Source organism: Bradyrhizobium sp. 6(2017), assembly GCF_011058295.2.
In the GTDB taxonomy this organism is placed as follows: Bacteria; Pseudomonadota; Alphaproteobacteria; order Rhizobiales; family Xanthobacteraceae; genus Bradyrhizobium; species Bradyrhizobium septentrionale.
Genome location: NZ_CP049289.2, coordinates 1,365,001 through 1,595,686 on the forward strand (window position 1 = coordinate 1,365,001; position 230,686 = coordinate 1,595,686).

The 230,686-nt window shown below is 61.6% G+C and carries 199 protein-coding genes, 2 tRNA genes and 5 pseudogenes (1 of these 206 cut by a window edge); 106 read left to right on the plus strand and 100 right to left on the minus strand.

Annotated elements, in window-relative coordinates; all coding sequences use genetic code 11:
• A protein-coding gene (locus tag G6P99_RS06380) for a TRAP transporter substrate-binding protein (RefSeq protein ID WP_029079696.1) crosses the window boundary here: on the minus strand, positions 1-874 show its 5' portion. The gene continues 215 nt to the left of window position 1, outside the view; only the first 874 of its 1,089 coding nucleotides appear in the window; its start codon is at positions 872-874; the stop codon falls past the left edge of the window.
• Positions 875-1,188: 314 nt separating this feature from the next.
• On the opposite strand from G6P99_RS06380, the gene G6P99_RS06385 reads away from it, so the two are divergent.
• Complete coding sequence (locus G6P99_RS06385) at positions 1,189-2,274, plus strand: NAD-dependent epimerase/dehydratase family protein (RefSeq protein WP_029079695.1); 1,086 nt, start codon at positions 1,189-1,191, stop codon at positions 2,272-2,274.
• A 214-nt stretch (positions 2,275-2,488) separates the two neighbouring features.
• Here the strand turns inward: G6P99_RS06385 and G6P99_RS06390 are convergent, their stop codons facing one another.
• The 5 genes from G6P99_RS06390 to G6P99_RS06410 all read right to left on the minus strand — a co-directional run bounded on the left by G6P99_RS06390 (position 2,489) and on the right by G6P99_RS06410 (position 8,014).
• Positions 2,489-3,796: an NAD(P)H-dependent oxidoreductase gene (locus tag G6P99_RS06390; RefSeq protein ID WP_165127548.1), complete on the minus strand. Its 1,308-nt coding sequence runs from the start codon at positions 3,794-3,796 to the stop codon at positions 2,489-2,491.
• Between the two features lie 158 nt (positions 3,797-3,954).
• On the minus strand, positions 3,955-4,755 hold the full coding sequence (locus G6P99_RS06395; RefSeq protein ID WP_029079693.1) for a phytanoyl-CoA dioxygenase family protein: 801 nt from the start codon (positions 4,753-4,755) through the stop codon (positions 3,955-3,957).
• A 57-nt stretch (positions 4,756-4,812) separates the two neighbouring features.
• Positions 4,813-5,487, minus strand: coding sequence for a GntR family transcriptional regulator (locus tag G6P99_RS06400; protein ID WP_029079692.1), 675 nt, complete (start codon positions 5,485-5,487; stop codon positions 4,813-4,815).
• A 340-nt stretch (positions 5,488-5,827) separates the two neighbouring features.
• Entirely contained in the window at positions 5,828-7,084 is a 1,257-nt protein-coding gene (locus G6P99_RS06405) for a M20/M25/M40 family metallo-hydrolase (protein WP_029079691.1), read from the minus strand.
• Between the two features lie 63 nt (positions 7,085-7,147).
• Complete coding sequence (locus tag G6P99_RS06410; RefSeq protein ID WP_165127550.1) at positions 7,148-8,014, minus strand: sigma-70 family RNA polymerase sigma factor; 867 nt, start codon at positions 8,012-8,014, stop codon at positions 7,148-7,150.
• Positions 8,015-8,123: 109 nt separating this feature from the next.
• Here G6P99_RS06410 and G6P99_RS06415 point away from each other — a divergent pair, with 109 nt between their 5' ends.
• Positions 8,124-8,579: a carboxymuconolactone decarboxylase family protein gene (locus tag G6P99_RS06415; protein ID WP_029079690.1), complete on the plus strand. Its 456-nt coding sequence runs from the start codon at positions 8,124-8,126 to the stop codon at positions 8,577-8,579.
• A gap of 233 nt (positions 8,580-8,812) precedes the next feature.
• Here G6P99_RS06415 and G6P99_RS06420 read toward each other — a convergent pair.
• Positions 8,813-9,624: pseudogene (locus G6P99_RS06420) on the minus strand (alpha/beta fold hydrolase).
• A gap of 155 nt (positions 9,625-9,779) precedes the next feature.
• Here G6P99_RS06420 and G6P99_RS06425 point away from each other — a divergent pair.
• Positions 9,780-10,322 carry a methylated-DNA--[protein]-cysteine S-methyltransferase gene (locus tag G6P99_RS06425; protein ID WP_029079688.1) on the plus strand — a complete coding sequence of 181 codons (543 nt, stop codon included), beginning with the start codon at positions 9,780-9,782 and terminating at the stop codon, positions 10,320-10,322.
• A 218-nt stretch (positions 10,323-10,540) separates the two neighbouring features.
• On the opposite strand, the gene G6P99_RS06430 is transcribed toward G6P99_RS06425, so the two are convergent.
• The 10 genes and pseudogenes from G6P99_RS06430 to G6P99_RS06475 form a co-directional block, all read right to left on the minus strand.
• Positions 10,541-11,410, minus strand: coding sequence for an MBL fold metallo-hydrolase (locus tag G6P99_RS06430; RefSeq protein ID WP_029079687.1), 870 nt, complete (start codon positions 11,408-11,410; stop codon positions 10,541-10,543).
• A 75-nt stretch (positions 11,411-11,485) separates the two neighbouring features.
• Entirely contained in the window at positions 11,486-12,676 is a 1,191-nt protein-coding gene (locus tag G6P99_RS06435) for a serine hydrolase domain-containing protein (protein ID WP_165127552.1), read from the minus strand.
• Positions 12,677-12,701: 25 nt separating this feature from the next.
• Positions 12,702-13,316, minus strand: a complete 615-nt coding sequence (locus G6P99_RS06440) for a glutathione S-transferase family protein (protein ID WP_165127554.1) — start codon at positions 13,314-13,316, stop codon at positions 12,702-12,704.
• Positions 13,317-13,484: 168 nt separating this feature from the next.
• Entirely contained in the window at positions 13,485-14,327 is an 843-nt protein-coding gene (locus G6P99_RS06445) for a fumarylacetoacetate hydrolase family protein (protein WP_029079684.1), read from the minus strand.
• A 141-nt stretch (positions 14,328-14,468) separates the two neighbouring features.
• Positions 14,469-15,317 carry an MBL fold metallo-hydrolase gene (locus tag G6P99_RS06450; protein WP_029079683.1) on the minus strand — a complete coding sequence of 283 codons (849 nt, stop codon included), beginning with the start codon at positions 15,315-15,317 and terminating at the stop codon, positions 14,469-14,471.
• A 21-nt stretch (positions 15,318-15,338) separates the two neighbouring features.
• Positions 15,339-16,286 carry an NADPH:quinone reductase gene (locus tag G6P99_RS06455; RefSeq protein ID WP_245284587.1) on the minus strand — a complete coding sequence of 316 codons (948 nt, stop codon included), beginning with the start codon at positions 16,284-16,286 and terminating at the stop codon, positions 15,339-15,341.
• A 38-nt stretch (positions 16,287-16,324) separates the two neighbouring features.
• On the minus strand, positions 16,325-17,107 hold the full coding sequence (locus G6P99_RS06460) for an SDR family oxidoreductase (RefSeq protein WP_029079681.1): 783 nt from the start codon (positions 17,105-17,107) through the stop codon (positions 16,325-16,327).
• 138 nt (positions 17,108-17,245) lie between these two features.
• Positions 17,246-17,761 carry a CvpA family protein gene (locus G6P99_RS06465; protein ID WP_029079680.1) on the minus strand — a complete coding sequence of 172 codons (516 nt, stop codon included), beginning with the start codon at positions 17,759-17,761 and terminating at the stop codon, positions 17,246-17,248.
• Positions 17,762-18,157: 396 nt separating this feature from the next.
• Positions 18,158-19,765 (minus strand): GMC family oxidoreductase, encoded by a 1,608-nt coding sequence (locus G6P99_RS06470; protein ID WP_029079679.1) that lies wholly within the window; start codon positions 19,763-19,765, stop codon positions 18,158-18,160.
• 116 nt (positions 19,766-19,881) lie between these two features.
• Positions 19,882-21,314 (minus strand): annotated as a pseudogene (locus G6P99_RS06475) (coniferyl aldehyde dehydrogenase).
• A gap of 327 nt (positions 21,315-21,641) precedes the next feature.
• On the opposite strand from G6P99_RS06475, the gene G6P99_RS06480 reads away from it, so the two are divergent.
• Positions 21,642-21,718 (plus strand) — tRNA-Met (locus tag G6P99_RS06480).
• A gap of 26 nt (positions 21,719-21,744) precedes the next feature.
• On the opposite strand, the gene G6P99_RS06485 is transcribed toward G6P99_RS06480, so the two are convergent.
• The 6 genes from G6P99_RS06485 to G6P99_RS06510 all read right to left on the minus strand — a co-directional run bounded on the left by G6P99_RS06485 (position 21,745) and on the right by G6P99_RS06510 (position 26,373).
• The gene (locus tag G6P99_RS06485) at positions 21,745-22,062 is read right to left on the minus strand and encodes a hypothetical protein (RefSeq protein WP_334261934.1); all 318 of its coding nucleotides are present in this window, start codon (positions 22,060-22,062) and stop codon (positions 21,745-21,747) included.
• Positions 22,063-22,230: 168 nt separating this feature from the next.
• A complete protein-coding gene (locus tag G6P99_RS06490; protein ID WP_165127556.1) occupies positions 22,231-23,094 on the minus strand; it encodes a hypothetical protein in 864 nt (287 codons plus the stop codon).
• A gap of 378 nt (positions 23,095-23,472) precedes the next feature.
• Entirely contained in the window at positions 23,473-23,796 is a 324-nt protein-coding gene (locus G6P99_RS06495; protein WP_165127558.1) for a DUF3768 domain-containing protein, read from the minus strand.
• Positions 23,797-23,905: 109 nt separating this feature from the next.
• Entirely contained in the window at positions 23,906-24,526 is a 621-nt protein-coding gene (locus tag G6P99_RS06500; protein WP_165127560.1) for a hypothetical protein, read from the minus strand.
• 216 nt (positions 24,527-24,742) lie between these two features.
• Complete coding sequence (locus G6P99_RS06505; protein WP_246709460.1) at positions 24,743-25,666, minus strand: hypothetical protein; 924 nt, start codon at positions 25,664-25,666, stop codon at positions 24,743-24,745.
• 131 nt (positions 25,667-25,797) lie between these two features.
• On the minus strand, positions 25,798-26,373 hold the full coding sequence (locus G6P99_RS06510; protein ID WP_165127562.1) for a tyrosine-type recombinase/integrase: 576 nt from the start codon (positions 26,371-26,373) through the stop codon (positions 25,798-25,800).
• Between the two features lie 160 nt (positions 26,374-26,533).
• Between G6P99_RS06510 and G6P99_RS06515 the strand changes: the two genes are divergently transcribed.
• Positions 26,534-27,520 (plus strand): hypothetical protein, encoded by a 987-nt coding sequence (locus G6P99_RS06515; RefSeq protein WP_165127564.1) that lies wholly within the window; start codon positions 26,534-26,536, stop codon positions 27,518-27,520.
• 10 nt (positions 27,521-27,530) lie between these two features.
• Positions 27,531-28,322, plus strand: coding sequence for a hypothetical protein (locus tag G6P99_RS06520; protein WP_165127566.1), 792 nt, complete (start codon positions 27,531-27,533; stop codon positions 28,320-28,322).
• Positions 28,323-29,925: 1,603 nt separating this feature from the next.
• Here G6P99_RS06520 and G6P99_RS06525 read toward each other — a convergent pair.
• The gene (locus G6P99_RS06525; RefSeq protein WP_165127568.1) at positions 29,926-30,906 is read right to left on the minus strand and encodes a hypothetical protein; all 981 of its coding nucleotides are present in this window, start codon (positions 30,904-30,906) and stop codon (positions 29,926-29,928) included.
• A gap of 79 nt (positions 30,907-30,985) precedes the next feature.
• Complete coding sequence (locus tag G6P99_RS06530; RefSeq protein ID WP_165127570.1) at positions 30,986-31,867, minus strand: hypothetical protein; 882 nt, start codon at positions 31,865-31,867, stop codon at positions 30,986-30,988.
• 101 nt (positions 31,868-31,968) lie between these two features.
• Between G6P99_RS06530 and G6P99_RS06535 the strand changes: the two genes are divergently transcribed.
• Complete coding sequence (locus G6P99_RS06535) at positions 31,969-32,370, plus strand: hypothetical protein (protein ID WP_334261935.1); 402 nt, start codon at positions 31,969-31,971, stop codon at positions 32,368-32,370.
• A gap of 7 nt (positions 32,371-32,377) precedes the next feature.
• On the opposite strand, the gene G6P99_RS06540 is transcribed toward G6P99_RS06535, so the two are convergent.
• The 4 genes from G6P99_RS06540 to G6P99_RS06550 all read right to left on the minus strand — a co-directional run bounded on the left by G6P99_RS06540 (position 32,378) and on the right by G6P99_RS06550 (position 38,190).
• The gene (locus G6P99_RS06540) at positions 32,378-33,601 is read right to left on the minus strand and encodes a S1 family peptidase (RefSeq protein ID WP_165127572.1); all 1,224 of its coding nucleotides are present in this window, start codon (positions 33,599-33,601) and stop codon (positions 32,378-32,380) included.
• Between the two features lie 93 nt (positions 33,602-33,694).
• On the minus strand, positions 33,695-34,525 hold the full coding sequence (locus G6P99_RS47445; RefSeq protein WP_414645544.1) for a CHAP domain-containing protein: 831 nt from the start codon (positions 34,523-34,525) through the stop codon (positions 33,695-33,697).
• A 249-nt stretch (positions 34,526-34,774) separates the two neighbouring features.
• Entirely contained in the window at positions 34,775-35,698 is a 924-nt protein-coding gene (locus G6P99_RS06545; protein ID WP_165127576.1) for a hypothetical protein, read from the minus strand.
• Positions 35,699-36,570: 872 nt separating this feature from the next.
• On the minus strand, positions 36,571-38,190 hold the full coding sequence (locus G6P99_RS06550; RefSeq protein WP_165127578.1) for a hypothetical protein: 1,620 nt from the start codon (positions 38,188-38,190) through the stop codon (positions 36,571-36,573).
• A 545-nt stretch (positions 38,191-38,735) separates the two neighbouring features.
• Between G6P99_RS06550 and G6P99_RS06555 the strand changes: the two genes are divergently transcribed.
• Entirely contained in the window at positions 38,736-39,431 is a 696-nt protein-coding gene (locus tag G6P99_RS06555; protein ID WP_165127580.1) for a L,D-transpeptidase family protein, read from the plus strand.
• Positions 39,432-39,761: 330 nt separating this feature from the next.
• Here G6P99_RS06555 and G6P99_RS06560 read toward each other — a convergent pair whose 3' ends face one another.
• Positions 39,762-40,490: a metallophosphoesterase family protein gene (locus tag G6P99_RS06560; protein WP_165127582.1), complete on the minus strand. Its 729-nt coding sequence runs from the start codon at positions 40,488-40,490 to the stop codon at positions 39,762-39,764.
• 149 nt (positions 40,491-40,639) lie between these two features.
• Here G6P99_RS06560 and G6P99_RS06565 point away from each other — a divergent pair, with 149 nt between their 5' ends.
• The 3 genes from G6P99_RS06565 to G6P99_RS06575 are packed head-to-tail and all read left to right on the plus strand — an operon-like array spanning position 40,640 to position 43,894.
• Complete coding sequence (locus tag G6P99_RS06565; RefSeq protein ID WP_165127584.1) at positions 40,640-41,893, plus strand: MBL fold metallo-hydrolase; 1,254 nt, start codon at positions 40,640-40,642, stop codon at positions 41,891-41,893.
• Positions 41,883-42,902, plus strand: a complete 1,020-nt coding sequence (locus tag G6P99_RS06570) for a hypothetical protein (RefSeq protein ID WP_165127586.1) — start codon at positions 41,883-41,885, stop codon at positions 42,900-42,902. Before G6P99_RS06565 ends, G6P99_RS06570 begins: the two co-directional genes overlap by 11 nt.
• Positions 42,881-43,894: a hypothetical protein gene (locus G6P99_RS06575; protein WP_165127588.1), complete on the plus strand. Its 1,014-nt coding sequence runs from the start codon at positions 42,881-42,883 to the stop codon at positions 43,892-43,894. The genes G6P99_RS06570 and G6P99_RS06575 overlap by 22 nt, the downstream gene beginning before the upstream one ends.
• Positions 43,895-44,226: 332 nt before the next feature.
• On the opposite strand, the gene G6P99_RS06580 is transcribed toward G6P99_RS06575, so the two are convergent.
• Both G6P99_RS06580 and G6P99_RS06585 read right to left on the minus strand, forming a co-directional pair.
• On the minus strand, positions 44,227-44,877 hold the full coding sequence (locus G6P99_RS06580; protein WP_165127590.1) for a hypothetical protein: 651 nt from the start codon (positions 44,875-44,877) through the stop codon (positions 44,227-44,229).
• Positions 44,849-45,796, minus strand: coding sequence for a DNA-processing protein DprA (locus tag G6P99_RS06585; protein WP_246709462.1), 948 nt, complete (start codon positions 45,794-45,796; stop codon positions 44,849-44,851). The genes G6P99_RS06580 and G6P99_RS06585 overlap by 29 nt, the downstream gene beginning before the upstream one ends.
• 1,104 nt (positions 45,797-46,900) lie before the next feature.
• Between G6P99_RS06585 and G6P99_RS06590 the strand changes: the two genes are divergently transcribed.
• Positions 46,901-47,695: a hypothetical protein gene (locus G6P99_RS06590; RefSeq protein ID WP_165127592.1), complete on the plus strand. Its 795-nt coding sequence runs from the start codon at positions 46,901-46,903 to the stop codon at positions 47,693-47,695.
• A gap of 152 nt (positions 47,696-47,847) precedes the next feature.
• On the opposite strand, the gene G6P99_RS06595 is transcribed toward G6P99_RS06590, so the two are convergent.
• The 6 genes from G6P99_RS06595 to G6P99_RS06620 all read right to left on the minus strand — a co-directional run bounded on the left by G6P99_RS06595 (position 47,848) and on the right by G6P99_RS06620 (position 61,790).
• Positions 47,848-50,100, minus strand: coding sequence for a GmrSD restriction endonuclease domain-containing protein (locus tag G6P99_RS06595; RefSeq protein WP_165127594.1), 2,253 nt, complete (start codon positions 50,098-50,100; stop codon positions 47,848-47,850).
• Between the two features lie 377 nt (positions 50,101-50,477).
• Positions 50,478-51,068 (minus strand): hypothetical protein, encoded by a 591-nt coding sequence (locus G6P99_RS06600; protein WP_165127596.1) that lies wholly within the window; start codon positions 51,066-51,068, stop codon positions 50,478-50,480.
• 17 nt (positions 51,069-51,085) lie between these two features.
• The gene (locus G6P99_RS06605; RefSeq protein WP_165127598.1) at positions 51,086-54,235 is read right to left on the minus strand and encodes a sacsin N-terminal ATP-binding-like domain-containing protein; all 3,150 of its coding nucleotides are present in this window, start codon (positions 54,233-54,235) and stop codon (positions 51,086-51,088) included.
• A gap of 11 nt (positions 54,236-54,246) precedes the next feature.
• Positions 54,247-56,964, minus strand: coding sequence for a DEAD/DEAH box helicase (locus tag G6P99_RS06610; protein WP_165127600.1), 2,718 nt, complete (start codon positions 56,962-56,964; stop codon positions 54,247-54,249).
• Positions 56,961-58,652 (minus strand): site-specific DNA-methyltransferase, encoded by a 1,692-nt coding sequence (locus G6P99_RS06615; RefSeq protein ID WP_165127602.1) that lies wholly within the window; start codon positions 58,650-58,652, stop codon positions 56,961-56,963. The genes G6P99_RS06610 and G6P99_RS06615 overlap by 4 nt, the downstream gene beginning before the upstream one ends.
• Positions 58,653-58,697: 45 nt before the next feature.
• A complete protein-coding gene (locus tag G6P99_RS06620; RefSeq protein WP_165127604.1) occupies positions 58,698-61,790 on the minus strand; it encodes an SNF2-related protein in 3,093 nt (1,030 codons plus the stop codon).
• A 155-nt stretch (positions 61,791-61,945) separates the two neighbouring features.
• Here G6P99_RS06620 and G6P99_RS06625 point away from each other — a divergent pair, with 155 nt between their 5' ends.
• The 3 genes from G6P99_RS06625 (at position 61,946) to G6P99_RS06635 (ending at position 64,736) form a co-directional block, all read left to right on the plus strand.
• Positions 61,946-63,298, plus strand: a complete 1,353-nt coding sequence (locus G6P99_RS06625) for a DUF2130 domain-containing protein (RefSeq protein ID WP_165127606.1) — start codon at positions 61,946-61,948, stop codon at positions 63,296-63,298.
• 74 nt (positions 63,299-63,372) lie between these two features.
• Positions 63,373-64,107, plus strand: coding sequence for a hypothetical protein (locus tag G6P99_RS06630; protein WP_165127608.1), 735 nt, complete (start codon positions 63,373-63,375; stop codon positions 64,105-64,107).
• A 122-nt stretch (positions 64,108-64,229) separates the two neighbouring features.
• Positions 64,230-64,736 (plus strand): hypothetical protein, encoded by a 507-nt coding sequence (locus G6P99_RS06635; protein ID WP_165127610.1) that lies wholly within the window; start codon positions 64,230-64,232, stop codon positions 64,734-64,736.
• A 500-nt stretch (positions 64,737-65,236) separates the two neighbouring features.
• Here G6P99_RS06635 and G6P99_RS06640 read toward each other — a convergent pair whose 3' ends face one another.
• From G6P99_RS06640 to G6P99_RS06675, 8 genes are all read right to left on the minus strand, one after another.
• Positions 65,237-65,914 (minus strand): hypothetical protein, encoded by a 678-nt coding sequence (locus tag G6P99_RS06640; RefSeq protein WP_334261939.1) that lies wholly within the window; start codon positions 65,912-65,914, stop codon positions 65,237-65,239.
• 71 nt (positions 65,915-65,985) lie between these two features.
• The gene (locus G6P99_RS06645; protein WP_334261941.1) at positions 65,986-66,975 is read right to left on the minus strand and encodes a DUF927 domain-containing protein; all 990 of its coding nucleotides are present in this window, start codon (positions 66,973-66,975) and stop codon (positions 65,986-65,988) included.
• Positions 66,976-67,181: 206 nt separating this feature from the next.
• Positions 67,182-68,045 (minus strand): hypothetical protein, encoded by an 864-nt coding sequence (locus tag G6P99_RS06650; protein WP_165127614.1) that lies wholly within the window; start codon positions 68,043-68,045, stop codon positions 67,182-67,184.
• A gap of 155 nt (positions 68,046-68,200) precedes the next feature.
• Positions 68,201-69,448, minus strand: coding sequence for a hypothetical protein (locus G6P99_RS06655; protein WP_165127616.1), 1,248 nt, complete (start codon positions 69,446-69,448; stop codon positions 68,201-68,203).
• Positions 69,448-69,690, minus strand: coding sequence for a helix-turn-helix transcriptional regulator (locus G6P99_RS06660; RefSeq protein ID WP_165127618.1), 243 nt, complete (start codon positions 69,688-69,690; stop codon positions 69,448-69,450). The genes G6P99_RS06655 and G6P99_RS06660 overlap by 1 nt, the downstream gene beginning before the upstream one ends.
• A gap of 137 nt (positions 69,691-69,827) precedes the next feature.
• The gene (locus tag G6P99_RS06665; protein WP_165127620.1) at positions 69,828-70,697 is read right to left on the minus strand and encodes a hypothetical protein; all 870 of its coding nucleotides are present in this window, start codon (positions 70,695-70,697) and stop codon (positions 69,828-69,830) included.
• A 5-nt stretch (positions 70,698-70,702) separates the two neighbouring features.
• On the minus strand, positions 70,703-71,953 hold the full coding sequence (locus tag G6P99_RS06670; RefSeq protein WP_165127622.1) for a site-specific integrase: 1,251 nt from the start codon (positions 71,951-71,953) through the stop codon (positions 70,703-70,705).
• Between the two features lie 481 nt (positions 71,954-72,434).
• The gene (locus G6P99_RS06675) at positions 72,435-74,072 is read right to left on the minus strand and encodes an aspartate-alanine antiporter (protein WP_245284596.1); all 1,638 of its coding nucleotides are present in this window, start codon (positions 74,070-74,072) and stop codon (positions 72,435-72,437) included.
• On the opposite strand from G6P99_RS06675, the gene G6P99_RS06680 reads away from it, so the two are divergent.
• On the plus strand, positions 73,965-74,219 hold the full coding sequence (locus tag G6P99_RS06680; RefSeq protein ID WP_245284597.1) for a hypothetical protein: 255 nt from the start codon (positions 73,965-73,967) through the stop codon (positions 74,217-74,219). The two genes, G6P99_RS06675 and G6P99_RS06680, sit on opposite strands and share 108 nt — an antisense overlap.
• Here the strand turns inward: G6P99_RS06680 and aspT are convergent.
• Positions 74,156-75,847: an aspartate-alanine antiporter gene (aspT, locus tag G6P99_RS06685; RefSeq protein WP_029079677.1), complete on the minus strand. Its 1,692-nt coding sequence runs from the start codon at positions 75,845-75,847 to the stop codon at positions 74,156-74,158. The genes G6P99_RS06680 and aspT overlap by 64 nt on opposite strands.
• A gap of 359 nt (positions 75,848-76,206) precedes the next feature.
• Between aspT and aspD the strand changes: the two genes are divergently transcribed.
• The 4 genes from aspD (at position 76,207) to G6P99_RS06705 (ending at position 80,234) form a co-directional block, all read left to right on the plus strand.
• Positions 76,207-77,838, plus strand: coding sequence for an aspartate 4-decarboxylase (aspD, locus tag G6P99_RS06690; RefSeq protein ID WP_029079676.1), 1,632 nt, complete (start codon positions 76,207-76,209; stop codon positions 77,836-77,838).
• Positions 77,839-78,295: 457 nt separating this feature from the next.
• Positions 78,296-78,613, plus strand: coding sequence for a hypothetical protein (locus tag G6P99_RS06695; RefSeq protein ID WP_051346106.1), 318 nt, complete (start codon positions 78,296-78,298; stop codon positions 78,611-78,613).
• A gap of 104 nt (positions 78,614-78,717) precedes the next feature.
• Positions 78,718-79,797, plus strand: coding sequence for an AI-2E family transporter (locus tag G6P99_RS06700; RefSeq protein WP_029079674.1), 1,080 nt, complete (start codon positions 78,718-78,720; stop codon positions 79,795-79,797).
• The gene (locus G6P99_RS06705; protein ID WP_035976512.1) at positions 79,794-80,234 is read left to right on the plus strand and encodes an ion channel; all 441 of its coding nucleotides are present in this window, start codon (positions 79,794-79,796) and stop codon (positions 80,232-80,234) included. The genes G6P99_RS06700 and G6P99_RS06705 overlap by 4 nt, the downstream gene beginning before the upstream one ends.
• A gap of 8 nt (positions 80,235-80,242) precedes the next feature.
• Here G6P99_RS06705 and G6P99_RS06710 read toward each other — a convergent pair whose 3' ends face one another.
• Entirely contained in the window at positions 80,243-80,911 is a 669-nt protein-coding gene (locus G6P99_RS06710) for a helix-turn-helix domain-containing protein (protein ID WP_029079672.1), read from the minus strand.
• Between the two features lie 330 nt (positions 80,912-81,241).
• On the opposite strand from G6P99_RS06710, the gene G6P99_RS06715 reads away from it, so the two are divergent.
• The 3 genes from G6P99_RS06715 (at position 81,242) to G6P99_RS06725 (ending at position 84,301) form a co-directional block, all read left to right on the plus strand.
• A complete protein-coding gene (locus G6P99_RS06715; RefSeq protein ID WP_245284586.1) occupies positions 81,242-83,005 on the plus strand; it encodes a sensor histidine kinase in 1,764 nt (587 codons plus the stop codon).
• Positions 83,006-83,089: 84 nt separating this feature from the next.
• Positions 83,090-83,722 (plus strand): response regulator transcription factor, encoded by a 633-nt coding sequence (locus G6P99_RS06720; RefSeq protein ID WP_084518372.1) that lies wholly within the window; start codon positions 83,090-83,092, stop codon positions 83,720-83,722.
• A 204-nt stretch (positions 83,723-83,926) separates the two neighbouring features.
• Complete coding sequence (locus G6P99_RS06725) at positions 83,927-84,301, plus strand: response regulator transcription factor (protein WP_035976508.1); 375 nt, start codon at positions 83,927-83,929, stop codon at positions 84,299-84,301.
• A 16-nt stretch (positions 84,302-84,317) separates the two neighbouring features.
• Here G6P99_RS06725 and G6P99_RS06730 read toward each other — a convergent pair whose 3' ends face one another.
• Together G6P99_RS06730 and G6P99_RS06735 are read right to left on the minus strand one after the other, a co-directional pair.
• Positions 84,318-84,872 carry an invasion associated locus B family protein gene (locus tag G6P99_RS06730; protein WP_245284585.1) on the minus strand — a complete coding sequence of 185 codons (555 nt, stop codon included), beginning with the start codon at positions 84,870-84,872 and terminating at the stop codon, positions 84,318-84,320.
• A gap of 60 nt (positions 84,873-84,932) precedes the next feature.
• Positions 84,933-85,820 (minus strand): alpha/beta hydrolase family protein, encoded by an 888-nt coding sequence (locus G6P99_RS06735; RefSeq protein WP_029079667.1) that lies wholly within the window; start codon positions 85,818-85,820, stop codon positions 84,933-84,935.
• Positions 85,821-85,968: 148 nt separating this feature from the next.
• On the opposite strand from G6P99_RS06735, the gene G6P99_RS06740 reads away from it, so the two are divergent.
• The 3 genes from G6P99_RS06740 to G6P99_RS06750 all read left to right on the plus strand — a co-directional run bounded on the left by G6P99_RS06740 (position 85,969) and on the right by G6P99_RS06750 (position 91,078).
• Positions 85,969-87,663: a SulP family inorganic anion transporter gene (locus G6P99_RS06740; protein WP_029079666.1), complete on the plus strand. Its 1,695-nt coding sequence runs from the start codon at positions 85,969-85,971 to the stop codon at positions 87,661-87,663.
• A gap of 195 nt (positions 87,664-87,858) precedes the next feature.
• Positions 87,859-90,609, plus strand: coding sequence for a decarboxylase (locus G6P99_RS06745; protein WP_165127624.1), 2,751 nt, complete (start codon positions 87,859-87,861; stop codon positions 90,607-90,609).
• Positions 90,610-90,643: 34 nt separating this feature from the next.
• Complete coding sequence (locus tag G6P99_RS06750; protein WP_029079664.1) at positions 90,644-91,078, plus strand: hypothetical protein; 435 nt, start codon at positions 90,644-90,646, stop codon at positions 91,076-91,078.
• Between the two features lie 42 nt (positions 91,079-91,120).
• Here G6P99_RS06750 and ppk2 read toward each other — a convergent pair whose 3' ends face one another.
• Positions 91,121-91,921 (minus strand): polyphosphate kinase 2, encoded by an 801-nt coding sequence (gene ppk2, locus G6P99_RS06755; protein WP_029079663.1) that lies wholly within the window; start codon positions 91,919-91,921, stop codon positions 91,121-91,123.
• 25 nt (positions 91,922-91,946) lie between these two features.
• The gene (locus tag G6P99_RS06760) at positions 91,947-92,399 is read right to left on the minus strand and encodes a hypothetical protein (RefSeq protein ID WP_029079662.1); all 453 of its coding nucleotides are present in this window, start codon (positions 92,397-92,399) and stop codon (positions 91,947-91,949) included.
• A gap of 154 nt (positions 92,400-92,553) precedes the next feature.
• Here G6P99_RS06760 and G6P99_RS06765 point away from each other — a divergent pair, with 154 nt between their 5' ends.
• The 7 genes from G6P99_RS06765 to G6P99_RS06795 all read left to right on the plus strand — a co-directional run bounded on the left by G6P99_RS06765 (position 92,554) and on the right by G6P99_RS06795 (position 99,305).
• On the plus strand, positions 92,554-92,997 hold the full coding sequence (locus G6P99_RS06765; RefSeq protein WP_165127626.1) for a hypothetical protein: 444 nt from the start codon (positions 92,554-92,556) through the stop codon (positions 92,995-92,997).
• Positions 92,990-94,222, plus strand: a complete 1,233-nt coding sequence (locus G6P99_RS06770) for an HlyD family secretion protein (RefSeq protein WP_165127628.1) — start codon at positions 92,990-92,992, stop codon at positions 94,220-94,222. Before G6P99_RS06765 ends, G6P99_RS06770 begins: the two co-directional genes overlap by 8 nt.
• 24 nt (positions 94,223-94,246) lie before the next feature.
• Positions 94,247-94,660: a hypothetical protein gene (locus G6P99_RS06775; protein WP_245284979.1), complete on the plus strand. Its 414-nt coding sequence runs from the start codon at positions 94,247-94,249 to the stop codon at positions 94,658-94,660.
• Positions 94,661-94,780: 120 nt separating this feature from the next.
• Complete coding sequence (locus G6P99_RS06780) at positions 94,781-96,079, plus strand: TAXI family TRAP transporter solute-binding subunit (protein ID WP_245284980.1); 1,299 nt, start codon at positions 94,781-94,783, stop codon at positions 96,077-96,079.
• An 82-nt stretch (positions 96,080-96,161) separates the two neighbouring features.
• On the plus strand, positions 96,162-97,925 hold the full coding sequence (locus G6P99_RS06785; RefSeq protein ID WP_165127630.1) for a DUF3300 domain-containing protein: 1,764 nt from the start codon (positions 96,162-96,164) through the stop codon (positions 97,923-97,925).
• On the plus strand, positions 97,922-98,854 hold the full coding sequence (locus G6P99_RS06790; RefSeq protein WP_029085468.1) for a DUF2950 domain-containing protein: 933 nt from the start codon (positions 97,922-97,924) through the stop codon (positions 98,852-98,854). Before G6P99_RS06785 ends, G6P99_RS06790 begins: the two co-directional genes overlap by 4 nt.
• Before the next feature lie 61 nt (positions 98,855-98,915).
• Positions 98,916-99,305 (plus strand): hypothetical protein, encoded by a 390-nt coding sequence (locus G6P99_RS06795; RefSeq protein WP_035978692.1) that lies wholly within the window; start codon positions 98,916-98,918, stop codon positions 99,303-99,305.
• Positions 99,306-99,489: 184 nt separating this feature from the next.
• Here G6P99_RS06795 and G6P99_RS06800 read toward each other — a convergent pair whose 3' ends face one another.
• From G6P99_RS06800 to G6P99_RS06815, 4 genes are all read right to left on the minus strand, one after another.
• Positions 99,490-101,004, minus strand: a complete 1,515-nt coding sequence (locus G6P99_RS06800; protein WP_029085470.1) for an ATP-binding protein — start codon at positions 101,002-101,004, stop codon at positions 99,490-99,492.
• A 190-nt stretch (positions 101,005-101,194) separates the two neighbouring features.
• Positions 101,195-102,349 (minus strand): OpgC domain-containing protein, encoded by a 1,155-nt coding sequence (locus G6P99_RS06805; RefSeq protein WP_029085471.1) that lies wholly within the window; start codon positions 102,347-102,349, stop codon positions 101,195-101,197.
• Positions 102,350-102,601: 252 nt separating this feature from the next.
• On the minus strand, positions 102,602-103,216 hold the full coding sequence (locus G6P99_RS06810; protein WP_051346880.1) for a TetR/AcrR family transcriptional regulator: 615 nt from the start codon (positions 103,214-103,216) through the stop codon (positions 102,602-102,604).
• A 172-nt stretch (positions 103,217-103,388) separates the two neighbouring features.
• Positions 103,389-104,783: an acyl-CoA dehydrogenase family protein gene (locus tag G6P99_RS06815; protein ID WP_246709463.1), complete on the minus strand. Its 1,395-nt coding sequence runs from the start codon at positions 104,781-104,783 to the stop codon at positions 103,389-103,391.
• Here G6P99_RS06815 and G6P99_RS06820 point away from each other — a divergent pair.
• Positions 104,762-105,856 carry an asparaginase gene (locus G6P99_RS06820; protein WP_334261944.1) on the plus strand — a complete coding sequence of 365 codons (1,095 nt, stop codon included), beginning with the start codon at positions 104,762-104,764 and terminating at the stop codon, positions 105,854-105,856. The genes G6P99_RS06815 and G6P99_RS06820 overlap by 22 nt on opposite strands.
• Here G6P99_RS06820 and G6P99_RS06825 read toward each other — a convergent pair.
• Positions 105,835-106,398, minus strand: a complete 564-nt coding sequence (locus G6P99_RS06825) for a sigma factor-like helix-turn-helix DNA-binding protein (RefSeq protein WP_165127634.1) — start codon at positions 106,396-106,398, stop codon at positions 105,835-105,837. The genes G6P99_RS06820 and G6P99_RS06825 overlap by 22 nt on opposite strands.
• Before the next feature lie 187 nt (positions 106,399-106,585).
• Between G6P99_RS06825 and G6P99_RS06830 the strand changes: the two genes are divergently transcribed.
• The 6 genes and pseudogenes from G6P99_RS06830 (at position 106,586) to G6P99_RS06855 (ending at position 114,747) form a co-directional block, all read left to right on the plus strand.
• Positions 106,586-107,566, plus strand: coding sequence for an AraC family transcriptional regulator (locus G6P99_RS06830; RefSeq protein ID WP_029085475.1), 981 nt, complete (start codon positions 106,586-106,588; stop codon positions 107,564-107,566).
• Between the two features lie 61 nt (positions 107,567-107,627).
• Positions 107,628-108,434, plus strand: coding sequence for an MBL fold metallo-hydrolase (locus tag G6P99_RS06835; RefSeq protein ID WP_029085476.1), 807 nt, complete (start codon positions 107,628-107,630; stop codon positions 108,432-108,434).
• Positions 108,435-108,518: 84 nt separating this feature from the next.
• Positions 108,519-110,381: a molecular chaperone HtpG gene (htpG, locus tag G6P99_RS06840; protein WP_029085477.1), complete on the plus strand. Its 1,863-nt coding sequence runs from the start codon at positions 108,519-108,521 to the stop codon at positions 110,379-110,381.
• Positions 110,382-110,720: 339 nt separating this feature from the next.
• Positions 110,721-111,925 (plus strand): annotated as a pseudogene (gene zigA / locus G6P99_RS06845) (zinc metallochaperone GTPase ZigA).
• A gap of 275 nt (positions 111,926-112,200) precedes the next feature.
• Positions 112,201-113,349: a DUF3095 domain-containing protein gene (locus G6P99_RS06850; RefSeq protein ID WP_165127636.1), complete on the plus strand. Its 1,149-nt coding sequence runs from the start codon at positions 112,201-112,203 to the stop codon at positions 113,347-113,349.
• A gap of 234 nt (positions 113,350-113,583) precedes the next feature.
• Positions 113,584-114,747 (plus strand): IS4 family transposase, encoded by a 1,164-nt coding sequence (locus G6P99_RS06855; protein WP_165125720.1) that lies wholly within the window; start codon positions 113,584-113,586, stop codon positions 114,745-114,747.
• Positions 114,748-114,818: 71 nt separating this feature from the next.
• Here the strand turns inward: G6P99_RS06855 and G6P99_RS06860 are convergent, their stop codons facing one another.
• The 3 genes from G6P99_RS06860 to G6P99_RS06870 form a co-directional block, all read right to left on the minus strand.
• Positions 114,819-115,262: a DUF2147 domain-containing protein gene (locus G6P99_RS06860; RefSeq protein WP_029085480.1), complete on the minus strand. Its 444-nt coding sequence runs from the start codon at positions 115,260-115,262 to the stop codon at positions 114,819-114,821.
• 148 nt (positions 115,263-115,410) lie between these two features.
• Positions 115,411-116,796, minus strand: coding sequence for an MATE family efflux transporter (locus tag G6P99_RS06865; RefSeq protein WP_165127638.1), 1,386 nt, complete (start codon positions 116,794-116,796; stop codon positions 115,411-115,413).
• A 255-nt stretch (positions 116,797-117,051) separates the two neighbouring features.
• Complete coding sequence (locus tag G6P99_RS06870; RefSeq protein WP_029085482.1) at positions 117,052-117,582, minus strand: GNAT family N-acetyltransferase; 531 nt, start codon at positions 117,580-117,582, stop codon at positions 117,052-117,054.
• A 142-nt stretch (positions 117,583-117,724) separates the two neighbouring features.
• On the opposite strand from G6P99_RS06870, the gene G6P99_RS06875 reads away from it, so the two are divergent.
• The 14 genes from G6P99_RS06875 to G6P99_RS06940 all read left to right on the plus strand — a co-directional run bounded on the left by G6P99_RS06875 (position 117,725) and on the right by G6P99_RS06940 (position 134,223).
• Positions 117,725-118,324: a superoxide dismutase gene (locus tag G6P99_RS06875; protein WP_021078629.1), complete on the plus strand. Its 600-nt coding sequence runs from the start codon at positions 117,725-117,727 to the stop codon at positions 118,322-118,324.
• 230 nt (positions 118,325-118,554) lie between these two features.
• Positions 118,555-118,941, plus strand: a complete 387-nt coding sequence (gene crcB / locus G6P99_RS06880) for a fluoride efflux transporter CrcB (RefSeq protein ID WP_029085483.1) — start codon at positions 118,555-118,557, stop codon at positions 118,939-118,941.
• 1,141 nt (positions 118,942-120,082) lie between these two features.
• Positions 120,083-120,796, plus strand: a complete 714-nt coding sequence (gene tolQ / locus G6P99_RS06885; RefSeq protein ID WP_029085484.1) for a protein TolQ — start codon at positions 120,083-120,085, stop codon at positions 120,794-120,796.
• A 34-nt stretch (positions 120,797-120,830) separates the two neighbouring features.
• Positions 120,831-121,301, plus strand: a complete 471-nt coding sequence (locus G6P99_RS06890; RefSeq protein WP_029085485.1) for a biopolymer transporter ExbD — start codon at positions 120,831-120,833, stop codon at positions 121,299-121,301.
• A gap of 56 nt (positions 121,302-121,357) precedes the next feature.
• Complete coding sequence (locus G6P99_RS06895) at positions 121,358-122,329, plus strand: cell envelope integrity protein TolA (protein ID WP_051346882.1); 972 nt, start codon at positions 121,358-121,360, stop codon at positions 122,327-122,329.
• A 72-nt stretch (positions 122,330-122,401) separates the two neighbouring features.
• Complete coding sequence (gene tolB, locus G6P99_RS06900; protein WP_029085487.1) at positions 122,402-123,745, plus strand: Tol-Pal system beta propeller repeat protein TolB; 1,344 nt, start codon at positions 122,402-122,404, stop codon at positions 123,743-123,745.
• Positions 123,746-123,929: 184 nt separating this feature from the next.
• Complete coding sequence (locus tag G6P99_RS06905) at positions 123,930-126,254, plus strand: EAL domain-containing protein (RefSeq protein ID WP_029085488.1); 2,325 nt, start codon at positions 123,930-123,932, stop codon at positions 126,252-126,254.
• 173 nt (positions 126,255-126,427) lie between these two features.
• A complete protein-coding gene (locus G6P99_RS06910; protein ID WP_029085489.1) occupies positions 126,428-127,162 on the plus strand; it encodes an N-acyl amino acid synthase FeeM domain-containing protein in 735 nt (244 codons plus the stop codon).
• Positions 127,163-127,433: 271 nt separating this feature from the next.
• The gene (pal, locus tag G6P99_RS06915; RefSeq protein ID WP_029085490.1) at positions 127,434-127,928 is read left to right on the plus strand and encodes a peptidoglycan-associated lipoprotein Pal; all 495 of its coding nucleotides are present in this window, start codon (positions 127,434-127,436) and stop codon (positions 127,926-127,928) included.
• 249 nt (positions 127,929-128,177) lie between these two features.
• A complete protein-coding gene (gene ybgF / locus G6P99_RS06920) occupies positions 128,178-129,221 on the plus strand; it encodes a tol-pal system protein YbgF (RefSeq protein ID WP_029085491.1) in 1,044 nt (347 codons plus the stop codon).
• Between the two features lie 51 nt (positions 129,222-129,272).
• Positions 129,273-130,295 carry a tRNA lysidine(34) synthetase TilS gene (tilS, locus tag G6P99_RS06925; protein ID WP_029085492.1) on the plus strand — a complete coding sequence of 341 codons (1,023 nt, stop codon included), beginning with the start codon at positions 129,273-129,275 and terminating at the stop codon, positions 130,293-130,295.
• Between the two features lie 258 nt (positions 130,296-130,553).
• Entirely contained in the window at positions 130,554-132,476 is a 1,923-nt protein-coding gene (gene ftsH / locus G6P99_RS06930) for an ATP-dependent zinc metalloprotease FtsH (RefSeq protein WP_029085493.1), read from the plus strand.
• A 12-nt stretch (positions 132,477-132,488) separates the two neighbouring features.
• Positions 132,489-132,902 carry a DUF3052 family protein gene (locus G6P99_RS06935; protein ID WP_029085494.1) on the plus strand — a complete coding sequence of 138 codons (414 nt, stop codon included), beginning with the start codon at positions 132,489-132,491 and terminating at the stop codon, positions 132,900-132,902.
• Between the two features lie 121 nt (positions 132,903-133,023).
• Positions 133,024-134,223: an ABC transporter substrate-binding protein gene (locus G6P99_RS06940; RefSeq protein WP_165127640.1), complete on the plus strand. Its 1,200-nt coding sequence runs from the start codon at positions 133,024-133,026 to the stop codon at positions 134,221-134,223.
• A 180-nt stretch (positions 134,224-134,403) separates the two neighbouring features.
• On the opposite strand, the gene G6P99_RS06945 is transcribed toward G6P99_RS06940, so the two are convergent.
• The gene (locus G6P99_RS06945; protein WP_029085496.1) at positions 134,404-135,906 is read right to left on the minus strand and encodes a hypothetical protein; all 1,503 of its coding nucleotides are present in this window, start codon (positions 135,904-135,906) and stop codon (positions 134,404-134,406) included.
• A 446-nt stretch (positions 135,907-136,352) separates the two neighbouring features.
• Between G6P99_RS06945 and G6P99_RS06950 the strand changes: the two genes are divergently transcribed.
• The gene (locus G6P99_RS06950) at positions 136,353-137,027 is read left to right on the plus strand and encodes a TetR/AcrR family transcriptional regulator (RefSeq protein WP_029085497.1); all 675 of its coding nucleotides are present in this window, start codon (positions 136,353-136,355) and stop codon (positions 137,025-137,027) included.
• A 173-nt stretch (positions 137,028-137,200) separates the two neighbouring features.
• Positions 137,201-137,629 (plus strand): OsmC family protein, encoded by a 429-nt coding sequence (locus G6P99_RS06955; RefSeq protein WP_029085498.1) that lies wholly within the window; start codon positions 137,201-137,203, stop codon positions 137,627-137,629.
• A 31-nt stretch (positions 137,630-137,660) separates the two neighbouring features.
• On the opposite strand, the gene pyk is transcribed toward G6P99_RS06955, so the two are convergent.
• On the minus strand, positions 137,661-139,097 hold the full coding sequence (gene pyk, locus G6P99_RS06960; protein WP_029085499.1) for a pyruvate kinase: 1,437 nt from the start codon (positions 139,095-139,097) through the stop codon (positions 137,661-137,663).
• Entirely contained in the window at positions 139,094-139,702 is a 609-nt protein-coding gene (locus G6P99_RS06965; protein WP_035978686.1) for a DUF1036 domain-containing protein, read from the minus strand. Before G6P99_RS06965 ends, pyk begins: the two co-directional genes overlap by 4 nt.
• Positions 139,703-139,901: 199 nt before the next feature.
• Between G6P99_RS06965 and G6P99_RS06970 the strand changes: the two genes are divergently transcribed.
• The 3 genes from G6P99_RS06970 (at position 139,902) to G6P99_RS06980 (ending at position 142,552) form a co-directional block, all read left to right on the plus strand.
• The gene (locus tag G6P99_RS06970; RefSeq protein ID WP_029085501.1) at positions 139,902-140,204 is read left to right on the plus strand and encodes a DUF1244 domain-containing protein; all 303 of its coding nucleotides are present in this window, start codon (positions 139,902-139,904) and stop codon (positions 140,202-140,204) included.
• A 174-nt stretch (positions 140,205-140,378) separates the two neighbouring features.
• Complete coding sequence (locus G6P99_RS06975) at positions 140,379-140,651, plus strand: DUF2312 domain-containing protein (RefSeq protein WP_029085502.1); 273 nt, start codon at positions 140,379-140,381, stop codon at positions 140,649-140,651.
• Between the two features lie 134 nt (positions 140,652-140,785).
• Positions 140,786-142,552 (plus strand): adenylate/guanylate cyclase domain-containing protein, encoded by a 1,767-nt coding sequence (locus G6P99_RS06980; protein WP_165127642.1) that lies wholly within the window; start codon positions 140,786-140,788, stop codon positions 142,550-142,552.
• Between the two features lie 37 nt (positions 142,553-142,589).
• On the opposite strand, the gene G6P99_RS06985 is transcribed toward G6P99_RS06980, so the two are convergent.
• From G6P99_RS06985 to G6P99_RS06995, 3 genes are all read right to left on the minus strand, one after another.
• A complete protein-coding gene (locus G6P99_RS06985) occupies positions 142,590-144,185 on the minus strand; it encodes a DUF882 domain-containing protein (RefSeq protein ID WP_084518883.1) in 1,596 nt (531 codons plus the stop codon).
• A 268-nt stretch (positions 144,186-144,453) separates the two neighbouring features.
• Positions 144,454-146,730, minus strand: a complete 2,277-nt coding sequence (locus G6P99_RS06990; RefSeq protein WP_165127644.1) for a L,D-transpeptidase family protein — start codon at positions 146,728-146,730, stop codon at positions 144,454-144,456.
• A 307-nt stretch (positions 146,731-147,037) separates the two neighbouring features.
• Positions 147,038-148,528, minus strand: coding sequence for a sigma-54-dependent transcriptional regulator (locus G6P99_RS06995; protein ID WP_029085506.1), 1,491 nt, complete (start codon positions 148,526-148,528; stop codon positions 147,038-147,040).
• A 142-nt stretch (positions 148,529-148,670) separates the two neighbouring features.
• Here G6P99_RS06995 and G6P99_RS07000 point away from each other — a divergent pair, with 142 nt between their 5' ends.
• The 10 genes from G6P99_RS07000 (at position 148,671) to G6P99_RS07045 (ending at position 157,696) form a co-directional block, all read left to right on the plus strand.
• On the plus strand, positions 148,671-150,587 hold the full coding sequence (locus tag G6P99_RS07000; protein ID WP_029085507.1) for a M3 family oligoendopeptidase: 1,917 nt from the start codon (positions 148,671-148,673) through the stop codon (positions 150,585-150,587).
• Between the two features lie 266 nt (positions 150,588-150,853).
• Positions 150,854-151,006: an aa3-type cytochrome c oxidase subunit IV gene (locus G6P99_RS07005; RefSeq protein WP_029085508.1), complete on the plus strand. Its 153-nt coding sequence runs from the start codon at positions 150,854-150,856 to the stop codon at positions 151,004-151,006.
• Positions 151,007-151,148: 142 nt separating this feature from the next.
• Positions 151,149-152,273: a Re/Si-specific NAD(P)(+) transhydrogenase subunit alpha gene (locus tag G6P99_RS07010; protein WP_029085509.1), complete on the plus strand. Its 1,125-nt coding sequence runs from the start codon at positions 151,149-151,151 to the stop codon at positions 152,271-152,273.
• Positions 152,274-152,284: 11 nt separating this feature from the next.
• Positions 152,285-152,602 carry a proton-translocating transhydrogenase family protein gene (locus tag G6P99_RS07015; protein ID WP_016841609.1) on the plus strand — a complete coding sequence of 106 codons (318 nt, stop codon included), beginning with the start codon at positions 152,285-152,287 and terminating at the stop codon, positions 152,600-152,602.
• Between the two features lie 43 nt (positions 152,603-152,645).
• Entirely contained in the window at positions 152,646-154,043 is a 1,398-nt protein-coding gene (locus G6P99_RS07020; RefSeq protein ID WP_165127646.1) for an NAD(P)(+) transhydrogenase (Re/Si-specific) subunit beta, read from the plus strand.
• Between the two features lie 47 nt (positions 154,044-154,090).
• Complete coding sequence (locus G6P99_RS07025) at positions 154,091-154,225, plus strand: hypothetical protein (RefSeq protein WP_334261948.1); 135 nt, start codon at positions 154,091-154,093, stop codon at positions 154,223-154,225.
• Positions 154,226-154,240: 15 nt separating this feature from the next.
• Positions 154,241-155,059, plus strand: a complete 819-nt coding sequence (locus G6P99_RS07030; protein ID WP_029085511.1) for an alpha/beta hydrolase — start codon at positions 154,241-154,243, stop codon at positions 155,057-155,059.
• Between the two features lie 55 nt (positions 155,060-155,114).
• A complete protein-coding gene (locus G6P99_RS07035) occupies positions 155,115-156,212 on the plus strand; it encodes a calcium:proton antiporter (protein WP_029085512.1) in 1,098 nt (365 codons plus the stop codon).
• Positions 156,213-156,226: 14 nt separating this feature from the next.
• The gene (locus tag G6P99_RS07040; RefSeq protein WP_029085513.1) at positions 156,227-156,511 is read left to right on the plus strand and encodes a cupin domain-containing protein; all 285 of its coding nucleotides are present in this window, start codon (positions 156,227-156,229) and stop codon (positions 156,509-156,511) included.
• A gap of 252 nt (positions 156,512-156,763) precedes the next feature.
• Positions 156,764-157,696 (plus strand): hypothetical protein, encoded by a 933-nt coding sequence (locus G6P99_RS07045; protein WP_029085514.1) that lies wholly within the window; start codon positions 156,764-156,766, stop codon positions 157,694-157,696.
• 28 nt (positions 157,697-157,724) lie between these two features.
• On the opposite strand, the gene G6P99_RS07050 is transcribed toward G6P99_RS07045, so the two are convergent.
• Entirely contained in the window at positions 157,725-158,303 is a 579-nt protein-coding gene (locus G6P99_RS07050) for a tetratricopeptide repeat protein (RefSeq protein ID WP_245284982.1), read from the minus strand.
• Between the two features lie 209 nt (positions 158,304-158,512).
• Positions 158,513-158,809: a 30S ribosomal protein S21 gene (gene rpsU, locus G6P99_RS07055; protein ID WP_029085516.1), complete on the minus strand. Its 297-nt coding sequence runs from the start codon at positions 158,807-158,809 to the stop codon at positions 158,513-158,515.
• Positions 158,810-159,073: 264 nt separating this feature from the next.
• On the opposite strand from rpsU, the gene aqpZ reads away from it, so the two are divergent.
• Positions 159,074-159,793, plus strand: a complete 720-nt coding sequence (aqpZ, locus tag G6P99_RS07060; protein WP_029085517.1) for an aquaporin Z — start codon at positions 159,074-159,076, stop codon at positions 159,791-159,793.
• Between the two features lie 77 nt (positions 159,794-159,870).
• On the opposite strand, the gene G6P99_RS07065 is transcribed toward aqpZ, so the two are convergent.
• Positions 159,871-160,974 (minus strand): 5-(carboxyamino)imidazole ribonucleotide synthase, encoded by a 1,104-nt coding sequence (locus G6P99_RS07065; protein ID WP_029085518.1) that lies wholly within the window; start codon positions 160,972-160,974, stop codon positions 159,871-159,873.
• Positions 160,971-161,459 (minus strand): 5-(carboxyamino)imidazole ribonucleotide mutase, encoded by a 489-nt coding sequence (gene purE / locus G6P99_RS07070; protein ID WP_029085519.1) that lies wholly within the window; start codon positions 161,457-161,459, stop codon positions 160,971-160,973. The genes G6P99_RS07065 and purE overlap by 4 nt, the downstream gene beginning before the upstream one ends.
• A 145-nt stretch (positions 161,460-161,604) precedes the next feature.
• On the opposite strand from purE, the gene G6P99_RS07075 reads away from it, so the two are divergent.
• Positions 161,605-162,336 (plus strand): GGDEF domain-containing protein, encoded by a 732-nt coding sequence (locus G6P99_RS07075; RefSeq protein WP_029085520.1) that lies wholly within the window; start codon positions 161,605-161,607, stop codon positions 162,334-162,336.
• Between the two features lie 23 nt (positions 162,337-162,359).
• Here the strand turns inward: G6P99_RS07075 and G6P99_RS07080 are convergent, their stop codons facing one another.
• The 3 genes from G6P99_RS07080 to G6P99_RS07090 form a co-directional block, all read right to left on the minus strand.
• Positions 162,360-162,611: a hypothetical protein gene (locus G6P99_RS07080; RefSeq protein ID WP_029085521.1), complete on the minus strand. Its 252-nt coding sequence runs from the start codon at positions 162,609-162,611 to the stop codon at positions 162,360-162,362.
• A gap of 17 nt (positions 162,612-162,628) precedes the next feature.
• Positions 162,629-162,838, minus strand: a complete 210-nt coding sequence (locus G6P99_RS07085) for a hypothetical protein (protein WP_029085522.1) — start codon at positions 162,836-162,838, stop codon at positions 162,629-162,631.
• Between the two features lie 485 nt (positions 162,839-163,323).
• Positions 163,324-163,530 carry a YdcH family protein gene (locus tag G6P99_RS07090; protein ID WP_029085523.1) on the minus strand — a complete coding sequence of 69 codons (207 nt, stop codon included), beginning with the start codon at positions 163,528-163,530 and terminating at the stop codon, positions 163,324-163,326.
• A 240-nt stretch (positions 163,531-163,770) separates the two neighbouring features.
• Between G6P99_RS07090 and G6P99_RS07095 the strand changes: the two genes are divergently transcribed.
• Positions 163,771-163,956 (plus strand): YdcH family protein, encoded by a 186-nt coding sequence (locus G6P99_RS07095; protein WP_029085524.1) that lies wholly within the window; start codon positions 163,771-163,773, stop codon positions 163,954-163,956.
• An 86-nt stretch (positions 163,957-164,042) separates the two neighbouring features.
• Here the strand turns inward: G6P99_RS07095 and G6P99_RS07100 are convergent, their stop codons facing one another.
• A complete protein-coding gene (locus G6P99_RS07100; protein WP_246709464.1) occupies positions 164,043-165,146 on the minus strand; it encodes an NAD(P)/FAD-dependent oxidoreductase in 1,104 nt (367 codons plus the stop codon).
• A gap of 258 nt (positions 165,147-165,404) precedes the next feature.
• On the opposite strand from G6P99_RS07100, the gene G6P99_RS07105 reads away from it, so the two are divergent.
• The 3 genes from G6P99_RS07105 to G6P99_RS07115 all read left to right on the plus strand — a co-directional run bounded on the left by G6P99_RS07105 (position 165,405) and on the right by G6P99_RS07115 (position 171,489).
• The gene (locus G6P99_RS07105; protein ID WP_029085526.1) at positions 165,405-168,092 is read left to right on the plus strand and encodes a sensor domain-containing protein; all 2,688 of its coding nucleotides are present in this window, start codon (positions 165,405-165,407) and stop codon (positions 168,090-168,092) included.
• A gap of 304 nt (positions 168,093-168,396) precedes the next feature.
• Entirely contained in the window at positions 168,397-169,965 is a 1,569-nt protein-coding gene (locus G6P99_RS07110) for an ABC-F family ATP-binding cassette domain-containing protein (RefSeq protein WP_051346877.1), read from the plus strand.
• A 57-nt stretch (positions 169,966-170,022) separates the two neighbouring features.
• On the plus strand, positions 170,023-171,489 hold the full coding sequence (locus tag G6P99_RS07115) for a glycerol-3-phosphate dehydrogenase (RefSeq protein ID WP_029085528.1): 1,467 nt from the start codon (positions 170,023-170,025) through the stop codon (positions 171,487-171,489).
• Positions 171,490-171,723: 234 nt separating this feature from the next.
• Here the strand turns inward: G6P99_RS07115 and G6P99_RS07120 are convergent, their stop codons facing one another.
• Positions 171,724-172,953, minus strand: coding sequence for a tetratricopeptide repeat protein (locus G6P99_RS07120; RefSeq protein WP_084518888.1), 1,230 nt, complete (start codon positions 172,951-172,953; stop codon positions 171,724-171,726).
• Between the two features lie 224 nt (positions 172,954-173,177).
• Between G6P99_RS07120 and G6P99_RS07125 the strand changes: the two genes are divergently transcribed.
• Genes G6P99_RS07125 through G6P99_RS07135 form a run of 3 tightly spaced genes read left to right on the plus strand, consistent with a single transcriptional unit; the run spans position 173,178 to position 176,076 of the window.
• Positions 173,178-174,350 carry an ABC transporter ATP-binding protein gene (locus tag G6P99_RS07125; protein WP_029085530.1) on the plus strand — a complete coding sequence of 391 codons (1,173 nt, stop codon included), beginning with the start codon at positions 173,178-173,180 and terminating at the stop codon, positions 174,348-174,350.
• A complete protein-coding gene (locus tag G6P99_RS07130) occupies positions 174,347-175,261 on the plus strand; it encodes an ABC transporter permease (RefSeq protein ID WP_029085531.1) in 915 nt (304 codons plus the stop codon). Before G6P99_RS07125 ends, G6P99_RS07130 begins: the two co-directional genes overlap by 4 nt.
• Complete coding sequence (locus G6P99_RS07135) at positions 175,261-176,076, plus strand: ABC transporter permease (protein ID WP_029085532.1); 816 nt, start codon at positions 175,261-175,263, stop codon at positions 176,074-176,076. Before G6P99_RS07130 ends, G6P99_RS07135 begins: the two co-directional genes overlap by 1 nt.
• Before the next feature lie 4 nt (positions 176,077-176,080).
• On the opposite strand, the gene G6P99_RS07140 is transcribed toward G6P99_RS07135, so the two are convergent.
• The 4 genes from G6P99_RS07140 to G6P99_RS07155 form a co-directional block, all read right to left on the minus strand.
• A complete protein-coding gene (locus G6P99_RS07140) occupies positions 176,081-176,932 on the minus strand; it encodes a carbohydrate ABC transporter permease (protein WP_029085533.1) in 852 nt (283 codons plus the stop codon).
• Positions 176,929-177,798, minus strand: coding sequence for a carbohydrate ABC transporter permease (locus G6P99_RS07145; RefSeq protein ID WP_029085534.1), 870 nt, complete (start codon positions 177,796-177,798; stop codon positions 176,929-176,931). Before G6P99_RS07145 ends, G6P99_RS07140 begins: the two co-directional genes overlap by 4 nt.
• 197 nt (positions 177,799-177,995) lie before the next feature.
• The gene (locus tag G6P99_RS07150) at positions 177,996-179,381 is read right to left on the minus strand and encodes an ABC transporter substrate-binding protein (protein WP_165127650.1); all 1,386 of its coding nucleotides are present in this window, start codon (positions 179,379-179,381) and stop codon (positions 177,996-177,998) included.
• 159 nt (positions 179,382-179,540) lie between these two features.
• Positions 179,541-181,502, minus strand: coding sequence for an AsmA family protein (locus tag G6P99_RS07155; protein ID WP_029085536.1), 1,962 nt, complete (start codon positions 181,500-181,502; stop codon positions 179,541-179,543).
• A gap of 243 nt (positions 181,503-181,745) precedes the next feature.
• On the opposite strand from G6P99_RS07155, the gene G6P99_RS07160 reads away from it, so the two are divergent.
• The 4 genes from G6P99_RS07160 (at position 181,746) to G6P99_RS07175 (ending at position 184,279) form a co-directional block, all read left to right on the plus strand.
• Positions 181,746-182,453 (plus strand): CoA transferase subunit A, encoded by a 708-nt coding sequence (locus G6P99_RS07160; RefSeq protein WP_029085537.1) that lies wholly within the window; start codon positions 181,746-181,748, stop codon positions 182,451-182,453.
• Positions 182,454-182,477: 24 nt separating this feature from the next.
• Entirely contained in the window at positions 182,478-183,128 is a 651-nt protein-coding gene (locus tag G6P99_RS07165) for a 3-oxoacid CoA-transferase subunit B (RefSeq protein ID WP_029085538.1), read from the plus strand.
• A 1-nt stretch (position 183,129) separates the two neighbouring features.
• Positions 183,130-183,774, plus strand: coding sequence for a GNAT family N-acetyltransferase (locus G6P99_RS07170; RefSeq protein ID WP_029085539.1), 645 nt, complete (start codon positions 183,130-183,132; stop codon positions 183,772-183,774).
• 298 nt (positions 183,775-184,072) lie between these two features.
• The gene (locus G6P99_RS07175) at positions 184,073-184,279 is read left to right on the plus strand and encodes a hypothetical protein (protein WP_029085540.1); all 207 of its coding nucleotides are present in this window, start codon (positions 184,073-184,075) and stop codon (positions 184,277-184,279) included.
• Positions 184,280-184,483: 204 nt separating this feature from the next.
• On the opposite strand, the gene G6P99_RS07180 is transcribed toward G6P99_RS07175, so the two are convergent.
• The 3 genes from G6P99_RS07180 to G6P99_RS07190 all read right to left on the minus strand — a co-directional run bounded on the left by G6P99_RS07180 (position 184,484) and on the right by G6P99_RS07190 (position 188,107).
• On the minus strand, positions 184,484-185,851 hold the full coding sequence (locus G6P99_RS07180; protein WP_029085541.1) for an MFS transporter: 1,368 nt from the start codon (positions 185,849-185,851) through the stop codon (positions 184,484-184,486).
• A gap of 76 nt (positions 185,852-185,927) precedes the next feature.
• Positions 185,928-187,457, minus strand: a complete 1,530-nt coding sequence (locus G6P99_RS07185) for an aldehyde dehydrogenase (RefSeq protein WP_029085542.1) — start codon at positions 187,455-187,457, stop codon at positions 185,928-185,930.
• Positions 187,454-188,107 (minus strand): GntR family transcriptional regulator, encoded by a 654-nt coding sequence (locus tag G6P99_RS07190; protein ID WP_084518884.1) that lies wholly within the window; start codon positions 188,105-188,107, stop codon positions 187,454-187,456. Before G6P99_RS07190 ends, G6P99_RS07185 begins: the two co-directional genes overlap by 4 nt.
• 142 nt (positions 188,108-188,249) lie before the next feature.
• Here G6P99_RS07190 and G6P99_RS07195 point away from each other — a divergent pair, with 142 nt between their 5' ends.
• Together G6P99_RS07195 and G6P99_RS07200 are read left to right on the plus strand one after the other, a co-directional pair.
• A complete protein-coding gene (locus tag G6P99_RS07195) occupies positions 188,250-189,047 on the plus strand; it encodes an alpha/beta fold hydrolase (protein WP_029085544.1) in 798 nt (265 codons plus the stop codon).
• 119 nt (positions 189,048-189,166) lie between these two features.
• Positions 189,167-189,652 carry a Crp/Fnr family transcriptional regulator gene (locus G6P99_RS07200; protein ID WP_029085545.1) on the plus strand — a complete coding sequence of 162 codons (486 nt, stop codon included), beginning with the start codon at positions 189,167-189,169 and terminating at the stop codon, positions 189,650-189,652.
• On the opposite strand, the gene G6P99_RS07205 is transcribed toward G6P99_RS07200, so the two are convergent.
• Positions 189,591-190,418 carry a metallophosphoesterase family protein gene (locus tag G6P99_RS07205; RefSeq protein WP_029085546.1) on the minus strand — a complete coding sequence of 276 codons (828 nt, stop codon included), beginning with the start codon at positions 190,416-190,418 and terminating at the stop codon, positions 189,591-189,593. The genes G6P99_RS07200 and G6P99_RS07205 overlap by 62 nt on opposite strands.
• Before the next feature lie 494 nt (positions 190,419-190,912).
• A complete protein-coding gene (locus G6P99_RS07210) occupies positions 190,913-194,977 on the minus strand; it encodes a PAS domain-containing protein (RefSeq protein WP_029085547.1) in 4,065 nt (1,354 codons plus the stop codon).
• 338 nt (positions 194,978-195,315) lie between these two features.
• Between G6P99_RS07210 and G6P99_RS07215 the strand changes: the two genes are divergently transcribed.
• The 3 genes from G6P99_RS07215 (at position 195,316) to G6P99_RS07225 (ending at position 196,709) form a co-directional block, all read left to right on the plus strand.
• Complete coding sequence (locus tag G6P99_RS07215) at positions 195,316-195,714, plus strand: phasin family protein (protein ID WP_029085549.1); 399 nt, start codon at positions 195,316-195,318, stop codon at positions 195,712-195,714.
• A gap of 292 nt (positions 195,715-196,006) precedes the next feature.
• Positions 196,007-196,441, plus strand: coding sequence for a phasin (locus G6P99_RS07220; RefSeq protein ID WP_029085550.1), 435 nt, complete (start codon positions 196,007-196,009; stop codon positions 196,439-196,441).
• 191 nt (positions 196,442-196,632) lie between these two features.
• Positions 196,633-196,709: transfer RNA gene (locus G6P99_RS07225), tRNA-His, on the plus strand.
• 545 nt (positions 196,710-197,254) lie between these two features.
• On the opposite strand, the gene G6P99_RS07230 is transcribed toward G6P99_RS07225, so the two are convergent.
• Genes G6P99_RS07230 through G6P99_RS07255 form a run of 6 tightly spaced genes read right to left on the minus strand, consistent with a single transcriptional unit; the run spans position 197,255 to position 204,841 of the window.
• Complete coding sequence (locus G6P99_RS07230; protein ID WP_198031307.1) at positions 197,255-197,569, minus strand: SDR family NAD(P)-dependent oxidoreductase; 315 nt, start codon at positions 197,567-197,569, stop codon at positions 197,255-197,257.
• Positions 197,570-197,611: 42 nt separating this feature from the next.
• A complete protein-coding gene (locus tag G6P99_RS07235; RefSeq protein WP_029085551.1) occupies positions 197,612-199,324 on the minus strand; it encodes a thiamine pyrophosphate-binding protein in 1,713 nt (570 codons plus the stop codon).
• Between the two features lie 31 nt (positions 199,325-199,355).
• Entirely contained in the window at positions 199,356-200,294 is a 939-nt protein-coding gene (locus tag G6P99_RS07240; RefSeq protein WP_165127652.1) for an AEC family transporter, read from the minus strand.
• A gap of 45 nt (positions 200,295-200,339) precedes the next feature.
• A complete protein-coding gene (locus G6P99_RS07245; protein ID WP_029085553.1) occupies positions 200,340-201,893 on the minus strand; it encodes an AMP-binding protein in 1,554 nt (517 codons plus the stop codon).
• Positions 201,894-201,936: 43 nt separating this feature from the next.
• Positions 201,937-203,796, minus strand: coding sequence for a TRAP transporter large permease subunit (locus tag G6P99_RS07250; protein WP_029085554.1), 1,860 nt, complete (start codon positions 203,794-203,796; stop codon positions 201,937-201,939).
• Between the two features lie 22 nt (positions 203,797-203,818).
• Entirely contained in the window at positions 203,819-204,841 is a 1,023-nt protein-coding gene (locus G6P99_RS07255; RefSeq protein WP_165127654.1) for a TRAP transporter substrate-binding protein, read from the minus strand.
• 143 nt (positions 204,842-204,984) lie between these two features.
• Between G6P99_RS07255 and G6P99_RS07260 the strand changes: the two genes are divergently transcribed.
• From G6P99_RS07260 to G6P99_RS07265, 4 genes are all read left to right on the plus strand, one after another.
• The gene (locus G6P99_RS07260) at positions 204,985-205,695 is read left to right on the plus strand and encodes a GntR family transcriptional regulator (RefSeq protein WP_029085556.1); all 711 of its coding nucleotides are present in this window, start codon (positions 204,985-204,987) and stop codon (positions 205,693-205,695) included.
• Between the two features lie 1,363 nt (positions 205,696-207,058).
• Positions 207,059-207,229, plus strand: coding sequence for a Myb-like DNA-binding domain-containing protein (locus G6P99_RS47450; protein WP_165127656.1), 171 nt, complete (start codon positions 207,059-207,061; stop codon positions 207,227-207,229).
• A gap of 278 nt (positions 207,230-207,507) precedes the next feature.
• Positions 207,508-207,717, plus strand: coding sequence for a hypothetical protein (locus tag G6P99_RS47455; RefSeq protein ID WP_414645584.1), 210 nt, complete (start codon positions 207,508-207,510; stop codon positions 207,715-207,717).
• Positions 207,718-207,857: 140 nt separating this feature from the next.
• Entirely contained in the window at positions 207,858-208,154 is a 297-nt protein-coding gene (locus G6P99_RS07265) for a DUF1330 domain-containing protein (protein WP_029085557.1), read from the plus strand.
• A 126-nt stretch (positions 208,155-208,280) separates the two neighbouring features.
• On the opposite strand, the gene G6P99_RS07270 is transcribed toward G6P99_RS07265, so the two are convergent.
• Positions 208,281-209,972: an MFS transporter gene (locus G6P99_RS07270; RefSeq protein WP_165127658.1), complete on the minus strand. Its 1,692-nt coding sequence runs from the start codon at positions 209,970-209,972 to the stop codon at positions 208,281-208,283.
• Positions 209,973-210,510: 538 nt separating this feature from the next.
• Between G6P99_RS07270 and G6P99_RS07275 the strand changes: the two genes are divergently transcribed.
• Entirely contained in the window at positions 210,511-212,427 is a 1,917-nt protein-coding gene (locus G6P99_RS07275) for a sensor histidine kinase (RefSeq protein ID WP_246709465.1), read from the plus strand.
• Between the two features lie 460 nt (positions 212,428-212,887).
• On the opposite strand, the gene G6P99_RS07280 is transcribed toward G6P99_RS07275, so the two are convergent.
• Together G6P99_RS07280 and G6P99_RS07285 are read right to left on the minus strand one after the other, a co-directional pair.
• Complete coding sequence (locus tag G6P99_RS07280) at positions 212,888-213,508, minus strand: hypothetical protein (RefSeq protein ID WP_246709466.1); 621 nt, start codon at positions 213,506-213,508, stop codon at positions 212,888-212,890.
• A 327-nt stretch (positions 213,509-213,835) separates the two neighbouring features.
• Positions 213,836-214,516, minus strand: a pseudogene (locus G6P99_RS07285) (alpha/beta fold hydrolase); the annotation flags it as partial.
• A gap of 413 nt (positions 214,517-214,929) precedes the next feature.
• Between G6P99_RS07285 and G6P99_RS07290 the strand changes: the two are divergent.
• The 4 genes from G6P99_RS07290 (at position 214,930) to G6P99_RS07305 (ending at position 217,367) form a co-directional block, all read left to right on the plus strand.
• Positions 214,930-215,142, plus strand: a complete 213-nt coding sequence (locus tag G6P99_RS07290) for a DUF3551 domain-containing protein (protein WP_084518854.1) — start codon at positions 214,930-214,932, stop codon at positions 215,140-215,142.
• A gap of 399 nt (positions 215,143-215,541) precedes the next feature.
• On the plus strand, positions 215,542-215,868 hold the full coding sequence (locus tag G6P99_RS07295) for a hypothetical protein (protein ID WP_165127662.1): 327 nt from the start codon (positions 215,542-215,544) through the stop codon (positions 215,866-215,868).
• Positions 215,869-215,889: 21 nt separating this feature from the next.
• Complete coding sequence (locus tag G6P99_RS07300) at positions 215,890-216,510, plus strand: general stress protein (protein WP_029084846.1); 621 nt, start codon at positions 215,890-215,892, stop codon at positions 216,508-216,510.
• Positions 216,511-217,199: 689 nt separating this feature from the next.
• Positions 217,200-217,367, plus strand: a complete 168-nt coding sequence (locus G6P99_RS07305; protein WP_165127664.1) for a hypothetical protein — start codon at positions 217,200-217,202, stop codon at positions 217,365-217,367.
• A gap of 145 nt (positions 217,368-217,512) precedes the next feature.
• Here the strand turns inward: G6P99_RS07305 and G6P99_RS07310 are convergent.
• The 3 genes and pseudogenes from G6P99_RS07310 to G6P99_RS07320 all read right to left on the minus strand — a co-directional run.
• Positions 217,513-217,662, minus strand: a pseudogene (locus tag G6P99_RS07310) (DNA ligase); the annotation flags it as partial.
• 1,031 nt (positions 217,663-218,693) lie between these two features.
• On the minus strand, positions 218,694-218,843 hold the full coding sequence (locus G6P99_RS07315; protein ID WP_165127666.1) for a hypothetical protein: 150 nt from the start codon (positions 218,841-218,843) through the stop codon (positions 218,694-218,696).
• A complete protein-coding gene (locus G6P99_RS07320; RefSeq protein ID WP_035978278.1) occupies positions 218,840-219,043 on the minus strand; it encodes a hypothetical protein in 204 nt (67 codons plus the stop codon). The genes G6P99_RS07315 and G6P99_RS07320 overlap by 4 nt, the downstream gene beginning before the upstream one ends.
• A 262-nt stretch (positions 219,044-219,305) precedes the next feature.
• On the opposite strand from G6P99_RS07320, the gene G6P99_RS07325 reads away from it, so the two are divergent.
• The gene (locus tag G6P99_RS07325) at positions 219,306-219,518 is read left to right on the plus strand and encodes a hypothetical protein (RefSeq protein ID WP_156929047.1); all 213 of its coding nucleotides are present in this window, start codon (positions 219,306-219,308) and stop codon (positions 219,516-219,518) included.
• Between the two features lie 457 nt (positions 219,519-219,975).
• On the opposite strand, the gene G6P99_RS07330 is transcribed toward G6P99_RS07325, so the two are convergent.
• Positions 219,976-220,248, minus strand: a complete 273-nt coding sequence (locus G6P99_RS07330) for a hypothetical protein (protein ID WP_029084844.1) — start codon at positions 220,246-220,248, stop codon at positions 219,976-219,978.
• Positions 220,249-220,854: 606 nt separating this feature from the next.
• Between G6P99_RS07330 and G6P99_RS07335 the strand changes: the two genes are divergently transcribed.
• The 4 genes from G6P99_RS07335 to G6P99_RS07350 all read left to right on the plus strand — a co-directional run bounded on the left by G6P99_RS07335 (position 220,855) and on the right by G6P99_RS07350 (position 222,808).
• On the plus strand, positions 220,855-221,043 hold the full coding sequence (locus G6P99_RS07335; protein WP_051346785.1) for a hypothetical protein: 189 nt from the start codon (positions 220,855-220,857) through the stop codon (positions 221,041-221,043).
• 794 nt (positions 221,044-221,837) lie between these two features.
• Complete coding sequence (locus tag G6P99_RS07340) at positions 221,838-221,966, plus strand: hypothetical protein (RefSeq protein ID WP_256375215.1); 129 nt, start codon at positions 221,838-221,840, stop codon at positions 221,964-221,966.
• 320 nt (positions 221,967-222,286) lie between these two features.
• Positions 222,287-222,487: a hypothetical protein gene (locus G6P99_RS07345; RefSeq protein WP_029084842.1), complete on the plus strand. Its 201-nt coding sequence runs from the start codon at positions 222,287-222,289 to the stop codon at positions 222,485-222,487.
• 30 nt (positions 222,488-222,517) lie between these two features.
• A complete protein-coding gene (locus G6P99_RS07350; protein WP_029084841.1) occupies positions 222,518-222,808 on the plus strand; it encodes a DUF2934 domain-containing protein in 291 nt (96 codons plus the stop codon).
• Positions 222,809-223,100: 292 nt separating this feature from the next.
• Here the strand turns inward: G6P99_RS07350 and G6P99_RS07355 are convergent, their stop codons facing one another.
• Together G6P99_RS07355 and G6P99_RS07360 are read right to left on the minus strand one after the other, a co-directional pair.
• The gene (locus G6P99_RS07355; RefSeq protein ID WP_156929046.1) at positions 223,101-223,394 is read right to left on the minus strand and encodes a hypothetical protein; all 294 of its coding nucleotides are present in this window, start codon (positions 223,392-223,394) and stop codon (positions 223,101-223,103) included.
• A 236-nt stretch (positions 223,395-223,630) separates the two neighbouring features.
• Entirely contained in the window at positions 223,631-224,167 is a 537-nt protein-coding gene (locus G6P99_RS07360; RefSeq protein ID WP_051346784.1) for a cupin domain-containing protein, read from the minus strand.
• A gap of 330 nt (positions 224,168-224,497) precedes the next feature.
• On the opposite strand from G6P99_RS07360, the gene G6P99_RS07365 reads away from it, so the two are divergent.
• The 4 genes from G6P99_RS07365 to G6P99_RS07380 all read left to right on the plus strand — a co-directional run bounded on the left by G6P99_RS07365 (position 224,498) and on the right by G6P99_RS07380 (position 227,119).
• Entirely contained in the window at positions 224,498-224,974 is a 477-nt protein-coding gene (locus tag G6P99_RS07365; protein WP_165127668.1) for a hypothetical protein, read from the plus strand.
• A gap of 5 nt (positions 224,975-224,979) precedes the next feature.
• Positions 224,980-225,447 (plus strand): hypothetical protein, encoded by a 468-nt coding sequence (locus G6P99_RS07370; RefSeq protein WP_165127670.1) that lies wholly within the window; start codon positions 224,980-224,982, stop codon positions 225,445-225,447.
• Between the two features lie 131 nt (positions 225,448-225,578).
• The gene (locus G6P99_RS07375) at positions 225,579-226,337 is read left to right on the plus strand and encodes a hypothetical protein (protein WP_165127672.1); all 759 of its coding nucleotides are present in this window, start codon (positions 225,579-225,581) and stop codon (positions 226,335-226,337) included.
• Positions 226,338-226,918: 581 nt separating this feature from the next.
• The gene (locus G6P99_RS07380; protein ID WP_029085073.1) at positions 226,919-227,119 is read left to right on the plus strand and encodes a hypothetical protein; all 201 of its coding nucleotides are present in this window, start codon (positions 226,919-226,921) and stop codon (positions 227,117-227,119) included.
• 25 nt (positions 227,120-227,144) lie between these two features.
• Here the strand turns inward: G6P99_RS07380 and G6P99_RS07385 are convergent, their stop codons facing one another.
• Complete coding sequence (locus G6P99_RS07385) at positions 227,145-227,336, minus strand: hypothetical protein (protein ID WP_029085072.1); 192 nt, start codon at positions 227,334-227,336, stop codon at positions 227,145-227,147.
• 1,639 nt (positions 227,337-228,975) lie between these two features.
• Between G6P99_RS07385 and G6P99_RS07390 the strand changes: the two genes are divergently transcribed.
• The gene (locus G6P99_RS07390) at positions 228,976-229,620 is read left to right on the plus strand and encodes a GDSL-type esterase/lipase family protein (protein ID WP_165127674.1); all 645 of its coding nucleotides are present in this window, start codon (positions 228,976-228,978) and stop codon (positions 229,618-229,620) included.
• Positions 229,621-230,686 lie beyond the last annotated feature (1,066 nt).

Sequence of the window (230,686 nt, forward strand, 5' to 3'; positions counted from 1 at the left end):
CGATCAGGCGTTTCAGCGCCGGCGGATTGACCGCGTCATACTTGCCGGTCACCCAGGTGAAGGTGTCCTCGGACGCGGCTTGCACCGCCGCCTGATAGTGCTTCGGCAGCGCGTTCCACTTGTCCTTGTTTATCACATTGTGGCCCTGGCCGGTGCCTTCCCACCAGCCGGGATAGTAGTAGAACTTGGCGACCTTGACGAAGCCGAGCTTCTCATCGTCATACGGCCCGACCCATTCGGCGGCGTCGATGGTGCCTTTTTCCAGCGCCGGATAGATATCGCCGCCGGCGATCTGCTGCGGCACGCCGCCGACCTTCGCGATGATGGTGCCGGCGAAGCCGCCGACCCGGAATTTCAGCCCCTGAAAATCCGCCATCGACTTGATCTCCTTCCGGAACCAGCCGCCCATCTGGGCGCCGGTCGAACCGGTCGGAATACCGAGGCAATTGTATTCCTTGAGCAGGTCGTTGAGCAGGTCGGTGCCGCCGCCCCACTGCAGCCAGGAAATATGCTGGCGGGTGTTGAGGCCGAACGGCAGCGACGTGCCGAACGTGAAGGCGGGATTCTTGCCCCAGTAATAATACAGGGCAGTGTTGCCCATCTCGACCGTGCCGTTGGAGACGGCGTCCAGGACCTGCAATCCGGGTACGATCTCGCCGGAGGCAAAGGACTGGATCTGGAAACGATTGTCGGTGATCTCGGCGACGCGCTTGCAGAAGAATTCACACCCGCCATAGAGCGTATCGAGCGCTTTCGGCCAGCTCGCCGCGAGCCGCCATCTGACTTCGGGCATCGATTGTGCGACCGCCGGTGCCGCGACCGCCGTCGCAGCCAGGCCGACGCCGCCTGCTTTCAAGAATTCACGACGCTTCATGCAATTCCCTCCTGTTTGCCGATAGCTCGACAAGGGAACGATCTTGGTGTCGTCTTTTCTTCGCCGGTCGATCGACGTTGCTGTGGTGAGTGTGTCCGGCGGCCCTCGACGGGCTCTTGTCCGTGGAAATCCGAGTCTCTGGTTCCACCGGTCAGGATGATCGTTTGCCGGAGGAAATCAAGCGCCTGCCTTCATCGCAGGTGCGAAGGAAATCGGGCGCAGACGGATTTCATCCGGCAGGCGCCGCGACGGACGCTGTCGCCCCTGCTGCGATCTGCTACGCAGGACAGGTGGATTGATGGGAGTTCGAAGACATGGCCGCCAAGAAAGTCGTGGTCGCCGGTGCGACCGGCCTCGTGGGCGGCGCCGCCTTGCGACACTTCGGCGCATCCGGAGATTGCGAGCGCATTGCGCTGTCGCGCCGCAAGCCGCGCGATCTCCACGGCGCGCGGCACGTGCCGATCGATCTCACCAGCGCGGAGGATTGCCGCCGCGCCGCGGCCGAGCTCCGCGGCGCGACCCACCTGATCTATGCCGCGCTTTATGAAGCCCCGAGCCTGGTCGATGGCTGGCGCGATCCGGAGCAGATCGCAACCAACGACCGGATGCTGCGCAATCTGATGGGCGTGCTCGAGCCCGTCGCGCCCGATCTCAAGCATGTCGCGCTGCTGCAGGGCACCAAGGCTTACGGCGTGCACGTCCGGCCGCTCACGGTGCCGGCGCGTGAGGGCCGTTCGGAGATGTACGAGCAGCCGAACTTCTATTGGGCGCAGGAGAATTTCTTGCGCGAGCTGCAGCGGGGCAAGAACTGGTACTGGAGCATCCTGCGCCCGGTCTTGATCATCGGCGAAGCCATTGGCGGCGCGATGGACCTGATCCCGCCGCTCGGCGTCTATGCCGCGGTGCTGCGCGAGCAGGGCAGGCCGCTGGATTATCCCGGCGGCGCGCCGCGGGTCGCGCAAGCGGTCGACGTCGATCTCTTGGCGCGCGCGACCGCCTGGTCGGGCGATGCGAAGGCTGCGCGCAACGAGGCCTTCAACGTCACCAATGGCGACGTCTTCACCTGGGAGAATATCTGGCCGGCGGTATCAGATGCGCTCGAGATGGCGCCGGGCCGGCACGTGCCGCTGTCGCTGGCGCAGGAATCTCCAAAATGGATCGCAGTGTGGGATGAACTGCGCAAGAAGCACGATCTGATCGCACCTGGTCTCGAAGAGTTCGTCGGCCTGTCGTTCCAATATGCCGATTACAGCATGCGCTACGGGCAGACCGAGTCCGGCCCGCCTTCGATCGTCTCGACGGTGAAGATCAACCAGGCCGGCTTCACCGAGATGATGGATACGGAAGCGATGTTCCGCAAATGGTTCAAGCTGGCGAAGGCGAGCCGGCTGCTGCCGTAGTCATCAGGGCAATGCTCTCTCGTCTCCCTCGCCCCGCTCTTGCGGGGAGAGGGCGGGGTGAGGGGCCTCCATCCGGCGGGCACTTCGCTGCTTGCTGAGCCGCGTGCCTCGCCCCTCACCCGGATCGCATCTCGCGATGCGATCCGACCTCTCCCCGAAAAGTGCGGGGAGAGGTGAAGAAGTCGCCCCGTTCGGGCAGACGGGAGAAAACACGTTAGCGCGAGAGCGCCTTCTCCATCGCCTTGCGCGTCTTGATCGTGTCGTTGGCCTCGTCGACCTCGACATCGCTCCAGCGCACCACGGCGCCGTGGGCGACGTCGTTCTTCAGCTTGACGCGATGCGCGAGCCCGATCGGCAGTGCGCCGGCGGCGAGGCTGGCGGCGGCGGGCATCAACTTGCCCCACACCGTGTAACCGCCTTCGCCGTCGAGCATCTCGCCGGCGCGCAAATTGCGCTTGGCCACCGCTGCGACGTCGCCGCGGAAGCCGCGCGGCTGTCCGGTCGGCTCGTTGCGCAGCGCCGCCGACAGCACGGAAATGTTCAGCTCGAGCCCGATCAGATGATACGGCTTGTACATCGCGGCATAGCGGCCGGACGAATCGGTCTTGAGGCCATACTGCCTGAAGCAGTCCGCGGCATAGTCGTTCGGCGCCTCCAGCACCACATAGACGCCCCAGCGCAGATCGCGGAACACCGGGCGGCCGTCGCGCTCCAGCGACGACACCACCTCGACGATGCCGGATTTCTCCAGCACGCCGCCGTTGTCGCGCGGTCGCATCACATGCGGCAGGTCGTCGACGCCGCAGGGCGGAAACAGCAATCCCTCCGAGGGCACGTCAAGCGTGCAGGCATTGGCGATCGCCGCCATCTCGATCGCGGATTTGGTGCCGTCGAGGAAGGAGTTGAACATCTGCGGGTTCATGCCGGCCGATTGCGCCTCGCTGGCGGTGAGCCCGTAATGCTGCCACACGCCTTCCGGCGTCACGTCATGATAGGCGGGCAGGTACTTCGTGCCCTTGCCGGCGGCGACGACGCGAAAGCCGGTGGCGCGCGCCCAATCGACCATCTCCGCCGTCAGCGCCGGCTGGTCGCCATAGGCAAGTGAGTAGACCACGCCGGCCTTGCGCGCTTCCTCGGCAAGCAGCGGTCCGGCCAGCACATCGGCCTCGACATTGACCATCACGACATGCTTGCCGGCGGCGATTGCCGCGCGGGCATGGCGGATGCCGACCGCGGGATTGCCGGTCGCTTCCACCACGACATCGAATGCGCCGGCGGCGATGGCGCGCGCGCCGTCGTCGGTGAAGGTGGTTGCGCCGATCCGCGCGTCGTCCCAGCCGACCGTGCGGCACGCCTCGCGCGCGCGCTCGCGGTCGAGGTCGACGATGACGGGCACCTCGAGCCCCGGCGTGTGCGGCACCTGCGACAGGAACATCGAGCCGAACTTTCCGGCGCCGATCAGGGCGACGCGAACCGGCTTGCCGGCGGCGGCACGGGTTTTGAGGAGGTGATGCAGGTTCATGATGGGTATCCGGGATCGTTGTCGTGTCCCGGACGCGGTGCGGCACGAAGTGCTGCTCCGCAGAGCCGGGACCCATGGAAGAAGTTGAACAGGAGTGTGGGCCCCGGCTCAGCAGCGCATCGCTGCGCGCTGCGCTGCGTCCGGGGCACGAACGTGTCTTACTCCGCCGCCTGCCGCGGCGCACGGGCGAGCCGCAGCAGCGCGTCGTCCGCCACGGTCTGGATCGGCGCGAAGTCGCGGTGCGCGATGTACTCCGGCCGCGTCGGGGTGCGGATGTAGTTCGAGACCGCGTTCAGCGTCAGGTAGACGATCTTGCGCGGGTAGGGCGTGATGTTGCCGCTCGAGCCGTGCACCAGATTGCCGTGGAACATCAGCATGCCGCCGGGCTTGCCGGTCGGCGCAACGATGCCGCCCTGCTTCACGAGGCGGGTCACCGTCTCTTCGTCCAGCGTCCACAGCGGGTAGGACGTGGTCTCGAGATCGTGCGACGCCTTCAGGTCGCCCGCGGTCTGGCTCTGCGGCACCAGCATCAAGGGGCCGTTGATCGGCATCACCTCGTCGAGGAAGATCGCGATGTTCATCGCGCGCGGCTCCGGCATGCCGTCGTCGCGCTTCCAGGTGCCGTAATCCTGGTGCCATTGCCAGACGTCGCCGGTGAAGGCCGCCTTCGCGTTGATCTTGAACTGGTGCATGTAGACCTTCTCGCCGAACAGCTGCTCGATCGGGTCGATCATGCGCGGATGCGCGCCGAGGAGGCCGAACGCCTCGTTGTAGAGATGCGCGGCGAAGGCGGTGCGCGGCGCGCCGCTCTTCTCGCGCCACACCTCGGGACGGTTGGCGTCATAGATCGAGACCGCCTCGCGCGCGAGGAAGTCGACCTCTTCCTGGCTGAACAGCTCGGGCAGGAACAGCCAGCCTTCGCGATGAAAAAATTCGACCTGCTCCGGGGTCAGTTTCATGGTGCTTTCCTCCTTTGATTATTGGTCTTCGTTCTTGCGACGGCGTGACAATCCTGTTCACGCCGCCACGTCGATCGCTCTCAGCTTCTCTTCCGTCATTCGTCCTGCAGTCTGCGCATGTGCCAGCGCAGCGGCTTCTGCGGCTGCAGCATTGCCGGAGAAAACATGCGCGGCGATGGTCTCGTGTTCGGTCCAGGCGCTGCCGCGGTAATCCAGCTCGGCGAGCACGGTCGCCATCGAGCGGCGCATATGCGGCCATTGCGGCGCGATCATTTCCTCGATCGCGGAATTGCCGGCGAGCCGATAGATCGCGCTGTGGAAGTCGACATCGAGCGCGATCAGGCGTGCCAGCGGCACGCTGTCGTCGATCGTGCGTCCGGCTTCGAGCGCGGCTTCGAGCTGGGTGCGCGCAACGCAATCCTCTTTCACGCGCCTCGCGGCGAGCCGCGCCGCCAGCGCATCGATGGCGCCGCGGACCTCATAGAGCTCGCGGATGCGCCGCGGATCGAGCTGCGTCACCTCGAAGCCGCGCTTGCCGCTGTCTGCGACGAGGCCCTGGCGATGCAATAGATGCAGCGCATGCGAGATCGGTTGGCGCGAGACGCCGAGCTTCTCGGCAAGCTCGTTCTGGGTGATGCGCTGGCCGGGCAGCAGCGTGCGGTCGATGATCGCTTCGAGCAACCGGCCGTAGACCTGGTCGATCAGGTTCGGGAGCGGGTCCAACGGGATCATGCCATCAGTCCAAATTGGAATACGGAATTCCGTGTTCGAAAATGAAACTACTGCGAGTGGCAGGAGCGGTCAAGGCTCCAGTTTGTGATGGCGCTAAGTGACTGAGAAAGGGATGATTTTGCGAAGCACGGGACCCGCAAGGCCGATGTTCGTCGCAGCAACGGTCGACCTCCGGACTCTCGACCACGGACCAGAAAGTGTCCACGATGTCTCCGAACACCCGTCCGCCATCTCCCCGGTCTGAACAGTGGGGGAGGGTGGGGTGGCCCCGGGCGCAGGCGCGAACGATGAACTGCCGGTGCGTCGATCGGCAGCAGAAACGTCCACTTGTTCGAGCCCGCTACTTCGCCTTGCCGAGATCCATCAGCATCCGCGTCATCAGATAGAGCCGCGGCACGATCGAGTTGGTGTCGATGTATTCGTCGCGGGCGTGATAGCCCCAGCCGGCGAGGCCGAAGCTTTCAACCACGATAGCCTTGCCGCTGCGCGCAGCGTAGCCGGCGTCGGTTGCGCCGCCGGTCATCTCGGCGATATCCAGCTTCCGGTCGAGCTCGGCGTAGATCGCCTGTCCGTCTTTCGCGAGCGCGCGGCCGCGATCGTTTGCCACGAAGGGCGGACGGCCTGCCGCGACCTTCACCGTCACTTCGGTGTCGGCGATCAGTTTGTTCTTTACCTTTTCGTCGAGCGCGGCCTGCAGCTTCTCGACGCCATCAGGAATGGTGAGGCGGATGTCGGCGCCTGCGCTGGCGTGGTCGGGGATCTGGTTGCGCACGGTGCCGGCCTTTGCGGTGGTCCAGTTCAGCTGCGTGCCCGGTATCGATTTCGCGACGTCCTGGGTCTGCAGCAATTGATGCGCGAGCTCGATCAGCGCGTTGCGGCCGAGCTGCGGCGCGGCGCCGGCATGCGAGGCCTTGCCCTTCACATCGATTGTGCCGGTGGCGGTGCCGCTGGCGCCGAGCAGCAGGCTTTCATTTTTGGCGACCGGCGGCGCAACCGTCGGCTCGCAGGACAGCACCACATCGTGCTGGTCGGCGAGCTCGGCGATGATCTCGCCGGAACCGATCGAGCCGACCTCTTCATCAGGATTGAACGACACGGTGAGCTTGGTGTAGTCGCGCCAGCCCGCATCATTCAGGATCTTGAGCGAATGCAGGATGACGGCGATGCCGCCCTTGTCGTCAGCAATGCCGGGCCCGTAGATCCTGTTGCCGTCGACCTTATAGGGCTGGGTGTCGAGGATGCCGTGCTCATAGACGGTGTCCATATGCGCGATCAGCATCAGCTTCTTGCTGCCGCTGCCTTCAAAGGTGCCGATCACCATGTCGGCGCCGGCGCCGCGCGTGGTCTTGCGCCGCTCGGTCCTGGCGCCGAGCGCCTTCAGCCGCGCTTCGGTGTAGTCGGCCATCTTCTTCAGGCCCTCGACATCGCTGGAGCCTGACTCGATCAGCACCATGTCGTGCAGGCTCTCGATCACGGCCGGCTGGGCCTGCTCGGCCGCCGCGCGCAGCTTTTCATCTGCGGCGGCAAAGGCGGGGGACGAGGCGAGGGCGAGCGAGAACACGCCGGCCGACGCGAGCAATTTGATGGTTAGTTTCATGATTGTCCTCCCTTGGTGGCGCGGGAGAACGATAGCATCGCGACCCTTCAGCCTCCAGCCGCGTCAGGTGCGGTCGAGCACCTCGACATCGAGTGTCTCGATCGCGGCAGCATCGGCGGTCGCATCGATCGCCGCGATCCTGTCGCCTGAAATCGTGACCCGCAGCACGACGCGCAGCGCGCCGCCGAAGATGACGGCAACGCCGATCGCGCCATCGACCAGCGCGGGCCGCGCCGCCTGTGCGCGTCCCTTGAAGCTTTCGGCGACCGCTGCAGCGCCGCGGATCACCGGCAGCGAGCCGAGCCTTTGCGCGGCCTGATCGGCGCGCACCACGACGTCGGGCGCGAGCACGGCGAGCAGCGCTTCGAAATCGCCGTTGCGCGATGCGGCGAGAAAGGCCTCGACGATGCCGCGCTGCCGGCCGAGATCGGCGTCCGGCGCGGGCGGCGCGCCCTGGACACGACGCCGGGCGCGGCTGGCGAGTTGCCGTGCGGCAGCCGGCGTGCGCCCGACGATCGGCGCGATCTCCTCGAACGGCACCGCGAACATGTCGTGCAGCACGAAGGCCAGCCGCTCCGCCGGCGCCAGCGTTTCCAGTACCACGAGCAGCGCCGCGCCGACGGAATCAGCCATCTCGGTCTCGCGCTCGGACGGATTGTCTGCGACCGGTTCCGGAACGTGCGGGCCGATCGGCTCCTCGCGGCGCGATTTGCGCGAGCGGAGCATGTCGAGGCAGATGCGCGCGATCACCGTGGTCAGCCATCCCCCGAGATTGTCGACCGCAGCAGTGTCGGTGCGGCCGAGCCGCAGCCAGGCCTCCTGCACGGCATCGTCGACCTCGGCGGTCGAGCCCAGCATGCGGTAGGCCACGGCCCGCAAGCGCGGCCGGTTGGCCTCGAACTGCTCGGTGAGAGAATTTTTCTCGTCCATCGGTCACATTCCCTTTGTCCGCTCCGTCATGGCGATGACGAACGAAAGTTGGCCGATGTGACAGCAGATCGGCGCGGCGACGTCAAAAGCAAATCAGGAGAGTGACATGATGAAAGCCCGCATGAACCATCCGGTGATGGTTGTTCCCGATGCCATGAAGGCGCTGCAGGCGCTCAGCGAGAGCACCAAACAGGCTTTGCCGGAAAAGCTGCTCGAATTGGTCCATCTGCGCGCCAGCCAGATCAATGGCTGCAGCGTTTGCGTCGATATGCACCCAAAACTCGCCCGCCGCGCCGGCGAGACCGACGAGCGGCTGTTCGCGGTCGGCGCCTGGCGCGACACGCCCTATTTCAGCGACGCCGAGCGCGCCGCGCTGGCACTGACGGAGGCGGTGACCCGGCTCAGCGACCGCGAGGATCCGGTAACGGATGCGGTGTGGGACGAGGCTGCGAAGCATTTCAACGAGCAGCAGCTGGCTTCCCTGGTGCTGGGGATCGCGGCGATCAACGTCTGGAACCGGGTGAACGTCGCCGTGCGCCAGCCGGTCGGTGTTTGGAAGGTGTGAGCAGATCTCTTGCCGCGCAGGCGGTGCACCCTCTCCCTTTGTGAGAGAGGGTGGCGCGATAAAGCGCAGCGTCATCGCGCCGGGTGAGGGGTTTTCTCCGCGGAGACAGGCCCCTCACCCGGATCGCATTTCGCTTTGCTGCATGCGACATAGCCGAAGCTGCGCTTCGGCGTTCTTGAGAACGGCCGCCGTGGGCGGCCTATGCCTCTCCCACAAGGGGAGAGGTGCATTGCCTATGCCGCCAGAAACTCCAGCACGATCTCGCAGTATCGTTGCGGCGCCTGCTCGAACATCGGGTGCGTGGTGCCCGGGATCATCTCGGTGCGCGCGCCCTTCACATTGGCGGCGAGGGCGTGCAGCACCTTCGGCAGCATGCCCTTGGTGTTGGCGCCGCCGATGAACAGCGTCGGCGTCTTGATCGCTTGCGCATCTGCTTTCGAGAACGGCGGGCGCTGGTCGCGGGTCTGGCCGATCAAGGTGGTCGCGTTGTCGCGCAAGAGCTGCTTGGAGGTTGCCGGAAGCCGCTTCCAGGCGCCGAGGCCTTCGAGCGCGTCCATGAAGATCTGCAAGCCGCCATCGATGTCGCCTCCGGCAATCACGTCGGCTGAGGCCGCGATCCGCGCCGCAAGCGGCGAGGGACCGGGCTGATAGTATCGAGGTCGAGCGTGCCGTCGAGCTCACCGCCGGGCTCGGCCAGGACGAGCTTGTGCAACAGATCCGGCCGCCGCTGCGCGACGCGGAAGCAGATGTGGCCGCCGCGGGAATGCCCCATAAGGTCGACGGGGCTGGTGTCGAATTGCTCGATGAAGGCGATCACGTCGTCGACATGCTGGGCGATCGAATAAGTGTCGCCGACGCCGTCCCAATGCGCCGGGAAGAAATGCCGCAGGCTGACCGCGATCACCCGATGCCGGCGTGTCAGCGGGCCGAGTACCGCCGACCAGATCCGGAAATCGCACAGCGAGCCGTGCACGCAGACCAGCGGCGGGCCCTCTCCGATATCGAGATAGGGCATGTCGAAACCCTTGACGGGAAGGCTGTGCATTTGGGGCTCGCGGGCGGGGCAGATGTTGTTGATTTAGCCCAAGTTCCCACGGAATTCGGGTGGATAGCAACATTCTCCAAGCCTAGATTTCAGGTCAGCAGCAGGCTCGCGCGCGTGAGCCCAAGGGATATATCAAGGAACATTCGGAGCGAGCCATGATCGGCCAGCATTTTGCAATCTTCGAGACCACGATCGGCGCCTGCGGCGTCGTCTGGGGCGAGCACGGCGTCACCGGCGTGCAGCTGCCGATGGGCACCGAGGAGAAGACCCGCAAGCGGATTTTTCAGCGCAATGGCGACGTCGCCGAGGCGGCGCCGCCGGCCGAGGTGCAACACGCGATCGACGGCATGATCGAACTGCTCGCCGGCAAGCCGAACGACCTCGCCGACATCGTGCTCGATCTCGACGACGTGCCGGAATTCAACCGCGGCGTCTACGACATCGCGCGGAAGATTCCGCCCGGCAAGACCGTGACCTATGGCGATATCGCCAAGCAGCTCGGCGGCGTGGAGCTGTCGCGCGACGTCGGCCAGGCGCTCGGCCGCAACCCGTGTCCGATCGTGGTGCCCTGCCACCGTGTGCTGGCGGCCGGCAACAAGCCGGGCGGCTTCTCGGCCAATGGCGGCGTGGTGACCAAGCTGAAGATGCTGCAGATCGAAGGCGCGGTCGTGAACCACACACCGAGTCTGTTTGATTGAGGCACCGGTCTTTCCGGGCTCCCTCTCCCCGTTCTTCACGGGGACAGGGTTGGGGTGAGGGGCTTTATCCGCGTGAATACTGAGAGCCGAATTCGCGGAGGGCCCCCTCACCCGGCTCGCATTTCATGCGACATTGCCGAAGCTTTGCTTCGGCGTCCTTGTGGACGGCCGCCGTAGGCGGCCTGTGCCTCTCCCAGCAGGCGGGGAGAGGCGAAGCACTACGCCGTCTCACACACAAACCCATTCCCCTTCCGCTTGATCTTGCCGACCGAGGGCGAGGGGAAATGCGCGGGGCAGCACAGCGTGTCGGTGTCGCAATAGCGCTCCAGGAAACTCCGCCGCGTCGTCGCGGCCTGCGCCTGGTCGACATCGAACTTCGCCGACAGTTCCGGATAAAGCGTCTGGATCGGCGAGTGCATCAAATCGCCGGCGAACACTGCATCGTCCTTGCCGCGGCCGAAGGTGAAGGCAACGTGGCCCGGCGTGTGGCCGGGCGTCGGCAGGATGCGCGCGTGGTCGCCGATCGCAAAATCATTGCCGACAATCTCGGCCCGCTTGGCCTCGACCACCGGCAGCACGCTGTCCACGAATGGCGGCACCTCGGCCTTCGCGTTGCTCTCGGTCCAGTAGTCGAACTCGGTCTTGTCGAACACGTAACGCGCGTTCGGGAAGGTCGGCACCCAGCGGCCGTTCTCCAGCCGCGTGTTCCAGCCGACATGATCGACGTGCAGATGCGTGCACATCACATAGTCGATGTCGCCGACCGAAAAGCCCGCCGCCGCGAGACCGCGCAGATAGCTGTCATCGGTCTTCATGTTCCATTTCGGCCGCGCCGGCCGCGGCTTGTCGTTGCCGATGCAGCTGTCGATCAGGATGGTGTGGTGCGGCGTCTTCACGATGTAGGACTGGAACGCCAGGATCAGCGTGTCGCTGTCGTCCAGCGCGCCTGCGGCTTTCATCCAGGCGCGGTTCTCGGCGAGGACTTCCGGCGTCAGCCCGGGCAGCATCTCATGCGCGGGCAGGAACGTGGTTTCCTGCTCGACGATGCGATGAATGGTGAGATCGCCGGCCGCATATTTCAGGCTCATGGGTGGTTCCTTCGGCGTTAGCGTTTTCAAGCGAAGTGGAGTCCGGTTTGCGTGAAGAAACGCGCAAAAGAATTTCTAGTGCGCGTCACGCACGGCGGGAATGATGATGTTGGCGAGGATATCCATTGCCGCAAGGCCTTCCTTCGGCTGGCCGTACTGGGCTGCCGTCGTCATCATCACAAGGTCGAGATCGGGCACGGCGACGATGCGCTGGCCGCCCCAACCGAAGGCGCCGGCCCACCTGACTTCTTTCCCCGCCGCAAATGATCGCCCCACCCACCATTGATGGCCATAGAACAGCGTGCCGCCGAAATAGCCGACCGCCTGGAAGTGCGGTGCGATCGACTGGTCCATCCATTCGGCCGGGACGATCTGCTGCTCCTTCCATCGCCCGTGGTCGAGCACGAGCTGGCCGATCTTTGCGGCGTCGCGCGGCCGCAGCCTGAGGCCGGACGCAGCAGCGATCTTGCCGTTCTTGTAGGTCTTCCATTCGAAATCGGTGATACCGAGCGGCTCGAACAACGTCTCGCGCGCGAACGCTTCGAGGGATTTGCCGGAGACTTGCTCGACGATGTTGCCGAGCAGATCGGTACCGCCGCCATTGTAGGTCCACAGCGTATCCGGCGGTGCTGCGATCGGCTTGCCCAGCACGTAGCCGATCGGATCGGTATCGAAGGCGAGATGCGGTTCGTCGTTATCGGGATCGGTCCAGGGCAGAGTCTCGTCCCATTTGATGCCTGATGACATCGTCAGCAAATGGTGCAGCGTGATTGCGTCCCAGCCGGCTGATTTCACCTGATGATGCTCGGGAAAGAACTTCACCACGGGCTCATTGGCGCTGGCGATCAGCTTGCGGTCGATGGCGATGCCGAGCAGCAGCGCCGTCACGCTCTTGGTTGCCGAACGCATGTCGTGCTTGGTCGTCGCGGTGAATTCGATGTGACCCTCGGGCTGGCCCCACGGCTGGTCGATGCCGGCAAAATACTGCTCGAACACCAGTCTGCCGTGTCGCGCCACGACAACTGAATGGATCTCTGTGCTGCGTAGCGCCAGCCGCGCGGCGATGCCGCACAGTCGTTCGCTATCCATGCCGACGCTTTCCGGCGAGGCAATCACCCAGCCGTCGTCGAGCGCGGCCGGCGATCCGCAAGGCTGGCGTTGTTGTCCAGGTGTCATATCGTCGGCCTTCAGATTGGTGATTGAGGCCGTCAACGCGAGCGCGAGGCTCGCGCCGAGACGTGAGAGGCGGGGGAAGCGTTCGCGCATCGTCATTCTCCCCGCCTTCGCTTTGCTACGCCACAGGCGGCGCCGAGATCTTCACCGACGGCCGTTCCAGCATTCGCTGGTAGATGGCGTCGAGCTTGGGATAGGCCTTGCGCCAGCCGCAATCGGCGAAGCGGAAATCCGCATAGCCGAGCACGCAAACAAGGCCGATCTGCGCGATGTCGAACGACGAACCGTTCAGCACGTCCGGCCGGTTCTCGAACCGTGCCATGCCGGCCCAGGCCCGGTTCCAGTGATCGTCATGCCAGGCTTGCCACAGCGAGCCCTGCGGCCGCACCATCTTCTCGTAGCGGCACAGCAGCATGGAATCGAGCATGCCGTTGATCAGCGAGTGATCGGTCTTCAGCTTCCAGCGCCGCGGGCCGTAACCCGGGATCAGCCGGCCGCCGCCGATCTCGTTGAGATATTCGACGATGACATAGGAATCCAAGATGGCATCGCCATGGTCGAGGATCAGCACCGGCAGTTTCTTCAGCGGCGAGATCTTTGAATATTCATCGTTGGCCTGTCCCGGCGCAACGCTGGCCGGCACCAGCTCGATCTTATCGATCAGGCCAAGCTCGATCGCCGCGATGCGCACCTTGCGGGCGAACGGGGAGGCGGGAGAGAAGGTGAGTTTCATGGAGAACTCCTTGCGAAGGTTCTTTCCTCTGTCATAGCCGTCTGAAGGACGGCGTCGCTTTCGCTCGCCTATGCCCGGCCATCCACGACTTTGCTTCCGTACACGACCCAAGACGTGGATGCCCGGGTCAAGCCCGGGCATGACGAATTCAGGAACAATGCGTGCCGCTCACGCCGCGACGATTTCCTGGCGCTGCTCGCCGAGACCTTCGATGCCGAGCGTCACAACGTCGCCGACGTTGAGGAAGGTTGGCGGCTTCATGCCGAGGCCGACGCCGGGCGGGGTGCCGGTGGTGATGATGTCACCGGGCAGCAGCGTCATGAACTGCGAGACGTAGGCGATGCACTTTGCCATCGAGAAGATCATGGTCTTGGTCGAGCCGGTCTGGCGGCGCTGGCCGTTGACGTCGAGCCACATCGACAGGTCTTGCACGTCCTTGATCTCGTCCTTGGTGACGAGCCAGGGGCCGACCGGGCCGAACGTATCGTGCGACTTGCCCTTGGTCCACTGTCCGAGCCGCTCGGTCTGGAAGTTGCGCTCGGAGACGTCGTTGCAGACACAATAGCCGGCGACGTGGTTCAGCGCGTCGGCTTCCGAGACATATTTGGCGCGGGTGCCGATGATCGCGGCGATCTCGACTTCCCAGTCGAGCTTGGTCGAGCCGCGCGGCTTTTCGACCGCGTCGTTCGGGCCGCTCAGGGAGGTGTTCGCCTTCATGAAGATGATCGGCTCAGTCGGGATCGCCGCGCCGGTCTCCTTGGCGTGGTCGGAATAGTTCAGGCCGATCGCGACGAATTTGGAGATGCCGGTGACCGGGGCGCCGAAGCGCGGCTTGCCGGAGACGGCGGGCAGGGAGGCGGCATCGAGGGCGGCAAGCTTCTTCAGCGAGTCCGGCGAATAGGCGTCGCCGGTCAGGTCCTTCAGATGGGCCGAGAGGTCGCGCAGCTGGCCGGATTTGTCGATCAGACCGGGCTTTTCCGCACCCTTTTCGCCATAACGAACAAGCTTCATGTTGATCACTCCCTACGATGTCCTGAGGATTATTACTGGTATACCTCGACACGCTTCATGGAACAGCGCGCCGGGAAATTCAACCGCCATGAGCGCGCTGCATTGCTGCCAAGCCTTATTTTCAAGGCCAGTTCGGGCCGATCATCCCAGCGCGATGAAGCGGAACGCGTCGCCGTCGCGCTTGATGTGGCCGGCACTGAAATGGCCGCCGATCACCAGCGTCGGCGTATCGGCAAAGCGCGAGAACAAGTCGCGCCGCGTCGCGGCCGATTGCTTCGGATCGGAGTCTACGGTCGCAGACCAGTCGAGGTGATACATCTGGCAGGGATGATGCGCGGCATCGCCGGTCAGCAGCGCTTGCTCGCCGCCGGACTTGATGTGGATGCTCATGTGCCCGGGGCTGTGACCCGGCGTCGGGATCAGCGTGATCTCCTCGGTCAGCCGGTGGTCGCTCGGCACCAGCTCGGCCTTGCCGGCATCCGCGATTGGTTTCACGGAGTCCGCGAACACGGCGGCGTGGGCGGGATCGTCGCTGTGGTCGCGCCAGTAATCGTATTCGGTCTTGCCGAACACGTAACGCGCCTTGGCGAAGGTCGGCACCCATTTGCCGCCGACGAGTTTGGTGTTCCAGCCGACATGATCGACATGCAGATGCGTGCACAGCACGGTGTCGATGCTGTTAGGGGCAAATCCGGCCGCGGTCAGCTTCTCCAGGAACGGATCGCTGCGGTTATTCCAGGTCGGCACGTTGCGGCCCTGCTTGTCGTTGCCGAGCCCGGTGTCGACGATGATGCGGTGCTCCGGCGTTTCCACCAGCAGCGAATGGATCGACATTTTCAGCCGGCCCTCCTCGTTGGCGAAATGCGGGATCAGCCAGGGCAGGCTCAGGATCTCTTCCCGGCCGGCCAGCGGCAGGATGAAGCGTGTGCTGCCGACGGTCTCGAGCTCGACGACTTTTGTGATCGTGACCTTGCCGATCGTCCATTGCATGCGGCGTGTCCCCTATTATCGCTATCGTGCGCAGTCGACGATCACGGTGCCGACCTTGTCGCCCTTCTCGACGGCGAGATGGGCTTCTGCCGTCTCGACCAGTGCGAATTGCGCGGCGATGTTGTGCACCCGGGTGCCCGACTCCAGCCATTTCGTGATATCGGCCTGCGCGGCCGCGAGCAGTGGCGGCGGCAGTGCGAACAGCACCAGCGCGCGCACCGTGATGCATTTCTCCATCAATTCGCGCACCGGCAGCGTCGGCGTGCGGTTGCCGTTGGTGGCGTAGACCGCGATCGTCGAGTTCATCGCCATGATTTTCAGCGTGGTCGCGAGGTTGCCGCCGAAATCGACGTCGATCACGCGGTCGACGCCGCGGTTCTCGGTGAACGCCATCACCTTCGAGACGACGTCCTCGGTCCGGTAGTTGACGACCGTGTCGGCGCCGGCGAGCCGCGCTTCGACGTCCTTGACCTGCGAGCTCACGGTCGCGATCACCCGCGCGCCGCCCCATTTCGCGAGCTGCACGGCATAGTGGCCGACCGCGCCGGCGCCGCCGGTGACCAGCACCGTCTGCCCGGCGATCGGACCGTCCGCATACAGCGCGCACCACGCGGTCATGCAGGGGATGCCGAGCGTAGCACCGGCCGCGAACGACACGTTCTGCGGCAGCGGCGTCACCAGATAATCGGCAAGCGTGATGTATTCGGCCGCGGTGCCGAAGGCGCGGCCATTGCGCTGGCCATTGAACAGCCAGACCCGGTCGCCGACCGCAAAGCGGGTGACGCCTTCACCGACCTGGTCGACGATCCCGGCGCCGTCGCTGTTAGGGATCACGCGCGGAAATTCCATCGCGCGATAGTTGCCGCTGCGGCGGCCGACATCGGCCGGATTGACGCCTGAAGCCTCGAGGCGAACGCGGACCTCCCCGGGGCCGGCCTCAGGTGTCGGCATCTCGCCGACGGTAAGCACCGTCGGCGCCGCGCCTGTCCGCTCGTACCAGACCGCTCTCACAGCGTACCGGGGAAGGCGCCGCCATCGAGCAGGATGTTCTGCCCGGTGATGAAGCCGGCCTTGTCGCCACACAGGAAGGCGCAGGCGTAGCCGAATTCATCGGGATGACCGAAGCGGCCGGCGGGGTTCAGCTTGGCACGCTCGGTCATGACAGCCTCGATCGAAAGGCCGCGCTTTTCGGCTTCCGCCTTGCCGGTGCCGCGCAGACGGTCGGTGTCGAACGGGCCCGGCAGCAGGCCGTTGATGGTGACGTTGTTGATCACGGTCTTGCGCGACAGGCCGGCGACGAAGCCGGTGAGGCCGGCGCGGGCGCCGTTGGAGAGGCCGAGAATCTCGATCGGCGCCTTCACCGCCGCCGAGGTGATGTTGACGATGCGGCCGAACTTGCGCGCCATCATGCCGTCGACGGTCGCCTTGATCAGCTCGATCGGCGTCAGCATGTTGGCGTCGATCGCCTTGATCCAGTCGTCGCGGGTCCAGTTGCGGAAGTCGCCGGGCGGCGGGCCACCCGCATTGTTGATCAGGATATCCGGATCGGGGCAGGCCTTGAGCACGGCTTCGCGTCCTGCCGGGGTCGTGATGTCGCCGACGATCTCGGTGACGGTGACGGCGGGATGGCCTTTACGGATCTCGTCGGCGGTCTGCTTCAGCGCCTCGGCGCCGCGCGCCGTCAGCGTGACATGCACGCCCTCATTGGCGAGCGCGATCGCGCAGGCGCGGCCCAGTCCCTTGCTCGATGCGCAGACGATGGCGCGGCGGCCTTTGATTCCAAGATCCACGAGTTTCACTCCCTGTGATGTTGGGTCGGTTTGTAAGGTTTTGATGGCGCCAGTCTAGCCAAGCCCGGCGGCGCAAGTAAGGGAGGTGCAATGCATAAGTGCATGCCGGACCGGAACAGGCGGGGCGAGCACCGTGGGTTAGATGTGTTGCTCCCGCCGCAACCGCTCGATCGCCATGGCGGCTTCGGGCGGCAATGAGCGGAATCCGGCCTGTCCGGCCGCGGAAAACAACGGCCGCAATTGCGATCCGTTGAGGAATTGCGGCTGCCTGGCAACCGGCACCAGCTGATCGAACACCAGCACCAGCGTGGTCACGACAAGGCCGACCCTGATCGCGCCGAGCAGCGCGCCGCCGAGCCGGTCGCCGATCCCGACCTCCGCACCGATGGTGTCGTCGAGCATCGTCCGCGCCATCTTTCCGAGGATGACGCCGATCAGCAGGAACAGGCCGAACAGCAGCACGCCGTTGGGCGGAAACGGCGACGACGGAAGCGTCGCGATGTGCGGCCCGATCATCGCCATCGCGGCGACCGCGAGCGGCATGGCGACGAGATAAGCCAGGATCGTGACCGCGCTGCGCAGCAGGCCCGTCGTGAAGCCAGTAACCACCGCGAACAGCAACCCAAGGGTCACGACAATGTCGAAGAGGTTCATGGATAAGGATTTCCTGCCCCGATCTCCTGCGGTCCCCCGGTTGATGAAACCGGCATACATCAAGGACAATTTTAGTGATCAATCGTCCGCTTCAATCCGGCAACCTGTAGATGTCCGGCCTATGCGATGTCGGTAAAGAAATCATCCTCATCGCAGGCCGCTTCGCAGGGGCTGGGGCGGCATCGGTGCGTAGCCCGGATGAAGCGCAGCGAAATCCGGGACCCGTACACGGTCGTGGCCCTGGATTGCGCTTCGCTCCATCCGGGCAACGCTCCCTGAACTGACGATCCTGTCATTGCCGGGCTTGACCCGGCAATCCATCCGCTTCGCAAGACTCTCGCGAAGATGATGGATGCGCGGGTCAAGCCCGCGCATGACGATCCTGCTTGGTGGCCGCTATCCCGCCCGCATCTCCGCCTTGATCATGTCGGCGGCCTTTTCTCCGATCATGATGGTCGGAGCATTGGTGTTGCCGCCGATCAATGTCGGCATGATAGAGGCGTCGACCACGCGCAGCGCTTCGAGCCCGTGCACGCGCAACTTCGGATCGACCACCGCAAGCGGATCGTCGGTGCCCATCCTGCAGGTGCCGACCGGGTGGTAGACCGTGTCGGAGCGCGCCCGCAGGATGCTGCGGATGTCGTCATCGGTGCGGACATCTGATGTGAACATGTCCTTCTGCTGTAGGGCGCGTAGCGCCGGCGTGTCGAGCAGCCGCTTCGTCATCTTGAAGCCTGCGACCATGGTCTCGACGTCGCTGTCCTCGCCGAAGAAATTCGGATCGATCGCGGGGGCTGCCAGCGGGTCGGCGCTGTTCAGCCACACGCTGCCGCGGCTTGCCGGGCGCAGCAGGCAGACATGGCAGGAGAAGCCGGTGCCCCAGCGCGGCTTGCGGCCGTGGTCTTCCACCATGGCCATGCAAAAATGCAGCTGGATGTCGGGGACGTCGAGGTCCGGTCGCGTCTTCAGGAAGCCGCCGCATTCGGCGACGTTCGAAGTCATCGGGCCGCGCCGCTCGCGCCGGTATTGCCCGATGCCCTTGATGATCCGCCCGATGCCGCTCCACGACAGCCCCGAGAAATAAGGTGCGTCGGAGGCGAAGCCGAACACGAAATCGGGATGATCCTGCAGGTTCTGTCCGACACCCGGCAGATGATGCACGCTGGCGATGCCGTGCTTGCCGAGCGCCGCTGCGTCGCCTATGCCCGACAGCATCATCAATTGCGGCGACTGGAACGCGCCCGCTGAGAGGATGACCTCGCGCCGCGCGCGCAGCGCCTTCTTCTCCTTGCCTTGCATGTATTCGACGCCGACGGCGCGCTTGCCCTCGAAGATGATGCGCGTCGCCTGCGCTTGGGTCTCGATGCGCAGGTTGGGCCGGCGGCCCATTTGGGGATGGATGTAGCCGCGCGCTGCGCTCCAGCGCTCCCCATTCCTCTGAGTCACCTGGTAGATGCCGAGGCCTTCCTGCTCGGCGCCGTTGAAATCGTCGCGGATCCGGAACTGCGCCTCGCGCGCGCCCTGCAGGAACATCTCCTTGACCGGATTGTCGGACTGCAGGCCCGTGACGTTGAGCGGCCCGCCCTTGCCGTGATATTCGCCGTCGAGCTCCGTGTTGTGCTCCGAACGCTTGAAGTAGGGCAGGACGTCGTCGTAGCTCCAGCCCGTATTGCCGAGCGAAGCCCAGTGATCGTAGTCGGCGCGATGGCCGCGGATGTAGACCATGGCATTGATGGCGCTTGAGCCGCCGAGCCCCTTGCCGCGCGGCTGATAGCCGATGCGGCCGTTCAGGCCCTTCTGCGGCACCGTGTCGAACGCCCAATTGTTGATCTTGCCGGAGAGCATGAGAATGATGGCGCCGGGCGTGGTGACGACCCAATTGTCGTTCTTGCCGCCGGCATCGAGCAGCGCCACCGAGGTCGCCGCATCCTCCGACAACCGCCCCGCCACCGCGCAGCCGCCGGAGCCTGCGCCCACCACCACGAAGTCGAATGTGTCTGTCACGTTTCCCCCTTGCTTGTTCTTGTTCGTCATTCCGGGGCGATGCGCTAGCATCGAACCCGGAATCTCGAGATTCCGGGTCTGGTCCTTCGGACCATCCCGGAATGACGGCGTACGCGCTACGACAACAACCGCATCAGCTTCTCCAGCCGTGCGATCTTCGCGCCATAGGGTGGATAGAGATCGGCGAGCCGGTTGAAGCGCGAGCGGTAGAACACCGGCTTCAGCTTGGTCAGCGTCTTGAATCCCCATTCGCCGTGATAGGCGCCGGTGCCGGACGCGCCGACGCCCCCCATCGGCTGATAGGCCTGCGCGAAATGGAACAGGCAGTCGTTGACGGTGACGCCGCCGGACACCGTGCGCGTCAGCACCTCGTCGCGGGCGGCGCTGTCGGTGCCGAACCAGTACAGCGCCAGCGGGCGGTCGCGCTTGTTGATGAAGGCGATCGCCTCGGTCGCGTCGCGCGTGCCCATGACCGGCAGCAGCGGTCCAAAGATCTCCTCCTGCATCACGGTCATCTCAGGCGTGGCGTCGACGATCAAGGTGGGTGGGAATTTGCGCCTCGCCTTCCACTCGGGATCGTTCGGCGCCGCCGGTTGCATGATGGTCGCGCCCTTCGCGGCGGCGTCGGCAACCAGGCCCTCCAGCCGCGTGTAATGCCGGTCCGAGACGATCGAGCTGTAGTCGGCATTTTTCGGATCGGTGCCGAACATGTGCTGCATGTGGCCCTGCACCCGCATCGCGAAGGGCTGCACCGCGGTCTGCGGCACCAGCGCGTAGTCGGGCGCGATGCAGGTCTGGCCCGCATTGAGCAGCTGCCATAGGCGATGCGTTGCGCGGCTTCGTCGATATCGGCAGAGCCGTCGACGATCACCGGCGACTTGCCGCCGAGCTCGAGCGTCACCGGCGTCAGGTTGCGGCCACAGGCCTCCGCGACCAGCCGACCGACCCGGGTCGAGCCGGTGAAGATCAGATGATCGAACGGCAACGCGGCAAAGGCCTTTGCGATGTCGTCGTCGATATCGGTGACCGCGAGCTCGGTGGTGTCGAACTTCTTCTCGATCACCTCGGCCAGCAGCTCGGCGAAGCGCGGCACCAATTCGCTCGGCTTGATGATCGCCCGGTTGCCGGCCGCGATCGCGGCGACTGCGGGCGCCAAGGTCAGCTGCAGCGGATAATTCCAGGGCGCGATGATGCCGACCACGCCGAGCGGCTGCGGGATCAGCCGGTTTTTGGCCGGCGCGAACTGCACCGTGGTCGGGATCTTCTCGGGTGCCATCCAGCCCTTGAGGTGCTTGGCCGCATGCTTGATCTCGCCGAGCACCAGCATGGTCTCGGCGATCGCGGTCTCGACAGTAGAGCGGTGGCCGAAATCGGCCGAGATCGCCGCCTCGAATCGCGCCTCGTTCTCGGTCAGCGCGGCGCGCAGGCGGCGCAGCCGGTCGAGCCGCGCCTGCAATGTCGGCGCCGGCTCGCTCCGCGACAGCTCGATCTGGCGGTGAAAGGCCTCCTCAAGCGCATGCAGCCCCGGGCTCTTCAATGGCCGGTCCATGGCGTTCCCCTCGGCGTTCCCCCTCGGATGACGTGTCCTTGACGGACTTTGTTGGGCGCCAAGCTCCGCTTTTGCGCGCGATCTGGCAAGAGCGGGTTCCCGGCGGTAAATTTGCGAGGAAAACCACAGATTTCGGCGTCACAAAAACCTCAAAAACCCGCATCCGGGGCTTTCCAAACCGCACTCACGTTGATACATACCCCTCGCACCCGACGGCTTCGGCCCGGGTCGCCTTCTCAGGAAGCCTCCGGACGGATCGATCGGCGCCATCTGATGCGTTGGCCGACCGGCTCGGGCTCTCTTTCAGCAAGGCACGCAACGGTTTAACGCGGGGTGGAGCAGCCCGGTAGCTCGTCAGGCTCATAACCTGAAGGTCATAGGTTCAAATCCTATCCCCGCAACCAAACAAGCCTCTGATTTTGCAGGGCTTTCAGAGGGCCGCTCCCCCGGGGCGGCCTTTTTGTTTTGGCCGTGTCGCCACCGTGTCGCCACGCGCATTAATTCGTGCGCCGCGTTTCCGATTGGCCTCGCGGGTATATTTTTCGGCCTGGGCAAGGGTCGTGTGACCGAGCGCAGCCATGATGTTCGTGAGTGCAGGCCCGGCTCCGCCGACTATCCCGCTAACAAAGTCGCCGACCTGCTGCTGCCCCTGGTATTGGAGGGCGAACCTGGAGATCAAGGCCGTCGTCGCCGTCTGATCGATCCTCAGCGGAAGATCGCGCCTACCTGGGGTGCTGGCCAGGTGCATACCTGTCATCCCAATGAGAGAATTAAAGTCGCAAGGCCGCGGCGCCGACCGCAAGGACTGCACGGTTTCGGGCCGGGAGAAGTTCAGCCCCGATCCCGCTCGTCTAGTCGAGTTTTTTTCTTCAGGCAAAGCGGAAGCGGCGCTAAGGAGGCCGCACAAGAGCGGTACCTATGTCAGGCTCACCGATCCCGGCGCTGCTCTATTTGCCTGACGAGCCAAAGCGGGAATAAGCCCCGCGCTCTGCCGACGGATATACTCGTCTCCGCAATCTGCAAACAAATTGCAGCTATAATCTCGGGGAACAGCGATTTTCGCGAGCATCTTGGAGGCCGGAATTGTGGTGGTCGCCTCTATGCCCATAGATGAGTTCCACTGCAAACCCTGCAGGTCATCAGGCGTCATTTTCACGGCGTAAACAATTCCATGATCGTGACGCCTTTCCGCGTCGTCAGCAACCCAGCGAATATTTGCGAGAGCATCCATTTGCTCTCTCAGCCAATCAAGATCGACTTTCACCGGCCTCGCTATTTCGATCATTGAGGGATGAGCATTCATCCCGATAAGACTGCGAAAGTTCGCCAACATTTTGGTTTCATGCCGCTCGCGAACGGCTGGTTCACGCAAGTAAGAGTCAAGGTCAGCAAAGGCAAACCTCAGGGCTCGCAATTTTTCTCCACCGGCAAAATCTAGCGTTGCGTACAACAACGCTCTGAGACTGGTTTCAGCAAAAAATAACAAGCCCGTTGTGGGATCACGTAAGTCATGGTCGAGAGAGAACGGTTTTAGTACAGGTAGGCCGCCCCAACTCTCTCCAGCCCATTTCATCGCTTCATAAACACTGGCAACACGCTGAAGCTCTTCGCGTGAGACCATATTGAGCTGTGGTCTGAACCCCTCACGCTCAATGGCATCGGCGTTAAAGCCAGATGTACCGTGAAACATTACCCAGGGATCATGATCGATCTCACTGCAAAAAAGTTGAACATCGGTCGCAATGCGATCTGGATCGAACACTTGGACGGAAATATTCATGCACACCAATTAAAGCACGTTATTCACTTTTGAGCGCTGTAGAATTCTTCACGGGGTTCTTCCTAACTCGGCAACGCTTGGCAATCAACTATCGCAGAATCCGCCACGCTGCACGGCATCCCGGCCCACCGATGGGGCAGCCTTTTACGATGCCGTTCTTCGGATAAACCAGCCGCCGGTTAAAGTCGCGGTCAGCTCCTCACGTCGCTCGCGAAGAAGCCTTGCCGCAGCCGCGATGCGCCCGCGGACCCGCATACCCAGTTTTGCGATACCAGCGGTTTGGTGGAGGCTACTCGCTACGTCACTTCCGTAAAATTACGGACCCTCGCGAGGCAATCAAATGGCTATCTGCTATCAAGCCCGACTAAACCACACCAATCAGTATTCTTCAGCTAACATCAGGGTGATCACTCGTTCGGTAACGGTCGGATCGGACGGATCGGGCGAACCGAATTCGAAGTCGGCATCGTAGTAGTCGATCTTGAACAGGATGGAAGCGCCCTCAAATTCGAGCATGCCGAAATCGTGCTCGCCGTGCGGATCGTTGGCTATACAGAAGTCGTCAAACGTCCCTATAGCCGTTACGAGACGCTGAACGGCCTCTGGTCCGAGCGCGGCAATGCCAGGCGTCATGAACGCCTTGCCGCCCGTGAGAGTCGTTCGAAGCTGATCATTGAGCGCACGAATCCGTTCAACCGACATGGTTGCTTTCTCCGGTGATGTTGGGGGATGCCGGAATCTGTCCGGCGCGTTGGTAGGGGGTTGGCCCGGGCCGCAGTCCGAGCCAATTTGGGATCGAGGGCGGGTAGAATCAGGCGAGGCCGGGGTTGACCAACGCGACCGTGTTGATGTGCCTGATGAACTTCGGCAGCTTGGGGGCGTCGCGATATCGCAAAGTCAGAATTTCTGCATCCCTCGCGATAACCACGGCTTCCCACCAGCCATCATCGGGCGACTCATGGGCCAGAACCATGTGGCCGACGCCTATTTCTTCCCAACTGCGCGGTAAGCCGGAAGTTACCGGCGAAATACATCTTACTTCCGCGGTCGCGGCTTCCGTTTTCCCGTTCGTCTGAGCGTTGTCGGAAGCCTGCCGTGGAGCATCTAGTTTTTCGGCAGCAGGCTCTTCTTGGGCAAGCGGTCCCGCCGCTCCCAGTATCTTGTCGTAGAGTTCACGCCTGATGTTCGGGACGAACAGCTTCACGACCTTGCCGCCGCCATAGACTCGTCCCACCGGCAGCTTCATGCTCAACGCTGACACTGCTTCCGGTTGGTCGATCAGTACCCGGCAATTCATGTCCATGGCCGCCGACACGATGCTGTCCTTTAGCTCGGCGAACCGAGCGCCGCGCGGCTTGCCATTGGCGTCGAGTCCTAGGACGTAGACCTGATCAACCTTTGCCGCTGCGGCCTTCCCAGTTTTCTTGCCCATCTACTAGCTCCCAGAAATGCAGAAGGGAGCCGACAGGCTCCCTCAATCTGCGATTGAATGGTGATTTTAGTCCAAGAAGTGCTCAGGGTAATTCAGGTAATCCCGGAAGTATCTCAAAGTCTAAAATCAGCTAAGTCGTGAATCGACCTTGCTTGCACAGTATATGCTAATAAATGGTCGAGAACAAGTACCTGTAAATACAGTAAATATATGAAATTACATCGATTTTAGCGGTTTTCGACCGCAGATTCGAAACAGGTAGCAGTAGCTGATTTGGCACGCCTCGCGGTCGTCAATTCGGTTGCCGTTGCACAGGTCGAGACCGTCCGCGGCGCAATATCGCCAGATGGCGTGCTGGACAAAACGCGGGAAAAACTCTGGAAAGCTCGGATTAAAGGAGCGAGCATCAATCCGCTCCGCGACACGTCGGATGATTTCGGCACAGCCGCCTTCCGCGTAGCAGGCCGGGCCGTATCGATGGGGAATACCGCATTTTTCCAAAATGCCGGTCCTGTGCAAGAAATTGTGGACCAGCGTATCAATGACCAGCATGGCCTTTCCGGTCTCGAACCAAACGGGCCTGTGGTTGCGCGCGCCTATCATCAGCCAGGACAGCGCATTGGTCAGGACCTTGTCGGCCACACCGAAAACCTCACGGAGCGGGCCGATCAGAGCTTCCTGTCTGGCGGCCTCCAGATCGGCGTCAGACAACCCTGTGGTGGCTTCCAATTGGCTATCGATCCAGCCAATGAGATCGCCCCCAGCGATGTCCCGGACGAATAGAAAGAGGCTGTAGGCCGTCTGATTAAGCCGCCCGTTCCGGAGGTGTGGACGAGGTACTGGACAGGCATCGATATGATCGGGCTCGGCACAGGTGAAGCTCCCCTTGTCGTACCGGCAGCCCCCGTAGTCCCGGAAGGTTTGGAGCTTTGGGCAGGAGGGCGAATTTCGGAGGCTTGCCTCCATTTTGGACCAGGACGCGGTCCCATGCTTCTCCATGTAGTTACGGGCAACCTGGTCGGAGATGCCCTGAAAGCTGAACGCCGTCAGGAGCCAATCGAAAATCGGCGGCGTATGGCCCGACGCCACAGCTTGATCCAGGCCCCCGTGACGAAACTCGTCGTCGATCTCATCGAGCAACGATAGTGATCCAGCGACTATACAGACGGTGCGGATCAAAGCGTCGGAGTGACTGTGCGGTAGCTCGCTACACGGGGCAGTCGGCTTTGCCGCCATCTTTCGGGGCGATCTTAGGCTAGGCGAGCGGGGTCCTAGATCAGAGATACCAACCTCCGCTGGGCGTCACTGTCGCCATCGATGTATCCCTGCGTGGTCTGGATCGAGCGATGCCCAGCAAGCAACTGAACATCGCGCAACGAACCACCGGCTTTATGCACAAGCCTCGCCGCCCGCGTGATGAATGTTCGGCGACCTGAATGTGAGGAGCAGCCGTCAAGACCGACGGCGCGGTATGCGCGGCTAAACCAGATGACGATGCTGCGTGGCTTCATCTTGCTGCGCCGCTCCGAAAGCACGACGGGCCGTGATGGTTCTGAATGCCCTGTCAGCGCGGCGAGCGCCTCTCGAAGATCGGCATGGAGAGGGATTGTTCGGCCATGCCCCTTCTTTGCAGCGCAGTCTCTCAACTCCAAAGTTGTGCCAACAGTACCATTCGGATCGAGAACCATGTCCCACGTGAGGTTTGCAATCTCGGCGGCTCGCAGGCCAGCTTTCACAGAGAGCAAGACGATCACGCGGTCTCGAAGCGGATACCGAGTCGTTTCGGCAAAGAGTAGGAGGTTGTCGATCTGGTCAGCAGCTAAGATTTTTGCCTGCTTGCCCGGCATGGTCCTGTTCGAATTGGTTGTCGTGATTCTAACTTGCGCTCTCAACAATGCAACTTCAATTTCTTGGCCATTCGACTCCGAAGCTGAAGCACCGCCTTAGGTCCTATTGCGAAAATCAGGTCTTAGTTTAGATACCGCGACTTGAAATGTGGGGACGTTCATGGATGAAAAGCTTGCGCGCGGCCGCGCCCGGGAATTGTTTCGCCACCTTGCCGCGCGAACGAAATCGAAAACAGATCCGGCAACTCCGATCAACTTGAAGGTAATAGAGACGTACCTGTTACGGGGTGGAATCGACGAGACACGCTTAAAGGGCTTCGCGGAAGAGATTGAACGCGAATTTAGAAGCATTGGCCAAACATCAGTAGTTTCGAGAACGGTACGGCACCCCGTCAAGAACAAGGTCATTATTGAGGTTACGCGGCCTGGCTGCGTTGAAGGCACCGAGCAATCCTGGATGATCGCTCGTGCGAACACTTACGTGCTTCAACGCAACGTTCTTAAGCTGATCGAAACTGTGCATCACGTAGCCGTTTCTCAGCACGCCGTTTTCCGCCTGTTCGAACGCGGTAATATGAAATCGGAATCGATTGTTGATCTGCTGGACGGGATCACCACCTGGGTTCCCACCTTGCTTTTTTCCCTATTTGGCTTGAGCGCGCCAAAGACGAAGCCGGGAACCCAAATCGCTCTGCCATTCGCAGGTGGGCTGCTCTTAGGTGACATTGGGGCCAGTCACTTCGATGGCTCGCACCAAGGTCCCTCCATCACAGACTTCAGACGTGCAGGAAGCAAGCTACGTCGCCTGCGCGCCCCGTTTGAATTTGACCAACTGACTATTCCTACGATTGGCATAAACACATACGTCAGCGGTGACGAACTGTTCGACAATCAGCAGCAAATCCAGCGTACGCTTGTAGCCTTTGGCGAGCGGTATCGAATGCCGATGGAAAACATGCGTGCCCTCTGCGCGCTTGGATATCCAGATGAGGAAGTGACGAAGCTACTCGGTCCGCCACCGTTCAATGAGTCTGACTTTCAGGCCCTCCAGGATTTAGTCGATCTCATTCACAGATTCTTCGAAACTCCTGAATGGATCATTCACAAGGAAGCCTTCCACGGAAGACGCTCTCGAACCGTCCAATAGAGGCACTAACTTGCTAGATCGCTTTTCTTCTATCCTCACATCCTCGTCTGAAGCTGACATTCGATACGATGTGACGCTCGGCTCCCGACTGGTTATTTCAAAAGCCGAGAGCGTTACCGTTTCCTACGCACCGTTTGAGCACATACAGCACGGTGCCAAAGTAGTTGTCGTAGGCATTACCCCAGGAGCGCAGCAGGCGCGCAATGCCTTGCTCGAAGCTCGAAGACAATTAATTGCAGGAGCGAGCAATGCGATAGCTCTTCAGAAAGCCAAAGTCTTCGCAAGTTTTTCAGGGCCGATGCGCGCAAATCTCGTCGCTATGCTAGATCATGTGGGGCTTCATCGCTGGGCCGGTCTGAGCAGCACGGCAGAATTATGGACGAATCGGAGCGACCTCGTTCATTTCACCAGTGCGCTCCGCTATCCCGTTTTCGTCAACGGGGCAAATTATTCGGGCCAGCCCTCAATGACCGCAACTCCGGTGCTTCGCCAACTATTGGAGACATGCCTCAAGGAGGAAGCTGTGACGCTGTCGAAGGCGATTTGGGTGCCACTTGGCCCAAAAGCAGCTCAGGGCCTTGAGTGGATTATTCAGCAAGGTGCTTTGGATCGGAACAATGTTCTGATTGGTTTGCCTCATCCGAGCGGAGCAAGCGGTGAACGCATCAAGTATTTTCTCGGACAAAAGCGCAGAAGCGACCTGTCGGTGAAGACTGAGCCTGAAAGGCTCGACGCTGCTCGGCAGCGAATAACGGCGCAGGTCTTGTCTCTTTGTACCAATGAGCCGAAGCCATCAGCCTAGGGCGGCCTCGCCCGAGGCTCCTTTGAGAACCGTAGGCACGATCCGGCGGGGCCTACCTCACTGTCAACTGTGAACATAATAGCGAAAAGGTATCGAGTATTTTTCGTTCATGAGGACGGCGAATACGACATGTTCGTCGCTGTGCCATTCCGCTCGTGGTATCCATGCGCCGCCGTTGCTCGACTCCAGTAGCGATAGCCAAAGCTCTAAGAGGAGCACTCTAGCGGGAGAGCAACGGCGTCGCTCCGCATGGCTGGCGTAAAAAGATCGACGGCGGGAAGGCTATTGAGTCCATTTGAACTTGTTACCCGATGAGATAGCGTGACAATCTGGATATCTATCGCGTTAGATCAAAGGTTGCGCAGGGGTTCAAGCTCCTTGAGCTGACAGTCTATCATGTATTGAAAGATCGCTTCGCTGTCGCTTAAATTGTAGCACCGAAATGGGAGCTACGCGTGGGCAAGCAGCAACCAGCGAACACTGAGAAGACCGACATCACTCGATGGTTACCATCTTGGATTCTCAACGAGAGAAAGCAAAAGGCCGTCGCTTTTATAGCGGGGGGCGTCGCAGCTCTAGCGACAGGCGTGTGGGCAATATTGCCTCCGTCAGCTCCCAAGGAGGTTTATCTAAAAGTTGACAACGTCTGGTTATCCGATCCTTTCATGGAGACTGAACAGGATCGTGAATACACGCTTTCTGTCCACTTCCGCTACCAGCAGAAGGGCTATAACAACAAGACGTGCACGGGACGAGTGCGGACACAATTAGCTCAAAGCGCCGTCGGGGTTGGTACTACGAAGATCCCAAATCTAGTTATGGAGGCCGAGGGATCAAACGCTGAAGCGAGCTTTCGATTCGACCTATACACATCAAGTTATAAGTCAGATGCGTACTTTCAGCTTACCTGCAACGACGGATCATCGACTGATTGGCTTCCAATTACAATTCCGAAACCGCAACCACATCTACTCGCCAAAGCCAGACGCGACGCATACGGAACGTCCGACTAGAGGCAAGAGGTCGTGCCATTGCGTCGGACGGGGAAGAGCGGCCTTTAGGATCGAGCACTTTGCGCGCACGGAGAAATCAGACAATGGTACTCAACGGCGTCATCGTCCCGCCACGACGCATTGTGATCTAATGACAGGGGTCCTTTACATAAGCTTGCTTCGCGGCGATGAACGCCTCTCATAGATCGGCGTGTGCTACGCTCCTGCGGCAGGCTTGTTAGCCGATCTAAAGAGATCTCGGTCGGTCGCGCTGGGCACACCCACTGACGCTCTGGCTGACGACTGTGAACATAATGATGTGTGTATCGAGAGGTGTGATTGCAGTGGCCGATAAAGAAAGCAAATGATTTAAGGAGACTGCTCTTCCGCAAAGGCGACCTTCCGGGGTCGGCAAGAAATTGGTGAGGCTGAGTAGCCGTTGTGCGGCCTCGCGTGACCTTATCAGTCAGTCTTTTTGGGAGACCGTTTATGATTGGCGAAGAATAGCCAACACCACCGAAAATTACGCTCCGGCTGCATTGAACTTAGGGGGCGGCTTGGCGTCTCAAGCTAATCCGCTCACCTAAGGCACTGCGAGATCAGTTTACGAGTCATTGATTATCAGCGTCTCTTGGATCAAAATCTTGTTTAATCAGGCGCTCATCGCAAGTGATCATAAGATAATTTAGGCTCCGATCCTTGATGCTCTGCCAAGTGAGTTCTTGTATTTTTTGGTCGGAGAAGTTCTTCTCCCTCCACTTGTCCACGTCAAAAGAGGAGAGCTCTGGAGAGTCAGCAACAAGATCAACTCCAAATGCTCCGTCGCTATACCCGGCGGAAAAGTAACAGGACATGCGGCTGGCGACGGAGCTTCCTGGCGGTGTATGGCTATACGGACAGGTTATAGAAACCAATGATGCACTTGCAGCGCTGTTAACCCATTGATCGCAGTCCTTCGATCCGACATGCTTGAACTTCATGTCCCCCCAACGAATGGGCAAAGAGAGTTTATCGACGGGCCAGTCACCAAATGAACCGACAAGAGCCTGTGTTTTTCCGCTCAAACCAACGAAAATTGAAATCGCCTCATGATTGCGGCCATATATGACCCTGATGACATACCCGGCCTTTCGATAATAGTACTCACTCAGATTGAGCCAGCTATATACGCCAGTCCGAGGATCTTCCTCGCCGCGAACGGGAACGTCTTTTACGCCCTTGAACGGTCCCATGGCCGTTTCAATCGCTTGTCGGTTTTGACCCAGAAACAACTTGGATAAATCGAAAGTCGTTTGCGCTTTAGATTGGTTCTGCGCGACACGAAAGCGCTTAATGTCCGGATGCAAGATGATCGACGGACCGACTCGTGGATCGTCGGTTTTCTCGACAGCATGACTTTGTACATCAGAATCGTTGAGCGGTCTCTCTGAAATAGGAGAGAAGGCTCCTTCTACTATGTCATTAGCCGTCGCAGCAAGCATCACTGCATGCTGCGCTCGTAAGTCCCAGGGCAAATCGTCCAGAACAACTTGGCGAAGAGTGCCCGCGTGTGCGAAGCCAATGAACAGGACCAAAATCACAAAAGTCCGCATACTTTTCTTCCTAAGGTCGCTTGCAAGCCGAGCACTAAATGTGGTTGACGAATTCAATCAATGACTTCCGCACTGCTGCCTATCTAACGCGATGCATTTCACCATCTCTTTTTGCGTATCTAATCAGCTGTACGCACTGCGCCTTCGAGATATGAAATTGTTGCATCTTTCCTTCGAGTAGGGGGCTTACAGGAATAAACATATCCTTGTCCAACAACGTAAGCGCAATGTCGGATGGCTCGAATCCCACCTCGGCTAACTGAGCGTAGGTGCGAAGGAGAAGAATTGCCGAGTTCTCTAAAGATTGGTGGGAAATAACGGCGGAGCCGTAGGACGGTATTGCGCAAGCCCAGATCAGTTCCTTGCCATCGCGATCTAAGGAAAAAGTAGCTTGAGGTCTTTCGCAGTAATCGATTTGTCTGACGAATTTGATCTTGCCAGGAAAATGTCCGAGCCTTCTTAACTGTACTGCGTCGCTAATAGTCAAAGTGTCGAACGCAGGGGGAAGGTTCTGCACCGGCGCATCACTCTTCAATGTCAAAGGACACTGATTCGCTTCCAATAGCCTGTTTGCTGCGTCTATAACCGCATCCGCACCTTGCATACCAAGAGGGTAGCTTTTGGCTACCCGAGCGGTAATGTTGCTGACGGCCGTTGTTGATTTTTGGTTTTCGCAGAAGACACGGCTTCGGAAATCATCGAATGGTGTAAGCCGTTGTTCAAGTTCACCGCCGCAAAGCTCAGAGTTAAAATCGACCGCTGCGCAGATTGAAGAGCAGCTCTTCTCGCAGAATTCGCTCTCCACGTCGATTTTTAGCGTGCTCGTACTCTGATCATCGGGAATAAACACTCGAACATTCCCAATCGCGTCCTCAGCGAGCACGCAGAAGCGTTGCTCTGCGCCTTGGACCGAAGCAGGCGCAGAGAGAAAAACGTACAGTACAAGGTGCGAGAGTCTCATATTCTGATCTCTCCTTCAGAGGAAGGAATTGGTACGACTTCAAGCGAGCGCGCATCTGTCGATTCGCTATGTTTCATCCTCCTTCAAGACGCGGTGGCAATATGAAAAAGCGGGCGAAGTTCTTGCTTCCGGTACTCGGCGTAATGGTTTTCTTTAATCTAGCGTCCGTTAGAGCCGATGATACCTGCAAGTCCGTGCGCGATCAGCTTGCAGATGAAATAAGAGAAAAACTCGGTGCTCCAAACGCGCAGGTCATGTTGCTTAGTATAGACACGGTTAAGTCCGAAACGTCCGGGGACGAGAGTGGGTACGAATGCATAGGCCGTGCAAATGTCCAGAAGGGCTCCAGCTCTCCGCCCCAAACAGTGAAGTTTATCTATACTGTGACTAACGGTCGAAACTTTAAGGGCTACCAAGGAATCGACTTTACGGCGGTCGGCATCGCTTACTTCTGCGGGGAAGATAAGCAATGGGATCAAATCTATTCAGCTTGCTCAAAATGACTGCGTCTTAGCGGGATAGACCAGGCAGACATGGATTGTCCCGATCATAGTAACGCGTCAAACTTTGCTTAATGAGGTTCTCACAAAATGGAAGATACACCTCCATGGGAATGCCAACCTTCGCCTTACAAAACATAAACGCGGAATCCGCATTCCCCGGTCTGAACTGATACTGGTCAAATGTCCTCGGAAGATATTTCGAAAGGATAATGTTCCCGTCGGCAATGCGAAGGATGACTGGTGTAGCCCGCTGTTGCGTCCCGCCAATTCCGGTATCTGCCAGCGTCAGCATAATAGACTGGCCCTCTTGAGGCATGATGCCGTAAGGCGAGTGCGCGAGTAATGTTGATGACTCCAGGAGTTCGTTCTGCTCAACATAAGCTTCCTTTTTTCTGACAATGAACTCAAATCTAAAGTCATTGGAACCTAGTTTGCTACTAGGTGGGGGGAGGAGCAAGAAGCCCTTCTCTTCAGATTGGCGCAACAGCCATTGATCTGGAGGGGATATACCGCAAAAGGGCTTTTTCCCTTTGATGGAGAAGTCTTTTGTGGCGTTTTCTGTTTCTTCTGCGGTCCACGTCGACGGCGCGGTTTTGAAGAGCCTGCTATTATTGCTAACGAATAGAGGGCTTGTACTTGCGATGCGGAATCCGGACGGAATAGGCAAACTCCGAGTAGGAATCCCGCGATAGGTATTGGTTATAGGCGTGTTGTTTATTTTATCGGCAGAATCGCTCGCAATGCCGATCACGATTCCATCCCTGTCCACTATCGGGCCGCCACTGTTCCCTTTGTTCGCGATGCCTTGGTACTCGAATTTGGTTTCCGTCACGAATCCTTGGAATACGACCGGATATTGCGTCATGAGATTCTGGCCGCCGGGAAAGCCGAGAATATAAAGCGTCTCCTGCGCAGAAGGCAGCCGAGTTCGCATCGGAAGGGCGCGCATCCCATCTACAGCTTTCGCGAATTGTAGCAGCGCAATATCCAGCCCCTCATCCTTGTATATCAGCGTTAGTTCCGTAAGATTTTCTCGCTGACTGTTGTCGTCGTTGCGCAATCTTGCAATGCGGCCAACGATGAGACTAGCCTTGGGAGACTCGGGAAACAGGTGGGCGGCTGAAATTACATGCCCATCGTGGGTGGCCACAAACCCGGACCCCCAATCAACTGTTCCGTCTTGCCTGCTAATTATGAGCTTGACGACTCCAGCTTTAGTAGCTTCCAGCACATCAGAGATTCCGACCTCCTCCCACCCGAAAGCGCTAGACGCAAAAAGCGTCAGCACAAGAACCAGGGGTGCAAGGCGAACTCGTCTCATCGTTCAGAGTGCCGGATCTCTGCGGATGCTATGAAGCTGGAGCCCGCCCAGCTTTGGTATCCGTTTCGAGTTGATGGCATGAACAACTGGCTTTCCCTCAAATTGATTGCCTCCAGCGCACCAAACTCCATCAGCATCCATTTTGACAAAAAAACTGACATGCCCATGGATTGGATCCGGTTGACCGCTGGGCAGCATCTCTTGGAAAACTACCAGGTCACCCACTGCAGGTGTGAAGGGCCCGCTCAAATCTCCTGACTGCGGGTCAAAGGCCAGAGACTGCTTGCCCCATGTCCGGAAACTAGCCGACGCCGCGCTGCCAGTCGGTCGACTTGCGCCAACGGGCAAATTTCCCCCGTGCGCTTTGGATATGCACCAATTCACAAAAGCGGCGCACCATGCTGTCGTGTCCCCGACCGGACTAGTTTTCGTCGCACGGAAGAAGTCTAATATTAGTGGGTTAGCCGGTGCATCGACGGGCCATGCTCTTGTATATGGCGGCCAATCCGCACTGTACTTACCGCGCGCGACCTCAAGCAAAAAGCCTACAATTTCGATTGGCCTAGCATTCTCCATCTTCGATATCGAATCGATGATCTGGTTCGCCGTAGCCACCTCAGCCGAGGTCGGTGGCTGTGTCCCCTGGACGGTTACTTGGTCCGCAAATTCCTGGTTCATGGGCGGTTCGCTGCTCAGCGATTGATATTGGCTAGGTAGAGGAACTGGATTCGGCAGGGGATCGTAAGACGGCGGATCTGCAATTGATCGTGTGCTGGGTCCGAGAGTGGCGCTCAAGACAATGCCGCTAGTAAAAATGCGTCTGGAAATTGGCATCGAGGGTCTCCTTGGCTAATCGACGCGGAGGAGGAGGATGTGAATACGTCGGAGCAATGCGTCGCATTGTGCCAACAATTTCCATAGTTGGCGAGTAGAAATTGGGGGACATCTTCGAGTTGTTTTCCGCTGCTGACGCGCCGGAGGGGCCTGATCCGTCAGCGGGGCTTACGAAGTGCAGCTCACCGCATTAAGCAACTGCGCGCTCGTTCAAGTAATGAGCGTCGTGTTACACTTTATCATGATCTTTTACCTCGGACTCAACGCACTAACGTTCTCTCTCTCAATCGTGTATCTAGCAAGTTGCACACATTGGTGTTTCGTGACGCGAAACTGATCCATCTTCCCTTCGAGTAAAGGGCTCGATGGAATCAATAGGTCTGGATCAGCCAGCGTGTAAGCCAGGTCGGCTCTTCTGTCGGTTTCTATCTGCGCGAGGTGTCCATAACCTCTTAGAAGGAGTATCGCAGAGTTCGACGGTGAATCGTCCGCGAGCAGAACTGTGGAGTATTCCGCAACAGTGCATTCTTTGATCACTTCACGACCGTTCCCATCCAGCCTCAGAGTGGAGGGATTGGTGCCGCAGAAGCCAATTGAGCCAACAAATTTGACCGATCCGGGATAGTGCGCGACCGCTTTAAGCGCTTTAACATCTTGAATCGCTAAACCTACAAAGGCTTGAGGCATTGGTGCTGCCATGCCATCGAGTTTAAAGCGAAGGGGGCATTCGTATTTTGATAGAATGCCGTTGGCTATCTGAACAACCTTTGCAACACTTGAGCCGTTGCCCGAGTAGCCCGGGCCTAGAAGAGCACGTATCGCGGCCGAGAAACCGTCGTTCGGAGCGCTCTTCCCATCTCGGGTTTCGCAGAAGACGTGACTTTGAGCCCGGGTTAGATCGAACGGCGGACTTTCCGGCTCCCGTCCACAGAGGCTTTCGCTGAAATCCACTGCCGCGCAGGCCTGACTGCAGCTCAATTCGCAGAAGCGAGCTTCTGCACGGGTTCGAGCCTGCTCTTTGCGGAGTTCAGTGCCGCCTATAATGCGGATGATGCTTGAGCTCTTCTCACCAAAAACGCAGAAGCGAAACTCAGTCGCCATGGAGCTGCCATCAGCCAAACAGATCAATGCGAGAGTAGCGCTCGAGAGGCGCATCGCATTCCCGAATTGCATATCGGATCCTCCTCTGTTTTTGCGCCGCTGCGCTTAGGCGCGACGCGATTGGCGAACTGTATCCCCGCGGGTTGAATCGCCTAATCAAGTATCGATCAAGATCTCTTATCTACTGCAAACAGAATACAACTCATCCCACTGCTTTTCGCGGCCGCAGACGTACTGGATGCCGACTGCGCTCACTTCGATTGGCAACCCTCTCAGATTGAATACTGTATAGATAATACGTACCGTTCGGGGCGCATCTGAGCTTGCCGTCCAAATCATCGCGGTCGCCCAGCACTCATAGCCAGGCGAGTCACCGCCGGGCCCGGTAGCTGAAATTGCCCTTAGGGTATTTAAGTTCAGCACACTCGCCTTTTTGAATCCTGTGAAGCGGCTAGAAAGTTGTTCCTGGAGCGAGTCACGTGCAGACTTGCAGGTATCTTCATCGGCGTGGGCGACACCGGCCGCAGTGCAGAGAAAGATGACGGCTAATGCACGAGCGTGGATTATAAGTCTCCATCGGCAACGATCATTCATAGCATCGAGCTCCCGACGTGCTGGACTATTTCCTTAGCAATAACCAGTCTAAGCTCATCTAGAGGCTTTCGCATAACGCGATAAGCTTGCGAGCGGCGCGCTGGCGTTTTTAGCTCACTTGAAAAAGGCTCACCCAAAACGCGTGAACCATGCGTTTGCAACTAGTGCTTTATTACCGAGCAATGCGCGGATATCCGTACAAACAACGCGCGAATCACGCTTGGGTCGACGAAGACTCTGCTAGCCATAAACCTTCAGCGTGATGGCCGGGGAAATGCTGAACCTTGACCTCCTTCCAAAACAGCATTCGCTACGTCTATGAGATTGTGATTTTCTCGCCCCCAGTCGAATCAATGTTGCGTCGATCCAGGAGTGTTGGAAACACACGTAGGGTTCTCTTTCAGCAAGACATCTCGGAGACGGTCTTCGAAGATGATCTCGTTAGCGACAAGGGGATCTGGATTGTAAGCAGGCGCGAAGAGAAGATGAACGCCAAACAGCTTTGATTTGTTGTAATCAAGCGTATCGGCTCGCTCTGCTTTGGCCGCAATGGCAATCACAGCCGAGTCTATCAGAGGATCGTATAGCGGCAGACTGGTGTCCTTGTCCTTCTTTGTTGCCTGTTCGCACAGCCACCTTTTGATACCCGCTTTTCGCAAGGACGCACGAAGCTCGTCAATTGCCACGGTTCTCTCGTTGTTGACTGTGTCACCAAAGAGAAGGCTCATTATTTCATAACCAAAGGTCCTGTCCCGCACCTTGACGGTGCTGGATACGTGCTTCTTGAAGTCCGACAGATCGGTTCCTCTCAGCCCGTCTGGAGCGGTCTGCGTATCTCCTGCTAGCATATTGAGAAGAGCGTGAACGTCCTTCACCAATGTCGGTCGGTTGTGAGGCTGCTTGGACGGCGGGTCTGTCAGGATATTCTTCAGATCGTCGTCGGTGATCTTATAGCCGTCGGCAACGGTAGGAAGTTGCCGCATAATGATAAGAGCCGCGCGCGCGATTGTTGGGCCCATGCATTGCGCGATTATCTGATGCGAATTGCTCGCCAGGAGCGTCCTGCGATAAAGCAGATACGCGATGTCCCTGTCGTCATTTATGCCAGCGTTATAGTATTTTTGAGCTTCGAACTCGCACTTCTTGAATAGTTCTTCAAAGGCGAATGCATTTAAGTCGAGCGGCGTACTTGTTGCTGAAGCATTATATGCAGAGATAAAGTTGGTATGACCATCGGCGACCAAGCTGACAACAGGATTTACGCGGAGCACCACCGAACTTGTGACTTTCTGATCGGCGTCATACGTCACAATCCTGTTCGTACCGATGCGCAGTGTAGCCGTCTTGGTGACCTTAAAATCGCTCGGCGCGTCAAATATTGATTTGAAAGCACTGTAGTCTGTTATCAGTTGGCTCGTGTCATTGACGTTCTTTGTAAATTCTGGAGGAACTTGGCTCTTGCTGAATAGTGCATATCCCATGCTGACGGCGCTCTTGAGTAGGGTCGAACCTTTCGCGAGTGCATCTGCAAGCACATTAGTCGAATTTACTGTCACCACGGCTTGAATAATGAAGTTGCTCGACCCGTTGACGAAGATCTGCCCGTTACACTCGGAAAATATAGATTGCGGAGTCGCGTGCAAGAACGGGACGAAATCCTGGGCCAATACCGTTGTGTTGAATATCGCATCTGTCGAAGCCAACGGTGACCCGGGCGCGGCGTCGCCGCTTTGTTTGTAGATGGAGACAATGTGCGAAAGCGTGCCCTTGGCTACGTGAGCTTTGATCAGGTCATCCAAAGCGTTAGCGACAGTGTCTAGGCTGTTAGATTTCACATCGCAGCGATAGTCTATCGAATATAGCCGCGTAGCTTGAACCTCGCCTCCTGAACCGGGAAAGATTTTTACAACTTCAGCACAGCAAGAAGTAATTGAGCAAAGGGTAAGAAGCAGGCTAACAAAAAACTTCATCTAATCCCCCGAGTTCACGCCGACGCTGCAATGCTTCGACATACGAAAGAAAAAACAATCAGAAGCTGTATCGTAGCAATTTCGGCGGCGGTTGCAATCCGGCCGTTCGCAGAGTGCCCCCTTATGTCGCCTGCTTCGTCGGGTTGGTCGGCATGTATCCAGTCGGCCAAAAAGCTCCATTTAGCTGGTCCGCCGGACCCACTCTGGCAATCTTGATGGGGCCAGTGGCAACGTCGGGATAGTATTGACAGCGCAATCTTAATGAGATCGAATTAAAAGTGACACGTAGAGGGGGTGGGGTCGACCGATGATGCCGCACCTCGCAGAAACCCCGCGTTCTTGCTCGTAAAGGCTAGAAACGACGGCTTGAGCGTTTTAACCTTCGAACGCTAATGGAGGACAGCTCACACTAGGGCGGTACGTAGAATTCACCGTGCGTTCGCTAGAGCTGCCGCTATATTCTTTCGTGGGCCGATTAGCTAATTTGGGAAAAGGTGAGATCAGTTAGAGGGTCTCATGTCTCACTGAAAAGGGTCCCGGACCTGATGATTGACCAGAAACCCCAGTTGGCTTGCGGTAAGGTCATATGCTTACCCAGTATTTCACTTGTCTTAATCTGGAGCGGCGTCGCGTTCGCGGATGCTAACCCAGGCACTCAGCGCGTTTTAGACCGTCTTACCGATACGTCACAAGCAATTGTCGTCGAGGGTCGAGAGGGCGTCCAAGCGGAACTCCGCGCCTTTGAAAAAATCGGAAGCACGTGGACGGAGAAGTTTCGCGTACCGGCGGTCATCGGCAAGAAAGGTTTCGCTCCCGAGGACGAAAAAACTGAAGGCGATCTCCGTACACCCGCGGGGATCTACACGATAGGAACGGCGTTCGGCTACGGGCCCATCATGAAAACGTCCGTCCCCTACCGCCAAGCCACGGCAGAAGACAAATTCATCGATGACGTGGCGTCCGACCAATACAACACTTGGGTGCACGGAAACACGAACGCCAAAAGTTTCGAGGAAATGAAAAGAACCGATGGACTCTACGAATTCGGTTTGGTTGTGAACTACAATATGAATCCAATAGTCAAAGGCAAAGGAAGTGCGATCTTCATTCACGTCTGGAGATCGAGCACAAATGGAACGGCGGGCTGCGTTGCCCTTGAACGCACGAATGTCGTTCGCTTGCTCGAATGGCTAAAGCCTCAGGCGCGAGCCGTCTTTGATCCGGATTCGCTGAAAAATTAATTAACCGGACTTGCGCTTCGGTGAGGCCCGGGGCGTCTGGGCACGCTGCTGCAAGACGCCAACTTTGTCGTCCTACTCATCAAAGCGACGTAGTCGCGAGCGATTGCATCAAAAGTCCGAAGTCTCTGAAAGACTGGAATGACGAACTGGACGCGCAATTCATTGTAGTTTGATCAAGAGCTTATCTTCTGTCGAACGATCACTCAACCCTGAACTGACCATCACCCTTTTGGTGATATTAGCCGCAGAACACGGCCAGTAGAGGAGATAGATCAGCAACTTTAAACATAAGGTGAGAAGTGTATCGAGTGCGAGACCTTTTCAGCGCACCTAGCTTTTAGGGCTTCGCATTCTTGTGGGCTCGGATCGCAGCTCAAACTTCAAGCCGTCGCTGTTGACAAAGAACAGCGGCCCTGACTGGACCGAACTAAAAGCCGCTGCTGTGAGAGGTCCCCCGAAGCAGGCTCCCGTATCGAGATTGACGCGATTGGCTTGAACGTCGGGAGCGCGCGTCGTCGTTGGGGTATGGCCGTGCACCACAAGAGCACCGTGCCAAAGCTTCGACGATAAGAACGGTTCACGTATCCACAATATGTCGTCTTTGGATTGGGCCTTCAAGGGAGCGCCCGGTCTTACTCCAGCATGAACGAACAACCTGTGCTCGTCGCGAATTTGAAGAGGCAGCGCTCTCATCCACGCGAGGTGCTCTGCCGGAAGATCGCAGGGGTCATCGATGCCGTAAGCATCCAGCGTCTCCTCCCCGCCGTTCGCCCACCATTGAATGAGGTCGGCATCGGAGCGGCTCCGATCCGCGGCGAGGCAAAGCATATGGTCGTGATTGCCCAGGAGGCAGCGGAATCGCGACGGGGCGCTGGCCTGTTCTCGCATCAGGCAGGTAATCACTTCGTCGGAGGCGGGCCCTCTATCGACATAGTCGCCCAGGAAGAGGAAATCGTGCTCGATGTCGCCTGCGCCCTTTCGGCAGGCGTCGAGCAGAGACCTAAGCTCCTCGAAGCATCCGTGGATATCTCCAATCGCGAAGGTTATCCGTTTGCTCATATTGACCGCCCATTGCAACCATTCTAGTTGACATCAGAAGCAGTGCTTCGCCAGGCGAATATTTTTTGCAAATGTTCCATAATGTGTAAATTTCTCGGGGCCTCGATTGAATATAGGTGGAGTGGAATGACTGGGGACGAGGTCGCGTAGTGAGATTGCGAATCCATCGGGGGACGCGGGAGATTGGTGGCACCTGTATCGAGCTGGAGAGCGAGGGAGCCCGAATCCTGCTCGATCTCGGTCTTCCGTTGAACGCCAGCGATCTTGCTTCCACGCCGCTGCCCAACGTCGATGGGCTTTCCACGGTCAGCGCCAGCCTTCTCGGTATCGTCCTGTCTCATGGTCATCGGGACCATTGGGGCCTGGTGCCGAAGGTCAACCCCGCGATTCCGCTGATCATGGGGAAGGCGACCGAGAGCATCATCCGGGCGTCCGCCGATTTCGTTCCCGATGCCGTTGCCTTGAATGCAAGTCACTACCTTGAGCATCGCAAGCCAATTCAGATCGGCCCTTTCACTGTCGCTCCGCGCCTCGTGGATCATTCGGGCTTTGATGCCTACGCCATGGAAATCACGTCCGGCGGTAAGCGCGTATTCTATTCCGGTGATCTTCGCGCTCATGGCCGGAAACGCAAGCTGTTCGACGCACTGATCAGCGATCCGCCTCGCAACATCGACCTCATGTTGATGGAAGGATCGAGCCTCGGCCGTTTGTCTGACGACGAGACGTTTCCGTCCGAGGAGGACCTCGAGGAGACGTTCGTCACGCGCTTCGAGCAGACCGAAGGCATCGCCCTGGTCGCTTGCTCAGCCCAAAACATCGACCGGGTGGTCACGATCTATCGCGCGGCGAAGCGAACGGGCCGCAGCCTCATCATCGATGCCTATGCCGCCGAGGTGCTGAAGGCCACGGGGCGCGACAGCATTCCCCAGCCCGCGCCGGGCTGGTCGAATCTCGCAGTCTACATCCCGCAAAGACAGCGCATTCAATTGAAGGCCAAGGGGATTGCCGCCCTGGTCGATGGTTATCGCGGCTTTCGGATTTGGCCCGGGCAACTCGCCGGGAGCGCCCCGCGCTCGGTCATGCTATTTCGGGGCTGGATGATCTCCGATCTCGATCAGGCCAACGCGCTCACGGGCGCGAGGGTGTTCTGGTCGCAATGGGATGGCTATCTGGCTGACGGCCAGGCTGGAGCGGCTTTGCGGGCCGATTGCAATCACCGTGGCATCCCGTTCGAAACGATACATACCTCGGGACACGCTGGTCCATCCGACCTGAAGCGCCTTGCCGCTGCCGTGGCAGCGAAGCGCCTGATCCCGATACATACGTTTGAACGGCTTCGGTTTCCGGATCTCTTTAGCAACGTGGAATTGGCAAACGATGGCGAATGGATTGACGTCTGAACTGAACTTCCTCAAGCGCGGTCTCTCCAGTCTGCAAATCGCGGGTTTGAAAACACTCGCAGGGAGCCCGGACGATAATTGGTGGAAGGAGGTGCTGGAGAGCAAGGACCTGTTGCTTGCAGTCCGGAACGGATACCTGAACGCCTATGTCAAAGGTCAGAGCGTTTTCAAGATTGCGTTCGGACGAGGAGGCAGCGACGGCAGCCAGCCCCGCCTTGCCATCCATTACAAGTACCTCGTGAAGCCGGAGCTTGAGAAGAAGGATCCTTATGTCTCGTTCGACGGTAAGGCGTTCGATCTCGATCCAAAGACCATCGTCAACACCGAGTACGAGACCAAGCTGACCTTGACGCAACTCGTCACGACCGCCAAGCGATTTGCCGGGCCCGAGAAGAGCGGCGTGCACAAGATCGCCAGGAAAGAGCCGAAGGTCGTTGATCTTGAAATTGCCTTCACGAAGGCTGGGGAGAACGGCGATCTGTCTGCGCCGCGGATGGACATCGTCGTATTGGTGCCGGGGAAACCGGGCGGAGCCGAGCTGGTCTTCTGCGAGGCGAAATGCGCGGATAATCGTGAGTTGTGGGACCTTGAAAAGCTTCCGAAGGGGAAAAAGAGCCTGCCTCCTCCGGATCGTTCCATCGCCGTGATCGCTCAAATCAGCAAGTATGAGCAGTTCATTCAGGCCAAGGAAATCCAGGAAAGCCTGATTGAAGGCTACGTCAGGGTCTGCAGGAATCTGGTGGAGATCAGCGGTCAAAGCCCGGCTAGGCCGGTCGATGATCTCGTCAGGCAGGTTGCAGAGGGGAAAGTGGAGCTAAAGATCCACCCCCACGTCTTTCTCCTGATCTACGATTTCGGCGAGGACGAGAAGGAGGGCCGGATCAAGACAAAGCGAGCGGAGCTCAAAAAGGAAGGCATCAGGACCGTGGCCAAGGGCGAGCCCGGCCAATTCCAGTTGGCGAACGACGTATTGCGCGAGATGAAGAAATGGACTGGTTCGAACGACTGACGGGGTTTCGCGAGAGCAACTACGCCGACACGCGCGCCAGGATCAAGGTCGATGGACGTGAGCTCCAGTCTCTCGTCAACGGAAAAAGCTATGGCATCGGCGAGCTTGAGCTAGTGTCATTACAGTCGTTGCGTGAGCGGGCGATGTCCCTCAGCGGTCCGGCAGGACAGTTGAAATTGGCAGCCGTCAACGGCGACGTTCGACGCATGCATCGTCTGCCCGCGAACGCCGGTGCCCTGTTTCAAGTTGCCTCCCAATTCAACCTGCTGGAGATGACCGGTCCCGCGGTGACTCCTGAGCATGGGGTCACCCGTTATCAAAGTGACCCGACCCAGGGGCCAGCGTGCGCAATCGCCGCCGGAGCAGCGACGATCTACAGGAACTACTTCGCTCCAGTTGGCGACAGTTGCGGACAGACAGCAACGCGCCAGCTCGACGGACTGGCCGACGTTGGTGAAGCGCTGGCCGCGGACCTGAATAGGCCAGTTGAGGCTTTGTGGCAGATGACCAACGGCTACGCCCTGTGCACACGCGTCGGACTTGACGCTATTGCGGAGCACCTGAAAGGTCTGACGCCAGACCAGCTCGATACGTTGCGCGGCAGGCTGTGCGTCGGTGTGCATAGCGACGTGGAGGTCACTGACGCTGATGGAACGCATCGACCGCGGGTTTCCCAGGTGTTTTGCTCAGCGCTCCCGATCAATTATTCTCGTGTTCCGTCGGCGCACTGGAAGCCCTTCGCGTCGCTAGTTCTGGAGGCGGCCTATGAGGCCACCTTATTGGCTGCTGTCCTGAACAAACAGCGGGGGATGTCGAATGTGGTTTTACTCACACATCTTGGTGGGGGTGCCTTTGGCAACGAGGACGAATGGATTGACGCTGCCATCCGGCGAGCTCTGACGACAATGTCGCGTTTTGAACTTGATGTGAGACTTGTAAGTTACAGAGAGCCAACGCGGAAAACTCGGCAGTTGGTCGAGGACTTTAGTTGAAAATTGCTTTCGATCACCCGAGCCCCCGAACGGCTCAGTCGCATACTGATAAGAAAACTAAGAAAGGCTGATCAGAGCTGAGTTCGATAAGGTTTCTGCCTAACGAAGCACGCGTAAGCCGAACGCGCCACTCGCGTGCCCTCGACCACGTCGGCGGCCGTCTGGTACTCGCCGCTCGTCTCTCGCTGTCGGTGGACGCCAACGGACTGGGATACAACAATCTCATTTTATGGCTGTTGTACTCAGCGAACTGTCCAAGAATGCAGACGCCGCGTTTCGGAGTATCGCTCCGGCGAGGGCCGCCTGCATGCCTGCCGAGGAGAGGGCGTTCACTAGGCCAGCAGATCATCCAAGGACACCTCGTCGAACGGATTTGCAAAAATTCTCCGCGCAATAAAGAATCCCGTGACTCTGCTCTTGGGAAAACGTTTCGAAAGTATGCTTTTCGCGGCTTTGAAGTGTGCGCCAGCAGTCAGCATGTCGTCGATGATTCCGATATACTTGGGGTCGCCCTGGCCGCAAAGCGTTTCATCGATTTTATAATTCGCCTCGATCTCTTCCGGCTTAAGCCTGGTGCCCTCGTGGACCGCCTCCGTTGACTTGATCTGAACAATCAACTCTCGAACGTCTACCGACGCCTCGGACCTGATTGCCTTGCAGACCTGCGTCATGCGGTCATCGTACATCGGATCAGTTTTGATCTTTGATGGCGGTACCGGTACCAGAACAGCTTGTGCCAGCCATTTAGGGTTGATCGCCGGACCGAGAGCCTCCGCGCAAGTCGTGATGGCGCGGCCTTTCCACACGTATCCTCCTGCACCCTTCTTCTTCTTCAGATTCAAGATAAGTGAATTGGTCTCGCTATGCGAGTAGCCCATTCCGGACGTATATTCGTAGAGAAAAAGGCATTCATCACTTTCGGTGATGTAGTAGTGGTCAGCCCTATTCTTCTCGTCAATTTTTTGGAAGCGAACTGCTGGCACTCAGGGCATCCCACACATCGTCCATCGTCTTCGTGCGAATTGCCCCACGTGCCTCAAAACTGGCTGGCCACGTGATGTCTTTCCGCTGGAAGCACGAGTCGAGGATAAACAACTTTCGTCCCTGATGAAGTGCTGCCCGAGCTTGGATAAGAGTCCCGCTGGTCTCTCCCGCCTCAACAATGATGGTCGCTTCCGTCATCGCACTCATGGTGATGTTGCGTTCAGGAAAGAACAGGCGATTGTGGGGAACGGCTTGGTTCGCGTACCGAAGCACCGGTACTTGCGATATTAGAAGGAAATCGGTCGCAATCCGCTTCTGAAGCTCTGTGTTCTCTTTGGGATAATAGACGCCGAGCGGCGTCCCAATCACAGCAACGGTTCTGCCCTTTGCCTCTAAAGCCGCAGTATGGGCAGCGGTATCGATGCCGTAAGCCAATCCAGAAACGACTGTGAAGTCTTGAGCCACCAGCTCGCGCGCGATCTTTTTTGCGCGAGCGATACCCTCATCGCTTGGCTTTCGACTACCAACTACGGCAACAGACCGAGTTTCTGATAGCTCCCAGGTTCCCTGAAAATACAAGAGTTCAACCGGGTGCTTCGCGTCGCGCAGCCGGGTGGGATAGTTGCCCGCGTGATGGATTCGGATGCCGAACCGCGACACTCCTGCCTTCGATAGCCTTGTCATGACCTCTCTAGCGCGGGCGTCCGCAACGCTAGGAGGCACGAAGTCGGATGGCATCGCCATCGGATCAGCCGCAAAACGATCTGCTATGGTCTTGAACGTCGCGCCTTGTTGAAGCCACAGCTCCTCGTATGCCCCCATCTCGCGCGAAGGGGAAATTGGTGCGATGGCTGGACCATCATCGTTTCTGGCGAGAAGAGCGACGTTCATTGGCCTTTGATATTCATCTTTGCCCATAGATTCTGGAATAGCAAATGGGCGTGTGGACTATTTTCTCTCACGCCCTACGTTCCCGCCAACATACCACATATGATTAGCATATTGTTCTCACGAACTTTTCAGCTTCAGCCGATTGTAATGCAGCTAGGCCCTCAGCTCCTTAGGGGCCATGATTTCATTGACCATCGGCTCTACAGGTGAATAAGAACAAAATATGAACAATCCGTCAAGCGACGTATCGAGCAACCGCCTGCCGATAGGCCATTCCTTGAATCTGCTCGACGCGATCCACTTCGCCCACTGGAGAGGACCGCAAGGCGCACGACCGCGTTCTGGAGATCCTCCAAACCCAAGGCGGGATCGGCAAGCGAGCCATGGAGATCGCCAGCCAGACGATGCGCTGTTACGGGCCGCAGTGATCAATCCGAAGACCGCATCAATCAGGTGGGTTGCAGCCGCTGTGTATGGCCGAACTGCAATGTGAAAGCGGGCGGCAGTAGAGATTAGTTCGACTGGGCACATAATGGTGAAGGGATGGGCAGTCGCAAAAGTGACCGTCGAGAACGACAAGTTCGTTCACGAGTCCCTGGGCAGTTACTTCACAGTCGAAGGAGCGATGAAGAAGCATTGCAGTCTTCTCAACATCCCTTGCGAATATAAGGAGACGTTCGACGATTTCGTTTGAATTGTACCTTCGCCGGACAAACGAGACAGTGACTGTTACTGGTCCAATTAAGCCAACTAAGCCGAGGTTGTCGGCGGTGAGATGTATGTCGGTGAGCCGTGGTACTTCCCTAAACGGAGGGATCCGATCAAGCATCAGCAGATGATGGACGATCTGCGCTGCTTGCGATAAGGGCTTGAGGCACCTGCGTGATCTGCATAGCGTTCACAAGGTCTCGCGGTAGATTGTAAAGGGTTGATGGCGCAAGCTCTGCATGGAAGTGGGAGACGCAACGGGAAGCGGTCGCACCGCCAGCGACAAGTCTGCTGAATTGACGACGCGAGCCCTTAATTATCAAAACAGCTTATGGTAGGTATGCTGAACCCTCTAAAAGACAATCCAAGTGTGTTTACGGGAGAGACGAAATGACTGACAACCAATCACCGTGAGTCAGCACGATGACGCCGCAGGCACTTCGCCGAAAAATTAAGGGATTTGACGCCAGCCCGCCTATTACGCTCAGCTTCGAGAGAGAGTTGGCCAAGCAAGGGACGTGGAGCGCAGAAGGGGTCTGGTACACATCACAAAAGGAGCATTGGCTAGGTTGGCTCTCGGAATATGATGGGCCGGGAGCTTACGGCCGTAAAACGTCGGTCGTCCGCTCGGCGGAGTTTGCTTACAACCATGTTGTCTGCCCGCCAATGGTCCTTTGGCTAGGGGAGGCCAGTGGCGTCAAGCCGTCGCTGATGATTCAGGCAAAGAAGGCGGCTCTTGGAGCATCTCGCAAACTTCAGGGCAAGTGTGCTGCTATACGAAGGATCGTTCCTTGGTCGAAGATCGAAGGGTCGTTACTTAATTCTGCAACGACGGATAGTTTGATGCGTGCATATTCCATCAAAGAACTGCTGCGAGCGGTACGACGGCTTTCGGCCACCGCGCCTCAGTCGGATAAACTCTCCAAGGGGGGCTATGAAACTCACCAAGATCACTGGATCGGATGGCTAAAGGAGTATGACGGACCTGGCTACTATGGACGGTCCGACTGGAGTGTAGATGCGCGAGCCGTATACCAGCGTCTCGCCAACGGACGCATGATTGTGTGGCTTAGTGAAGCAGCAGGCGAAGACCCTAAGCGAATCAAAGCTGCGATCACCGAAATGAAGCGTCATGGCAACGGTCGAAAACAGACCGAAGCCAAGATCGTTCGATCTCATTTGCCTTGGGAGCAGGTCGCGACGTTACTCTTCAAATGACAACCATGCGTCTGAAGAGACGGGGGTTCTGGCCTCCCTTTGGAAAAGGTCCAAACATAACCATCAAAGTCGCCTCTAGCTCGCTCGCAATTGCGGAACGATGTTATCGCCTTCTTGGAGCCTTGCCGCAATCACCGCGCTGGCCACCGGCTCTAGTGGCTAAACCGCTGCTTGATAAAGTCCTGTGTCTGACTGGCTGTCAGTTCGGACGTGGCCGCTCCCGTGCGAACGTAAAATCGCTCAAGTGCGCTATCTTTGACGAAGACGGGGGCTTTCGATGGTACGCAATCCAACACCATAACTCTTGCGTCATGGTAGTCGTCAAATCGAGGATGGACGTACATCATAGACGAAGTTCCCATCCGTTCCTTGATCAGATTAACGAGATGTAGATTCATATTGTCCTCACTCGGAAACTCGTCAGCTTCAATTCCAACGGGTTCGCCATCATCAGCAACGCCGATGACCAACGTGCCGCCGCTCATATTCAGGAAGGCCGCGACGGTCTTAAGTACAGCGAGTTCCATCTTCGAATCCTTCTGCCGGGTATGCAGATTAATTCGAAGGGTTGATTTGAATTCAATATTGGTACCCTCACCCTCGGCAACTAGCTTCGTGACTGGGAGCAAGGGGAGCTTCCCCGAAGTCGTCGCATCACCGGCCAGCTTTTTGTAAGCATCGCGGATGACAATCGCCATTCGTTCCCGCCGCTTGCGCAGAAAATCCTGGTAAGGCATGTCTTGCCAGTTATCCGGTAGCGCATGCCAATATTGCATCTCTGCCAATTCCGTTTCGTCAAAACGCTTGCTTAACAAGGGTACGTACTTAGTCGGCGTAGTGTCGCTTATCTCGCCATTGTCGCCCCATTCGATCATTGTGAAGTTTGCGATCTGATTGGTTTCCCGTGTGTCGGTGATGCCAAGCGTCTTCAGATGCCCTTTTGGAAATAGATGATGCCGTTCTAATGCCGACTTATTCGACTTGGTTGTCGGATCGAGGAGTTCGGCTACTTTGTGTTTGGAAAATAGGACGCGTGCCTCTAGTAGATTCAGCGCTGCAAAAAACGCATACATTGATGGGCTGTTTGCGCTTGCCGTCGCGAGGTCGCTTGGCAGTGTGACGGACCAATAGTCGTTGGTAAGGGTAGCATTGCAAATGTCTACAAGAACCGCAACGAACGCATCGGCATCCTTGAGTTCGCGAAGGCGCGCGAGATCAAACTCCATCTTTGATTCAGGCGAACTCGAATATCGCCCCGTCAGTGCGGTCATAAAAAACCAGCGTGCAATTAGTCCTCTGAGCGCAAATTCGTCAACTCCATATTCGGTTCGGCCCAGCAGATAGAGAATGTAAGCGAACACGAGATTGTTCTCGGAACTGATCATTCGCCCACTGCGAAATCCAGCCTGCTGGATAGCTTTCAGAAAATCATGCCAGTAAGTCAGGTTAATAACGCGGGCTTGGGCTTGCTTGAGCAGTTCAAACTGACTTTCGCGTCGTTCGGCGCTGAACTGGCCGGTCTCAAGATCCTTTCCACGCAAAATCGAGTAGACATATTGAAGGCGGGCTCGCCGAAATCCAAGACCGACCGAAACACGCAACAACTGATCCGGCCCTGGCTCAATAAAGTGATTGAACGGCGATGGGCCTTTGGCTGGGATGAGAGAATACCGGCAAAATTCCTCCAGTTGAGCGCGTCCTTCGTCCCAAAACACTGACATTAGGGTCAGAATGAAATCGGCTTGATTGAGCGACTTGCCTGCACTGTTAATACGGACAAAGATTTCGGATACCTGTTCCTCATCAATAGTTGCCGACAACGCAAGAGTCGTGAACGGAAAACTCAGCAAGTTTTGAAGCTTAGAGAATGCTTTCCTTATACTCTTCGTCTCCTCATCTGATACGTCGCGAACGGTTTTCAGATCACCGAGGTATTGATCGACGAGGTCGAACAAATCTGCATCTTTGGACCAAATCACGGAGATGTTCGGGACGTAGGATTTGTCCTTACGAATGGCAGCGTCTAAGACCTCAAATTTTTCAAGAACGGGATTGAAAGCGATTTCAATCAGCTCTGACTGATAATCGTCGCGGACTACAGGCACACCCCTAATGACGGCGTAAAGTGACGTTAAGCGTTGTTGTCCATCAACAATCAGCATGTTTGGGATTTTCTGCTTTCCGTCGGTACCAATGGCGCGACTGCCTTCGACATTGGCATTTTCCCAGAACAGAAAGTATCCGACCGGAAATCCGCGAAACATTGAGTCGAAGAGATTTCTCACTTTGGTATTTTTCCAAACAAAAGGGCGTTGAAGATCAGGTAAGCCGACTGTGCCAAGTGCAATCGAGTCCATCAACGCGCCCATGGTGAAATCAACTTTCGTAAATACAATATCCGCCATTCTGATCTCCATCATAAAACGTCAGTTAGCCCGCCATCAGAGGCGGCCGTGATCCCATGCTCTCAGTTTTCCGCAGCCCGTTGGCGACCTTGGGCGATAAGTAGAGGCTGATTAGGGGCGACTTAGCGCGAAACAAATTTCCCGATGAATCGTGCTGCTGGATGGTTGCTGTTAACACCCATTACAATCGCTGATCTTCTCATGGCGTGTCAATCGACTTGCGAAATTTTACACCCCGTAAGGATGTGATCCCTTTTGAGCCGAAGAATTTGCTGGTCGCGTCGTCTCATCGGAGCTGGCCGGACTGCGGATGCGAGACGAGTGCGGGTTATGTGATCGGCGTCGCGGCTCTGGTAGACATCTGCAGACCGCGACCGTCAGCACCACTTAGTGCCCCAAAGCACGCATATTTCGCGGAACGCGTTTGCGTATTCCGCCCTGAGTCGTTCAATTGCAATCTCGACTTCGCCTCCGAGGCGTCCGCCGCCCAAAATATTGAGGTAAACCAGAAGCACTGGCGTTGTCGTGTATCGTTTGTCGGCCTTCTTCTTAACCCCCCTCGCCAGTTGATTTGCGATTGTTTCTCCGAGGTAGGGATCAAAATGCCGAACGCCTTGTTCTGCTTCGCACCGATATTCGTCGCCGCGCTTTCGGCCGGGGTCCAAAACTTCGGTCACTTCGATATCAATAGTTTCATCTGCGTTCTGAATTTGTCCGTCATTCCGTCTTTCCGCCTGCTTGACCATCCGAACGAGCTGCACAGTGCGCCGCTTAATAAACTCAGCAATGGGAATCGCGTCGAGCAGGAAGCCCGCGTTGCTCTTGTTGAAAAGAGCGGATGAGCTAACGAGAGGTGCGAACGCCTCTACTTTGGCCACAAATTCCTGGGGCGTCTGCCAGCAGGTTAGAGCTTCGTGCGCTGCGCTCAGTTCGTCATCGGAAGGCTCGCGGTCAGCGGAGTCCATCATGCGATGTTCCTTTGCGGTTAACCTGTGACCGTGACGACGCCGTCCTCTGGTACGTCTGGATCTGGCTCAGAAGGAAGGCTCCTCTCCGCGTCTAGGACTGCTTTGAGGTCAACGGTATGGATTTTACTGAAGTAAATCGTCATCTCCTTCTCCGCGAGAACCACCGATAGTTCGTTGCCCTTGAGAGCTTGAAAAGATTCGCTCATCGTCTCTTTCGAACCGTTAACAAATCGAAACATCGCTGAATGGTTCGGACAAAGGGCTAGATAGTTCTGAGGATGACGTTTTCTCAGCTCGGGTAGGAATTCAACGACTTCGAAGTATTCGCGTCCATCATCGAGCTTGAAGGGCAGAGGCCCCTTGCAAATCTGGCAGGTCATCTCGCCGTCGGCATTCCTGTAATGCCCACGCAGGTATGAGTCTGCCTGCTCCTTCACCTCTTCTCTACCAAGAGAAACGGAACGCTCACGGATTTCGCTCTCCTTGTCAGGAGCCTTCATGGCCTGTTCACGGACGTTTTGCGCACGCCGATGCGGGTTGGCAAGCTCGCGGTCCGGTAAGGCTGACTTATTGCGGTTCTCAAGCTCGGCAAGAATCGTTTCCTGCTCCGATACCGGTAAATCATTGAAGCGCCTGGCGCGTTCTGCGGCGGCGGCATCAACAAATCCGAGGCTTTGTGCGGCTGCATCCTTTTGAAGAGCTTGGGCCGACTGCCGCGCGGCGGTTTCGCCGAACCGGATAGGCTTAAGCCATGGATAGCCAGGATCGAATGGGAACCCTTTAGGAAGTAACTGTCTTGAAGCGTCCGCCGGACGAACGAACGTGCCATCGCCTTGTGGAATCCACCTCGCGGCTCGAAGCTCATGCACGAGCCGGGACGCAGCATAGTGAGCGTTATGCGACCTGTTCCGCCGAAAGGTCGCCTGCAAGTAATCAGGATAGGATGGAAGCGACGTGAGCGTTCGCCAGATCAGGCGCGAAAGTTCAACAGAGGGAGTCCGAAGAAGTTCGGCCAACTTCGGGACGAAATAATCCCGATTGACGCCATATCCCGTCCAGACGCCCCCGGCAGAAAAGAGATGTTGCCGCTCGGGGTTTTTCTGGCAGGTGTCCTCTTCTATTTCAAGACCTACGCGGGCACCTACCGCTTGGGCAAACTTGCTCAATTTCTTTATCTCGATCCCGCATTTCAGGTAGCGCGAATGAAGCATCTCCGGCTCTGAGTCCTGCGGTAGCGTCTTATAGTAAACCGTTAGGTCCGTGTCCACGTAGGGTCTATCCAGATAAATGTCTCCGGGCAGATACCAATTATCGTCTTCAGCGTGGAAGATGTAGAATTCTTTGAATAGATTGACCTTGTCTGGTCGCTTCTCTGCGAAGGCAATGAAGCGTTTCAAATCTTCAAAATAAGTGCCATCATCGGGCAGGTCAGCATCCGCGGTGTAGCGGCTCTTCAGAATGAGTTCGATTTCTTCGGCTTCACCTATTTCGCGTACACCGATTTCCAATAAGAACTTCTTTGCGGCTTCCTGTTGAGTCTTACTTGTGCCGGATGTGTAAACAGCTTTATCTACAACCGACAAGGCGTTGCCTGTGGTTTCAGCGGCGAAGAAAGCCTGATCAGGAGTACTCAGATTTCCGTCGGTTAGGTGCACAATGCGGAGGGTCCTGAGGCGATAAGACTCGCCTGCCGCCTCGGCGTGTAGGAGAGAATAGAACGCCTGCATCCACGCTGGCGATTTTTGCTTTAGCCAAGCAAGAAACGCCTCGTCGGGTTTGGTAGAGAAGAGCCGTTTTGGGTTGTCCGTCTTTTCGCATAACATCTCGATGAACTCGTCGAGACCCCATTCACGAATATCCAATCCTGACAGAAAGTGATCGATCCGGCTGTTTCTTTGCGTTGCCCCCATGGCCCAGAGCGGCGCTTCGTTATCATGATCAACTAGAAACTCGATGTCGGAATCGGACAGTAAAGCTTTGAGGGAAGCTCTTGCTTGAAGGAGGCGGTTCGCTGGTGCATGTCCCCGATTATGCGTCGGCGTGAGCGGCTGGGACTTCATTTGCTCGATAATCGCGGAGCGGATTTCCAAATAGCGAGGAGGAATCTGATCCTGCGGATTCGGAAGCACCGAGAGAAACTCAGCGGTCAAAAGGCCAAGCTCCTTAATGCGATGTAATGATTGAGTGGTGAGAACTGCAAGCTGTTCGAACAACGGGAGGTTAGCTTTCGTTTCCTTGATACTGGCACGGCTCAATTCCGGCACGAATGGACCGTGAAGATGGAATCGCAAGCCGGATGATTCTTTTACCGCTGGAAAAAATACGGCCACGCTGCCCGGCGTCGCGGGGATAATCTTCAATTGGTCGGCTATGACCTTGCCCCGCTCGAACTGACGAACGCCAGGGAGAAGGTCCAATGGAAACGCGACTGCGACCCGTTGCTTCGCAAGGCCAGGGACAGCCTGTTCAAACTTCAGGAAATGGGCACTGAAGGTCGTTGCGCCGTTGGCCTGTTTCAAGACTTCAAAATGAAAATCTGCATGCTTGCGACGCACTACTTCGCCGGTCGTGTTTGTCCCGATCCGCCACTTGATTGATTGAAGATTGGAGAGAAAAAGCAGGGTCTTCTCGTCCAGCTCTTCTAAGCCAGCCGCAACTTCAGCATATGCTTCCTTCGAAGGTTTTTTCGGATTGTCGAACGGAAACTCGAAATGTGTCCGGCGTCCAAGTGACGCATCCGTCTCAATCTGTTGGGGTAGGATCAGTTGAACGATCCGAAAGGCAAAGTCTCCGGAGCGAATGCACGGAGCCTGCGTGTAAACAAATACGGACTTGAAGCCGACTCCGAATTTTCCGATCTTGTCCTGCGCGTTGGTCTTCGTGCTGTCATGAAGGCCCGTAATCGACTTTACGTCCTCTAGGGTAAATTCGCGCCCGTCATGTTCGCAGACGAGCCGATCTGGCATTAGAGTAAAGGTGACTTCCGTCGCGCCTGCGTCTTCGGCATTTTGGAGAAGTTCATAGACGAAATGTGCCCGATCCGGGTAGAAGTCCTCGAAGATGTCGAGATTGATCTCGCCCCTGTTGGCGTCGAGTCCATCAATGAACTTGCGGCGTCGTTCGATAAGCCGGAGGAAGTCTCCACTGTAACGATCTCCGACGGTCATCTGAACCTCCTCTATGAGGTAGCAAATTTTGCTGCTAACCCGTCAATTGTCGCGTTGCCCGTGATCTGGTCGTCGGGAATGAGCAAATACGTCCAAGGCTTGGCACCGCCTGCGTGGTGCGTAGCGGTCTTGCACCATTTGGTCGCCGCTGCGGCCTTCGCCTTGACGGTGGGGTCATCCAGCTCGTTCTTTGCCTTGACCTCGCAGATCAGCATCTTGGTCTTAGTTTCCACTACAAAGTCCGGCTCGTAGGCTTCGCCGGAGCGGTAGTCGATGCGGAATTGGTTACGTCCTGGCTTCAGCCATTTCTCGACATTGGCGTCGCCATCGATAGTGACGGAAAGTCGTCGTTCAGGGTCGGTATCGAATTTCTGGAGCGGATAGCAGCACTTCTTAAAACCGCCGAAAACGTGCTTGCGTGTATCGGAAAGCGGTGCAACAGCTTGCCTGAAATCGCGCACGCGCTGGCCTTGGGCCACATTCATGGGCTGAGCCTGCAACAGCATAAATCCGCGCGTGACCGTGACCTCGTAATCGTCCTCGCCAAGTGGTGTTTCCCGATAGTGGTTCATCATCTGCGCGAAGATGAATTCGGCAAGCTGGCGTCCGTGGCGCAGAAGGACGTTTTCAACTTCGGCATCGTCAGCGAGGTACGACCTGATGCGCGCGATCATCTGGCCCGCCAGCTTATAGAGCAAGGTGGCGTGAGCGTCGTAGTCGATTTCGTTACGCTCGATCAGATAGCGCACGAGATAGTCTTCGGGCCGCGTCTCGCGCGGATCGTCCAGCGCGCGAGCAAGATAGACGCGTGCCTGAGTGCGCAGGTTTTCAATGATGATGCCGTCCTCAATCGGGCGCATATTGACGGCCTCAAGGTTGGCAAGGTCGAAGTCCTCAAACGTAAATGTCACCTGCTTCTTCGGCAGGACGACGATCTGCGGAATCGAAATCGTGCGGTCGGCTACCGTGACTGCGACGGTTTCCACGATCTGATCGATACGGGGTTCCTCAATCACGCCCTCAAGTGTCCCTTGAACTGGGCGCACGAGTTCACGCACTTCGTCGGCGATCTGCTTTTGGACGGCTTTCTCTCGCAACGACTCGGCGCTCCCGAGTTTGCGCTCGTACCGCTTGATGACCTCAAGCGTGACTTCAGCGGCTTTGCCTTCCTCAGGTGACCTGAACAAGAAGGCTGGGCGTTCCGCCTCGGCAAAACCCGAAATCTCCGGCTGTGCTCCGGTCACAATCATCTCAGCGATGGAGGGGGCCGTAACCAGCGTGGTTCCGGTCGCGGAGATGTCGCCGCCTTCGCCGATCTCGACCGTCTTCATCACAATGGAACCCGGCTCGCGGGCCTTTGCAATGATGTCGTCGAACCGCTCGTGCGCGATAACGGTGAGGCGATCCACGGCGGAAAACTCGTCATCGCCGCCCTTGGACACCCGTCTGCCGAACGGAAGCCGCAGACCGCGTCCTAAGGTCTGTTCGGTGAGGATTTCGGACGCAGAAGCCCGCAACGGCACGATTGTATAAAGGTTCGTTACGTCCCAGCCTTCCTTCAGCTTGTTGACGTGGATGACGATCTCGGTGCGACCATCCTTTTCCAGCGCCACAAGGCGCTGCATGGCTTCTTCGCTTTCTTCACCGCGAAGGTTCGAATGAACTTCCGCGACCTTGCCTTTGAAGCGCCCTCTGAAGAACTTTTCGGACTCGACAAATTCGCGCAGCCGTTTGGCCTCGGTCGTGTCCGCCGCCACGATCAAGATGAAAGGCGTAACCTTTGGCGCGCCGGTCGTCCGGTGATAGCGATCCAACTCGACGGCCACGTGATCGTGGTGGTGGACGGCATCTTCGAGTTTGATTTGCTCAAGCTCCTGCTCTCCCACAGACCTGGGGTCGAAGTCCTTGCGGGTCGCAACGGCGGGTTCTTTTACGAAGCCGTCCGCCATAGCCTGGCCTAGCGTGTAGCTGTAGATAACATTGCGAAAGGGCACAGAACGCGCTCCCACGGTCTTCGGCGTCGCCGTCAATTCCAGGCCAAGGATCGGCTTCAAACCGTCGATGGCGCTCGCCCCTGCGCTCGCTCGATAGCGGTGTGACTCGTCCATCAGCAAGACAAGATCGTCAAGGCGGGAAAGATAGGCGTAATAGCTCTCGCCGATGGTTTCCTGAAGACGTTTCATGCGTGGCTTTCCGCGCGGACTTTCCTCCTTGTTGATCTTATCAACGTTGAAGATGTTGATGTGAACGTCGGAGCCGAACAGATCGGACGGGCGGCCGCCATCAAAGCGGACACCGACGCCACTTTCGTAGTTGTCGCCAGTGACGATTAGCGGCGGGTTGGCCGCAAACTCGGCGATGCCCTTAAACACGTATTTCGGGCTTTCAGGCGAGAAATCGGAAATCAGCTTCTCATAGATCGTTTTGTTCGGTGCCAGCACAAAGAAATGACGACTCTTGCCTGTTAGATAGAGATAAGAAATGAACGCACCCATGAGGCGCGTCTTACCGACGCCGGTCGCCAGCGCGAAGCACAAGGATGGGAAATCATGCTCGAACGCCTCGACGCTCGGATAGGCGTCGCGGATCGCTGCTAGCGTGGCCTCGGGATCAAAAAATTTTGACAAGTCGAGTCTGCCCAATACATCGGCCAGAATTTCCAGCGAGTCTGACTGCGGTTTGCGAAGCGAAAGACGCTGAGTGATCGTGCGGACGGTACGGTCGCTCACTTGCCATCCCCCTGGCTAAAAAGGTCGTCTTGAGCGGCGGCCTTGCCGTTGCTGTACTTCTTGCCCGCTTTGGCTGGCGGTGTTGGATCGTCTGTTTCAGCCCGTTCACGCGGCGCTTCGGGCAGACTGGCGACGGTGAGACTGTAGTCGTCCTTACCCCACTCGCATTTGCGTAGCACGGCCTGCGGAATCTTCCTGATGGTCAGGTTGGAAAAGGCGTCCGCGTTGGCATGGAACGCCTTACAGCACACAAGCAACGTGCGCTCGCCACCCACTTCCTCCGAGATGGCGGCAAGCTGATCGTGCGTCAGGCTTTGCGTGGTGACATAGATATAGTCCGTTTCCGACGAACGGCCTTGCATCCAGTAGTGGATTTCATCCGGTTGATAGACAAAGCCCATAAGCTTGCAGACGGCCTGTGCGACCTTGGCCGGATCGTAGTCCTTGGAAATGACCCAATTACCCCACGCGTCCTTCTCAAGCAGTGATGGCGCAAGCCGATAGTACCGGAAGCCGCCGCCGCCTTTCCAATTCATGGCCTCCGTGATGCCACCCGGATCATCGCCATCGATGACCTTCTTCATGCGCGGAAGAATGTGGGTTTCGCAATGTTCGCCAAGCTCGACCATGATCCAGCGCCGACCCATCTTTTGAGCAACAGCGCCCGTCGTGCCGGAGCCAGCAAAGGAATCCAGAACCAAATCTGCGGGATCCGAACCGATGGTCAAGACTCGTTGAATTAAGCGCTCAGGTTTTGGGGTGGAGAACAGCTTTTCGCCAAAGAGCTTCTTGCTTTCCTTCTTCGCCTCGTCGTTGTGTCCGACTTCGTCGTACCCCCAAATCGAAACGGGAGGCATCTTATCCGTCACATCGGTGATGAAGCGCTTAATGGCGGGGCGACTATCACCGTTTGCGCCGAACCAGATACGATTCTCCGCAATCAATTCAGCAAATTTCTCTCGTGTGTATCGCCAACTCGTTCCGTCAGACGGCCATACTTCCCGACCCGAAGGAAGACGAACGGGAAAGACAGCATAGTCCCGTACTTCGTTACGCAAGGTGTCGCCTGGCTTCCAAGGGCCGCGAGGATCATTGTCGGGGTTCCGATATCGGTCAGTTTGCTTCTCTGTTTTTGGTAGCCAGTTCAGGCGTAGGCTTTCGATGTTTTTCGCATAGACAAAAATGAAATCATGAGAATCACTTATGAATCGCGTGTCTGCCTTCGGCGCATATTTCTTCTGCCAGATGATTGTTGTTACAAAATTGCCACGACCGAAGACCTCGTCGCACATGACTTTAAAATAGTGACCCTCGTGATCGTCCAGGTTGATCCAGATCGACCCGTCGTCTGAGAGTAACTTGTGGCAAAGCTCTATTCTCTCGCGGATCAAACTAAGCCAAAGGGAGTGCTCTATTCCATCTTCGTATTCGGGTATTGCGCTCCGCGTATTGTAAGGCGGATCACCATAGATGCAGCGAACCTTCCCCGCATAATCGGGAAGAAGCGCTTTCAGCGCGAGCAAGTTGTCGCCATGGATCACGAAGTTGTCGAAGATGTCGTGGTCGGCCACGTGTACCTTGGCATGATAGGACTTATCCTCATCCTCCAACAGAATACGCGGCTCAAGGCGCGGACGTTCGTTCTTCCCGATCCACGTCAATTCTAGGCGCTGTTTACGGTTGGACATTATGCGCCCCCTGACGCTTGTGGCTTTGTGTCGTTGTGACGGTCATTAGGCGACCTCCCACCGAATTGTGAAAAGGTCGGTCAAGGTTGGTTCAAGTTTCAGGTTCTCTTGAATCTTGTCGAGCATGGCTTCGACCTCGGCGCGGATCGTCGCGCGGCGGTCGAAGAACTCCGCTTTCAGTTTGTCGCGCTTGCCCTCAAGAGTGCTAATGCGCCGCTTTTCGGCGACTTTTCCAGTCATCGGAAGATTCGAGCCGCGCAGCGCTTTCTTGGCTTCACGTATCTCCGCTTCGACGGCCTTGATTTCCGTTTCAAACGCGCGCTCCAGGTCTTCGGCATAGCCGTCGAGCTTTTCACTCTCCAGATCGAGCCACTCGGCGTTCTGCCGCTCGGCATCGTCGATGACGGCCTTGCGCTGCTCAGATTCACGGGCTTGCAAGTCGGCGGCGGGCGCGTCGGCGGTCACAGGTTCGTTCTTCGCCGGAACGCGGAACAGGCGCTCAAAAGTCTCGGAATGGACTGTAGCGCCGTCGTCAGCGGCCACGGAGAGCACAATGTGTTCGCGCGTGACCGCCGGGGTCACGATCCTGAGCTTTCCGATCCGCGCCCATCCGGCCTTTCCGCGCAGTTGCTCCACGTCGGTCAGACGCCCACCGGGATAGGCGGAGAGGTCGAAGCGAAGGCAGGACGGCGCATCAAAGCGGCGGTCTTTCGCCTTAGCAACCAAACTGGTCGCCAGCGTGCCCTCGAACAGGCGGAAGAAATTCCAACCCTTCTTGTCGGCCAATGGCCATTCGGTTGTGTAGGTTTCGCCGCGAAAGTCGAAGCGGCGTTCATCGTCGGGGTGAAAGCGCGCGTCGGGAAGCTCGGCCCGCGCCACGCAAAGAAGCTGCCGGTCGAAGTCGGAAAGCCGCTGCCCGATTTCCTTGTCGCGGGTCTTGAGGCGGTCGATGACCTTCTCGTCCATGGTTTCCAGAAGCCGCTTGCGGGCGTCAAGAACCTGCTCGCTGATTTGCGCCTGCAGCTCGTCTTGCAGGCTGTCGAAAGCGGCGTCGATCTCTGCTTCGGTGCGTGCACGCTGAACAATTTCGAAAATGCGGCGCTCGATGTCCACACCGCGCTCGATCACGCCCAGCACTTCGTCGCTGGCCCCGAACACGCCCTTGAATAAGTTGAACTTCTCGTCAAGAAGCTGATGAACGCGCCGCTCGGCGTGGTTTTTCAAGTTTAGGAAGTTAACGACGGTCACGTCGATCTTCTGGCCGTAGCGATGGCAGCGCCCGATGCGCTGCTCGACGCGCTGCGGGTTCCAGGGAAGATCGAAGTTAACAAGCAGCGAGCAAAATTGGAGGTTGATGCCTTCTGCACCGGACTCGGTGGCGATCAAGATGCTCTTGCGGTCGCGGAACGCCTCGACGACGGCGGCCTTCATATCCGCCGTCTTCGATCCCGATATCGCATCGGTGCCTTTATGTCGATCAAGCCAGTCCTGAAACGTGGCCCTGCTTTCGGCATCGTTGTTCTGACCGTTTAGCAGGACAACGTCGTTCTCGTAGCCGTTTGCGGTCAGAAGGTCGGCAAGGTAGCGCTGCGTGCGCACGGATTCGGTGAAGATCACAGCCTTGCGCTGGCCGCCCTTGGCGGCGATTTCATTGAGAACCTTGGGAAGCGCCCTTACGAGTTCTACGCCCTTGGCGTTTTCCCCAATGTCGGTTGCGATCTTGCGGTATCCCTCAAGCTCGGCGATCTCGGCTTCCAACTTCTTGCCGTTGATGGGCGCTTCCGGCGCGTTGCCGTCTTCGTTCTCCTCAAGTTCCTCGGCATCCTCGTCGATCACGTCGTAGTCGGCGACGGTTTCAACATCGACCGGGCGCATCTCCTTGAGTCGTTCGGTGATCCTGGTCAGCGTTTCGGCGACGGCGAAGGTAGAAGATCCGAGAATCTTGCGCACCACCATTGTGACAAGCTGATTGGGCTTGTTGCCGAATGCGATGGTGTCAGGGCGCTGCAAATAGGCCGAAACCGCCATGTAGAGGCGCATCTCGTTCTGCGAAGGGTCGAACTGCACGGTGAGCGGTCGGCGCTCGGTGTAGCGGATCAGACCGGCCTGCTGCACCTGGCGGCGAAGCGTGCGCTTGCAGATCGATTCCAGTCGCTTGCGCAGGAAGACGAGACCGTTCTTGGATCCCGGCCCGGCAACGTATTGGGTACGGAACGAAGCTTCGTCGCCGAAGTGGCGCTCGTCCACGACCGACACGAGGCCGTATAGCTCCATAAGCGAGTTTTGCAGCGGTGTAGCAGTCAGCAGGATTTTGAAGAAAGGGCGCGTGGCATCGCGCAGGCGCTTGGCGCGTTTCGATCCTTCCTTCCGGTAGACGTTGCGCAGACGGTGCGCTTCGTCGAACACCACCAAGTCCCAACGGCCGCGCGCAACTTCATCGGCCTTGAGCGCGGCAAACTCATAGGACGTGATGACGACTTGATCGGTGTGATCGAAAGGACGGGCCACGCCCGCCTTGCGCGCATCGTTGTAGGTCTTGCTCTCCACAATGACGGAGGGAAGAGAGAACTTGTCGTAAAGCTCCTGACCCCACTGCTTGCGCAGCGAAGCCGGGACAATCAGCAGGATGTGGCGGCGGCGCTCGGCCCAACGCTGCGCGATGACGAGGCTGGCCTCGATAGTCTTACCGAGGCCAACTTCATCAGCCAACAGCACGCCTTTCGACAAAGGCGACGCGAGCGCGAACAGGGCGGCATCCACCTGATGGGGATTCATGTCCACGCGGGCGGTCGAGAGCGATTGCGCTAGGGCGTCCTCGCCAGTGCCTTCCAGCGTAATGCGGTGCGCGAAGAAGGCCGCTTGCTGGGGCGAGTAGTAGGCGGTCGCGAGGGTGGCCCGGCCCGGTGCTTCTGCCATTGGCTCCGCAACCGGGTGCGGGTCATCGTTGGCGGCGTCGGACGGTGCCCCCGCGACCGACCCCTTTTCAATCCACTTGGCGATGGTCGCGCGATCAAAACGCCACGATCCGCCGACCTTGAAGCCGGGAATCTTGGCTTCGGCGACCAGCTTGTAGACCGTTTTTTCGTTGATCTTCAGTAGGTCAGCGACTTCGCGGATCGTTAGAATATTTTCCGACATGGACTCCATAGTATCCATTTTCCCAGGGAGGGGAAGAGAAAATTATGGAAGTTCCAACTTTCATGTAGACATCTAGGGAAAATTATGGAAAATTGAGGAACCGCTACAAATCTCCGATGGCGGTTAGGCCCCGCCGGGCTCCTAAGGAGGATCGCATGGCTACGCAGCGCGCTATTCCGAGTTTTTCTCCCTCTCACCTTCACCTCGCTGGTCTGCAATGTCCGGTCTGCGACCAGCCTATTTCCAACGACAAAGCCGACCAGGTTCGGGAGCGCATGGAGGCCCGGGAGCGAGCAGCTTCCGACGCCGTGAGCGCGAGGCTGAGGGAGCAGTTCGCCAGCGAGCGTGCCCAACTCGAAGCCAGCGCGCTGGTCGCCTTGGAGAGGGCCCGCACTGAAGGTGCTGCCACGCTCGAAGCCTTCAAAGCCGAGGCGGCTGTGCGCGAGCGAGCTGCACGTGAAGAGGCTGCAAAGACGGCGCGCCAAGCGGCTCAACAGCAGATCGACCTGCTTGCTAAGGCAAATGCGGATCTCCGGGCATCCATCGACCAGCGAATTGAAGAAATGAAACAGGGGCACGAGCTGGCGCTAACGGTCGCGCAGGATCGCGTCACCCATGCCGAGCGTGCCAAGGCAGAGATTGAGGCCGCCGCTCAAGATCGGATTGAGGCCGCAGAAACTGCCAAGCGGACTGCCGAAGTTGAGGCAAAGGCAGCGAAAGAGAATCACGAAAAGGTTTTGAATGATCGCTTGCAGGAACAGCGAAAAGCCTATGAGCAGAACAAAGAAGCCGCAATCCGCGCGGAGCAGGCTAAGACTTTCGATGAGCGGCAGAGGTTGCAAGGCACCGTTCAAGCGCTTCAGCGTCAGCTTGAACAGGAACGTGCCGACGTTATTGGCGAAGGCGGCGAACTCGAACTAGCGGAAGTCCTGAAGAGCGCGTTCGAGGGCGACCGGATTAGGCGCGTACCCAAGGGAACGGCGGGCGCTGACATCATTCATGAGGTGATCGAGCACGGAAAGGTTTGCGGCAAGATAGTTTACGACTCAAAAAAGCGTGCGGCGTGGAAGGCGGAGTACGCGACCAAGCTTTGCCAAGACATGATCGCTGAGGGCGCGCAGCATGCCGTTCTGTCGCTGCTGAAGTTCCCCTCCGATGCCAAGCAGCTCGATGTCAGAGAAGGCGTCATCCTGGCGAATCCAGCCCGGGTCAAAGCCATTGCCGAAATCTTGCGCGAGCATATCGTTCAGACACACACTTTGAGGCTGAGCAACAGGGAGCGCGAGAAAAAACAGGGTGAACTCTATTCCTACATTGTTTCAGGCCGATTTGTGCAGCACTTGGATGCAATCGACACGCATACACATAAGCTGCTTGACCTCGACGTGGCTGAGGAGCGGGCGCACCGAAAGGTTTGGGAGAACCGAGGTGCCCTTTTGAAGAACTTGCAAAAGGCAGAAGGAAACCTGCGGACAGATGTCGGCAAGATTATTGGACAGGTGGACTAAGAGTCGTCAACGCGGCTGAAGACAGCGGTGATCGCGGGCGCGCAATCCTTTCTCATGTATCATAGAATGGTGACGTGGGACTGAACGGAGATGAAATGGATTTAATGGTGGGAATAGAAGTATGTTCGGAAATTTTCAGGCCAGCATACCTGCTTGCGCAGCAGGCGAGCGGCTTTCAATTCGCTGGCGGGCCGCTGATGCCCAGCGAGCACTCTTCCGATGAAGAGCCTCCAGAATGGGCCATGCGTGATGAGCGATGGACGATTGACGGCTTGCTTGGGTGTTACGATGCAAACCAGCAGCGGATCACGATCTTCAATAAGGGGATCGAGGTCATCGCGCCGAAGTTCGGCTTGCAGCCGGAGTTTCTCGAAATGATCGTCAAAGTGCATGAATACGGGCACTCGATCTTTCATCTGGGCATGATGCAGCCGGAAATCACCTCGATTTTTGGGATGCCGCCACAGGGTAAAGAGCGCATGGTCGCGGACACTCTGCGCATGCGAACGGAGACTTACAACGAAGTTGCGCGCTACGTACACGAACAGATCGCGCAAGGCATTACCAAGATCGTCTTGATCAACTTACGCGCCAGCGCAACGAAAGAGCAATCAAGGAACGTCTGCGATAAAATGATCGAGGCGTTCAACGCGCTGATGCGTAGGCAACCGGAAGAATACCGGCTCGATTCCGTAGCTCATCTAACGCACGAGCAGCTTGGTAAGCGGTTGCACAAATTTATCGTATTGACGCATCGGGGCGCTCTGACACCGGACCGGGATGTTTGGGATACAATCATGGCGTGGTGATTTGGCTCACACAGGCCCGAGGCGGTCAAGGCCATCGAGCACAATTGACCTCGTCGCGCAATCAGATAGCGTCTTGCCGAAGATTCTGCCGCGCCAATCCAACCACATTTCGGATGGCCCCTATGGGGATAGAGCAACTTAGTGACGAGCAGCTAGATACCTTCGAGTCCAACTATCGCAAGGCGAAGAAAACGGAGGGAGGAAAGTATTCACTCAGTGAAATTTTACTAGAGAAGCTGCGACGGAAACCAGCAGTGTTTGGTACCCGTCAGGTCGCCGCAAAGATCATTGAGTTGGCGCAAAAATCTGAGGATGGATTGTGCACCTATGGTCAAATCTGGTCTGAGTTTCGACCGAACACTCCTTGGGAGGGACACAAGACGCTCTCCGTCGTAGCGTCAAGCCTGGGGCGTGTGGTCCATTATTGCGTCACAAACGATCTGCCGATTCTCACAACGCTCGTTGTCCAGACTGGCACCAGGCGTCTCTCGCACGAGGCCATTCAAAACATCTACCATGAGTGTCGAGAGTTGGGGGTCAGCGTAGGTCCCGATCCGGAAGTATTTGTTAGGACACAAGCAGAATTGGCGCGGCACTTGGCTTTGTATAATCTTCCCGCCGCCGACTGATCGGGTTGCGCGCCGTGCGTCTGGAAACGGGGCTCCCGCCGTCGCCTCTTCTTGCGTATTCGGTCTCATCCGTCCGCAGATGTGCCGCGGCTTCCATTCGAATTCGCGCTGGAGGTCGGGAATCACGAGACGACCCGCGGGTAGATATCCCACGTGGGTCGATAAACTAACTTGACCGGCTTTTGAGCGTCCTTCATCCCCGCTCCCCGCAAGCAAGACCTTGCGCTTCAGCCAAAGTACTTTGGATGGATGACGGAGGCTTGCAACCGTTCCTTCTGACCAATTTTCAGGGGCGCTTCTGCGGGCGCCGTCGTTGAGAACGCGAGACGGATGATCAACGCGCTTTGACGACCGCAATGGGCAACCGGTCCGCGAAACGGTCCGCCACAAAAATGGCTGTTCAGCCAAGTATTTGATCTCATTGGTGGGCCCGGCAGGACTCGAACCTGCAACCAGACCGTTATGAGCGGGATGGCTACAGGTTCCGTCGCGGCATTCGTTCAATCGTCACCTGCAGCGAGCACTGCCGCGAGCTTTTCTTCGTCGATAACGTAATAACGACGCTTCCCGGGTATCCCGATGATTTTCCTGTCGAGCGTGGCAACGTCTTTGCGCTGCGTTTGGAGGATATGATGCCCAATAAGCAACGCCTTGTCCGCGTCACTTGCCTTCCATGCTTGTGGTTTGACAAGCGTCTTTTGGGCAACGCGAAAGCCATCTGCTTGCTGGCGTCTCAAGGCTTCATTGTCGGAGCAAGATTCGCCCTTTTTCACTGGAACTAGAGTAAGGCTGTCCAAAAGATCCCTTAGTCTACTTGCGGCAGCCTTGATCGTCGGAGCAGCGAGCGCATGATGAACGGGCGGCGGGGAGCTGCGAATAGTGGCAAGGGCGCTGGCCATACATTTTTCGATTGCAACCCGGGTCTCCTTCTTCTTCCAGGGCAGTATCCCATATTCTATGCCAAGTGCTGCAGCGGCGTACATGAGTGAAAAATTCGCACCGATGCGCTGATCAGGGCCTGTCCCCAACCTCAGAGATATTTTCGCGGCGAATTGGCTCATGTGATGCTTGGTCCGGGATAAGGCAGCGTCGGGATCTCGCATGAACCTCTTCAGAAAGGCGTCCATCGCGAAGCCTTGGTTGGTCACCGCGTCCCGACGAAGGTTATCCGCGAGCATTCGGCCAAACTCGCCAGGATCACGGTCGCTCGGCACCTCGACGCCGTCAAAAACACCAACACGGCCGGGCTCTACGACGGGTACATCGATGAAGCGTACCTCTTCCCCCCAATACGAGGCTGTCCCGCGGCCTCAGCTATGGTCTTGAGCGCTGCCTCGCTCGTGCTTAGGACAATTACGCGGAAATCTCTGACGGTTAGATTGATCTTCTTCTGGTAGGTCTTGTCGAGAGTTCTTGCTCGATTACGGGAGAACAGGAAAGCAAGCTTCTTGGCTTTCTCATGAGCCTCTACCTTGCTATCCTGATCACCGCTTTCGTCTAGGGGAAGCAAGCCGTCGCGATGGCCAATCGCTAACTGCTCAATCGCCGATTCGGATTCCGACCACTTCGGCAATCCACCGTCTTCGTTATTCAGACCGGTCACCGATGCCGCAGCACAGAGGAGGCTGGACTTGCCCGTAGAGGTAGGAGCAAAAAGATTCAGGGCGAAGGAGTCCATTGAGAGTGGACGGAGTAAAGGGGCTGCTAAGGCGGCCGCTATAGACAATCGAAGCCCGGTTGATTGCTTGGCGAGGCTGCCCACCGTTTTTCGCCAGCCCTCAAGTGATCCTGGACCTTTCGTGTAGTTGGCAAGGTGAGCGCCACTTTGCGGATCGATTACGATCCGTTTCGTCCCGCCGTAACACCGCAGCGGCGTCACTATCGCATTGCCGTGCCAACCGGGAGCGCCGACAAAGGTAAAGCGTCGGCTCGGTATTTTGGCCACCACCACCTTGAGTATTTCCGCGGCCGACACCCCCTCGGTCGGCCAAAGGTAACCCTTGTTGCCGAGCGCGTCGGCAATGGTTGATAGATTTCTGACGTTGATCACGCCCATGTCGAATTGTTCGGATAGCCTTTCGCCATCACAATTCACGAACCTAATCTCTACGACCTTGTTCCGATCCATCCGCTCTCCGATGGCATGGAAGCTGATCGGTGCGGCTATGCGCTGCTCGTTGCTACCGGTGAGGAGGTACACGCCAGCTTTCTTCAATTTGATGTGCTTGCGTTGATTCATCGGAGTTCCACTATGCTCAGTGCTCAGGTGCTCAGCCACAAATTAGCGTTGCACCGTTGATCGATATGGAGTGCAAAGCTGCTTAATCAGTTCGGTTGAAAATCTCGGCCTAAACTGCCTCTTGAGGCGGGTTCTCTTCATGGGATTGCCCGCAACTCGGGATTTCATCATCTTTCGTCGATACGACGCTCTCGATGACTCGCCATTCACCAGCGCTGGATTTTCTTGAATTCAAGGCCGCCGTCCTGAGCACTCACCCGGATGCCGGACAGAACCATCAGTTCCAGTGGTTCGGTGCGGTCGAGCGCCAGCAGGAGGTGAGGCAAACCGCGTCGGTTGGTCCTCAGCAAAGCTGGAAGCTTGATCGCTTTGTCCTTGTACGCAAGGAATTCGAAGTCGTAGGTTTTGCTGGTGTGGACGGGGCGGTCACCGCGTTGGAGGCCAGGGAAGATGCGCTTGAGGCGACGCTTCAGCCGCTGCCGGTCGGCCGTCCACATGGCGATGTGCCAATGCGGTTGGTAAAAACCATCCTCCCAACTCAGGTCGATGCTTCCGAGCATGACCCGTTTGAAGCCAGCCTTTTTGAGCGCATCCTTGAGCCACCGGTTCAGCTTCTGAACCTTGAGAACCGGTAGATCCTCCGGCTTGTACGTGACCATCAGCGGGATGATCGTCACCATCACCAGCAGCTTACCCTTCCGCGTAACCCTCAATTGCTTAATCGTCGTGCGCTGCGCCGCCACCTTCGCTTTTTGAAATGCGCGTGAGCATTCGGGGCAAGCCAACGATCCGCAACGTCGGGCCGCGCAACAGTAGTGAAGTTTGTCGGCCAGAATCTCAAGGCGGGTGCCAACGTTGGGATCTCCGTCACGTTGCTCACTCTTTGCTGCTCGATACAAGAGGTTGATGATCTCGGCCTTTCGCCCCCTCGCCTTTTCGGCAGTGAACTGCCTGCCGATGTGGGGCTTTCCGTCCCCGAACCAACTCTCGGTCGCCAGAACCTCCCGGTGGGCCTTTTCGTGGGTTTGGAAGACGGGGCCGTTACGACGCTGCCGCTCATGAAAGTTCATGTGAGTGGTTACTCCTAGTCGTCCATGTCATCATCATCTAGCTCACGGTCAGGATTGTCGCGGACCTCGCGCCACTCATACCCTTGCAGTAGTCGGGGTGATCCTCATCAACGAGCCCGGCGAACGAATGTCGCGCGAGATTGCGCCCAGCAATGTCACGACATCTCCGCCTTCGGAGGGTTCTGATAGAACAGCCGGAACGGACCGCGCGATCCGTAGCGCCGTGCCGAGGCGGTGTAGTGAAACCTACCCTCGTAGTTGATGCCGTCGGGATCGATGGCCTCCACGATGAAGTGGCAGGCACCTTGCTCCACGATCTTGAACGGATCGAGGCCTTGCTGCACGCAGAGGTGCATCAGGTTACCGATCAGATAGCCAACGGCCTCGGCGATGTCCGGCGAGCCAAGACCACCTTCGCGGAATGCCTCCACGGCGGTGAGCGCCGCTGCGGCGCGGTCGGTGTTGTCGATCATCTTTGGTGGTAGCTTTTGAATGTTTGACTTCGCTTTCTTGCCGCGACTCATCCCTATGTTCCTTTCGCTGGAAGCGATTATCTCAAGTCCTCCCACTTCAGGCAGCACCACGTCGCGTAGGAAGCGAAGTTGCGCGGCTTGAGGCGAGTCTAAGAGAAGGTGGCGGAAGGGACTCGAACGCCATTCTGCGGCAAGTTGCTGGAACGCTTGATTAGCATCCCGGCGGTTAAGCGCTTGCGGTAGGTGGTAGTCACTCGTCGTCGCGTCCGCCAGCGTGTGGGCTACCTGGGGGATTGCGGATGCGGCGGGATGCCCTCCTTCACCGCTCGCGGCGGCCTCCTCGGTCAGTGCCGAAGAAGCGACGGGGTCCAATAGGGGGTTCGTTGGCGCGCCTTCAGGCGGCAAGTCGTCCTTTTTTACCCCCTGAACAACTTTGTCAGCAAATGGCGCGCCGACGTACCCGCCTTCACGCCATTTCAGCAGCCGATTAACCCATGCTACCGATTTGCCGACGCCTCTAGCGACCTCACGTTGCTTCGCACCTTGGTCACAAGCGCGCCAGATATCTTCAGCAGCCGCACGGAATGAGGTACTACGCGAGGTCTCGCCGATTTCGATGTGGTGCTTCGCCCGACTGATAAGCTCCTCTGTCGTCATCGCGCCGGTTGGCTCAACAACGCTGACCACTTCAACGAGGGATGGAGTAGCATTTGCGCGCGTCCCGTAGGCAGTGTCGGCTTGTGGCGGCGCGCCCACCTCGGAGGAGGGCATGACTTCCTGTTCGAGTTGCCGGTCGTGGTTTGCGGCTGGATCATATTTTATGCTGGGTCGTTTGGTCGCCAGACGCTTTAAGCGTAAGGCAACTGGAAGAATAACGAGACGCCTCCCGGGCGCTCGGTTAGCGGATTTGGTTTTGGCGGGAGTTTTCATCACCGCGCCTCCTTATTGCTGCGAGGGGCACTGGAAGGCGCGTTATCGTCCCTGTCAAAAGTAGACTGCCGCAGGCTCGAGGCCATGAACTCATCGAGGTCGGATTTTCGATACCTGATGGCTCTCCCAATACGGGTGAAGCGAGGGCCACTTCCGCTAAGTCGCCGTTTGGCTAACGTTGAGGTGGAGCTCTTCAGGTAAGCTGCCGCCTCTTTTGGGTTGAGATAGTTTTCGATTCTCATCTTCGCCTCTTGTTGTTGGCCTCTCGATGAAAGGCCCGGAAACAGGAGGCATCCTAAGAGCGCCCGCCGCGAGCGACGGGATCGGCATATCCTTATTTTCGGGTTATGGCGTTCTCGTCAGCTCTTGAGGCGAACGATCAGTACTCGGCCACGAGGCGCTTAAGCATCCTGGATATAGACGCCTTGCTTTCGAAGGGAACGGTTTGCTTCAGGCGGACCAGACCGAGCCCCCACCACATCAAACGGCTATAGAGTGCCTCCGCGGATTCTCGGTCGGCCAGCGCCGCTGCTCGGAGCGCCGATTTTCGAAGGGACGGGCCAGCCTTCACTGGCGAAGATGGTTTGAGCAGTTTGGCTTCACCACCGCTCAACGAGTTTTGCGCTTTGCTCGGCAACGTAGCTTGTAGGCTCTTAAGCAGATAAAAGAATCCTGGATGAAGCGATCCGCGGGACTCGCTCACAATCGGAATTTTTTGGTCTCTGCAAAAGGAAATAACCAGGGCCGCCCAAACTAACCAGCTCTCGGCAATCTTGTTATCACTGTCAGTCATTTCCAGAATTTGGACGAAGTATCGAGCGAGAGCCTGTGCCCCGGTGAGAAATTGAGCAAGGTGAGCAAGCGGGAGCGTCGCCTCCACCGGCGAACGAGGGCGACGGAAATAGCGATCTATTATGTCGCCTAAATTTTGTGGGGCGTTGTTGGGCTCGGCCGCAGAATCTGTCCAGATTGCCCTTTTGAGCGCTTCTGTTCGCTTACACCAGAGTTCGATTTCCGTTACCGCTCCAGTTAGCGAGCGGCCCAGACGCGGTGTTTGAAGCATATCTGCGTATATCGCTGTAACCCCTGAGAGTTGCTCTCGGAGATTGGCCGGTATCTTGGTTCGCTTCCCAAACCTTTGTTGAATGTTGAGCCAGTCTGCATCGCTAAGATATCTGTAATCAGCATCCGGGTAGGCTCCGATGCCGGTAGCGACTATTCGGGCGTCTCTATTTTTTCTTTTTCTCATTGGAACTAGCGTTGCGCTGCGTCGCCCATCTGCGACGATATGGACAATCCAATCTTGTCGGACGCCTCCTTCAACGGATCGGATGCGAGATGTGCGTACCTTTGAGTTGTGCTTGCCTGAGTATGTCCGAGCAGTTTGCCGATAATTGGTAAGCTTAGGCCAGCGGCTGCGCCTACACTCGCATGCGTATGTCGGAGATCATGTATCCGGACGCCCTCCAAACCAGCCCGCTTGGAAATTGTGCGCCAAGGGCGGTTAAGATCAGCTTTCGGCCGATCAGGATCGCCTGACGCAATGACATATTGCCCCGCTTGTTCGATCCTCTGCAGAAGGGCGAGGGCCGGAGCGTTGAGCACTATCGCTTTCCGCCCCGTCTTGCTGTCGGGCAGCAGAAGCAGGCCACGTTGAAAGTCCACGTAATCCCATTTGAGATGCAGAATTTCGCGAAGGCGAGCCCCCGTTAGAATGAGCAGCCGAAGAGCCGCGGCAGTATAAGCATCGATTTGGATGCGGCGGTTCTCAGGTTTGGGGGCGTGTTTTGCCGAGGGCTTTGACTCGTCGATTTCATACGGCGTACCAACGGTCTCCGCCTCCCTGATCGCTTCGCCAAGGCGCGCCAGTTCCTCCGAGCTGAGAAACCGCTCACGCCGATTCTCACGGAAGGCACGGATTCCCTTGGTCGGGTTGTGGCCGACCGGGACGAGATTGCAGGTGGCGGCGTATCGAAAAATCGACGAAACGCATTCCATTGTCCGGTTGGCGTTAACCGTGCTGGTCTTGCCGATTTTGGTGTGTAGCCGCGCTAGATCGGCATTGGAAATCTTGTCGAGCTTGATGCGGCCAAGGTCGGGGACGGCATGCTTTCTGATCGCAATCCGATAATTGGCAATCGTGCCCGGCTTCAGTTTTACCTCGGCTTCCTCGGACAGGTACCGCTCGGCAAACTCGCTGAAAGGTAGCGAGTGGCGCTCGCGAATACGATCCTTCATCGGGTCACCGCCCAAGGCGACGTTGGCAAGCAATTCCTTGGCGGTCTGGCGCGCTTGCTCGGGCGTGAACTCGCGCGATCCAAAGTAGAACCGCTTCTTGGCAACGCGCCGACCGCCAGCCCCCGGCCGATATTCGATGAACCAACCGAGCGAGCCACGCGCGCCGAGTCGCACGCCGAATCCTTTCAGTTCGGTGTCGTAGCCGATGGAGGGGAGGGGGCCAGCGGCGAGAGCGTCAACAGTGCGTTTGGAAAGCTTGATTGGCATACCAGGGCGGAAAAGCGGTGTCGGTTTGTTCTTCGTGTCGCCACCGTGTCGCCACCGTAGCGGAAATGACAGGACACCGCCGAAATCGAAAAGTCAAATAAATAGTGTATAAACAATGAGTTATGACACGCAGGGCAACACGGGGCATCACCAGGAAACGAGCCTAATTGTTCTCATAACCTGAAGGTCATAGGTTCAAATCCTATCCCCGCAACCAAGATCGACAACGGAAACCCAGCAATCTCAATGGATTGCTGGGTTTTTGTTTTTGAGGTCGAGCAGTCGCTCCGACAAGATCAATGGCTTGGTTTCGTAGGTTCAAATCACCCGCAACCAATTGCGGTCGGCATAATCACATCGGGTGTCCCATGCGGCTTGAGTGAGGTCTCTCGCGGCTTGTCGAGCGCGTATCATGACCAGGGCGACGAGGCGTGGATTTCGTAATGTGATGCCGAGCGCGGAGGGCTGGGCTCTCACTGGCTCATCCAGCGAAAACGACCACCATCACCGATCCCCACGTCGTGAGCAGAATGTTCGAGATCGGATAGGCGGGCGTGTAGCCAAGCACCACCACAGAGCTCGCCGAGCGCTCCTGAATGGCAGCCATCGCCGCCGTGACCGTCTGCGCTCCAGTCAATGCGCCGAGCAGGAGGATCGGGTTCATGCGCAAGATGAAATGGCCAAAGCAGAAGCCGACGATCTGGGGCAGCAGGGTTACGATCATGCCGCCCAGAAGCAGGCCGATGCCCGACTCCCGTATGGCGGAAAGGAAGATCGGTCCGGCATGAATCCCGGTAAGACCGACAAAGGCCGCCAGTCCGAGCGACGTCATCAGGCTGATCGCGCCGTCGGGGATCCGGCCGAAATACGGTAGACGTGTGCGGAGATAGCCGACTAGAAGTCCGGCGAGCAGGGTGCCGACGCTGGTGCTCAGCGAGATCGTGATACCACCAACCGAAAAGCTCAGGAGAACGCCAACGAGGCCGCCGAGGAAAATCGCGAGCCCCAGCACCACGAAATCGATGCTGGTGCTCGGCGCAACGATGACGCCGATGCTCTTGGCTGCATTTTGCACCACCGGTTCAGGACCCACGACGCGAAGCAGATCGCCGCGTTGCAGGACGACGCCGGCAGCAATGGGAAGTGCCTCGCCACCCCGGCTTATCGAGCGCAAGTAGAGGCCGCGGGCCCAGCTCTGTTCCGACGCCTGCTGGAGACTGCTGCCCGCGAGCTTCGGGTTGATCAGGAACACGTCGGCCGAGATCAGCGGGATATCGAGCAGCTCCTGGTCTTCGACCTCCTCGCCGCGCGGTTCGATCAGCTCCACGATGATGTGGCGCGGTGCGGACAGTGCGACGACATCGCCTGCCGCGAGCATCGTTCCAAGCTCCGCCTCGAGGATGCGTTCTCCGCGACGAATGCGGTGGATGAACACGCGCTGCCCGGGCACGCGAGCTTCGGCGGCGGCAACGGTCAGTCCGGCAATCGCCGCGTCGTTATCCAGCCGGTAGGCGCGCAGCTCGAACTTGCGCCAGGCGGACACCAGGCCGGGCCTGGTGCGCGTGATGCCCAGGGCCTGCTCCAGCTTGAGCGCTTCCGTCTTCAGATCGATCTTCAGCAGCGCCGGAACAATGATCGTGCAGAATGTGATCACGCCGGCATAGCCGAAGATGTAGCAGACCGCATCGGCCACCGCGATGTGCGAGACGAACAAGGCGCGCTGTGCTTCGGACACGGGCAGCCCATTCACTGCGTCGGTGGCCGTTCCCATTGCAGCGCTCTGGCTCAAGGCGCCTGACAGGAGCCCCGCCGCAAAGCCGGGGTCAAGTTTCAGCACGCGCCCCACAACGATTGCGGCCGCAAGACCGGTGAGGCTCACGACAATGGCCATCAGCATCGGCTTCAGCCCGTCACGCTTCATCGCCAGCACGAATTGCGGACCGACCGAATAGCCCACCCCGAACAGGAACAGCAGGAACAGGAACGATTTGGTCATGCTGGAGACGGGCACATGGGCGAAATCGCCGACCGCGAGGCCGGCGAACAGCGAGCCCGTCACCGGGCCAAGGCTGAAGGCGCCGATCCTGAAGCTGCCGATCCAGTAGCCCGCCGCGATCACCAGGAACAGTGCGAGTTCCGGATAACGGACGAGAAACTGCTGCAGCCAAATAATCATCGTTTCAACATCGTCGCTCGCCGCGGCTATGTCATCATCATCACCAGTACCATGCCCCAGATCGTCAGCAGCGTGTTTCCGACCGCGTAGGTGACGGTATAGCCAAGGCCGGGAATCTGGCTCTTCGCGCGATCATTGATCATGCCCAGCGAGGCGGTGGTCGTGCGCGCGCCAGAGCAGCATCCGAGCAGGATCGCGTCGTGGAAACGGAACACGTATTTGCCGACGAACATCGCCAGGATCAGCGGCACGGTGGTCACGACGACGCCCCAGAGGAACAGGCTGAAGCCGAGCTTTTGCAATCCGGCGACAAATCCCGGTCCCGAGGAGATGCCGACCACCGCAATGAAGACGTTCAGGCCGACCGAGTTCATGAACCATACGGTGGGTGACGGGATGCGGCCGAAAGTCGGGTGCACGGATCGGAGCCAGCCGAAAAACAGACCGGAGATCAGCGCGCCGCCGGAGGTGGACAGGGTGAGCGGCACGCTTCCGATCTTGTAGACGAAGGCGCCGACAAGGGCGCCGATCGCAATCGCGGCGCCGATGAACGCGACGTCGGCAATGTCGGTCGCACGATCCGGCCGGCCCAGCATCTTTGTGGTGGCAGCGACGTCGGACGTGCGGCCGACCAGGGTGACGATGTCGCCCCGATTTATCTTTGTGTTCGGCAGGATCGGGATTTCGGTCGCGATCGCGCCCCGGGCGATCTTGCGCAGGAATACGCCGCGAGCGCCCGGCGCTTTCGCCAGTTCCTCCAGCGTCTTGCCATCGACGTCCTTGCTGGTCACGTAGACATCGACGCCCTCGATCGGCACCGCAAGCAGCTCGCGATCGTCAACTTCCTCCGCCTGCTCGCCGATCAGCTGCACGAGCACATCGCGGCGGCCAGCAACGGCGACGACATCGCCGGCATGTATCACGGTGTCGGAAGTTGCCTCCACGATCTTGCCAGCTTGCCGAAGCCGGAGGACGAAGATGCGATGATCGGGAATCAGCGCCTCGGCCTGCGCGACGGTCTTGCCGACGACAGGCCCGCGCTCGCGAACGCGGTAGGCGCGCAAATCGAACTGGTGCCAGGCCGTTCCCGCGCCGCCCAGCTCCTTCTTGCCGCCATGCTCTTCCTCGTATTTCTTGCACGCGGTCTCGAGATCGATGCCGAGCAGCGCGGGCCCGAGCAGGGCCAGGACGATCGCCGACCCAACCGTGCCGAAAATATAGGTCACGGCATAGGCGACCGGCATGGCATCGAGCAGCTTCTTGGCTTCGTCTGCGGGCAGACCAGCGCGATTGATAGCATCGGTGGCAAGCCCCATCGACGCGGAGATTGTCTGTGAGCCGGCATAGAGCCCGACCGCCGATCCGACATCGTAGCCCGCGAGCTTCGCGCCGAGATACGCCGAGAGAAGACAGAAGACACAGACCACCGCCGCGAAAATCGCCTGCGGAATGCCGTCCTGTGCGATGCCGCGCACGAATTGCGGTCCGACGCCATATCCGATTGCGAACAGGAACATCAGAAAGAAGAATGGCTTGAGCGGGCCCGAAATGGTGATGCCGATCTGGCCGATGATGACCGCAGCGACCAGCGTCGCGGTGACGGCGCCGAGGCCGAGACCCTTATAGGTGAAGGATCCGAAATAGTAGCCCAGGGCCAGCGAGAGGAAGATCGCGATTTCGGGGTAGGTGCGGAGCGTCTGGAAGAACCAATCGATCATGATGTCACCCGTTCATGCTGTCCCGGCGCTTCGGCATGCACGCTTCGATCTCGCGCAGGGCCGAAAAGGGCGAGCAACTGTATCGATCGACATCAGGCCGCGGCTGGCGAGAAGGATGTTGATCTATGTCAATCGCAACTGCGAGAGCGTTGCGATTTCATCGTCTTGCCGACACCACCGCATGGTGCGCAGATTGCATCGTGACGCGGCTATCCGTCGCTGCGGTCGCGTCGCCTGCGCAAAGGACCGTTGACATAGATCAAGGTTCGTCACCGGCCGCCGATCATGCTTGGCGCTATCGTGCAGGCAAGGAGCGTGTCCGCCTCCATTCAACAGCTCGCATCCCCCGGGAGTGTCCAATGGCCGATCTTCTGACCTTAAAGAAATTCGAGGCGTTGAGCCCCTTCGAGATCAAGGACGAACTGATCAACCTCGCGAAGAGCGCTTCGAAGCAGAGTCAGATGGCCTTTCTGAACGCCGGGCGGGGCAACCCCAACTGGGTCGCCACCACGCCACGCGAGGGCTTCTTCCTGCTCGGACAATTCGCCATCACCGAGAGCAAGCGGGTGGCGGAGCACCCGGCGGGCATCGGCGGCATGCCGCAGGCCAAGGGCATTGCCGGGCGGTTCGAGGCCTGGCTCGCCCAGCACAAGGACATGCCGGGCGCGAGCTTCCTGACCGAGATGCTGCCCTTTGCGGTCAAGAAGTTCGGCTTCGATCCCGACGCCTTCGTCCACGAACTGGTCGATTCGATCATCGGCGACAATTACCCGGTGCCGGACCGCATGTTGGTTCATAACGAAAAGATCGTCCATGAATATCTGATGTGGGCCGTCTGCGGCGACCCGCGGCCGGCCGGAAAGTTCGACATTTATGCCGTCGAGGGCGGCACGGCGGCGATGTGCTACCTCTTCAAGTCGTTGAAAGCCAACCGGCTGCTCGTGCCTGGTGATACGATTGCGCTGGCGACGCCGATTTTCACGCCCTACATCGAGATGACGCACCTGGAAGACTACGATCTGAAGGTCGTTCAGATCAGGGCTCCGCAGGAAAACAAATTCCAGTTCACCGACGAGGAAATCAAGAAGCTGGAAGATCCGAAGGTTAAGGCCTTCTTCGTCGTCAATCCGTCCAATCCTCCGGGGATGGCGTTGAGCAAGGAGACGGTTGCCAAGTTGGCCAATTTGGTCAAGACCAAGCGCCCCGACCTGATGATCCTCACCGACGACGTCTACGGAACCTTCGTGCACAACTTCCGTTCGCTGCTGGGCGAGCTGCCGCACAACACCATCGGTGTCTACTCCTATTCGAAGTATTTCGGCTGCACGGGATGGCGGCTCGGGGCCATCGCCATCCACGAAGACAACATCTTCGACAAGATGATCGCCAAGCTTCCAGACGCCGCCGTGAAAGCGCTGGACAAGCGCTACGGGCCGCTGACGCTGGAGCCGCGCAAGCTCAAGCTGATCGACCGTATTGTGGCCGACAGCCGCGACGTGGCGCTCAATCACACGGCGGGACTATCGTTGCCGCAGCAGGTGATGATGAGCCTGTTCTCGCTCTCTGAAATGCTGGACGTGAAAAAGGCCTATCAGGCTGCCTGCATGGAAATCGTCAACAAGCGCCTGTGGTCGCTGCTCGACGGGCTCGGGCTTGCTGATAAGCTAACCCCCAACCCGAACTACGATGCCTATTACGGCCTTATCGATTTCGAGTTCTGGGCTCGAAAGAACATCGGCGACGATGCCGTTGAACACCTGAAGAAGAATGTCCATCCGTTGGATCTCGCGTTCAGGCTGGCCGAAGCCCACGGAATCGTGCTGCTGAACGGAGGCGGCTTCGATGCACCGGAATGGTCGCTTCGGGTATCGCTCGCGAACCTCCCTGACGATGTCTACGACGATATCGGACGAGGTGTCCGGGCCATCGCCAGGGGCTATCGCGATGCGTACGAAGCGGCGACCGGGAATAAGGGAGGCGCAAAGCGCTGACGAACGGGACTCTCCGCATCGTTGAAACTTGTTGATCTCCGGCGCGCGAGCTGTCGCTGACAAGGCTGCCAGGTCATTCGCCATTCAGGGCGCCGCGCGGTCAACCGGGCCACTATAGTCCGATTGGGTGAGCCAGCTTGTCGCACGCAATTCCAATCGTCTGGCACAAGCTGCACTGGTCACTCGATTTCTCCGTGATCTACCATGACCATCATGGGGAACGGCAGCGACATATTTCGGCGAGCGTTTCATCGCTGGCTTGAAGCGATCGACGGCGATTTTGCCTTCAGGTTGACGGTCGTGACGGCCGGGATGCTGTCGACTGTCGCGTTTGCCTTTGGATTGCTGTCGCTCTGAGCGAACCCCTCATCTCGAGCCTCTCATCTGAAGCTCAGCGAACTGATGTCGGCGATGAGTTCGGCGCCTGCGACCGGAGATACCAGTCCGGGGGCCATGGATGCGCTTCAAAATAGTTGCAAATTCGACCGGACGTCGAGGCCATCTGGCCGCAAGGTCAGGAATCGGGCTCTCGGCCACGATTGTCCTGTTCTGCTCTGCACAACAAACGGTCGCGGTGCCGCTAACGTCCTTCCGTTATGAAGCCCAGGCCCAGCGGCATTGTCCTGGCAATACCGTGGTCTGGCTCGATTTCCGCCGTGGACGCTATTACCTCAAAGGCCAGAGCCGCTATGGCAGGGGCTTTGACGGCAGTTTCGTGTGCAGGAACGAAGCGCGCGATAGCGGCTATCGGCGTTCGTTGCTCGGCCTCCGGTGACGTCACGGGCAGACGCGTGACGCTTGATCTGGATCAAGCGATGCGCGCCAAGGCGATGGCACCGCTTCCTGCGTGCCTGTTGACGCTCAATCGAGAGCACGTTCTTGAAAACCCTTCGCCAGCTCGTGGCCGGAGACGAATTCATCCAGCTCGCAATTCGCCTCGGATTGCTGGCGCTGCTGATCTACTGGTCGTTCGTCCTGGTCCGCCCGTTCGTGCCGATCCTGGCCTGGAGCGTCGTGCTCGCGGTCGCGCTCTATCCGGTCTTCAACTGGCTCACAGGGATGCTCGGCGGCCATGCGGGCATCGCCTCCCTGGTCCTGACCCTGATCGCACTGGCTGTCGTCATCGGACCGGCGGCCTGGCTCGGGATCGGGGCGGTGGAGGGGGTGAGGGAACTCGCCGGACAACTGAGCGCCGGTAACGTTGTCGTGCCGTCGCCGATGCCGGAGATCAAGGATTGGCCGCTGATCGGCGGCCCGCTCTACGACTTCTGGGATCGGGCGTCGACCAATCTGCGCGCCGTGCTGCGCGAGGTCGTGCCGCATCTGAAGCCGCTGGCCGGGGTCCTGTTTGCGTTTGCCGGCAATGCCGGCGTCGGGATGCTGAAGTTTCTGCTGGCGGTCGTGCTCGCGGGGTTCCTGTTTCCCCACGGCCGGCAGCTTGCCGCGGCATGCAGGGGCTTCCTGTCCCGCATCGTGCCGGAGCAAAGTGAGCACTTCCTCGACCTCGCAGGCGCGACAATTCGGGCGGTCTCCCAGGGCGTCATCGGCGTCGCCGTCCTGCAATCGCTGCTCGCCGGCATTGGGTTCAAGTTGGCGGGGATCTCGAACGCAGGTCTGCTGGCGTTTGTCGTGATGCTGCTAGCGATCGTGCAGATCGGGGCGGCGATCGTGCTGTTCCCCGTCATCATCTGGCTCTGGTTGGCCAAGGACTTCACGACGGCACTCGCGCTGACGTTGTTCTTCCTGGTCGTCGGCGTCCTCGACAATGTGCTGAAGCCGCTGGTCATGGGGCGAGGCCTGACCACGCCGGCGCTCGTCATCTTCGTCGGCGTGATCGGAGGCACGCTTGCCCACGGCATCGTAGGCCTGTTCATCGGCCCAATCATTCTCGCGGTCGCCTGGGAGTTGATCACAGCGTGGATCCGGGACGACCGTGCCCGGCTGGCGGGTGAGCGATGATATTGTTTCAGCTCATCGTTGGATCGGCGGTCAGCGCGATCAACATCGTGCTCCATTCATTATTCACCGTCTTGGTGATCGGACTGATGCGGAACGTCGCCCTGAGTGCCGCAGGTCGGTTTGGGTTGCAGCTCAGCGGCGTGATGGTGACGACCGCGCTGATCCTGATGGTGGCTCACACCTTGGAGATCATGGTGTGGTCACTGGCCTATTTTGCAATGGGTGCAGCGCCCACGGGTAGCGATCTGATCTATTTCGCTTTTGTGAACTACACCACGCTCGGCTACGGCGACGTAATCCCGGTCAAGCAGTGGCTGCTGGTCGGACCGATGGCCGCCATGAACGGGATCCTGATGTTCGGCTGGTCGACAGCGGTCCTGTTCGAGGTGCTGCAAAGGACCATCGAACGCCAGGGGGCACTTACGAAATCCTCATAGCGTCCCGGTCAGTTGTCCAGCCTGGACAGCTGGTCGCGGTCAACCAGCATGATTTCGCGCTGGTTCGAGCCGAGGAAGTCGAGGGCTCCGTAGGCGTGCAGCTTGGATAGCGCACGCGATACGGTCTCGAGGGTCAGCCCGAGATAGTCGGCGATATCGCGCCGGCACATCGGCAGGGCGACGACGCCGACGCCGGTCAGCCGGCGATCCATTTCGAGCAGAAACGCGGCCACCCGCTCCAACGCGGTCTTGCGGCCGAGGAGCAGCATATGGTCTTCGGCATGCTGCAGGTTGCTGGTGGTCATGATCAGCAGGTTGCGAGCCAGGGCGGAATCGGAATGCGCCACCCGTTCGAGGCTCATCCGCCTGATCAGGCGCACGTCCGTGTCGACGACGGCTTCGGCTGTGAAGCGATGGGTTTCGGCGTTCTCAAGGCCGAAAATGTCCCCGACGAGGTGAAAAGCACCGATCTGACGTCGTCCGTCGGAGAGGAGCTTGTAGCTGCGGACAGCCCCTGAAACGACCTGGTAGACGTACTCCGCGGGCTCCTCCTCGCCGTAGATCTCGGCGCCCCTTCTGTAGTGGAATTCGCTGGTGATGAAGTTGGCATGGGGGGCGGTCAACCCACCGAGGACGCTCGGTACATTGGCCGGTCTGACATTGACGCGAGCGAACATGGACCAACCCTCTTCACGATGACCTTGCGGCGTCCGTAGCGGTTCGAAAATGCTTGTCCGCGTGCAATGACTACGACACGGCCCGACCAGGCTCTATTGGTCTTGAGGCCATTGTCCCAAAGGACAGGGGGCCCGGAAATGCGGCAATTTGTTCGCAATTGGTACGCGAGTGTTGGATTACTTTTCAGCATTTACGACGATAACCGTGCTAGTTTTTCTTGAACCCGTTGGTCTCCGGCTCCGAGCGCTATGGGCAAGGCAATTCGGCTCTCTGGACTGATCATCCTGCTGGCTAGCTTGCTGTCGCCGGCTGGTCTCCGGGCGCAGGAGATGCGCCCACATTCCATACTGGTGCTGGACCAGTCCGATCGACGTGGCCCGTTCTACTATCAGGTCTTTGTTGGATTGCGGGATGCCGTGAGCGCGCACGGTCACGCTCCGACGACGATCTACACGGAAAGCCTCGATCTCAATCGCTTCGGCGGTGAGGCCTATCAGGAGGGCTTTCGGCGGTTTCTCGAGACGAAATATCGCGATCGACCGATCGGTGTCGTGGTTGCCGTTGGAGCGGCTGCGCTCGAGCTTGTGCTCCGCTGGCGCCCGCAACTCTGGCCTGACACGCCAATCGTGTTTGCGCTGGTCGAAGAGAATGATTTCAAGCGATTGCGGCCGCCTGCCTATGCCACCGGCGGCATCGTAGCCTTGAAGTTCAAGGATGCCGTCTCGGTCGCCCGCGCCGTGGTGCCGGACCTCAAAACTGTCGCGATCGTCGGTGCGGAATGGGAACGGCAAGTTCTGTTTCGCAACTGGAAGGACCAGGCTGCGGCCGGCATTCCGGGCCTCGACATTATCGAGATTATCGGACGTCCGATGCCTGAGGTCATCGAGCGGGTCGCCGCGCTTCCCGACCACAGCGCGATCATCTACACGGGCCTCTATAGCGACGGCAAAGGCAACTACTATCCGCCCTCGGACGCTCTTGCATTTGTCGCAGCGAAGGCAAATCGTCCCATCGTAATCGCGGCGGAGACTTTCCTCGAACCGGGCGGCATAGGCGGTTTCGCTCTTGTCCCGTCCTTGATCGGTGCCGACGCTGCACAAAGGGCGCTGCGAATCCTCGATGGCGAAGCGCCGGAGAACCTGCCGCCGTCGGTCATCGATGCCGTGAAGCCGATCTTCAATTGGCGGCAGATGCAGCGCTGGAATGTCAGCGAAGCCAGTCTGCCGCAAGGCAGCGAAATCCGCTTCCAGGAGCCGACCTTCCTGGAAAAATATCGCTGGCCGGCCGTTGCGTTCACTGCGGCGTTGCTGCTCCAGACCATGCTGATCGCGTTCCTGCTGCACGAGCGGTACATGCGACGAGAGGCCGAAGTCGAGGCCCGCAATCGCCTGTCCCAGCTTGCTCACAGCAATCGGCAGGCGACCGCCGGAGAGCTGTCGTCCTCGATCGCCCATGAGCTCAACCAGCCGCTCGGCTCAATCCTGACCAATGCCGAGACGGCGGAGTTGATCCTCGGTTCGCCGACTCCTGACCTTCAGGAGGTGCGGGAGATCATTTCCGACATCAAGCGCGATGATTTGCGTGCGAGCGAGGTGATCCGCCGGATGCGCAGCCTGCTGAAGCGTGCGCCATTTGAGAAAAAGGAGATCGACCTCAACCAGACCATGCGGGAGGCATTCGATTTCCTCAAGCTGCAGGCCTCGACCCGCAACGTCGCGATCTACCTGCAGACGTCGCCGCAGACCCTGCTGGTGGAAGGTGATCCGGTTCAGTTGCAGCAGGTCATTCTCAACCTCGTGGTCAACAGCATGGACGCGATGGCCAGGATGCCCTACGGACGGACGATCATCGGCCGTACCGAAGTCAATGGAGGGGCGTCGGCCGTGATTTCGATCTGCGATTCCGGTCCGGGAATTCCCCAAGACAGGCTGAACGAGATTTTCGATCCATTCTTCACCACAAAGGAGCAGGGAATGGGTATTGGCCTGTCAATCGCGCGGACGATCGTTCTGGCGCATAGCGGTCAGATCTGGGCCGAGAACCAGTCCGGGGGCGGAGCGGTTTTCCATCTTTCATTGCCGCTGGCGGCATAGCGCGTTTGGGCTCTTACTTTGGCAGGAGGCAGTGCTAACTTGACGAACGCAGTCTTTGCCGTCGGTCGTGTAGGAGAGAGGGTAATGCACGCTTACGTGCATATTGTCGACGACGACGCCTCGTTTCGCACGGCACTTGAGCGCAGGCTCAAGCTCGCCGGCTACCGTGTGGCGACGTATGCATCGGCCCGGCAACTGCTCGATCAATTGCCAGGCGACGAAGACGCCGGCTGTATCCTGCTCGACGTGCGCATTCCCGGAATGAGCGGTCCGGAGCTGCAGATCCGTCTCAACGAGCTGGAGTCGACGCTTCCGATCGTATTCCTCACCGGACATGCGGACACAGCGACGACCGTGCAGGCGATCAAGGCCGGAGCCGAGGATTTTCTGACCAAGCCGATTGCATCAGAGCAGCTGATCGAGGCAATCAATCGTGCCGTTGCGCGGCACGAATTGGCCCGCAGCCAGCGAACCAGGCTCGACTCCCTCCGCGCGCTGCTGGCGAAGTTGACCCCACGCGAGCGGCAGGTGTTCGATCTGATTGTACGCGGTCGGATCAACAAGCAGGTCGGCTATGAACTCGGCACGACGGAACGCACGGTCAAGGCGCATCGTCACCAGGTCATGGAGAAGATGCAGGTGCAGTCACTTGCCGAGCTCGTCTCGATCGCGGAGCGGCTCGGCATGCACGAGCTTGATGGCGAAGTTAAGGGTTAATCCGCCGCGGCAGCTGCGGCCTCCTGTCCCATGGTACAATATGAAAGCTTTGTGACGGCGCGTATCTCCGTATTGGCCGTGGCGATGCCGTGCGCCGGTGAGATTTCAATGTGTCCTTCGTCCAGGCGTGGACGTTGGGCAGCAAGTCGAGATTTTGCTTCTCGATAGGATTTTGCTTCTCGATAGGGTAGAGGCCCACAGGATTTGCCGACCGCGAAACTAGTCTTCGTCGTGGATGATAACCCCTCCATGCTCCGTGGAATCGGACGGCTGCTGCGGGAATATGGATTTGCATCCAGATTATTCGAGACTGGAAATGCCTTGCTGAGAGATGGCAGCTTCGATGGCGCGCTGTGTCTGATCCTGGACATCAATCTCAGCGATGGTTCAGGGATCGAACTGCGGCACCGCCTGGCGGATCAGGGCATCGACGTCCCGGTCATCTACATCACCGGAAATGACAACCCGGCGACACGGATGGCCGCAATGTCATCGGGCTGCGTGGCCTATCTGACCAAGCCCTTCACGGCAAAATCGCTGATGCAGCCGATCGAACAATTGTTGGCGGGCGCAGTCTAGCGATCGCGGCTCTCAATCATTCGTCAATGGCTTGATCGAGCGTCAGCGCGGGTGCTCCCTTGCGGATGGTCGCAAAGCGGTCCAGCGGCACCGATGTCGTCACCGTCAAAATGCTGGTGTCGACGACGTCGACCGACAGCGCCTTTCCGCCATCCATTTCCTCGAGCAGCTTGGGGTCGGCAACATCGGCTGCGATGCACATGTTAGTCACGCACCAGGTATAGGGCAGGCGATGGACCTTCTGCTGGTCGACCGACAGCTTGACGCCGGCTTGCAGGTACATCCCGACCGGCAGGAATAGCTGGAGGCGGGAGGTCCCGTCTTCGCGCTCGATCAGATCGACGCGAAGGGCCGTCTGGCCGGTCCCGAGGGTGCCGGTGATCGTCGTTCGGCATAGTGTCCTGGCGCCGGCAGGGGTGAAGCAGACCTTTCGCCATTCGCCATACTTGACGTCCCGCGCCGTGCGTGCCCCTCGCGTGGCTACCTCGGCGCCGTCCTTGACCGCAGCGGACGGCGAAGGCGTCTGTTGACTGCGCGCAGCACCGATGCTGACCGCAAACAGCACCAACATCGCCAAAGGACCATACAAGGGACCATATCGGACCATGGATACTCCTCCAGCGAGATGCGCCTAGCGAACCTTGTCCAGAAATCGCTCGACCAGTGGCGACCAGATAGGAATGGAATCGGGAGAGCCGATCAGGAAATGCCCTTCGTCGCCGAACGGCGGCAGTAGATGGTACTCGGTCCTGCCGCCGGCGCGCGTGAAAGCCTCGTACATTCGCTTCGACAGAGCCGGGCCGAAGAATGTGTCGTTCTCGATGTAGAGCCACAGCATGGGCACCCGCGACGTGTGGCCGAACACGCCGGTCGCTTCGACCAGTTTGTCGGGGCCACAATTGTTGTTGGGCTTGCCATCGACGCGGCCGCCGCGGCCCGCCGCGAAGGTGATGATGGCCTTGACCTGCGGCGGGTTGAGGCTCGACAGGGCGATCGCGGCCCAGCCGCCGGCCGACTGCCCGACGACGATGACGCCGTCCGGCAGGGTGCGCTTTTCGGCGGCCATGTAGTCAATGATCCAGAGATCGACCTGCGCGACGGCGAGACCCGGGTCGAGGAAATTGGGATTGGTGCATTTCCCGATCTTGGAGAAGAACGGGCCATAAAGACCGCGTTCGGGAATATCGATAGCCGCGGCGCCATAACCGGTGCCGACCGGCGCCACCACGAGATAACCGCGCCGTGCAAACCACATTGCGGCGTCGCGAAATTCGACCAGCGGGAAGAAGCTGCGATCCCGGGCGTTCAGCGACACGCCGTGATTCATGATGACCAGCGGGAAAGGACCATCTCCGAGCGGTCGGACCAGATAAGCGAACATGGGTAGCGGCAGCGGCAAGGCCCAGATTTCTTCCTGGATGCGCTGGGACGCGCTGTTGTCGTCGGCGCGTGCCGGGGTGGCCAGACCAAGCAGCAGCAGTGTTGCAGTTGCGAGGGCTCGTAAGCCGTGCTGACGCATGTCATGCCCTCCGGCGGTTGACGTAGATGTGCAGGTTGCGACGATCGTAGTGCCGATCTGCGAGGGCGACGCTTGATCTGAATCAACGTGGATCGGTCCACCCCGGCGCAACCACATGCGTCCAATGCGGCTTGATACGGCGGACTTGATGTCAATCCAGAGCGAGACGAGTTGGGTCCGACGGTTTCCGCTGGCGAGTTGGCTGGCCGACTATCGCGCATCCTGGCTTGGTGCGGACGCCATCGCCGGGGTCACGCTGGCGGCCTACGCGATCCCGGTGTCGCTGGCCTATGCCGGGCTCGCCGGTCTGCCGCCGCAGGTCGGCGTCTACGGTTACCTGCTTGGCGGCGTGGGTTACGCCTTGCTCGGCTCGTCGCGGCAACTCGCGGTGGGACCGACCTCGGCGATCTCTCTGATGATCGCCGGCGCCGTCGGCGTGCTGGCCGGCGGCGACGCCACACGTTACGGGCAGATCGTCAGCCTCGTGGCCTTCAGCGTGGCGCTGCTCTGCCTGATTGCCTGGCTGTTCAGGCTCAGCCTGCTGGTGCGGTTGATCAGCGATAGCATTCTGGTGGGCTTCAAGGCCGGAGCAGGGCTCACCATCATCATGAGCCAGCTGCCAAGCCTGTTCGGCGTGGCAGGTGGCGGCCACAATTTTTTCGACCGTGCGATCAAGCTTGCCGGTCAGTTGGGCGATACCAGGCCGCTGGTGCTCGGCATTGGTCTGGTTGCGACCGTGCTGCTCCTGCTCGGCGAGCGCAGGCTGCCCGGAAAGCCTGTTGGCCTCGCCGTGGTCGCGCTGTCGATCCTCACGGTCTCCGTCCTTGGGCTTGCGGAAATGGGATTGCCGGTGACCGGAAAGATCCCGACCGGGTTGCCGACCCTTTCGCTACCGACCTTCGGCTTGCTCGAATTTGACGATCTCTTTCCCATCGCCGCCGGATGTCTCGTGCTGGCTTATGTAGAAGGCGTGTCCGCGGCGCGAAGCTTCGCGGCAAAGCACGGCTATGCACTGGATGTCCGGCAGGAGTTTCTGGGGCTCGGCGCGGCCAATCTCGCCGCAGCCTTCGGGCATGGCTATCCCGTCGCCGGTGGGCTGTCGCAGTCGGCCGTGAATGACGCAGCCGGTGCGCGAACGCCGCTGGCCCTCCTGTTCTGTTCGGCAACCCTTGCCCTCTGCCTGCTGTTCTTCACGGGTCTCTTGACCAATCTGCCGAAGACCGTGCTTGCCGCGATCGTTTTTTCGGCCGTCTACAAATTGGTCGATATTCCGGCGCTTGCCAGAATGTGGCGGATCAGCCGGATCGATTTCTATGCGGCGGTCATCGCGCTGGTATCGGTGCTGTTCCTCGGGATCCTGCAGGGCGTGCTGCTGGCGGCCGTCGCCTCGATCTTCCTGCTGCTGTTGCGTGCGTCCCAGCCCAATGTCGCGTTTCTTGGCCGTCTCCCTGGCAGCGGCCGCTATTCCGACCGGGCGCGCCATGACGACGTGGAACCGCTGACCGGGATCATCGCCTTCCGCCCGGAAACCTCGCTGCTTTATGTCAATGCCGAGACGATCTTCGAAACTGTGCTGGCTGCACTGCAGACGTCCACGGACGTCAAGCTGGTGGCCTGCGACCTGTCGGCCTCGCCGTTCATCGACCTGGCGGGGTCGCGCATGCTGCACGATCTTCACCAGGAACTCGCCTCGCGCGGCATCAAATTCTGCATCGTCGGCGCGCACGCGCAGTTGCGCGATCTGCTTCAGGCGGATGGTCTTGCAGACAAGACCGACAGCGGCGACTGGATGCGGACGCTCGACAGCGTATTAAGCAGCAGGAAGCCGCAGGCAAACGACTGATGTGCGCTGTCCCGCGGACCGTTCCCCGACATTCGAGCTCTGCTGCATCGCAAGACGTTGCGCTCGCTCGATGGCGACAAGGTTGTCTCAACCGCTGCGGATTGATTTGGATCAAAGGGAGCGGTGTGCGCGGTTCGTACGCTTTGACGGGGAACACCGTCAAGATCGGAACACCGCCAAGATCGGGAGACATTCATGGCCAACGACGCGAAGCAGGCCCAGCAGCGTATCGACCAGTTCTTCTCGGGACCCGGCGGACGCGCCGACAATTGGCGGGATCTGGTCGAGGCGGCAAAAGCGTGGAACCGGGGCGGCGACCGTGCGCCGTACGACAAGGCGCTGTCGGCAATCGCGGTCACCGAGGAGTTTCACGGCTACCCGGGCCTTCGCTTGATGGCGGCGCTGAAGGAAGCCGCGGCGGCGGGCGATGCCGCCACCTCGCATATCCTTTCGACCCGGATCGCGCAGGCACTTCAGACAAAATCCTTCCGTCAGCATGCCGGTGACTGGAGCACGCAGGACGAGGGCAATGGCGACGTTCCCGATCTGCTGCCGCCAACGCTCGGGCAATCGGCGGCGCGCCGTCCCTACTTCGAGACCCTGATCGTGACCGGGGTGCCAGCCAGCAATTGGCCGGGACTCTTGGCGGAATGGCGCAGGCTGCGGCGTCCGGTCGACGCCTTCATCTATGAGCCCGTGGTGGTGGGCAGTCTCGAGGACGCCTTCTGTGCGGCAATGCTAAACCCCAACATTGCGGCGGTGGTGATCAATGAAGGCTTCGGGTTGCGCTCGCGCCACGATGCGCCTGTGCTTCGTGCCATGACGGGCGCCATGGGGCTCAACGAAGAGTCCGATGCTTCCGCGCTACGGCTGGCCCATATCCTGAAGCGGATCCGTCCCGAGCTTGATCTCTACCTGATGTCCAATCGCGACGTCGAGGAGTTGGCCGGCAATCCTGAGGCCGACGTGGTGCGCCGGGTGTTCTACTCGGTCGAGGATATCCTCGAATTGCACCTATCAATTCTGGAAGGCGTGCAGGACCGCTTCGACACGCCGTTTTTCGACAATCTGAAGAAATACGCGCAGCGGCCGATCGGGACCTTCCACGCGCTGCCGATCGCACGCGGCAAGTCCGTGTTCAAGTCGGACTGGATCCGCGACATGGGCGAATTCTACGGGCTGAACCTGTTCCTTGCCGAGAGCAGCGCCACCACCGGCGGCCTCGACAGCATGCTGGAGCCGACCGGCAACATCAAGAAGGCGCAGGAGAAGGCCGCGCGCGCACTCGGTGCCGACCGCGTCTACTTCGTGACCAACGGCACCTCGACCTCCAACAAGATGGCGGTGCAGGCGCTGCTGGGTCCCGGCGACATCGCGATCGTCGATCGCAACTGCCACAAGTCGCACCATTATGGCATGGTGCTGGCGGGCGCGCAGCCGCTCTACGTCGAGGCATTCCCGATGACGGAATACTCGATGTACGGCGCGGTGCCCCTGAAGACGATCAAGCAGGCGCTTCTGAACGCGAAGGCGGATGGCCGGCTCGACCGGGTCAAGATGATCGACCTGACCAATTGTACCTTCGATGGTCACATCTACAACACGCGGCGGGTGATGGAGGAATGCCTCGCGATCAAGCCTGACCTGATCTTCCTTTGGGACGAGGCCTGGTTCGGCTTCGCGCGGTTCTCGCCATTCCTGAGGCGACGAACCGCGATGGGCGCGGCGAACGAGATCGAAGCCTGGATGCGCGATCCCAAATCGGTTGCGGCCTACGAGAAGCAGCAGGCCGAACTCGGCAAGAAGCCGTCGGACGAGGTGCTGCTCAAGACCCGGCTCATCCCCGATCCGCGTCAGATCCGGTTGCGGGTCTACCAGACCAACTCGACGCACAAGTCGATGTCGGCAATCCGGCAGGGCTCGATGCTGTCCGTCAAGGACATCGAATTTCACACGGTCGAAGCGCAGTTCAAGGAGGCCGTATTCACGCACGCTTCGACCAGCCCGAACCAGCAGCTGATCGCAAGCCTCGACGTCTCGCGCCGCCAGATGGAGCTCGAGGGTTATGGACTGGTCGCCAATGCCATGGAGATTGCGTTCGCCATCCGCAATGCGGTCAACACCAATCCGCTGATTTCCCGGTATTTCCGTGTCCTGGGTGCCGATGCGATGGTCCCCAAGGAATATCGCCAGAGCGGCTTCACTGACTATCTCGCGGTCGGCACCAACTGGGCGAGCGCCCTGAAGAGCCTGAACGACGACGAGTTCTGCCTCGATCCGACCCGCATGACGCTGGTCTGCGGCACGGCCGGGTACGACGGAACGCAGTTCAAGGGTCTGCTCGCCAACCGCTACAACATCCAGGTCAACAAGACGTCGCGCAACTCGGTCCTGATCCAGTCCAACATCAACAATACGCGCAGCGACGTCGCGCATCTTGTCCGGGTGTTGGCCGAAATCTCCGGTGAAATCGATCGGGGTCTGGCCAAAGGCGGAGCGAACGCCAGGGTCGATTTCGACTTGCGGGTCAACAGCCTGATGAAGGACGTACCGGACCTGCCGAATTTCTCGCATTTCCACGAGACCTATCGCGGTGATGCCGGCACCAGGACGAATGAAGGCGACATCCGCAGCGGATTCTATTCGGCCTATGACGCCGCCGGATGCGAATACATCCGCCTGCACGATCCCGAGATCGACAGGCGTCTGAAGAACGGGCCCGCTCTCGTGTCCGCGAGCTTCGTGATCCCCTATCCGCCGGGCTTCCCGATTATGGTCCCTGGCCAGGTCATCACGCAGGAGACGATCGACTTCATGCGCAAGCTCGATGTGAAGGAGATCCATGGCTATGACGCGGCTGAGGGCCTGAAACTCGTGACGACCGAGGCTCTCGCCAGGATGGGCAAGCCGAAAGCGTCAGCGCCGAAGCTCAAGGCCGCATCATAGATCCGTTCGCGCAACCGATCCCTGGAGGGAAATCATGAGGAAAGTGGATTTGCTTGGAGCCGTTGCCGCGCTGGCAATCGGATTGGCTGGCTTCGGCACGCCGTCGCTGGCCGAAACCGGCGCGGTCGCCGTCATCTTCACCAAGGGTGGCTTCATCGTTGGTATCGGAGGCGGCGAGGGCGTATTGACCCTGCGCGGCAAGCATTATCCGTTCACCGTGTCGGGCATGAGCGTCGGCTTCACGATCGGCGCCTCGACCACCAAGTTTGTCGGGCGCGCGATCAACCTGAGGGGGCCCGGCTCAATCGAAGGTTCCTACAGCGCCGCAGGCGCTGGAGGTGCGATCGCCGCGGGCGCCGGAGGCGTGCAACTGCAGAACGCCAATGGCGTGATCCTGCAGCTCAGCGGTCCGAAGGTCGGCGCCGAAGTCTCGGCCGCCGTGGGCGGCGTCACGATCCGCCTGAAATAGGCCGGAAGAGCCCAGGCCGCGCATCCGGCGCGGCCTGGCTTTTCAGTAGCGTTCCTCGACGAAGTTCATTCCCCGCAGACCGACCTGATCGTTGTAGCGCCCTTTGTCGGAGCGCCTGGGCAGTTTCACCTTGTCGCGCTTCACCCGTCCGTAGGGGATCGTCTTCAGGAGGTGCGAAATGCAGTTCAATCGCGCCCGGCGCTTGTCGTCGGAGCGGATGACGTGCCAGGGCGCGTGCTTCGAGCTCGTCGCCTTGAACATCAGGTCGCGTGCCCGGGAATAGTCGTACCAGCGCCGGTACGACGCCGTGTCCATCGGGCTCAGTTTCCACTGTCGCAGCGGATCGTCGATCCGGGCCCTGAAGCGGCGTTCCTGCTCGTCCATCCCGACCTCGAGCCACAACTTGATCAGGATGATGCCGCCCTCGATAATGTATTGCTCCATCTGCGGACAGAGTGAGAGGAACCGCTTGTGTTCCGCCGGCGTGCAGAATCCCATCACGTATTCGACGCCTGCGCGATTGTACCAGCTGCGATCGAAGATGACGATTTCGCCGGCGGCCGGAAATTGCTGCATGTAGCGTTGGATGAAGAGCTGGGACTTCTCTCGATCGGATGGCGCGGGCAGGGCGACCACCCGAAACACCCGCGGGCTGACCTTCTCGGTCAGGGCCTTGATGGTTCCGCCCTTGCCGGCTGCATCGCGCCCCTCGAACAGGATGATGACCCTGAGCTTGTTCGCTACCACCCAGTCCTGGAGATGGCAGAGCTGAATCTGCAGCTTGTGCAGCTCTTCTTCATACTGCTTGCGCTTCATCTTTCCGGTGGAATTGTCCTTCGCCATGGATCCCCGTCCATCGTTTGAGCTGTCAGCCCCAGGCAATGACGATGCCGATGTCGCCGGGCATGCCGCCGGGGTATTCAACGACCTGGTAGCGGATGCGGTAGCCGCGCGGTTGCAGGTAGTCCGCCCAGAGCTGGTATATTTCCTTGGGTATACCTGTCAGCGTTTTTTCCCAGCCCGCTTCCATCTGATTGATGGCCCGCCCCTTGTCGGTGCACAGCGTGTTGGGGAAGCGATAGACCTGTACTTCGGTCAGCCCGTTGCGCACCGCACGCTGAATCACCGTCGAGGCCAGCTTGACCTTCTCGTCTTCGCTGAGACCGGACGGCTTGCTCAACCGTTCGATCAAGGCGCGCTTCTCGGCCTCCGCAGCGGCCGCACGCTTGGCGTGCTCCTCAGCTTTCTCCGCTTCCTGGTGCGCCGCCAGCTTCTGGATTTCATGCGCCTTCGGGATCAGATCATCGATTTTGTCTCGCATGGCCGGGACTCCTGGGATCGATCTTGAGCCTTGCCCGAGAACGGTAGGAGCAAGCTGGCCGTCTTCTTTGATCCAAATCAAGCAAGCCGCGCGTCAGGAAGGCAGGGTGCGAGGCACGGTTGCGAAGCGCCAGCGCCCGGAACGGAGATAAAATTTGAGCGAACAGATGCATCCGGCAGCCCCCCATCATCTGCCGTTCTTCATTCCCGGCGTCGACGGGTCGGACACCCTGATGGTGGTGATGGGCATTTTCCTTGTAGCTACAGTCTTCTGGGTTGGCACCCTCTACTGGAAACTGCACAGCCTGCCGGAGCGCATGGCGCACAAGTCGCAGAAGCTGCAGTTTGAGATCGTCGCCGTCCTCGGCCTGATATCGCTTTTCACCCACATGCATATCTTCTGGGTCGCCGGCCTGCTGCTGGCACTCATCGACCTGCCGGATTTCGGCACGCCGATGCGCAGCATTGCCGATTCCGTCGAGCGCATAGCCGACGCCAAGCCGGGCGCGCCCGCTGCCGAACCGGAAGCCGAATCCGTATCTGGCGGCAGTCCCGACGTCCGGACGCCCGCGAAGCAAGAGGTGCACAACCATGCTTGAGCTGATGATCTGCTCGCTGGTGACGATCCTGCCGGATTACCTCTACCGCCGCTATCGGCAGGGCAAGCGGTTCGGCAAGGAGATCACGTTCTTCTCCGTCTGGTACGAACTGAGGTGGGGTATCACCGGCTGCCTGATGCTCACGATCTCGCTGATCACGATGATCTTCTATTTTCATCCCTCGACAACCTCCGCGGCGATCTACTTCAGGACCGTGCCGATCCTGCCCGAGGGCTCCGGCCGCGTCGTCGAGGTCAATGTCGGCTTCACCGCGCCGGTGAAGAAGGGGGACGTGCTGTTCCGGCTCGATAGTTCGAGGCAGGAGGCTGCGCTCGAGACCGCCAGGCGAAAGATCGCCGAGGTGGATGCGTCGCTGATCTCGGCGCAGGCCGATGTCGTCAAGGCGGACGCTCAGATCGGGGAGGCGAAAGCCTCCTTGCAGCAAGCCAAGGACGAGCTGGATGTGAAGAGCGACTTGCAACGCCGCAATCCCGGCATTGTGCCGCAACGCGACATCGAGAAGCTGCAGGTTCTGGTTGATCAGCGGCAGTCCGGCGTCGATGCCGCTAGCGCCGTCAAGCAATCGGCGACGTTGCGCGTCACTACGCTTCTGCCGGCCGAGAGGGCAAGTGCCGAGGCCGCGCAGGCGCAGGCGCAAGTGGATCTCGACAAGACGTTCATCCGTGCCGGCGTCGATGGCCGCGTCGAGCAATTCCTCGTTCGCCCCGGGGATCTTGTGGCCCAGATCATGCGGCCGGCCGGAATCCTGATACCCGACGAAGCCGGCCGGAACAGCTTGCAGGCGGGGTTCGGGCAGATCGAGGCCCAGGTCATGAAGCCCGGCATGGTCGCGGAAGCCACGTGTATCTCGAAACCCTGGGTGATCATTCCGCTGGTCGTCACCAGCGTGCAGGATTTCATCGCCGCCGGCCAGTTTCGGGCCACCGAGCTGTTGATCGACCCGCAGAGCCTGCAAAAGCCCGGCTCGATCCTCGTGTTCCTTGAGCCGCTCTACAAGGGCGGCCTTGACGGCGTGACACCGGGCAGCAGTTGCATCGTCAATGCCTACACCAGCAACCATGACGTGATCGCCGATCCGAAAACCGGCGCGTTGAAGGGTTTTGCCCTGCACGTCGTCGACGCGACTGCACTTGTTCATGCATTGCTGCTTCGGATCCAGGCGCTGCTGCTGCCGATCCAGACGCTGGTGTTGAGTGGTCACTGACGGGCGCGAACAGGGAGACGGGAGATGAAACCGGACGGCAAGCGTCGCGTAATAGTGCTAGCGGGCATGATGTTCGTATTGCCGGATTGCGCGCACGCGTTCGATCTCGCCGGCGCCTGGGCCACAAGCGCGGACCAATGCGGCAAGGTGTTCGCCCGCAAGGGCAGGGCGAACCAGGTCACGTTCACGAATTTCTCCGGGATCTATGGCGGCGGGTTCATCGCCGAGGCCGATCGCCTCAGGGGCAAGTTCGAGAACTGCAAGATCAAGTCGCGCAAGGATGATGGCAAGGACCTCAATATCATTGTGAGTTGCGCTTCGGGGATCATGGTGTCCAACGTCCAGTTCTTCCTCAAGGTTGTCGACGACGACACCATCACGCGCGAGTTTCCGGGCGTCGAGGGGATGCAGGTCTCCTATCATCGCTGCAAACTCTAGCGGAATGCAGCCTTTGACCAATCTCTGCGGCCCGATATATTGAGCGTTGTGAAGCAGAATCCGGTCAACGCCGGATTGACCGAGTGACGCTCCGTGGATCCTAGCAGTTTACCGAGGTCGTTGCGCATCGCCCTGGTGGCCGGGCTCGTTTTGATGCTCGGGGGTGCCAGCTTATTGGCCTATCGCTGGTATCTTCGGCCGACAACGCTCACCGTCGCCGTCGGTTCGCTCGATGGCGAAGCGAACAAGCTCATTTCGGCGATCGCCGGCAAGCTCACGGAGTCGAAAGCCACAGTCCGGCTGCGCCTGGTCCAGACCACGGGGCCGCTCGAGTCTGCCGCTGCGTTCGCGTCCGGAAAGGTCGATCTTGCGGTGGTGCGCGGCGATGTCGGCGACCTGTCGCAGGCCCAGGCCGTGATCGTGCTGGCCCACGCCGTCGCACTGATCATTGCTCCGCCCGGTACTTCGATATCTGACGTGACGGAGCTGAAGCGCGCCACTCTCGGCGTGATCGGGTTCGAGGCCAATCAGAAGCTGATCAAGGTGTTGTCGGACGAATACGATCTCGCGCGCGCGGGCGTGACGTTCAAGCCGCTGTTGCCATCGGACGCGCGCCGGGCCCTGGAGGCCAAGGAGGTCCGCGCCATCCTGGTCGTGATGCCTCTGACCGAGAAATATCTGTCCCTGCTGCGAGGCGTTCTCCCGCAAAATTCGCGAACCGGGCCCGTGATGATTGCCATCGAGTCGGCGGGCGCGATCGCCGAAAAGGAGCGGGCCTACGAAAGCTTCGACGTGCCCAAGGGAACATTGCGGGGTTCGCCGCCAATTCCCCCCGACGACCTGACGACGCTGCGGACCTCATTCTACCTGGTGGCGCAGAAGAAGCTTGGCAACGATCTGATTGGCGACTTGACCCAGTCGATCATGACCGCCCGCCACAATTTGCTCGCTGAGTTGCCGGGGCTGGCGCAAATCGCGACGCCCGACACCGATGCAGATGCCTACATCCCCGTGCACCCGGGCGCCGCCGCATTCTACGAAGGGACCCGGGAGAGCTTTCTCGATCAATGGGGAAATGCGATTTTCCTGGCGCCGATGATCGCGGGCGGCCTTGCATCGGTGCTCGCCGCGGCCTGGAAGTTTCTCCGGCCGGTCGAGGCACCGAGCCGCCAGGAGGCGCTCGACATGCTTTACGCGCTGGGGCCGCGGATCCGGGCGGCCGAGCTTATGCCGGAGCTGGAAGCGATCGAGCGCGAAATCGACCAGGTGCTGCGGACGCAGCGTAAGCAGCCGGTCGGGGACGACCAGGCCGAGCGTGCCGTCACCGCGGTGAACGTTGCGGCCCATCGGCTCGAGAACCTGATCCATGATCGCCGTGCCCATCTTGCGTCGCAGCAGCCGGGCCCGGCCGGAAGCTGAGCGACGCTTTCCTTGATCTCGATCAAAGGAGGGACGCGGCCGTGGCCGATGCTGTCGACCGTCGGTGTCGATGGAGGTCGCGATGTTCCGTTGGGGCAAGATTCTGGTTGCGATTGCGCTGGTATCGGCCATTCCCGTCGCTGCGGTGGCGCAAACCGCCGACAAGCCGCCAGCGCAGAGTAGTCAGCCACAGGCAGCCGCGCCGACAGCGCAGCCGGCTGACAAGTTGTTGAAGCCCGAGCAGCTCGAAGCGTTGGTCGCGCCGATTGCGCTCTATCCCGACGAGCTGCTGGCCAACGTGCTGGCGGCGTCGACATACCCACTGGAAGTTGTGCAGGCCGATCGCTGGCTGAAGGAGCGCAAGAATCTAAAAGGCGATGCGTTGAAGACCGAGGTCGAGAAGCAGGCCTGGGACGACAGTGTGAAGGCGCTTGCGAGCACGCCCGACGTTATTTCGATGATGAGCGAAAAGATCGATTGGACCAAAAATCTGGGCGATGCGGTGCTCGCGCAACAACCGGATGTGATGGATGCGATTCAGCGGTTGCGGTCGAAGGCCTATGACAACAAGAAACTGGTGACGACCAAGCAGCAGAAGGTCAGCGTTCAAACACAAGAGAACAAGCAGGTGGTCGTAATCGAGTCGGCGGATCCGAATACGATGTACGTGCCCTATTATGAACCGGCCACAGTCTACGGCACCTGGCCATACGCGGAATATCCACCTGACTACTTCGGGTATCCGTCCTATATCGGCGCGGGCGTCATCGCGACCGGCCTGGCGTTCGGCGCGGGATGGGCAATTGGCCGTTGGGGCAACTACTGGGGCGGCGGGTGCAACTGGGGCAACCGCAACGTCTACGTCAACCACTACAACCGGGTGAACAATATCGGCAACAGCTGGCAGCACAACCCTGCGCACCGGCAAGGCGTCCGCTACAGCAACACCAACGTCCAGCAGCGGTTCGGCGGCAATAATGTGAAGGCCGGCGTCTCGGACCGAATGGATTTCCGCGGCCGGGACGGACAGCAAGTGCTGCGTCCGAACCAGGGAGCCGGAGATCGGGCAGGTGATCGAGCCGGAGATCGGGCGGGTGATCGAGCAGGAGATCGAGCGGCGGATCGTGCGGGTGACCGCGGTGGTGACCGCGGCGGAGATCGTGCCGGCACGCGCGATCGGCCTGGTGGCGGCGATCGCGCAGGTGCCTCAGATCGTGCAAAGGGCGGCGGCGATCGAGCTGGAGCAAAGGGCGGCGGCGATCGAGCCGGCGCAAAGGGGGGCGGCGATCGCGCAAAGGCTGCCAACCGCGGCAATGCCGGTAACCGCGCAGCTGCGGCCAATCGCGGTGGCGGCGGCAATCGCGGCGGTGCCATGAACGTGTCGTCCGGACGGGCAGCTGCGGCGGCATCGGCGCGCGGTCGATCGAGCATGGCCAGCATGCCGCGCGGTGGCGGCGGCGGAGCAAGCTTCGCCGGTCGTGGCGGCGGTGGATTCCAGGGTGGCGGCGGAGGCGGATTCCGTGGTGGCGGTGGAGGAGGCGGCGGCTTTCGCGGCGGCGGTGGCGGCGGACGGCGTTCCGACATCGCGCTCAAGCACGACATCGAACTGCTTGGATATCTCTCCAACGGCCTCGGTTATTACCGCTTCAGCTATCTCGGCAGCAGCAAATCCTATGTCGGCGTGATGGCGCAGGAAGTCGAGCACGTCATGCCAGCGGCGGTGACGCGCGGTGCCGACGGCTATCTCAGGGTCTATTACGACAAGCTCGGCCTCAAGCTTCGCAGCTACGACGAATGGCGTGCCACTGGTGCGAAGATTCCATCTCGGTCGGAGGCATCACAATGACAGGCTCTTCGTCCTTGCGATTGAATCGCATTGCTTCCGTCGGCATCGCTGCGGCAGCAGCACTCGCTCTGCTGCTGTCTCCGGCTCGCGCCCAGCAGGGCTTCCCCAATCCCGAAGACGCAGCGTCCGCCTTGGCGACCGCCGTCAAGGCCGGCACGAGCCGGGCCATGCTGAAAGTGCTGGGCCGCGATGCTGCCGACATCATTGAGTCGGGCGACGATGTCGCCGACGCCAATGCGCGACAGCGCTTCCTTTCGGCCTACGACGCCAAGCATTCGATCAGGGCCGACGACAATAAGAAGGCCACCCTGATTCTGGGGCCCGACGACTTCCCGTTCCCGATTCCCCTCGTCAACAACCGCGACGGCTGGAGCTTTGACGCGGCTGCGGGACGTCGCGAAATCCTCTACCGCAGGATTGGCAATAACGAGCTTGCTGCGATCCAGACCTGTCTCGCCTATGTCGACGCTCAGAATGAATATGCTGAAAAGGATCGCGGCGAGGGTGTGGGCGCCTATGCCCAGCGCATCGTCAGCAGGCCGGGCAAGACCGACGGATTGTTCTGGCGCGACGACAAGGACCCGAGTCCGCTCGGTGAGCTGGCCGCGCAGGCCGCGGCGGAGGGCTACAAGGTCGGCGAGCAGAGCGCGCCGTATCACGGATACTACTATCGGATCCTGAAAGCGCAGGGCTCCGACGCCCCGGGCGGCGCGCTGAACTATGTCGTGAAGGGCAAGATGATCGGTGGATTTGCACTGGTCGCCTATCCCGCCGAATACGCCAATTCCGGCGTCATGACGTTCCTGGTCAACCACGCAGGCACTGTCTATCAAAAGGATCTCGGCTCACGCACCGATTTCCTCGCCTCGCGCATGATCGTTTTCGATCCGGATCACACCTGGAAGAAGATCGACCTTACAAATCCCTGAGCTCAGAGGGGCCGCAGCGATGCGATGCACGATCCGTCCCGTCATACTGGCGCTTGCGGCGATGATCCTGTCGGTCACGCCATGCTCCGCACAGGCGACTGGCCATGTCCAGGTCAAGTTCGTGAAGGCAGCTCTCGTCGTGGGTGGTGGCGGCGGGAGCGGCACGCTCACCTACCGTGGGCGGCACTATCGGTTCATCGTGTCCGGCTTCAGCCTCGGCTTAAGCGCGGGTGCGTCGGTGACCTGGCTGGAAGGCACCGCCTCTGGCATCAGGGAGGTCAACGATTTCGCCGGCAGCTATACGCTGGTCGGAGGAGGCGGCGCATGGGCTGCCGGCGTGGGCGGCGTGAGCATGCGAAATGAACGCGGTGTTCTGCTTACGCTCAAAGGGCCGAAAGCAGGACTGGAATTTGCCGCAAACCTCGGCGGGCTCACAATCTCGTTGCGGTGAACTCGAGCTGTATTCAGCCTATTCTCTAGGGAGAGGCTCGGAAAAGCGAAAACGCTCCGGCGCGTAGCGCTGCTAACTCGGGCGAGCCACGATTGGCCTGAAAACCGAAAAAGCCCGCCTCTCGGCGGGCATTTTCGTTGTTGAGTGCACCTTGGATCGTGCGCTTCGCTGCTCAAACCTCAGATCATGGAGTTGAGCAGCTCGCAGCCGCCTCCGCCGCCACCTCATCCGCATTCGGATCGGCCGCCGCGGTCGCCCAGGCGAGTTCGACGAGGGTCACGGTCCGCCGGCCGGCGCCGTCGAGCTGGCAGACGATCAGGCCCTGTTCCTCGATATAGGTCAAAAGATGCCGGGCGCGGCGCAGCGAGTGGGTGCCGTAGGCGCGTGCGATCGCGGCATCGCTCGGGCAGGGCCAGCCCTCCTTCGCGGCGCGGGCGATCATCATGAAGACGCCTTGCATGTCCTCGGGCAGCAGCGCGGCGCGCATCGAGACATCCTGCCACGCGTCGTCTTCCGCCATCTCGGTGCCGAGCCCGGCGCGGGCGCGCGTCAACATGCGGCGGAAATCGGTCAGCTCCGGCACGACGGCGCCGAGCCCTTCGATGCGGCAGCGGACCACGAACTCCTGATACAGCACGCCGATGGCGCGGAAGCCGGCGTCGGGTTCGGCGAGGATGGCGCGCAGGATACGGTCCAGCCGCTCCCGCCGCTCGGTCAATTGCTCGGCGCTGAGCGGCGGCTCCGCGGCTTCGGGACTTGGCTCCGGCGCCGGCTGCTTGGCGGCCATCAGCTGGCTGAGCAGGTCCGGCGACGGCGCCCGGCGCGACGGACGCACGGTCTCGGGCGGCGGCGCTGCCAGGATGATGGCGCGCGCGTCCTCAAGTGCTGCTTCCGGCAGCGGCATCAGCCGCGGCGCCGCGTTGCGCGGCTGCGTGTCGGTTGGACCGATGCGCAAGCCGAGCGGGCGGCGCGAGAGCGCGGGTCCAAGTGCCATGAACTGGCCGCGCTCGAGGTCGCGGAAGGCTTCCGCCTGCCGCCGCTCCATGCCGAGCAGGTCGGCGGCGCGCGCCATGTCGATATCGAGGAAGGTGCGGCCCATCAGGAAGTTGGACGCCTCGGCCGCGACATTCTTGGCGAGCTTGGCGAGCCGCTGGGTTGCGATGATCCCGGCAAGGCCGCGCTTGCGGCCGCGGCACATCAGGTTGGTCATCGCGCCGAGCGAGAGCTTGCGCGCCTCGTCGGTCACTTCGCCCGCAACCGCCGGCGCGAACAGCTGCGCCTCGTCCACCACCACCAGCATCGGATACCAGTGGTCGCGGGGGACCTCGAACATTCCGCCGAGGAAAGCCGCCGCCCGCCGCATCTGGTTCTCGGCGTCGAGCCCTTCGAGATTGAGCACGGTGGAGACGCGGTGGATGCGCACGCGCTCGCCGGCGACCTGCAGGCTGCGCTCGGTATGGTCTTCGGCGTCGATGACGAGGTGGCCGAAGCGCTCGGCCAGCGTGACGAAGTCGCCTTCGGGGTCGATGATGGTCTGCTGCACCCAGGGCGCGCTCTGTTCCAGCAGCCGGCGCAGCAGATGGGATTTGCCGGAACCCGAATTGCCCTGCACCAGGAGGCGCGTCGCCAACAGCTCCTCGAGGTCGATGGCCGCCGAAGCGCCGGCCGTCGTCTGTCCCATCTCGATCGCTACGGTCATCTGCCCCGACTCAAATCATCCTTGCGGAGACGCGGCTTAACAAGCCGATCGCGCCCCGTCGAGCGAACCGCGACATCATCCCCAGGGACGGCCGGGAGGTGGACAAGCCGGAAACCGTTCACTGCGAGGGGTGCCGAGTCGCTGCGGCGGCCCGGCGCGCGCAAGATCGATCGTGCGCGGTCGCCCCGGTCTACTCCGCCGGCTTGGCGGCGGCCGGCGCTTTCGCCGGCGCCTTGTCGACCTTCTTCGACCACGAGCGGTAGTAAGCCAGCGCGGTCATCAGCACGATGCCGACAACGCTGACCAGGATCTGCATCCAGATGCTGCCGGAGACCTCGACCAGCAAGACATGCGCGATGACGGCGAGGAAGACGCCGGAGCAGAACACCTCGAGCGACTGCTGGCCGCATTTGAGCATCGGCTGGAACATCGGCCATTCGTATCCAGGCCACTCGCGCGGCAAAAAGCGCGTGACGAAGAAGGCGAGCACGATGAAGTGCAGCACGCGATAGGGCGCGAGGTTGGTCTTGTCGTTCGGGTTGAACGCATCATAGAGCCAGGCCGGCATCGCCTGGCCGAGCTCCGGGAAGCGGCCCGCCAGCGTCATCACCAGCGCGAACAACAGATAGGCGCCGCCGAGCCAAAGGAAAGCGCGCGAGCGGATGAACGAGATCGACTCGCTGGCGCCGCCGAGCGCAAACCATCCGCCGAACACGAACAGGAACTGCCAGCAGAACGGGTTGAAATACCATGTACCGGACGGATAGGCCGGCAGGTTCCAGCCGAAATGCCGTGCGGCGAGATAGAGCAGGAACGAGGCCAGCAGCGTCAGATTGAGCTTGCGCAACATCGCCCACAGCACCAGCGGATAGCAAACCATCAGGGCGATATAGAGCGGCAGCACGTCCATGTTGACGGGCTTGAACGCCAGCAGCAGGCCCTGATAGAGCGTCTCGGCCGGGTTGTGCATGAAGCCCGCGACGTTGAATTCGTTCTCCAGGTTGGGGTCGTGGTAGCGCTGGGAGAGATAGCCGATCTCGGCGATATAGATCACGAACAAGAGGACGTGCGCGACGTAGATCTGCCAGGCCCGCTTGATCAGGCGGGTGGCGCCGATCACGGTGCCGCGCTCGAGCATCATCCGCGCATAGACGAATGATGCGGTGTAGCCAGAGATGAACACGAACAGGTCGGCCGCGTCGCTGAAGCCGAAATTCTTCTGCGTGATCCAGTTCACCGCATTGTTCGGGATATGGTCGAGATAGATCGCCCAGTTGGCGAAGCCACGCAAGAGATCCAGGCGATAGTCGCGGCCACGCGGCGGCAGGACAGCCTTGACGTCCATCGGTTCGTTCCCTTCCCCAACCTCGCGCATTCCGCAAAGCGCGCGCACACAGCATCATACTAGAGCAGGATCAGCATAGTTGTGTAACGGTTTTAGAAAGATCATGCTCGGATGAGAACCGCCATGCCGGTTCGTTCAGTGCTTAGGATGGGTAGAGCGAAGCGAAACCCATCACTCCGTGCCGGCCTAACGAATGATGGGTTTCGCTGCGCTCTACCCATCCGAGAGAGCTGGGGCCGCACACCCGCACAACTAACGCCGAACGAACCCGTTGTGCAGCGTGGTGAACAGCGCCTTGCCCTTCTTCACCAGATCGTATTTGCGGCCGTAGAGCAGCCAGACCGCGGTGAGGTGGCACATCCCGCCCATCATCAGCGACATCGCGGTGTAGGGGTCGAGGTTCCTGCGATAGGTGCCGGCGCGGCTCGCCTGCTTGAGCAGCTGCACATAGAGCAGCGCGTATTTGTCGACCGCCTTCTTCACCCGCGGCTCGGCGGCAAGCACGCTCGGCCATATCTCCAGGAAGAACACGCGGCCCCAGCCCGGGTTGTCCTTGATGTACTGGAAGTTGGTCAGGAAGATGATGCGGAGCTGTTCGACGGGGTCGCCACCCTTGACCAGCAGCGGTTCGGTCTTCTGATACAGCGCCTCGAAATTGCCCGCGGGCACATCGAGCACCAGCGCGCGCTTGTCCTCGAAATAATCATAGAGGCTGGAGAGCGGCACCTTGGCCGCCGCGGCGATGTCGGTGAGCGAGGTGCCATCGATGCCTCTCTCGCCAAACAGCCTGGTGGCTGCCGAGAGAATCTGCTCGCGCCGGTCGCGGCTGCGTTGTTGCTTGAGCTTGAGTATCGTCCCCGAAGCCACTTCCTTCTCCAAGAGCGCTTTCGAGCGAAGCCTGTCCCGGACTTGATCCGGGATGGATACCGGCTCGCGCAAAGAAACGCGTCAGAACAAGAATCTCCCATCCCCGCAAAACACTAAGACAGCGGAAGTGGATCACCAAGGACAATTGCAACATAAATGGAAGAGGCTGTTGTCAGATGGTTGCGTTGCGCCGTTCATGGTTGCGGAATGCATTGCGGGCGATGATCTGGCGCATGATCTCGGATGTGCCATCCAGAATTCGCACCACCCGTGTTTCCCGCCAGATACGTTCGAGCGGCAGGTCCTTGGAATAACCGGCACCGCCGAACAGCTGCATGGTCATGTCGGCGACGCGCTGCACCATGTCGGCGCCGGTATATTTGGAGAGCGCCGCCGCGGCGGTACGCGCGGCCGCGTCGCCCTGGTCGTAACGCCAGGCCGCCTCATAGGCGACGAGGCGCGCGGCGTGCAGCGAACTCGCCATGTCGGCGATCTGCCACTCGATGCCCTGATGGTCGCGCAGTTTGCGTCCGAATGTTTCCCGCTCGGAAACATGATCGAGCGCATAGTCCAGCAGCTGGCTCGCCGCGCCGACGCAATAGGCGCCCCAATGCGTGCGCCCGGCATCCAGGCACCGCATCGCGATGGCAAATCCTTCACTCTCCTGGCCCAGCAGATTCTCGCGCGGCACGCGGCAGCCCTCGAAGATCACCTCGGCATGATCAGAGCCGCGCCCGGCGGCCATCTCGACCAGGCGCCCGATGCGCAGGCCCGGGGTCTTCGCATCGACGACAAAGGCAGCGATGCCCTTCGCGCCGGCAGACGGGTCGAGCGTGGCGAATACGGTGAAGACGCCGGCGACCGGCGCATTGGTGATGTAGGTCTTGCTTCCGTCGAGCACGTAATGATCGCCGTCCCGCCGCGCCCGGGTCTGGATACGGGCGGCGTCGGATCCGGCGTTCGGCTCGGTTAGGGCGAAGGCGCCGATCACGCGTCCGCTGGCAAGCTCGGGCAACCATCGGTCGCGAACGGCGGGCTGTGCGTAGAACTCGATAGCCTTCGAGCCGATATGAACGTTCACCCCGCTCAGATAGTAGAAGGCGGTGTGGGCCTTCGCGAGCTCCTCGATCGCGATGCAGCTGCCCAGCATCGAGAGGCCGAGGCCGCTGAATTGTTTTGGCGTGTTGGTTCCGAACAATCCCATCCTGCGCAGGCCGGCCATGGCGCTCTCGGGCACCTCGCCGGTCGCCTCGATCGCGGCATCGTGGGGCTGCAACTCGCTGCGCACGAATTCGCGCACCCGTCCCTGCAGCACGCGCAACTCGTCGGGAAGCTGAAAATCCATGGGCTTGCTCAAAAATTCGAATAATCTTCGAAAAATGTGCGCCGTCATCCGGGAGATGTCAATATTTTGCGGGAGTGGCGAAGAAACGCGGCGAGAACCGGGATGTCGTCCACGACATTTTCCGCCGCAACTTCGTCGATTTGTTGCGGGATAAAACCACGAGTTGTGGGCAGGAAAGTTGTCACTGGGGAAAGAAAATGATGCTGCACTCGGTTCAATCAAGCTATTCCGCGCGATGGATCGCCGGCCTTGCCGCTGCCCTTGTCGTCGGGCTTGCGTCGCCGGCAGCGGCTCAAAGGGCCACCGACACCACGCTCGCCCGTGTGCTCGTGCTCGGCACAGGCGGCACCATCGCAGGCCAGGCCAGCGCGCGCGCCGGCAATGCCTATGACTCGGGCAAGGTCAGCTCGGCGAATCTGGTGGCGGCGATTCCGGGCATCGAAAATCTTGCCCAGATCTCGGCCGAGCAGATTTCATCGATCGGCTCGCAGGACATGAACGACAAGGTCTGGTTCGACCTCGTCAAGCGAATCCGCGCCGCGATCGACAACAAGGAGGTCGACGGCGTCGTCGTCACCCATGGCACCGACACGATGGAGGAGACGGCGTTCTTCCTGCAAAACGTGCTGGACACCGACATCCCGGTCGTGCTGGTCGGCTCGATGCGGCCCTCGACCGCGATCGGTGCCGACGGCCCGGCCAATCTCTATGAGGCGATGCGGGTCGCCTCGGCGCCGGAATCCCGCGGCCGCGGCGTGCTCGTGGTGCTCAACGACACCGTCCATGCGGCGCGCTGGGTGCAGAAGACCAACACGACCAGCGTCGAGACGTTCCGCTCGGCCGATGCCGGGCCGGTCGGCTATGTCGACACCGGCTCGCCGCGCTTCCTGCAGCCGGCGGTACCGGTCAAGAGTGCCAAGCTGAAGCTGCCGGATGCGCCGCCGCTGCCGCGGGTCGACATCATCTATTCGCATGCCAACATGGACGCCGCCGAGATCGAGGACGCGGTCAAGCGCGGCGCCAAGGGCATCGTGCTCGCCGGCGTCGGCGACGGCAATTCATCGAAGGGCGCGATCGATGCGCTGGCGGCCGCGGCGAAGCAGGGCGTCGTGGTCGTGCGCTCGAGCCGCGTCGGCTCGGGCTTCGTGAACCGCAACGTCGAGGTCGAGGACGACAAGCTCGGCTTTGCGGTCGCGCTCGATCTCAATCCACAGAAGGCGCGGGTGTTGCTTCAGCTCCTGATCGCCAACGGCATCACGGAGTCCTCGGCGGTTCAACAGGCATTCGCGCGGTAGACCGTTAGTTTTGACCCGCCGCCTGTGGGCCTCGCCTCCGGCGCTGCCTTTGCGGCGCGGCGCGCCGCGAGCAGCCGCGCGCGGGCCTCGGCGAGGCGCGACATCACGGTGGTCACTGGAATGCCGGTGACCTCGGCGATCTCCTTATAGGAGAGATCGATGACTTCGCGCAGCGCGATGACCTCGCCGAGCGGCGCGGGCAGTTCGTCGATGAGTTGCCGGATCGTCGGGGTGCCACGCGGGGCGGAAGTTCCATTCGTGCCGGCAGCATCCGCCGGCGTGCCGCGGCGGCCGGGCTTCTCGCCGAGCTTCTCCTGACAGACAGCTTTGAGGATCGCAAGCAGCCACGGCCGCACGGCCGGTCCACGCAAGCCGTCGAACTGGTGCAGGGCGCGCTGATAGCATTCCTGCACGGCCTGTTCGACGTCCGCCTCACTTCGCATCAGGACCTGGGCGAACGCATAGGCATCGTCGAGACACGGCAGTGCCGCGTCACGAAACTGCTGCGCGGTTTTATTCCCGGCTTCCGCATTTCGCATCATAGGGTTGCATCTCGTGAATAGCTTTACCAGCAATCGGCGGAGTGGTATCAGGCTCCCCGCCGGAGTCGTGGACCGTCGCGCCAAGCGTAGGGACAGGAACGACAAGCGCGCCCGACCTGCGCATATCTGGCAGAACGTGATCGTTCATCGCCTCGTTTCGAACGATCGGGCTTTCGGAGCACGGATCATGTCCGAGACGCAGGTGCCCAACCGGTTCTCGATTTTCCATCACGGACTGGCCAGGGGGCCGGCCTATGAGGCGTGGCGCGAGGGCATTTGCCGCGGCTTCTGCCGGCTCGATGTCGCACCGACCGACGACAACCGCATCGATTGCCACAACGAGTTCACGCTGCTGCATACGGTCGCGATTGCGACGCCACGCGGCGGCTCGGCCCGCTTTGCCCGCACCCGCGCCCTGCTGGACGACGGCTGTGACGACCTCGTCCTGATCTTCGCGACGCGCGGCATGGTGCAGGTCACACAGGGCAGCAAGGCGATCGAGCTGGCGCGCGGCCAGATGTGCCTCACCGAAATGAATATCGTCGGCACCGCCGATCTCACCCAGTCCGGCAGCTTTATGACGACGCGGTTTCCGCGGCGCCTGCTGCTCCAGGCGACGCCGTCGGTCGAGACGCAGCTGGCGCGGGCGCTCGGGCGCGACCCGGCCTTGAGCGCGATGATCGAACGCTATTCTGCGCTCTGCACCGACCTTGCCGGCGATCTCGACGCGCCGGGCCAGCAGGCGGCGGCGCATCATCTGGCGGATCTGGTCGGTCTCGTGCTCGGCAGCAGCGCCGAGCAGAAGGAACTGGCCGCAGGCGACGGAGTGGCGAAGACGCGGCTCGATCTGATGAAGGCCGACGTTCTGAAAAACCTCGACAACGGCAACCTCACGATCGAGGCCGTTGCGCGCGCGAATGCGCTGAGCACGCGGCAGGCGCAGCGCCTGTTCGCCTCCGCCGGGACCACGTTCTCGGAATTCGTGCTCGAGCAGCGTCTGCTGCTGGCGCGCCGGCTGCTGCTGCACGAACAGGGCGCCGGCCGCAAGGTCAGCGACATCGCCTATACGGCCGGCTTCAACGACCTGTCCTATTTCCATCGCTCGTTCCGCAGAAAATTCGGCGTCGCGCCGGCGGAGATGCAGATGGAACTGGGGCGCAGGCATTGAACGCCTCGCGCTGCTGACGTAGAGCGGGGACCGGCTTCATCCCAACGCGTGGCTTCTCCCAATGCCTATCTGGACCTGCGAACAATGCGGCGCGCAATTTCCTGAAACCGCGGCGCCGCCGCCGTCCTGCCCGATCTGCGAGGACGAGCGGCAATATGTGAACTGGAAAGGGCAGGCCTGGCTGACGCGCGAGGAGCTCGCCGGGCGGCATCGGCTGGTCTGGCGCGACGATCTCGGTCTGGTCGGGATCGCGCTCGAGCCGGCATTTGCGATCGGTCAGCGCGCGCTCCTGGTGCCGGACCGCGGCGGCTGCGTGATGTGGGACTGCGTGCCGTTGGCAACAGCGGAGGCGATCGCGCATGTCAGGTCGCTCGGCGGCCTGAAGGCGATCGCGATCTCGCATCCGCATTACTATGGCGCGGTCGCCGACTGGAGCGCGGCGTTCGACAATGCGCAGGTCTATCTGCATGGCGACGACGCGCAATGGGTGACGCGGCCGCATCCGTCGATCGTGCCGTGGCAGGGCGACAGCCATCGCATCTCCGACGACATCCTTTTGCTGCGGGCCGGCGGCCATTTTGCCGGCGCCACCATGCTGCATTGGCGCAAGGGCGCCGACGGGCGCGGTGCGCTGCTGACCGGCGACATCGCGATGGTGGCGATGGATCGCCGTTCGGTCAGCTTCATGTATTCCTACCCGAACTACATCCCGCTCAATGCGTCCGCGGTCCGCCGCGTCGCGCGCGCGGTCGCGCCGCTGGCCTTTGAGCGGGTCTATGGCGCCTGGTGGGGCAAGAACATCGCCTCGGACGCCAAAGCGGCGTTCGATCGCTCGGTCGAGCGCTATCTCGCGGCGATCTCGGGCTGACGGTTCCCCCCGCTTGGCTTGCCAGGCGGCGCGATCACGCTATATCAGGGCTTTCCCGCCACCTGCGATTGTCCGAGTTTCCGCATGACCACGACTGCCGCCGCCGAATCCCAGCCGTTCCAGGCCGAGGTTGCCGAATTGCTGCACCTCATGGTGCATTCGGTCTATTCCGAGACCGATATCTTCCTGCGCGAGCTGATCTCGAACGCATCTGATGCCTGCGACAAGCTGCGTTACGAGGCGATCGCCAATCCCGGCCTGATCACCGACGGCACGCCGCCGGAGATCAGGATCGTCCCGAACAAGGCCGCCGATACGCTCGCCGTGGTCGATACCGGCATCGGCATGGAGCGTCAGGAGCTGATCGATAATCTCGGCACCATCGCGCGCTCCGGCACCAAGTCGTTCCTGTCGAAGCTGACCGAGGCCAAGGACGGCGCCAATCTGATCGGCCAGTTCGGCGTCGGCTTCTATGCCGCGTTCATGGTCGCCGACAAGATCGTCGTCACCAGCCGCCGCGCCGGCTCGGATGAAGTGTGGGTGTGGTCGTCGGAAGGCGGCAGCGGCTTCGAGATCGCGCCGGCCAGCGAGGCGGCCGCCGAGCGTGTCGCGCGCGGCACCGAGATCGTGCTGCATCTGAAAAAGGACGCCGCCAAATATCTCGAGGCTTACGAGATCGAGCGCATCGTCCGCGAATATTCCGACAACATCCAGTTTCCGATCCTTTTGGTGCCGGAGGAGGGCGAGCCGCGCCAGATCAACTCGGCGAGCGCGCTGTGGCAGCGCTCGAAGTCGGAGCTTTCGCCGGAAGACTATGCGCAGGCCTACAAGCAGATCGCAGGCGCCTTCGACGAACCGGCGATGACGCTGCACTACCGCGCCGAAGGCCGGCAGTCCTACGCCGTGCTGCTGTTCGCGCCATCGGCCAAGCCGTTCGACCTGTTCCAGGTCGAGCGCAAGGGCAAGGTCAAGCTCTATGTCCGCCGCGTCTTCATCGCCGACGATGCCGAGCTATTGCCGGCTTATCTCCGCTTCATCCGCGGCGTGATCGACAGCGAGGACCTGCCGCTCAACATCTCGCGCGAGATGTTGCAGAACAATCCGCAGCTCGCGCAAATCCGCAAGGCGGTCACCGGCCGGGTGATCGGCGAGCTGGAAACGCTCGGCGAGAAGGAGCCGGAGACGTTCGCAAAGATCTGGGACGCGTTCGGTCCGGTGATCAAGGAAGGCCTCTACGAGGATTTCGAGCGCCGCGAAAAACTGCTGGCGCTGGCGCGCTTCACCACGACGTCGGGCGAGAACCGCTCGCTGAAGCAAGTTGTCGACGACTTCAAGCCGAACCAGACCGAGATCTATTACCTCGTCGGTGACAGCGTCGAGCGGCTGAAGTCGAACCCGAAGCTGGAATCGGCGCGTGCCCGCGGCATCGAGGTGCTGCTGCTGACCGATCCGGTCGATGCGTTCTGGACCTCGGCGCCGCTCGATTTCGGCGGCAAGCCGCTGAAGTCGCTCAGCCAGGGCGATGTCGATTTCGGCTTGATCCCGCTTTCCGACGACAAGGACGACAACAAGGACGAGCCGGCCGCCGATGCCGCGACCACGATCGCAGTGATCAAGGATGCGCTCGGCGAGCGCGTCTCCGATGTGCGCGCCTCGCAGCGGCTGACCGCGAGCGCGTCGTGCCTGGTCGCCGGCGGTGACGCGCGCGATCGCGCGCTGGAGCGGCTGCTCGCCCAGCAGAACCGCGGCGCGATCACCAAACCGATCCTCGAGATCAATCTGCGTCACCCGCTGGTCGCAGCGCTCGCGACCGACACCGCGCAGGCCAAGGACCTGTCGCTGTTGCTGTTCGAGCAAGCGCAGATCCTCGACGGCGAGATGCCCGACGATCCGGCCGCTTTCGCGAGCCGCATGAACCAGCTCGTGCTGCGCGGCGTGGCGAAGTAGGGAAGATTCGTAGCTCTCTATCGCCGTCATCCTGAGGAGCGCGAAGCGCGTCTCGAAGGATGCACGGCCGAGCTGTTGCAGCGGGGCCGTCGTGCTTCGAGACGCCGCTTCGCGGCTCCTCAAGCATGACGGGACCAGGAGCATGGCCGCAGGCACGAGTTGACCCCGGATATCGCTTCCCTCAACCGGGCTACGCCTTCGTGAACAACGCAAATAGCGCCGCGCCGTATTCCGGCGCTTGACAGGTCGCGGCCGCGATGATGTTATGTTATAACATTACATAAATCCAGTGACCCATGTCCCGCCGCCGCCCATCCCTCCAACAACTGTTTGATCTCGATGCCAAAACTCCCCGTCACCATCTTGTCCGGCTTCCTCGGGGCTGGAAAGACCACTTTGCTGAACCAAGTCCTGAACAACCGCCACGGCCTGAAGGTTGCGGTGATTGTGAACGACATGAGCGAGGTGAACATCGATGCCGACTTGGTTCGCGATGGCGGTGCGAACCTGTCCCGGACTGACGAGAAACTGGTCGAGATGAGCAATGGCTGCATCTGCTGCACCCTGCGCGACGATCTCCTGAAGGAGGTGCGCGCGCTGGCCGAGAGCGGCCGCTTCGACTATCTGCTGATCGAATCGACCGGCATTTCCGAGCCGCTTCCGGTCGCCGCGACCTTCGAGTTTCGCGATGCAGATGGCCAAAGCCTCTCCGACGTCGCGCGGCTCGACACCATGGTCACGGTGGTCGACGCCGCCAATCTCCTGAAGGACTATGCCTCGACCGATTTCCTGACCCAGCGCGGCGAGGCGCTCGACGGCGACAAGCGCACGCTGGTCGATTTGCTGGTCGAGCAGATCGAGTTCGCCGACGTCGTCGTGCTGAACAAGGTCGATGCCGCGACACCGGCCGAGCGCGAGGCCGCGGCGACCATCGTGCGCGCGCTCAATCCCGACGCCGAACTCGTCGAGGCGAGTTTTGCCAAAGTCCCGTTCGACCGCGTGCTCGACACCGGCCGCTTCGCCTATGAGCGCGCGCAGCAGCATCCGCTCTGGCACAAGGAGCTCTACGGCTTTGCCGAGCATGTGCCGGAGACCGAGGAATACGGCATCACGAGCTTCGTTTATCGCGCGCGGCGCCCGTTCGATCCGGCGCGCTTCCACGGCTTCCTGTGCGAGAGTTGGGGCGGTGTGATCCGCGCCAAGGGCCATTTCTGGATCGCGACGCGCCCGGATTGGTGCGGCGAGATGAGCCAGGCCGGCGCGATCGTCCGCACCGAAGGCCTCGGCTCGTGTGGGCGGCGATCCCGCGCGAGCGGTGGCCGGATCATCCGGATTGGCAGCTGATGATGCAGCGGAGCTGGAATGACCTCTATGGCGATCGCCGCCAGGAGCTGGTGTTCATCGGTGCGGGGATGAACGAGGACGATATTCGCCGCCGGCTCGATGCCTGCCTCGTCACGGGCCGGCCCGGCATGGACCCGCAGGCCTGGAAAAAACTGCGCGATCCGTTTCCGCCGTGGAGAAGGGCAGGCGAGGCGGCGTGAGTATCGGGCCACGCTGCTCTATCTCCGTCATCCTGAGGTGCCGCGAAGCAGCGTCTCGAAGGATCGACGGCCACGAGCAGGGCCGTGCATCCTTCGAGGCTCGCCCAGCGGCGCAAATGCGCCGCAAGGCTCGCACCTCCAGCGACAATGGCGAAGCCATTGCGCGGGGATGACGGGACTTGGCTCCTGCGGGCTACGCTTTCAAAACCCCGCCCCAACCTGCCGCGTATCTGCTAGAGAGATTCGTAGCAGGCAAACAACGGCGCGGCGTTGCGATGGCGGGCGGCAGCGAGATCTTTTACGGCAGCATTCCGGTGTTTCGCGGCTTCGCGCGCCTGATGGATCCGGCGCTGTATGCGCGGCTGCCCGATGACTGGACGGTCGGCGTCGCCGATATCGTTGAGTCGACCAAGGCGATCGCGGCGCAGCGCTACAAGGCGGTCAACATGGCCGGCGCCGCGGTGGTCGCCTCCGTCACCAATGCGCTCGATGGCCGCGAATTCCCCTTCGTGTTCGGCGGCGACGGCGCGAGCTTCGCGATCTCCCCCGCCGATCTCGACAAGGCGCGCGAGGCGCTGGCCGCGACCGCCCGCTGGGTCCAGGACGACCTCGATCTGGTGCTGCGGGTGGCGCTGGTGCCGATGGCGGCGATCCGCGCCGCGGGCGCCGATGTCCGCGTCGCGCGCTTCGGGCCGTCGGCCAATCTGTCCTATGCGATGTTCTCCGGCGGTGGCTTGGCCTACGCCGATGCCGCGATGAAGCGCGACGAGTTCGCGGTCGATCCGGCGCCGCCGGGCACGCAGCCCGATCTGTCCGGCCTATCCTGCCGCTTCGAGGTGATGCCCTCAGTGCGCGGCGTCATCCTCTCGGTGCTGGTGCTGCCGGCGAAGGACGCCGATCCCGCCGCCTTCCGCAGGGTGATCGAGGACATCGTCGTGCGGGTGGAGAAGAGCCCGGAGGCCGGACGGCCGGTGCCTGCAAGCGGCCCGCCGCTGCGCTGGCCGCCGCAGGGGATTGAATACGAGGCGCGCGCGCGGCGCGGCGGCTCGCTCGCGCTACGCCGTGCCACGGTACTCGCGTTCACGCTGTGGGCCTACACGCTGATGCGGTTCAATATCCCGGTCGGCAAGTTCGTGCCGAAAAACTATGTGCGGCAGGTGGTCGAGAATTCCGACTTCCGCAAGTTTGACGACGGCCTGCGCATGATCCTGGATTGCACGCTGGAGCTCGCCGCCGAGCTCGAACAGCGCCTGGTCGCCGCGGCCGCGCAGGGCGTCGTGCGCTACGGCCTGCACGAACAGGATGCCGCGATGATGACCTGCTTCACGCCGTCGGTGATGCGCGCCGACCACGTCCACTTCATCGACGGCGCCCGCGGCGGCTATGCCTCGGCGGCGACCGTGCTGAAGACGCGTGCGGTGTAGATTCGGTCTGACCGCGAATCCGGTGCACCTCTCCCGCTTGCGGGGGAGGTCGGCGCGCGGAGCGCGACGGGTGGGGGCTCTCTCCACAATATGACTCGTGGAGAGAGCCCCCACCCCGACCCTCCCCCGCAAGCGCAGGGCTGTCCGGGGAATGATTCACTATGTCGCGGTGCATGCTCGGCAAGACCGAGGCAAATCGGCCTTTTCTGGTTGTCGAGACACAGAAGGCCGAGCATGCGATTCCGCGATAGCATTTTTGGAAGGCTGCTTGAACCGATCAATCGACGGCAGTTTCAGACGGCTGTGGATCGTCTGGACGGGGATGCCTACGACAAATCGTTCAGGAGTTGGGATCACCTGGTGGCGCTGATCTATGCGCAGCTGAGCAGTCACGACAGCCTGCGCGCCGTGGTGGCCGGCTTCAACGCCAATCCTCAGCACCACTATCATCTGGGCACCGGCAGGTTGTCCCGCTCGACGCTATCGGATGCCAATGCCCGCCGCCCGTCCGGCGTTTTTGCGCAAACCTTTGCCAGACTATCAGCGATGGCAAGCCGGCAGTTGCGGAGCGAAGGCCAGGAGATGGTGCGCCTGATCGACGCCAGTCCGATCCCGCTGGGCAAGCTCTGCACCTGGGCGGCGTGGAACGGCCGCATCCGTGGCATGAAGCTGCATATGGTCTACGATCCCAAGGGCGATGTCCCGGACTGCGTCGAGGTGACGGATGCGAACGTCAATGACATCGAGATCGGTCGCCATGTCCCTATCCAGGTGGGCACAACCTACGTGTTCGATAAGGGATATTGCCGCTTCGACTGGTGGCAGAAGATCAATGACAGCAAGGCTTTTTTCGTCACCCGGGCGAAGACAAGCATGCGTCTCCGCAAGATCAAGCGACGCACTAATCGCAAGCGCAAGGGCGATGGCTTCAAGGTCATCGCCGATGACGAGGTGAAGCTCACCAGCAAAGGCGACTCGCGACTGCCGATACCACTGCGGCGCATCAAGGTCAGGCGGGAGAACGGCGGCGTGATCACGCTTCTCACCAACGATATGACGCGAACGGCCGTCGAGATCGCCGCCCTCTACAAGAGCCGGTGGCAGATCGAACTGCTATTCCGCTGGATCAAGCAGCATCTCGATATCCGCAAGTTTCTCGGCACCAACGACAATGCGATCCGCCTGCAAGTGCTTGCAGCGATGATTGCCTACCTGCTGCTACGCATCGCTGCGCGGGCCAACTGCATCAAAATGCTTCCCCTCAGGCTGGCCGAACTTGTCGGCCAGTTCCTGTTCACCCGCCGATCCCTTGCCACTATCGACAAGCCTCCGCCCAGCAACCCCAGCCCCAGCAAACCCACAGCCTCCGCCAACCAGATGGAGTTCTGCTATGGCTGAGCTTTCCCGGACAGCCCTGCCGCAAGCGGGAGAGGGGCGCAATCCCTTTGCGGTTGCTGTTCAGCTAGACTCTACCGTCCGACCCGGGTCCAGGTCTCGCCGCCGCACAGCGCGCCGACGCAGCCTTCGACGCGTAGCGTGCTCTCGCCGGTCACCGTGATGCTGCTCGCATAGGTGCCGCCGTCGTCGGCGTTGTAGATCTGGCCCGACCATTTGCCCGCGGCGACCGGATGCATGCCGGCGAACAGCGGCAGTCCGATGATCGGCCGGTTGGCCAGCGACGGATTGGGATTCTTGTTGTCGACCTGCGGCTTGCCGGTCATCGGATCGATCGGGTCGCGCAGGCTCACCACCACGCCGCAGATGCCGCCGCCGCATTTGCTGACCTTGACGCGGGCATCGCCCGCCTGCGTCTGCCAGACGCCGGCCGGCTCAGGCGCGCTTTGCGCATGCGCGACAGGCACGGCAAGCGCCGTCGCGACGATTGCGATCACGAGTCCGAATCGGCAAGCCATGATTGATCCCCCAGAAGGCCGGCCTGCATAACAAGTCGAAAGATTTCTGCAATGTCATATTTGCGCGATCAGGCGCGCGTCGTCTGGAAAATTTTCTTGCTCTTTTCCGGGAAGGTCATGCTCAGGCAACGCTCCGCGGCGTCGCGGTTTATCCCCAGCGGGTCAGCTTGATCGAGACGATGGTGGCGAGGCCGAACGCCACCATGGCACCGCCGACCAGCGCGAACAACGTCCAGGCCGGAGCGCTCACGGTAGCGAGCCACCAGCCGCCAATACCGACCAGCAGCAGGCGGATGGTGCCGGCCAGCACGGGGCCGCCGACCTTGGCCGCGCCTTGCGAGGAGAAGTAGAGGCAGACGCCGACGCCGAAGAAGCCGAAGGCCGGGCCGGCCAGCGCGAAATAGGACGAGGCGGCCGCGGTCACGCCGGGATCGCGGGTGAACAGCGCGATCCACAGCGTCGGCTTGACCGCGACCACAAGCCCGACCAGCCCGACGACGAGACCGGCGACGGTGCCGGCGGTCCACGCCACCTTGCGCGCCCGCGTCACCAGGCCCGCGCCGATCGCCATGCCGACCATCGGCACCGAGGCGACGCCGACCGCGAACGCGATCGGGATCAGCAAGAATTCCAGCCGCGAGCCCATGCCGTATCCGGCCAGCGTCTCGGTGCCGAAGCCCGCCAGGATTTTGGTGAAGATTAGGATCGTCAGCACGCTCTGCAGCGGCGACAGGCAGGAGATCGCGCCGACCTTGAGGATGTCGAGGAACATCGCGCGCTGGAAGCTGAACGCGGCGAAGTCGAGTTTGAGGCGGCTGCGGCCGCTGGCGAGATACCAGGCAAGGAAGATCGCACCACACGTGAAGGCCGTGAGCTGGCCCGCGGCGACGCCGCGCATGCCGAGACTGGGCATGCCGAACAGGCCGAGACCGAGCACGCCGCCGACCGCGATCTGGATCAGCGAGACGGTGATCAGCGTCATCGAGGGAATCCGCATGTCGCCGGTGCCGCGCACCACGGACGCCAGCGTGTTGACCAGCCAGATCGAGATCGCGCCGGAGAACAGCACCTGCGAGTAATGCATCGATTGCTCGAGCACGCCGCCGCGTCCGCCGAGCAGCGCGTAGAAGTTTTGGCCGAAGCCGAGCATCATCACGGTGAAGAACAATCCGGCGCAGGCGCCGATGATCGCCGCATGCAGCGCCAGATCGGCGGCGCGGTCGCGGTCGCCGGCGCCGAGCGCGCGGCTGATCGCCGACGAGACGCCGCCGCCCATCGCGCCCGCCGACATCATCTGCGTCAGCATCGCGAACGGAAACACCAGCGCGATGCCCGCCAGCGGCTCGGTGCCGAGCCGGCCGATATAGGAGGTCTCGGCAACCGCGACCAGGGTCGAGCCGAACATCGCGATGGTGTTGGGGATCGCAAGTTTCAGCAGCGTCGGCAGGATCGGCGCCGTCAGCAGATGATCGACCGGCACCGCAGGCGCGACCGCGGCGGGCCTGACGTCGTCGATCGAGGCGTCAATGGTCATGCGCTGATAACCTTCACCTCTCCCGCTTGCGGGGGGAGGTCGGATTGCATCGGAGATGCAATCTGGGTGGGGGCTCCCTCCTCGATGCGACTCGCGGTGATACCCCCACCCCAACCCTCCCCCGCAAGCGGGAGAGGGGGCGCAGTGTGCTCGCGGCCACAGTTCGAGGTCACTTGTGAAAACCCGTCGGCAATAAATGATGCTCGACATTTTACGGGCGGTGAGAAGCACTCGCCACCACCGCGCGCGCAGGGGTCACCACGGCAGGCCGCATAGGTCGATCTTGCCCTGGCGCGGCGCGCGGACGATGTCGTTGACGAACGGCGCCATCGCCTCGAAGCGGATCTGCCCCGACGGCTGTTCGCAAGTGACCTCGCCGGTGAAGGGATGCCAGCCGCGCGCCTGATAGAATGCGAAATTGTGCGGCTCGCAGAATAAGATTGCAAATTTCACCGCATCATTGGCACGAATGGTGTGCACGGCGGCGTCAAGCGCGAGCGACGCATAGCCGCGGCGCCGGCAGTCCTCGCGGGTCGAGACCCCGCCGATGCCGCCGACATGCACCTTGTGGCCGTTCCAGGTGATGGTCCGGAAGTAGATACCGACATGGCAGGCCAGCCCGCTGTCGTCGGGCGCATCGAGCAGCACGCGCAAATCCGCGTGAGCCCATTTGATGTTGGCCCATGGCTGTTTCTCGACGACATCTGGGCTCCAGACCGACCGCAGCAGAGGCTCGACGCGCCGCCATGACGCATCCCCGTTGAGAATGTCGATTTCGATACTCATCGCGGTGGGTCCTGGGCCTTGGGTGCTCGGCTGTGCCGATCTGTCATACACGATCCGAAAATGCGGTGTTTCTCCGCGATGGAACCTTCTATAAGGGGGACCCGTTAAGTGTAGTCTCCCACCCTCTGTTGGACATTACCCCATGACCTTCACGCTACCCGATCTGCCCTACGCCCACGACGCCCTTGCGCCCTACATGTCCAAGGAAACGCTGGAGTTTCACCACGACAAGCATCACCAAGCCTACGTCACCAACGGCAACAATGCGATCAAGGGGACCGAATTCGAAGGCAAGTCCCTCGAGGAGATCGTGAAGGGCTCGTTCGGCAAGAACGCGGCCGTCTTCAACAATGCCGGCCAGCACTACAACCACATCCACTTCTGGAAGTGGATGAAGCCGAATGGCGGCGGCAGCAAGCTGCCCGGCCGTCTGGAGAAGAAGATCAACGAGGATCTCGGCGGCTTCGAGAAGTTCAAGACCGACTTCGCCGCCGCCGGCGTCGGCCAGTTCGGCTCCGGCTGGGCCTGGCTGCAGGTCAAGGGCGGCAAGCTCGAGATCGCCAAGACCCCGAACGGCGAGAACCCGCTGGTCCACGGCGCGGTGCCGATCCTCGGCGTCGACGTCTGGGAGCACTCCTACTACATCGACTACCGCAACCGCCGTCCGGACTATCTGAAGGCGTTCGTCGACAGCCTCGTCAACTGGGACTACGTCGACGAGCTGTTCGGGAAGGCCGGCTAATCGCCGCGCTGTCATTCCGGCGCGATGCGGAGCATCGAACCCTCAAGGGCGCAATTGCGCCCCGAGAATCTCGAGATTCCGGGTCCGGTCCTGCGGACCGCCCTCAGGTGCGCAATTGCGCACCGGGGAATGACGATGTGAGAGTTTTGAACAAGGGCGGTAGCTTCGGCTGCCGCCCTTTTCGATTTGCGGTCCTTGCGACAATCGTGGCCTTGCGGCAAAAAGCGCGCATGGGGCAACTCGGAAGCTATCTCTTGGTCTTCTTCGGCGGCGGTCTCGGCGCGACGCTGCGCCAGCTGATCAACGTCACCTGCGCGCGCTGCATCGGCACCGCGTTTCCCTACGGCACCTTCATCATCAACATCACGGGCTCGACCGTGATGGGCCTGATCGCCGGCTATCTCGCCTTCAAGGGCGAGGCCTCGCAGCCCTGGCGGCTGTTCCTGATGACCGGCATCCTCGGCGGCTACACCACCTTCTCGGCCTTCTCGCTCGACACCGCCGTGCTCTACGAACGCGGCGAGCTCGGCCTTGCGGCGCTGTATGTCGCGGGCTCGGTCGTGTTGTCGATCGCGGGTCTGTTCGCCGGCCTCGCGATCATCAGGCATTTGAGCTGAGGCGCGCATATCTCCGTCATTCCGGGGCGCGTACAGTGTGAGTCAGAAATGACGGTGAGGTGAGCACGCTTCTCAGGCTCCCTCCCCCGCATCCGCCTTCGCCAAGAGGCTTCGGCGGACAAGAGGGGGGGGAGGGAACCCTGCCGCCGGTGGCTCCCTCACGCGCGCGTGCCACTGAGTTGCCCGACGGCGCAAGCCCCAGGAGCAAAAATATTTCGGTTTATCGGAATGGAAACTTAGTGTATGGTTCGCCCGTCTCACCCGATCGAGGGGCGCTTCGCGGTCGTCACGAACGAGGTGTGGGATGCGGTGGACGCCGAGCGTGGAACTGACGAGAGCACGCGAAGCGGACGGTGAAGTCGTGTGGTCCTGACGCCCTGGCGGCAGGTGTCTCGTCGCAAGACGCGAAGGCGTTTTTGCGAAGGCGGTGACAAGCAAGCCCAGTCTCGCCGGGGAGAGCACGAAATAAGCCGTAACCCATCGCGCAGGGAAAGCCGGATTGCTCCGGTTACACCTGTGGTCCTACCCCCGTGCTTTCTACCTTTGCACGGGGCCCATGGGTGCGATCGGCACCCGGCTTTCCCTGCGCCCTCTGATCGAGGAGGGCGGAACGAAGAGCAAAGCTCGGGCGGATCATGTCGCGAGAACGCGGATGTCTGACTCACAAGTGGCGCAACAAACTCAGTGTCGTCCCGGCGCAGGCCGGGACCCATAACCACTGAAGGCGATTGTTGCGCGACGCTGGGGCCACAGCTTTCCTCACCAACCCAATCCTGGGGTTATGGGTCCCGGCCTTCGCCGGGACGACATGGGGAAGGGGTCATCCCTCGATCCAGCGGAAACCGTTCATCCCGGGAACCCGCCAACCCGCTCGGCCGGCGGCATTTCCCGCCTCCAAATTTCCCTTTGGTAACCTCGCCTTAACCATGATTAGCGTTTGGTTAGGGTCGGAATGCCGCGCGAAAAGCCCTCGTTTTGACATGTTGGCAGGGGAAGCAGGGCCCGGCTTTTGGACGGGCCCCCCATGCGACAGATGTAAGAGGCTCTCGCGCAGTTTTGCCGCGCCTGATACGCGGCCGTGGAACCGGTGCCGACTGGCGGCCCGCCTGATAGGGACACTTGCGTTGAGAGGATATTGCCGATGAATCCCGCCGACGTGGCTCAGTCGACGCTGCCACTGGCATCGAGCGATGTGTCGCTGATCGCATTGTTCTGGCAGGCCCATTGGGTCGTCAAATGCGTGATGTTGGGACTTCTGTCCTGCTCGGTCTGGGTCTGGGCGATCGCGATCGACAAGATCCTGCTCTATGCCCGCACCAAGCGGGCGATGGACAAGTTCGAGCAGGCCTTCTGGTCCGGCCAGTCGATCGAGGAGCTGTACCGGGCGCTCTCCGCCAAGCCGACCCAGTCGATGGCGGCCTGTTTCGTGGCGGCGATGCGGGAGTGGAAGCGCTCCTTCGAGAGCCAGTCGCGGTCCTTTGCGGGCCTGCAGGCCCGGATCGACAAGGTTATGAACGTCTCGATCGCCCGGGAGGTGGAGCGGCTGGAACGGCGGCTTTTGGTGCTCGCCACGGTGGGCTCGGCCGGCCCCTTTGTCGGCCTGTTCGGCACCGTCTGGGGCATCATGTCGAGCTTCCAGTCGATCGCGGCGTCGAAAAACACCTCGCTGGCGGTGGTGGCGCCGGGCATCGCGGAGGCGCTATTTGCCACCGCAATCGGCCTGATTGCCGCAATTCCGGCGACTATTTTCTACAATAAGTTCACTTCGGAGGTGAACCGGCAGGCCCAGCGCCTGGAGGGGTTTGCCGACGAGTTCTCCGCCATCCTGTCGCGTCAGATCGACGAGCGGGGCTGAGACATATGATAGTCACTTTGGCGAGTGTGCGATCATGGCGATGAGCATGGCAGGGTCCGGCGGTGGCGGCGGGCGTCGCCGCGGCGGGCGCAAGCCGGTCATGGCCGAGATCAACGTCACGCCGATGGTCGACGTGATGCTGGTGCTCTTGATCATCTTCATGGTGGCGGCGCCGCTGATGACGTCGAACATCGACATCGACCTGCCGGTCGCGAGCGGCGGCAAGTCGATGTCGTCCAACGCGCCGCCCTTGACGCTGTCGGTCAAGCGCACGGGCGGCGGCTGCAACTCGAACATCGAGCTCTATCTGGGTGACGCGTCGATCGCGGCGGCCGATCTTCTGCCCAAGATCAAGGCCATCGGCGAGGCCCGGTCGGAGGCCGAACGAGTGGTCTATCTGCGTGGCGACAAGGACGTCTGTTACACGGATATGATGAAATTGCTCGGGGAGATCCGGACCGCGGGGTTCAAGGCGAATATCGTCATCATCCCTGAAGGTGGCTAGGAGCATGATCCGGAAAAGTGGAAACCGGTTTTCCGGCCAGATCATTCTCCAACATGATGAGTCCATGTGCGGCAAGCGGCACGAGGAAGCCTGAATTGAAGGTCAAGGTCGACAAGACTCTGGCGGCATCGATTGTCCTGCACGTCCTCGTGATCGGGTGGGGCCTCGTGTCGTTTTCGACCAGGGCGTACGTGATGCCGGAAGAAGAGTCCGTCGCTGTTGACGTCATCTCGGCCGATCAGCTGTCCCACGTCATGACCGGCCAGAAGGACGGCAAGAAGGAAAATCCCAAGCCGCTGGTCGACAAGGTCGCCGAAGCCAAGCCGGTCGACGACATGGTTGGCAAGGTCGAAGATAAGAAGCCGCCGGTGGTGACGGAAACCGCGCCGCAGCCGACGCCGAAGGTGGAGAAGCCGGAAGACAAGAAGCCGGATCCGCCGAAGAAGGTCGAGAACAAGCCGAAGGAGGAGCCGAAGCCGGTCGAGAAGAAGCCCGATCCGGTGAAGCCCGACCCGATCGCGGAAGCGATCAAGAAGGAAGAGAAGAAGCCGCAGAAGCCGGTTGAGCAGGCCGCCAAGCCGCCGCCGGAGCAGAAGCCGAAGGATCGCGTGTTCGACCAGAGCAAGATCGCAGCGCTGCTCGACAAGCGCGACCCGACGCGCGCCGCGGCGACCGGCGATACGCTCAACGCCAACGCTGCGCTCGGCACGGCGAAGGGCAAGGCCGCCGACAACTCCGCGACCTGGGGCGCGATGTTCAGGCAGCAGGTCGAACGCTGCTGGAAGAACAAGCCCTACGGCAGCATTGAGGAGCAGCGGACCCAGGTGGTGATCGATGTCGATCTGAAGCGCGACGGCACGCTCGCGCGCATGCCGGTCGCGGAAGGCTCGCCGAGCACGCCCTACATGCGCGTCTATCAGGAGAGCGCCCTGCGCGCGATTATCGCATGTCAGCCCTATAATCTGCCCGCGGGCTGGTTCGACGAATGGAAGGCATTCGCACCGGTGTTCAAAGAGAATAGTACGTGAGATCAGCTGCGACGCTTGGCCAATAGCAGACAAAGTCTACCGACAATGACCGACAACAATGATTTGCGTGAAATGATGTTTCGCCTCAACCGCCGACAGATGATTTCCGGAATGGCCGCCTTTGGCGCGCTTGCGGGTGCACCCTTCCGTCAAGCCATCGGGCAGGAAGGTGGCCGCAAGCAGATTCCCGTCCCGGGGGGCGAGTTCGCGCCGGTGCCGATCGCGATTCCGAATTTTTCGGCCGGCACGCCCGGCGATACCGAAGTCGGCGTTGGTGTTGCCCAAGTCATTACCAACAACCTGAAGCGCAGCGGATTGTTCGCGCCGATCGACCAGGCGGCCTTTCTCGAGAAGCAGGTCAACATCGACGCGCCCCCGAACCTGAATAACTGGACGAGCATCAAGGCACAGGCGCTGGTGGTCGGCCGCATGACCCGCCAGGGCAACGGCCGCGTGAAAGCCGAATTCCGGCTCTGGGACGTCGGCACCGGCCAGCAGCTCGCCGGCCAGTCATACGACACCTCGGCGGAATACTGGCGCCGCATCGCCCACATCATCTCCGACCAGATCTATGAGCGGATGACCGGCGAGAAGGGCTATTTCGATACCCGCGTCGTGTTCGTCGACGAGAGCGGCTCGGCTGACCGCCGCGTCAAGCGGCTGGCGCTGATGGACCAGGACGGCGCCAATGTGCGCTATCTGACCCGCGGCACGGATCTCGTGCTGACGCCGCGCTTCTCGCCGTCGACCCAGGAAATCACCTATATGGAGTTCGGGCAGGGCGACCCGCGAGTCTATCTGCTCAACATCGAGACCGGCCAGCGCGAGATCGTCGGCAACTTCCCGGGCATGTCGTTCTCGCCGCGCTTTTCGCCCGACGGCCAGCGCGTCATCATGAGCCTGCAGCAGGGCGGCAACTCCAACCTGTTCGTGATGGATCTGCGCTCGAAGTCGATGACGCGGCTGACCGACACGCCGGCGATCGACACTTCTCCGTCTTATGCGCCAGATGGCACGCGGCTCTGCTTCGAATCCGATCGCGGCGGCAAGCCACAGATCTATGTGATGCCGGCGACCGGCGGCGCGGCTCAGCGCATCTCGTTCGGCGACGGCACCTATTCGACGCCGGTGTGGTCGCCGCGCGGCGACTACATCGCCTTCACCAAGCAGGGCGGCGGGCAGTTCGCGATCGGCATCATGAAGCCGGACGGCTCGGGCGAGCGCATCCTGACCTCGGGCTTCCACAATGAAGGCCCGACCTTTGCGCCGAACGGGCGCGTCGTGATGTTCTTCCGCGATCCCGGCGGCAACAGCGGGCCGTCGCTGTACACGATCGACGTCTCCGGCCGCAACGAGCTGCGGGTGCCGACGCCCGGATTTGCCTCCGATCCCGCCTGGTCGCCGCTGTTGTCGTGAGCCGGCGCAGACCTGCTCCGCGGAACCCCGGGGCTGGTCGGCGGTTCTCACCTAGCGCACTGAATCCTATGCCGAATTTCGATCGTCAATGGGGCACGGCAAGGACTTGCTAACGATATTCCCTCAGAAAGACTTCACCTGCGATCAGTAAGAGTGCGAGCTGAAAAGGACGCGCGCTCTCACAATGCAGTTTGCAAGTCAGACGGGAGAACCGGACCGATCGATGTCGCCGACGATCTCCGCGGCGCTGGTCGATTCCCTGTTCATGAACCCCGCGCCCATGATCTTCGGCGCCTTCGGCCCCGCCATTGCGGGCGCCGTGATTGCGTTTGTCACCGGCAATCTCTTGTCCTGGCTGTGCGTGCCGCTGTTCATCGTGGTCGGTCTGGCGCGCGCGTGGCAGATGTACCGCTACCAGCAGCGCAATTCCCGGCTCACCGTTGAAGAGTCCGAGGCGTGGGAGAAGCGCTACCGGATCGGCAGCCTTGCCTACGGCATTGCGCTCGGCCTGTGGGGCTCCGCCGTGCTGCTCACGACCAAGGATGCCGCCGCCCACATGCTGTGCGTGACCACGGTGGTCGCCTACACCTCGGCGGGGGTCGGACGGACCTTCGGCCGGCCGCAGATCTTCCACCTGCATCTGCTGATGTCGATCGGTCCCCTTATCGCGGCGCTGATGTATGTCGGCGGTCCCTATCACATCGCGCTTGCGCTGCTCAGCCTGGTGTTCTTCAGCGCCATCCGCCACCTCACGACCAGCCTGCAGCGGATCTACGTCAACGCCTGGATCGCCAAGGAGCGCGAGGCCGCGCTGGCGGGCCAGTTCGATACCGCGCTGAACAACATGCCGCACGGCCTGTGCATGTTCAGCGCCGACGGCCGCCTTGCGGTGATGAACCACCGCTTCATCGAGATGATGCAGCTGTCGGACGACTTCGTGCAGCGCGGCGCCAGCGCGACCGACATCTGCAATGCCTGCGTCCTGTCCGGCTCGATCTCGGCCGCGGCCGCGCAGCAGATCCTGTACGAGATCGAGAGTTCGCAGCGCGGCGACATCGTCACCAGCGACCCCGATCCCGCCAAGAACCGCTCGCTGGACTGGACCTTCCAGCCGATGGCCGGCGGCGGCACCGTCGTGCTGGTCGAGGACATCACCGAGCGCAAGGACGCCGAGGCCCGGATCAGCCACCTCGCGCGCTACGACGAGCTGACCGCGCTGCCCAACCGCGTCAATTTCCGCGACGAGATCGGCCGGCTGCTCGCCATGCAGCACGGCGAGCACCGCTCCGCATTGCTGTTCGTCGACCTCGACCAGTTCAAGCAGGTCAACGATACGCTCGGCCATCCCTGCGGCGACCAGCTGCTCTGCGCGGTTGCCGAACGGCTGCGCGAGATGCTGCGGCCGGAGGATTTCGTGGCGCGGTTCGGCGGCGACGAGTTCGTCGTGTTCCAGCAGAACATCCACTCGCACGAGGACGCCGCCGCATTGGCGCGGCGCATCGTTGACCGCCTCAGCGAGCGCTACAAGATCGACAACCATCTGGTCGAGATCGGCGCCAGCGTAGGCATCGCGATGACCGCGCCCGGCGTCGGCGCCGATACGCTGCTGAAGAACGCCGACATGGCGCTCTACCGCGCCAAGGCCGACGGCCGCGGCACCTTCTGCTTCTTCCGCGACGAGATGGCGCAAACCGTCGAGGCCCGCCGCATCCTCGAACTCGATCTGCGCAAGGCGCTGGCCAACGAGGAATTCGAGCTGTTCTACCAGCCGCTGATCAACCTCAAATCCGGCAAGGTCTCGACCTGCGAGGCGCTGCTGCGCTGGAACCATCCGGCGCGCGGCACGGTCTCTCCGGTCGACATCATTCCGGTCGCCGAGGACATGGGCCTGATCGTCGATCTCGGCCGCTGGATCCTGCGCAAGGCCTGCATGGAGTGCATGAAGTGGCCCGAGGCGGTCAGCGTCGCGGTCAATTTCTCGCCGCAGCAGTTCCATCAGCGCGACGTGCTGAGCGAGGTGCGCTACGCGCTCGAGGTCTCCGGCCTGCCGGCGCACCGTCTCGAGATCGAGATCACCGAATCTTCGCTGCTGCACAACACCGAGCTGACCCACGACGTGCTGTCGCAGCTGCGCTCGCTCGGCGTGCGGATCTCGCTGGATGATTTCGGCACCGGCTACTCGTCGCTCAGCTACCTGCACAATTTCCCGCTGCAGAAGGTCAAGATCGACCGCTCCTTCCTCGAAGGCATCGACAGCGATCGCCCGCTGACCTTGCTGCGCGGCGTGGCGCGGCTGTCGGCGGATCTCGGCATGTCGGTCGTGGTCGAGGGCATCGAGACAAATGAGCAGCTCGAACTGATAAGCGCCGACGGCGCGGTGACCGAAGCACAGGGCTACCTGTTCAGCCGGCCGGTTCCCGCGGTGCGCATCCGCCAGCTGCTCAACGCTTCGCACGGCCGCCGCCCCGACGAGCAGTTGCACGTGGTTCCGTCGCGCTCGATCGCTTGATCCGGCGCCAAGGCCTTCAATCGATAGTTGTGAGAACCTTCGACTGCACGATTCGAAGTGCACCCCTGCGGTCAGAGGTTAACTGTATTGCCGCGATTGCTTTGACGAAAATTAAGAAGCTGTTAATCTTTTGGCTCGCGTTGAAGTTGTTGGGTTGTTCAGGGGAGTACTAAATGAGGTCCGCGGCCGAAGCCATCAAGCCCGCGACAGGAAGGCTTGCGGACCCTCTGGATCAAGTCGACTACCGTCTCGCTCAGACCCCCGAACAGAAAGACGAGATCTACCGGCTTCGCTACCGCGCCTATCTGCGCGAAGGCGCGATCCGGCCGTCGGCGGACGAGCGCGTCGTCGATCAGTTCGATGAGGCCCCGAACGCTTGGGTGTTCGGCGTCTATCTTCACGGCGAACTCTGCAGCTCGATTCGCATCACCGTGGTGACGCCGGAGTGGCGCACCTCGCCGACGCTCGATGTGTTCGGCGATATTTTGCAGCCGAAGCTCGATCAGGGTCTGGTCTTCATCGATTCAACGCGCTTCGTTGCCGATCCCGAGAAGGCGCGGAACAATCCGGAACTGCCCTATGTCACAGTGCGTCTCGGCTCGACCGCCGGCGTGCATTTCAATGCCGATTACGGCCTGGCGCCGGTCCGGCCCGAGCACATGGCGTTCTACCGGCGGGTGTTCCTGCACGAAACCTGGTCGGAGGCGCGGCTCTATCCCGGGCTCGTGAAGCCGGTCGGCTTGATGGCCTCGCATCTGCCGTCGGTGCGGGAGCGTGTGCTCGCCCGCTATCCGTTCCTGCGCTCCAGTGCGTTCGAGCGGCGGATGCTGTTCGACCGGGAAGGCCAGTTGCAGCCCGACGGTATCGTTCGGCCGTTCGAGCGCGCCTCGATCGTGCCGAATCCCTGAGCACACTGGCGATCTGATCGATCTGGCGTCCATCGACTGTTGCGCGCAGGCCAAATTGTCCTGCAAAAGCGGCCGGTTCCCGCGAACCTTGCCTTCCCTTCACCATCGCGCCACATTTGCCACCCATTAACCATCGGGGGCGCTTTTCGGCATTGCGCGGCATTTGATGGGGTCCAGCAAGGTCTCGTCAAGGTTGACGGAACGTTCGCTTAACCATCGCCCTGTAGACCCAATGGACCAGTACGAAGAGCGTGAGCGTGGAGGCTCCGGAATGAAATATCAGATGCGTATCCTCCAGGGTATGAAGCTGGCCGCGGTTCTGGCGGTGGCGCTGTCGATGGGTGCCTGCGCTAACAAGAACCCGCTGGACGCCAATGGCGCAATTGGGGGCGCCGCGACCCCGGGCAGCCAGCAGGATTTCGTGGTCAATGTCGGCGACCGCGTGTTTTTCGAGAGCGATCAGACCGATCTGAGTCCGCAGGCGACCGCGACCCTCGACAAGCAGGCGCAGTGGCTGCAGACCTATAACCGCTATTCCTTCACCATCGAAGGTCACGCCGACGAGCGCGGCACGCGCGAATACAACATCGCGCTCGGTGCCCGCCGGGCCCAGTCGGTCCGCTCCTATCTCGCTTCGCGCGGCATCGATCCGAGCCGCATGCGCACCATCTCCTATGGCAAGGAGCGCCCGGTCGCGGTCTGCAACGACATCTCCTGCTGGTCGCAGAACCGCCGCGCCGTCACCGTGCTGAACGCCAGCTCCTGACGCGAGCCTGAATGAATTCTTCCAAGCCGGCGCCTTCGGGCGCCGGTTTTGTTTTGGCCGCAGGAAACACCGAGGCGCCGTCATCTTGATGAACGAAGCTGCGCGCAATTGGCCGCTTGCTTGTTCCGGCGTCCGTACTAAACCGGTGTCCGCGGCGCTGTCCCGGATTTGAAGTGCCAGTCACAATTCTGGCGTACTCCGTCCCTCAATGTCGCTCGCTTTTCACGTCGATCTCGTCGTCAGGGCAAAATGTCATCCAGGCTTCATTTCCTTTCCACCGCTGCGGCGATCGCGGCGCTGTTCGCCGTTTCCTCTCCAGTGTTTGCCCAATCCGACGATTCCGATGCTGAAATGCGGATCGAGCGGCTCGAGAATCAGCTGCGGCAGCTGACCGGGCAGAACGAGGAGTTGCAGTACCGCAACCGCCAGCTCGAGGAGCGGCTGCGCCAGCTCGGCGGCCAGCCGCCCGGCCCGGGCGGACAGCCTCCGGCGGCCCAGCCCGGCGTCGCGGCGGTGCCACCGGCGCAGCAGCCGCAGGCCTATCCGCAAGCCCAGCCCGGCTACGCCCAGCCGCAGCAGGGATACGGCCAGCCGCAGCCAGGCTATGGCCGGCAGCCGCAGGGCGGCTACGACCAACAGCAGATCGCCGCGCCCGCGCCGATCGTGCAGGAGGCTGCGCCGTCGGCTGCGCCCGGCCGCCGCGGTCGCGGTGACGCCTTTGATCCGAGCCAGAACCCGAACGCCCCGGGCGCCCCGCGCGCGCTTGGTGGCGGTCAGATGCCGATGCAAGGCGAAGCGGCGGTCGGTGCTCCCGGCGGCCGCGGGGCGGGCGAGCCGCTCGATCTCGGCAACACCAGCCCGCCGCGGGCGCCCGGCGCGAGCGCGGCCCTGACCACATTGCCGCCGTCGGCCACGTCGAAGGACGAGTTCGACCTCGGCATCGGCTACATGCAGCGCAAGGACTATGCGCTCGCCGAAGAGACGATGAAGAACTTCGCCAACAAGTATCCGAGCGATCCCTTGGTGGCGGACTCGCAATACTGGCTCGGCGAAAGCTATTTCCAGCGCCAGCAATATCGCGACGCAGCCGAAACCTTCCTCGGCGTGACCACCAAGTTCGACAAGTCCGCGAAGGCGCCCGATGCCCTGCTGCGGCTCGGCCAATCGCTGGCGGCGCTGAAAGAGAAGGAAGCCGCCTGCGCCGCGTTCGGCGAGATCACGCGAAAGTACCCGCGCGCATCCGGCGGGGTCAAAGCCGCGGTTGACCGCGAGCAGAAGCGCGTGAAGTGCTAAACCAGATGCGGGAGGCCACGTCCGGCCTCCTCGTGACATGCTGGTTTTGCGATGCCCGACGATCAATCCGCCATCCCGGCAAGGGACGCCAAGCGCCTGTTCGCAGGCCTTTCGTCCGCGCCGGCGATCGTGCTCGCGGTATCAGGCGGTCCCGATTCAGTCGCGCTGATGTGGCTGGCCGCGCGCTGGCGCCGTGCGCTCGCGCGGGGACCGCGGCTGGTGGCGGTCACTGTCGATCACGGCCTGCGTCCTGAAGCGGCGCGCGAAGCGCGCGACGTCAAGCGGCTGGCGCACAGCCTCGACCTGCCGCATCACACGCTGCGCTGGAGCGGGCCCAAACCCGGGACCGGCCTGCCGGCGGCCGCGCGCGAGGCCCGCTACCGCCTGCTCGCTCAAGCCGCGCGCAAGCATGGCGCCACCCACATCCTGACCGCGCATACCCGTGACGATCAGGCCGAGACGCTGTTGATGCGGCTGCTGCGTGGCAGTGGCATCGCGGGCCTCTCGGCGATGGCGCGCGAGACCGCTCGCGACGGCGTTTGGCTGACGCGGCCACTGCTCGAAATCTCCAAGGCAGACCTGATCGCAACGCTGAAGAAGGCGCGCATCGGCTTTGCCGACGATCCGACCAACCGCGATCCCGCGTTCACGCGTCCGCGGCTGCGCGCGCTGATGCCGATGCTGGCGGAGGAGGGCGGCGATGCGCGGAACCTGGCGCGGCTTGCCGCGCGGATCGCGCGCGCCAACACCGCCCTGGAGGTGCTGGTCGACGGCGCCGAGCACAATCTTGCATTGAAAAGCGAGGATAACCCGCGCAACGGCTTCGAGGCGGCGCTGTTCGCGGCGATGCCTGAGGAAATCCGGCTTCGCCTCCTCAAGCGCGCGATCGACCGCACCGGACATGAGGGCCCGGCCGAACTCGGCAAGGTCGAAACCCTGCTCGCCGCCGTCGATGAGGCCCTCGGGAAGCGCGAACCGAAGCTGAAACAGACGCTTGCCGGAGCCGTTATCAGGGTCGGCGGCGGTCGTATCAGGATCGGGCCGGCGCCGCCGCGCCGGGCGCGTTCCCGCTGAGCCGGGTTCGATTGTTTCAATCGCTGTCATAATCCGGCAAAGAGGCTTAACCACCCCCGGAAAACACGGGATTTAGCGCCATTTTTTGACCGGGAATCGCGCTAGGATGCGGTAAATAGTCATGCGTGGTTCCCTTGGCATCGACCCCAGCGGCACCTAGATTGTATGCCATCGACGGGATGGATTCCCTGGGGATTCCAACAGAGCCTGCCCAAGGATAGAGAGAGGCCGCGATCCGCGCGACCACGAAGGAAGACCATGAACGCCAATCTGCGGAATTTCGCCCTCTGGGTCATCATTGTCCTGCTGTTGCTGGCGTTGTTCACGCTTTTCCAGAATCCTGGCCAGCGCTCGTCGTCCTCGGACATCTCGTTCTCGCAACTTCTGACTGAAGTCGATCAGGGCCATGTCCGCGATGTCGTGATCCAAGGGCCCGACATTCACGGCACCTTCAACAATGGCACGAGCTTCCAGACCTACGCGCCGAGCGATCCGACGCTCGTGAAGCGCCTCTATGACGCCAAGGTGCAGATCACCGCGAAGGCGCCCGGCGACAACGTGCCGTGGTTCGTCTCGCTGCTCGTCTCATGGTTGCCGTTCATCGCGCTGATCGGCGTCTGGATCTTCCTGTCGCGGCAGATGCAGGGCGGCGCCGGCAAGGCGATGGGCTTCGGCAAGTCGCGCGCCAAGATGTTGACCGAGGCGCATGGCCGCGTCACCTTCGAGGACGTCGCGGGTGTCGACGAGGCCAAGCAGGATCTGCAGGAGATCGTCGAATTCCTCCGCGACCCCGGCAAATTCCAGCGGCTCGGCGGACGCATTCCGCGCGGCGTGCTCTTGGTCGGCCCTCCCGGCACCGGCAAGACGTTGATCGCGCGCGCGGTCGCGGGCGAAGCCAATGTGCCGTTCTTCACCATCTCCGGTTCTGACTTCGTCGAAATGTTCGTCGGCGTCGGCGCGAGCCGTGTCCGCGACATGTTCGAGCAGGCCAAGAAGAACGCGCCCTGCATCATCTTCATCGACGAAATCGACGCGGTCGGCCGTCATCGCGGCGCCGGTCTCGGCGGCGGCAACGACGAGCGCGAGCAGACGCTGAACCAGTTGCTGGTCGAGATGGACGGCTTCGAGGCCAACGAGGGCGTGATCCTGATCGCGGCGACCAACCGTCCCGACGTGCTCGATCCCGCGCTGCTGCGTCCCGGCCGCTTCGACCGCCAGGTCGTGGTGCCGAATCCGGACGTCGTCGGCCGCGAGCAGATCCTCAAGGTTCACGTCCGCAAGGTGCCGCTGGCGCCGGATATCAACCTCAAGACCATCGCGCGCGGCACCCCGGGCTTCTCGGGCGCCGACCTGATGAACCTCGTCAACGAGGCCGCGCTGACCGCTGCCCGCCGCAACAAGCGGATGGTGACGCAGGCCGAGTTCGAAGAGGCCAAGGACAAGGTGATGATGGGCGCCGAGCGCAAGTCGCTCGTCATGACCGAGGAAGAGAAGTTGCTGACGGCCTATCACGAGGGCGGCCATGCCATCGTCGGCCTCAACGTCGTCGCGACCGATCCGATCCACAAGGCGACCATCATTCCGCGCGGCCGTGCGCTCGGCATGGTGATGCAGCTGCCGGAGCGCGACAAGCTGTCGATGTCGCTGGAGCAGATGACCTCGCGCCTCGCCATCATGATGGGTGGCCGTGTCGCGGAAGAGCTGATCTTCGGCCGCGAGAAGGTGACCTCGGGTGCCGCCTCCGACATCGAGCAGGCGACCCGCCTTGCCCGCATGATGGTGACGCGCTGGGGCCTGTCGGAAGAACTCGGCACCGTGTCCTACGGCGAGAACCAGGACGAGGTGTTCCTGGGCATGTCGGTCTCGCGCACGCAGAATGCGTCCGAGGCGACCGTCCAGAAGATCGACTCCGAGATCAGGCGTCTGGTCGAGGAAGGCTATAACGAGGCGACCAAGATCCTCACCGAGAAGCGGCAAGATCTCGAGGCGCTCGCCAAGGGCCTGCTCGAGTTCGAGACGCTGACCGGCGACGAGATCATCGACCTGCTGAAGGGCAAGAAGCCCAACCGCGAGTCGGTGCTGGAGCCCTCGACGCCGCGCGCCTCCGCCGTGCCGCCGGCCGGCAAGCCGCGCCCGCGTCCCGATCCGGACACTGGCATGGAGCCGCAGCCGCAGGCATAAGCCTCGCCTGCCATGGCCGGCAGTTCCGGCAAACCGATTGTGCAAAAGCTCGGCCTCAAGCCGGGCTTTTGTATTTTTGTCGACGGGTTGTCCGTCCCCTACAGCGACATCGTCGGCGAACTGCCGGCGGATCTGCGGATCGCGAAGACCGCGCGGGCGCCGCTTGATGCCGTGCATCTGTTCGCCGCCGAGGCCAAGGGGCTCGCCGCCAAGCTACGGCGCTACCGCGAGGCGATCGCACCTCGCGGCATGATCTGGGTGTCGTGGCCGAAGAAGACGTCTGGCGTCGTGACAGACCTCAACGATACGGTCGTACGCGAGGCCGGGCTCGCGTCCGGCCTGGTCGACGTCAAGGTCTGCGCCGTCGATGTGGTTTGGTCGGGACTGAAATTCGTGATCCCTCTCAAGGAGCGCGGCAGGCGCTGAGATCGTCGCGGCGAATATGCTTGGCCTCCGTCTGGGGGCCGTGGCATCCTCGCGCCAAGCCGTTCAACGGCACGGCCGTGTCCTCCAAGGCGCGCGGCAAGAAAAAGGGGAGGGGAGGCCGATGCGCAAGGCATTCGGCGCGCTTGGCGCCATTTCATTCCTGCTGCTGCCCACCGTTTCATTCGCCGCCGAGATGCGCGGCGTCACATCGACCGAAATCAGGATTGGCCAGACCATGCCCTATAGCGGGCCGGTGTCGGCGTTCGGTGCGCTCGGCAAGGGCGAAGCCGGCTATTTCAGGATGCTGAACGAGCGCGGCGGCATCAATGGCCGCAAGATCAACTTCATCTCGCTCGACGATTCCTACGCGCCGCCGAAGACGGTGGAGCAGACCCGCCGCCTCGTCGAGAGCGACGAGGTCGCGCTGATCTTCTCCTCGATCGGCACCGCGCACAACACCGCGATCGCAAAGTACCTGCAGAGCAAGAACATCCCGCAGCTGTTCCTGGCTTCCGGCGCCTCGAAATTCGGCGACATCGCGCAATTCCCGCAGGCGACGATGGGCGTGCAGGCGCCGTTCCGCTACGAGGCGCGGCTCTACGCGCGCTATGCGCTGGCGAAGAATCCGAACGCGAAATTTGCGGTGATCTCGCAGAACGACGATTACGGCGGCGACTATCTCGCCGGCCTGAAGGACGTACTCGGCGAGAAATATGATTCCGTCGTCACCGTTGCGAAATACGAGATCACTGAGCCAACCATCGACTCGCAGATCGTTCAGCTGAAGGCAACCAACGCCGACGTCTTCGTGATCGCGGCGACGCCGAAATTCGCGGCGCAGTCGATCCGCAAGGCCTATGAGATCGGCTGGCGGCCGATGACCTTCCTCTCCAACACCGCGGTGTGGATTTCGACCGTGATGCAGCCGGCCGGCGTCGAAGCCGGCATCGGCATCATCTCGACGGCTTATGTGAAGGACCCGGACGATCCGGCCTGGAAGGACGATCCCGGCATGAAGGGCTGGCGCGAATTCATGACCAGATATTTGCCCGATGGCGATCAGCACGACACCAACTATGTCAACGCCTACAACAGCGCGATGGTGTTGGAAGCGGTGTTGAAGGCCTGCGGCGACGATCTCTCGACCGAGAACATCCTGCGGCAGGCGTTTGCGATCAAGGACCTGGAATTGCCGATGCTGCTGCCGGGCATCAAGGTCAACACGTCGCCGTCCGACCACGTGCCGGTCGACCAGATGCAGCTGATGCGCTTCAACGGCAAGACCTGGGATCGCTTCGGCGAGCTTCAGACGGGGAATTGAGGCTCAAGTCGATCGCGCTTGAGTCCATGCTCCGCATTCTCCCCGTCATCCTGAGGTGCGAGCCACTTCGGCGAGCCTCGAAGGATGCACGGCCCGGCTGGTGGCCGTCGACCCTTCGAGACGCGCTTCGCGCTCCTCAGGGTGACGGAACTGCGCTTCAGGAGAACGCGACAGCGCAGCCTACTTCGTGCTCTCTGCTGCCGGCAGCGCGCCGGACTTCATCTCGTCCGATCGCACATGGATGACGGCGATGTCGTCCTTGTAGAGCCGCTTCCAGCCCTTGAGGTGGTCCAGCGCGTTTCCGGCGGGGGAGTCCGAGCTCAGCAGCGTGGTGTCGATCCGGTATTTGTCGAGCAGGCCGAGCAGCTGGCCGACGTCGCGGGCATCCAGCGCGTCGTAATAGTCGAGCACGAATTGCTCGCCATAGAGCTCGGCGCGGCCGTCGATGAACACCTTCATGTCGCGGCTCACCATGTAGCCGCCGAACGGCGCGGTGCTGAAGACGCGCTGCGCCTTGTGCTGCTGCAGAACATCGACCGCGGCCACGGGCGAGAACTGCGGCAGGAACTTGAACTGATGCTGCGCGACGAACATCGTCGTCGTCACCCACGCGCCGATCACCATCGCGATCGCGGCCAGGATCGTGACGAGCGGGATTGCGCGGGTTTCCTCGAAGCGGGTGGCGGCAGCGCCTGCCGTTCCCCATTGTTCGGCGATCGGCTTGGCGAGCACCAATGGGGCGATGAACGCGAACACCTCGATGTTGCGGACATGGCTCAGCGCCATCCAGATCAGGCCGAGCAGCAGCAGGATCCGCGGCACCGACAGGGTCAGCCTGCGATAGCAGATCAGGCCGATCAGGCCGAGCAGCGTGGCTTCGAAGAAGCTGGGCTTGCTGAAATCCGCAGGCTTCCACTCCCCGATCAGGGTCAGCAGCTTGCCGAGGCTGAGGATCTTCGTCGCACCCAGCAGGCTATTCCAGCCGTAGGGTGTCACGCAGCTCGCGGCCAGCGCGGCGAGGCCGAACAGTCCCCATCGCACGATGAGCTGACGGCGGCGGCTGGGCTCCACGTTCCAGATGGCCTCCAGCCCGATCGGTCCGATCAGCGCCAGGCCGAGAACGAAGCCGCCATGCAGATTGGCCCACAGCGTCATCAGCGGCAGTAGCCACCATGACGGTGAGGTGCGGCGGTCGGCGGCCGCCATCAGGCCGCCGATGAACGCCAGCAGCACCGGCAGCGCCAGCACGTGGGGCCGCGCGAAGAAGTGGATCGTCGACAGCAGCAGCGCCAGTGCCGTGATCAGGACGGCACGCGCCGGATCGAAATACGGGCTCAGGAGATTGAGAAAGATTGCAACCGTCGCGCCGATCGCAATCGACGTCAGGATCACCGGCCCGGCCCAATCTCCGCCGTACACCAGCGCAAACACCACCTGCGCCAGCCACGAACTCGAGATCCAGGCTTCGCCATAGCGGGTGAACGAGAACACGTCAGTGGTCGGCATCGCGCCGTGTTCGAGGATCCACTGCCCGATCCTGATCTGCCACATCGTATCGGAATCGCGCAGCAGGATTTCGCCGGCCGAGAGATAAAACAGATAGGCGCCCACGGCGGCGCACAGCGGCACCAGCCCTCGCGCCGCATTGCGGCTGATCACGCTGCTGGTGATGGAGAGTGACATGCGCTTTCTGGTTTCGGCCTGATGCATCGAGAGACAACGCCACGCATGGCGCTTAAGCGCACTCGACCACGGCTACCGATAAATTCGGGTAAATGCGGCCGCGACATCGTGGACCAGCGTGAGATCAGACGTCTCGATTTCGAGCGATCATGTTAGCGCGCGATTTACCATCTCGATCATGCTCCGACTTGATCGCAAGCTGCCAACCGCGGGCAGCGGATCACCCCATCCCGTGGCCGACGCTGGCCTGCCGGCCGTAGCGCCGCCGGCTCAATCAGAGGTGGCAACGGCGGTTGTAAAAAATCCCGACAATTCCAGCTTGTCAACCAGTCTGAATAGTTGTTCACTTCTTCAGACGATTGCGGGATCGATCGTTCAAAACATTGAAGACGCGTGTGTTCTGCCGGTGGGCGCCGGCCAGGGCGCACGGTGGGGGACGGAACGCCATGGTCTACCGGCGAACTCATCAGGTCGTGAAACGGCTGGCCGCCCGGCGCAGCGCTATCCTGTCGGCGGCGCGGGACGCGGCGGCGGCGGGCGGCATGGCGGCGGTCCAGATCGCACCCGTTGCGGTGCGAGCCAATGTCGCGGCCGGGACGGTCTATCGCTATTTCCCGTCGAAGGCCGAGCTGATCTCGGAATTGATCACGGAAGTCTCGCGCGACGAATTGTCCGCGATCCGGCGCGCCGCTGATGCCGCGCCCGGACCATCGTCGGCGCTGGCGACCGCGGTGACGACGATTGCGGTCCACGTGCTGTCGCAGCGCAAGCTCGCCTGGGGCATCCTGGCCGAGCCTGTCGATGTCGACGTCACCGCCTCGCGCCTCGCCAGCCGCCGCGATATTTCCGGCGAGCTTGCCATGCGCATCGACGCCGCCGTGCGTGCCGGGCATCTGCCGGCGCAGGATACGGCGCTGGCCGCCACGGCCTTGCTTGGCGCGCTGCACGAAGCGCTGCTCGGCCCGCTGGCGCCGGCCAATCTCGACGATCCGATCAAGCTGCGCGATGCGGTGCAGACCGTGACGCTGCTCGCGCTGCGCGCGGTCGGCGTCATGGATGCGCGCGCCCGTGGCCTCGTGGTGCAGGCGACGACCCCGGCAAAGGCGCTGGTCGGCGCCTAGCGCTTCGGTTCTGATCGAACCGAAGCTCTGGATTGCTGTTTTGACGCGTTTTCTTTACGCGAACCGGCGTCCACTTCGCTCGAAAACGCTCTGGCGCCGGAAGCACAGCGAACACTTCTGTCGCATTGGCGTTGTAGCTTTGGGCTTGGTTCAACCACCTCAGGGAGCAACGCATGACGACGACCCACGGCTCGGCCAAATGGCAGGGCGGCATCAAGGACGGCAAGGGCGCGATCTCGACCAAGAGCGGCGCGCTCTCGGATTACCCCTATGGCTTCGCCAGCCGCTTCGAGGGCAAGCCCGGTTCGAACCCCGAGGAACTGATCGGCGCGGCGCACGCCGCCTGCTTCACGATGGCGCTGTCGCTGATCCTGGGCGAAGCCAAGCTCACGGCCGAGCACATGGAGACCAGGGCCGATGTGACGCTGGAGAAGGTCGGCGACGGTTTTGCCATCACCGCGGTGCACCTGACGCTGTCGGCGAAGATTCCGGGTGCCGACAACGCGGCGTTCCAGGAACTGGCCGGCAAGGCGAAGGCCGGATGTCCGGTGTCGAAACTGCTCAACACCAAGATCACGCTCGACGCGTCGTTGCAGGGCTGAGCGTCGCGCGCCTCAAGCACGGCGGAGAACGTTAGAGCTGCGCGTCGCCGTTCGGGCCGACCGAGGCGATGCGCAGCATGTTGGTGGTGCCGGGCGCACGCAGCGGCACGCCGGCGACGATGATGACGCGCTGGCCGGCCTTGGCAAAGCCGTCGCGGAACGCAATCGAGCCGGCGCGATCGACCATGTCGTCGAGATCGTGGGCGTCCTCGGCGACCACGCAATGCACGCCCCACACCACCGCGAGCTTTCGGCCGGTGACGAGGTTCGGCGTGATGGCGACCACCGGGACCTTCGGGCGCTCGCGCGCGACGCGGATCGCGGTCGAACCCGAAGAGGTCCAGCAGATGATCGCCGACAGATCGAGCGTCTCGGCGATCTGGCGCGCGGCGTCGGCAATGGCGTCGCCCACCGTCGGCTCCGGATCGACGCGCTGCGCGTTGAGCACGCTGCGATAGGTCGGGTCGCGCTCTACTTCCTCGCCGATGCGGTTCATGGTCGAGACCGCCTCGACCGGGAATTTGCCGGCGGCCGATTCCGCCGACAGCATGATGGCGTCGGCGCCCTCGTAGACGGCGGTGGCGACGTCGGAGACTTCGGCGCGCGTCGGCACCGGCGCCTGAATCATCGATTCCAGCATTTGGGTCGCGACCACCACGGGCCGGCCGGCGCGCCGCGCCATCCGGATCATCTGCTTCTGCAGGCTCGGCACCCGCTCCAGCGGCAGTTCGACACCGAGATCGCCGCGCGCCACCATCAGCGCGTCCGCCGCATCGATGATGTCGGCGAGGCGGTCGATCGCCTGCGGCTTCTCGATCTTGGCCATCACGGCGGCACGGCCGCGGATCATCTTCTTGGCCTCGATCACGTCCTCGGCACGCTGCACGAAGGACAGCGCGACCCAGTCGATCCCCTCCGGCAGCGCGGCCTCCAGATCGGCGCGGTCCTTTGCGGTCATCGCGGAGACGGGCAGATCAGTGTCGGGCAGGCTGACGCCCTTGCGGTCCGACATCTTGCCGCCGATCACGACGCGCGTCACCGCGCGGTCGGGCGAGGTTTCCTCGGCGATCAGCCGCACCTTGCCGTCGTCGAGCAGCAGGGCATGTCCGGGCCGGAGCGCGGCGAGGATTTCCGGATGCGGGAGCTGGACGCGGCCGTTGTCGCCGGGCGTCTTGTCGGAATCCAGGACGAAGCTCTGACCGTTCTTCAGCTGGGTCGATCCTTCCGCGAACGCGCCGACCCGCAGCTTCGGCCCCTGCAGGTCGACCAAAATGCCGATCGGCCGGCCGTAGCTCGATTCGACATTGCGGATGGTCTTGACCAGCTCCCGCATCTTGTCATGCGGGGTATGGCTCATGTTGATGCGGAAGACGTCGGCGCCCGCCTCGAACAGCTTGCGGATCATCGCGCTGTCTGAAGAGGCCGGGCCGAGCGTTGCGAGGATCTTGATTCGACGCAGTCGTCTCATTGTTTGCTTCCGGGTGGTGCGGCTGGCGGCAGACCAGACGCGCCCGGAGGCGCTGCGCCCGGCGGCGGGTTCGGCAGGCCCGGCATCGCTCCGGGGCTTCCTGGACCCACGCCGCCCGGCATTCCCGGTACTTTCTGCGGCTGTTGTTCGTTGGCTTCGGTCAATTGGACGGTCCATGCACGCTGCTCGCCGGTGTCGACCTCGAAGAAGCCGGTGCGGTCAAAGCCGCGCGCTAGGCAATTCTCGGTACCCTTGATGGTGAATTCCTTGTCGCGCGAGCACATGAAGGCCTGGCCGGACCATTCGCCGCCGCGATCATAGTCGAGAGCGTAGATGTAGTAGTAGCGCGCCACAAGATTGCCGCGCAGCAAGGTCTCGCAGGTCCGCGACGACACGTTCCACCAGCCTTCGGTGGTCCAGCCTTCGGCGTCCTTGTAGCCGAGCGCGATCCCGACCCGGCTCGAGGTGTTGTTGCAGAGCCGGAAATCGGCGGCCGCCGGGCTCGTCCACAGGCAGGTCGCGACAAGCGCCAGCACCGGCAGGATGCCGGCCAGGATCAGGCGGATGGTGCGGGGAGCTGAGGCGGGAGAATCTATTGGGCTCATGCGGCGAAGCTATATCAAATCATTATCGATTTCGCGTGCCCGGCAGGCGCTGTCAACGGGCGGGCGCCCATTTGCCATGCTGCGGGACCATGGCAAATCCGGCCGGACAGGTCCGTTTTGCGCGCCGATATGGCAAAATCTGTGACAATTCCCACTTGATATCAATATGGTGAGCGCGCGACACACCGGGATCACGAAGATGAGCATTGACGACAAAACCAGAACAGAACTCGAGGCCGCGGTCTTCCGGCGCCTCGTCGATCATCTGCGCAACCGGACCGACGTCCAGAATATCGACCTGATGAACCTGGCCGGCTTCTGCCGCAACTGCCTGTCCAACTGGATGAAGGAAGAAGCCGACGCCAAGGGCCTTGCCGTGAGCAAGGACGAGAGCCGCGAAGCGGTCTACGGCATGCCCTATGAGGAATGGAAGGCGAAGCATCAGGGCAGCGCGACGCCGGAGCAACTCGCGGCGATGAAGAAGGCCCAAAGCGGGCATTAAATCTCAGCCTGTGTGACGTCAGTTCCTTGGCCGCCTGCATCTCCTGTGGGCGCGCTGTGGATGAGCGCGATGTTTCCTTGACGGAACGTGCGCCAAAATCGAGGGTCGCCCGCAGCAAGCGGTGCGCGTGGCGCGTATTCGCGCGACATTTCATTGCCATTTCAGGAGTACGCGATGGCCACCACGTCTGCCGCCGTTCAGGATGAGCCCGCAACGCGATTTGCCAAGGACCAGCTCAAGTCCATCATCGAGCGCATCGAGCGGCTGGAAGAAGAAAAGAAGACGATCTCGGACGACATCCGTGACGTCTATGCCGAGGCCAAGGGCAACGGCTTCGACGTCAAGGCGCTGCGCACCATCGTGCGCCTGCGCAAGCAGGACGCCAACGAGCGCCAGGAGCAGGAGACCATCCTGGAGACCTACATGCAGGCGCTCGGGATGCTCTGAGGCGGCCGGCGTTCTCGGCCGGCAAGCGCGCCGGGCGGCCTTTCGGGCGCCCGAGGCGCTTCAGCGAACAAGGCTTGGGCGAAATCCCGTGAACTGCTAGAGTGCCCGGCGAGGTAACCGGGCAGATCGTTCAAATGGACGTGCCAGGACCAGAGCGCCGGCTCGCTGCGGTGCTTGCCGCCGATATGGTCGGCTTTAGTCGGCTCATGGAGGCTGACGAGACAGGCACCCTTGCGCGCCTCAAGACCCATCGGATCGAACTGATCGATCCGGCCATCACCAAGAATCGCGGCCGCATCATCAAGACCACCGGCGACGGCCTGCTGGTCGAGTTCCACAGCGTCGTCGATGCGGTGCTGTGCGCGGCCGAGGTGCAGCGCCGGATGGCCAAACGCAACACCGACGTCGCGCCGGCGCGGTGGATGCAGTTTCGCATCGGCATCAATCTCGGTGATGTGATCGTTGACGGCGCCGACATCTTCGGCGACGGCGTCAATGTCGCGTCGCGCCTCGAGGTGCTGGCCGAGCCCGGCGGCATCTGCATTTCCGGCGCGGTCCGCGATCAGGTCGGTGATCGTCTGGAAGATCTGAGCTTCGAGGATCTCGGCGATCAGACCGTCAAGAACATCGCGCGCCCGATCCGGGTCTTCCGCGTCCATCTCGGAGCGGATGCCAGGGCCGTTGCCGAGCACCCGAAGGGGGCGGCGGCCGCGCCCGTCGTCGCCAGGAAGCCGTCGATTGCGGTGCTGCCGCTGGTCAACATGAGCGGCGATCCGGAGCAGGAATTCTTCGCCGACGGGCTCACCGAGGACATCATCACCGAGCTGTCGCGCTTCCACGATTTGCTGGTGATCTCGCGCAACTCGACCTTTGTGTACAAGGGCAAGGCCGTGAAGGTGCAGGACGTCGCGAAGGAATTCGCCGTCGACTATGTGCTGGAGGGCAGCGTGCGCAAGGCGGGCGGCCGGATCCGCGTCACGGTGCAGCTGATCGATGCCGAGGCGGACCGGCACGTCTGGGCCGAGCGCTACGACCGCGAGCTGGCCGATATCTTCGCCATCCAGGACGAGATGACGCGCGCGATCGTGTCGACGCTGCCGGGGCGCGTCGAGGCCGCCGCGCATGACCGCGTCAAGCGCAAGCCGACCGACAACATGGCGGCCTATGAGTGCGTGCTGGCCGCCAAGGTGCTGCATCATCGCTCGGCGCGCGACGACAATGCGGAGGCGCAGCGCCTGCTCGAGCGGGCCATTGTGCTGGACCCCAACTATGCGCACGCGCACGCCTGGCGTGCCTGCGTGCTCGGGCAGACCTGGGTCTACAACTGGTGCGAGGATCGCGACGCGACCTTCGCGCAGGTGGCCGCCGAGCTCGAGATCGCTCTCAAGCTCGACGACAATGACAGCGACGTGCACCGCATCCTCGCCGCGCTGAACCTCAACCGCGACGATCATGACAAGGCAGCATTCCATCAGGAGCGCGCGCTCGCGCTCAACCCGAACTATGACCTCGTCGTGGTGCAGCAGGGCGAGCTGCTGACCTGGCTCGGGCGGCCGGAGGAGGGCATTGACTGGATCAAGCGGGCGATGCGCCTCAATCCGTTCCATCCGGAGCGCTTCTGGAGCCATCTCGGCCGCGCCTGCTATTGCGCCGAGAAATACGCCGAAGCGGCCGAGGCGTTCTCGCGGATCACACGGCCCGACCACACCCATCACGCCTTCCTCGCGGCGACGCTGGCGCAGATGGGTAACCCGGTGGCGGCCTCGGCGCACGCCGCCGAGGTGATGAAGCGCGAGCCGGCCTTCTCGGTCGCCGCCCATCTGACGACCCAGCACTACAAGCGCGAACCCGACCGGGCGCGCTACGAGGCCGGCCTGCTCAAGGCGGGACTGCCGGCCTGACCGGCTTGATGAAGGGATATTGTGGGTAGAGCCTAGGCTAGCGCAGCGAGGCGGTGCGCAGCACGAACGACTGGGTCGTCAGCAGACTTGTCGCCGAGCCCGAGAAGCGGTCGCAGGTCATGCCCATCATCGGATCTTCCGAGAAGGTCATGGCGACGGCGGCCTGCGGCTTCACGAAGTGCGCCCGCATCAGGCTCATATCGGTGTCGCCCAGCACCGTGGTCAGCATGCCGGTGCTCGCGCTCGGCGCCAGCATCACCACGCGCATCCAGACGTCGTTGCCTTTGGCAGCCGAGATCCGCGCCGACGTGGTGATCACGCCCTGGCCGGGCGCGCCCTTCGCAACGACGGTGTTGATTTCGGTAGCCGGCGCAGCCGCATTGCGGGCCGGCCGTACATTGCGCGGGATCGGCGCTGTCGCCGCGACGATGTTGGCGCGATCGACCGGCGAGCTGGCTGGAACGTAGGCCAGTGCCTTGTTGAAGTTCTCGGTCGCGCTGGCGGTGGTCTGCGGATCGGCGGCGCCGACGGCTTCACGGGCTTTCAGCGCAGCGATCTGCGCCGCCGATGCCTGCTTCGGTGCCGCTGAATCGTCACCCCAGAAGCCGCGGGCATTGATGATATCGGCAGGCGATTGCGGCGCGGTGCTCTCGGCCGTCTGAACCACTTGCACTGCGGGCTTGGCCTTCGGCATCGGGACGAGCTGCGCGTCGGCGGCGGCAAGCTGGATCGCGGCAGCGAACTGCTGCGGCTTGGCGCGCGGCATCGGAACGGGATCGGCGGCTTTGGCGGGCGCTGCGGCTGCGACCACGGTGTTGGCGGCGGGCTTGTCGTTCACGACAGCCAAGCCTTCGTCTTCGTCGTCGCCCGACTTGCCGGCGCCGAACAGTTTCGCGAACAGGTTCGGCTTGCTGATAACAGCTGCATTGTCACCATCGCCGCGGCGCTCGATGTCGGCCCTGGCGAGCTCATAGCCCTTCAGCGGCGTGCCGTCGGTCGGGACATGGACGGTGCGGCCGTCGGGGAACACCCGGACCAGCTGCTCGCGGGTCATCCGCGGCCAGTGGCGAATGCTACCGGTGTCGAGATGCACAAACGGCGAGCCCGAGGTCGGATAGAAGCCGACGCCGCCGCGCTGCAGGCGGAGGCCGGCGAAGCGAATCTGCTCCAGCGGTACGCCCGGGATGAAGAAGTCCATCGCATGGCCCAGCATGTGCTGGCTGTGGCGGGCAACGCCCGAGGAGCGGCGGCGGAGCATGGCGTTGGTGGCGGGGGCGCGATAGGCGGAGATGATCTGGATCGGCTGCTTGCCGCCGACGTCGCTATAGACTTCCCAGAGGATGTCGAACAGATGACGGTCCATCACCGTCTCATCCTGGGAGCGCCAGTCGCGCAGGAAGTGATTGAGCTGTTTCAGCGCGGCTTCGTCGTAGCGGCCGTCGCGCTTGAAGGTGACGGCGAGATCTTCGCCGGAATGGGTGTGGTGGAAGGAGAGGGTGCGGGTCTGGTTCAGCGCCGTCGCGTCGTGCACCGATCCCGCGCCCGCCAATAGCAATAGCGCGCTCAGGCCGACTTGGTACCCGGCCTTAGGTAGCGACAGCAGATTGCAGCGGCGTGCGAAGACAGCCAGCACTAATGAGCCCACCCAAGTCGACGAGCGTTCGGTCGGCACCTTTCGCAGACCCCCCGCGAAAGACGGTGAACGCTTTCTTAAAGCGGGACGGTTAACCGAGGTTTACCGACCCGCCCCCAAGTTAGGCTTAACTAACTGGGCGACTGTGGCAAAAGATAGCCCAGTTCCTCGGCAGAGACGGGTAATGGTTAACATAAACGATCCCGCTTTTTGAGCGAGATCGTTGATTTTACTTCAAAATTTATCTCAATCTGGCCGGAGAAACAGCTTAGCGGGTGATCACCCGGCGCTGCTGCTGGGCCTGGCCGCGGCGGACCGGTTGCGGCTCCGGCTGTCCGAATCCTCCGAACAGGCGCTCGAAGAAGTTCGGTCCGGAGGAATTAAAGCCGCTGTTGTCGCCGGCGACGTTGACGCCCGGGGGCAGGCTGCTGCTCGGCGGACGCGAATAGCTCGGCTGGGCGTGCGCCACCACCGTCTCGAGATCCTTGCCGCGGCTGTTCTTGAGCAGCGACAGCATGGCGGCGTCGCGGCCGTAGACGTCGCGGCGGATTTGCAGCTTGCCGGCGTCGTCCACGAACGCGGTCTGGTAGGTGATGTTGACCGGGATCGGCGTCGCGAATTTCAGGTCGATCTCGCTCGAGCCGTACATGCTGCGGATCTTCTCCGGCGTGTAATGGTCGTTCGGCATCGCGATGTTGAGCAGCACCGAAGCGTACTGATCCGGGTTCTGCACGCGCATGCAGCCGTGGCTGAAGGCGCGCTCGTCCCTCGCGAACAGGTTCTTGTCCGGCGTGTCGTGCTGATAGACCAAGAACTTGTTCGGGAAGTTGAAGCGGATGCGGCCGAGCGCGTTGGCTTCACCCGGCGGCTGCGAGATGTGGATCGAGCCGTCGCGGTTGCGCTCGAGCTTCAGGCCCATGCGCTGCAGCACGGTCGGATCCTGCTGCAGGGCCGGCAGATACTCGTTGTAGATGATCGACGGCGGCACGTTCCAGGTCGGGTTGACCGTGATGTACTTCATCGTCTCGGTCAAAAGCGGCGTGGCGTGCTGGCCGGGCTTGCCGGTCACCACGCGCGTGGTCCAGACCTGCCCGCCGTTCTGCATCACCTTCAGCGTGTAGTCGGGGATGTTGAGGATCACATAGGCGTTGCCGACATTGGCGGCGCCAAGCTGGCGCGGCAGCCAGCGCCAGCGCTCCATGTTGACGATCACGGTATCGATCTGGCGGTCGCGCTTCGGATTGTTCAGCGCCTTGACCGTGCGCTCGTCGAGCACGCCTGATGGCTTGAGGTCGACGCTGTTCTGGAATTTCTCCACGGCACGCGCGACCGTCGCGTCATACTTGGTGCTGTCGGCATTCTCGGTGACGCCGAGCTTGCTGCGCAGGTCCGGCACGCGCGGATCGTCCATCTCGACCGCGGCCTGCTTCTTGCGCGCCGGCACGTATTTCAGCGCGGGGCCGTCGGCGATCGTGATGACCGGACCGTCGCCCTGGCCGCGCAGCTCGGCGAGCTTCTGCTTCAGCTCCTTGTAGAGCTTCTGCGGCGGGTTGTAGCTGTCGAGCGCGGCGGAGGCGTCCTTGGCGGAGGTCACATGCGCAAACACTTCCGCCGCATCGATCGGGTGCTCCGGATAAAGGATGTCAGCCGACACTTGCGACCAGTGCATGCGGCCGCTCTGGGCTTGGCGTGCATAGTCCAGCATGCTGGCCGCGAGCTTCAGCTCGACGTCGGCCAGCGCATCTGATGTCGTGGCCGCGGCGAAATCCGGCACCGGATAGTCTGAAACATCGAGACCGTCGGCGGCGGCGTCCTTGACGCGGGCGATCACGCCCTTGCCGGCGTCGGTCAGCTTGCCGGCCTTGGTGAAGACAGGCGCGTAGTCGCGGGCCGAATAGAATTTCTCGGCCGCCGCGCGCTCGTTCTTGCGATCGAAGGTGCGCAGCGACTTGCTGGCGAGCTGTTCGCGCAGCTTGTCGGCAACCGGCTGATCTTCGGCGGCAACGTTGCTCGCAGCCTTCGCGGGTTCGGCAGCCGGAGCTGCGGCCGTCGCCGGCGCGGGGCTTGCCGAAGGCGCGGTTGCGGTTGCAGGGGCGGGGGCTGCCGCAGGTGGCGCGACCGCGGGATCTGTCTTCGCAGTATCCGTCTTGGGCGCTTCGGCGGGCGTCGTCGCCGGCGTCGTTGCGACATCGGCGGGCTTCGGCTCGGCGGCCTTGGCCGTGCTGGGCTCTGCCGGTTTGGCGTCAACCGGCTTGGCATCGGTAGGCTTGGCCTCGGTGGCCTGCACTCCGGCCGGCTTCACATCTGCCGGCTTGGCTGCGTCGGGCAGCGCGGCGGTGGTGTCGGCCTTGAAATCGCTTGCGGTGGGCGGCGGCACATTGGCCGGTTCGGGGCGCGGGATCGCGGCGTCGATCGCGAGTTCCGAGGCGCTGGAGCGAGGCGTGTCCTGCGCGAAGGCTGAGGTCGCGGACACCGTGAGGAAGGTCGCCGCGACGGCCATCAATACGCGGTCAAATCCTCGACGGTGGTTCGAACAGTCACGCATTATCGCACCCCCTGGGTGGAACTGCCCCTCGCTCTCTGGAACAGTTCAAGTCAGTATTTGGTTTCATCGCTTGCGCGAAAGCGCCGGCTCTTCGATCGACTCGCACGCCTGCAACGCAATTGACGCAGACGATACATTCGCCCCTCTTATGCAGCCAGCGCCATGCGGGGCAACTCACGACAAACTGACCTCGAAGCAGCTGATTTCGCTCGGGCCGTGCGTTTTTGCCACGCGGCACAGCCTTTGTCTGTCACCGCCGGGACACGGTTCAAAAGGTTCCCTGGTATGGTCTTGCCGGCGCCTGCGCCTAGCTGGCGTCGCTTGTGCGCGTGCCGGCCGCAGCTTCGTCGAGCTTGCGGTAGAGGGTCGAGCGGCCGATCTTGAGCCGGCGCGCGACCTCCGACATCTGTCCGCGATAATGCGAAATCGCGAAGCGGATGATCTCGTTCTCGAGATCTTCCAGGGGGCGCACCTCGCCCGCAGCATTGAGCATCGGGAGGCCGCCCGCGGTCGGGAGGGGGAGTGCAACCGGTATCTCGTTACCGGAAATCATGGCGGGCGCCGTGGACGGCGACACCACCAGCGGCTCGCCCTGCAAGGATTTGCCCTCCGGTACCGGATGCGCCGACCCTTGCGGGAAATCGGCGAGCCCGAGCTGGTCGGCATCGCTCATCACCACGGCGCGATACACCGTGTTCTCGAGCTGGCGGATGTTGCCCGGCCAATCGAGCTGGGCGAGATGCGCCATCGCCTCGCCGCTGATGCCGGTGATGTTGCGGTTTTCCTCGGCGCAGAACCGCGCCAGGAAATGCCGCAGCAGATGCGGGATGTCTTCGCGCCGCTGCCGCAGCGCCGGAATGGTCAGCGGCAGCACGTGGAGCCGATAGAACAGGTCCTCGCGGAACTGGCCGCCCTTCACGAGATCGAGCAGCTTGCGGTTGGTCGCCGAGATGATGCGGACATCGACCTTGACCGGCTTGCGGCCGCCGACCGCCTCGACGGTGCCTTCCTGCAGCGCGCGGAGCAGCTTGACCTGCGTGGCCAGCGGCAATTCGCCGACCTCGTCGAGGAACAGCGTGCCGCCATGGGCTTCGACGAACTTGCCCTGGTGGCGCTCGGTGGCGCCGGTGAAGGCGCCCTTCTCATGGCCGAACAGGATCGATTCGACGAGATTGTCCGGGATCGCACCGCAGTTCACCGCGACGAACGGCCTGGCCTTGCGCTCGCTGCTGCCGTGGATGGCGCGCGCGAACAGTTCCTTGCCGACGCCGGACTCGCCCTCGATCAGCACCGGAATCGTCGAGGAGGCGGCCTTCTGCGCGGTGCGCAGCACCCCGGCCATGGCCTCGCTGCGGGTGATGATATCGGAAAAGGTCAGCCGGCCCTCGCGGCTGTGGCGGATGCGCTGCAATTCGCCCTTCAGGGCGGAGGCGTTGAGCGCGTTGCGCAGGCACACCTGCAGCCGCTCGAAGCCGACCGGCTTGACGACGAAATCCTGTGCACCGGCGCGCATCGCCGACACCACATTGTCGATCCCGCCATGCGCGGTCTGCACGATGACCGGGACGTTCAAACCAGCTTCACGAATTTTTGCGAGGACTCCGAGACCGTCGAGACCCGGCATCACGAGGTCGAGCACGACGGCGTCGATCGCCTGCGTCTCGGATGCGGTCAGTGCCGCTATCGCCGCGTCGCCACTGTCCACGACGAGGGGCTCATAGCCGCACTTCTGCACCATGTTTTCTACCAAACGACGCTGTACTGCGTCATCATCGGCGATCAAAATGGTGGCAGCCATGGTTTTCCCCGCACGCTACGTTTATTTGTCTCGAATCGGGGCACTGTCGCCGATGCCGATTAACGCACTCTTAAACGTTGCAAACCCGCTTTCATTCCGCCGCCGCCGACATCTTTCCGACTGAACTAAGGTTTCGAACAAGATGACCTCGCGCTCCAAATCTGCTCCGAACAAGTCTGCTCTCAGCAAGGCAGCCCTCCGCAAGGAATCCGCGTTGCGCAAGACGGTCGCGCAACGCAAGCCGGCCGCAACCGGACCGGCGGCGAAAAAGCCGGCCGGCAAGACCGGAAAGCTTCCGGAATGGAATCTGGCAGATCTCTACTCCGGTATCGACGCGCCAGAAGTCGCCCGCGACCTGCAGAAAATGGATGCAGATTGCGTCGCGTTTGAGACCGATTACAAGGGCAAGCTTGCCGAAAATACCGCCAAAGAAGGCGGCGGGAGGTGGCTCGCCGAGGCGGTCAGGCGCTACGAGGCGATCGACGATCTGGCTGGCCGTCTTGGCTCCTATGCCGGCCTCGTCCATGCCGGCGACAGCGTCGATCCCGCGATTTCGAAATTCTATGGCGATGTGTCCGAGCGGCTGACGGCGGCGTCGGTGCATCTCTTGTTCTTCGCGCTCGAGCTCAATCGCGTTGACGATGACGTGATCGAGCGCGCGATGGCCGAACCCGCGCTCGGTCATTACCGGCCGTGGATCGAGGATCTGCGCAAGGACAAGCCGTACCAGCTCGAGGATCGCGTCGAGCAGCTGTTCCACGAAAAGGCGCAGAGCGGCTACGCCGCCTGGAACCGGCTGTTCGACCAGACCATCTCCGGCCTGCGCTTCAAGGTCTCGGGCAAGGAGCTCGCGATCGAGCCGACGCTGAACCTGTTGCAGGACAAGGCAGGGGACAAGCGCAAGTCCGCCGCGCAGGCGCTCGCCAAGACCTTCAAGGACAATGAGCGCACCTTCGCGCTGATCACCAACACGCTCGCCAAGGACAAGGAAATCTCCGACCGCTGGCGCGGCTTCCAGGATGTTGCGGACTCCCGCCATCTCAACAACCGCGTCGAGCGCGAGGTGGTCGATGCGCTGGTCGCCTCGGTGCGCGCGGCCTATCCGAAACTGTCGCACCGCTATTACGCGTTGAAGGCCGGCTGGTTCAAAAAGAAGAAGCTGCCGCATTGGGACCGCAACGCGCCGCTGCCGTTTGCCGCGACCGGCACCATCGCCTGGCCCGAGGCGCGCAACATGGTGCTGTCGGCCTATAACGGCTTCTCGCCCCGGATGGCCGAGATCGCGGAGCGCTTCTTCGCCGATCGCTGGATCGATGCGCCGGTCCGTCCCGGCAAGGCGCCCGGCGCGTTCTCGCATCCGACCACGCCGTCGGCGCATCCCTATGTGCTGATGAATTATCAGGGCAAGCCGCGCGACGTGATGACGCTGGCGCATGAGCTCGGCCATGGCGTCCATCAGGTGCTGGCGGCGAAGAACGGCGCGCTGATGGCGCCGACGCCGCTGACGCTGGCGGAAACCGCGAGCGTGTTCGGCGAGATGCTGACCTTCAGGCGGCTGTTGTCCCAGACCAAAAACGCAAAGCAGCGCCAGGCGCTGCTCGCGGGCAAGGTCGAGGACATGATCAACACCGTGGTGCGGCAGATCGCGTTCTATTCATTCGAGCGCGCGGTGCATACCGAGCGCAAGAACGGCGAGCTGACCGCCGAGCGGATCGGCCAGATCTGGCTCAGTGTGCAGGGCGCGAGCCTCGGGCCGGCGATCGAGATCAAGCCGGGCTACGAGACGTTCTGGATGTACATCCCGCATTTCATCCACTCGCCGTTCTACGTCTACGCCTACGCGTTCGGCGATTGCCTGGTGAATTCGCTCTACGCGGTCTACGAGCACGCGTCCGACGGTTTCGCCGAGCGCTATCTCGACATGCTCGCGGCCGGCGGCACCAAGCACTACTCGGAGCTGCTGAGGCCGTTCGGGCTCGACGCCAAGGACCCCAAATTCTGGGACGGCGGCCTGTCCGTCATCGCCGGCATGATCGACGAGCTGGAGGCGATGGGCTGAGGCCAAACGGCCTTCCGCCGCGCGGTTGGCCGTGCTGGTTTTCGGGCAGGGTCATTCGGCGTTTTTGCGCCTGACGGCATGATCCTTCCATGACGCCCGCGTTTGGGAGATCAATCCTGCCCCCGCGGCGGCCGCTGGCCGTCGCTTGACCGTCCGGGTCGGGGACGATTTGCGCTTCAAATCACCCGATCGGGACCGCGCCGTTGCCCTGCCAACCCGTTTGCGGTAATGGCTCGCAGAACGCGAATTTCTGACTGGGGACAGCGATGGCAGACCATAGCGAAGTGGCCTACACGACGGCCGACGGCAACGACTACGTGGCGCATGAGCAGACCTATGAGGGGTTTCTCATCCTGGTCAAATACGGCAGCATCACCGTCGCCATCATTCTCGCCCTGATGGCGTATTTCCTGGTCTGAACCCTGATCGGCTACCGGCATCGCCGTCCCGCGGCGATGCCAGAATTCCTGATCGAACCCGGATGTAAAAACCGGGTATCCAATCTGGCGAAAATAACGCTAGTTTGAAGACGCGTGCGCGGCTCGCGCCGCCGGAGGGCCCATGAAGATTGCCGTTGCCAAGGAAATTGATCCGTCCGAGCCGCGGGTTGCGGTCTCGCCTGACACCATCAAGAAGTTCAAGGCGATCGGCGCCGAGGTCGCGGTCGAGCCGGGCGCGGGCATCAAGTCCGGCTTGCCCGATTCGGAGTTCACCGCGGTTGGCGCCACCGTTAGCGCCGACGCGCTCAAGGACGCCGACATCATCATCAAGGTGAAGCGGCCCGAGGCCTCCGAACTGTCGAAATACAGGCGCGGTGCGCTGGTCATCGCGATCATGGATCCCTACGGCAATGATGCCGCGCTGAAGGCGATGGCCGATGCCGGCATTGCCGCCTTCGCGATGGAATTGATGCCGCGCATCACCCGCGCCCAGGTGATGGACGTCTTGTCCTCGCAGGCCAACCTGGCGGGCTACCGGGCGGTGATCGAGGGCGCCGAAGCGTTCGGCCGTGCCTTCCCGATGATGATGACCGCCGCCGGCACCATTCCGGCCGCGAAAGTGTTCGTGATGGGTGTCGGCGTTGCCGGCCTGCAGGCGATCGCGACCGCGCGGCGGCTCGGTGCCGTCGTCACCGCGACCGACGTGCGCCCCGCCACCAAGGAGCAGGTCGAATCGCTTGGCGCCAAATTCCTCGCCGTCGAGGACGAGGAGTTCAAGAACGCGCAGACCGCCGGCGGCTACGCCAAGGAAATGTCCAAGGAATATCAGGCCAAGCAGGCCGCGCTGACCGCCGAGCACATCAAGAAGCAGGACATCGTCATCACCACCGCGCTGATCCCGGGCCGTCCGGCGCCGAAGCTGGTCACGGGCGAGATGGTGAAATCGATGAAGCCCGGCTCGGTGCTGGTCGATCTCGCGGTCGAGCGCGGCGGCAATGTCGAGGGCGCCAGGCCCGGCGAGGTCGTCGAGACGGATGGCATCAAGATCGTCGGCTACACCAACGTCGCCGGCCGCGTCGCCGCTTCGGCCTCGAGCCTGTATGCGCGCAATCTGTTCTCGTTCATCGAGACGATGGTCGACAAGGCCAACAAGGCGCTCGCGGTCAACTGGGACGACGAGCTGGTGAAGGCCACCGCGCTGACCAAAGACGGCGCCGTCATCCATCCCAACTTCCAGCCGAAGTAAGGAGAGAAGCCATGGAGCATCTCGCGCAGGCCGTCGATCCGTTCGTGTTCCGGCTGTCGATTTTCGTTCTCGCCGTGTTCGTCGGCTATTTCGTGGTGTGGTCGGTGACCCCTGCGCTGCATACGCCGCTGATGAGCGTGACCAATGCGATCTCGTCGGTGATCGTGGTCGGTGCGCTGCTCGCGGTCGGCGTCGGCATGGTCTCGAGCGGCTCGGGCTGGGCCCGCGGCTTCGGCTTCGTGGCGCTGATCTTCGCCTGCGTGAACATCTTCGGCGGCTTCCTTGTCACCCAGCGCATGCTGGCGATGTACAAGAAGAAAGCAAAGTGAGCGGCGTGCACCTCGGGGTGACGAAGACAAAGGGGGACCTGAGATGAACGCCAATCTGGCTGCTGCTCTGTATCTCGTGGCGGGGGTGCTGTTCATCCTGTCGCTGCGCGGCCTGTCGAGCCCGGCGTCGTCGCGCCAGGGCAACATGTTCGGCATGATCGGCATGGCGATCGCCGTCGCCACCACGCTGGCCAGCCATCCACCGGCCGACGGCGTGGCCTGGCTGCTGGTCATCGTCGCGATCGCGATCGGCGGCGGCATCGGCGCGGTGATCGCGCGCCGCGTGCCGATGACCTCAATGCCCGAGCTCGTCGCCGCGTTCCATTCGCTGGTCGGCATGGCCGCGGTGCTGGTCGCCGCCGGCGCGTTCTATGCGCCTGAAGCCTTCGACATCGGCACGCCCGGCAACATCCATCCGCAGAGCCTGGTCGAGATGTCGCTAGGCGTCGCGATCGGCGCGCTGACCTTCACCGGCTCGGTGATCGCGTTCCTGAAGCTGTCGGCCCGGATGAGCGGCGCGCCCATCATCCTGCCGTTCCGCCACGTAATCAACATCGTGCTGGCGCTGGCGCTGGTGTTCTTCATCATCGGCCTCGTGTTGTCGGGCAGCGCGCTCGACTTCTGGCTGATCACCATCATCGCGCTGGCGCTCGGCGTGCTGATGATCATCCCGATCGGCGGCGCCGACATGCCGGTCGTGATCTCGATGCTGAACTCGTACTCCGGCTGGGCCGCGGCCGGCATCGGCTTCACGCTCGGCAACTCGGCGCTGATCATCACCGGCGCGCTGGTCGGCTCCTCCGGTGCGATCCTGTCCTACATCATGTGCCACGCGATGAACCGCTCGTTCATCTCGGTGATCCTCGGCGGCTTCGGCGGCGAGACCGCGGCGGCCGGCGGTGGCGGAGGAGAGCAGAAGCCCGCCAAGCTCGGCTCGGCTGACGATGCCGCCTTCATCATGAAGAACGCCTCCAAGGTCATCATCGTGCCCGGCTACGGCATGGCGGTGGCGCAGGCCCAGCACGCGCTGCGCGAGATGGGCGACATCCTGAAGAAGGAGGGCGTTGAGGTGAAATACGCTATTCACCCGGTGGCGGGGCGCATGCCCGGCCACATGAACGTGCTGCTGGCCGAGGCCAACGTGCCCTATGACGAGGTGTTCGAGCTCGAGGACATCAACTCGGAGTTCGCCCAGGCCGACATCGCCTTCGTGATCGGCGCCAACGACGTCACCAACCCGGCGGCGGAAGAGGACAAGACCTCGCCGATCTACGGCATGCCGGTGCTGCAGGTCTGGAAGGCCGGCACCGTGATGTTCATCAAGCGCTCGCTGGCGTCAGGCTATGCCGGCATCGACAACCCGCTGTTCTACCGCGACAACACCATGATGCTGCTCGGCGACGCCAAGAAGGTCACCGAGAACATCGTCAAGGCGATGTAGGGCGGCCCGCGATGGTCCTGAACCGGGAGTGGCATCGAACCCATCGTATGCCGCCCCGGGCCACGCGCGAGCAGCGCATCAAGTGGCATGTCGTGCATGCGGCGGCGTGTTCATGCCGGCCGGTGCCCGACAGCATCAAGGTGGACGTCGAGAAGCTGCGCAAGCGCCGTGGCAAGACATAGAAGCGGCCACCGGTGATGGCGCTCGCACTCGCAATCCTGAAATGGCTCGTGATCGCCGCGGTCGTCGTCTATCTCGGCGGGCTCGTGGTGCTGTTCGTCAAGCAGCGCGAATTGCTGTTTCCGATCCCGCCGGTCGGGCGCACTGCGCCGGCAGCCGCAGGGTTTCTCGAGGCGGAAGAGCATGTCCTGATCACGGCCGACGGCGAGAAGCTCATCGTCTGGCACGTGCCGGCGAAGCTGGGCCGGCCCGTGGTGCTGTTCTTTCACGGCAATGGCGATTTCCTTGCCGGCCGCGTGGCGCGCTTCAAGGCCATCACGGCCGACGGCACCGGGCTGGTGGCGCTGTCGTTTCGCGGCTACGCCGGGTCGAGCGGGTCACCGAGCGAGCAGGGGCTGCTGCAGGACGCCGAAGCGGCTTACGCGTTCACCACCGCGCGCTACCGCGCCGATCAGATCGTGGCCTGGGGATTCTCGCTCGGCACCGGCGTCGCGGTCGCGCTCGCCGCCGAACATCCGATCGGCAGACTGATCCTGGAGGCGCCCTACACGTCGACCGCCGACGTCGCCGGCGCGCACTTCTGGTATGTGCCGGTCAGCCTGTTGATGCGCGATCAATTTCACTCCGACCGGCGAATCACCGGCGTCACCGCGCCGCTCCTGATCATGCACGGCACCAGCGACCCAGTGATCCCGATCCGCTTCGGCGAGCGCCTGTTCGGTCTCGCCCGTGAGCCCAAGCAGTTCGTGCGTTTACCCGGGGGCGGGCACGACAATCTCGACGATTTCGGTGCGATGGAGACGGCGAGGCGGTTTATCGACGCGGCAAAAGGCTGACGACGGCGATCGTCTGTCGCATAATCGGGCCGGTCGAATTGAGGGGGCTGACGACATGAGCGCACACGCACCGATGCCACGGTCGTCCTGGCTGTATCCCGTTCTGGCGATGCTGTTGTTCGTCGCCGTCACGGCGTCGGGCTACGCCTTCGCGCCGTCCGCGGCTGGCTGGCTGTTCGCGGCCGTGCTGCTCGTGATCCTGTTCGGCACCGTGTTTGCGGCCGTCCACCACGCCGAGATGATTGCCGAGCGGATCGGCGAGCCGTTCGGCACGCTGCTGCTGACGCTTGCGGTGACGATCATCGAGGTGGCGCTGATCTCGACCATCATGCTGGGCGACACGCCGGCGCCGACGCTGGCGCGCGACACCGTGTTCGCGGTCGTGATGATCGTCTGCAACGGCCTGGTCGGGCTTTGCATCTTCATCGGCGGCTTGCGCTACCGCGAGCAGGATTTCCAGATTACCGGCGCCAACCTTTACCTCAGCGTGCTGTTCGTGCTCGCCACCATCACGCTGGATATGCCGAACTTCACGCTCACTGCGCCGGGACCGGTCTATTCCACGGCCCAGCTCGCCGTCATCAGCGTGGTGACCCTGCTGCTCTATGCGGTGTTCCTCTACACCCAGACCATTCGCCACCGCGACTATTTCGTCAGCGGCGCCAATGAGGCGGCGGCGCATGGCGAGGTGATGTCGGACCGCATGACGGCGATCAGCGTTGCCCTGCTGCTCGCTTCCCTGCTGGCGGTGGTGCTGCTGGCGAAGAAATTCTCGCTGGTGGTCGATGTCGTCACCGTCAAGATCGGGGCGCCGCCGGCCTTTGCCGGCCTGGTCGTGGCGGCGCTGATCCTGTTGCCGGAAAGCGTTGCCGCGGTGGCGGCGGCGCGCAAGAACGACCTGCAGAAGAGCATCAACCTCGCGCTCGGCTCGTCGATCGCCACCATCGGGCTCACCGTTCCCGCCGTGGCCGTTGCCGCCTATGCGCTCGACAAGCAGTTGGTGCTCGGGCTCAGCAACCAGCATATGCTGATCCTGCTGCTCACCTTCATGGTCAGCATGCTCACCTTCGGAACCGGCCGCACCAACATCCTGTTCGGGCTCGTTCACATGGTGGTGTTCGCCGTGTTCGTGTTCATGGTTTTCGTACCGTAGTGGAGAGAATGACGATGCTCAGCGCCAAATCGGATGTGCAGGTGGATACGGCGGAGGTCCGCGTGACCGAGTGGCGGCTCGCGCCGGGCAGCGCCACCGGCCACCACACCCATGAGATGGACTACGTCATCGTTCCGATTACGGCGGGCGAGATGACGATCGTGGCGCCGAACGGCGAGCGCTCCAAGGCGCAACTCGCCGCCGGCAAGTCCTATTTCCGCAAGGCCGGGGTCCAGCACGACGTGCTCAACGAGACGGCCAGCGAGATCGTGTTCCTCGAGGTCGAACTCAAGCCCTGACGCGGCGCCTTAACCCTGCGCGCGCCGAATGGCAGGCCCGAGCCTGCGGGGCTGTGGAAATTCATAACCCGTTAACGGCTGCACGATGATCTAGCAGGCGGATGCGGCCTGCGCAGGGGGCGCCTCCGGCTGAAACCAAGATGACACCAAAGGTGACGGCGGAACGGGGGTTTGCCACCGATCCGTCGCAGTTGATCCCTGAATGTGCCTCAAAGTTCCAGCATGAAATACCGGGGCGGGGAGTGGCAGGTCATGCTGAGTTACCTGAAGAAATTCGTGATGGACATCTTACCCTCGGTGGCAGCGACCATCATCGGGGCGTACATCGTTAATCACTACATCGTGGCCAGGCCGGAAGCGCCGGCGGCCGCAGCCGTGACCGCCGCCGTGGATCCCAAAGCCGATCCGAAGGCCGCCGCTAAGCCCGCCGAAAAGTCCACCGTGGTCAGCAGCCTTCCCGAAGCCGGCGTGAAGGCCAAGGGCATGTCCGAGCGCACGCTGATCGAGCGCTCCGCGTCCGAGAAGGCCACCGTCACCGAGAAGCCGGCCGACCCCAAATCTGCTGACCCCAAGGCTGCTGACGTAAAGCCTGATGCGCCGGCCGATACGGCCAGCATTCCCGCCGATACGCGCCATCATCCGGCGGCGCCGAAGGCGGTCGCGAAGGCTGCGCCCGCTGCCGCGCCGCAGCCTTCCGCTCCTGCGACGTCAGCCGCGCCGACCGAGGCCGCGGTCACGCCTGAGGAAAACCGCGACGCCAACGATCTTGCCCGCGCCGCCATCGAGCGGTTGCGCAAGGAGCGTCCGCAGGACGCTGCGCGCTCCCAGGATGCGGCGCGCCCCGATCTCGCCCGCCTGCCTGACCAGCAGCGTCCGGCCGCAGCGTCGGCGATCCGGCCGTTGCCGCCGCCGATCATGGTGTCGAACCCGTCCGGCGAGAATGGCGATCAATCCTCGCAGCCGCGTCCGCCCTACGCCGCCAGCGCCCAGGATTCCAACCGAGATTCGAACCGGCTGACGCCGCCGGCCGATATTCCGGTTCCGGTGCTGCAGGCCCCGCTCGACCTGCGTGCCGACGCCGCCATGCCGGCGTCCAAGAACGAGCGGACCAGTGAGCGCACCTCGGTGACCGACGACGTGTTCTCCGGCATGAAGTCGATGTTCCACGCCGTCTTGCCGAAGTAAGCCGAACTCGTCGAAGTAAGCCGAACAATTATCCGCCGGTGCGCGCCAGCCCGCTGCGGGCGGTCTCGTCCCTTGGCCGCAGCGCCAGCGCGCGATTATAGGACACCGCCGCCTTGGCCTTGTCGCCAAGACGCTCATAGGCCTGGCCGCGCGCGCTCCACGCCGCAACATTGTTGGGATCGGCCTGCACGGCCTCGTCGAGATCGGCGACGGCCTGCTTGGTCTTGTCGAGCGCGAGATAGCTGGTGGCGCGGCTGACCAGAGGCTCGGCCTTCTGCGGCGACAGCCCGCTGGCCGCCGTGAAATCGTCGATCGCCTGCTGATGTTGCCCGCGGCCCTGATAGATCAGGCCACGGCCGTACAGAGCCTGGATGTTGTAGGGATCGGTCGTCAGCGCTTGCTCAAATTCCGCCTGCGCCTCGTCGAGCTTGCCGGAATGCGCCAGCACCTGGCCGCGCGTGGCGTGATCCTTGGCGCTGTTGATGTCCTGCGGCGTGATCGTGTCGGCAGCCGGCTTGTCGGCGGTGGCAGCCGGTTTCGGCTTGTCGTTCGAGCCCCATGATCCGAGATCGAAGGAGCAGCCTCCGAGCGGCAGGCCGAGAGCCACTGCAACGATGATGAGTTGCGATGCGCGACGGCGGTGCGCAGTCCCTGGATGTACTGGTCCTGGGGGAAGGGGGCGGAGCGCCGAAGCAGCCATTATGCAAAATGCTCCTGCCGGTAATTTTGCATTGGTACCCCGGAACGAGGCTCGCTTCAAAACGACAACGCGGGCCCGGGGCCCGCGCTGTTAGACTTCCATATCTGCAAAACGGTTCAGCGAGGGCCGCGACCAGCGCCCGGACCACCAGGACGGCCACCGCGATCGCCACCCGGACCAGCGCCAAACACCGGCTTCGGCTTCATCGGCAGCAGGCCTTCGCGCTGCAGCTTCTTGCGCGCCAGCTTGCGTGCACGGCGCACGGCTTCGGCCTTTTCGCGAGCCTTCTTCTCAGAGGGCTTTTCGTAGTGACCGCGGAGCTTCATCTCGCGGAAAATGCCCTCGCGCTGCATCTTCTTCTTCAGCGCCTTGAGAGCTTGGTCGACATTGTTATCGCGGACGAGAACCTGCACGCGGCATCCTCTTTTGAATTGATCGGTTCGGAATTCTGGCGAGGTGAAGGGGCGGCAAAAGGCCTGCCTCTTAACCCTAGGCGCGCGCATGTATCAGACAAACGCGCAGATGTCCACCGGTCGAGTGACTTTCGGGCCTAGTAAAGCCACGAAATGGGGCGAAAATGCCTTTGTGCGGCCCTGATTTGGGTGATTTGGCGCCGGGATGGGGGCCGTTCCCGGAGTTTTGAGAACTTCGGACATTGGAAATAGGGGAGATGCCACATGGCGATGAAGAAATACGCGGCCGAGGCCATCGGTACGTTCTGGCTCACATTTGCCGGCTGCGGCAGCGCGGTGATCGCGGCCGGCTTTCCGCAGGTCGGCATCGGCCTGGTCGGCGTGTCACTGGCGTTCGGGCTCAGCGTGGTGACCATGGCCTATGCGATCGGCCATATCTCGGGCTGTCACCTCAACCCGGCCGTCACGGTCGGGCTGGCTGCGGGCGGGCGTTTTCCGGGCGGCCAGGTGCTGCCCTACATCGTCGCGCAGGTCGTGGGTGCCATCATCGCGGCCTGGCTGCTCTATGTGATCGCCAGCGGCGCGCCCGGCTTCGACGTCAGCAAGGGCTTCGCCTCCAATGGCTATGACGCGCATTCACCCGGCCAGTACAGCATGGTGGTCTGCTTCATCACCGAAGTGGTGATGACCATGATGTTCCTGTTCATCATCATGGGATCGACCCATGGCAAGGCGCCTGCCGGCTTCGCGCCGCTCGCGATCGGCCTTGCGCTGGTGATGATCCATCTGGTCAGCATTCCCGTCACCAACACCTCGGTGAACCCGGCGCGCAGCACCGGGCCGGCACTTTTCGTCGGCGGCTGGGCGGTGGCGCAGCTCTGGATGTTCTGGGTCGCACCGCTGATCGGCGGTGCCTTGGGCGGCGTGATCTATCGCTGGCTCAGCGACGAGCCGACCGGTGTCGTCGCCGGCGTGAAGACCTGACCGGCAAAACGGGATCGTGGCTGCCACGATCCCGTTTCCATCGATCTGTCGCGAATGCCGCTGCGAAGCGTGGCGGATCAAGGCTTGCGGGGCGGCGTCACTTCGGTGACGTGCCCCATCTTGCGGCCGGGGCGCGGCGTGCCCTTGCCATAGAGATGCACGGTAGCGCCGGGGACGGTGAGCCACTGCTCGTAGCTCAGGATATCGTCGCCGATCAGGTTGGTCATGGTGGCCTCGCCATGGCGCACCGGCTTGCCGAGCGGCCAGCCGGCGATCGCGCGGATGTGCTGCTCGAACTGTGAGATCGAGGCGCCGTCGAGCGTCCAGTGGCCGGAATTGTGCACGCGTGGCGCGATCTCGTTGACTAGCACCGTCGCCGCGCCATTGCCGGGCACGACAAACATCTCCACTGCAAGCACGCCGACATAGTCGAGCGCCGTGGCGATCTTTTCGGCGATCGCCCGCGCCTGCGCAGCTAGCTCCTCGGGGATTGCAGCGGGCGCGCGGGAAATCTTCAGGATGTGGTCGCGATGCTCGTTCTCGGTGACGTCGAAGCACTCGACCTCGCCGGACGCGGAGCGGGCCGCGATCACCGAGATCTCGCGCTCGAACGGCACGAAGGCCTCGAGGATCGCCGACTTGGTGCCGAGGTCCTGCCAGACCTGTTCGAGGTCGTCGCTGGCGCGGATGATCGCCTGGCCCTTGCCGTCATAGCCGAAGCGGCGGGTCTTGATGACAGCCGGCAGGCCGATCCGTTCGATCGCCGTGCGCAGCGAGGCGACCGAGGAGACGTCGGCATAATCAGCAGTGCCGATGCCGAGCCTGCTGACGAAATCCTTCTCGATCAGCCGGTCCTGCGTGGTCTCGAGGATCTTCTGCGCCGGCAGCACCGGGCGTCGCGCGGCGAGCACCATGGCAGTCGCGGCCGGGACGTTCTCGAACTCATAAGTGACGACGTCGACGTCGTTGGCGAACAGTTCGAGAGCCTCGACGTCGGCATATTCCGCGCAGGTCGCGTTCTGCACCACGTCGAACGCGGGCGAGTCCGGGTCCGGCGAAAACACCTGGCAGCGGAGCCCGAGGCGCGCTGCGGCCATCGCCAGCATCCGGCCCAATTGTCCGCCGCCGAGGATTCCAATGGTGTCGCCCGGCTTCAGCTTCACTGTATCAGAAGCCGTCACGCCGTGCCCTCCGGATGGTCCTTGACCGCGTCGGTCTGCTGCTGTCGCCAGGCCGCAAGCCGGCCGGCCAGGGCAGCATCGTTGAGCGCGAGCACGCTGGCCGCGAGCAAGGCGGCATTGATCGCGCCGGCCTTGCCGATCGCGAGAGTTCCGACCGGGATCCCGGCCGGCATCTGCACGATCGAATAGAGCGAATCGACGCCGGACAGCGCCTTCGACTCAACGGGAACCCCGAACACCGGCAGCTCCGTCAGCGCGGCCGCCATGCCCGGCAGATGGGCTGCGCCGCCGGCGCCGGCGATGATCACCTTGTGGCCGGCAGCCTTGGCGCCCTTGGCGAAGGCATAGAGCCTATCGGGGGTGCGGTGGGCCGAAACAATGCGCGTTTCGCAGGCAATACCGAGCGCAGCCAGCGTGTCGGCGGCGTGGCGCATGGTCTCCCAGTCGGACTGACTTCCCATGATGATGGCGATCGGAGCGGTCATCTCTTCAATTCTGTGCAGGAATCCAAAAGCATAGGCCGATTATAGGGGCGGCCCGGGCGTCATCCAAGGCGTGGCAAGGGAGTTAGAATGGACTATCCTGTCTTGGTGAATCCCGGCAAGCCTTCATAAGCAGGCCTCAACAAGGATGCGCATGAAGAAGAAGACGACGGCGGCCGCCTCGGGGGCATCGAAACGACGCAAAGGCACGACGGCCGCGCGCAAATCCGGGCCGGGCAAGGCTGGACGTAAGCAGGCTGGAAGCAAAAAGGCTGGAACCAAACGGGCTGGAACCGAAGCGTCCACGCGCGGGGCGGTGGCATCCGGCGACAAATCGACGATCCGCCGGCTGCGGGCACAGCTGGCGCGGGCCCAGGCCCGGATCGAGGAGCTGCAGGCGTCGTCCGAGACCGACTTCCTGCTCGACATCCTGAACCGGCGCGGCTTCGAGCGCGAGCTCGCCCGTTCGCTCTCCTTCATCAAGCGCTATCACGCCTCCGGCGCGCTGATCGTGCTCGACGTCGACCGTCTCAAGCCGATCAATGACAGCTTCGGGCATGCGGCGGGCGACAAGGTGCTGAAGGCGATCGTTGCCGCGATATCGGATCAGGTGCGCGCGTCCGACGTGGTCGGCCGCCTTGGCGGCGACGAGTTTGCCGTGCTGCTGTGGAATCTCAGCGAGACCGATGCGAGGGCCAAAGCCGCGGCGCTGGAGGAGGCGATCGACCGCCTGACCTTCATGTTCCGTGGCAGCCACGTTTCGGCAGGCGCCTCCGCAGGCGTCGCGATCCTCACCGCACATTCGGATGTCGAGCGCGTCCTCGATGAGGCGGACCGGGCGATGTATGTGCGCAAGGCGCAGCGGCGCCACGAATCCTAGACTTCGCTCGAAAACGCCAGGGATTAGAGCGCGCTCAGATCCTTCGGCACGTTGCCGTAGGCGCGCAACAGCTTGGCGTCGCCGAATTCGCCGATCGCAGGATCGCCGGTGCGGCTGAATGCGACCGCGCCGATGCTGCCGGGCATTCGCGACATCGTCTCCGCACGGCGTAGCGCGATCGCCGAGCTCTGGCACTCTTCAGCATTGCCGGCGACCGGCGTGCCGTCGTCGTCCTGCATGAAGGGCAACGCCACGTAGTAGGTGACATCGGTCATCGCTGGTGCTCCGGATGTTAAGCGGCGTCGCTCGCCGCCTGGCTCTGCGCCGGAACGCAGCCGGCGGTGACCGCGGCCTGCAACTCCTCGAGCTCGGCTTCCAGATATTCATTGGCCATGATCAGCGCCTTGATGGTGCTGCGCAGGTTGCCGTCGCACATCGCGATAGCCTGATCGCAGGCCTTCTCGTAGTGGCTGTGCTCGGGCTGGGAACGCGGTGCGGACATGGCGAAACTCCCTCTCATGGCTGGCGGCTGAATCAATATGTTCCTATTTTGTTCTGACAGAGTCAAGCGTGCTTCCGCCTTCGCGAGTGATCGCCCGCAACGGCCCGGACAGCCGCTTTCCTAATCGCTTCTTAACGATGTAGACTTCATATGCACGATAGCGTGCACCACCGCCCGCACAGTTCGGAAGCACGGCGTATGGACGACTTAGAGCAACGCTGCGAGTCCTGCGATCTCACGAGGCGCTGGATCGGCGCCGAGATGCTGAACAGCGACTACGAGGCGATGGCCCTGCAGTGCCCGGGGTGCAAGTCGATCCTGCGGCTCGTGGTGCCACGGCCGAAGCGACCGCGAAGCGGTCTATCCTGATCTAGCCTCATTCCCCGCCGGTGCCACGAATGTGAAGCCGGCACGCGAACTGTGGATGACGGGGAAAACTGCCGTCTGATTTTGAATCGGGGCCGCCGAACCGCGCGCTGCGCGCATCAGGCGATGATGTCGGGCGTGATCTGGTCTTCGATGAAGGCGATGCGATCGCGCAATTGCAGCTTCCGCTTCTTCAAGCGTTGCAGCATCAGGAGATCCGGCGCCGGCGACTGATGCAGCGCGTCGATCGCGGCATCGAGGTCGCGGTGCTCTTGTTGCAGACGCGCGAGCTCGGCGTGGAGTTCGCGCTCATCCTGATCGTTCATGGTTGTGTATTAACTGATAAGCACGATGAGATTGTTGCGGCCGAAGCAGCCGCTTGCTGGAATATCCTCCTTGGGCGCGCGCCGCGCAAGCCGGTCCGGTTCCATAGTCACGATTGGTTACAGATAAACCGAAACACGTGCGTGTGGCATTTCGCTTTCCCCGTCGACAGCGCCGTCCACTTGTGTAAACTCGGGAGTCCGGATCGAACCTGAGGTTTAACGCACCGAGGAGAGTTCGCAATGGCAATACAGGCCCATCTCGTTGAGCTGGAGCGTAAGCACAAAATACTCGAAAACGAACTGCACGAAGCGCTCGTGCACCCCTCAGTCGACGACCTGCATATTTGCGAACTGAAGCGCCGCAAGTTGATGGTCAAGGATCAAATCGAGCGGTTGAAGAGTTCCGCGGACGATACGGTCCACTAGTTCCCCCACCAACATCAACCAAGCTTATCTGCCGCCGGATGGACGCTTGAGTGCGACCATCCCCCGGCAGGCTATGCTGCATGCGCTCAGAGCTCGGCCAGGTCGCCAACATGGTCGGCGACCGCGAGCGATGACGTCAGTCCGGGCGATTCAATCCCGAACAGGTTGATCAGGCCAGCGACGCCGTGGTCGGCCGGCCCCTGGATCAGGAAATCCTGGGTCGCCACCGCGGGCGGGACGATCTTGGGCCGGATTCCGGAATAGCTCGGCATCAGCGCGCCATCCGGCAGCGTCGGCCAGTATTTCCGGATCGCCGGATAAAACCGCTCGGCCCGCACCGGATCGACGGCGTAGTCGATGTGATCGATCCATTCGACGTCAGGGCCGAACCTTGCCTGTCCGGCCATGTCGAGCGTCAGGTGCACGCCGAGCCCGCCGGGCTCCGGCACCGGATAGATCAGCCGCGAGAATGGCGCCCGGGCGCTGCAGCTGAAGTAATTGCCCTTCGCCAAATAAGCCGTTGGAATCAATTCGATCGGCATGCCCTCGACACCGCGGGCGACCGCCGTGGCGCCGAGGCCGGCGGCATTGACCAGGAGGTCGCAGGCGAGCGTCATCGGCGCCGCGCCGCCGGTCTCGATCTCGAACCCGTTGGCGGTGGCCCGGGCGTGCAGCAGCGGCGTGTGGAACGCGAATGCCGCGCCGGCGGCCTCGGCGTCGCCGCGCAGCGCCAGCATATAGGCATGGCTGTCGATGATCCCGGTCGAGGGCGACAACAGCGCGGCGTCGCAATTCAGCGCCGGCTCCAGCGCACGCGCGGCCTCGCCTGACAACAGCTGCATGTCGTCGACGCCGTTGGCCTCGGCATGCGAGCGGATCGACTGCAGCTTCTCGGTCTCCGCAGCTGTGGTGGCGACGATCAGCTTGCCGCAATTCTTGTGCGGGACGCCGTGCTCGGCGCAGTAGCGATAAAGCGCCCGCTTGCCGCTGACGCACATCCGCGCCATCAGGCTGCCGGCGCGGTAGTAGATGCCGGCGTGGATCACCTCGCTGTTTCGCGACGAGGTCACGGTGCCGATCGCCTCGGCCTCGTCGATCACAATCACTTCGCGGCCGGCCTGTGCCAGCCGGCGCGCCACGGCGAGGCCGATCACCCCCGCTCCGACGATCACGCAATCAACCCTGTCCATCTCGTCCTTCAGGTCCGAATATTTCCGCGCATTGCGGGCTTGCCGCCCCGCGCCAGCATCGTTCAGCCGATCCGGCGCGTTTGAGCAAGTGCTTGGGCCATCTCGAATAGTTGGGGAGCCATGCCTTGTTAGTGGAGCATTAATCATGTCAGGGCAATTGCCGTATATTAAGTCGCATTTTCCGGTTGCATCCCTACGCGTTTACCCGATCCAAACTGCCGGAGCCGAACACTCGCACCGGAAATCCGCGGGTGATCGATGGCTGGCAGGAAGTGGCAGGCGGGCGGGAAGAATTCGATTCCGGCAAGGGCCGTGCTTTGCCTGATCGCCGCCGTCACCCCGTGCGGTGTCGCCTCGGCCGGCACCGGCGCGTTCGCGCCGTCGACCTATCTCGGTGACCTCGACCCCGGCGTGGTCTGGGAGCTTTTGATCGGCAGCGTGGTGGTCGCGTCCTTCTTCGGTGCGGTCGGGCTCTGGATCCTCTCGGCCCTGCGCAAGGCCAAGCGCGCGCAACTGCGGCGCAACGCCTTTGTCTCGTCGGCGCTCAACCATTTGAACCAGGGCGTCGTAATGACGGATGCGCATGGGCGCATCGTCTTCTGCAACGACCGCTATCTCGATATCTATGGCCTGTCGCGCGCCGATATCAGGCGCAACATGACCGGGACCGAGCTGCTGGAGCTGCGCCGCAGCCGCGGCGTGCTCGACATCAGCGCCGGGGATTTCTTTGCCAGGGCGGCGACGCCCGAGGGGCTGGTCACCGAACTGCCCGGCGGGAGGTCGGTGCTGGTGAGATATTTTCCGCTGCCCAACGGCGGCTCGGTCGCGACCCATCTCGATTGCACCGACCAGCGCAAGCTGTCGCGCAAGCTCGCCTCGACCACCCAATTCCTGGAATCGGTGCTCGACAACGTTCCGGTCTGCGTCGCGGCCAAGAACATCGAGGACGGCCGCTACATCTTCGCCAACCGCGCATTCGAGCGCTTCTCGCGTTTCTCGCGCGAGCACATCGTGGGCAAGCGCGCCGACGAGATCTTCCGTCCCGAAACCGCCGTCAGCATCGAGGTCGCCGACCGGGCGGCGCTGAACGCGCCGGAAGGCTATCACCGCAGCGAATTCTTCGTCGAACGCGGTTCGGAGAAGCGCATCCTGGCCTCGAACCGGGTGATCGCCCGCAACGAGGCCGGCGAACCGGAATTCCTGATCGCGCTGTTCGAGGACGTCACCGACCGCCGCTCGCTGTCGCGCGAGCTCGAGAACAACAAGAAATTCCTTGAGCTCGTGGTCGACAACATCCCGGTCTCGCTGATCGTCCAGCGCGTCAGCGACGGTCGCTACCTGCTTGCCAACCGCAGCGCCGAGACGATCCTCAATCGCCGCCGCGAGGATGCCGCCGGCCTCACCGCGTCCGACATCTTCAACGCGCGCGAAGCCAAGCTGATCGTCGCCCGCGACGAGGCCGCGATCCGGAAGCGCAGCATGATCGCCGAGGAGCACCCGATCTCGACCAAGGACGGCCTGCGGCTGTTCCTGACCCGCCGCATGACCGTGCTCGACGATGTCGGTGAGCCGCAATATCTGATCAAGACCCATGAGGACGTCACCGACCGGCGCCAGACCGAGTCGCGCATGGCGCACATGGCCTATCACGACGGCCTGACCGATCTGCCGAACCGCGCCGCCTTCCTGCAGGCGCTGACCCAGATGATCGAGGCCTGCGCCGGCACCGACGAGGAGTTCGCCGTGCTCTGCGTCGACCTCGACGGGCTGAAGGAGATCAACGACGTCTACGGCCATGCGATGGGCGACAAGGTGCTGATCGAGGTCGCCCAACGCCTGCAAAGCGCGGCGCGCGGCGGCGTGGTCGCACGCCTGTCCGGCGACGAATTCGGCCTCATCATCGACGGCAAGCAGCCTGCCGCCGGCATTGCGCTGGCCGAGCAGGCCGCCGAGGCGCTCGCGGAGGATTTTGCGATCGACGGCAAGTCGGTGCGCACCGGCCTCACCACCGGCATCGCGGTGTTTCCGCACAACGGATCCGACGCAGCCTCGCTGCTGGCCAATTCCGGCGCTGCGCTGTTCCGCGCCAAGGCGAAATCGCGCGGCACGATCTCGATCTTCGAGCCGGAGATGGATCAGCAGATTCGCGATCGCCGGGTGCTGCACCAGGAGCTGTCGGTCGCGATCAAGAACGGCGAATTGTCGCTCTACTACCAGCCGCAGGCGGCGGCGGGCGCGAGCGTTGCAAGCAGCGAGATCATCGGCTTCGAGGCGCTGGCGCGCTGGCACCATCCGGTGCGCGGCTTCGTGCCGCCCAGCGACTTCATTCCGCTCGCGGAAGAAAGCGGCCTGATCGTCGAGATGGGCGAATGGATCCTGCGCGAAGCCTGCCGGGAAGCGGCCTCCTGGGCGGCTCCGCTGCAGGTCGCAGTCAACCTGTCGCCGGCGCAATTCATCCATGGCGACCTCGTCGGCCTCGTCCATTCGATCCTGCTCGAGACCGGGCTGACGCCCGACCGGCTCGAGCTCGAAATCACGGAAGGCGTGCTGATCGAGGATTTCGACCGCGGCCTGTCGCTGCTGCGGCGGCTGAAGGCGCTCGGCGTCCGCATCTCGATGGACGATTTCGGCAGCGGCTACTCCTCGCTGAGCTATTTGCAGGCGTTTCCGTTCGACAAGATCAAGATCGACCGCGCCTTCGTCATCAATCTCGGCCGCAATCCGCAATCGGCCGCGATCGTGCGCGCGGTCATCGATCTCGGCCACGGCCTTGAGATGTCGATCGTCGCCGAAGGCGTCGAGACCGAGGCGCAACTCGTGTTCCTCGCCGAAGAAGGCTGCGACGCGGTGCAGGGCTATCTGATCGGCAGGCCGGCCCCGATCGGTCAATTTGCCGCGCTGGTCGGCGGCGACCATCTTGCGGAATCCGTGCGCAAGGCCGGGTAGGCGGGCCTGAACCGCCGGTCCGGACCGGTCGGCGCTGCTTGCCATCCGTTGTCCGTGCGGCTACCGTCGAACCACCGCATCATTTCAGCCGAGAAAGGAGGGCTGCGTCGTGGCGAGATTCACCGATCCCCACCTCAAGCGTGGCCCCGTCAACGCCCTGCAAATGCGTTTGCAGGGCTGACCGGAAACTCGCGTAAAATCTCTGGTCTGCCCTTCGTGGCCGTGCGGCGTCGAACGTTTGAACGTTTGCGCCTGCACCTGAATCCCTCGCCGCGCTTCGACACGCACATCCGATGATGGCTGGATGCCTCCGGATGTCGTGATTGCCGGCAAGACCAGAGAATTGACCGTGACCCTCATCAATGTACGCAATCTCGGCGTGACGCTGAACGCGCCGCTGTTTTCCGAACTGAATTTTGTCGTCAATGCCGGTGACCGGATCGGGCTGGTGGCCGCCAACGGCCGCGGTAAATCCACGCTGCTGCGCTGCATCGCTGACACGATGGAGCCCAACGAGGGCGATATCACCCGCGCACGTGGACTGACCGTCGGCTATGTCGAACAGGATGCGCCGCCAAGGCTCTTGGATACGCCGTTCCATGCCGCAGTGCTTGGGGCGCTGCCCGCCGAGCAACGCGCCGGTGAGGGCTGGCGGGTCGACGTCGCCTTGCAGTCGCTCGACGTGCCCGAGGAGCTGTGGGCGAGGCCGCTGAAGCACCTGAGCGGCGGCTGGCTGCGGCTTGCGCTGCTCGCCCGCGTGCTGGTGACCGATCCGGATGTGCTGCTGCTCGACGAGCCGACCAACCATCTCGACCTCGCCAAGATCGGCAGGCTTGAGGCCTGGCTGAATGCGCTGCCACGCGAGATGCCGGTGGTGATCGCAAGCCACGACCGCGCCTTTCTCGATGCGACCACCAACCGGACGCTGTTCCTGCGCCCGGAGCGGTCGCAGCTGTTCTCATTGCCCTACACGCCGGCCCGCGCTGCGCTCGACGAATTCGATGCCTCGGACGAGCGGCGCTTTCAGCGCGACATGAAGACCGTGCGGCAGCTGCGGCAGCAGGCCGCGAAGCTGAACAACCTCGGCATCAATTCCGGCAGCGACCTTTTGCTGTCCAAGACCAAGCAATTAAAGCAGCGCGCCGAGAGACTGGAGGAGACCGCAAAGCCGGCGCATCTGGAACGCTCGGCCGGAACGATCCGGCTCGCCAACCGCGACACCCATGCCAAGGTGCTGATCAGGCTGAGTAACGCCGCGATCGCCACGCCCGGCGGCAGGCCGCTGTTCCGGACCGGGCAGCAGTTCATCTGCAAAGGCGATCGCATCGCGCTGCTCGGACCGAACGGCGCGGGCAAGACCCGGTTCGTCGCGGCGCTGCGGCTGGCGATCGAGAGTCCCGAGGCTGCAGTCGCCGAGATTCGCGCCACGGAGTCGCTCGTGCTCGGCTATTGCGATCAGATGCTGGGCGATCTCGTTGATAGTGACACGCCGATGCGCATGCTGACCCGGCGCTTCGAGGTCGGCGACCAGCGTGCGCGCGGGCTGCTCGCCGGCGCCGGGCTCTCGATCGAGATGCAAAGCCGTCCGATCGGGCGGCTGTCGGGCGGGCAGAAGGCGCGCCTCGGCATGCTGGTGCTGCGGCTCACGCAGCCCAACTTCTATCTGCTCGACGAGCCGACCAACCACCTCGACATCGAGGGCCAGGAGACGCTGGAGGACGAACTGATGGAACAGCAGGCCAGCTGCCTGTTGGTGTCGCACGACCGCCAGTTCGTGCGGACGGTCGCCAACCGGTTCTGGGTGATCGAAGGCAAGAAGCTGATCGAGGTCGATGGCCCCGAACACTTCTTTGCCTCGGTCGGCGCAAGCTGACGCCTTTTTTGTGCGAGCACATATTCCGTTCGCATGGAAATGCGATAGGCGTTGCGCATGGCGGACTATGACGTCGCGATCATCGGCGGTGGCCTAAACGGCACGAGCATTGCGCGTGACGCGGCCGGCCGCGGCTTGCGCGTGATCCTGCTGGAGCTGGGCGATCTCGGCTCCGGCGCGTCGCAAGCGTCGCCGCGCCTGGTCCACGGCGATCTGGCGGGGCTGGAGCGGCGCGAGTTCTTCCGCGTCCGTCGCGCGCTCAGGGAACGCGACGTGTTGCTGCGCATTGCGCCGCATCTGGTGCGGCCGGCGCGCTTCGCAATCCCGGCGCATGCCGAGGAGCGGCCGCCATGGCAATTGCGGTCGTTGCTGCTGCTCTACGAGCGTCTCGCCTCGCGCAGCGGCCTGCCGCGCTCGGCGACGCTCGACGTCACCCATCATCCGGTTGGCAATGCGTTGAAGCGGCCGTTCGGAACCGCGTTCGAATATTCCGATTGCATCGTCGACGATTCCCGGCTCGTGGTGCTTACCGCCGTCGATGCCGCGGCGCGCGGCGCCGATATCCGCACCGGTGCGCGCCTGACCCGGGCCGAGCGTAGCGAGACCTGGCGGCTGGTCGCGATCGACCGCGGCTATCGCAGGGTGATCACGGCGCGGTCGCTGGTCAACGCGACCGGCGCCTGGACGGCTTCCGTCGCCGATACCGTGTTGCGCGTGCCGGCGCCACAGCTTGCGACGGTGCAGATCAGCCAGATCGTGGTGCGCCGCCTGTTCGACTGCGACAACGTCTATGCGTTCCAGAACAGCGACGGACGGCTGATCTTCGCAAGTCCCTACGAGCGCGACTTCACCCTGATCGGCAGTGTCAGCCATCCCTTCAAGGGGGATCCGGCTATTGTCGCGATGGGCGTGCGAGAGGTGGCCTATCTCTGCGATGCAGCCAATCGCTACTTTCGCGAGCAGATCGCCCCGGTCGATGTGCTGCGAACGATTTCCGGCGCCAACTCCGTCGCTGCGCCCGCGCACCGCCGCATGAGCGATGGCGCCGCGTCGCTCGATTTCAGGCGCGGCAAGGCGCCGTTGCTCACGATCTTCGGCGGCGACGTCACCACCTCGCGGCGCCGCGCCGAGCGGGCGGTCTCCGAGTTCACGCGGTTCTATCCGATGACGCCGCGCTGGACCGCGACAGTGCCGTTGCCGGGCGGCGAATTCGCCTGGCAGCGCTTTGAGACCGAGGTCGACATCGCCCGCGACCGCTGGCGCTTTCTCGGCGAGGCGCAGGCGCGGCGGCTGGTGGCCGCCTATGGGTTGAACGTCAAGGACGTTCTCGGAGATGCGAGGGAGAAGGCCGATCTGGGCCCTGCCTTTGGTCCCGAATTAACCGGCGCGGAGGTGCGCTACCTCATGCGCAGGGAATGGGCGCGCTTTCCGGACGACGTGCTGTGGCGGCGCTCGAAGCTCGGGCTGACCATGCCGCCAGCCGATCGCGACGCGCTCGCGGCATTCATGGCGAAGCCGGATTGAGCGCGACTCTCAAACCTCCCCTTGCAAAGGGGAGGTCGCTTTGCTCGCCAGAGCAAAGCGGGTGGGGGTCCTGCCTCCATGACAACCGGTGTCGCTTGTGGCCGACCCCCATCCCAACCTTCCCCCTTTCAGGGGGATGGAGAACAGCTCCCGGCTGGCGCGACAGCGTAGCCCGAATGGAGCGCAGCCAAATCCGGGAACAGGCGACCAGACAGTCACCAACCGCAACAGCGGCTATTGCCTTGCCGCCTCCTGCGACCAGGCGAGGTCGCGCCGGGACGGACGGCGATGCAGCCGCTCCGAGATCAGGCCTGTCGCTTGCCGGCCTTGGCCGGCGCGCAGGCACGCGACGATGAAGGTGTCCTCCCACAATTCGCGTTGCGCATGGCTGCCGCCGATCCGCACCAGTTCGGGTATCAGCGGCGCCAGGATGCGCACGGCGCTGTCGTTGTCGCCGGCGGCGAAGGCCGCGACGCCCCGGCCGAGCCCGATCGCGGCAGGACCGGGCGCCAACTTGCCGTCGGCCTCGCGCGCCGCCATCTCGGCCAGCCGCGCCTCGAGCGCGTCATTGTTGGTCGTGGCCGAGACCAGCGCGTGGTGCACATCGGCGAAATGCGCGCCGGCCTTCGGGAAATAGCCGTCGCCATAGGCGGCGACATCCTTCCAGTGCGACTCGAGGCCGGTCTTGCCGGCGACCGACAGCCGCCAGAGCAGCGAGGACGTGTCGGTGTAGATATTGAGCGGCGGATAGGGCCGGTTGGCCGGCTTGATGTGCTGCTCGTAAATGTCGAGCGCACCGTCGGCGTCGCCTTCCTCGATTGCGATCAAAGCGAGGTGCCAGGCGAGATGGCCCTGCAGGAAGCTGGTGCGATCATTCGCCGGCAGCCAGCTGGAGAGGAAGCTGCGGCCTTCCGCCGCGTCGCCCTGCTCGAACAGCGCATGCGCCACGGCGTGCGCGGCGCCGGCGTTCTCCGGCTTAAGCGCATAGCCGCGCTCGGTGACGGCGCGGCCCGAGACGACATCGCCGGCCTCGGTCTTCGACCAGCCGAGATAGGTCAGGAACCACCAGTCATCGCCGTAGTCGCTGATATAGCGTTCGCAGATGGCGAGCCGCGCGGCGTCATGGTCGGGACGGCCGGAGAAGGCATAGAGGCCGAAGGCGCCGAGCAGCAGAGACAGCACCTGCGCATCGCGCGGATATTCGGTGAGGTGCTGCTCGGCAGCCGTCATCGCCTTCTTGCCCTGGCCCTCGATCGCCGACGCGATGATCTCGATGTGCTGGCGCTCGCGCGGGCTCGCCGCGGCGGCCAGCTGTCGTGCATCGGCCGCCTTGGCGCGGGCCTTGGCGCCTTCCATGTTGAGCTGGTGCACGCGGGCGCGCCCGATATGGGCCAGCGCGAAGCCGGGGTCCTCTGCAATCGCGGCCTCGAACGCCGCATCAGCGCCGTGCAACGCCGCCAGCATGCGATCGACGCCGTCGACATAATAGGCGGCGGCGCGGTCCGAAGCGGTGGTCAATGGCAGGCCGTAACGGTCGTTAGTCATCGGTTGTCCTCCCGAATTTGACTACGAAGTCTAGCAGAGGCATGGGAGCCGACAATATTGCGGGAGATGTCCGTGAGGCGGTTGAGCCGGCAGCGATCCGCCGCTAGCTTGCGGCCGGGATTGGACCTTGCGGGGAATCGGGGCTGACCGACGTGACATCAGGCGAAGCGACTGCGGAGGCGGCGAAGCCGTTGCCTGAACCGGCCGTCTTGGACATGCCCCTGCTGCGGATCGAGGGCGTCGCAAAATCGTTCGGCAATTTCCGTGCGGTCGACAGGCTCTCGCTCGATATCCGCGCCGGCGAATTCTTCGCGCTGCTCGGCCCGAGCGGCTGCGGCAAGACCACGCTGCTCCGCATGCTCGCTGGCTTCGAGACACCGGACGAGGGCCGCATCCTGCTCGGCGGCAACGACATCGCCCAGGTGCTGCCGCATGAGCGGCCCGTCAACATGATGTTCCAGAACTATGCGCTGTTCCCGCATCTGTCGGTGCGCGACAATATCGCCTTCGGGCTGAAGCGCGCCGGGATGGCGCGTCGCGACATCGCGGCCCGCGTCGCCGAGATGGTGGCGCTCGTCAAGCTCGAGGGGCTCGAGAAGCGCAGGCCCGACCAGCTGTCCGGCGGGCAGCGGCAGCGCGTCGCGCTGGCGCGCTCGCTGGCGCGGCGTCCGCAGGTGTTGCTGCTCGACGAGCCGCTCGCCGCGCTCGACAAGAAGCTGCGCGAGAGCACGCAAGGAGAGCTGATGGAGCTGCAGCGCAGGCTCGGCATGACCTTCATCATCGTCACCCACGACCAGGAGGAGGCGATGACGATGGCGGGCCGGATCGGCGTGATGGATGCCGGGCGCCTGGTCCAGGTCGCGACCCCGCGCAACCTCTATGAGGCGCCGGCCTCGCGCTGGATCGCCGAGTTCGTCGGCGACATCAATCTGTTCGATGGCCAGGTCGCCGCCCGCGAGCATGGCCGCCTGACGGTCTCGACCGCGGAGGCGGGCCGGCTCGTGGTCAGCGAGCTGTGGCCGCCGGTGACCAAGGAGACCGTCAGCGTCGCGATCCGTCCCGAGAAGGTGAAGCTGTCGCGCCGCGCGCCGGCAACGGATGAGGGCGGCTCTCACGCGATCAACCGGCTGGAGGGCGTCGTCGCCGACGTCAATTATCTCGGCGGCGTGACGAGCTATCGGGTGAAGCTGGAGACGGGCGCGGTGGTGCGCTCGTCGATGGCCAATACCGCGCGGCTCGATGTCGATGCCTATCTGGCCGGCCAGCGCGTGGTGGCGTGGTTCACCGCCGACGATTGCCTGGTGCTCGAGCAATGAGCGCGCGTCGCATCTTCGCCCGGCCGGCGCGGCTTGCCGCGATCGCGCCCTATCTCTGGATGGTGCTGTTCTTCCTGGTGCCGTTCGGCTTCGTGCTGAAGATCAGCCTGTCGCAGACCGCGATCGCGCAGCCGCCCTATACGCCGGTGTTCGATTTCACCGATGGCCCTGCGGCGCTGGCCGCAGCGTTTGCGCAATTGTCGTTCGACAATTTCCGCCTGCTGCTGCAGGACAATCTGTACATCCTGTCCTATCTGCGCAGCCTCGTCGTCGCAGTGACCTCGACGCTGATCCTGTTCGTGATCGGCTACCCGATCGCGTACGGCATGGCGCGGCTGCCGCAACGCTGGCAGGGCTTGGCGATGATGCTGGTGATCGTGCCGTTCTGGACCTCGTTTTTGATCCGCATCTATGCCTGGATCAACATCCTGCAGCATGACGGCCTGCTCAATAAGATCCTGCTGGCGCTGCATGTCGTGTCATCGCCGGTGGTCTGGCTGTCGACCGACAGCGCGATGTATCTCGGCATCGTCTATTCCTATCTGCCGTTCATGATCCTGCCGCTCTATGCCACGCTCTCGAAGATGGATGCGTCGCTCTTGGAGGCCGCGGGTGATCTCGGCGCCTCGCCACGGCAGGCGTTCTGGCTGGTGACGTTTCCGCTGTCGCTGCCGGGCGTCGGCGCCGGCGCGCTGCTCTGCTTCATTCCGATCGTCGGCGAGTTCGTGATCCCCGATCTGCTCGCGGGCTCCAGCTCGCTGATGATCGGGCAGACGCTGTGGCTCGAGTTCTTCACCAACAAGGACTGGCCGGTGGCCTCCGCCGCCGCGGTCGCGCTGCTGCTTTTGCTGGTGCCACCGCTCGTGCTCTATGATCGTCTGCAACGTCGCCAGCTCGAGAGCAACCGCTGATGGCAGGCAACGCCACCAGGCTCACCCGTTTCAACATGACGTCGCTGGCGCTTGGACTGGCGTTCCTCTATCTGCCGATCGTCATTCTGGTGATCTACTCGTTCAACGCCTCGCGGCTGGTGACGGTGTGGGGCGGCTGGTCGCTGCGCTGGTACCACGAGTTCTTCAACGACCGCGCCATGCTGGAGGCCGCCTGGATGAGCCTGTCGGTCGCCGCGGTGTCGGCGACGCTGGCGACGTTGCTGGGCACGCTGGCGGCGGTCGGGCTGGCGCGCGGCGAGCGGTTCCGGGGGCGGGCGCTGTTCTCCGGCATGCTGTATTCGCCGCTGGTGATGCCCGAGGTGATCTCCGGCCTGTCGCTGCTGTTGCTGTTCGTGGCGCTCAACGCCGAGCGCGGCTTCTGGACCGTGACGATCGCCCACACCACGCTGACGATGTGCTTCGTCGCCGTGGTGGTGCAGTCGCGCCTGACCGCGCTCGACCGCAGCCTCGAGGAAGCCGCGATGGACCTCGGCTGCGATCCGGTACGCGCGTTCCTGCTGGTGACGCTGCCGCTGATCGTGCCGGCGATCGTCGCCGGCTGGATGCTCGCCTTCACGCTGTCGCTCGACGACGTCGTGATCGCGAGCTTCACCACCGGCCCCGGCTCTGCGACGCTGCCGATCCGGATCTATTCCGAGGTCCGGCTCGGCGTGAAGCCCGAGATCAACGCGATCTGCACGCTGGTGATCGCGCTGATCGCCGTGATCATCGTGATCGCTTCGTTCGCCTCGAAACTGTCGAGCGCACGCAGCGAGAGCGCCGCGCCGCTGTGAGGCGTCACGATTTGACGGCACCTGCCGTCAGCCCGCCGACCATGTAGCGCTTGAAGGCGTAATACACCGCGGCCGGCGGCAGCGCGTAGATGAAGCCGGTGGTCATCAGAAGCTCCCACGGCGAATCGTCGGCGGCAAGGAAGTTGCCGAGCGCGACCGGCAGCGTGATGTCGGTGTCCTTCGACAGCAAGAGGAACGCGTAGAGATATTCGTTCCAGGCGAGCAAGATCGCATACGTGCCGACCGCGACCAGCGAGGGCATCATCAAGGGCACGTAGACCAGGCGGAACAGCTGCAGCGTGGTGGCGCCGTCCATCGTCGCGGCCTCGTCGAGCTCGACCGGCAGCTTGTCGGAGGCCTGTTTTAAGACCCAGATCGCGTAGGGCGCGGCGATCGTCACCATCGCCAGGATCAGCGACCAGTGATTGTTGAGCAGGCCGTAGGTGCCCATGGTGCGGTACATCGGCACGGCAAGGAACGCCGCCGGGATGAAATAGGTGAACAGCGCCAGGTTCATCACCGCGCGGCCGCCCGGCACGCGCAGCCGCGAGATCGAGAACGCGGCGGCGGTGGCGACGAACAGCGTCAGCGCGCCGACCGCGAGGGCAATCACGGTCGAATTCCAGAACTGGATCCAGAAGTCGCGCAGGAAGTAATGCTGCTGATGGAACACGATCGAGAAATTGTGGAACGTCGGATGCGCCGGCCACAGCTTGCCGGCGAACGCGTCCTCCTTCGGCGAGATCGCGAACACGAACATGTGGTAGATCGGGATCATGGTCCAGATGAAGACCGGGATGCCGATCAACAGCAGCTTGGCCTCGGTGCCGACTTCGCGGAGGGTGGGCAGCTTCATCGCGACAACCGTTTCATCATGTAATAGACCAGCGGCAGCACGAACGGCATCGCGCAGACAATCGAGGCCATCGCCAGCGAGAGCTGGTCGAGCCTGAGATAGCGGATGCCGAGCGTCGACAGCACGTGGGTGAGGTCGGCGGGCCCGCCGCCGGTGAGCAGATAGACGCTGTTGAAGTCGCCGAGCGTCCAGATCATCGAGAGCAGCGTGCAGGTGATGTAGAGCGTCTGCATCGACGGCCAGGTGATGTAGCGGAATTTCTGCCACCAATTGGCGCCGTCGACGTCGGATGCCTCGTACAGATCGTGCGAGATGGCGAGCCGCCCGGTCAGCAGGATCAGCGTCCAGAACGGCAGCGACTTCCAGATGTGGACGCCGATCGCCATCGCGAGCGCGACCGCCGGATCGTTCAGCCAGTTCGGGCCGTCGTCGCCGGTGAACTTGAAGATCAGCTGGTTGACCACGCCCCATTCGGGATTGAGCATGAAGCGCACGGAGAGAATGGTCGGGATCGACGGCACCGCCCAGGGCAGGATGAAGATCACCGACAGCCACCTGATCCACGGCCGCTGTTGGGCAAAGAAGCCGGACAGGAACAGCGCGATCAGCATCTTGATGTTGATGCCGATGACCAGGAAGATCAGCGTGTTGACGGCGGCACGCGCGAAGATCGGGTCATGATAGAGCGCGACATAGCTCGCCGGATGGCGCGCCAGCCACAGCCCGTAGCAGACCGGATAGACCACGAAGGCAAGGAAGACGAGCAGATAGGGCGCGAGCAGCACGATGCCCCAGACCTGCGGCGGCGACAGCCGCGCCGACAAAGGCGGCGAGGGGACGTCGGATGCGGAGAGTGTGATCGCCATCGTCTACTCTTGGAACGAGATGTCGCCTGCGGCCTACGCCGTCGTCCCTGCGTAAGCAGGGACCCGTAACCACCGGCTTTCGTTGTTGCACGAAAGCCGATGACCAGCATCATTCAAAACGACCGCCGCGGCGTATGGGTCCCTGCTTTCGCAGGGACGACAGATACATATGTCCGCGGCGGCTGGCATCGTTTCCGTTACCCCGCGACCTGCTTGATGCGGGCGATCAGCTCGTCGACGGCCTTGTCGACCGGCACCTTCTCGCTGACCACGCGGTTCATCGCCTTGGCCCAGACGTTCTCGTTGTTCAGGATGGTGAACCTCCAGTTCTTGGTAAAGTCGAACGGCGCGGTGCCGCCGGTGAACTGATTCCACACCGCCTTGCGATGCCGGTCGGCCTGCCAGAACGGGCTCGCCTGGCTTGCCTTGGTCACCGGGAACCAGCGGCCGAGCGCGCCCTCGACATAGGGCCGCACGTTGTCTTCCTGCATCAGGAACGCGATGAACTGCTTGCCCTCGGCCTTGTTCTTGGCATTGGCGAAGATCAGCCCGGTCTTGACGTCGGAGCGGTACTTGATGGTCGAGCCGTCCGGCGCCTTCGGGAAGGACGCCGTGATGATGTCCTGCTCATAGGCCTGCTTGCCGGCGGCGCGCTGCGCGTCGGTCAGCGCCGGGTTGGTGGAATCCTCGAACCACTTCGCCGCGATCGAGATCGTGAAATTGTGGGTCATCACGATCGTCTTGTTGTGGAAGGCGACGTTGTTGTCCGGGTCCTTCCAGGTCGTTGACGAAGGCGGCGTGCAGCCCTTGATGTAGGTGTCGGTATAGTCCTTCAGCGCGTGGATCAGGCCGTCGCGCACCTTGGGATCGTCGACCAGGAGCTTGCCGTCGTCGTCGACCAGCTTGACGTGATAGGCGTCCATGAAGGTGTAGAACGACTGGAACGAGTCGGTGGATTCCACGCCCATCGGCTGGCCGACGCCGTAGGTGCGCTGGCCGGTCGCCTTGCGGATCGCCGGCTGCACCTTGTCGCACCAGAACGTCCAGTAATCCTCCCATTTGGTCGGGATGTCGGCGGCCTTGAAGCCGGCCTTGTCCAGCATGTCGCCCCAGATCTGGACGTGCATGCTCTGCTGCTTCAGCGGGAAGCCGTAATAGGACTTCTTCTTGGTGACGTCATTGTAGAGCAGGGCGGCTTCCAGCGTGTTCGGCGCGAACGCGTCCTTCATCGGCAGCATGATGTCGGAGAGGTCCTCGAGCTTGCCCTCGAAGGCCCACTTGCCCTGCGCCTGCACATCGTAGGTGTCGGAATAGGCGACGTCGGGCACGGTGCCGGAATCCAGCGCGGCGACCGTCTTCGGAATCATGTCCTGAATCGCGTATTGCGACAGTTCGACCTTGATGCCGGTCTTGGCTTCGAATTTCTTGATCGTCTCGAGCAGCGCGTCGTCTTCGGACTTGTAGAATCCCTTGCCCCACCAGACCGTGATGGTCTTGCCCTGGGCGCAAGCAGGTGCCGTGGCCGCGAACAGACCGACCGCAGCGACCGCGAGTGATAGCGCACCGATAACCTTGGATCTCACGTTGTTCTCCCTCATGGCGCCGGTTTTTTAACCGGTTGGATAAAACACTAGCGCATGCCCGTGACCTGATAAAGATGTCGCATCGACGACTTCTGTAGGGGGCTCGCGGCAGGGCGTGGATCAGTCCCGGTGCATCGATGCGGAAACTGAATGGATCGATCAGTTCGACTTCGCATTGTCGGCTGCCGTCGCCGGTGCGCCGGCGGGCGCGCCGGTCGCAGCATCCGCTGCCGGCTGCCGCGCGGCTCCGCCGGTGAAGCGCTCGATCACCGAGCGCACCGCGTCGCGGGTCTTGCGATCTTTCACCGCATCGAGCAGCGGGGCGGATGCGGGCGAGCGGCGGATCAGGCTTTCCGGATCGGGGAAGATCAGCGGATCGTCCCACGGGCCCTGGATCACGAAAGGCAGATCGAACGCGTTGCCACCGGCGGATGTCGAGGTCAGGCTGGCGACGCCCTTGAGATCGTATTCGCGCGACGGCACCGAGGCGGTGCCGGTCAGCGTGATCTTCGCGGTGGGGCTCTCGACCCGGATGTCGTCAGCGGTGGCGACGCCGTCGGCGAATTTCACCGAGATGCTGAGATTGTCATAGGGCGTCGAGCCGGAGCGGAAATTGCCGCCGCCGGACAGCGGCCGCTTCTCCAGCCGCTTCAAGAGCTGCTCGACATTGAAGCCTGCGATCGCGCCATCATGCCCGTTCAGCGTTGCGGTGCCGTCCAGCGATGAGGCGAGCCCGAACGGGCTCGAGCCCGAGGCCGTCAGCGAGACGTTGAGGTTGCCGCGGCCGGACAGCTTGTTGATGCCGAACAATTCGCTGGCGCAGGCCTGCAAGTCGACATCGGTGAACTGGAACTGGGCCCTGACGTCGGCCACCGCATCCGAGCGCGCGATCGCGAACGAGCCCTTGGCGATGCCGCCATACATCTGCGCCTCGCCGACGCTGAGCGCGAGCGCGCCGCCGCGCAGATTGGCGCCGAACGCGGTGCGGCCGAGCTTGGACGGGCCGACCGTCACCTTGGCGGCCGACAGGCGCATGTCGAGATCGGTCGACGACAGCGAGGTCAGGTCGAACAGCTGCCTGTTCCAGTCGCGCTGGCCGCTGGCCAAAAGGCGGAACGTCGAGATGTAGGGCGTGAAATCGAGATTGCCGGCGGCAAGCGTCGCCTGCAGCGTCTGCCGGCCGTTATTGGCGTAGGTCATCACGCCCTCGGCGACATTGCCGTCGAGCTCGACATTGACATTGGTGAGCGCGACCGAGCCGCCGACCACATTGGCGCGGGCCTTCAGGGCGAAGCGGCCGAACCCGCCACCGCCGCCGGGCGGCGCCTGCCCCATCCAGCGCAACGCGTTGCGCAGCGACGGTGAGTCCATGGTGGCGACACCTTCCATCATCAGGCTGGTGCGGTTGGCGACGGTTCCGTCGAATGCGACCTTCAGCGGCGCGCTGGCGAGCCGGGCCTTGAGGCCGGAACGGTCGCCCGACAGCAGCGCGACGAAATCGCTGGCGCTGATCGAGCCGTCGACGCGCTCGCCGCGCCAGTCGAACTGGCCGGTTGCGGCAAAGGAACGCGATATGGAGGGCCAAGCCAACGAAAGATCGATATCGCCGAGCTGCTCGGAGATGTTGTTGGTCCCATCCTGGTAATTCAGCTCGCCGTCCTGGATCCGGATTTCGGAGAACGACACCTGGTTCTCGGCGCCGGGCGTCATCGTCTTGGCGATGGTCTCGACGAATGGTGTCCAGTTGCTCTCGCCGGCGCCGTCGCGGACCACACGGATATGCGGGCGCAGCATCATGACGTCGGCAATCTCGAACCGCCGCAACAACAGCGGCAGCAGGCGCAGATTGGCGGTCAGCACATCGACCTGCAGGGCGGGACCGATGGTGTCGGCGCCCTTCAGCCCGACATTATGAAAGGAGACATAGCTGCCCGGAAACACCGAAACATCGATCGGGCCGTTGACCACGAGTTCGAGCCCGGTCACGGCGCGAATCTGCGCTTCGACCGCGCGCTGCAGCGCGTCCCGGTTGAGGAACCACGACGTTCCCACCAGCCCGACGAGCACCAAGCCTAAAAGAGCCGCGATCGGCATCCCCAGGCGCTTAATTCCTTGGGCCATCGTCAATGACATATCCGGGTCGGGTTGAGTTTTGTGGGGTCGTCGTCGAACACTGCCGGCTGCGCAATGGTAGCCGGTGCCAACCCACGCAACTTGAAGGGTTTTCTTGTCGCTTTCAAGGCCATGTTGCTGCCGCGGGCGGCCGCCGGTCGCCGTACGGGCCGTGATTGACGCGCTGCGAAGATTCCGCCTAATAATCCGCTGGTCACAGCCGTTCCGCGCCCTCCATCAGGTATTTGCTGCATGAACAAGGTTTATCCCGACGCCAAATCGGCACTCGATGGTCTCCTCAAGGACGGCATCATGATCATGTCGGGGGGCTTCGGCCTCTGCGGCATCGCCGAAACCCTGTCGGACGCGATCCGCGACTCCGGCGTGAAGGGGCTGACGGTCGTCTCCAACAATGCCGGCGTCGACGGCATCGGCCTCAGCCGGCTGCTGGAAACACGCCAGATCAAGAAGATGATCTCGTCCTATGTCGGCGAGAACAAGCTGTTCGCCCAGCAATATCTCGCCGGCGAGCTCGAGCTCGAGTTCAACCCGCAGGGCACGCTGGCCGAGCGCATCCGCGCCGGCGGCGCCGGCATCCCGGCCTTCTACACCAAGACCGGCGTCGGCACGCTGATCGCCGAAGGCAAGGAAGTGAAGGAATTCGACGGCGAGAAGTACATCATGGAACGCGGCCTGTTCGCCGACGTCGCCATCGTCCATGCCTGGAAGGGCGACACCGCCGGCAATTTGGTCTACCGCAAGACTGCCCGCAACTTTAACCCGATGATGGCCACCGCCGCGAAGGTCACCGTCGCCGAGGTCGAGCATCTGGTTCCGGCCGGCGAGATCGACCCGGACCACATCCACACCCCCGGCATCTTCGTCAAACGCATCATCGAGGTCGGGACCGGCAACAAGCGGATCGAATTCCGCAACACCCGCCCGCGTCCCGCAGCCTAAAACATAATCCTTCAGGAGAGCCTCATGGCCTGGACCCGTGAACAGATGGCCGCCCGCGCCGCCAAGGAGTTGCGCGACGGCTATTACGTCAATCTCGGCATCGGCATTCCGACGCTGGTCTCGAACTTCATCCCCGACGGCATCGACGTCAGCCTGCAGAGCGAGAACGGCATGCTCGGCATGGGCCCGTTCCCCTATGAGGACGAGGTTGACGCCGACCTCATCAACGCCGGCAAGCAGACGGTGAGCGAGCTGCCCTCGACCAGCTATTTCTCCTCGGCCGAATCCTTCGGCATGGTGCGCGGCGGCCATATCGACTTGTCGATCCTCGGCGCCATGCAGGTGGCGCAGAATGGCGACCTCGCCAACTGGATGATCCCCGGCAAGATGGTGAAGGGCATGGGCGGTGCCATGGACCTCGTCGCCGGCGTCAAGCGCGTCGTGGTCGTGATGGAGCATTCCGCCAAGGACGGCGCCAAGCTGCTCAAGCAGTGCAACCTGCCGCTGACCGGCGAGCGCGTGGTCGACATGGTGGTCACCGATCTTGCGGTGTTCACCATCGACAAGCACGGCAAGGACGGCATGGCGCTGATCGAGCTCGCCGACGGCGTCACGCTCGACGAGGTCAAGGCCAAGACCGAGGCCGAATTCCGCGTCGCGCTGAAGAACACCTGAGATGTGTGGGGCGGGACGATCCTCGATCCGTCCCGCACGATCCGCCGACGCCACCTTCATCGCCCGCATCGTGCTGGCCGCGCAGCGCGGCCCGTTGCCGCGCGGCTGGACCGACATCGCGCTGGATCGTCCTGAGCCGGATTGCCTCGACTTCATGGCGCGGCTCGCCATTGCGCGGGTGCGGTCATGGTATCACGTCGCCCATTTCCTGATTGCTGAAGTCGACGGCACCCCGGCCGCAGCGCTGTGCGCGCTGCCCGCGTCCGGCACTGTCGTCGCGGCCCGCGCCGCGATCGAGGAGGTGGCGCCACAGATCGGGGCCGATCCGGCCGCCATCGTCGCGCGCGGCGGTTATGCCCGCAATTGCTGGGTTCAGGGCGGCGAGGGCGACTGGCTGATCGAGCATGTTGCAACCGAAGCGTCGCATCGTGGCGGCGGCCTGGTGCAGGCCCTGATCGCCCGCGCACTCGCCGACGGCAAGGCCGCGGGCTTTGCGCAGGCGTCGATCTCGTTCGTGATCGGCAACGAAGCGGCCGAGCGCTGCTACGCCCAAGCCGGTTTTTCCTTCGCCGAAGAGAAGCGCGACGCCGCATTCGAGGCGCTGACCGGCGCGCCGGGCTTCCGCAGATTTGCGCGCGGGATGTGAGGGGCGGCGCGCGGCCACACACACCGCCGTCGTCCTGGCGAAAGCCAGGACCCATAACCACCGAATTTGCTTGTGAACGGGATCGCGGCCGCAGCGCCGCGCAACAATTGAGATTTGGGGTAACGGGTCCTGGCTTTCGCCAGGACGACAATGGGATTCCGATTCACATGTCAAACAGCCTGTTCAGTGTCATCACCCGCGAAAGCGGGTGATCCAGTATTCCAGAGACGCCGCTGCTTGAGCCGAGAGGCCGCGGCGTACTGGATCGCCCGGTCGAGCCGGGCGATGACAGGTGTGGATGAGGACGCAACTTCGCATTCTCGCGACCGAACGCGACATCAATGACGAGCGCAAGCGCGTCTCGGTGACCTATGACGCAGCCGTCAACGTCGCGCTCGGCGCCGGCGATTACGTCGCGGTCGCGACCTATGCCGACGGCCAGAAGGTGGAAAAGCCGTTCTCCGTCGCTGCCGGCAAGCGCCAAACGCTGGAGATCAAGCCGTAGAGCGATACGGCGTTGCTCGTCGCGCGTATCTCGGTTCAAGCATTCCGGCCTAAAGCGCGATGAGATTGGGTTGAATCGTCATCGCGCTTTCGCTCTTTGTCTGAGCATGATCTTTTCGGAAAACCGCTTCGCACTTTTCCGGATCATGGTCTGGCGCCGGAATGCTTGACGATCATGCGGTGGGCTGCAGGAGCACCCACCGTTTCACGACGCTTCCTGCGGGACCGCGGATGGCGCTTCCTCGCCCTTGAGCTCCTCGAGGCTGCGGTGCCGCGGCTCGATGCCGAGCGCCCATACCGTGATGATCTGCACGATGAGCAGCCCGATCATCAGCGCCATCACGCCGGCGACGCCGCGCGCTTCGAACAGCATCACGACCAGGAACGGCGTCACGATGGTGGCGCCGCGGCCGAGCGTGTTGACGATGCCGGACGCGCGCAGCCGCACCTCGGTCGGGAACAGTTCGGGAATATAGATGCCGAACAGCAGCGCGACCAAAACATAGATCGGCACGGTCAGCGCGAAGCCTGTGGCCGGCAGCAGGAATGGATCCGAGATCATCGGATAGATCACGCCGAGGATGATCGTGACCAGCGATGCGCCGATGATCGTCGGCTTGCGGCCCCAGCGGTCGGCAGTGAGGGCGCCGATCGCCGAGCCGATCGGCGCGCCGAGCGCCATCAGCAGCGAATAGCCGAACGAAGTCGCGACCGAAAGGCCCTGCTTGATGAAGAACACCGGCAGCCAGGTCACGAAGCCGTAGAGCAGCGTATTGATGGTGATCAGGCAGATCGCGCCGACGATCATGCGCGACAGCAGCGGCGCCGTGAACAGGGTGGCGAGATCGGGCGACACCGGCGCCGGCGTTGCCGTGGCGGGGGCCGGCAAGGGGCGGCCCTGCGCTGCTTCCTTCTCGATCGACTGCATCAGCGCCTCGGCCTCGGCGGTGCGTCCCACCGCCTCCAGCCAGCGCGGTGATTCCGGTAGCGACTTGCGCAGGTACCACACGATCAAGGCGCCGACGCCGCCCAGCACGAACATCGCGCGCCAGCCGAAGTGCGGGACGACGATGGAGGCGACCAATAGCGCCACCGGCAGGCCGGTCACGACGCAGACGGCGGTGAAGCCGAGCCACTTGCCGCGGCTTCGGGCCGGCACGAACTCGGTCATCGTGGAATAGCCGACGACGTTCTCGGCGCCGAGGCCGACGCCCATCACGAAACGGCAGGCGATCAGGAAAGCCATGCTCGGCGCAAACGCCGCCGCCAGAGACGCGATGCCAAAAAGCAGCAAATTGAACTGGTAGGTGAAGCGTCGGCCATAACGGTCGCCAAGGAACCCGGTGCCGAATGATCCGAGCATCATGCCGACGAAGGTTGCGGAGATGAACGCGGCGTTCTGGGCGAGCGTCGAGAACCCGGTCTTCAGCGTCACGCCGAGCACAGTGCCGGCGATATAGATGTCGAAGCCGTCGAAAAACATCCCGATCCCGATCAGGATCATGATGCGGCGATGGAATGGTCCGATCGGCAGCCGATCGAGACGGCTGCCTGCGTTGACCGATGTCGACATGTACGCTCTCTCCTTGACTGTTTCCTCGTGGATGCGGCCCGCCATCTGTGGGCGTTTGCCGCTTGCCTGACTGTGGCTAGTTCAAACGGCGCTGGCTGGCCGTGTCGCGGTACCAATCGAACGGCTGTTCGTGGGTCGCGACCATCACGCTCTTGGTGTTGAAATGGTCGTCAAAACTCTCGGTGCCGCATTCGCGGCCAATGCCGGAATCGTCGACGCCGCCCCAGGGCGAGGCCGGATCGAGCCGGTGATGGTCGTTGATCCAGACGATGCCGGCCTTGACCGCGGCGGCAACGCGATGGGCGCGCGCGACGTCGCGGGTGCGAATGGCGGCGGCGAGGCCAAACGGCGAGTCGTTGGCGAGCCGGAGCGCGTCGGCCTCGTCCTTGAACGGCGTCACCGAGGTGAAGGGACCGAACACCTCCTCCTGGAAAATCCGCATGTCGGATTTGACGTCTGCGAACACGGTCGGCTCGACGAAATAGCCGTTGTCGTGACCCGCGACCTTGGCGGCGACGCCGCCGGTGAGGAGCCGCGCGCCGTCTTCATGGCCATAGCGCGCATAGGTCAGCACGCGGTCGCGCTGGCGCGCCGAGATCACGGGTCCGAGCTGGGTGTTCGGATCGAAGGGATCGCCGATGCGGATGGTGCGGGTCTTGGCCTTCAGCTTTTCGACGAACTCGTCGTAGATCGAGGCCTGCACGATGTGGCGCGACGCGCAGACGCAGGTCTGTCCGGCGCCGATGAAGGCGCCGAATGCGGCATAGTTGACGGCGCGGTCGACGTCGAAATCGTCGAAGATCATCACCGGCGTCTTGCCGCCGAGCTCCATGGTCTGGTGCGCGAACACCTTCGCCGCGGCGCTGCCCGCGATGCGGCCCGCTTCGGTGCCGCCGGTCAGCACCAGCTTGTCGATGTCGCCGTGCTCGGCCAGCATCTTGCCCGCGCTCTGGCCGAGGCCGAGCACGATGTTGAAGACGCCGGGAGGCAGGCCGGCCTCGTTGAAGATCTGGGCGAGCTTCAGCGTCGTCAGCGGCGTGTATTCCGACGGCTTGACCACGGTGACGCAGCCGGTCGCCAGCACCACGGCAAGCGACTTGCACAGGATCATCAGCGGATGATTGAACGGCGTGCAGTTGGCGACGATTCCGATCGGCGTGCGCAGCGTGTAGTTCAGATAGGAGCCTTCGACCGGGATGACGGAATCGCGGCGCGACAGCGCCACGCCGGCGAAATAGCGGAAGAAATCCGGCAGCCGCGACAGCTGCGCGCGGGTCTCGTTGACGGGTCGTCCGTTGTTCAACGTCTCCAGCCGGTACAGCGTATCGAGATTGGCTTCGAACGCGTCGGCGAGCCTGTTGACGAGCCGCGCACGCGCGCGGGTATCCATTCCGCCCCATGCCCTGCCTTCGAACGCCGCGCGCGCGCTCTTCATCGCGCGGTCGATGTCTTCAGCGGTCGAATTCGGGATCCGGGCGATGACGTCGCCGGTCGCGGGATTGCGGACGTCCAAGAGCTCGCCGACTCCGGCCTCGACCTCGCGTCCGTCGATGAAATTGCCATGGATCTCGACCTCGATCGTCGCGGGCTTCGACGGAATGTTCATGCTGACCTCTCTTCGACGATGACGGCGTTGCGCTTGAGCGCCGGCAGGACGCGCTTTTCGGTGGCGGCGATGTGCGCCTTGATGATGCGGGCCGCGGTGCGCCCCTCGCGCTGCTGCATGGCGTCGATCAGGGCGACGTGTTCGGCCACGAGCTTCGCCGGATCGTGGCCCTTCAGGTTGGAGACGCTGACGCGCACCAGCCGGTCGGCCTGACCAATCAGGTCGCAGAGCGTCGCCGCCATCCGGCGGTTGCCCGATGCGTGCGCCAGCGCAGAGTGGAAGCCGCGATTGTAGGCGATGAAGTCCTCATGGCTGCCGGAGAAGCGGCGGAATTCATCGAGTGATTTCAGGATGCTGTCTGGCGCACTCTCGATCGCTTCGGCGACGCAGGCCGGCTCGAGCGCAAGCCGAAAGCGCAGCAGGTCACGCGCGTCGGACAGCGAGATCGGATTGACCCGGTAGCCCTGGCGGGGCTGCACCGTCACAAGATGCTCGCGTTCGAGCCGCAGCAGGGCGTCCCGGACCGGCTGGCGGCTGACGGCATAGCGCTCCGCCAACTCCTGCTCGCGCATTTCATCGCCTGGGGCGAAGTGGCATGATAAAATATCAGACCGCAGGTTTTCGTAGATATTGTCGCGCAAAAGGATCATAGGGTTCAGGCTCCCGCCACCAAACTGCAATCTGTGAAATATCACGTCAAGCCTAAAATGCTTGAAATCAGCTCGATTTGATTTATCAATCGTCGCGAAAGGGGCCTCGAGGCCCTCGGCCCGATTTGGAAAGAGACCGGCAATGGACAGGCTTTTCGCCAACCGCACCGTCAACGCAGCCCAGTCGGGCGAGGGGCCGCCGCTGCTCCTGTTTCACTCCCTGCTGTCGGACCGCGCGAGCTTCGATGCGATTGTGCCGGAGCTGGCCCGGTCGTTCCGGACCATCGTGGCGGAACTGCCGGGATTTGGCCGATCGGCCGCGATCGAAGGCGGCCTTGTTGCCATCGCCGACCGGATGGCGGAGGCGGTGCACGATGCGGCTGATGGCATGCCGGCCGTCGTGCTTGGCAATGGCTATGGCGGGTTCGTCGCACTGCAGATGGCGATCCGCCACCCGGCGCTCGCGAGCAGGCTGATCCTCGCCGACACCGGAGCTGCGTTCTCCGAGCCGGGCCGCGAGGCGTTTCGCACCATGGCAAGAGTTTCCCGCGAGAAGGGGCTCGCCGCGATCACCGACGTTGCGATGCGCCGGCTGTTCGCACCGGATTTCCAGGTGCAGCATCCGGCGCTAATGGAGGATCGCCGCGAAGCCTTTTTGCGCACTGATCCCGACGTGTTCTGCGCGGCCTGCGATGCGCTGGCGAGCCTCGATCTGCGTGCCGAACTCGCTGGCGTGACTGTCCCGACACTTGTGGTGGTCGGCGAATACGACGAGGCGACGCCGCCGCCGATGTCATACGAATTGGCAGCCGGACTGCCGCGAGCCGAGCTCAGGGTCGTTCCGGGATGTGCGCACGTCCCGCAGCTGCAATCGCCAAAGCTGTTCCTCGATACGATCGGCGATTTCCTGTCGATCAAGCAAGCCGCGCCCACTGCGTGACGGCGCCGCCGCTCGCGCCCGCGCCGCGGCCTGCCGACAATTTGGGCAGAACGCCCAGCTAATCCGTTTCACCTCGACGGCATCTCTGCCTAATCTGGCGGACACGGAGGCGAAACCAGATGCGCGCGATCCTTGATCACTGCAGTGGAGCGACGCAACGGAGCTTGCCGGCCGGCACCGATTTCATCGAGGAGGGCGGCAAAACCGGTCACCTGTTCGTGCTGCTCGAGGGCAAGGTGGAGGTTGTGAAAGGCGAAAGTCTGGTCGCCGTGATCGACGAGCCCGGCGCGGTGTTCGGCGAGATGAGTGTGCTGCTCGACCGGCCGCACAGCGCGAAGGTGCGCACGGCGTCGGATTGCGTCCTGTATGAATTCGACGACGCGGCGTCGTTCCTGCGCGAGCAGCCTGCGGTCGCGCTGCTGATCGCGCAGCTGCTGGCGCAACGGCTGCACGTCGCCACGACCTATCTGGCCGACCTGATGCACCAATATGCCGACCACGGCACCCATCTGGCGATGGTCGGCGAGGTGCTGCAGAGCATGATCAACCTGCCGCCGATGCAGGTCGCGCCAGGCTCGGATCGGCAATCCGATCCAAGGATGTGAGCCAGTCCGGCGCCTCGTGCAGCGGCGTTGCCGGCCGATGCAGGGGGGCGTTGAGATCGACGATCTGCGCATCGCCGGCGGCGAGCCAGAACGCCTTGTCCTGGGTGAGATCGAGCACGATGTAGACCGGCGGCCGGCCCGGCTGCAGGCCGGTATTGAACACCCAGGTGGTCCCGATGCGGTCGAACCACGAGCCGCTCGGGATGAACGGCGATTGATGCACATGGCCAGAGATCACCATCGCCGGATGGTGGCGCTCGATCCAGCGCAGCAGTTCGACGTCGCCGAAGAAGCGCTTGCCGCCCCAGCTGATCGGGGAATCCGCCGGCGGGGCATGATGCACCCAGACCCAGCGGCGGTGCGGGATGGCGGCTGCCTCGCGCAGCTGGTCGTCGATCCGCGCCTTGACCAGCGGGCCGTCCCACCACGGGCATACCGTGAACAGCGTGTCGCCGATGGTCAGATTGTCGCCGTCGCAGGCCACGCCGGATTCCCTGATGCCGGCGACCCATCGCGCGACCTTCTCGCCCTCTGCGTTGCGCTCGTCGAGGTCATGATTGCCCGAGCAGAAGATCACGCGCGTGAGGCCAGCGAGCCGCGACAGGTATTTCGTGACGACCACGATCTGGGCGCGGAAATCGACCGCCGAGCCGAGGTTGAGCGCATCGCCCGCGAAGATCACCAGGTCGAATTGCGGCGCGGCCGCCAGCAGCCAGTCGAACTGCGGCAACGAGTAATGCAAGTCGGCGACGACGAGGCAGCGCATCCGGCAAATCCAAATGCTTGGGACAATGGGGGTGGATTGCTAAGGCAATGAACTTCAAACAATCTGAATTGCAGCAAGATTTATGCCGTGCCGCGCGGGTCCGTGCGCGACAGATTTTCGCAGTCGAGCAAGTCATGCGTGCTGTTTGGGCGGTGGGGCGCGAATTCAGGCGTGATCCGAACTCAGATGCGCGCTGCTCAAACGAAGTGAGGTGAGCACGCTGGCCAGGATCCCTCTCCCCTTGTGGGAGAGGGTGGGGAGAGGGGTGGCCCCGGGTGTGAGATGATCGAGGTGAGAGGCGGTCTCACAATCTCGGCCGCGTGGCGTTGAAGAATATTAGATGGAGAGAGCATGCCGTGTGGCACCCCTCTCCCTAACCCTCTCCCACAAGGGGAGAGGGAACCCTTCCGCCGGTGCGTCCCTCACGCAACTGGCGCAGACGATAAGCCACACGCGCGTGCCGAAGACCTCAGTTGTGTGCGCGCGCCGCCCCCTCACGCCCTTGCGGTGGCGTGGGAGAACACGATCTCGATCAGCGTGCCGGTGCGGCCGCCGGTCTTGATCTGGAACTTGGCGCGGTTGGCTTCGACCAGCGCCTTGGTCAGCGACAGGCTGACGCCGCCGGAGCCGGCCTGATCCGACGGCGTCGGCGCGCGGAACGGTTCGAGCGCGGCGGCGACCTCGTTGTCGTTGAGGCTCTGCCCGGTGTCGCGCACGCGCAGCATCACCTCGCCGAAATCCGACAGCGCGGTCGAGACGATCACCTGGCCGCCGGCATTGGCGAGATGGATCGAGTTGCCGATCAGGTTCAGCGTGATCTGGCGCAGCGCGCGGGCGTCCGCGACGACAGGCGGCAGCGTGTGCGCGAGCGAGGTGCGGATGATGATGCGCTCGCGGTTGGCCTGCGGCTGCATCACCGCGACGCAGCTCTCCACCATCTCGTTGAGGTTCTGGTTGGTGAAGGCGAGGTCGAGCTTGCCGGTCTCGATCCGCGACAGGTCGAGCAGGTCGTTGACGATCGCGATCACCCGCTCGCCGGAGGCGCGGATGTCCTTCATGTATTCGACATAGCGCTCGTTGCCGAGCGCGCCGAAGCGTTCGCCTATCATCACCTCGGAAAAGCCGATGATGGCGTTGAGCGGGGTGCGGAGCTCATGGCTGATCCGCGCCAGCATGTCGGTCTTGGCGTTCCCCGCGCGCTCGGCGAGCCGCCGCGCCTCGCGCAGTTCGACCTCGCTTCGCTTTGCCTGCGACAGATCGCGGAACACGGCGAAGAAGTTCGGCCCGTCGGCGCGGGTGCGGTCCATCGTCACCGACAGCGGGATGATGCCGCCCTGGCGGACGCGGCCGAGCGTCTCGCGGCCGTGGTCGAGCAGGCTGGCGACGCCGGCGGATTTCACGCTGGCGAGATAGTCGCGGATGCCGTGCTGGCTCTCCGGCGCGAACAAATCGGCGAGGTTGTGCGCGATGAACTCGTCGCCGTCATAGCCGAACAGCGCCTCGGCGCTGCGGTTGCAGGAATGGATGTTGCCCTCGGCATCGAACATGATGATGCCCTCGGCCGCGGTGTCGAGGATCGCGCCGAGCTCCTCGGCGTCGGCGTGGCCGGCCTGCGGCTCAGGTGGCGCAAGCACCGGCTCCGCGATCGCGGCCGCAGGCTCGGGATCGGACAGCGCGGCGGCGACCGCGGCATCTTCCTCGAGCGTGCGCGAGAAGATAAGCGCCAGCGCGGAATCGTCGTCCCAGGTGATGGTGTGCAGCCGCGCTTCCGCAGATACGGACTCTCCGGAGTTGCCGCCATTCTGGTTGGCCGAGATCGTGACCGGCGTGCCGGTGCCGGAGGTGCTGCTCGCCTGCGAGACGCCCGGCTCGACATAGAGCGCGTCGAGCCCGCCGGCGGCTTCCAGCCCGTGCAGGCTGTCATAGCCCATGCGCGTGAGGAAGGCGTGGTTGGCATAGAGCAGGCGGTCGAGCCGGTAGATCAGGATGCCGACCGGCAGCAAATCGAGCAGCGCGCGGTCGCGCCGGGAGTCGGCGCGCGGCGCAGGCTCGGCCGCGGCGAGCCAACTGACCTTTTGCGGGTCGGCCGGCGACGCTTGCTGCGCGACCGTCTCTTGCTGCGCCTCCGCCTCCTGGCGCGCCTCGCCCGGGTCGGGCTCCTCGGCAACCGGCTCCGCGGCGGCGCTCTGGTTCGTCGACGCGGTGAGGCCGGCCTCGCTCTCGAGCCGCGCTGATAATTGGCGGGCGAGCTCGTTGAAGGCGTTGTTCTCGACCGGCGTCAGCGACGGCGGCCTTGTGTCGCCGGCGGGGCGGAACTGCACCACGTTCGGTGGCGGGTCTTGACGCACTTCGTGCGTTTCCTCGTTCGTTTCCACGGCGTGTTCCGGATCGGCTTGGTGTGAAGTTTTTGTTGCTGTCGGCTCGGTCAATTCCTCGGGTGGTGCGGCTGCGGTCGTGTCGGGCGGCGGCTCCGCGTGCGGCGGAGGATTGTCATGCGGCGGGGCGGCGGGGCCGGGCGGCGCATCGGTGCGCGGCACAGGCGCGACATCGGCCGACAAGGATTGCGGCGAGATCGAGCCGCTGAAGAACTCATAGCGGCGCATTGCTGCGAGTCGCGCAAGCCCGTCGAGGTCGCGACACACACCAAAGCCGCGATAGCCGGCGAAATTCCGGTTGCGATCGAACACCGGCAGGCCGGACAGTTCGACCGGCAGCCGGCCGCCGCCGTCGACCGGCCAGTGCAGCGTGATGCCGCTCCAGGTGTCGTGGCTGGCGAACGCCTGCATGACGCGGCCCTCGGGATCGAGGCCAAAGCTCGCGGCGATATCGCTCCACAGCCGCCCGAAGCCGGCGGCGGTGTGCAGGCCGATTAGGCGGGTGAATTCGTCGGAGCCGAGCGAGAAGCGCGCCTCATGGTCCATCTGCCACATGAAGCGCAGCGGATGCCGCCGCACCGGCAACGGCTCGTCGAGCCAGGATGGAGTCTTCATCAGCGCTGGCGTCGCGGGCTCCGGCTCGGCGGCGGGTGGTGGAGGCGGCGCATCCGCGATCGCATAGGGCGAGGGCGCGTGATCGGCCGGCGAGGATGATATCGCGGCGGCCGGCGCGGTTGCCGTCTCCTCGAGATCGCGCGGGGGCTCAGGCGCAGGCGCTTCGACCTGCGCTTCAGCGGGCACCTCGATCAGCGCTTCCGACAGCGGCTCCTCGACGGCGGGAGTTTCGTCGGGCGCGGTGTCGAGATGCGCGGGCTCGATGGGCGCAGTTTCTACCGGCGTCTGTTCGGCTGGCGCGGGCGTTAAAGTAAATTCCGCGGACTCTTCGACCTGCGCTGCGGCGGGCACTTCGATGAGCGCGTCCGACAGCGGCTCCTCTAACGCAGGAGTTGCGTCAGGCGTGGTGTCGAAAGCCACGGTCTCGACGGGCGCTGGCTCTAGGTGCGCCTCCTCTGCTGGTGAGGGAGACGTCGCAACATCCGCGGGCTGTTCAGCCTGCGCCTCAGCGGGCATCTCGATCAGCGCTTCCGACAGCGGCTCCTCGACGGCGGGACTTTCATCAGGCGTGGTGTCGAAAGCCGCGGTCTCGACGGGTGCTGTCGCTGCGTGAGCCGGTTCTGCCGCGGCGAGAGATAGAGCGGCGTCCACATGCTCGGATTCAGTCGCGCCGATGATCGGCTCCGCCGTGGCTGCTTCTTCCGGCGCGGGATCCAGCGCATCGAACAGCGTGAAAGTCGCCGGCGCGGGGGCTTCGTCCTGTGCAACAGGTTGTTCGACAACGGCCGGCGCTGGCGGCGGCTCGGCCGCTGCGGCCTTTTGCGGTGCTGTCGCTGCTAACGTCGCGGCTTCCGGCGCCGGCGTCACCGGCGCAACCGGCTCAGGCACGATCGGCGCCGCCGGTTTTACGGCGAGATGCGGCGCCGGCTTGATCAGCGCGACCAGCGCGCGATCGGCGCCGCGGCCGATCCGCTGCAGCACGACGCGGCCGATAGCTGTGCTGGCCGACGCGCGGCCCTGCGCCAGCGCCGCGTCGCGCGCGGCATCGAGGCCGGCCTCGGTGAGATCGTGCAGGCCCGGCAGCGGCCGCGCCGCCTCATTGGCTGCGATCAAAAGTCCGTCGGCATTGAAGGCGGCCGCGGGCCGGTCGAGCCCCTGCACCAGCCGCAGCAACCGCTCGGCGAGCGGCATGCCGCGGCCGCTGGCATTGAGCGCAGACACCAGGATGCCGTGGCTGCCGTCTGACAGCTCGAGCCGCGCGCAGCCGCAGGTCGCGAGCATTCCGGGCGCAGCGCCAAAACCGGGCAGCCGCTCCAGCCTGATAGCGCCGGTCGCGGCGAGGCTGCGGCCGAGGCGGACGACCTGGCGGCGATGCGGATCGGCCGGGCCGAAGGCGCGCTTCGCCAATCCGGCGCCATTGGCGGCACCGAATACCTGCGCCCCGACCGGATTGGCCCACAGGATCCGCGCGCCGTCGGCCGACCACAGCCATGCCGGCTGGGCGCTCGTCGCATGATCCATCAGCCTCACATCGCCGAGTGCCTGGATCTGGAATTCCGCGTCGCTGATCACGCCAGATTTGACCGCATGGGTTGGGCTTTCTTCCTTAGCTTTGCCGAAGGGGCCGGCAGCCGCAGGACGACAGCCTTAACAGAAGGTTAGTATCGCAACTGGGGGGCGGCAGGTCCATGTCCGCGGCGAGAGTGCGTCAGCCAAAGCCGGGATAACGTTAACTTGGCTGAACGATCCACAGCCGTTTGGCGTTGTCGGGCATCAACTGCTGCGTGGCGGGTGATTGCGGAACCAGGCGGCTCCGCGTCACACCTGCGATTGCAGTCCACGATATAACCTGCCGCAGGCCATCGGAGCCAACCGGCGGGCCGATCACCAAGCGAGGGAGAACGACCATGAGCGACAACGCGCGTGACCATTTCGAGATTCCCAAATTCGAAATCCCCACGGACATGCGATCGATGGCCGAGGCGAGCTTTGATCAGGCGCGCAAGGCGTTCGAGCAGTTCGTGACCAACGCCAGGGACACCGCCGGCAAGATCGAGGAGCGCAACGCGGAGATGCGTGCCGGCGCCAAGGACCTTTCCGCCAAGGCGCTGTCCTATGCGGAAAGGAACGTGCAGTCGTCGCTGGACTACGCCCAGTCGCTGCTCAAGGCCAAGGACCTCAACGAGGTCATGCGGCTGCACAGCGAATATGTGCAGGGCCAGATGCGCTCGCTCGCCGAGCAGGCCAGCGAGATGGGCCAGGCCGTCAGCCGCGCCGCGATGGATGCGGTCAAGCCCAAGAACTGATGAAGAACTGACGGAGAACTGACGGCGGCTGACCGCGGCCGACCTTGGTGCACCCAGCCCCGGTCGGCCGCGGTACCCCTATATTCCGCCACATAAAAATAACGCGTCGCACACGATCTTACGTTGCGTTGCACAAAATTGACATGATATGGGTGTTTATTAGGCGGGCCCAACACAAAGGGCACTCCCGTGAATCGAAGGCAGCGTGATCCATTTCAGCGCTCCCGGCCTCTTTGGCTCCGGGGCGTCCGCAATGGTCACATCTACTCACCCGTTGCGAAGGATTACACGTATGACCAACCCGTCCGATCCGTTTTCCGCCTCGATCATCCCGTTCGAGGTCCCCGAGCAGATGCGTGCGTTCGCTGAAAAGGGCGTGCTGCAGGCCCGCGACAGCTACGCCAAGTTCAAGGATGCTGCCGAGACCCACAACTCAACCGTCGAGGCCGTGTTCACCTCGGTGAGCAAGGGCGCCAGCGAGTATTCGGCCAAGCTGATCGAGTTCTTCAAGGCCAACACCACCTCGTCGCTCGACTTCGCCCAGGAGCTGTTCAGCGTGAAGTCGCCGACCGAAGCGGTCGAGCTGTGGACGTCGCAAGCCCGCAAGCAGTTCGAGACCTACACCGCGCAGGCCAAGGAACTGGCCGAGCTCGGCCAGAAGGTCGCCGCTGAGGCCGCCGAGCCGATCAAGGCCAACGCCTCGAAGTTCTACAAGCCGGCCGCCTGAGCGTAGCCCACAAGAGACCAGCGAAAGGCCCGGGCCAAGGCGGTCCGGGCCTTTCTGCTTGAAAATCGGTTATCCAACGGCGTGAAATGCGGGCCGAAAGCCCGCGTTAAAGCCTTGCCAAAGCGCGGCGTTGCACCTAGTTTCCGCCCGAAATCGCCGCCCCCCTTCGGGTCGGGGCGTTGCGTCAGGATGCAGTTGTAGCTCAGTTGGTTAGAGCGCCTGTCTGTGGAACAGGAGGTCGGTGGTTCGAGCCCACCCAACTGTACCAGTGAAATCAACATCTTGTTCTGGTATTCGCTCGAACCCGTTAGCTACTGCCATGTCGCCAATTGCGCGGCAAGACAAGCGGGGTGTGGCGAAGTTGCGCCTTGATAATATTGCTGTTTTCACGCCCGAGGCCGAAAGGCAGGAGTCCGTGAAAACCCGTTTAACTGTTTTTAAAACAGGAGGTCAATGGCTCAATAGGCAAAACTATTCAGCAAAATCAATATGTTGTCTCCGTATGCTCGATCAGATAGCTACCATGTAGCTACTATGACGGCGTGAAAACTGCGGCCTTGTTTTCTGTAGTCGAAAAGCCTCGGCAAACCGATCGATGACCTGCTCATGCGCACGCGCCGGGGTGCACACCAATTTGCAAAACCGGTAGTGCCGAAGCGCTCCGAGTAACCGAACTCCTACATCGTGGAAGTGAGTGGAGTCTTCGTCGTCGAAGACGATGGAGCCGACTTTCTCTAGAGCAGACGTTCCGGGCGATGCAGGGCGGCCAACGGCTCGACAAAAGCTCTCCCGGATTCGGGTTGGGTTTTTCGATCACGCGCGAGCTCGCCGAACTTTACGCCAAATCGCTTGCTCTGGACCGCCGTCAGGAGGACTTCGGGTAGCGATATGTCTGCCTCCCGCTGGTCTCGACTGGCCGATGATGCTCTCCGGAACGGTGACGTCGAGCGTCACGCTTTGCGCCCTGCCTCCAGCACCATTGATCTCGTCCACTGCGGCGGAAAAGGCCATCGCGCGGCGAGCCGCAAGCGTGACCTTGGCGCCGTTGCTGGCGAGGAAGCGCGAGAAATGACGGCCGAAGCCGCTCGAGCCACCGGTCACCATGTGCTGATTGGTGACTTCGAACACTGGCACCTCCCGGAAATTCGGTTTGAGGTGAAATGGTCGGGATCACGAGGCCCGCCACTTCCGTTCGGCCTCGTCCCATGCCGCCAACGGCTGCAGATCCGGAACCCAGGCAAGCCCGGTTTTGCCGTCGGACGAGATCGCCTCAGGCGTGACGACCATGTCGAGAAGCGCCGGGCGGTTGGCGAGAGCGCGCTGGATCGCCGGTCCGAGCTGCTCTTCGGTTTCCACGCGCTCGGCATGCATGCCGAATGATCGTGCCATTCCTGCATAATCCGCATCCTGCAAGCGGGTGCCGACCACCTTGCCATGGGTAACGGTCTGGTCGTGCACTTCGATCTGCCAGGCGCTATTATTGGCTATGACGATCAGGACGGGTGCCTTGTGGCGAACGGCGGTGTCAATCTCGATGGCGTTGAACCCGAACGCGCCGTCGCCGGTCGCTACCACCACTGGCTTTTCGGGAAAGGCGAGGCTGGCAGCGATGCCGTAGGGCACGCCGATGCCGATACAGCCGAAGGGGCCGGGATCAAGCATTAGCGGCGCACTCAGTCCGACGCGGGCAAAGGCGAGGAAATCGCCGCCATCGGTGATCACGACTGAGTCGTTGCCGATAGCCTGCTGAAGGGCCGATAGCACCTTGTTGGGATGCAGCTTGCCATCTGATCCTTTGGGGGCGTTCGCCATGCTCTGCTGCAGCTTCTTGGCGCGCTCATCATGTCCGCTGCGCAGTTTCGCGGCCCATTGCCGATCGACTTTGGATTCGCGATTTCCCGCATGCTCGACCATCGAGCGCAGGGTCTCGGCGGGAGAGGCGAAGATCTCGACCGCGCCGCGGCGATTGTCCCTCATCTCCGAGGGAGTATCACCGATGCGGACAAATTTCGCGCCTTGAAATACCGAAGGCGACCCGTAGGCGAGCTGGAAGTCGAGGCGCCGACCAACGGTCAGAACGACGTCGGCATCGCTCATGACAGCGCCGCGCATGGCGCCGACAACGGAAGGATGGCTATCGGGTACCAGGCCGCGGCTCTCGCCGGTGTCGAGGTAAACGGCGCCGAGCCGGTCGAGCAGAGCGATCAGTTCAGGTCCGGCGCCGCGTGCGCCTCGGCCGGAAATGACCAGCACGCGGCGGGCTGACCACAAGAGGTCAACGGCCCTTTCCACCTCGACCGAATTCGGGCGCGTAACGGTGCGGGGCTTGGCGGAGAGATGCTCCTCAAGCTGCAAAGCCTTCGGCACGATGCCGCGCAACGTATCGGTCGGGAAATCGATGTAGGAAGGACCGGGTTCTCCGCCGTCACCGAAAGCACGCGAGATCGCTTCATCCAGTTCCTGCAGTAGTAGTGACGGTTCGCGGACGGTTCGGGCGTAGCGGGTAATCGAACGCACTAACTGGGTGTGATCCATATCCTGGAGACCTCCGCGGTTCTCTTGCGGACGGGGGTTGCCTCCGGAGATCACCAGCACCGGCGCGCGAGAAACATGTGCATTGGCGATACCGGTAATAGCATTAGTCATTCCGGGCCCGGCTGTCACCAGCGCTACGCCGAGTTCGCCGGTCAGCTCTGCATGAGCTTGGGCCATGTGGACCGCCGCGCGCTCGTCGCGGACATCGATGATCCGGATGCCCTCAGCATCGAGCCGCATCCAGATCGGCATGATGTGCCCGCCGCACAGCGCAAATACGCGCGTGATGCCACGACGCTTCAGCAGACGCGCGATCAGATCGGCGGCGCTATCGGGAAGGACTTTCATGGTGCGACTCCATTGGTGTCAGGGGTTAGAATCAAGTCGGTGCAAGCCAGGCGACGAGCAGTGAGACGGTTAAGACGGCGAAGACGTGCGAAGCCAGGATCGAGCCGGAGGTAACGCCGGCTTCGAGGCCGTAGAGTTTAGCAATCGTAAAAGGCCCCGATCCGATCGGCAGCGCGCTCAGGATGACGGCCGAGTGCGACCACAGCGGTGGCACCGAGAAGGCGTAGAAAGCGAGGAATGCCGTAACAGCCGGCTGCAGGATCAGCTTCAGTGTGACGAGAATGCCGATCGACCTGAAGTCGGTGCTCACCACGCGCTCTTGCGCGAGAAACAGCCCGATACAAACCAGCGCTGCCGGAGAGGCGGCACCGCCGAGCAAGGCGGTAAAACTTTCGAACGGCGCCGGCACCTTCAGCCCGCTCAGGCCTACCGCAAGGCCGGCGACCGGCGCGACCAGCAGCGGGCTGCGTAGCACCGAGACGATCACCCGGGCACCGGTTGACCAGATACTACCGCCCCGCTGCAGATCGATCTCGACGATGACGACGGCAAACAGAAACAGCACGCAGGCAGTGAAAAGGGTGGCGATGATCGATACAGGTGCGCTCTCCGGGCCGAACACCAAAAGGCACATAGGTATTCCCATGAAGCCGACATTGCTGTAGCCGGCGTCCAGTCCCTCAATGCTGGCATTGGCGACGTGGCGGCCGCGAAAGCGGCTAATGATAAACGCCGCGGCAAAACTCACAGCAAAGCCGCCGCAAAATGCGCCAGCGAATCCGAACTGGCGTACCTGGTCCGGTGTAATCTTCGACATCGCAACAAACATCAGCGAAGGCAGCGCCAGATAGACCGCGAAGCGGTTCAGATTGTCGGTAGCCGTCCGATCAAACACGCTGAAATAGCCGCAGATGAACCCGGTCAGGATCAGCGCGAAGACTGGTAATGCAGAGTTCAGTACGGCGTGCATGGTGCGCGGAGCCCGGAGAATGATGGTTCGGCTGAACCACCATGATCAGTTCGAATACTTCTTCTTCAACTCGCGATGGAGGACCTTGCCGGTCGCGTTGCGCGGCATCTCGCTTTCGGCAATGAAAGCGTAGGACCGTGGCCGCTTGTATCCGGCCAGGCGCTCCTTCGACCATTCCTGCAAGTCGGTCTCGTTTAGCGTGACGCCGTCGTGCAGTACGATCACGGCGTGAACGCGCTCGCCCCATTTCTTGTCCGGCAAGCCGATGACCGCGACGTCCTTGACCAACGGGTGCGCACCAACGAGGGATTCGACTTCGGAGGGATAGATGTTCTCTCCGCCGGAAATGATCATGTTGCTCTTGCGATCGGACAGGTGGATGTAACCGTCGTCATCGCGACGGGCCATGTCGCCGACCGAGCAATAGTCACCGCGGAACGCTTCCTTGGTCTTCTCCGGGAGGCGCCAATAGCTGTCGAACGTGTGCGCGTTGCAGGAGTACAGCTCGCCGGCCTGCCCGTCCGGCACTTCGTTTCCGGCTTCGTCCAGAATCTTGATCGGCGCGGCGCCCACGCATTCGCGACCGACCGATCCGAGTTTCGTGAACTGTTCGTGCGGATGCAGCATGGTCACCCAGCCGGTTTCGGTCGCGCCATAAAGTTCGAACAGGCCGGAATTGGGAAACATCCCCATGACTTCGCGCTTGGTCTCGGGGCGCGCGGGCGCCGACGAGATCATCAGTTTGGTCACGGCGTCATAATTGTACTTGTCGCGAACGGCCTTCGGCAGGCCGAGCATCATGATGTAGTGAGTCGGCACCAGTGAAGTGAAGGTTGAGCCCCCCTCGGCCAGCGTCCGGACAAAGTGTTCTGGATCGAAGCTCTTGCGTGAATAGATCGAATTGACGCCGCCGCAATATCCGAACGAGCCAAAGAAATTGAGCGAGTTCGCATGGCACATCGGCATCACGAGAAGCGCGCCATCATTGCGGTGCAGACCGAGTTCAATTTCGGTGACCATCGACAGGAGCACGGCGCTGCGATGACTGCGCACCACCCCCTTTGGGTTACCTGTTGTGCCGGATGTGTACATGAGCGTCCAGGGGTCCGACAGCGTGACGATCGTTGTCGGTTCACGGGCGCTGCCGGCCGCGAGAAAGTCCTCATAGGCACGGTAGCCGGCTGGACATGGGCCGGCGCCGAAGTGAATGAAACGGTCTGCCTTGATCGGCAGATCTTTGCGGATTTCCTCGACTACGCCGGCGAGTTCGTCCTGGACGATCAGCGCTGCAGCCTCCGCGTTGTCGACAATGAATTGGACTTCTTTGCCGATCAGGCGAAAGTTGATGGGGAGAGCAACGAGACCGGCCTTCGCGGTGGCGGCAAATATTTCAGACCATTCGACGCAGTTGTAAGCGAGAATGGCCACCCGGTCGCCCTTTGCAAGACCGAGACCGAGCAGGGCGTTGGCGAGGCGGCACGAGCGTTCGTTCCATTGCGAGAATGTCATCGAACGATCGAGGTCGCGGGTGCCAACCCGGTTGGGGGTGACCCGCGAATGCACCGAAAGCATTTGTCCGAAGTTCAGGAGATCTTTCACGTTCCGCTCCTCAAGTCTCAAGCGCGAAGCAAGGGGTGGTTGATTACAGGAGTCCAATCGAGAACCATGGAACGATTGCAATCACGATGGTTCCGATCAGTAGCGCGAGGATGTAGCCGAGCATCGGCCTGATGCCTTCGTCGGGATGGATCCTGCTGATCGCACATGCCGCGTAGTAGCCGACGCCGAAAGGCGGAGCGAACAGGCCGATACCCATCGCGAGGATGACGACCATCGCGTAGTGCACTTCGTGGACACCGACCTGTTTGGCGATCGGGAAGAGCAGGGGACCAAACAGAACGATCGCCGGGATACCTTCCAGAACGCTACCCAGAATGATGAAGGCAACAATCGTGACCGCCAAGAACATCAGGGGTCCACCGGGAAGCCCGGTCATCATCGTCGCGAGAGCTGACGAAAATCCGGATTGCGTGAGCGCCCAGGCCATTCCGGTGGCGGCGCCAATGATGAGCAGGATCGCGCCCGACAGCGAAGCCGTCTCGACCAACATTGGATAGAGCCGGCTCCAGTCGAATTTTTGATAGATCAAGAGACCAGCTAGTGCCGAGTAGATAATGCCAATCGTGGAGACTTCGGTCGCCGTGGCAACGCCACCGACCACCGCCGCGCGTATGACGAAAGGCAACGCGATAGCCGGCAGTGCGATCAGCAACGCGCGTCCGATTTCGTTCGCTGTGGCGCGTTTGACGTGAGAGAGGTCGTCGTTACGATAACGGCGCCAGACCACACCGCATAGCATGACTGCGAGGACGAGTCCCGGCAACAACCCGCCGGTAAAAAGCGCCGCGATCGATACGCCGGTTACCGATCCGATCGTGATCAGCACGAGACTCGGTGGAATTGTTTCGGTCTGCGCGCCGGTTGCGGACAGCAGCGCCACCAGATCGCCGGGCTTGGCGCCGCGCTTGATCATTTCCGGAAACAGCACCGGTGCGACGGCCGCCATGTCGGCCGCCTTCGCACCTGAAATTCCGGAGACGAGGTACATCGCCGCAACCAGCACATATTGCAGGCCACCGCGGACGTGGCCGAGCAGGCTGGCCAGGAAACCGACCATCGCACGCGCCATGCCGGTCATCTCGATCAGCAAGCCGAGGAAGACGAACAGCGGCACGGACAGCAGTATCAGATGGCTCATTCCTTCGTCCATTCGCCCGACCACGACCGTCGCCGGCGTTGACGTGGTCAGAGTAATGAAAGCGAAGGTGGCCAGACCGAACGCAAAGGCGATCGGCACCGCAGCGAATACCATCACCGCCACCAGTCCGACGAAGAAGATCAGAAGATTGATGTTGCCGAGCGGGATCAGGACGGGGCTCAACAAGGTGAGCCCGCCGCCGACCCCGACTACGAGCGCGACCGCGACGCCGGTCAGCTTCCAGTCGCCGATCGCCGCCAGGCGTAACACCGCGAACAGGGTCATCAGGCCGAGTCCGATGGGAAGGGCCGCGGCCCGCCAACCATTGGAAATGTCGAGTGCGGGAGTCGTGACGACGATTTCGTCGGTCGCGAATTCCCAGGCCGGGTGGAGCACCAGGAGCAGGAATGCGAGCGGAGCCGTAATCGCCAGCACGTCGAGCAGCGCTCGGGTCTTCGGTTTCAGCATGCCGATGATTGCCGTCATTCGCATGTGTTCGGCTCGCTGAAACGCCAGCACGGCGCCCAGCATCGCCAGCCATAGAAACAGAATGCCGGCCAGTTCGTCGGTCCAAATCAGCGGCTTCCGGAACAGATAGCGGGAGGAGACGCCGGCGAAAAGTACGACGATTTCCGCGACGACCAGCGCCGCCGCGGCCACCCCAACGAGCGAGGCGAGAAGCCGCTCGATCCTTCGCAAAGTGCCGGCCGCGCCCTTCTCGGGGAGCGTCGAACCGGCGGTCATTTCCTCCACGATGTGCATGGCGTCACCCGATGTTGCCGGCGTATTTCTGCAACAGGGCCCACGCTTCGTCGCCGAACTTGGCCCTGGCATCCTTGTAGAACGACGTCTTGGCAAGCACCGCCTGGAAAGCTTCAGCGTTGGTGGTGTTGAAGGTCAGACCCTTCGATTCGAGTTCTTTCTGATAGTCTGCGTTGGCCTTGACGATGTCGTCACGCTGCTTCTTGGCCGCCGCGTTGAAATGCTTTTGCAAGACTTCCTGCACGTCCTTCGGAATGGTCCTCCAGACCTTGCCGCTCGAAATCAGCCAGAAGCCGTCCCAAGAGTGATTGGTGAGCGAGCAATACTTCTGGACCTCGTAGAACTTTGCGGATTCGATCAGCGCCAGTGGATTTTCTTGGCCATCAGCGATCTTGGTCTGCAACGCGGAATAGGCCTCGTTGAGCGGGATGCTGACCGGCGCGGCGCCAAAGGCGGAGAACATCGCAACCCAAAGCGGCACGACAGGGACGCGAATCTTGAAGTTGGCGAGGTCTTCCGGTGTCTTGATCGGGCGCGTGCTGCTGGTGATCTGACGAAAGCCATTGTCCCACACCGCTTCGAAGGGCGTCAGGCCGACCTTTTCGATATTGCCGCGAATGAACTTGCCGACTTCGCCGTCCATCGCAGCCCACACCTTGTCGTAGTTGGTGAAGGCGAAGCCGACGCCGGTCAGAGATGCCGTCGGAATCAACGTCGACATCACGGTGCCAGGCATGGTGGCCAGCTCCAGCGCGCCGGAGCGAAGCTGGGTCATCATGTCGGTATCACTGCCGAGCTGATTGTTGGGGAACAGGTTGATCGCGACCTGTCCCTTGGTCTCCGCGGTAATCGCCTCGATGGCTTCCTTGAGCCGCACGTTGACCGAGTGCGTGGCGGGCAGGTCGTTGCCGAACTTCAGTTTCAGCGGCGCAGCCTGGGCCAGCACGGCGGGACTTTTCAGGAGCGAGGCCGCGGCGGCGACACCGACAGTGGATCTCAAAAGCGTACGACGGCTAACCGTGAGCATAAGTATCCTCCCATGTGGGCTCCGCGTTGGTGCGGTGCTATTGAATTCGAATACCGAATTCATATTCTGAATTCGAATTCGATGCAATGGATTTTGTTGCGTCGCGGTGTTATGAATCCGCACGACAGCCCGTTGGAGTCTGCATGCCTACCGTCCAAACCCAGCCGACCCTCGTGGAACAGGTTGTAAATGCTATCGTTTCCGAGATTATCGAAGGGGAACTGCCGTCCAATGCGCGCCTGATTCAGGACGATTTGGCTCGCGCTTACGGCGTGTCGCGGCAGCCGGTGCAGCAAGCCTTGCTGCTCTTGCGGGACCGCGGATTGGTGCGGGAGGCGCCAGGCCGGGGTTTGATTGTCTCGCCGATCGATCCCGATTTCGTTCGGAGGCTCTATGAGATCCGGGCCATGCTGGATGGATTGGCCGCGCGCCTAGCGGCCGAGCGCGGCGCCGGACGTGCCAAGATCGAGGGGTCGGCTTTCCTGGAAGCGGGACGTGCCGCGGTCGCGAGCGGATCACTGCACGAGCAAATCGAAGCCGATATGAAATTCCATGCCTTCATCAACGAGCTTTCGGAAAACTCATTGATCGGCGAGACGACCGCGCCGCACTGGCCGTATCTGCGCCGGGTCATGGGCGAAGTGTTGCGTGACGATGTGCAGATGCCGCAGACCATTCTGGGCGAGCATGTCGCGATCCTCGACGCGATCGTCGCCGGCGATGGTGACCGGGCAGAGGCGCTGAGCCGTGACCATATTTCGCGCGCAGCCAAGATATTCGTTCAAAGACTGCAAGCACAGCAGGCGGCCTCTGAACAAGAGGTGCGCCAACGCCGTACGCGGCGGATCAAGTAACCTGCAGCGACGCCGGCGGGGGGCATCTTAGGTTCAGTTTAGTTCTTTGGTGGCTTCCTACATAGGTGAGCAGAGTTGCTTGTGGTGAATACCCGCCGAGCAGAGCGTCACTGATCACGCAAGAGTTGACCACCATCTGACGCATGATTTGTTTGTATAGTTTAATCGACGCTCATCAGCGTCGGTAGTGCTGCCTTGAGCGTTGCCGGCCGCATCCGCCGCGTCTGCTTCTGGCCCCAAAGCGGACCGTCCTTAGGTCGGCTTTGACCAATTTGCTGGAAATGATGCTGCTCCGGCGGAGGGGGGCGGTGATTTCCTTAGGCACTTGCGGCTCGAGGACCGGCCCCACTCCCATTCCGGGATTTTTTTTCTGGTCCGGCGAGAATTTCAGTCCCAATGACTGAAGCGCACTAGAGTGGCTTACTAGACAAGCTCGGTATCTCAAGCGTTTATAGGAAACGTGTAAGCCGAGAGGCCAGGCCCTCTGCTGCGGCCGAGCATTATTTTTTAGGAGTTCGGTGCGGGCCAGCCGAAATCATCGAGCGTCAGACCACTTCCGTGATTGACCAACGCCAAGCAGGAAAGCCCGAGTCGACCTATCGCTCGCCAACGTCTCATACCCAACGGTTAGCACCGGGTAGACGAGCCAAGTCGACGACGACGGCGCCGAGTTATTCAGATTGTCCCCCTCGAAGAACGTCTCACCCAGGAAGCCAGAGAGCTACGCCAACGGGTCGAGAGCGGAAAGCATCGCCTAACCGAGCGGCTCATGCCCCTCGGTCCACGGGCTTTAATCTAGGAGGAGCCCGATGCCACGAACCATCACCATCACCCAATGGACGGCATTGAGGCTGCCTTTGTGTGCGCAGGGGCGGTGTCTTTTTGTGGCCTTGATCGCAAGCGTGGCTGGGCTCTTACTTGGATGAAGCCCGCCAGAGGGCCGCGTCGTACTTCGTGGTAGGCACAAACTGCACTGGAACCGTCTCAGCATTTCATTGCAAACGGCCACTGGAACTTTTTTTGCCACTATGTTCACTGGTGGACAGAACTAAACCCATTAATAGTGCTTTAATATGCCATCACCGCTCCGCTCGTGGCTACTATCGGTGATGTGAACGCCCGATTGCGCTCCCGCCAACATGCAGGGAGCAGCGCAGTGCAGCAGCGTCGTCATTTCAAGCAAACGCAGTCACTTGAACAACGTCTAGCTGACGAGGCGCAACGACTCCGCCAACAGGCTGGCGTGCTCGCACCTGGGGCAGACCGAGACGCCCTTTTGAAGAAGGCGCGACAGGCTGAGACTGGCGCACATATGAGTGAGTGGCTGGCAAGCGCCGAACTGAAGCCACCAACTTAGAACGCCATGAGCGCAAACCAACCTTGGACGCCAGAAGACGATCAACTGCTGCTCGAATTGAGGGCAGCCGGAAAGAGACCGACAGTGATCGCCAAGGCGCTTCGTCGATCAGAGGCATCAATCGTGGGGCGAACGTTAATCCTCAAGCACAAGCGAGAAGATGAGCGAGTCGAATAACACGATTTACGACCGCCTCGGTTGGCGGCCTCTTTCGCTTGGACATCGGACCAGCCCGTAATCCTATAGCTGGCACAAACTGCACTGGAGTTGCCGAATCTCCCCGGCGTAGACTACTCGTCCACGTGGGGTTGTGTCACTGTGGGTGACGTATTCTTCAAAATCTGGGCCGTGATCCTCGGCTTGAGCCCGATAGTCATCGTAGCGCTGGCCATGTTCGTGCGGTGACGATGGTAGCCGAACCGCTAAGCCCGCGTGAAAAGAAGCTCCTGCGGCGCATGGCTCTCGGGCGGCGTGACGCGGAGATTGCTGCACAGATCGGCGGGACCGAAGCACAAGTATCTGTCCAGCGCCTTCGCTTACTCAGGAAGCTGAAAATCCAATCTCAAGCGCAGCTCGTCGACGTAGCGGAAAAATTAGCTAGATGGCCGTCGTCGCCAATAGCTCCGCCACCGAGACCTGGCCCGCCCGCACCAAGCGGGCGGTAGATGGCCCCAGCAACTAGCCTTCCTTCACACAGGCCCCCAATGGTTGCTGGGGCCGCTTACCGTGAACTATGGTCAGACTGCGCTGGGCCGCGTGGGCACTATTTCCGTCCGACGCCCGCGCGCCAAGCAGGAGCAAGCAAATGGCGGCATACCTCATCGTCGAGCACATCATTACCGATGCGGCCAAGTTTGAAGAATACAGAGCCAAGGTCGCCCCCCTTATCGCAAAGCATGGTGGCCGCTATCTGACCAAGGGTGGAAGCCACAAAATGCCGGAGGGCGGGCATTGGAAACCCGAGCGAGTCGTCATCATCGAATTTCCGGACATGGACGCACTCACCCGTTGGTACGAGGCTCCCGAGTACCAACCGCTCATTGCTCTCCGCAAACAGTGCACAAGCGAACTCGACATGATGTTCACGCTCGAAGGCGCTTAGTGGCCCAAAGCGGTCATGCCGCTCGGTCAGCCCGACGTCCGCTTCTAAGTGAGAAGCGGGCACGGTCTTCAGGCGAGCTGACTTCCGTAATGACCCATACCGCCGTGGCAGGCGTCGTGTGCAACGTCACGCTCTCGGCTCTTGCAACAATAGGGTCATGCGGGGCGGCTCCTCGTCGAGGTGATAGGAACGGGCCCGAACCACGACCTCGCTGTCTGCCAGATTGTGGTGCTCGATACCCCGGCGCAGTTCGTGCCAATCACGGACGCGGAATGTCTCCACCCAGTGTGTCGAGTCGCTGACGTCACGCGACAGTGCCCAACCCACCGCACCGGCCCGATATCGGGACAGCCGGACGTCGGCCATGGCGGCGCGAAATGCCGTAGCGTTGGCCGGATCGATGCGGTAGCTGATCGCGAGCACCACCCGATGCCGGGCGCTGTACAAGAGCGGCAACATCTCCTCCGCGATCGACAGGGTGCGGGGAACCGCCAAGGCCGGAGCTGACGGATCGCCGATTTCAGCCGGGAGTTCTACCGCTCGCGTCAGGAGTGCGATAAGGCAGCCTCCCAGGCCCGCAGCGAGGATTGTTCCTGTGAGGCCCGCGTGCTCGCCGAGCAAGCCCCAAAGCAGCGCGCCCAGGCCCATGGCGCCGTTGTACATCGCTTGATAGAGGGCGAGCACGCGAGCGCGCACCCACGGCGCCGCCGCCAACTGCACCGTCGCCTGCAAGTTCGAAGCGCCGATAATCCAGCCGAGGCCGAACACCAGCAGCGCCGGATACGCAGTCATTTTGCTGGGAATGAGGGCGAGGGGAATCAAAGCCACGCTGCATGCCGCGCCGGCGAGCGCGATCAGGTTGTTGCGCGAGATCAACTTGCGCAACAGGGGCACGATGAGCCCGCCCAGCACCGCGCCGGCGCCAATGACCCCCATCATCACTCCGAAGGACGCGGAGGAAAGCCCGAGCACCTGACGAACGTACAACGGCAGCAGCGCCCAGATCGCGCTAGCGCAGCCGAAGAACGCCGCTGAGCGGACCAGCGTGTTCCACACAACCGGCTCGGCCAGCGCATAGGCGAGGCCGACACGCATCGCCGAGCCGAATTGCTCGGGCGGGACATCACTCGACGTCTGTATACGCGGAAAGGTCAGCAAAATGCCGACGACCAGCGCAACGAAGGCGAAGGAAGCCGCGTTGGCCGCGAATGCGACCGTCGAACCGGCAATTGTCAGGATCAGCCCGCCCACCGCAGGGCCGACGGCGCGCGCGATATTGAACCCGACCGAGTTGAGGACCAGCGCCTGCGTCAATACCTGACGTGGCACCGTCAGCGGCACGGAAGCAGACCATGCTGGATTGTTCAACCCAGCACCTACCGCCAAGAGGGCTGTCAGCGCCAGGAGGATGGTGGCATCAAGGCGACTCAGCGCCGCGACGATTGCCAGCGCAGTGGCCGCCACCAACATCAGCAAGTTCGTCAGGATCAGGTGGCGTCTGCGGTCCATCAGGTCAGCGAGCGCTCCGGCGGGCAGCGCAAGCAGAAACACCGGGAGCTGCGCGGCTGCCTGGACCAGGCTGACCATCATCGGGCTTGGCGTCAGGTCCGTCATGATCCACGCGCTGGCCGTGTTCTGGATCCAGGTCCCCAGAGCAGACACAGTGTTGGCCAGCCACAGCCAGCAAAACGCATGGCTTGCGAATGGTGCCCAGGCAGAATGCGCCGTGTCAGGACCGGGGCCCTGCGGGGTCTGCTGTTCGTGCTGAGAAGTCATCTTTCGATGATACCAACCCGGTTTACGACGGTTGTCCCACATCTACCGCTGGCGTGGATCCACGTGGATCAAAGCCAGCGTCAGCTTCTGCCCCGCCGCGGACGAAGACCGACACTGCTTCTTTGACGATCTCAAAGCCGCTGGCAGTCAATTCCTTGAGAATGCTCCTCGCCAAATGCGAGCATTCTTCGGGGTTGATCCAGGTCGCTTCCCGAAACGCCTTCCAGTTGTCTTAGCGTTCACGGTCTCCGGCTTTGGCTTGAGTCCCTCTTAGCCCTTCTCGGACCTCATAGCGCAGTCACCCTTGGCTCAATTTGAGCCGTGCCGGTCCCGGCTTTGTGCGCCACGGGCGAATGGTTCTTGTTGATTTAGATCAATCATGCCCCAGCCGTCGCTCGTGTTGTTAAGGCAACGAGGATTGGCCATGGCTCGACATGACAGGGTTTTTGTCGTCTGGGTCGCCGGGACGTTTCTTCTGGCACTCGGCGCGATTTATATTTTACTTTTCAGCATGTGAGAGCCGTAGAAATACGGAGCCGCAAATCGATAGCTCCCTCGTCAAATCGCGCGGGTTCCTTTAGTGGCAATCTGGTATCAATTTACAAAGTTCTCTCAAAGCTTGTGGCGAGGCCGCCCCGCGATGGTTTTTAGTTGCGTCGGCTTGATTGTTAAATTCATCGCCGTCGTGGGCGTCACGCTTTCGATTTCGGTCGCCAGGGCCTCGGTGACTCCGAAGCGGGTCATCGTCCTTCAGTCAAATGGGCAGGATTTTAAGCCGTGGAGCGACTACGTCAGGACATTCCGACAGGAGCTTGAGCAGCAATCATCATTACCGATGGTGATACAGCATTTTCCGGTCGCGCTTGGCCCAGGTGGCGAAGGTGCTGAGAGGCAGCTCTCCGCCTATCTCGATAGGCTTTTCTCTGGCGGTACGCCCGACCTCTTGGTTGCTTTTGGCGCGCCTGCCGCTGCCTTCCTGCAACGACACCGAACGGAATTATTCCCCACCGTACCCGCGCTGCTCGCGGCAATCGACGAAAGACGCGTCCAGCAAATGCGCCTCACCGGGAACGATGCGGTGGTGGCGGTTTGGATTGATATTCCGTCCCTTTTCGAAAATATCGTTCGCGTCTTGCCCGAGACGAAAAACGTCGCTGTCGTTATCGGAAACTCATCCAACGAGGGATTCTGGGTTGACGAGATACGGAGCCGCCTCCAACCCATGAAGGAGCGTATCAATCTTCTCTTTTGGAACGAACTGTCGTTCGAGGAGATTCTGAAGCGCGCAGCGGTGCTTCCGAAGGACAGCGCGATTTTCTGGATCCAGCCGCAAGTCGATGTGACAGGGGCAACTCACGATGGCGAGCAGGCACTCAAGCGGCTTCATGCTGTGGCAAATGCCCCAATCTTTTCTCACGACGACGCCTTTTTCGGTGACGCAATCGTAGGCGGACGGATGACTTCTGTTTTGCAGGGATCTCGCGCCGCGGCGGCGGTCGCTGTCAAAATACTTGGCGGAGAGAAAGCGGGAGAAATCAAGACCCCTGCATTGCTGTACGAGGCGGCCAAATACGATTGGCGCGAACTAAAGCGATGGGGCATTCCTGAGGGAAGGCTGCCGGAAGGCAGTAAAGTTCTTTTTCGTCAACCATCGGCTTGGGAACTCTATCGATGGCAGGTTCTTGCGGTTTGCTCCGCCCTACTAATTCAGACGACTCTGATCTTCCGCTTGCTCTTTGAGAAACGCGGACGTGTGCTTGCCGAAGTTCAAGCGCGGCAACGCTCATCGGAGTTGGCTCACATCAATCGCTTCTCGATGGCCGGTGAGCTCACCGCGACGATCGCGCACGAACTCAACCAACCGCTCGGCGCTATTCTAACCAATGTAGAAACTGCGGAACTGATCGTTAAGTCTCCGGTGATCGATCCAAAACAGATCGGCGAGATTCTCGCTGACATTCGCCGGGACGACATGCGCGCCGCCGATGTTATTGGTCGGTTGCGAACTCTAATCAAGAGAACTCCCTTTGAGTTGAAAGATGTTGATCTCAACGACACTGCCCGGGAAACCGTTCAGTTTCTTTCAGCCCTAGCGGTTGGGCGGGAAGTTGAGTTGATAAGTCTAGTTGCGCCGATGCCCCTCTCCGTCCAGGGTGATCCAATCCAGCTCCAACAGGTCGTCCTGAACCTGATCGTCAACGCTATGGATGCGATGTCAGGTATGCCCAGCACCGAAAGGCGTATCAAAGTGTCAACGTCACGCGATGGCAGTTCTGCCTGTCTCTCCGTATCTGACGTCGGTCCGGGCATTCCCGCTGATCAGCTCAAGCAGGTGTTTGAACCATTTTTCACGACAAAGCCGAAAGGCATGGGCATGGGCCTTTCGATCGCGAGAACTATCGTCGAAACTCACAGCGGACAGATATCTGCTGAAAATCTGGCCGGGCGGGGCGCAGCTTTTCATATAACACTACCACTTGCGAAACAGCCGAAATGACCTCAATTGGCCCTTTGCTGACTTTCACTTAGGCATCCCTCGATGTCTGTTTTAGAGGGCAACCCGAACCTAGCTATCCCCGCATGCGCGTACCAGATCTATGAATACAGGCCCTTAGTTCTCTGCGAGCATTGTTATTGAGCAGAACTAATTTTGTTGGCGGATCGACTGTCTTTTACGCGATCTCAATCAGCATGCGGACCCGCTGGCGTTCTACGCCGGCTCTCTCGTGGCCGAGAGTCTAGAAGATCCGGGAGCGGTGACACTTGGGGATGCGGCTCGGTGGCTGGTAGCTGGCATATTCGTCAGATCGCAGAATATCTGCTTTTGACCCAAACCACTCATCATGAACGACGCGAAACGTTCCGTCATTGACCTGCCCGCGCGGTGCCGTTTTGAGTCGGGTTGGGTTGGAGTGCATTGCAATGACCAACCACCGAACGACGGTAGGCGCACATGCCTATGCGAACTTCTTCAGTACCGCGCTGAAGCGAACGCTGCGCTTGCCGACAAGCGCAGTCGCTTCCGCGATCGCGCCTTCGTCGGTATAGGTGCCAGAAAAGCCGATGCCGACCTCATAGCCGCCGAACAGCGGCCGCTCGCCCACGATTGGTGTGTGCTCGTGATTGACGAGCTCGCCCTTCCACCGTCCGTTCGCGCTGGTGTAGGCGCCGATGTAATCGAAGAACGCGTCGCCACCGTGGATCCGGCCGTCGTGCAGCATCATGACGCCGGTATTTCCGCCATCGATACCATCAAGCATCCGAATGTGAATGGAATAGAGGCCGTTGCTGATGCCGCCTTGTCCGACTGGCGTGATGGGCGGTGCGGCCTCCTCGCTGATGGGGGTCATCAACGCGTAGAAGGCAACGCCAGGCAATTGCGGCGCGCCACCTTCAAAATAATATTGCTCGCCCTGCTGCCGACCCTTGAGCGTCAGCGTGACGACGTCAGTCTTCAACAAGGGCTGGAAATTCGGATCGTTATTGTGGCGCAACGTCAACATTTCAGCCAATACCTCGCCGCCAGTAGACTCCTTGAAGGTCCCGACGAATGCGAAGGCCGAACTGCCGCCCATCATCTTGCCGTCATAGAAATAGAGGACGCCACGGCGGGAACCGTGCACCGTATGCATCTCGACCTTGTAAAGTCCCTTCAGCATTTCCGCTCCGGCCAAAATCCTTGCTTGCGGGCTGTTCTCTCCGCCACGCCATAAGACCGATTTCATCGCGCTTGGGGCTGAGCTTCAACACGGCCTGGCGCTTCCGTCACGTCGATGGAAGTTACCCCCGCGCAGTGATATAGGCGATAAGGGAATATCGCTTGTTGAGGTAGATCAAACAAGAAATGTCACGATGTCCGCTTAGGGTCCAAACTCGGAAGTCGGAACGCGCAACCGTAACGTCCGCTTCACCCCGAAAACCTGCCGCAGCGTGGCCGGCCACATCAGGCGGCTGAGGATCGGCGAGATTGTGTGACTCAGAACATCGCCGAATCCGGGTATCGCCGGCCCGGTTATCGCCATGATCGCGTCGGTCCGCGCCGTCGGGAAATAGTATCCCGACGCCAGTATGAGGGCTTCCACCATCGAAGGGTGCTTGCTTGCCAAGGCAACTGCAACGGAAGCCCCCCAGGAATGTCCGAGCACGATCGCCTTATCGACGCCCAGGTGCGCAAGCGCGTCCCTGAACAGATCAGCCTGGGCCGCGGGGGTCCATACGACATTTCTGGGCCTCAGGCTGTAGCCGAAGCCCGGGCGATCGAACACGATAACCCGATAGTGCTTGGCGGCGAGATCGATGAGACCACTTGTCTCAAAATCCTGGATCATGCTGCCATTGCCATGAAGCAGGACCAGTGGCCGGCCGGAGCCGCGTTCGACATAGTGCAGGCGGACACCGTCGATTTCGATGAAGCGTCCTTGTGGCGGATGATCGCGTTGCGCCTTGTCGGCAAGTCGCTGATTGACGACCGCAGCAGCAGCCATCAAGCCGATCGTGGCGACAACGGTGGACGCGATCGGATATTCCTTCAGAGCACGAAAGGTGCTTGTTGCCAGCGATGGCGAACGTTTTTTCAGTATGCGCATGTGATACTTCCGCTGGACGGAGCCAGCTGTTCGAGACGGGGAGGGCGTCGCCGGATTAACGTCCTGGTCTGATCACGACCTTGATGATGCCGGCTTGTCGCGGAGTTTCATGTGCATCCCGGAGGCGTTTCGAGGCCGGCCGGATGGGGCACCCACAAAGCTGGGTTCGATTTGGCCCTCAACGATCTCGCAGCCAACAACGTTGCGGCCTTGAACTCATCGAGGACAGTTCCGGCGGCGCCACGGCGGCCATGTCGTGCAGACGCAACAGGAGGCGCAACGATATGTTCCTAGCACTGCGAAGAGATGCGGCACGGCGGGATTAGGAACGAACCTCGCAAGGCCCGATCGGGATTCCGTAGACGATTTGGTCTGAGCAACGGGAGACGGCCGTGCGCAAGCTTGTAGTTTTGATGTTACTTGCGGCCGGCGCGGGTGTGCTAGATGGCGCGGGACCTGCGGATGCCCAGGAATATCGCTGGTGTCTTCAGGGAAAGCAGACCGGTTATCCGGGCGACTGCAACTATCAGACGCGGGCACAATGCATGGCATCGGCGTCCGGCCGCGATGCCGGATGTGGCATCAATCCGGGTGCGGCTTTCGCGCGCCAACGTCGGCCTCACTGATGCTCGACCGGACTTAGCCAAAGCTCCCATGCCGCGGGCTGGCACTGCTCGGCAGCGATATCGAGCCTTCTCTGAGCACAACGGAAGGCTCGCCGCGGCTCTTCCTACGCTTGCTGTTTGCGCAAGCTAACGGTCGAGCCCATCCCTTTGAACGCGGGGACTAAATGTCATGGATCGAGACAAGAGCGGACGTATCGTTGAGACTTCACTCGCGCGTTAGGGCGAACTCGGTCCCAGCATGTTGATGCTGCTGGCCGTAAGCCTGGCGCTTACAGGCCTCATCACGGCGGGCACGTGGTTGATATTTTTCGGAGCTTGATCGCAGGCAAGCAGCTCGGCGATGGAGGAACTAAAGCGCCGACGCGGGCTTGGCTCATTCCTCACACTTTGGAGACAAGCATGAAACGCCCGTTCCTTTTCGTTTGCATTTCTTTATTGGCGGCTGCCACGGCATTGCCGGCCTCAGCGCAAAATCCGCCGGCGCAGTCCGGACCGAACAACAACGCGGTCAACAGTGCCGGTCAGAACAACTCCGACGCTCCTGTCGCGGGTCACAACAGTTTCACCGAAGGACAAGCCAAATCGAAGATCGAGGATGCTGGCTACGCCAACGTCACCGAACTGAAGAAGGACGACAACGGCGTTTGGCGCGGCCAGGCCAGCAAAGCCGGATCGGCCACTGCGGTAAGCATCGACTTTCAAGGCAACGTCAATTCGGCCAAGTAGTTCGGCCAAGAAGGATACAAAATGACCATTACGATTTCTCGTCTTTACGACAAATACAATGACGCCCAGCAGGCTGTTCGACGCCTCGAGGCTGCCGGCCTGCCGCATTCGGACATCAGCATCGTTGCCAACAATTCGGATAGCTGGTTCAGCGTCGACAAGAAGGTGGATCGTGACCGCGATGGTGTCGACGATCGCGCCGAAGGTGCTGGCAAGGGAGCTGGCATTGGTGCGGGCCTGGGTGGCGCCGCCGGTCTTCTTGCCGGCCTCGGCTTGCTCGCGATCCCTGGTCTTGGGCCCGTTGTCGCAGCCGGCTGGCTGGCCGCGACTGCGGTTGGTGCCGCCGCGGGAGCAGCTACGGGCGGAATTGTCGGAGCGCTCACGGAGGCCGGCGTTTCAAAAGCGGACGCGGGCACCTACGCGGAAGGAGTCCGTCGCGGAGGTACGCTCGTGTCGGCGCGCGTAGCGGACGCGGAGCGGTCTCGTCTTGAGACAATTCTCGACGAGTCCTCCGTGAACATGCGCGATCGTAGTGCAGCTTGGCAGAAAGCCGGTTGGACATCGTTCGATCCGGCCAGCCAGCCGTATGGCGCGGAAGAGATTCGCGAGGAGCGGCGGCGTTACGGTGGGGCAGTTCGCTAAGAACATTGCGGCGGCTTGCAAAGAAAGCAAGCCGCTGCGTTCGTTGCCGCGTCGCGCGAAGCCAGTTTAACAACCACAACGAGTTGCGCGATACCCAAATCGCTATCGGTTGGCCCCATGAGCTTGCAGCCTATCAAGCAGGTCCAATGCTTTGGTGCGCGCAACGCACGACGGCACTATCTAAAAAGAGCAATCCAGGGCAGTTGCTGGCGCTGCCAAGATTGTGCGACGCACGTCCCTGCGGATCCAGCGTCAAACGCAAAAGCGCTAGCTTGGCCAGGAGGTCACCTGTTCAGTGGATAGAATCGATCCTACAGTTCATTTCGCGCAGATACGATAATCCGTGCACGGTCAATCGGTGTTGATCCCTCTCGCCTTCGATATAGAGTTTCATCAGAAACCGTGAAAGCTGTTCACGGGCTCCCTTCGTCTCGCAACGGTCGACGAGCACGCCGTATATCGTTAGCGTACGATCAACGGGAAGAATATTCATTGGATCAACTCATAGGATGGTTTCTGCCTGAGTAAGCAAAGTTCGTCGCTTATTGTTCCCAAAGCAATGCCAGCTCATCGTGTGATTCAGCAAGTGCGTGTTCGGCCCTGCTAGGAACGAGTAAGCTAGCCTTTTGTTGCTGCTTGAGAGCGTTCCGGGCCGCGGCACGCCACCTCTCTTCGAAGGACCGCGTCATATGACGGACGAAAGTAACAAAAACCCCAATGAGAAGGAGGCCGGCGAAAATCCGGTTGGCAAGTATCATTTCAATCCCGGTAACATGGCAGGGAAGAAGCCTGGAGATAAGGAGCAGACAGCCGAGAACCGAGGCGAGCCGAAAGCCAAGGAAAGGCCCGCCGAGTAAGCGGCTAATTCTTGCTTCCCATATATTTGAATGCGACACCGTTTGCTTCTAACCAAGCCTCTACAGCGTCGAAGCTCGCAAACACGACAACGTTAGTCTTTGTCACCTAAGTCTCTGCCGGTGTTGATACAGATCCAAACGTTTTTCATATTCGCAGATCTTCCCGCACGCCGCGAACAAAATCGGTGCCGCACTTACTCTCCGCGGATTTGGTGCGGTACTCGATCTCGGCCAACTCCTCCGGCTCCACCCAGATCGCTTTGTGGGCGATGCGCTTCGGATAGGACTGCGTCTTGTCCGTCGCACGAGCGAATTAAGAGAAAGCCTCTATCGTTGGACGAGCGCCACCTACTCCCCCGGACTCGGGCGAGGTGATTGATTTCGCCAAGGGCGTGTCTGGCTGATTTAGATGGTAAAAAGAAGTGAGCGGATATGATTAAGACCGCAATGGGATGGCTGGAATTACCGCACTGGCTTATCATCGCGGGAGCCACGCTAGTAGTGGTCGGCCTGATTGGCCTTGTGGTCAGCCGCAAGCGTCGGGCTAAAGTCCCAGACGAACCAGCCAGCGAGCCGCGTCCCAAATTGTCACCGCTGCCAGATCTTCCTGGCACCCGGCCACGAGAAAGCCGGCGTAGAGCGCCAGCGGAGCCTTCGGCTGATTGAGAATTCGTAGGCGATGGGCAACAAGAGCGATACGGCAATCAAGGCCGTGGTGAATTTCCGAGCCGGTGCTCAGGATGGTCAGCTTGCGCCCGCCTCCCTCGGCCTCCTTCAGAATGTAGCCGCCTCTGGCGGACTTGTTCTCGCTGCCGGGGCTCGCGCCGGAGCAGAGGCATCGGCTGGCGGGACAGGGCGAGCAGGGCGGTCTGGCGGGGCGTGTTCAGGATAGATGAGAAGACATCTGCTGCGATGTGTCTCTAGGCTTGGTCTGATTTCCGCTTTACCTGCACGGTCACCTTGAACGAATTGGTGCAGGGATTTCCCTTTCTGCGACCCTTAGGACTTCCCTCATGTCCTCCGCAATAATAGGTGTGCTCACCGTCAGATGAGAACATTGCGACATGCTGTAGGTCGAGGCCGCCTTGCTGGCATCTGGAATTCAGGCATTTCACAAATCTTGGTATCGTCGATTTGGTATAGGTTGATTCGTTTTGAGTGTCGTAGCTGCGGCTACGGCTAGGCCAATCCAGGTCCGTGCGCTGACATTGGCGAGTCCTGCGCGGTGTGGAGATGAAAAATCGGTGCTGTTCATTTAAACGCCTAAAAGAACGGGCGTACTGTACCGCAACCTAAGCGGGCGGGAAAGCGGTGCCCGGAGGGTTTTCACTCGAGAACTTCGTATTCGAACGCCATACCCTCGGGATCGTTCTCCTCGAACCATTTCTCAGCGGCCTCGATTGTCGCGAAGACCTTGATGTGATCCTCGTCGCCGACTTTCTTGGCAGCGTCCGTGTAGATCCAGACAGTTTTCATCGCATCAACCCAAACAATTCCTTGACCTCGCTCAACCGAAGCTTGGTGCCGGCCGGCATGTGCTGCAACAGCATATGTCGGGTGCCGACCGCGATCAGATCGCGTCGGATGTCGTCCCGTTCCGAGTGATAGGCCTTCATTTCCGCTGCGAACTGAAAAGCGGTTTCCGGCGTGATCTCGAGCGGCTTTCGGATGGGCATGGTCTAAGCTTACGCACAACAACGCCGCCAAGCTTAAAATTGCTGCTGGCGGCGTTGGGTCTAGCCCCAGGGAAGATGCGCAAAATCCCCGACATGTGAGGAGTGAGCACAAAGCGTGCCATGGTTCATGGCTCAAACGGATTACTTCCGCGGGAGTATTTCTGGGCGTCTTTATGCGAACAGGCTCGCGACCAAATTGAATGGGGGGCAGCGTTTTTCTATTGAAAGAGGCCGCCAACTGAGGCGGCCGGAGAGGCTTCAAATGCAGCCGAAGATCAAAGAGCGAATCTGTCCGGCCTGCAATGGAACGGGCTTTCCGCCGGTTGAGCCTCCTGCTCAGGCGGGGCACAAAATCTATCCGGTCAAATGCAAGACCTGCAATGGCAAGGGCAAGATCACGGAAGACAACTACCCGGGCGATTCCGGGACAACACTGAGGCGGCCCGGACAAAGTTACGCCGCCCGCTTGAAATAAATACGGACGGTGTTCCTCCAGCCCTCATGTCGGCGCTCGCAAACCCGGCGACCGCAGCCAGTCGCTCAACTGTGAACCGGTTTCGGCCAGACGAGCCTTGCGGATTAGGCGCTGGCGCTCGATGCCTGGGGGAGTTCCTCGGGCCTCCTTGCGGAGCCGCTCTGCCTGGATGTCAAGACGCTGTTCAAGTGATTGAGTGTGTGTGTGATGTCGATTCAAGGACATGGCGCACTCCATTCCGTTAGAGGAAGGCGGGAGCGCGATCGGGCGTTCTCATCACCGATATAAGCCACGGGTTGGGGCGGTGATGGACTTACTGTGTGCCTGTCTGGAGGGAAGAGATGCTTATTTCAGACCTATTCTCGCAACTCGCGGAACGAATTGCGACCTATCGAAACTTATAATGCCTAGAACAGTGAATAGGCTTCAGTAGTCCTACCGAGAACGCCGCCTAAACCTACGGCTGCGCGAACAGGTCGTTCCCAGCCTGCAATATCCTCACGTAGGTCCCGCTCTCGTGATATTCGAGCCAGCCCTTGTCTATTGCGTATCGTAAGCCCGCCCAGAATTCGGGAGGCGAGGCTTTGTCGAGGTAAAGCAGGGGCCAGCTGACCTTCTCAATGTAAATTCTGCGGTCCTGAATAGGTTCGAATTCTCGAGCACGCTGCAGGATCCGGCGGGCAGCTTTCTCAGGATCTGCCCAAGGGCGCTGGTCCTTTATTTTCGTCATCGTTGACCGCTCCAATCCATCGTGTTGACGGAGGGTGCGTGGCGGCAATCTTGTTGATCGGCAACGGCACCGAGCGGCATCAAATTCCGAACGAATGCCTCATCTAAACCGTCGCTCAGATTTTCGGCGCAACACCGGCCCGGTCAAATACTGGCGTTTTCTCGATATCGCTTGAGCGACTCCCCGAAGGCGTATCTTCGGCGGCGTGCCGAAGCGACTCGGTGCTAGCGTCGAGTCCGTCGACGGTTTCGTTTGCCTGACTGCCGGAGTCGTGCGGGTGGACAGGAACCTGCCCGGCGCCGGAACCAGTAACGGCATCTATTGTGCTCGACCGAGGTGGCGTCTGATTTTTTCGTGTCATAGGAATCTCCCTGACGAGTCAACTGTTTTCGCTCGGTGCTGGTTCCGTCAGCAATTCCCGGCTCATCGACTTCTTCAGGAGGTGTTCAAAAAGGGACAGCGGCGGGGTTTCGGACGCCCCATACTCGAATCAGCACCGCGCGCATTTCTCCGCTGTGTGTAGGTTCACAAGAGCATCGCAGACGAGGTGCTATTCTATATTCGTGAAGTTTATTGCGGGCGTTGAAATTGCTGACGGAGTTTACGATGAATTACATGGCACCGATACAGGCTAGGTTCCTCGTCCGGAGAGGAAGCATTGACTGGATGGTCTATGATCGAGAGCTCAAGGGGCCGGCGCACCTAAAGGATTACCGCTTGGCCGAGAAGCTGACGAAGGAACAAGCCGAGCAGATCAAGCAGCGGCTGGCGACTTGGAACTCTCAGCCCACTTGAACTAGTCAGAGACTCACGGCTTGACCGACGCCCTGGGCCGGAAGCATCACCGATGCGCTAGCTCTCGTGGGTTGCGATCCTCGCCAGCGAGCGCTGTAATTGCCCGCATGAAAGACTACCCCACCAAGATCACGTTCGGCGAAATGCGCGAAACGGGCGCCACGCGCATCATTGTCTTTTGCAAAGACTATCGGTGCTCTCACAACGTCCAAATGGACGCAGCGCGATGGCCAGACGAGTGGTGCGTCTGTCCGATCTCGAGCCGCGGTTCACATGCACGGTCTGTGGCAAGCGAGGCTCGATCATTCGTTCGGTAGACGTGCCGCCCAGGATAGGCACTGGCAGCTGACAGGATGGCAGCTTTTTTCGCCAAAGATTCACATATGATATTAGCGGAACCGCAGATCATTTGGATGATCCGAACAACGGGGCACGTAATTTTCATTTCCTATTTTTCCAGCCCTAGTAACGGCCCGCTGGTCTCGGTGAGCAGCGGCTCGGCGATCCGGATTGGCCCCAGCATTGCTCTCCAAGGGTGCTGGGGCCGCTTTCTATTGCTGACACGTTCAGACAGGAACGAAGCGCGCTCGGCGCCGGTTAATGCGCGTTCAATGCCGCCCGCTTCATCCGGCATTGGATAGCAAATCGCGCTAACTTGGCTCCGGCTTGTTCCCCCTCGCTGGGACCGTTTCTTTGAGCAAAACGGAATCGGCTTGGAGGATCATCCTGCAACATTGGGAACGCCCTCCAGATCTGTCCGTTGATGATTCGGACTTGTTGGAGGAGAACCCGCCATGCAAGACAATTACGAGATCTATCGCGATGCGGAGCTTTGGCTAGCTGCTTTCGTCAGCTGCGGGCCAGCGATTCTGATCGCCGCCATGATGATAGCATCGCTTATTCAGCCGCAGTTCCCGGGCTGACATATGAACCAGTCCGCGAAGTGGTGAGTAACAGGCAATGTGAAGATGGTGGCAGGAGCAACTGTTTTGCTGGCGCTGTTGCTCATGGGTTTTATTTTTAGCGCGATATAGCTGCGTGACGATTGCCTTGACCGATGGATGGTGGATGGACGGCAGTGTGTCGTCCGGCAACGTCGTCGCCAAGGCTCTCACGCCCCCAGCAGCTCCCGCGCCCGTCCGTTTTCCGGATCGAATAGCGCAGGTCAGCCCTGACTAATCCCCATGCCGGACTTCCCGAGAAGAGAGGTAAGTTGCCAGCCGCAGCGGGGTGCATCACGCCAATGTCCAGTTCGCCTGCACCGAGCTACCGGGCTTACTTCGTCGGGACGCACGGCCACATGATTGGTCGTGAGGACCTGATCTGCGGCAGCGATGCGGAAGCCATCGCGCTGGCAACCAAGTTTACAGACAAGCACGCGGTGGAAGTCTGGGACGGGGACCGCCTCGTGACCAAACTCGCACGTCAGAAACCTTCTAAATGAACAATTTGCGTCCTACTTCGTATACGGAGAATGCTCAGGGATGAGAAAGACAACCGCCTGGGATTGGAGCGCGAGCTCGAAAGGGCGAAACGGCTTGCCGCGGTCACGACGGATCGCACGACCTATGAGCGGATACGCGATTTTGCCGAGGACATCAGGCAAAGGCTTCAGCGGTTAGTGTCCCGGCGAGGTGAACAAGACGAGATACGCGCCCGCGCGCGTCAGCTTTGGCAAGAGGCGGGCCGGCCAGCCGGCCGCGACTTAGATTTTTGGCTGCAAGCCGAGCGCGACCTCGCGGACGATGAGAAGATCGAACGGTGACGGCGGTAGAGCGTTGGACCGTTTACTGCTTCTCTCCGGGTGGGCAGACGTCGCTGGGTGGCGGTGCAGCCGGAGATGGTGGCGGAGCAACGGGCGCGGCTTCCGAGGCGGCGCAGTCACCCGCCCAGAGCTTGGTGCCTCTGACCGTTCCAACCAGTTTGCAACCCATTGGGGTTTGCGGCCTGACATGAATGGGCGGCCTTTTTGCCGCTTTCGGTGGAGCAGCTTGAGCAAAGGCGCTAGTCGCAAAGAGCAGCGCGACAAGTCCGATTAGCGGCTTCATGGTCCACCCTCACTTGCCCTTGGCCTTTAGCGTCAACTCAACCAGGCGCCTGATCGCCTCGGCACGCGATGGCAGGTCAGCCTGCTTCCTGCGCCAATTGCTCGTCTGATCGATTTCCTCGATCGGAGTGAGGAGTACGTCCAATCGGAGCGAGAGCCAGACGACGATGAGCCGTGGCTTGGCTGGCCTGATGGGCGGCCCGGGGCCGGCGCGGGCGGCAGCGGCGACGACCGCGAGCTCGGCGGCGCCGACGACGAGGACGGCGGCGACACCGAGCCAAGCCTCGGCGGTCTTAACAACCACAACCAAACGAGACGGGCGGCCGTGTCCGCCAGTGCACCTGCGAATCGCCTTGGCGCAAAAGCAAATCCCTGCGCTTCGGGAGAAGGCGCTGGGACTTCAGGTGACTGAACGAACCTTGGTAGGATCGATGCACTCACCGGCCTCTCCAACTCCCCTCAACTAGATTTGTCTGCGCAAACGGCCTGGTCTAACCGGGCGGCTTGCGGCCTCACGGGGGAACGCTCAATGGTGGGCACCTATCGAAGAGGCGGCCCCACGACTTTCATGTGGTGCATTGCCATCAGCTTTTGGTTCGTTTCGGCATCGACACCCTGCCGCTCGGCGAACATCTTTTCGAATCCACCGGGCGTCACGCCGAACAGCAATACACCGGGCTCCGTCCCGACGTTCTGAAACGTGTGCGGAGTGTGATGAGGAATGAAGACAAAGGCGCCGGCGGGGGCGCTCACAATGCGTTCGCCCAGTTTAAAGTTGAACTGACCGCTCACAACGTAACAAAACTCAGCTTCCATTTCGTGCAGGTGTGTAGGGGGGCCGCTCTTGGGTGCGATGGTTTGACGAAAAAAGCCGAGTTGCCCCCCAGTTTTATCAGCCGTTGCCAATAGTTCGGTGAAATCTCCCTCTCGGCCTTGCTGTCCGCTGTAGCGGGTTGTTTCGCCGGGCAGCACGATGAATGCCTCGTCACCCGCGGAGACTTGAGTTGAGGGCAGAACAACAGTGGCAATAAGGGAGTAAAGAAGGCCGAAACGCGCTTTGAAGAATTTGGCGTGCATGGCAACCTCACCTGGATACGTGACGGTGTACGAACGCGACCAGAACGCTCCCACGGAGCGATCCTCTAGTTCATTAAGCACAACCTTATTTGCACTGAGCCACTGTTTACACTCAGTGCGCGGTCCGTGCGACATTTTATGCACTAAGTGGCAACGGTGTTGTCCTAATTGCTGATCTCGCTAAGCGGATCGGCGCACTTCGAAGGCTCTCCGGCGACATGATCGGCTCACTACTAGTTCGCGCAAACGGGCTGGTTTGACCGGACCGATTTTGCGATCCCAAGGCGCGCCTGGCAATCACCTGGGCAGATTCAGAACGGGAATATCGCGTTGTCCATCATCGTCTTGCTCAAGGCATTGGCCGGGGCCTCAGAACAGAGCTTCAAGGCCGTGCTTAATGAAACTGGTTCGCTGTCCATTGCGGCGCTTGACGATAGGCGTGCTACCTTCTTCCGGGAGCGGGCTTTCCTGCCGCAAGCTCTGCTCGGCCAGCTGCTGCAGATCTATCAGGATGCCGGTAACGATGCCGCATCGCCTTTGGCGCAATTCGTCAGCAAGCTGCTGGGGCTTGATCGACTGGACGCTCTGGAAGCTGGACTGAAGCCGCTGGCGGATGTCCGCAACGTACGCAAGATCGTGGATGGCTGGGTAATTGCGGAGAACGACAAAGTCCGGTTCGACCGACTTCTCTCCGACGAGCGCAAAGCGCGCGGGGAGTTGAATGATCAAGTCCTGACCAGACTAAGCGAACTTGCGACGCTTGCTCCGAACTTCAGCTCTCCGCTGAGGTGCGGGAGGATACGCTAGACGACGTGGAGGCAACCCTGTCGGAGGGCGATGATTCCGACGCACTCGCGCGCCTGACAGATCAGCAGCGGAGGCTTGCCTCGATCCGACGAGAAATCGACGCGGCGCAGAGGGCTCTGTCCATCGCTTTTGCCACTCCGGTTGGTTCGGTGAATGCCGCCGGAGCGTTTGCACGCTGGGAGGCCGAATACGGCCCGCGCGTCAGATCCGTTCGCGTTCGTGTTGAGGCCTTTCTACCCAAAGTCTCGTTGCCAAGTGACCCGGAGCGGTTCGCCGAGGCGGCATTGACACGTCTGCGCATCGAGCAGAAAGAGTTGTCTGATCGCGCATCACAAGCGCGAGCTGACATAGCGCAGCACGCTTCAGCGCAGGATGAGCGCGATGTTGCCTTGCGCCAGCGCGAGACAATAGATCGGGAAGTCGCTCGCTTGCCCAGTACTGCAGGCAGCCTCGGGCGGCACTGGCGGAACTGACTTCGTTTATTATCAGTGACGTTTGTCCGGTATGCGATCGAGATTTCGGCGAACTAGGTGCAGGTTCGCTGAGCGACCATGTCCACGGCAAGGTAAGGACATTATCTGCTTCGGCGGAGCGACTACTAACCTTGGGTCGGACTCGCGGCGAACTCCAGGTCACCGTAGAACGTCTGGAGCGCGAAATCGAAGCGATCGCCGCGCGAAGGCTCAATGAAGAAGTTCTGGCCGACCTGGACCGGCGAGCGGGGTTGGCAGAAACGTTAATTGCCGAACTCCAAGACCTGCTCGAGGCGTTGCGCGAAGGCGCGCGATTGCGTGCCGCGGACGTCGCGGTGCGACGCGCCGTGACCGAAACACAGTCGCACAACATCTCGCTTGCCGCCGCGCGCGACACGCTGAGTGACTTTGCCCGCTCAATCGGAGCGTCTGTGCTTGATGAGGGCGAGTCATTCGAAGCCGCCGTGATGCGGTTGGACGGATTGTTGGCGGCTGATGCGTCGCGCCTTGAGGAACGGCCTTCCACGCGGCGCAATGGCGCTGATCACATCGCCACAATCCGCTCGGCGATTGCACGCCGCAAGGAAGCAGATGAGCGGATCGCGACAGACTTCGCGTCTTGGCAACGGACCAACCGGGCCCTGGAGCGAGCCCAAGTTCTTCGCGATCAGGGTAACGCTATACGCAATGCCGTCGACAAGGTTCGCTCTGCGATTGGTTCCTCCGCAGGAACGGAACCAAATAAGGGATTGCCGCTTTTGCTATTTGAATTGTTCTGGAGAAGATGCGAATGCGCTACTTCGATAAGCTTCGTAAGGGATCGCGGCTGCACCGCGCTACAATCGTCGATGATCGTACATTCTCAATACGGCCCGCCGGAAATGGTTTGAACGACCTAGGTGCTTTCCAGCGCGTGGCTCAAGACACTGTCCACCACGAAGGCGAAGACGGATATCGGATACCGCTCAAAAATATTACAGGCTCAATCTACGATCTCCTGGTCATTAAGCGGGATAGACGACTGAAAGTAGTTCCGAATTCGCTTCGGAACATAACCAGCGACCCCAGCGCCGGACGTTAGTCACAGCGCCAAGGATCGCTACTCCCAGGGGCTGAGGAGCGACTGGAAGCTGGAAACCCGACTCTTGCCGTATCTGTTCGCTCCTACGAACAAGAGCTACCCCTCAGAGGTAAGAAACGATTGCGCGCCTGCGCAGTATTCTACTTGTCAGGATTTTGCACTTTACATCCTGGGGCTAGAGCCAACGCCGACCGCAGGTATTTTAAGCGGTCGGCGCTGCGCTGTTTGGATTCGCGGATTTCACCCAAATGCGCATCTCTGCCGCACGCCCATACCCAAAAGCTGCACCCCGCTCAAAATCACATCATGAGATGGGACTATTCTTTGGGAACGATATGAAGCAGCAAACCTTGCTTACTCGTAGCTGGAAATATCGCATGAGTTGATCCAATGACCATTCTTCCTGTTGATCGCGCGCTAAGCATATGCGGCGTGCTCGCCGACCGTGGCGAGATGAAGGGAGCCCGTGAACAGCTTTCCCGGCATCTGATGAAACTGTACAGCGCAGGCGAGAGAGACCAGCACCAATTGACAGTGCACGGACTATCGTACCTGCAGGATTTGGACCGAAGGATCGATTACAGCAATTGAACAGGGAGCCTGCTGGCCGAGACTACTAGCGCTTTTTCAGCGCTTGACGCTGCATCTGCAGGGAATTGCGCAGCATAACCCTTGCGATCGCAGCGCGGGCGGCATCTGCCCTGGCCTTAAGTTTTTTCGGTAGCGGCGTCCGGTGTTCGCCGGCCGTTGGCGTCATAGCCATCTGGGTGGGCGCTGTCGAGCTATGCTCGATATGCTGCACGCTCATTGGACCAGTCGATGGTGATTTAGGTATCGGCATAAAGGACCTCTGCCATTGAGTTCGTTCAATAACTCCGGAGCCCAGAGGGCGACTCCGGAACCCTTCACCTCAGCGATTGAAGTTCTGAGGATCGCAGCCACTCGCTCATGTGCGAGCCGGTTTCAGCCTGTTGTCGGGCCTTCTTCAAAATGACTTCCCGGTCAGCCCCAAGTGCGAGCACTTCAGCCTGCAGGCGAAGGCGTTGAGCCTCATCAGCTAGACGTTCTTCTAACGACTGAGATTGCTTGGAACGACGCCGTTGCATTGGCGCGCTCCTTTCCGTTTTCTAGGAAGGCGGGAGCGCGGTGACAGCGATCTCATCACCGGTATAGGCCACGGGTCGGGCGGTGATGGAACATCAATGTCCCAGCAACTCAATTGTTCCTAAAGCTAGCGCATCGGTGACGCTTCCGGCCCAAGTCGTCGGTCAAGCCGTGGCAGCGCAAAATCGCATAAATAAGCGCCAGCACCGTTTCCAGTGCTGGTGCTGGAAGTTCCGCGGGCGTTGTAGCATTCGCCCCGTGCGGCCCTTTTGCAAAGCCCGCCTTCGCAGGGCAATGCACTAATGGTCTATTGGTGGATCGCGGCATTAGTTGAAACTCGCAGCCATCGCGCTGCGTACTTCTCCGATGGCCCATGATCGCGAAATTCAGGAACTTCAGACCAAGCTCGCTATGTGCCAGCGGCTGGTAGAAAAATGTCCCTGACGGCCCTATGACTAAGAACCTTCGCGGCCTTGAGAGCGAGCTTCGCCGGCAACTTAGCGATTTGATTTCCGCGTCACACATGTAGTTGGGAATAGACTGCCGCGCGGGCTCGGACATCACGCACATACGGCAACAAATTTCTCAGCCACTCGTCAGGCCGGGGTCAGTTCTCGAGCTTAGAGAAATTGGTACGCCATGCCGGCAAGCGCTACCCGAATTATAGGGCGCGGCATGAATTGTGCTGATGATTGGCTGCCGGGGAGTTTCAATGTCCCGGTTCAGGAATAAACGGTCATCTGGTGTGTATTTTTGAGACCGGCGGCCCGCCATTCGGGAGGTATCGTTGCGTTGCACGTCGCTTCGACAGACCAGGTTCCTCGTTCGCCAAGGAAGCACCGGCTGGATGGTTTACGATCGAGAGCGCAAAGGGGCGGCTCAGTTAGAGGACTATAGCTTGGCCGAAAAGCTGACGAAGGAAGAGGCCGAACTAGTAAAGGGGTTTCTGACAGCGGCCCTCCCTCAGCCCCAGTCCGAAAGCGCGTAATTCGGGCCGCTCTACACTGGGGGCCATTCGCAAAGGATTGGGAGATTGTGATGGAGCCGGCTGCCCCAGCCCGACTGGCTGGGGGCCATAGGCGGCCGAACCGGGGCAACGCCTCGCTGGACGGCGGGCCAGTCGGGCGCTTCCCTACGGTACGCCGCGTATCGGGCTATTCAACGGAGAACCTTAGCGAAAAGCGGCGGGTGCAACGCCAAATGGTCCTGTTGCCGGCATCGGTTCACTCACCTTATGATTGCGACCGGGTTTACGCGCTGGCGAGGAGAGTTGCCGAACCGCGATTCCGTCACCTAGCGGAGAGCGCTCTCAGGAGAAGGTTGAGGTAATGAGCCCAATCGGAATGGTCGAGCATCTAGATGGAGGGACGGGCAGCGACTGGCCAAATCTCGGTCGATACCGAGACAGCAATGCTGCGATAACGGCGCCGCTGCGTGCGGTGTTCATCGGGGATTCTCTGACCGAGGCATGGCCTGACGTCGATCCCGACTTGTTCTCGAACGGGATCGTCGGGCGAGGTATCGCCGGGCAGACCACGCCTCAGATATTGCTACGTTTCATGGCAGACGTCGTCGCACTTCGGCCCAAGGTGGTTCACATTCTGTGTGGCTGCAATGACATCGCTGGCAATACCGGCCCGATGACCTTCCGCGACTATCAGAACAACGTGCTGGCAATGCTGACACTTGCCGATGCGCATGGCCTGCGTGTGATCCTCGGCAACTATGTCGATTACGACCAGTTCGCATGGGCGCCAGAAGTCGATCCCAAACCTTGGACCCGGCGCATGAACGCCTGGATAGAGGATACTGCAAGAATGCGGGGGTATGCCTTCGCCGACTATCGAACTGCATTCGGAACGATCGATGACGCCAGAAAGGCGGCGATCATGCCTGACGGTGTCCATCCCAATGTCGCGGGTTATGCTTTGATGCGGCCTGTCGCGCTCCAAGTACTGGACCAAGCCTTCGAACAGGCCGGCGCATAGCGGCGACAATGCCCAGCCAATCTATATCTCGCTGGAAGTCGCTTGCCCAAAAAACGGCCCCAGCGAGGGGACACAGGCTGGGGCCTAGTTTAGACTTTGAAACGTCGGGCGAGCGTGATGCGCCCCTAGCGGCAACCACGCGAATGAACCGCATCAGCATGGTACCGGGCACGGTTGCTGAGACAACCCAGATGACGCGCATGGCCCTATTCCATCTACTCGGTGGCAGCCCCGTGAATAAAAAGGCGCCCAGTCTCAGATCATGGCGCCGTTAGCCTGGTCGCGCGCGTCTACGGGCCGAGCAAAGCGGCAATGACTGGCGCCTGGAAATTACCGCCGCTGGCGCCGGAAAAGTGATGATCTGAGATTGAGAACCGTTTCCTGCCAAGACCGCTAATGGCCCAAAGCTGACGTCGTCGCAAAGCCCACCATGTCCGTCTTTGACCCAAAGTGGACTTCCGGCCCGCCACTACTTTTTGATTGTCTAATGTCAGAATTCATTCTCATAAGACGGCGGGTGCTGGTCTGTTTTCATCGTGAGTGGCCGGTCTTGGGTGGCCCAGTTTGTTCTGGCTTTGGCCGATTCATTAACTTTTCTGAAAGTGAGCAAAAAGGAACAGCAAGGGAGCTTCTAAGGCCTCAAGTTGTCATCATCACCGCACGGCTTTCGGCATTCATCGGTGATGAGAACGCCATCACGCGCTCCCGCCCTTCCTATAATGGAATGGAGCAGCCCCGATGCAGCGGCGGCGTATCAAACAGGCCATACCCCTCGAAGCACGCCTGACCCAAGAAGCCGCGCGCCTGCGGCAAGCAGCGAAAGGCACTCCACTCGGGATCGAACGAGAGAGAATGATCCGCCAGGCACGGCAGGCTGAGACCGCCTCTCACATCAGCGAGTGGCTTTCCTCGCCGGGATCGCGTGCGCCGACGTAAGCGGCACTGATCAGACAACCGTCGCGCCACGCGCTTATTCGCCAGTGAAAGAGTCTACACGATGCAGGGCAGCGATCAGTGGACCGAGTTAGTTTCATGCCCGAACTGTGGAATGACAGGGGCTGCCCGT

Coding starts and splice junctions, on each gene's coding strand:
- G6P99_RS06415 (WP_029079690.1), top strand. CDS start 8,124: ATGAAAGCCCGCATGAACCATCCGGTGATGGTTGTTCCCGATGCCATG.
- G6P99_RS06800 (WP_029085470.1), bottom strand. CDS start 101,004: ATGACCGTAGCGATCGAGATGGGACAGACGACGGCCGGCGCTTCGGCG.
- ppk2 (WP_029079663.1), bottom strand. CDS start 91,921: ATGGCGAAGGACAATTCCACCGGAAAGATGAAGCGCAAGCAGTATGAA.
- tolQ (WP_029085484.1), top strand. CDS start 120,083: ATGAATCCCGCCGACGTGGCTCAGTCGACGCTGCCACTGGCATCGAGC.
- G6P99_RS06600 (WP_165127596.1), bottom strand. CDS start 51,068: ATGATGGACTCCGCTGACCGCGAGCCTTCCGATGACGAACTGAGCGCA.
- G6P99_RS06695 (WP_051346106.1), top strand. CDS start 78,296: ATGCGCTTCAAAATAGTTGCAAATTCGACCGGACGTCGAGGCCATCTG.
- G6P99_RS06560 (WP_165127582.1), bottom strand. CDS start 40,490: ATGAGCAAACGGATAACCTTCGCGATTGGAGATATCCACGGATGCTTC.
- G6P99_RS07320 (WP_035978278.1), bottom strand. CDS start 219,043: ATGCCCATCCGAAAGCCGCTCGAGATCACGCCGGAAACCGCTTTTCAG.
- G6P99_RS07340 (WP_256375215.1), top strand. CDS start 221,838: ATGCAAGACAATTACGAGATCTATCGCGATGCGGAGCTTTGGCTAGCT.
- G6P99_RS07250 (WP_029085554.1), bottom strand. CDS start 203,796: ATGACCGCCGGTTCGACGCTCCCCGAGAAGGGCGCGGCCGGCACTTTG.
- G6P99_RS06400 (WP_029079692.1), bottom strand. CDS start 5,487: ATGATCCCGTTGGACCCGCTCCCGAACCTGATCGACCAGGTCTACGGC.
- G6P99_RS07315 (WP_165127666.1), bottom strand. CDS start 218,843: ATGAAAACTGTCTGGATCTACACGGACGCTGCCAAGAAAGTCGGCGAC.
- G6P99_RS07185 (WP_029085542.1), bottom strand. CDS start 187,457: ATGAACATTCCGTCGAAGCCCGCGACGATCGAGGTCGAGATCCATGGC.
- G6P99_RS07155 (WP_029085536.1), bottom strand. CDS start 181,502: ATGGCCCAAGGAATTAAGCGCCTGGGGATGCCGATCGCGGCTCTTTTA.
- G6P99_RS06530 (WP_165127570.1), bottom strand. CDS start 31,867: ATGAGACTCTCGCACCTTGTACTGTACGTTTTTCTCTCTGCGCCTGCT.
- G6P99_RS07140 (WP_029085533.1), bottom strand. CDS start 176,932: ATGAAGCTGCCCACCCTCCGCGAAGTCGGCACCGAGGCCAAGCTGCTG.
- G6P99_RS07095 (WP_029085524.1), top strand. CDS start 163,771: ATGGCAATACAGGCCCATCTCGTTGAGCTGGAGCGTAAGCACAAAATA.
- G6P99_RS06715 (WP_245284586.1), top strand. CDS start 81,242: ATGCGCCCACATTCCATACTGGTGCTGGACCAGTCCGATCGACGTGGC.
- G6P99_RS06430 (WP_029079687.1), bottom strand. CDS start 11,410: ATGAGCCTGAAATATGCGGCCGGCGATCTCACCATTCATCGCATCGTC.
- G6P99_RS06945 (WP_029085496.1), bottom strand. CDS start 135,906: ATGTCACTCTCCATCACCAGCAGCGTGATCAGCCGCAATGCGGCGCGA.
- G6P99_RS07005 (WP_029085508.1), top strand. CDS start 150,854: ATGGCAGACCATAGCGAAGTGGCCTACACGACGGCCGACGGCAACGAC.
- G6P99_RS07105 (WP_029085526.1), top strand. CDS start 165,405: ATGGCTGGCAGGAAGTGGCAGGCGGGCGGGAAGAATTCGATTCCGGCA.
- aspD (WP_029079676.1), top strand. CDS start 76,207: ATGGCCGATCTTCTGACCTTAAAGAAATTCGAGGCGTTGAGCCCCTTC.
- G6P99_RS06595 (WP_165127594.1), bottom strand. CDS start 50,100: ATGGCGGATATTGTATTTACGAAAGTTGATTTCACCATGGGCGCGTTG.
- G6P99_RS07080 (WP_029085521.1), bottom strand. CDS start 162,611: ATGACCGATGTCACCTACTACGTGGCGTTGCCCTTCATGCAGGACGAC.
- G6P99_RS07350 (WP_029084841.1), top strand. CDS start 222,518: ATGCTCAGGGATGAGAAAGACAACCGCCTGGGATTGGAGCGCGAGCTC.
- G6P99_RS47450 (WP_165127656.1), top strand. CDS start 207,059: ATGAGCGCAAACCAACCTTGGACGCCAGAAGACGATCAACTGCTGCTC.
- G6P99_RS07380 (WP_029085073.1), top strand. CDS start 226,919: ATGACCATTCTTCCTGTTGATCGCGCGCTAAGCATATGCGGCGTGCTC.
- G6P99_RS07280 (WP_246709466.1), bottom strand. CDS start 213,508: ATGATGGGCGGCAGTTCGGCCTTCGCATTCGTCGGGACCTTCAAGGAG.
- G6P99_RS06535 (WP_334261935.1), top strand. CDS start 31,969: ATGAAAAAGCGGGCGAAGTTCTTGCTTCCGGTACTCGGCGTAATGGTT.
- G6P99_RS07300 (WP_029084846.1), top strand. CDS start 215,890: ATGACCATTACGATTTCTCGTCTTTACGACAAATACAATGACGCCCAG.
- pyk (WP_029085499.1), bottom strand. CDS start 139,097: ATGAGACGACTGCGTCGAATCAAGATCCTCGCAACGCTCGGCCCGGCC.
- G6P99_RS06790 (WP_029085468.1), top strand. CDS start 97,922: ATGACAGGCTCTTCGTCCTTGCGATTGAATCGCATTGCTTCCGTCGGC.
- G6P99_RS07215 (WP_029085549.1), top strand. CDS start 195,316: ATGAGCGACAACGCGCGTGACCATTTCGAGATTCCCAAATTCGAAATC.
- G6P99_RS07120 (WP_084518888.1), bottom strand. CDS start 172,953: ATGCTGGCGGCGTTGCACGGCGCTGATGCGGCGTTCGAGGCCGCGATT.
- G6P99_RS06450 (WP_029079683.1), bottom strand. CDS start 15,317: ATGCAATGGACGATCGGCAAGGTCACGATCACAAAAGTCGTCGAGCTC.
- aqpZ (WP_029085517.1), top strand. CDS start 159,074: ATGGCGATGAAGAAATACGCGGCCGAGGCCATCGGTACGTTCTGGCTC.
- G6P99_RS06605 (WP_165127598.1), bottom strand. CDS start 54,235: ATGACCGTCGGAGATCGTTACAGTGGAGACTTCCTCCGGCTTATCGAA.
- G6P99_RS06950 (WP_029085497.1), top strand. CDS start 136,353: ATGGTCTACCGGCGAACTCATCAGGTCGTGAAACGGCTGGCCGCCCGG.
- G6P99_RS06805 (WP_029085471.1), bottom strand. CDS start 102,349: ATGGACGTCAAGGCTGTCCTGCCGCCGCGTGGCCGCGACTATCGCCTG.
- G6P99_RS06445 (WP_029079684.1), bottom strand. CDS start 14,327: ATGAAGCTTGTTCGTTATGGCGAAAAGGGTGCGGAAAAGCCCGGTCTG.
- G6P99_RS07360 (WP_051346784.1), bottom strand. CDS start 224,167: ATGCACGCCAAATTCTTCAAAGCGCGTTTCGGCCTTCTTTACTCCCTT.
- G6P99_RS06465 (WP_029079680.1), bottom strand. CDS start 17,761: ATGAACCTCTTCGACATTGTCGTGACCCTTGGGTTGCTGTTCGCGGTG.
- G6P99_RS07160 (WP_029085537.1), top strand. CDS start 181,746: ATGAACAAGGTTTATCCCGACGCCAAATCGGCACTCGATGGTCTCCTC.
- G6P99_RS06730 (WP_245284585.1), bottom strand. CDS start 84,872: ATGTTGGTGCTGTTTGCGGTCAGCATCGGTGCTGCGCGCAGTCAACAG.
- G6P99_RS07240 (WP_165127652.1), bottom strand. CDS start 200,294: ATGCACGCCGTACTGAACTCTGCATTACCAGTCTTCGCGCTGATCCTG.
- tilS (WP_029085492.1), top strand. CDS start 129,273: ATGCCCGACGATCAATCCGCCATCCCGGCAAGGGACGCCAAGCGCCTG.
- G6P99_RS07295 (WP_165127662.1), top strand. CDS start 215,542: ATGAAACGCCCGTTCCTTTTCGTTTGCATTTCTTTATTGGCGGCTGCC.
- G6P99_RS07030 (WP_029085511.1), top strand. CDS start 154,241: ATGGCGCTCGCACTCGCAATCCTGAAATGGCTCGTGATCGCCGCGGTC.
- G6P99_RS06645 (WP_334261941.1), bottom strand. CDS start 66,975: ATGAATCAACGCAAGCACATCAAATTGAAGAAAGCTGGCGTGTACCTC.
- G6P99_RS06760 (WP_029079662.1), bottom strand. CDS start 92,399: ATGCGAGACAAAATCGATGATCTGATCCCGAAGGCGCATGAAATCCAG.
- G6P99_RS07385 (WP_029085072.1), bottom strand. CDS start 227,336: ATGAGCGTGCAGCATATCGAGCATAGCTCGACAGCGCCCACCCAGATG.
- G6P99_RS07165 (WP_029085538.1), top strand. CDS start 182,478: ATGGCCTGGACCCGTGAACAGATGGCCGCCCGCGCCGCCAAGGAGTTG.
- G6P99_RS06775 (WP_245284979.1), top strand. CDS start 94,247: ATGAAACCGGACGGCAAGCGTCGCGTAATAGTGCTAGCGGGCATGATG.
- G6P99_RS06385 (WP_029079695.1), top strand. CDS start 1,189: ATGGCCGCCAAGAAAGTCGTGGTCGCCGGTGCGACCGGCCTCGTGGGC.
- G6P99_RS06740 (WP_029079666.1), top strand. CDS start 85,969: ATGTCAATCCAGAGCGAGACGAGTTGGGTCCGACGGTTTCCGCTGGCG.
- G6P99_RS06735 (WP_029079667.1), bottom strand. CDS start 85,820: ATGCGTCAGCACGGCTTACGAGCCCTCGCAACTGCAACACTGCTGCTG.
- G6P99_RS06615 (WP_165127602.1), bottom strand. CDS start 58,652: ATGTCCAACCGTAAACAGCGCCTAGAATTGACGTGGATCGGGAAGAAC.
- G6P99_RS06680 (WP_245284597.1), top strand. CDS start 73,965: ATGGGCGAAATCGCCGACCGCGAGGCCGGCGAACAGCGAGCCCGTCAC.
- G6P99_RS06965 (WP_035978686.1), bottom strand. CDS start 139,702: ATGAGCCCAATAGATTCTCCCGCCTCAGCTCCCCGCACCATCCGCCTG.
- G6P99_RS06865 (WP_165127638.1), bottom strand. CDS start 116,796: ATGACCATTGACGCCTCGATCGACGACGTCAGGCCCGCCGCGGTCGCG.
- G6P99_RS07345 (WP_029084842.1), top strand. CDS start 222,287: ATGTCCAGTTCGCCTGCACCGAGCTACCGGGCTTACTTCGTCGGGACG.
- G6P99_RS06625 (WP_165127606.1), top strand. CDS start 61,946: ATGGCTACGCAGCGCGCTATTCCGAGTTTTTCTCCCTCTCACCTTCAC.
- G6P99_RS06635 (WP_165127610.1), top strand. CDS start 64,230: ATGGGGATAGAGCAACTTAGTGACGAGCAGCTAGATACCTTCGAGTCC.
- G6P99_RS07195 (WP_029085544.1), top strand. CDS start 188,250: ATGGACAGGCTTTTCGCCAACCGCACCGTCAACGCAGCCCAGTCGGGC.
- G6P99_RS07035 (WP_029085512.1), top strand. CDS start 155,115: ATGAGCGCACACGCACCGATGCCACGGTCGTCCTGGCTGTATCCCGTT.
- purE (WP_029085519.1), bottom strand. CDS start 161,459: ATGACCGCTCCGATCGCCATCATCATGGGAAGTCAGTCCGACTGGGAG.
- G6P99_RS07255 (WP_165127654.1), bottom strand. CDS start 204,841: ATGCTCACGGTTAGCCGTCGTACGCTTTTGAGATCCACTGTCGGTGTC.
- G6P99_RS06710 (WP_029079672.1), bottom strand. CDS start 80,911: ATGTTCGCTCGCGTCAATGTCAGACCGGCCAATGTACCGAGCGTCCTC.
- G6P99_RS07180 (WP_029085541.1), bottom strand. CDS start 185,851: ATGTCGACATCGGTCAACGCAGGCAGCCGTCTCGATCGGCTGCCGATC.
- G6P99_RS06660 (WP_165127618.1), bottom strand. CDS start 69,690: ATGAGAATCGAAAACTATCTCAACCCAAAAGAGGCGGCAGCTTACCTG.
- G6P99_RS07110 (WP_051346877.1), top strand. CDS start 168,397: ATGCCTCCGGATGTCGTGATTGCCGGCAAGACCAGAGAATTGACCGTG.
- G6P99_RS07010 (WP_029085509.1), top strand. CDS start 151,149: ATGAAGATTGCCGTTGCCAAGGAAATTGATCCGTCCGAGCCGCGGGTT.
- G6P99_RS07305 (WP_165127664.1), top strand. CDS start 217,200: ATGACGGACGAAAGTAACAAAAACCCCAATGAGAAGGAGGCCGGCGAA.
- G6P99_RS06525 (WP_165127568.1), bottom strand. CDS start 30,906: ATGCGGACTTTTGTGATTTTGGTCCTGTTCATTGGCTTCGCACACGCG.
- G6P99_RS06440 (WP_165127554.1), bottom strand. CDS start 13,316: ATGAAACTCACCTTCTCTCCCGCCTCCCCGTTCGCCCGCAAGGTGCGC.
- G6P99_RS06425 (WP_029079688.1), top strand. CDS start 9,780: ATGATCGGCCAGCATTTTGCAATCTTCGAGACCACGATCGGCGCCTGC.
- G6P99_RS47445 (WP_414645544.1), bottom strand. CDS start 34,525: ATGCCAATTTCCAGACGCATTTTTACTAGCGGCATTGTCTTGAGCGCC.
- G6P99_RS07175 (WP_029085540.1), top strand. CDS start 184,073: ATGAGGACGCAACTTCGCATTCTCGCGACCGAACGCGACATCAATGAC.
- G6P99_RS06590 (WP_165127592.1), top strand. CDS start 46,901: ATGACGCCGCAGGCACTTCGCCGAAAAATTAAGGGATTTGACGCCAGC.
- pal (WP_029085490.1), top strand. CDS start 127,434: ATGAAATATCAGATGCGTATCCTCCAGGGTATGAAGCTGGCCGCGGTT.
- G6P99_RS06820 (WP_334261944.1), top strand. CDS start 104,762: ATGCTGCACTCGGTTCAATCAAGCTATTCCGCGCGATGGATCGCCGGC.
- G6P99_RS07045 (WP_029085514.1), top strand. CDS start 156,764: ATGCTGAGTTACCTGAAGAAATTCGTGATGGACATCTTACCCTCGGTG.
- G6P99_RS07170 (WP_029085539.1), top strand. CDS start 183,130: ATGTGTGGGGCGGGACGATCCTCGATCCGTCCCGCACGATCCGCCGAC.
- G6P99_RS07115 (WP_029085528.1), top strand. CDS start 170,023: ATGGCGGACTATGACGTCGCGATCATCGGCGGTGGCCTAAACGGCACG.
- G6P99_RS06825 (WP_165127634.1), bottom strand. CDS start 106,398: ATGATGCGAAATGCGGAAGCCGGGAATAAAACCGCGCAGCAGTTTCGT.
- G6P99_RS06490 (WP_165127556.1), bottom strand. CDS start 23,094: ATGAATATTTCCGTCCAAGTGTTCGATCCAGATCGCATTGCGACCGAT.
- G6P99_RS06910 (WP_029085489.1), top strand. CDS start 126,428: ATGAGGTCCGCGGCCGAAGCCATCAAGCCCGCGACAGGAAGGCTTGCG.
- G6P99_RS06655 (WP_165127616.1), bottom strand. CDS start 69,448: ATGAAAACTCCCGCCAAAACCAAATCCGCTAACCGAGCGCCCGGGAGG.
- G6P99_RS06515 (WP_165127564.1), top strand. CDS start 26,534: ATGGATGAAAAGCTTGCGCGCGGCCGCGCCCGGGAATTGTTTCGCCAC.
- G6P99_RS07085 (WP_029085522.1), bottom strand. CDS start 162,838: ATGTCCGCACCGCGTTCCCAGCCCGAGCACAGCCACTACGAGAAGGCC.
- G6P99_RS07145 (WP_029085534.1), bottom strand. CDS start 177,798: ATGGCGATCACACTCTCCGCATCCGACGTCCCCTCGCCGCCTTTGTCG.
- G6P99_RS06955 (WP_029085498.1), top strand. CDS start 137,201: ATGACGACGACCCACGGCTCGGCCAAATGGCAGGGCGGCATCAAGGAC.
- G6P99_RS07265 (WP_029085557.1), top strand. CDS start 207,858: ATGGCGGCATACCTCATCGTCGAGCACATCATTACCGATGCGGCCAAG.
- G6P99_RS07025 (WP_334261948.1), top strand. CDS start 154,091: ATGCCGCCCCGGGCCACGCGCGAGCAGCGCATCAAGTGGCATGTCGTG.
- G6P99_RS06875 (WP_021078629.1), top strand. CDS start 117,725: ATGACCTTCACGCTACCCGATCTGCCCTACGCCCACGACGCCCTTGCG.
- G6P99_RS06940 (WP_165127640.1), top strand. CDS start 133,024: ATGCGCAAGGCATTCGGCGCGCTTGGCGCCATTTCATTCCTGCTGCTG.
- G6P99_RS06745 (WP_165127624.1), top strand. CDS start 87,859: ATGGCCAACGACGCGAAGCAGGCCCAGCAGCGTATCGACCAGTTCTTC.
- G6P99_RS06785 (WP_165127630.1), top strand. CDS start 96,162: ATGTTCCGTTGGGGCAAGATTCTGGTTGCGATTGCGCTGGTATCGGCC.
- G6P99_RS07020 (WP_165127646.1), top strand. CDS start 152,646: ATGAACGCCAATCTGGCTGCTGCTCTGTATCTCGTGGCGGGGGTGCTG.
- G6P99_RS47455 (WP_414645584.1), top strand. CDS start 207,508: ATGGCTCTCGGGCGGCGTGACGCGGAGATTGCTGCACAGATCGGCGGG.
- G6P99_RS07235 (WP_029085551.1), bottom strand. CDS start 199,324: ATGAAAGTCCTTCCCGATAGCGCCGCCGATCTGATCGCGCGTCTGCTG.
- htpG (WP_029085477.1), top strand. CDS start 108,519: ATGACCACGACTGCCGCCGCCGAATCCCAGCCGTTCCAGGCCGAGGTT.
- G6P99_RS06750 (WP_029079664.1), top strand. CDS start 90,644: ATGAGGAAAGTGGATTTGCTTGGAGCCGTTGCCGCGCTGGCAATCGGA.
- G6P99_RS06390 (WP_165127548.1), bottom strand. CDS start 3,796: ATGAACCTGCATCACCTCCTCAAAACCCGTGCCGCCGCCGGCAAGCCG.
- G6P99_RS07090 (WP_029085523.1), bottom strand. CDS start 163,530: ATGAACGATCAGGATGAGCGCGAACTCCACGCCGAGCTCGCGCGTCTG.
- G6P99_RS06975 (WP_029085502.1), top strand. CDS start 140,379: ATGGCCACCACGTCTGCCGCCGTTCAGGATGAGCCCGCAACGCGATTT.
- G6P99_RS06500 (WP_165127560.1), bottom strand. CDS start 24,526: ATGGGCAAGAAAACTGGGAAGGCCGCAGCGGCAAAGGTTGATCAGGTC.
- G6P99_RS06410 (WP_165127550.1), bottom strand. CDS start 8,014: ATGGACGAGAAAAATTCTCTCACCGAGCAGTTCGAGGCCAACCGGCCG.
- G6P99_RS06665 (WP_165127620.1), bottom strand. CDS start 70,697: ATGAGAAAAAGAAAAAATAGAGACGCCCGAATAGTCGCTACCGGCATC.
- G6P99_RS06795 (WP_035978692.1), top strand. CDS start 98,916: ATGATCCTGTCGGTCACGCCATGCTCCGCACAGGCGACTGGCCATGTC.
- crcB (WP_029085483.1), top strand. CDS start 118,555: ATGGGGCAACTCGGAAGCTATCTCTTGGTCTTCTTCGGCGGCGGTCTC.
- G6P99_RS07290 (WP_084518854.1), top strand. CDS start 214,930: ATGTTACTTGCGGCCGGCGCGGGTGTGCTAGATGGCGCGGGACCTGCG.
- G6P99_RS07205 (WP_029085546.1), bottom strand. CDS start 190,418: ATGCGCTGCCTCGTCGTCGCCGACTTGCATTACTCGTTGCCGCAGTTC.
- G6P99_RS06485 (WP_334261934.1), bottom strand. CDS start 22,062: ATGCACCTGGCCAGCACCCCAGGTAGGCGCGATCTTCCGCTGAGGATC.
- ybgF (WP_029085491.1), top strand. CDS start 128,178: ATGTCATCCAGGCTTCATTTCCTTTCCACCGCTGCGGCGATCGCGGCG.
- G6P99_RS06395 (WP_029079693.1), bottom strand. CDS start 4,755: ATGAAACTGACCCCGGAGCAGGTCGAATTTTTTCATCGCGAAGGCTGG.
- G6P99_RS07325 (WP_156929047.1), top strand. CDS start 219,306: ATGCAGCCGAAGATCAAAGAGCGAATCTGTCCGGCCTGCAATGGAACG.
- G6P99_RS07200 (WP_029085545.1), top strand. CDS start 189,167: ATGCGCGCGATCCTTGATCACTGCAGTGGAGCGACGCAACGGAGCTTG.
- G6P99_RS06435 (WP_165127552.1), bottom strand. CDS start 12,676: ATGCGCGAACGCTTCCCCCGCCTCTCACGTCTCGGCGCGAGCCTCGCG.
- aspT (WP_029079677.1), bottom strand. CDS start 75,847: ATGATCGATTGGTTCTTCCAGACGCTCCGCACCTACCCCGAAATCGCG.
- G6P99_RS06510 (WP_165127562.1), bottom strand. CDS start 26,373: ATGCCGGGCAAGCAGGCAAAAATCTTAGCTGCTGACCAGATCGACAAC.
- ftsH (WP_029085493.1), top strand. CDS start 130,554: ATGAACGCCAATCTGCGGAATTTCGCCCTCTGGGTCATCATTGTCCTG.
- G6P99_RS06670 (WP_165127622.1), bottom strand. CDS start 71,953: ATGCCAATCAAGCTTTCCAAACGCACTGTTGACGCTCTCGCCGCTGGC.
- G6P99_RS06980 (WP_165127642.1), top strand. CDS start 140,786: ATGGACGTGCCAGGACCAGAGCGCCGGCTCGCTGCGGTGCTTGCCGCC.
- G6P99_RS07260 (WP_029085556.1), top strand. CDS start 204,985: ATGCCTACCGTCCAAACCCAGCCGACCCTCGTGGAACAGGTTGTAAAT.
- G6P99_RS06855 (WP_165125720.1), top strand. CDS start 113,584: ATGCGATTCCGCGATAGCATTTTTGGAAGGCTGCTTGAACCGATCAAT.
- G6P99_RS06935 (WP_029085494.1), top strand. CDS start 132,489: ATGGCCGGCAGTTCCGGCAAACCGATTGTGCAAAAGCTCGGCCTCAAG.
- G6P99_RS06970 (WP_029085501.1), top strand. CDS start 139,902: ATGAGCATTGACGACAAAACCAGAACAGAACTCGAGGCCGCGGTCTTC.
- tolB (WP_029085487.1), top strand. CDS start 122,402: ATGATGTTTCGCCTCAACCGCCGACAGATGATTTCCGGAATGGCCGCC.
- G6P99_RS06835 (WP_029085476.1), top strand. CDS start 107,628: ATGCCTATCTGGACCTGCGAACAATGCGGCGCGCAATTTCCTGAAACC.
- G6P99_RS06895 (WP_051346882.1), top strand. CDS start 121,358: ATGAGTCCATGTGCGGCAAGCGGCACGAGGAAGCCTGAATTGAAGGTC.
- G6P99_RS06585 (WP_246709462.1), bottom strand. CDS start 45,796: ATGGGCAAAGATGAATATCAAAGGCCAATGAACGTCGCTCTTCTCGCC.
- G6P99_RS06990 (WP_165127644.1), bottom strand. CDS start 146,730: ATGCGTGACTGTTCGAACCACCGTCGAGGATTTGACCGCGTATTGATG.
- G6P99_RS06555 (WP_165127580.1), top strand. CDS start 38,736: ATGATTGACCAGAAACCCCAGTTGGCTTGCGGTAAGGTCATATGCTTA.
- G6P99_RS07330 (WP_029084844.1), bottom strand. CDS start 220,248: ATGACGAAAATAAAGGACCAGCGCCCTTGGGCAGATCCTGAGAAAGCT.
- G6P99_RS07040 (WP_029085513.1), top strand. CDS start 156,227: ATGCTCAGCGCCAAATCGGATGTGCAGGTGGATACGGCGGAGGTCCGC.
- G6P99_RS06995 (WP_029085506.1), bottom strand. CDS start 148,528: ATGGCTGCCACCATTTTGATCGCCGATGATGACGCAGTACAGCGTCGT.
- G6P99_RS06770 (WP_165127628.1), top strand. CDS start 92,990: ATGCTTGAGCTGATGATCTGCTCGCTGGTGACGATCCTGCCGGATTAC.
- G6P99_RS06870 (WP_029085482.1), bottom strand. CDS start 117,582: ATGAGTATCGAAATCGACATTCTCAACGGGGATGCGTCATGGCGGCGC.
- G6P99_RS07015 (WP_016841609.1), top strand. CDS start 152,285: ATGGAGCATCTCGCGCAGGCCGTCGATCCGTTCGTGTTCCGGCTGTCG.
- G6P99_RS06830 (WP_029085475.1), top strand. CDS start 106,586: ATGTCCGAGACGCAGGTGCCCAACCGGTTCTCGATTTTCCATCACGGA.
- G6P99_RS06890 (WP_029085485.1), top strand. CDS start 120,831: ATGGCGATGAGCATGGCAGGGTCCGGCGGTGGCGGCGGGCGTCGCCGC.
- G6P99_RS07270 (WP_165127658.1), bottom strand. CDS start 209,972: ATGTGGGACAACCGTCGTAAACCGGGTTGGTATCATCGAAAGATGACT.
- G6P99_RS06620 (WP_165127604.1), bottom strand. CDS start 61,790: ATGTCGGAAAATATTCTAACGATCCGCGAAGTCGCTGACCTACTGAAG.
- G6P99_RS06705 (WP_035976512.1), top strand. CDS start 79,794: ATGATATTGTTTCAGCTCATCGTTGGATCGGCGGTCAGCGCGATCAAC.
- G6P99_RS06495 (WP_165127558.1), bottom strand. CDS start 23,796: ATGTCGGTTGAACGGATTCGTGCGCTCAATGATCAGCTTCGAACGACT.
- G6P99_RS07075 (WP_029085520.1), top strand. CDS start 161,605: ATGCGCATGAAGAAGAAGACGACGGCGGCCGCCTCGGGGGCATCGAAA.
- G6P99_RS07130 (WP_029085531.1), top strand. CDS start 174,347: ATGAGCGCGCGTCGCATCTTCGCCCGGCCGGCGCGGCTTGCCGCGATC.
- G6P99_RS06720 (WP_084518372.1), top strand. CDS start 83,090: ATGCACGCTTACGTGCATATTGTCGACGACGACGCCTCGTTTCGCACG.
- G6P99_RS06550 (WP_165127578.1), bottom strand. CDS start 38,190: ATGAAGTTTTTTGTTAGCCTGCTTCTTACCCTTTGCTCAATTACTTCT.
- G6P99_RS06850 (WP_165127636.1), top strand. CDS start 112,201: ATGGCGGGCGGCAGCGAGATCTTTTACGGCAGCATTCCGGTGTTTCGC.
- G6P99_RS06545 (WP_165127576.1), bottom strand. CDS start 35,698: ATGCAATTCGGGAATGCGATGCGCCTCTCGAGCGCTACTCTCGCATTG.
- G6P99_RS07390 (WP_165127674.1), top strand. CDS start 228,976: ATGGTCGAGCATCTAGATGGAGGGACGGGCAGCGACTGGCCAAATCTC.
- G6P99_RS06640 (WP_334261939.1), bottom strand. CDS start 65,914: ATGCTCGCGGATAACCTTCGTCGGGACGCGGTGACCAACCAAGGCTTC.
- G6P99_RS07135 (WP_029085532.1), top strand. CDS start 175,261: ATGGCAGGCAACGCCACCAGGCTCACCCGTTTCAACATGACGTCGCTG.
- G6P99_RS06405 (WP_029079691.1), bottom strand. CDS start 7,084: ATGAAACTAACCATCAAATTGCTCGCGTCGGCCGGCGTGTTCTCGCTC.
- G6P99_RS07190 (WP_084518884.1), bottom strand. CDS start 188,107: ATGATCCTTTTGCGCGACAATATCTACGAAAACCTGCGGTCTGATATT.
- G6P99_RS07335 (WP_051346785.1), top strand. CDS start 220,855: ATGAATTACATGGCACCGATACAGGCTAGGTTCCTCGTCCGGAGAGGA.
- G6P99_RS07220 (WP_029085550.1), top strand. CDS start 196,007: ATGACCAACCCGTCCGATCCGTTTTCCGCCTCGATCATCCCGTTCGAG.
- G6P99_RS06860 (WP_029085480.1), bottom strand. CDS start 115,262: ATGGCTTGCCGATTCGGACTCGTGATCGCAATCGTCGCGACGGCGCTT.
- G6P99_RS06905 (WP_029085488.1), top strand. CDS start 123,930: ATGCAGTTTGCAAGTCAGACGGGAGAACCGGACCGATCGATGTCGCCG.
- G6P99_RS06575 (WP_165127588.1), top strand. CDS start 42,881: ATGGACTGGTTCGAACGACTGACGGGGTTTCGCGAGAGCAACTACGCC.
- G6P99_RS06650 (WP_165127614.1), bottom strand. CDS start 68,045: ATGAACTTTCATGAGCGGCAGCGTCGTAACGGCCCCGTCTTCCAAACC.
- G6P99_RS07000 (WP_029085507.1), top strand. CDS start 148,671: ATGACCTCGCGCTCCAAATCTGCTCCGAACAAGTCTGCTCTCAGCAAG.
- G6P99_RS07100 (WP_246709464.1), bottom strand. CDS start 165,146: ATGGACAGGGTTGATTGCGTGATCGTCGGAGCGGGGGTGATCGGCCTC.